The sequence below is a fragment of the Phycisphaerales bacterium genome (assembly GCA_020852515.1).
GTDB lineage: Bacteria > Planctomycetota > Phycisphaerae > Phycisphaerales > UBA5793 > UBA5793.
This window is the reverse complement of record JADZAS010000002.1, coordinates 115343-346028: the sequence shown is the minus strand read 5'-3', so window position 1 is coordinate 346028 and position 230686 is coordinate 115343. Positions and strand designations below refer to the sequence as shown.

The 230686-nt window shown below is 65.4% G+C and carries 196 protein-coding genes and 1 pseudogene (2 of these 197 cut by a window edge); 102 read left to right on the top strand and 95 right to left on the bottom strand.

The window, feature by feature from the left end; genetic code table 11:
* The 3 genes in view from IT430_01580 to IT430_01570 are tightly spaced (at most 29 nt apart) and all read left to right on the top strand, a layout consistent with a single transcriptional unit that may run on beyond the window.
* Nucleotides 1–734, top strand: the 3' portion of a protein-coding gene (locus tag IT430_01580; protein MCC6906608.1) for a hypothetical protein. The gene continues 322 nt to the left of window position 1, outside the view; 734 of the gene's 1056 nt are visible here — the last part of the coding sequence; the start codon falls outside the window, past its left edge; the stop codon is at nucleotides 732–734.
* Nucleotides 735–753: 19 nt separating this feature from the next.
* Complete coding sequence (locus IT430_01575; GenBank protein ID MCC6906607.1) at nucleotides 754–1848, top strand: DUF2961 domain-containing protein; 1095 nt, start codon at nucleotides 754–756, stop codon at nucleotides 1846–1848.
* 29 nt (nucleotides 1849–1877) lie between these two features.
* A complete protein-coding gene (locus IT430_01570) occupies nucleotides 1878–2885 on the top strand; it encodes a glycosyltransferase family 1 protein (GenBank protein MCC6906606.1) in 1008 nt (335 codons plus the stop codon).
* 20 nt (nucleotides 2886–2905) lie between these two features.
* Here the strand turns inward: IT430_01570 and IT430_01565 are convergent, their stop codons facing one another.
* Nucleotides 2906–4000: a hypothetical protein gene (locus IT430_01565; protein MCC6906605.1), complete on the bottom strand. Its 1095-nt coding sequence runs from the start codon at nucleotides 3998–4000 to the stop codon at nucleotides 2906–2908.
* Nucleotides 4001–4156: 156 nt separating this feature from the next.
* Nucleotides 4157–5659, bottom strand: coding sequence for a trigger factor (gene tig, locus IT430_01560; GenBank protein ID MCC6906604.1), 1503 nt, complete (start codon nucleotides 5657–5659; stop codon nucleotides 4157–4159).
* Between the two features lie 255 nt (nucleotides 5660–5914).
* On the opposite strand from tig, the gene IT430_01555 reads away from it, so the two are divergent.
* Nucleotides 5915–7375: a tyrosine phenol-lyase gene (locus IT430_01555; protein MCC6906603.1), complete on the top strand. Its 1461-nt coding sequence runs from the start codon at nucleotides 5915–5917 to the stop codon at nucleotides 7373–7375.
* Between the two features lie 17 nt (nucleotides 7376–7392).
* Here the strand turns inward: IT430_01555 and IT430_01550 are convergent, their stop codons facing one another.
* Entirely contained in the window at nucleotides 7393–8274 is an 882-nt protein-coding gene (locus IT430_01550) for a hypothetical protein (GenBank protein ID MCC6906602.1), read from the bottom strand.
* A gap of 128 nt (nucleotides 8275–8402) precedes the next feature.
* Here IT430_01550 and IT430_01545 point away from each other — a divergent pair, with 128 nt between their 5' ends.
* The 8 genes from IT430_01545 (at nucleotide 8403) to IT430_01510 (ending at nucleotide 17776) form a co-directional block, all read left to right on the top strand.
* Nucleotides 8403–10049 carry a glycine--tRNA ligase gene (locus tag IT430_01545; GenBank protein ID MCC6906601.1) on the top strand — a complete coding sequence of 549 codons (1647 nt, stop codon included), beginning with the start codon at nucleotides 8403–8405 and terminating at the stop codon, nucleotides 10047–10049.
* Nucleotides 10050–10101: 52 nt separating this feature from the next.
* Nucleotides 10102–11652: a lysine--tRNA ligase gene (gene lysS / locus IT430_01540; protein ID MCC6906600.1), complete on the top strand. Its 1551-nt coding sequence runs from the start codon at nucleotides 10102–10104 to the stop codon at nucleotides 11650–11652.
* Nucleotides 11652–12098 (top strand): hypothetical protein, encoded by a 447-nt coding sequence (locus tag IT430_01535; protein ID MCC6906599.1) that lies wholly within the window; start codon nucleotides 11652–11654, stop codon nucleotides 12096–12098. The genes lysS and IT430_01535 overlap by 1 nt, the downstream gene beginning before the upstream one ends.
* 15 nt (nucleotides 12099–12113) lie before the next feature.
* Nucleotides 12114–12341, top strand: a complete 228-nt coding sequence (locus IT430_01530; protein ID MCC6906598.1) for a hypothetical protein — start codon at nucleotides 12114–12116, stop codon at nucleotides 12339–12341.
* Nucleotides 12342–12562: 221 nt separating this feature from the next.
* Nucleotides 12563–12808, top strand: a complete 246-nt coding sequence (locus tag IT430_01525; GenBank protein ID MCC6906597.1) for a 30S ribosomal protein S18 — start codon at nucleotides 12563–12565, stop codon at nucleotides 12806–12808.
* A gap of 454 nt (nucleotides 12809–13262) precedes the next feature.
* On the top strand, nucleotides 13263–14594 hold the full coding sequence (locus tag IT430_01520; protein MCC6906596.1) for a hypothetical protein: 1332 nt from the start codon (nucleotides 13263–13265) through the stop codon (nucleotides 14592–14594).
* A gap of 53 nt (nucleotides 14595–14647) precedes the next feature.
* Entirely contained in the window at nucleotides 14648–16321 is a 1674-nt protein-coding gene (locus IT430_01515; GenBank protein MCC6906595.1) for a hypothetical protein, read from the top strand.
* 90 nt (nucleotides 16322–16411) lie between these two features.
* Nucleotides 16412–17776: an MFS transporter gene (locus tag IT430_01510; GenBank protein MCC6906594.1), complete on the top strand. Its 1365-nt coding sequence runs from the start codon at nucleotides 16412–16414 to the stop codon at nucleotides 17774–17776.
* 79 nt (nucleotides 17777–17855) lie between these two features.
* Here IT430_01510 and IT430_01505 read toward each other — a convergent pair whose 3' ends face one another.
* Both IT430_01505 and IT430_01500 read right to left on the bottom strand, forming a co-directional pair.
* Complete coding sequence (locus tag IT430_01505; protein ID MCC6906593.1) at nucleotides 17856–19238, bottom strand: ABC transporter permease; 1383 nt, start codon at nucleotides 19236–19238, stop codon at nucleotides 17856–17858.
* 66 nt (nucleotides 19239–19304) lie between these two features.
* The gene (locus IT430_01500; GenBank protein MCC6906592.1) at nucleotides 19305–20255 is read right to left on the bottom strand and encodes an ATP-binding cassette domain-containing protein; all 951 of its coding nucleotides are present in this window, start codon (nucleotides 20253–20255) and stop codon (nucleotides 19305–19307) included.
* A gap of 218 nt (nucleotides 20256–20473) precedes the next feature.
* Between IT430_01500 and IT430_01495 the strand changes: the two genes are divergently transcribed.
* On the top strand, nucleotides 20474–21745 hold the full coding sequence (locus IT430_01495) for a hypothetical protein (GenBank protein ID MCC6906591.1): 1272 nt from the start codon (nucleotides 20474–20476) through the stop codon (nucleotides 21743–21745).
* Nucleotides 21746–21761: 16 nt separating this feature from the next.
* On the opposite strand, the gene IT430_01490 is transcribed toward IT430_01495, so the two are convergent.
* Both IT430_01490 and IT430_01485 read right to left on the bottom strand, forming a co-directional pair.
* Entirely contained in the window at nucleotides 21762–23081 is a 1320-nt protein-coding gene (locus IT430_01490; protein MCC6906590.1) for a L,D-transpeptidase family protein, read from the bottom strand.
* A 108-nt stretch (nucleotides 23082–23189) separates the two neighbouring features.
* Nucleotides 23190–23825: a 5-formyltetrahydrofolate cyclo-ligase gene (locus tag IT430_01485; protein MCC6906589.1), complete on the bottom strand. Its 636-nt coding sequence runs from the start codon at nucleotides 23823–23825 to the stop codon at nucleotides 23190–23192.
* A 566-nt stretch (nucleotides 23826–24391) separates the two neighbouring features.
* On the opposite strand from IT430_01485, the gene IT430_01480 reads away from it, so the two are divergent.
* Entirely contained in the window at nucleotides 24392–26197 is a 1806-nt protein-coding gene (locus IT430_01480; protein MCC6906588.1) for a hypothetical protein, read from the top strand.
* A gap of 33 nt (nucleotides 26198–26230) precedes the next feature.
* Here the strand turns inward: IT430_01480 and IT430_01475 are convergent, their stop codons facing one another.
* Nucleotides 26231–27286, bottom strand: a complete 1056-nt coding sequence (locus tag IT430_01475) for a class I fructose-bisphosphate aldolase (GenBank protein ID MCC6906587.1) — start codon at nucleotides 27284–27286, stop codon at nucleotides 26231–26233.
* A 427-nt stretch (nucleotides 27287–27713) separates the two neighbouring features.
* On the opposite strand from IT430_01475, the gene IT430_01470 reads away from it, so the two are divergent.
* Entirely contained in the window at nucleotides 27714–29462 is a 1749-nt protein-coding gene (locus IT430_01470; protein MCC6906586.1) for an FG-GAP repeat protein, read from the top strand.
* Between the two features lie 5 nt (nucleotides 29463–29467).
* Here the strand turns inward: IT430_01470 and IT430_01465 are convergent, their stop codons facing one another.
* The gene (locus IT430_01465) at nucleotides 29468–30835 is read right to left on the bottom strand and encodes a hypothetical protein (GenBank protein ID MCC6906585.1); all 1368 of its coding nucleotides are present in this window, start codon (nucleotides 30833–30835) and stop codon (nucleotides 29468–29470) included.
* A 356-nt stretch (nucleotides 30836–31191) separates the two neighbouring features.
* Between IT430_01465 and IT430_01460 the strand changes: the two genes are divergently transcribed.
* Nucleotides 31192–33528: a sulfatase-like hydrolase/transferase gene (locus tag IT430_01460; GenBank protein ID MCC6906584.1), complete on the top strand. Its 2337-nt coding sequence runs from the start codon at nucleotides 31192–31194 to the stop codon at nucleotides 33526–33528.
* A 97-nt stretch (nucleotides 33529–33625) separates the two neighbouring features.
* Here the strand turns inward: IT430_01460 and IT430_01455 are convergent, their stop codons facing one another.
* The 4 genes from IT430_01455 to mutL all read right to left on the bottom strand — a co-directional run bounded on the left by IT430_01455 (nucleotide 33626) and on the right by mutL (nucleotide 37554).
* The gene (locus tag IT430_01455; protein MCC6906583.1) at nucleotides 33626–34186 is read right to left on the bottom strand and encodes a biopolymer transporter ExbD; all 561 of its coding nucleotides are present in this window, start codon (nucleotides 34184–34186) and stop codon (nucleotides 33626–33628) included.
* A complete protein-coding gene (locus IT430_01450) occupies nucleotides 34183–34626 on the bottom strand; it encodes a biopolymer transporter ExbD (protein MCC6906582.1) in 444 nt (147 codons plus the stop codon). Before IT430_01450 ends, IT430_01455 begins: the two co-directional genes overlap by 4 nt.
* A gap of 53 nt (nucleotides 34627–34679) precedes the next feature.
* Nucleotides 34680–35453 carry a MotA/TolQ/ExbB proton channel family protein gene (locus IT430_01445; GenBank protein ID MCC6906581.1) on the bottom strand — a complete coding sequence of 258 codons (774 nt, stop codon included), beginning with the start codon at nucleotides 35451–35453 and terminating at the stop codon, nucleotides 34680–34682.
* A 280-nt stretch (nucleotides 35454–35733) separates the two neighbouring features.
* Nucleotides 35734–37554, bottom strand: a complete 1821-nt coding sequence (gene mutL, locus IT430_01440) for a DNA mismatch repair endonuclease MutL (protein ID MCC6906580.1) — start codon at nucleotides 37552–37554, stop codon at nucleotides 35734–35736.
* An 85-nt stretch (nucleotides 37555–37639) separates the two neighbouring features.
* On the opposite strand from mutL, the gene galK reads away from it, so the two are divergent.
* Nucleotides 37640–38854 (top strand): galactokinase, encoded by a 1215-nt coding sequence (galK, locus tag IT430_01435; GenBank protein ID MCC6906579.1) that lies wholly within the window; start codon nucleotides 37640–37642, stop codon nucleotides 38852–38854.
* Here the strand turns inward: galK and IT430_01430 are convergent.
* Both IT430_01430 and IT430_01425 read right to left on the bottom strand, forming a co-directional pair.
* Entirely contained in the window at nucleotides 38851–40458 is a 1608-nt protein-coding gene (locus IT430_01430; GenBank protein ID MCC6906578.1) for a hypothetical protein, read from the bottom strand. The genes galK and IT430_01430 overlap by 4 nt on opposite strands.
* A 45-nt stretch (nucleotides 40459–40503) precedes the next feature.
* On the bottom strand, nucleotides 40504–41295 hold the full coding sequence (locus IT430_01425; GenBank protein MCC6906577.1) for a TIGR00730 family Rossman fold protein: 792 nt from the start codon (nucleotides 41293–41295) through the stop codon (nucleotides 40504–40506).
* 202 nt (nucleotides 41296–41497) lie between these two features.
* Here IT430_01425 and IT430_01420 point away from each other — a divergent pair, with 202 nt between their 5' ends.
* On the top strand, nucleotides 41498–42856 hold the full coding sequence (locus tag IT430_01420) for a bifunctional folylpolyglutamate synthase/dihydrofolate synthase (protein ID MCC6906576.1): 1359 nt from the start codon (nucleotides 41498–41500) through the stop codon (nucleotides 42854–42856).
* A 116-nt stretch (nucleotides 42857–42972) separates the two neighbouring features.
* The gene (locus IT430_01415; protein ID MCC6906575.1) at nucleotides 42973–45891 is read left to right on the top strand and encodes a leucine--tRNA ligase; all 2919 of its coding nucleotides are present in this window, start codon (nucleotides 42973–42975) and stop codon (nucleotides 45889–45891) included.
* Between the two features lie 6 nt (nucleotides 45892–45897).
* Here the strand turns inward: IT430_01415 and speB are convergent, their stop codons facing one another.
* Nucleotides 45898–46854: an agmatinase gene (speB, locus tag IT430_01410; protein ID MCC6906574.1), complete on the bottom strand. Its 957-nt coding sequence runs from the start codon at nucleotides 46852–46854 to the stop codon at nucleotides 45898–45900.
* A gap of 287 nt (nucleotides 46855–47141) precedes the next feature.
* Here speB and IT430_01405 point away from each other — a divergent pair, with 287 nt between their 5' ends.
* Entirely contained in the window at nucleotides 47142–48710 is a 1569-nt protein-coding gene (locus tag IT430_01405) for a phosphatase PAP2 family protein (GenBank protein MCC6906573.1), read from the top strand.
* A 77-nt stretch (nucleotides 48711–48787) separates the two neighbouring features.
* Here the strand turns inward: IT430_01405 and IT430_01400 are convergent, their stop codons facing one another.
* The 7 genes from IT430_01400 to IT430_01370 all read right to left on the bottom strand — a co-directional run bounded on the left by IT430_01400 (nucleotide 48788) and on the right by IT430_01370 (nucleotide 57142).
* Nucleotides 48788–50314, bottom strand: a complete 1527-nt coding sequence (locus IT430_01400; protein MCC6906572.1) for an aldehyde dehydrogenase family protein — start codon at nucleotides 50312–50314, stop codon at nucleotides 48788–48790.
* Between the two features lie 63 nt (nucleotides 50315–50377).
* Nucleotides 50378–51442: an arginine N-succinyltransferase gene (locus IT430_01395; protein ID MCC6906571.1), complete on the bottom strand. Its 1065-nt coding sequence runs from the start codon at nucleotides 51440–51442 to the stop codon at nucleotides 50378–50380.
* A 126-nt stretch (nucleotides 51443–51568) separates the two neighbouring features.
* Nucleotides 51569–53062, bottom strand: coding sequence for an aminotransferase class III-fold pyridoxal phosphate-dependent enzyme (locus IT430_01390; protein MCC6906570.1), 1494 nt, complete (start codon nucleotides 53060–53062; stop codon nucleotides 51569–51571).
* 148 nt (nucleotides 53063–53210) lie between these two features.
* Nucleotides 53211–54416 (bottom strand): M20/M25/M40 family metallo-hydrolase, encoded by a 1206-nt coding sequence (locus tag IT430_01385; GenBank protein ID MCC6906569.1) that lies wholly within the window; start codon nucleotides 54414–54416, stop codon nucleotides 53211–53213.
* A 43-nt stretch (nucleotides 54417–54459) separates the two neighbouring features.
* Complete coding sequence (locus IT430_01380) at nucleotides 54460–55371, bottom strand: diaminopimelate epimerase (GenBank protein ID MCC6906568.1); 912 nt, start codon at nucleotides 55369–55371, stop codon at nucleotides 54460–54462.
* A 48-nt stretch (nucleotides 55372–55419) separates the two neighbouring features.
* Nucleotides 55420–56298 carry a 4-hydroxy-tetrahydrodipicolinate synthase gene (locus tag IT430_01375; GenBank protein MCC6906567.1) on the bottom strand — a complete coding sequence of 293 codons (879 nt, stop codon included), beginning with the start codon at nucleotides 56296–56298 and terminating at the stop codon, nucleotides 55420–55422.
* 40 nt (nucleotides 56299–56338) lie between these two features.
* Complete coding sequence (locus IT430_01370; GenBank protein MCC6906566.1) at nucleotides 56339–57142, bottom strand: pyridoxine 5'-phosphate synthase; 804 nt, start codon at nucleotides 57140–57142, stop codon at nucleotides 56339–56341.
* A gap of 175 nt (nucleotides 57143–57317) precedes the next feature.
* Here IT430_01370 and phoU point away from each other — a divergent pair, with 175 nt between their 5' ends.
* Both phoU and IT430_01360 read left to right on the top strand, forming a co-directional pair.
* The gene (gene phoU, locus IT430_01365; protein ID MCC6906565.1) at nucleotides 57318–57995 is read left to right on the top strand and encodes a phosphate signaling complex protein PhoU; all 678 of its coding nucleotides are present in this window, start codon (nucleotides 57318–57320) and stop codon (nucleotides 57993–57995) included.
* A 112-nt stretch (nucleotides 57996–58107) separates the two neighbouring features.
* Nucleotides 58108–59535: a UDPGP type 1 family protein gene (locus IT430_01360; GenBank protein MCC6906564.1), complete on the top strand. Its 1428-nt coding sequence runs from the start codon at nucleotides 58108–58110 to the stop codon at nucleotides 59533–59535.
* A 21-nt stretch (nucleotides 59536–59556) separates the two neighbouring features.
* Here the strand turns inward: IT430_01360 and IT430_01355 are convergent, their stop codons facing one another.
* Both IT430_01355 and IT430_01350 read right to left on the bottom strand, forming a co-directional pair.
* Nucleotides 59557–61461: an ankyrin repeat domain-containing protein gene (locus IT430_01355; GenBank protein ID MCC6906563.1), complete on the bottom strand. Its 1905-nt coding sequence runs from the start codon at nucleotides 61459–61461 to the stop codon at nucleotides 59557–59559.
* A gap of 66 nt (nucleotides 61462–61527) precedes the next feature.
* Nucleotides 61528–62598, bottom strand: a complete 1071-nt coding sequence (locus IT430_01350; GenBank protein ID MCC6906562.1) for a hypothetical protein — start codon at nucleotides 62596–62598, stop codon at nucleotides 61528–61530.
* A gap of 165 nt (nucleotides 62599–62763) precedes the next feature.
* Between IT430_01350 and IT430_01345 the strand changes: the two genes are divergently transcribed.
* The 5 genes and pseudogenes from IT430_01345 to rnhA all read left to right on the top strand — a co-directional run bounded on the left by IT430_01345 (nucleotide 62764) and on the right by rnhA (nucleotide 68079).
* A complete protein-coding gene (locus tag IT430_01345) occupies nucleotides 62764–63450 on the top strand; it encodes a hypothetical protein (GenBank protein ID MCC6906561.1) in 687 nt (228 codons plus the stop codon).
* Nucleotides 63447–64847 carry a GGDEF domain-containing protein gene (locus tag IT430_01340; GenBank protein ID MCC6906560.1) on the top strand — a complete coding sequence of 467 codons (1401 nt, stop codon included), beginning with the start codon at nucleotides 63447–63449 and terminating at the stop codon, nucleotides 64845–64847. Before IT430_01345 ends, IT430_01340 begins: the two co-directional genes overlap by 4 nt.
* 655 nt (nucleotides 64848–65502) lie before the next feature.
* Entirely contained in the window at nucleotides 65503–66441 is a 939-nt protein-coding gene (locus IT430_01335) for a hypothetical protein (protein MCC6906559.1), read from the top strand.
* Nucleotides 66442–66648: 207 nt separating this feature from the next.
* Nucleotides 66649–66768, top strand: a pseudogene (locus tag IT430_01330) (prepilin-type N-terminal cleavage/methylation domain-containing protein).
* A gap of 843 nt (nucleotides 66769–67611) precedes the next feature.
* Nucleotides 67612–68079 (top strand): ribonuclease HI, encoded by a 468-nt coding sequence (gene rnhA / locus IT430_01325; protein ID MCC6906558.1) that lies wholly within the window; start codon nucleotides 67612–67614, stop codon nucleotides 68077–68079.
* 46 nt (nucleotides 68080–68125) lie between these two features.
* Here rnhA and IT430_01320 read toward each other — a convergent pair whose 3' ends face one another.
* From IT430_01320 to IT430_01290, 7 genes are all read right to left on the bottom strand, one after another.
* Nucleotides 68126–68599, bottom strand: coding sequence for a PH domain-containing protein (locus tag IT430_01320; GenBank protein ID MCC6906557.1), 474 nt, complete (start codon nucleotides 68597–68599; stop codon nucleotides 68126–68128).
* Nucleotides 68596–69540, bottom strand: coding sequence for an alpha/beta hydrolase (locus tag IT430_01315; protein MCC6906556.1), 945 nt, complete (start codon nucleotides 69538–69540; stop codon nucleotides 68596–68598). The genes IT430_01320 and IT430_01315 overlap by 4 nt, the downstream gene beginning before the upstream one ends.
* Nucleotides 69541–69789: 249 nt before the next feature.
* Complete coding sequence (locus IT430_01310) at nucleotides 69790–70530, bottom strand: hypothetical protein (GenBank protein MCC6906555.1); 741 nt, start codon at nucleotides 70528–70530, stop codon at nucleotides 69790–69792.
* The gene (locus IT430_01305) at nucleotides 70527–71153 is read right to left on the bottom strand and encodes a hypothetical protein (protein ID MCC6906554.1); all 627 of its coding nucleotides are present in this window, start codon (nucleotides 71151–71153) and stop codon (nucleotides 70527–70529) included. The genes IT430_01310 and IT430_01305 overlap by 4 nt, the downstream gene beginning before the upstream one ends.
* A 79-nt stretch (nucleotides 71154–71232) precedes the next feature.
* Nucleotides 71233–71913 (bottom strand): hypothetical protein, encoded by a 681-nt coding sequence (locus IT430_01300; GenBank protein MCC6906553.1) that lies wholly within the window; start codon nucleotides 71911–71913, stop codon nucleotides 71233–71235.
* Nucleotides 71910–73235: a beta-ketoacyl-[acyl-carrier-protein] synthase family protein gene (locus IT430_01295; GenBank protein MCC6906552.1), complete on the bottom strand. Its 1326-nt coding sequence runs from the start codon at nucleotides 73233–73235 to the stop codon at nucleotides 71910–71912. Before IT430_01295 ends, IT430_01300 begins: the two co-directional genes overlap by 4 nt.
* A gap of 9 nt (nucleotides 73236–73244) precedes the next feature.
* Nucleotides 73245–74573: a hypothetical protein gene (locus IT430_01290; GenBank protein MCC6906551.1), complete on the bottom strand. Its 1329-nt coding sequence runs from the start codon at nucleotides 74571–74573 to the stop codon at nucleotides 73245–73247.
* Between the two features lie 180 nt (nucleotides 74574–74753).
* Here IT430_01290 and IT430_01285 point away from each other — a divergent pair, with 180 nt between their 5' ends.
* From IT430_01285 to IT430_01275, 3 genes are all read left to right on the top strand, one after another.
* Nucleotides 74754–75446, top strand: coding sequence for an ankyrin repeat domain-containing protein (locus IT430_01285; protein ID MCC6906550.1), 693 nt, complete (start codon nucleotides 74754–74756; stop codon nucleotides 75444–75446).
* Between the two features lie 346 nt (nucleotides 75447–75792).
* Nucleotides 75793–76125, top strand: a complete 333-nt coding sequence (locus IT430_01280; protein ID MCC6906549.1) for a hypothetical protein — start codon at nucleotides 75793–75795, stop codon at nucleotides 76123–76125.
* Between the two features lie 79 nt (nucleotides 76126–76204).
* Nucleotides 76205–76492 carry a (2Fe-2S)-binding protein gene (locus IT430_01275; protein MCC6906548.1) on the top strand — a complete coding sequence of 96 codons (288 nt, stop codon included), beginning with the start codon at nucleotides 76205–76207 and terminating at the stop codon, nucleotides 76490–76492.
* Here IT430_01275 and IT430_01270 read toward each other — a convergent pair.
* The 3 genes from IT430_01270 to hslU all read right to left on the bottom strand — a co-directional run bounded on the left by IT430_01270 (nucleotide 76482) and on the right by hslU (nucleotide 78977).
* Nucleotides 76482–76865, bottom strand: a complete 384-nt coding sequence (locus IT430_01270) for a hypothetical protein (protein ID MCC6906547.1) — start codon at nucleotides 76863–76865, stop codon at nucleotides 76482–76484. The two genes, IT430_01275 and IT430_01270, sit on opposite strands and share 11 nt — an antisense overlap.
* 156 nt (nucleotides 76866–77021) lie before the next feature.
* Nucleotides 77022–77594 carry an ATP-dependent protease subunit HslV gene (gene hslV / locus IT430_01265; GenBank protein ID MCC6906546.1) on the bottom strand — a complete coding sequence of 191 codons (573 nt, stop codon included), beginning with the start codon at nucleotides 77592–77594 and terminating at the stop codon, nucleotides 77022–77024.
* Between the two features lie 12 nt (nucleotides 77595–77606).
* Nucleotides 77607–78977, bottom strand: a complete 1371-nt coding sequence (gene hslU / locus IT430_01260) for an ATP-dependent protease ATPase subunit HslU (protein ID MCC6906545.1) — start codon at nucleotides 78975–78977, stop codon at nucleotides 77607–77609.
* Nucleotides 78978–79045: 68 nt separating this feature from the next.
* On the opposite strand from hslU, the gene IT430_01255 reads away from it, so the two are divergent.
* Together IT430_01255 and IT430_01250 are read left to right on the top strand one after the other, a co-directional pair.
* Nucleotides 79046–79975, top strand: coding sequence for a hypothetical protein (locus tag IT430_01255; protein ID MCC6906544.1), 930 nt, complete (start codon nucleotides 79046–79048; stop codon nucleotides 79973–79975).
* Nucleotides 79976–80021: 46 nt separating this feature from the next.
* Nucleotides 80022–81053: a Gfo/Idh/MocA family oxidoreductase gene (locus IT430_01250; protein ID MCC6906543.1), complete on the top strand. Its 1032-nt coding sequence runs from the start codon at nucleotides 80022–80024 to the stop codon at nucleotides 81051–81053.
* Nucleotides 81054–81063: 10 nt separating this feature from the next.
* On the opposite strand, the gene IT430_01245 is transcribed toward IT430_01250, so the two are convergent.
* From IT430_01245 to IT430_01225, 5 genes are read right to left on the bottom strand one after another with little or no spacing between them, the layout of a single operon-like run.
* The gene (locus tag IT430_01245) at nucleotides 81064–82584 is read right to left on the bottom strand and encodes a M48 family metalloprotease (protein MCC6906542.1); all 1521 of its coding nucleotides are present in this window, start codon (nucleotides 82582–82584) and stop codon (nucleotides 81064–81066) included.
* 53 nt (nucleotides 82585–82637) lie between these two features.
* On the bottom strand, nucleotides 82638–83702 hold the full coding sequence (locus IT430_01240) for a phosphotransferase (protein MCC6906541.1): 1065 nt from the start codon (nucleotides 83700–83702) through the stop codon (nucleotides 82638–82640).
* A gap of 11 nt (nucleotides 83703–83713) precedes the next feature.
* A complete protein-coding gene (locus tag IT430_01235; GenBank protein MCC6906540.1) occupies nucleotides 83714–84592 on the bottom strand; it encodes a YicC family protein in 879 nt (292 codons plus the stop codon).
* Between the two features lie 31 nt (nucleotides 84593–84623).
* Entirely contained in the window at nucleotides 84624–85283 is a 660-nt protein-coding gene (gene secG / locus IT430_01230; protein ID MCC6906539.1) for a preprotein translocase subunit SecG, read from the bottom strand.
* Between the two features lie 58 nt (nucleotides 85284–85341).
* A complete protein-coding gene (locus IT430_01225) occupies nucleotides 85342–86292 on the bottom strand; it encodes a triose-phosphate isomerase (protein MCC6906538.1) in 951 nt (316 codons plus the stop codon).
* 64 nt (nucleotides 86293–86356) lie between these two features.
* Here IT430_01225 and IT430_01220 point away from each other — a divergent pair, with 64 nt between their 5' ends.
* The 5 genes from IT430_01220 to IT430_01200 all read left to right on the top strand — a co-directional run bounded on the left by IT430_01220 (nucleotide 86357) and on the right by IT430_01200 (nucleotide 90923).
* Nucleotides 86357–87142, top strand: coding sequence for a hypothetical protein (locus tag IT430_01220; protein MCC6906537.1), 786 nt, complete (start codon nucleotides 86357–86359; stop codon nucleotides 87140–87142).
* Nucleotides 87143–87262: 120 nt separating this feature from the next.
* The gene (locus IT430_01215; protein MCC6906536.1) at nucleotides 87263–88228 is read left to right on the top strand and encodes a PDZ domain-containing protein; all 966 of its coding nucleotides are present in this window, start codon (nucleotides 87263–87265) and stop codon (nucleotides 88226–88228) included.
* A gap of 102 nt (nucleotides 88229–88330) precedes the next feature.
* Nucleotides 88331–89611, top strand: a complete 1281-nt coding sequence (locus IT430_01210) for a DUF1015 family protein (protein MCC6906535.1) — start codon at nucleotides 88331–88333, stop codon at nucleotides 89609–89611.
* A gap of 3 nt (nucleotides 89612–89614) precedes the next feature.
* Nucleotides 89615–90076 (top strand): Dabb family protein, encoded by a 462-nt coding sequence (locus IT430_01205; GenBank protein ID MCC6906534.1) that lies wholly within the window; start codon nucleotides 89615–89617, stop codon nucleotides 90074–90076.
* A 70-nt stretch (nucleotides 90077–90146) separates the two neighbouring features.
* Complete coding sequence (locus IT430_01200) at nucleotides 90147–90923, top strand: hypothetical protein (GenBank protein MCC6906533.1); 777 nt, start codon at nucleotides 90147–90149, stop codon at nucleotides 90921–90923.
* 72 nt (nucleotides 90924–90995) lie between these two features.
* Here the strand turns inward: IT430_01200 and glpX are convergent, their stop codons facing one another.
* The 12 genes from glpX to IT430_01140 all read right to left on the bottom strand — a co-directional run bounded on the left by glpX (nucleotide 90996) and on the right by IT430_01140 (nucleotide 109644).
* Nucleotides 90996–92054 (bottom strand): class II fructose-bisphosphatase, encoded by a 1059-nt coding sequence (gene glpX / locus IT430_01195; protein MCC6906532.1) that lies wholly within the window; start codon nucleotides 92052–92054, stop codon nucleotides 90996–90998.
* A 96-nt stretch (nucleotides 92055–92150) separates the two neighbouring features.
* Complete coding sequence (locus IT430_01190) at nucleotides 92151–93035, bottom strand: formylglycine-generating enzyme family protein (protein MCC6906531.1); 885 nt, start codon at nucleotides 93033–93035, stop codon at nucleotides 92151–92153.
* Between the two features lie 16 nt (nucleotides 93036–93051).
* On the bottom strand, nucleotides 93052–94116 hold the full coding sequence (gene lgt, locus IT430_01185; GenBank protein MCC6906530.1) for a prolipoprotein diacylglyceryl transferase: 1065 nt from the start codon (nucleotides 94114–94116) through the stop codon (nucleotides 93052–93054).
* Nucleotides 94117–94163: 47 nt separating this feature from the next.
* Nucleotides 94164–98048: a preprotein translocase subunit SecA gene (secA, locus tag IT430_01180; protein ID MCC6906529.1), complete on the bottom strand. Its 3885-nt coding sequence runs from the start codon at nucleotides 98046–98048 to the stop codon at nucleotides 94164–94166.
* Between the two features lie 118 nt (nucleotides 98049–98166).
* A complete protein-coding gene (locus IT430_01175; GenBank protein ID MCC6906528.1) occupies nucleotides 98167–98544 on the bottom strand; it encodes a hypothetical protein in 378 nt (125 codons plus the stop codon).
* 85 nt (nucleotides 98545–98629) lie between these two features.
* Entirely contained in the window at nucleotides 98630–99796 is a 1167-nt protein-coding gene (gene preA, locus IT430_01170; GenBank protein MCC6906527.1) for an NAD-dependent dihydropyrimidine dehydrogenase subunit PreA, read from the bottom strand.
* 204 nt (nucleotides 99797–100000) lie between these two features.
* Nucleotides 100001–101935: a hypothetical protein gene (locus tag IT430_01165; protein ID MCC6906526.1), complete on the bottom strand. Its 1935-nt coding sequence runs from the start codon at nucleotides 101933–101935 to the stop codon at nucleotides 100001–100003.
* Entirely contained in the window at nucleotides 101932–103947 is a 2016-nt protein-coding gene (locus IT430_01160) for an ABC transporter permease (protein ID MCC6906525.1), read from the bottom strand. Before IT430_01160 ends, IT430_01165 begins: the two co-directional genes overlap by 4 nt.
* Before the next feature lie 4 nt (nucleotides 103948–103951).
* Nucleotides 103952–105193: an ABC transporter ATP-binding protein gene (locus IT430_01155; protein ID MCC6906524.1), complete on the bottom strand. Its 1242-nt coding sequence runs from the start codon at nucleotides 105191–105193 to the stop codon at nucleotides 103952–103954.
* 40 nt (nucleotides 105194–105233) lie between these two features.
* Entirely contained in the window at nucleotides 105234–106541 is a 1308-nt protein-coding gene (locus tag IT430_01150) for a hypothetical protein (protein ID MCC6906523.1), read from the bottom strand.
* 3 nt (nucleotides 106542–106544) lie between these two features.
* Complete coding sequence (locus IT430_01145; GenBank protein MCC6906522.1) at nucleotides 106545–107498, bottom strand: protease modulator HflC; 954 nt, start codon at nucleotides 107496–107498, stop codon at nucleotides 106545–106547.
* A gap of 43 nt (nucleotides 107499–107541) precedes the next feature.
* The gene (locus tag IT430_01140; GenBank protein MCC6906521.1) at nucleotides 107542–109644 is read right to left on the bottom strand and encodes a hypothetical protein; all 2103 of its coding nucleotides are present in this window, start codon (nucleotides 109642–109644) and stop codon (nucleotides 107542–107544) included.
* Nucleotides 109645–109965: 321 nt separating this feature from the next.
* Here IT430_01140 and IT430_01135 point away from each other — a divergent pair, with 321 nt between their 5' ends.
* The 3 genes from IT430_01135 (at nucleotide 109966) to IT430_01125 (ending at nucleotide 112232) form a co-directional block, all read left to right on the top strand.
* Entirely contained in the window at nucleotides 109966–111261 is a 1296-nt protein-coding gene (locus IT430_01135; protein MCC6906520.1) for an ABC transporter permease, read from the top strand.
* Nucleotides 111262–111403: 142 nt separating this feature from the next.
* Nucleotides 111404–111799 (top strand): hypothetical protein, encoded by a 396-nt coding sequence (locus tag IT430_01130; protein MCC6906519.1) that lies wholly within the window; start codon nucleotides 111404–111406, stop codon nucleotides 111797–111799.
* Between the two features lie 37 nt (nucleotides 111800–111836).
* Complete coding sequence (locus tag IT430_01125; GenBank protein MCC6906518.1) at nucleotides 111837–112232, top strand: hypothetical protein; 396 nt, start codon at nucleotides 111837–111839, stop codon at nucleotides 112230–112232.
* Nucleotides 112233–112247: 15 nt separating this feature from the next.
* Here IT430_01125 and IT430_01120 read toward each other — a convergent pair whose 3' ends face one another.
* Nucleotides 112248–112544 carry a hypothetical protein gene (locus tag IT430_01120; GenBank protein ID MCC6906517.1) on the bottom strand — a complete coding sequence of 99 codons (297 nt, stop codon included), beginning with the start codon at nucleotides 112542–112544 and terminating at the stop codon, nucleotides 112248–112250.
* 198 nt (nucleotides 112545–112742) lie between these two features.
* Here IT430_01120 and IT430_01115 point away from each other — a divergent pair, with 198 nt between their 5' ends.
* The 3 genes from IT430_01115 to IT430_01105 all read left to right on the top strand — a co-directional run bounded on the left by IT430_01115 (nucleotide 112743) and on the right by IT430_01105 (nucleotide 116564).
* Complete coding sequence (locus IT430_01115; protein MCC6906516.1) at nucleotides 112743–114836, top strand: cation-translocating P-type ATPase; 2094 nt, start codon at nucleotides 112743–112745, stop codon at nucleotides 114834–114836.
* Between the two features lie 137 nt (nucleotides 114837–114973).
* A complete protein-coding gene (locus tag IT430_01110; protein ID MCC6906515.1) occupies nucleotides 114974–116092 on the top strand; it encodes a hypothetical protein in 1119 nt (372 codons plus the stop codon).
* The gene (locus IT430_01105; GenBank protein MCC6906514.1) at nucleotides 116073–116564 is read left to right on the top strand and encodes a hypothetical protein; all 492 of its coding nucleotides are present in this window, start codon (nucleotides 116073–116075) and stop codon (nucleotides 116562–116564) included. Before IT430_01110 ends, IT430_01105 begins: the two co-directional genes overlap by 20 nt.
* A gap of 25 nt (nucleotides 116565–116589) precedes the next feature.
* Here the strand turns inward: IT430_01105 and IT430_01100 are convergent, their stop codons facing one another.
* The 3 genes from IT430_01100 to IT430_01090 all read right to left on the bottom strand — a co-directional run bounded on the left by IT430_01100 (nucleotide 116590) and on the right by IT430_01090 (nucleotide 118923).
* Nucleotides 116590–117285, bottom strand: coding sequence for a hypothetical protein (locus IT430_01100; protein MCC6906513.1), 696 nt, complete (start codon nucleotides 117283–117285; stop codon nucleotides 116590–116592).
* Between the two features lie 128 nt (nucleotides 117286–117413).
* Nucleotides 117414–118082, bottom strand: coding sequence for a hypothetical protein (locus IT430_01095; protein MCC6906512.1), 669 nt, complete (start codon nucleotides 118080–118082; stop codon nucleotides 117414–117416).
* Between the two features lie 187 nt (nucleotides 118083–118269).
* Nucleotides 118270–118923 (bottom strand): hypothetical protein, encoded by a 654-nt coding sequence (locus IT430_01090; GenBank protein MCC6906511.1) that lies wholly within the window; start codon nucleotides 118921–118923, stop codon nucleotides 118270–118272.
* 66 nt (nucleotides 118924–118989) lie between these two features.
* On the opposite strand from IT430_01090, the gene IT430_01085 reads away from it, so the two are divergent.
* Nucleotides 118990–119370, top strand: coding sequence for a hypothetical protein (locus IT430_01085; GenBank protein MCC6906510.1), 381 nt, complete (start codon nucleotides 118990–118992; stop codon nucleotides 119368–119370).
* Between the two features lie 86 nt (nucleotides 119371–119456).
* On the opposite strand, the gene pheS is transcribed toward IT430_01085, so the two are convergent.
* From pheS to IT430_01020, 13 genes are all read right to left on the bottom strand, one after another.
* Entirely contained in the window at nucleotides 119457–120455 is a 999-nt protein-coding gene (gene pheS / locus IT430_01080) for a phenylalanine--tRNA ligase subunit alpha (protein MCC6906509.1), read from the bottom strand.
* 107 nt (nucleotides 120456–120562) lie between these two features.
* On the bottom strand, nucleotides 120563–121105 hold the full coding sequence (gene rplQ / locus IT430_01075) for a 50S ribosomal protein L17 (GenBank protein ID MCC6906508.1): 543 nt from the start codon (nucleotides 121103–121105) through the stop codon (nucleotides 120563–120565).
* Between the two features lie 31 nt (nucleotides 121106–121136).
* A complete protein-coding gene (locus IT430_01070; GenBank protein ID MCC6906507.1) occupies nucleotides 121137–122159 on the bottom strand; it encodes a DNA-directed RNA polymerase subunit alpha in 1023 nt (340 codons plus the stop codon).
* A gap of 154 nt (nucleotides 122160–122313) precedes the next feature.
* Entirely contained in the window at nucleotides 122314–122691 is a 378-nt protein-coding gene (rpsK, locus tag IT430_01065) for a 30S ribosomal protein S11 (protein MCC6906506.1), read from the bottom strand.
* A gap of 116 nt (nucleotides 122692–122807) precedes the next feature.
* Entirely contained in the window at nucleotides 122808–123185 is a 378-nt protein-coding gene (gene rpsM / locus IT430_01060; protein ID MCC6906505.1) for a 30S ribosomal protein S13, read from the bottom strand.
* Between the two features lie 50 nt (nucleotides 123186–123235).
* Nucleotides 123236–123352, bottom strand: coding sequence for a 50S ribosomal protein L36 (gene rpmJ, locus IT430_01055; GenBank protein ID MCC6906504.1), 117 nt, complete (start codon nucleotides 123350–123352; stop codon nucleotides 123236–123238).
* Nucleotides 123353–123447: 95 nt separating this feature from the next.
* On the bottom strand, nucleotides 123448–123663 hold the full coding sequence (infA, locus tag IT430_01050) for a translation initiation factor IF-1 (GenBank protein MCC6906503.1): 216 nt from the start codon (nucleotides 123661–123663) through the stop codon (nucleotides 123448–123450).
* 125 nt (nucleotides 123664–123788) lie between these two features.
* On the bottom strand, nucleotides 123789–124580 hold the full coding sequence (gene map, locus IT430_01045) for a type I methionyl aminopeptidase (GenBank protein ID MCC6906502.1): 792 nt from the start codon (nucleotides 124578–124580) through the stop codon (nucleotides 123789–123791).
* Nucleotides 124581–124585: 5 nt separating this feature from the next.
* Nucleotides 124586–126073 (bottom strand): dihydropyrimidinase, encoded by a 1488-nt coding sequence (gene hydA, locus IT430_01040; GenBank protein ID MCC6906501.1) that lies wholly within the window; start codon nucleotides 126071–126073, stop codon nucleotides 124586–124588.
* A gap of 110 nt (nucleotides 126074–126183) precedes the next feature.
* Nucleotides 126184–126813 carry an SMC-Scp complex subunit ScpB gene (gene scpB / locus IT430_01035; protein ID MCC6906500.1) on the bottom strand — a complete coding sequence of 210 codons (630 nt, stop codon included), beginning with the start codon at nucleotides 126811–126813 and terminating at the stop codon, nucleotides 126184–126186.
* 116 nt (nucleotides 126814–126929) lie between these two features.
* On the bottom strand, nucleotides 126930–127634 hold the full coding sequence (locus IT430_01030; GenBank protein ID MCC6906499.1) for a hypothetical protein: 705 nt from the start codon (nucleotides 127632–127634) through the stop codon (nucleotides 126930–126932).
* A 98-nt stretch (nucleotides 127635–127732) separates the two neighbouring features.
* Nucleotides 127733–128968, bottom strand: a complete 1236-nt coding sequence (locus tag IT430_01025) for an HD domain-containing protein (GenBank protein MCC6906498.1) — start codon at nucleotides 128966–128968, stop codon at nucleotides 127733–127735.
* A gap of 133 nt (nucleotides 128969–129101) precedes the next feature.
* On the bottom strand, nucleotides 129102–130703 hold the full coding sequence (locus tag IT430_01020; protein ID MCC6906497.1) for a type I 3-dehydroquinate dehydratase: 1602 nt from the start codon (nucleotides 130701–130703) through the stop codon (nucleotides 129102–129104).
* A gap of 137 nt (nucleotides 130704–130840) precedes the next feature.
* On the opposite strand from IT430_01020, the gene IT430_01015 reads away from it, so the two are divergent.
* Nucleotides 130841–131395, top strand: coding sequence for a TlpA family protein disulfide reductase (locus IT430_01015; GenBank protein ID MCC6906496.1), 555 nt, complete (start codon nucleotides 130841–130843; stop codon nucleotides 131393–131395).
* A 5-nt stretch (nucleotides 131396–131400) separates the two neighbouring features.
* Here the strand turns inward: IT430_01015 and IT430_01010 are convergent, their stop codons facing one another.
* Nucleotides 131401–132093: a PIG-L family deacetylase gene (locus IT430_01010; GenBank protein MCC6906495.1), complete on the bottom strand. Its 693-nt coding sequence runs from the start codon at nucleotides 132091–132093 to the stop codon at nucleotides 131401–131403.
* Between the two features lie 55 nt (nucleotides 132094–132148).
* Nucleotides 132149–133969 carry an arginine--tRNA ligase gene (argS, locus tag IT430_01005; protein ID MCC6906494.1) on the bottom strand — a complete coding sequence of 607 codons (1821 nt, stop codon included), beginning with the start codon at nucleotides 133967–133969 and terminating at the stop codon, nucleotides 132149–132151.
* A 160-nt stretch (nucleotides 133970–134129) separates the two neighbouring features.
* On the opposite strand from argS, the gene IT430_01000 reads away from it, so the two are divergent.
* From IT430_01000 to IT430_00980, 5 genes are all read left to right on the top strand, one after another.
* On the top strand, nucleotides 134130–135536 hold the full coding sequence (locus IT430_01000) for an insulinase family protein (protein ID MCC6906493.1): 1407 nt from the start codon (nucleotides 134130–134132) through the stop codon (nucleotides 135534–135536).
* Between the two features lie 12 nt (nucleotides 135537–135548).
* Nucleotides 135549–136562, top strand: coding sequence for a N(4)-(beta-N-acetylglucosaminyl)-L-asparaginase (locus IT430_00995; protein MCC6906492.1), 1014 nt, complete (start codon nucleotides 135549–135551; stop codon nucleotides 136560–136562).
* A gap of 531 nt (nucleotides 136563–137093) precedes the next feature.
* The gene (locus tag IT430_00990; protein MCC6906491.1) at nucleotides 137094–138452 is read left to right on the top strand and encodes a hypothetical protein; all 1359 of its coding nucleotides are present in this window, start codon (nucleotides 137094–137096) and stop codon (nucleotides 138450–138452) included.
* A gap of 656 nt (nucleotides 138453–139108) precedes the next feature.
* Nucleotides 139109–141694 carry an ATP-dependent Clp protease ATP-binding subunit gene (locus IT430_00985; GenBank protein ID MCC6906490.1) on the top strand — a complete coding sequence of 862 codons (2586 nt, stop codon included), beginning with the start codon at nucleotides 139109–139111 and terminating at the stop codon, nucleotides 141692–141694.
* A 213-nt stretch (nucleotides 141695–141907) separates the two neighbouring features.
* On the top strand, nucleotides 141908–142174 hold the full coding sequence (locus IT430_00980) for a hypothetical protein (protein ID MCC6906489.1): 267 nt from the start codon (nucleotides 141908–141910) through the stop codon (nucleotides 142172–142174).
* 9 nt (nucleotides 142175–142183) lie between these two features.
* On the opposite strand, the gene IT430_00975 is transcribed toward IT430_00980, so the two are convergent.
* On the bottom strand, nucleotides 142184–143104 hold the full coding sequence (locus tag IT430_00975; protein MCC6906488.1) for a DUF481 domain-containing protein: 921 nt from the start codon (nucleotides 143102–143104) through the stop codon (nucleotides 142184–142186).
* Between the two features lie 183 nt (nucleotides 143105–143287).
* On the opposite strand from IT430_00975, the gene IT430_00970 reads away from it, so the two are divergent.
* The 5 genes from IT430_00970 to IT430_00950 all read left to right on the top strand — a co-directional run bounded on the left by IT430_00970 (nucleotide 143288) and on the right by IT430_00950 (nucleotide 146241).
* Nucleotides 143288–143605 (top strand): tetratricopeptide repeat protein, encoded by a 318-nt coding sequence (locus tag IT430_00970; protein ID MCC6906487.1) that lies wholly within the window; start codon nucleotides 143288–143290, stop codon nucleotides 143603–143605.
* A 14-nt stretch (nucleotides 143606–143619) separates the two neighbouring features.
* Nucleotides 143620–144282 (top strand): regulatory protein RecX, encoded by a 663-nt coding sequence (locus IT430_00965; GenBank protein ID MCC6906486.1) that lies wholly within the window; start codon nucleotides 143620–143622, stop codon nucleotides 144280–144282.
* A 79-nt stretch (nucleotides 144283–144361) separates the two neighbouring features.
* Entirely contained in the window at nucleotides 144362–144889 is a 528-nt protein-coding gene (locus tag IT430_00960) for a hypothetical protein (GenBank protein MCC6906485.1), read from the top strand.
* A gap of 62 nt (nucleotides 144890–144951) precedes the next feature.
* Nucleotides 144952–145266: a hypothetical protein gene (locus tag IT430_00955; GenBank protein MCC6906484.1), complete on the top strand. Its 315-nt coding sequence runs from the start codon at nucleotides 144952–144954 to the stop codon at nucleotides 145264–145266.
* Nucleotides 145267–145614: 348 nt separating this feature from the next.
* Nucleotides 145615–146241: a PEP-CTERM sorting domain-containing protein gene (locus IT430_00950; GenBank protein ID MCC6906483.1), complete on the top strand. Its 627-nt coding sequence runs from the start codon at nucleotides 145615–145617 to the stop codon at nucleotides 146239–146241.
* Between the two features lie 102 nt (nucleotides 146242–146343).
* Here IT430_00950 and IT430_00945 read toward each other — a convergent pair whose 3' ends face one another.
* Nucleotides 146344–147258: a tyrosine recombinase gene (locus IT430_00945; protein ID MCC6906482.1), complete on the bottom strand. Its 915-nt coding sequence runs from the start codon at nucleotides 147256–147258 to the stop codon at nucleotides 146344–146346.
* A gap of 198 nt (nucleotides 147259–147456) precedes the next feature.
* On the opposite strand from IT430_00945, the gene IT430_00940 reads away from it, so the two are divergent.
* The 6 genes from IT430_00940 to IT430_00915 all read left to right on the top strand — a co-directional run bounded on the left by IT430_00940 (nucleotide 147457) and on the right by IT430_00915 (nucleotide 154202).
* Complete coding sequence (locus IT430_00940) at nucleotides 147457–149334, top strand: flagellar basal body P-ring protein FlgI (GenBank protein ID MCC6906481.1); 1878 nt, start codon at nucleotides 147457–147459, stop codon at nucleotides 149332–149334.
* Nucleotides 149331–150449 carry a tRNA epoxyqueuosine(34) reductase QueG gene (queG, locus tag IT430_00935; GenBank protein ID MCC6906480.1) on the top strand — a complete coding sequence of 373 codons (1119 nt, stop codon included), beginning with the start codon at nucleotides 149331–149333 and terminating at the stop codon, nucleotides 150447–150449. Before IT430_00940 ends, queG begins: the two co-directional genes overlap by 4 nt.
* 130 nt (nucleotides 150450–150579) lie before the next feature.
* A complete protein-coding gene (locus IT430_00930) occupies nucleotides 150580–151023 on the top strand; it encodes a hypothetical protein (protein ID MCC6906479.1) in 444 nt (147 codons plus the stop codon).
* 123 nt (nucleotides 151024–151146) lie between these two features.
* The gene (thiD, locus tag IT430_00925; protein ID MCC6906478.1) at nucleotides 151147–151995 is read left to right on the top strand and encodes a bifunctional hydroxymethylpyrimidine kinase/phosphomethylpyrimidine kinase; all 849 of its coding nucleotides are present in this window, start codon (nucleotides 151147–151149) and stop codon (nucleotides 151993–151995) included.
* A complete protein-coding gene (locus IT430_00920) occupies nucleotides 151971–153044 on the top strand; it encodes an endonuclease/exonuclease/phosphatase family protein (protein MCC6906477.1) in 1074 nt (357 codons plus the stop codon). The genes thiD and IT430_00920 overlap by 25 nt, the downstream gene beginning before the upstream one ends.
* A gap of 12 nt (nucleotides 153045–153056) precedes the next feature.
* A complete protein-coding gene (locus IT430_00915) occupies nucleotides 153057–154202 on the top strand; it encodes a glycosyltransferase (protein MCC6906476.1) in 1146 nt (381 codons plus the stop codon).
* A gap of 9 nt (nucleotides 154203–154211) precedes the next feature.
* On the opposite strand, the gene IT430_00910 is transcribed toward IT430_00915, so the two are convergent.
* The 6 genes from IT430_00910 to IT430_00885 all read right to left on the bottom strand — a co-directional run bounded on the left by IT430_00910 (nucleotide 154212) and on the right by IT430_00885 (nucleotide 161457).
* Nucleotides 154212–155369 carry a glycosyltransferase family 4 protein gene (locus IT430_00910; GenBank protein MCC6906475.1) on the bottom strand — a complete coding sequence of 386 codons (1158 nt, stop codon included), beginning with the start codon at nucleotides 155367–155369 and terminating at the stop codon, nucleotides 154212–154214.
* Nucleotides 155366–156103: a class I SAM-dependent methyltransferase gene (locus tag IT430_00905; protein ID MCC6906474.1), complete on the bottom strand. Its 738-nt coding sequence runs from the start codon at nucleotides 156101–156103 to the stop codon at nucleotides 155366–155368. Before IT430_00905 ends, IT430_00910 begins: the two co-directional genes overlap by 4 nt.
* Before the next feature lie 135 nt (nucleotides 156104–156238).
* Nucleotides 156239–157588: a hypothetical protein gene (locus IT430_00900; GenBank protein ID MCC6906473.1), complete on the bottom strand. Its 1350-nt coding sequence runs from the start codon at nucleotides 157586–157588 to the stop codon at nucleotides 156239–156241.
* 186 nt (nucleotides 157589–157774) lie between these two features.
* Nucleotides 157775–159070, bottom strand: a complete 1296-nt coding sequence (locus tag IT430_00895) for a hypothetical protein (protein ID MCC6906472.1) — start codon at nucleotides 159068–159070, stop codon at nucleotides 157775–157777.
* A gap of 176 nt (nucleotides 159071–159246) precedes the next feature.
* Nucleotides 159247–160248 (bottom strand): hypothetical protein, encoded by a 1002-nt coding sequence (locus IT430_00890; protein ID MCC6906471.1) that lies wholly within the window; start codon nucleotides 160246–160248, stop codon nucleotides 159247–159249.
* 198 nt (nucleotides 160249–160446) lie between these two features.
* Complete coding sequence (locus IT430_00885; protein MCC6906470.1) at nucleotides 160447–161457, bottom strand: hypothetical protein; 1011 nt, start codon at nucleotides 161455–161457, stop codon at nucleotides 160447–160449.
* A 266-nt stretch (nucleotides 161458–161723) separates the two neighbouring features.
* Between IT430_00885 and IT430_00880 the strand changes: the two genes are divergently transcribed.
* Both IT430_00880 and IT430_00875 read left to right on the top strand, forming a co-directional pair.
* Nucleotides 161724–162617 (top strand): sulfotransferase, encoded by an 894-nt coding sequence (locus IT430_00880; protein ID MCC6906469.1) that lies wholly within the window; start codon nucleotides 161724–161726, stop codon nucleotides 162615–162617.
* A gap of 28 nt (nucleotides 162618–162645) precedes the next feature.
* Entirely contained in the window at nucleotides 162646–164406 is a 1761-nt protein-coding gene (locus IT430_00875; protein MCC6906468.1) for a hypothetical protein, read from the top strand.
* A gap of 57 nt (nucleotides 164407–164463) precedes the next feature.
* Here the strand turns inward: IT430_00875 and IT430_00870 are convergent, their stop codons facing one another.
* Entirely contained in the window at nucleotides 164464–165504 is a 1041-nt protein-coding gene (locus IT430_00870; protein ID MCC6906467.1) for a sulfotransferase, read from the bottom strand.
* A gap of 252 nt (nucleotides 165505–165756) precedes the next feature.
* On the opposite strand from IT430_00870, the gene rpmB reads away from it, so the two are divergent.
* From rpmB to IT430_00850, 4 genes are all read left to right on the top strand, one after another.
* Entirely contained in the window at nucleotides 165757–166032 is a 276-nt protein-coding gene (gene rpmB, locus IT430_00865) for a 50S ribosomal protein L28 (protein ID MCC6906466.1), read from the top strand.
* 480 nt (nucleotides 166033–166512) lie between these two features.
* Entirely contained in the window at nucleotides 166513–168426 is a 1914-nt protein-coding gene (gene dnaG / locus IT430_00860) for a DNA primase (protein ID MCC6906465.1), read from the top strand.
* A gap of 48 nt (nucleotides 168427–168474) precedes the next feature.
* A complete protein-coding gene (locus IT430_00855) occupies nucleotides 168475–170283 on the top strand; it encodes a sigma-70 family RNA polymerase sigma factor (GenBank protein ID MCC6906464.1) in 1809 nt (602 codons plus the stop codon).
* A gap of 115 nt (nucleotides 170284–170398) precedes the next feature.
* Complete coding sequence (locus tag IT430_00850) at nucleotides 170399–172297, top strand: metallophosphoesterase (protein ID MCC6906463.1); 1899 nt, start codon at nucleotides 170399–170401, stop codon at nucleotides 172295–172297.
* 23 nt (nucleotides 172298–172320) lie between these two features.
* Here the strand turns inward: IT430_00850 and IT430_00845 are convergent, their stop codons facing one another.
* The gene (locus IT430_00845) at nucleotides 172321–172803 is read right to left on the bottom strand and encodes a peptidylprolyl isomerase (GenBank protein MCC6906462.1); all 483 of its coding nucleotides are present in this window, start codon (nucleotides 172801–172803) and stop codon (nucleotides 172321–172323) included.
* 96 nt (nucleotides 172804–172899) lie between these two features.
* On the opposite strand from IT430_00845, the gene IT430_00840 reads away from it, so the two are divergent.
* Nucleotides 172900–173244 carry a hypothetical protein gene (locus tag IT430_00840; protein MCC6906461.1) on the top strand — a complete coding sequence of 115 codons (345 nt, stop codon included), beginning with the start codon at nucleotides 172900–172902 and terminating at the stop codon, nucleotides 173242–173244.
* 16 nt (nucleotides 173245–173260) lie between these two features.
* Here the strand turns inward: IT430_00840 and IT430_00835 are convergent, their stop codons facing one another.
* Nucleotides 173261–174601: an excinuclease ABC subunit UvrC gene (locus IT430_00835; GenBank protein MCC6906460.1), complete on the bottom strand. Its 1341-nt coding sequence runs from the start codon at nucleotides 174599–174601 to the stop codon at nucleotides 173261–173263.
* A 145-nt stretch (nucleotides 174602–174746) separates the two neighbouring features.
* On the opposite strand from IT430_00835, the gene guaB reads away from it, so the two are divergent.
* From guaB to IT430_00815, 4 genes are all read left to right on the top strand, one after another.
* Nucleotides 174747–176231: an IMP dehydrogenase gene (gene guaB, locus IT430_00830; protein ID MCC6906459.1), complete on the top strand. Its 1485-nt coding sequence runs from the start codon at nucleotides 174747–174749 to the stop codon at nucleotides 176229–176231.
* Nucleotides 176232–176287: 56 nt separating this feature from the next.
* On the top strand, nucleotides 176288–177214 hold the full coding sequence (locus IT430_00825; GenBank protein MCC6906458.1) for a sulfotransferase: 927 nt from the start codon (nucleotides 176288–176290) through the stop codon (nucleotides 177212–177214).
* A gap of 301 nt (nucleotides 177215–177515) precedes the next feature.
* Nucleotides 177516–179384, top strand: coding sequence for a TolC family protein (locus IT430_00820; protein ID MCC6906457.1), 1869 nt, complete (start codon nucleotides 177516–177518; stop codon nucleotides 179382–179384).
* Nucleotides 179385–179436: 52 nt separating this feature from the next.
* Nucleotides 179437–180951: an HlyD family efflux transporter periplasmic adaptor subunit gene (locus IT430_00815; protein ID MCC6906456.1), complete on the top strand. Its 1515-nt coding sequence runs from the start codon at nucleotides 179437–179439 to the stop codon at nucleotides 180949–180951.
* 118 nt (nucleotides 180952–181069) lie between these two features.
* On the opposite strand, the gene IT430_00810 is transcribed toward IT430_00815, so the two are convergent.
* Together IT430_00810 and IT430_00805 are read right to left on the bottom strand one after the other, a co-directional pair.
* On the bottom strand, nucleotides 181070–181732 hold the full coding sequence (locus IT430_00810) for a hypothetical protein (protein ID MCC6906455.1): 663 nt from the start codon (nucleotides 181730–181732) through the stop codon (nucleotides 181070–181072).
* Nucleotides 181733–182072: 340 nt separating this feature from the next.
* Nucleotides 182073–182783, bottom strand: coding sequence for a PEP-CTERM sorting domain-containing protein (locus IT430_00805; GenBank protein ID MCC6906454.1), 711 nt, complete (start codon nucleotides 182781–182783; stop codon nucleotides 182073–182075).
* A gap of 179 nt (nucleotides 182784–182962) precedes the next feature.
* Here IT430_00805 and IT430_00800 point away from each other — a divergent pair, with 179 nt between their 5' ends.
* From IT430_00800 to IT430_00780, 5 genes are all read left to right on the top strand, one after another.
* Entirely contained in the window at nucleotides 182963–183841 is an 879-nt protein-coding gene (locus IT430_00800) for a hypothetical protein (protein MCC6906453.1), read from the top strand.
* Nucleotides 183838–184368: a hypothetical protein gene (locus tag IT430_00795; protein ID MCC6906452.1), complete on the top strand. Its 531-nt coding sequence runs from the start codon at nucleotides 183838–183840 to the stop codon at nucleotides 184366–184368. The genes IT430_00800 and IT430_00795 overlap by 4 nt, the downstream gene beginning before the upstream one ends.
* Nucleotides 184369–184380: 12 nt before the next feature.
* On the top strand, nucleotides 184381–184884 hold the full coding sequence (locus IT430_00790; GenBank protein MCC6906451.1) for a hypothetical protein: 504 nt from the start codon (nucleotides 184381–184383) through the stop codon (nucleotides 184882–184884).
* A 120-nt stretch (nucleotides 184885–185004) separates the two neighbouring features.
* The gene (gene icd / locus IT430_00785; GenBank protein MCC6906450.1) at nucleotides 185005–186447 is read left to right on the top strand and encodes an NADP-dependent isocitrate dehydrogenase; all 1443 of its coding nucleotides are present in this window, start codon (nucleotides 185005–185007) and stop codon (nucleotides 186445–186447) included.
* 115 nt (nucleotides 186448–186562) lie between these two features.
* Complete coding sequence (locus IT430_00780; protein MCC6906449.1) at nucleotides 186563–187882, top strand: hypothetical protein; 1320 nt, start codon at nucleotides 186563–186565, stop codon at nucleotides 187880–187882.
* A 2-nt stretch (nucleotides 187883–187884) separates the two neighbouring features.
* On the opposite strand, the gene IT430_00775 is transcribed toward IT430_00780, so the two are convergent.
* Complete coding sequence (locus tag IT430_00775) at nucleotides 187885–188400, bottom strand: GNAT family N-acetyltransferase (protein ID MCC6906448.1); 516 nt, start codon at nucleotides 188398–188400, stop codon at nucleotides 187885–187887.
* A gap of 227 nt (nucleotides 188401–188627) precedes the next feature.
* On the opposite strand from IT430_00775, the gene IT430_00770 reads away from it, so the two are divergent.
* The 5 genes from IT430_00770 (at nucleotide 188628) to IT430_00750 (ending at nucleotide 192503) form a co-directional block, all read left to right on the top strand.
* Nucleotides 188628–189791, top strand: coding sequence for a hypothetical protein (locus tag IT430_00770; protein MCC6906447.1), 1164 nt, complete (start codon nucleotides 188628–188630; stop codon nucleotides 189789–189791).
* Nucleotides 189792–189938: 147 nt separating this feature from the next.
* Nucleotides 189939–190991 carry a hypothetical protein gene (locus tag IT430_00765; protein MCC6906446.1) on the top strand — a complete coding sequence of 351 codons (1053 nt, stop codon included), beginning with the start codon at nucleotides 189939–189941 and terminating at the stop codon, nucleotides 190989–190991.
* A 272-nt stretch (nucleotides 190992–191263) separates the two neighbouring features.
* Nucleotides 191264–191659, top strand: coding sequence for a DUF4190 domain-containing protein (locus tag IT430_00760; protein ID MCC6906445.1), 396 nt, complete (start codon nucleotides 191264–191266; stop codon nucleotides 191657–191659).
* 5 nt (nucleotides 191660–191664) lie between these two features.
* The gene (locus tag IT430_00755; protein ID MCC6906444.1) at nucleotides 191665–192045 is read left to right on the top strand and encodes a hypothetical protein; all 381 of its coding nucleotides are present in this window, start codon (nucleotides 191665–191667) and stop codon (nucleotides 192043–192045) included.
* A gap of 50 nt (nucleotides 192046–192095) precedes the next feature.
* Complete coding sequence (locus tag IT430_00750) at nucleotides 192096–192503, top strand: DUF4190 domain-containing protein (protein ID MCC6906443.1); 408 nt, start codon at nucleotides 192096–192098, stop codon at nucleotides 192501–192503.
* Between the two features lie 3 nt (nucleotides 192504–192506).
* On the opposite strand, the gene IT430_00745 is transcribed toward IT430_00750, so the two are convergent.
* A complete protein-coding gene (locus IT430_00745) occupies nucleotides 192507–193622 on the bottom strand; it encodes a glycosyltransferase family 4 protein (GenBank protein MCC6906442.1) in 1116 nt (371 codons plus the stop codon).
* A 77-nt stretch (nucleotides 193623–193699) separates the two neighbouring features.
* On the opposite strand from IT430_00745, the gene IT430_00740 reads away from it, so the two are divergent.
* The 3 genes from IT430_00740 to IT430_00730 are packed head-to-tail and all read left to right on the top strand — an operon-like array spanning nucleotide 193700 to nucleotide 199147.
* Nucleotides 193700–195418, top strand: coding sequence for a glycosyltransferase (locus tag IT430_00740; GenBank protein ID MCC6906441.1), 1719 nt, complete (start codon nucleotides 193700–193702; stop codon nucleotides 195416–195418).
* Complete coding sequence (asnB, locus tag IT430_00735) at nucleotides 195397–197280, top strand: asparagine synthase (glutamine-hydrolyzing) (GenBank protein MCC6906440.1); 1884 nt, start codon at nucleotides 195397–195399, stop codon at nucleotides 197278–197280. Before IT430_00740 ends, asnB begins: the two co-directional genes overlap by 22 nt.
* A gap of 4 nt (nucleotides 197281–197284) precedes the next feature.
* Nucleotides 197285–199147, top strand: coding sequence for a glycosyltransferase (locus IT430_00730; protein ID MCC6906439.1), 1863 nt, complete (start codon nucleotides 197285–197287; stop codon nucleotides 199145–199147).
* A gap of 5 nt (nucleotides 199148–199152) precedes the next feature.
* Here IT430_00730 and IT430_00725 read toward each other — a convergent pair whose 3' ends face one another.
* Complete coding sequence (locus tag IT430_00725; GenBank protein ID MCC6906438.1) at nucleotides 199153–199947, bottom strand: zinc-dependent peptidase; 795 nt, start codon at nucleotides 199945–199947, stop codon at nucleotides 199153–199155.
* 106 nt (nucleotides 199948–200053) lie between these two features.
* Here IT430_00725 and IT430_00720 point away from each other — a divergent pair, with 106 nt between their 5' ends.
* Nucleotides 200054–200623: an inorganic diphosphatase gene (locus IT430_00720; protein MCC6906437.1), complete on the top strand. Its 570-nt coding sequence runs from the start codon at nucleotides 200054–200056 to the stop codon at nucleotides 200621–200623.
* Between the two features lie 38 nt (nucleotides 200624–200661).
* Nucleotides 200662–202038 carry a hypothetical protein gene (locus tag IT430_00715; GenBank protein MCC6906436.1) on the top strand — a complete coding sequence of 459 codons (1377 nt, stop codon included), beginning with the start codon at nucleotides 200662–200664 and terminating at the stop codon, nucleotides 202036–202038.
* A gap of 30 nt (nucleotides 202039–202068) precedes the next feature.
* Here the strand turns inward: IT430_00715 and IT430_00710 are convergent, their stop codons facing one another.
* Together IT430_00710 and IT430_00705 are read right to left on the bottom strand one after the other, a co-directional pair.
* Nucleotides 202069–202701: a carboxymuconolactone decarboxylase family protein gene (locus IT430_00710; protein ID MCC6906435.1), complete on the bottom strand. Its 633-nt coding sequence runs from the start codon at nucleotides 202699–202701 to the stop codon at nucleotides 202069–202071.
* A gap of 59 nt (nucleotides 202702–202760) precedes the next feature.
* Nucleotides 202761–203144, bottom strand: a complete 384-nt coding sequence (locus IT430_00705; protein ID MCC6906434.1) for a YlbF family regulator — start codon at nucleotides 203142–203144, stop codon at nucleotides 202761–202763.
* A gap of 110 nt (nucleotides 203145–203254) precedes the next feature.
* Between IT430_00705 and IT430_00700 the strand changes: the two genes are divergently transcribed.
* Nucleotides 203255–205693, top strand: a complete 2439-nt coding sequence (locus tag IT430_00700; protein ID MCC6906433.1) for a VacB/RNase II family 3'-5' exoribonuclease — start codon at nucleotides 203255–203257, stop codon at nucleotides 205691–205693.
* Nucleotides 205694–205781: 88 nt separating this feature from the next.
* On the opposite strand, the gene IT430_00695 is transcribed toward IT430_00700, so the two are convergent.
* Nucleotides 205782–206576, bottom strand: a complete 795-nt coding sequence (locus IT430_00695; GenBank protein ID MCC6906432.1) for a hypothetical protein — start codon at nucleotides 206574–206576, stop codon at nucleotides 205782–205784.
* A 48-nt stretch (nucleotides 206577–206624) separates the two neighbouring features.
* Here IT430_00695 and dut point away from each other — a divergent pair, with 48 nt between their 5' ends.
* A complete protein-coding gene (dut, locus tag IT430_00690) occupies nucleotides 206625–207065 on the top strand; it encodes a dUTP diphosphatase (protein MCC6906431.1) in 441 nt (146 codons plus the stop codon).
* A gap of 33 nt (nucleotides 207066–207098) precedes the next feature.
* Here the strand turns inward: dut and IT430_00685 are convergent, their stop codons facing one another.
* Nucleotides 207099–207938, bottom strand: coding sequence for a DUF1559 domain-containing protein (locus IT430_00685; GenBank protein ID MCC6906430.1), 840 nt, complete (start codon nucleotides 207936–207938; stop codon nucleotides 207099–207101).
* A gap of 257 nt (nucleotides 207939–208195) precedes the next feature.
* On the opposite strand from IT430_00685, the gene IT430_00680 reads away from it, so the two are divergent.
* The 7 genes from IT430_00680 (at nucleotide 208196) to IT430_00650 (ending at nucleotide 215309) form a co-directional block, all read left to right on the top strand.
* The gene (locus tag IT430_00680; protein MCC6906429.1) at nucleotides 208196–210862 is read left to right on the top strand and encodes a DNA translocase FtsK 4TM domain-containing protein; all 2667 of its coding nucleotides are present in this window, start codon (nucleotides 208196–208198) and stop codon (nucleotides 210860–210862) included.
* Between the two features lie 68 nt (nucleotides 210863–210930).
* Nucleotides 210931–211920: a hypothetical protein gene (locus tag IT430_00675; GenBank protein ID MCC6906428.1), complete on the top strand. Its 990-nt coding sequence runs from the start codon at nucleotides 210931–210933 to the stop codon at nucleotides 211918–211920.
* Nucleotides 211921–211928: 8 nt separating this feature from the next.
* Nucleotides 211929–212381: a hypothetical protein gene (locus IT430_00670; GenBank protein ID MCC6906427.1), complete on the top strand. Its 453-nt coding sequence runs from the start codon at nucleotides 211929–211931 to the stop codon at nucleotides 212379–212381.
* Complete coding sequence (locus tag IT430_00665) at nucleotides 212378–213067, top strand: hypothetical protein (protein MCC6906426.1); 690 nt, start codon at nucleotides 212378–212380, stop codon at nucleotides 213065–213067. Before IT430_00670 ends, IT430_00665 begins: the two co-directional genes overlap by 4 nt.
* Nucleotides 213068–213112: 45 nt before the next feature.
* Nucleotides 213113–214333, top strand: a complete 1221-nt coding sequence (locus IT430_00660) for a hypothetical protein (protein ID MCC6906425.1) — start codon at nucleotides 213113–213115, stop codon at nucleotides 214331–214333.
* 2 nt (nucleotides 214334–214335) lie between these two features.
* Nucleotides 214336–214731 (top strand): acyl-CoA thioesterase, encoded by a 396-nt coding sequence (locus IT430_00655; protein ID MCC6906424.1) that lies wholly within the window; start codon nucleotides 214336–214338, stop codon nucleotides 214729–214731.
* 59 nt (nucleotides 214732–214790) lie between these two features.
* Nucleotides 214791–215309: a universal stress protein gene (locus IT430_00650; GenBank protein ID MCC6906423.1), complete on the top strand. Its 519-nt coding sequence runs from the start codon at nucleotides 214791–214793 to the stop codon at nucleotides 215307–215309.
* A 73-nt stretch (nucleotides 215310–215382) separates the two neighbouring features.
* Here the strand turns inward: IT430_00650 and IT430_00645 are convergent, their stop codons facing one another.
* The 3 genes from IT430_00645 to IT430_00635 all read right to left on the bottom strand — a co-directional run bounded on the left by IT430_00645 (nucleotide 215383) and on the right by IT430_00635 (nucleotide 220664).
* Nucleotides 215383–217782 (bottom strand): choice-of-anchor J domain-containing protein, encoded by a 2400-nt coding sequence (locus tag IT430_00645; protein ID MCC6906422.1) that lies wholly within the window; start codon nucleotides 217780–217782, stop codon nucleotides 215383–215385.
* A 245-nt stretch (nucleotides 217783–218027) separates the two neighbouring features.
* Nucleotides 218028–219587 (bottom strand): hypothetical protein, encoded by a 1560-nt coding sequence (locus IT430_00640; protein ID MCC6906421.1) that lies wholly within the window; start codon nucleotides 219585–219587, stop codon nucleotides 218028–218030.
* A gap of 192 nt (nucleotides 219588–219779) precedes the next feature.
* Nucleotides 219780–220664, bottom strand: a complete 885-nt coding sequence (locus IT430_00635) for a metallophosphoesterase (GenBank protein MCC6906420.1) — start codon at nucleotides 220662–220664, stop codon at nucleotides 219780–219782.
* A 59-nt stretch (nucleotides 220665–220723) separates the two neighbouring features.
* Between IT430_00635 and IT430_00630 the strand changes: the two genes are divergently transcribed.
* From IT430_00630 to purD, 5 genes are all read left to right on the top strand, one after another.
* On the top strand, nucleotides 220724–221167 hold the full coding sequence (locus IT430_00630; GenBank protein ID MCC6906419.1) for a biopolymer transporter ExbD: 444 nt from the start codon (nucleotides 220724–220726) through the stop codon (nucleotides 221165–221167).
* A 226-nt stretch (nucleotides 221168–221393) separates the two neighbouring features.
* The gene (locus tag IT430_00625) at nucleotides 221394–223928 is read left to right on the top strand and encodes an SBBP repeat-containing protein (GenBank protein MCC6906418.1); all 2535 of its coding nucleotides are present in this window, start codon (nucleotides 221394–221396) and stop codon (nucleotides 223926–223928) included.
* A gap of 306 nt (nucleotides 223929–224234) precedes the next feature.
* Nucleotides 224235–226478: an SBBP repeat-containing protein gene (locus IT430_00620; protein MCC6906417.1), complete on the top strand. Its 2244-nt coding sequence runs from the start codon at nucleotides 224235–224237 to the stop codon at nucleotides 226476–226478.
* Between the two features lie 60 nt (nucleotides 226479–226538).
* Complete coding sequence (bcp, locus tag IT430_00615) at nucleotides 226539–227060, top strand: thioredoxin-dependent thiol peroxidase (protein MCC6906416.1); 522 nt, start codon at nucleotides 226539–226541, stop codon at nucleotides 227058–227060.
* A 35-nt stretch (nucleotides 227061–227095) separates the two neighbouring features.
* On the top strand, nucleotides 227096–228436 hold the full coding sequence (gene purD, locus IT430_00610; protein ID MCC6906415.1) for a phosphoribosylamine--glycine ligase: 1341 nt from the start codon (nucleotides 227096–227098) through the stop codon (nucleotides 228434–228436).
* Between the two features lie 92 nt (nucleotides 228437–228528).
* On the opposite strand, the gene IT430_00605 is transcribed toward purD, so the two are convergent.
* Nucleotides 228529–228900, bottom strand: a complete 372-nt coding sequence (locus IT430_00605) for an RNA-binding protein (GenBank protein MCC6906414.1) — start codon at nucleotides 228898–228900, stop codon at nucleotides 228529–228531.
* A 160-nt stretch (nucleotides 228901–229060) separates the two neighbouring features.
* Between IT430_00605 and mnmG the strand changes: the two genes are divergently transcribed.
* Nucleotides 229061–230686, top strand: the 5' portion of a protein-coding gene (gene mnmG, locus IT430_00600) for a tRNA uridine-5-carboxymethylaminomethyl(34) synthesis enzyme MnmG (GenBank protein ID MCC6906413.1). Its footprint extends 264 nt past the window's final position; the window shows 1626 of its 1890 coding nt (coding positions 1–1626); it begins with the start codon at nucleotides 229061–229063; its stop codon lies off the right edge, out of view.

Here is a 230686-nt window from a genome sequence, read left to right as displayed (position 1 = left end):
TCGTGGCCGGGCGGCGCGGCATCTTCGGGCCCGATGTCGTCGAAGCCAACGTGCGTCCGCTGCAGATCCACTACCCGCGCACGAGCCTGGTCATCATCGAGAACACGCACAATCGCGGCGGCGGCGCCGTGTGGAAAGTCGAGCAGGTCAAGGCCGTGTGCGAGCGGGCCCATGAGATGGGGCTGCGCGTGCACATGGATGGCGCCCGCCTGCTCAATGCGTGCATCGCGGCGGGGGTCGATCCCACGGCGTACACGAAGTACGTCGATACGGTGTCGATGTGCTTTTCCAAGGGCCTGGGCGCTCCGGTCGGCTCGGTGCTCGCCGGCGACGAGGAGACCATCCAGACGGCGCATCACTTCCGCAAGATGCTCGGCGGCACGATGCGCCAGTCGGGCGTGATAGCCTCGGCGGCGATCTACGCGCTCGATCATCACGTCACGCGACTCGCCGACGATCACGCCAACGCCAAAGCGTTCGCGCAGCGCATTGCGCAGGTGCCGGGCATTACGCTCGACGTGAGCGAGGTTGAGACGAACATGGTGTTCTTCGACGTCGATCCGAAGTGGGGGCCGGCCAAGAAGTTCGTCCGCCGCCTTGAGAAGGAAGGCGTGCGCATGTTCGCCACAGGGCCGCAGCGCCTGCGGGCGGTGTTTCACCTGGAGGTCTCCGCGGAGCAGGCGAAGCGAGCCGCGGAGATCATCGCCGGCGCTTTGCAGCAAACGCCGGCCTGAGCAGGCGCAAGGAGCGATCGTGTCCGATCATTTCTCTTCGCTTGGTCTGGGCGGCATCGCCATGCTTCGCGATGCCGAGACGCGCTCCATCAGCGCCGAGAACCCTGATGGCGCGCGCGGCGGCGGCGCGAAGGCTTCGCCCGGTCCGGCCGATCCGATCTCGAGCGCCGCATCCGAACTGGGCAGGGGCTGGAAAGTCCGGCCGTGCATCCGCGTGAAATCCGGCGAAACCGTCGTGCTCGCGGACGTGACCGGTCCCGGCGTCGTTCAGCACATCTGGATGACCGTCCTGCACGAGCGCCTGCGCATGATCGCGCTGCGCATCTATTACGATGACCAGAAGACGCCGAGCATTGAGACGCCGCTTGGCGATTTCTTTGCCAACGGCATCGATGGCTGCGCTCTCGTCAGCTCGATCCCCGTCGCCGTCAATCCGCGCGGCGGGATGAACTCGTACTGGCCCATGCCCTTCGCAAAACGCATTCGCATCGAGCTCACCAACGACGGCCCGCAGGACCTCACCGAGTTCTTCTACCAGATCACCTACGCGCTTGCCGATGTGCCTCCGGACGCGGCATGCCTGCATGCGCAGTGGCGCCGCTCGATGACCACGCGTCAGCATCCGGAGCACACCATCCTCGACGGCGTGAAGGGGCGCGGGCACTACGTCGGCACGTATCTCGTCTGGAACCAGTTCTCGAACATGTGGTGGGGCGAGGGCGAACTCAAGTTCTACCTCGACGGCGACGTCGAGCACCCCACGATCTGCGGCACGGGCACCGAAGACTACTTCGGCGGGGCGTGGGGCTTTCGTGCCGCGGTCAACCCGGAGACGAGCGGCCCGGTGACCTATTCGACGCCGTATCTCGGCTATCCGCAGGCGCTCATCGGCGGCGAGCGCGTGCCGTGCCACGGCTTGTATCGCTGGCACATTCCTGACCCGATCTGCTTCCGCGAGAATCTGCGCGTGACGGTGCAGGCGCTGGGGTGGTATCCGACGCGCAAGTTCCAGCCGCTGACTGATGACATCGCCTCGGTGGCGTACTGGTACCAGACGCTGCCGGGGGTGCCCGGGCCGGGTTTGCCTTCGGTGAATGAGCGCCTGTCTCGCTGAACGTCTGGGCCGAACCGCCAACAATCGGCATGCGAATCGCACTTGTCACCGACGCCTGGCTGCCGCAGGTCAATGGCGTGGTGACCACGCTGGGCCACGTCGTGCGTCAACTTGAGGCGATGGGCGATGAGATCCTCGTCATCAACCCGCAACTCTTCCGCACGTATCCGCTGCCTCGCTATCCGGAGATTCGCCTCGCGTGGCTGCCGGGTCGCAAGATGCGACGGATGCTGCGCGAGTTCAATCCGCAAGCGATTCACATTGCCACCGAAGGGCCGCTTGGCATCGCTGCGCGGCTGCATTGCGGCCTGCGGAACATCCCGTTCAACACCTCGTATCACACTCAGTTTCCACAGTATCTCGAGAAATACGCCTGGATTCCTGCGAGCTGGACGTATCGCGTCATGCGCTGGTTTCACGGCCGGGCCAACGCCACGCTCGTGCCCACCGCCCATGTGAGAGAAGAACTCGAGGCGCGAGGCTTCGCCAATGTGCGCGTGTGGACGCGCGGCGTGGACGCTGATCTCTTCAAGCCCGGCGACAAGGACTTTCTGCCCGGCGATCGCCCGATCAGCCTCTACGTCGGCCGGGTCGCCACGGAGAAGAACATCGAAGCGTTTCTCGAAGCGGATGTGCCGGGCACAAAATACATCGTCGGCGATGGGCCGGCGCGGCCCGGGCTGCAACGGAAGTATCCCAACGCGCGCTTCGTCGGCGTCAAGAAGGGCGAAGAACTGGCGAAACACTACGCGGCAGCCGACGTCTTTGTCTTCCCCAGCCGCACCGACACATTTGGTGTGGTCATGCTCGAAGCCATGGCGTGCGGCGTGCCGGTCGCGGCGTATCCGGTGACGGGCCCGATCGACGTCGTAGCGCCGGGCGTTTCGGGCGTGCTCCATGATGATCTGGCCACGGCCATTCGAGGTGCGCTGAAGGTCGATCCCGCATCGTGTCTGAAGTACGCGCAGGGATTCTCGTGGAAGCGCTGCGCCGAGATGTTCCGCGAAGCGCTGAAGCCAGACAGGAGCCGCGAGTAACCCGGTGGGCCCACCAGAGTTTACTTCCCCAGTTTGATGGGCAGGTGTGTTGAGGTGAGTTCATCACCTTGGCCGCGCCACAGCACGAAATCGGAGTCGACAATCCATACGCCGCGGTCGGTGATGCCGGACCCAACGGAATCCTCGACACGTTGGCATTGTCCGGTTTCGACGCATCGAATGGTGGAGTCGGCGATGATCCAGGTCCGACCGCCATGCGATCTGGCATGGATCGGGAAGGTGTTTGCTTTGGTTTCCATCCATCGGCCCGCCATCCAAATTGCATGCGGATCTCTCCAAGTCGGCAGCTGTTTGTCTTCGATGAGCAGGTACAGAATGGGGCCCCGGTCGCCCGCACCGACAATCGTGAGACGCGCATTCTCGGTCGACCAAGGTGGTTGCTTCGAATCGCCACCGGAAGTGTGGTACCGTTCCCAGATGCCAGTGCCGGATCTATTGATCTCGTACACCACGGCCTGACCGTGGTGGACGGAGAAGGCGGTCTCGCCACAAACACAGACGATGTCATCAAGTCCGTCAGGCACGGTTCGATGGAGCGTGAAAAGCGACTGGCCACTCTCCGAAGACCTGCAACTGAGAATCCCCTCAGACTCATCTTCGAGGTTGTATGCGGTGGTTGTGATGAGTGTCCCGTCATCGTTTGTCGTGACTCCAGCGCGTCCGAGCATGTATCCATCATTAGACCAGATTCGTTTCGTGGTCCCGCCGCGGACGTCGCGTGCGTGGATATCCGAGCGATGGATCGTGATGATCTGTTCGGTTGCTTTGGAGTAGACAGGCATGATGAACTCGTCATCCTCGATCGGGAACGACCCCGACCAACCTCCGATGATCCAGACAATCGAGCGATCATCGGAAAGCCACTGTCCCAACTCGGTAATGGTCATGTCGTCGCGGCGGGGTCTGGGACGCGCGATGCCGACGAAGTCAGTTCCGGTGGCGCTCACCCACGTGACTTGCACATCCCCGAATCCGGCCACGATCGGAGCGTGCGATTGCAGCGGCTCCTCGTGTCTTATTGCACAGGAGGTGAGGAGGATCGCTGCAAGAGGAGCAGCGCTTCGTATCGAGAAGGAGTGAAATCGTTGGAGCATGATGTAGCCATGATACTCGGGAGGTGCATCGCGCACAGCCGCGGCGCTCGTAGTGGGTCGGCCATCGCTGTACGTGGCATGCTGGTTGCACTGCAGCCAATGAAAAACGCCATCGCACGCGATGGCGTTTCAATGTGTCGAGTAGGTGTCCGGCCGTCAATCGGTGTCTTTCTCCGCCTTCTTCTTCGGAGATGGTTTCTTCTTACCCGTCTCTTTTTTTGACGAACCGGACTTTTCGCCTTCCGCGGCCTTCTCGGCTTCGGCCCGGGCGGCTTCGCGCTCGGCTTCCATCTCCTTGTTCCACTCCTCCGCCGTGATGGCCGTCACATCGGCCATCTCGATCACGCGGTCCGCCGCCTTTTCGTGGCGCAGCTGGTTCACGAGCATGGGTCCGCGGCCCGAGCGGATGAGTTCCTGACGCAACTTCTCGGGCCGGGTGTTCTGCCGCATGGCGATCTGCGCGATCCGGCCGTTGATCTCGTCCTCGGTCACCTTGATGTCAAAGGCCTCGCAGAGTTGCTCCATGATGAACATGAGTTTGAGGTCTTTGGCCGCGCGCTCGGCGCCGGCTTCGCGGATCTCCGCCATGCGCTCTTCGACCAGATACGCCGGCATGCCCTGGTTGAGCATCCGCAGGCGGAACGACTCGATGGTCTGAGCCGTCTGGGCGGCGCTGGCGCGCTGGGGCAGGTCCATCTCGGTGTTTTCGAGCAGGTACTTGGCCACCTGTCGGCGGAGAATGTCCTGCTGCTCCCCGGCGATCTGCGCCTGCAGGGCCCGCTCGAGGCGCTCGCGCAGCTGGCCTTCGATCTCCAGGCCCGTCATGGCGAGCAACTGCTCCATCGTCGCGGGAATGAGCCGCCCGACGTTGGCGATGTTGAACTCGATGGTGATCGGCTTGCCGCGCACGGCTTCGAGTTCGTGGTTTTCCGGGCCGGTGGTTTCGACGCTGACGGTTTCGCCGGCGGTCTTCCCGCCCAGCAATTCGCGCAGGCCTTCGATCTGGATGCCGCCGATCGGGCCGCGATCCGGATCATCCGCCAGGGGCAGGCGGCTTACGGTCTCGGCGACCGTGCCCAGCGCGTTGCCTTCGCGGTCGTTGATCTTCGCGCTGCCGAAGAAGTAGTCGCCCGGCTCGGGCGTCCCTTCGACCGGAACCACCGTGCCGCGCCGCTCCTGCTGGACCTTGAGTTCCTTGTCAACCATCTCGCGCGTCACTTCGAGCGTCGGGCGGCGCAGGGGCACGCCGTCGTACTTGGGCAGTTCAAAGTCGGGAAGCACTTCGATCTCGAACGTGAACTTGAACGCCTTGCCGGGCTGCAGGTCGGGAATCTTCTCGTCGGTCTCGACGGGGTTGCCGATCACCTTGAACTTGTTGTCGCGGACGACTTTCTCAACGGCTTCGCGCATGAGGCGGTTGCGGGTCTCTTCGGCGACGCCTTTGGCGAAGCGGCGCTCGACGAGTTTGCGCGGCGCCTTGCCGGGCCGGAAACCCGGCAGCCGCACTTCAGAGGTCAGCGTCGTGAAGTTATCGCCCATGCGATCATCGATCACGGCGGATGAGATCTCGACGGTGATTTTCTTGCACGCCGCGCCAGCGTCGTTGATGTCAACGCGGTCGAGGGCGAGTTCTTCGGTGGTCTCGGTGGTGGTGGCCATGGTCAGCGGGGTTCCTGATTCGTCAGTGCGCCGGGGCGCAAGTACTGGTTGTGTGGGCGGGTCCGGTTAAGTCTGTGAGGGTAGCGCGCGGGGGCAAACGGGCCAAACGGCATGAGTCTGAGCCTGCCCGCGTGCCAGTACCGGAATTCACCCCGATTCGACCGCGATCGGCTCCATCCACGTTTATTCAGGATACGATTATCCTGATAGTAGTTCCGGCCGGGGCTGCCGGCCGATCCACAAGGAGCCATTCCGATGCCGCGTCGTCATTCCTGGGCCGAGCCGTACAAGATCAAGATGGTCGAACACCTCCGCATGACCACTCGCGCCGAGCGCGAGGCGGCCATCGCCGAGGCGGGCTTCAACACCTTCCTGCTGCGCAGCGACGACGTCTACATCGACCTGCTGACCGACTCGGGCACCTCGGCCATGAGCGATCGGCAGTGGGCCGGGCTGATGATGGGAGACGAGGCCTACGCGGGCAGCCGCAATTTCTATCACCTCGAGACCGCGGTGCGGCAGTTCTATGGCTACCGGCACGTCATCCCGACGCACCAGGGCCGCGGGGCCGAGCACATCCTCAGCGTCATGTGCATCAAGCCCGGCGACTTCGTGCCCGGCAACATGTACTTCACGACAACCAAAGCGCACCAGGAACTTGCCGGCGCCACGTTTGTCGATGTGATCGTCGATGCCGCCCATGATCCGCAGGACGAGTCACCGTTCAAGGGCAACGTCGACCTGGCGAAACTCGAAGCGCTCATCGCGCGCGTCGGCGCCGATCGCATTCCGTACCTGTGCATGCAGACGAACGTGAACATGGCCGGCGGGCAGCCGATCAGCCTCGCCAACATCAAGGCCACGAGTCAGCTCTGCCGCAGGCACGGCATCAGGATCATGATGGATGCGACCCGCGCCGTCGAGAACGCCTACTTCATCAGGGTGCGCGAGCCCGGTTACGAGAACCACAGCATCGCCCACATCCTGCTCGAGATGTGCTCCTACACCGACGGCTGCACGTGCTCGGCCAAGAAGGACAGCCTCGTCAACATCGGCGGCTGGCTCGCGGTCAATGATGACGATCTCGCCGAGCAGGCGCGCAACCTCGTCGTGCTCTTCGAGGGCCTGCACACCTACGGCGGCCTGGCCGGGCGCGACATGGAGGCCATGGCCATCGGCATTGAAGAGTCGGTCCAGTATGACCACATCCGCGCGCGCATCGGGCAGGTCGAGTATCTCGGACAGACGCTGCTGCGCTTCGGCGTACCCATCGTGCGGCCCATCGGCGGGCACGGCATCTTCATCGACGCCGCTCGATTTCTGCCGCATATCCCGCGAGAGCAGTTCCCCGCCCAGTCGCTGGCGGCCGCCCTCTACGTGCAGTCCGGCGTGCGCGCCATGGAGCGCGGAGCCGTCTCATCGGGCCGCCACCACGACACCGGCGAGAACATCTTCCCGAAACTCGAACTCGTCCGCCTCACCATCCCGCGCCGTGTCTACACCCAGGCGCACATGGATGTGACAGCCGAGGCAGTCGTCGACCTTTACGAAAACGCCCGCGACATCGTCGGCCTGCGATTCACCTTCGAGCCGAAGTACCTGCGCTTCTTCCAGGCGCGCTTCGAGCCGGTGGTGGGCGCCAAGGTGCTGCGCAGCGCGCCCGTGGAGCCGGGAGTGCAGGTGGACGCCATGGCCGCGCTGGGCGACGGAATCTGACGCGGCGTTTGAGTGGGCTACTGGATGGCCGCAGTGTTGCTCGTGGTGCAGCTCGTGAGATCGAGCAGTTGCAGATGCGCGCCGCACAGGCCCGGACCGATGTTGCTCGTGAGCATGCGCGAGCCGCCCTGGCCGGCGCTGCCGGTGAAGGCCACCTGCAATTGATCATTCGACAAGCCGAGCATCGTGCCCGGGCACGGCCGGTTGTTGGGAATGACGAACGAGCCGGTGCTGCGCGCAAAGAGCAGCGCGACCTGGCCGTTGGGCGTGGCGCCGCCCCACTCGACGATGATGCCGCCGCCCTGCGGACATTGGGCCGACACGGCCAGCACAATGCCGCCCTGCTCGCCCGCGACCACCTTTGCCATGAAGTCGATCGCCCGGCCGTTGGGGTCGGTGAGCTTGGTCCAGTTCGCGCCGTCGCCAAACCACGCGTGCGTCGGGCTCGAGCCGACGCTTGGCGGGCCGTAGTGGGGCAGACCGGCGGCGACGGGACGGGTGTCGGAGATGAGAATCGTCCAGGTGAACGTGTCAGGCACTTCGATGGACGGCACGTCAAAGCGGATGAGGTCGTTGCCGCCGGTGAGCGGCACATCGTTGCGCACCGCGCCCTCCCAGAGCATGGTGCCGGGCGCGCCGTTGACGCCGTCGTTGGCGTAGAGGCGCGGCTGAAGATCGGCCGTGCCGACCTGGCCCTGCATGGTGATGCCGATGTGCAGTTGCGTGACCAGGCGCTCCGAGCCGGCGGCCTGGATCTCGTCGCCGATCTGAAGTTGGGTGAATGACCGGGCGCCGGTCGGGCCGGAGGTGTTGTCGTAGATGACCTCGCCCGGCGCCGTCGAGGCGGTCAGGGCGAAGGCGGCCGAAAGGGCGACTCGAACGGCAAACGATGCTGGCATGGTGTTCTCCTCTCCTGAAGATGATGCAGCATACACGAAATCGGCCGCTGCGCCAAGGACGAATCCGAGAAAGAGCCGGCTTGGGCGGCCGCTTCGCGAATGTCGCCATCGCGTCCTACCCTTGCCCCATGAGCAACGAAAGCAGCGCATCCCCGCAATCGCCCGCCGCGACGCGCAGCATGGACGACATCGTCGCCCTGTGTCGCCGGCGCGGCTTCATCTGGCAATCCTCCGAGATCTACGGCGGCATCAACGGCTTCTGGGATTACGGCCCGCTGGGCGTCGAACTCAAGCGGAACCTGAAGGAGGCGTGGTGGCACGACATCGTCCGCTGCCCGGGCAAGGGGCCGGATGGCGAACTCATCGACATGGTCGGCGTCGACTGCACCATCATCATGAACCCGAAGGTGTGGGAGGCGAGTGGCCACGTCGGCAACTTCGCCGACCCAATGTCGACGTGCGCCAGGTGCGGTAATTCCGTGCGGGCAGACCATATCTGGGAGGTGCTCAGTACACAGTCCGCGTGGCTCGACTCACTGCTTCAGGAATTCGAGCACTTTTCTGGGCGAATCGATGCTGGGCACCTGCTGCGTTGGGCGAGGGGCAAGGGCAAGCACAAGGCACCGAACTTGGCGCTCGTTCGCAATCCTGAAGTGACGCTCACATGGCTCTCGGAGAGAATCAACGATCAATCGAACAATCCACCTGACATGAAGGAACTGGTGCAGTACATTGCCACAGAGCAGTTCGCCGCAACGGGCCTTCAGACTCCCTGTCCGCTGTGCGGCGGAGAAATGAGTGAGGCGCGGGCATTCAAGTTGATGTTCGAGAGTCACGCTGGCCTGTCTCAAACAGAAGATAACAAGGTATACCTTCGCCCCGAAACCGCACAGGGCATCTTCACCCAGTTCTGGAACGTGGTCGATACGTCGCGCGTGAAAGTGCCGTTCGGCATCGCACAGGTAGGAAAGGCCTTTCGCAATGAGGTGACTCCACGGCATTACACCTACCGCAGCCGCGAGTTCGAGCAGATGGAGATCGAGTTCTTCATCCGGCCCGATCAGGCAGCCGAGTGGTACGCGTACTGGCGTGATGCCCGCTATGAGTGGTGGAAGTCCATCGGCCTGGCCGGCGACAATCTGCAACTGCGCGAACACGAAAAAGAGGAACTTGCCCACTACGCCAAGGAAGGCGCCGGCGTGTGCGACATCGAATACCGCTTCCCCTTCACGGCGCCGGGCTTTGGCGAACTCGAGGGCGTCGCCCACCGCGCCGACTACGACCTCAGGGCCCACGCCAACGCGTGCGGCAAGGGCGACAAACTCCGCTACTTCGATCAGGAGCGCAACGAGCGTTACTTCCCGCACGTCATCGAGCCCTCGGCCGGGGCCGATCGCGGCACGCTCGCGCTGCTCTGCGAGGCGTACACGCCCGACAGCAATCGCCCCAGCGGCGTGTACATGAAGTTCCACCCGCGCCTCGCGCCGATCAAGGCGGCCATCTTCCCGCTGGTGAACAAGGACGGCATGCCCGAGATCGCCGAGAAGTTGTACATGCAGCTCCGGCAGAAGTGGAACGTGCAGATCGACGTCAAGCAGAACATCGGCAAGCGCTACGCCCGCATGGATGAGGCCGGCACGCCGTACTGCTTCACGATCGATTCCGACACGCTCAAGGACCAGACCGTCACCGTGCGCCATCGCGATACGCTCCAGCAGGAGCGCATCAGCCTCGACAAGGTGGCGGCGTTCCTCGCGGAGAAGATCGGCGGATAGCGTTGCTTGCAGCGAGTGGTTCGACTTCGATCATTTCCTACCATTGGCCCTCATGACCGACCAACCGCAACGCACGCCCACCGAAGAAACCGCCTACGCCGAGCAACTCATTGCCGACCGGCGGGCGAAGGTGAAGCGCCTGCGCGAAGAACTCGGCGTGAGCGGTTACGGTCGGCGCGTGGATGGATTGATCTCGCTTGCCGAGGCTCGCGCAAAGTATGTCGAAGGCGCCGAGGGCGATGCGCGGCCCGTCGTGCGCGTGGCCGGCCGGGTCATGCTCCACCGCGACGGCGGCAAGCTGCACTGGCTCAACATCCGCGACCTCACCGCCGACCTGCAGATCGCCGTCTCCAAGAAGGACGCCGACGAGCAGAGCTTCGCCGTCACGCAACTGACCGACCTGGGCGACATCATCGTCATCGAGGGGCCGGTGATGAAGACGCGCACCGGCGAGATCACCGTCTGGGCCCGCTCGGTCGAGATGGCGTGCAAGAGCATCGCGCTCCCGCCCGATAAGTTTCACGGCATCGAAGATCCGGAGATGCGCTACCGCCAGCGCTACGTCGATATGTACGTCCACCCCGAGGTGGCGCGGACGTTCGAAACGCGCTCCCGGCTGATGAAATCGATCCGCCGCTACATGGACAGCCGGGGATATCTCGAAGTGGAGACGCCCATGCTCCAGGCCCAGGCGGGCGGGGCGGCGGCGCGGCCGTTCATCACCCACCTCAACGCCATGGACATGGATGTGTACCTCCGCATCGCGCCTGAACTCTACCTCAAGCGCCTGCTCGTGGGCGGCATGCCGCGCGTCTACGAGATCAACCGCAACTTCCGCAACGAAGGCGTCGATCGCAGCCACAATCCCGAATTCACCATGATGGAGGTCTACGAGGCGTTCGGCGACTACGAGACGATGCGCGAACTGACCGAAGGCCTCATCCACGAACTCGCCGTCGAAGTCACCGGCGTCACCGACGGCCGGCCCGTGCTTGAGTTCGACGGCATGTCAATCGACTGCGCGCGGCCCTTCGACCGCGTGACGTATGGCGAGCTTTTCGAGCGAGGGCTGGGCGTGTCGATGTTCGACGAAGCGGCCGTGCGGGCCGAGGCGCGCAAGCGCGGCATCGAAGGCGCCGCCAGCCGTGATCACTGGCTGCTCGTGAGCGACCTCTTTGACCGCTTTGCCGAAGGCGGCATCGATCCGGCGCGGCCGACGTTCGTCGTCGATTTCCCCAGCGCCATTTCGCCGCTCACCCGGCCGCACGAAGATCGGCCTGAACTCGCGTATCGGTGGGAGCTGTTCATCGCCGGCATGGAGTTCGCCAATTCATACACTGAACTCAATGACCCGGACGTGCAGGAGCGCAAGTTCACCGAGCAACTCGCGGGGGCGAACACCGATGACGCCGTGTTCCGCACGCTCGATCACGACTTCCTCAACGCGCTGCGCGTGGGCATGCCCCCGGCCGGCGGGCTGGGCGTGGGCATTGATCGGCTCATGATGATCCTGACGGGCAATCGCTCCATCCGCGACGTAATTCCCTTCCCGTTCATGCGGCCGGAGGGCGGCGCGGCCGATGCGGGTGAAGGCGCATCGTGATGGGCATTCTCGCAGCGCGGCGCTGGAGGCGGCGGAGCACGAAGACGTACCTCGCGTCGATCGGCCGCACGGTCGATCGCGCCACGCTGCGGAAAATGACGCGCGCCGCCGACCGGCGCATTACCTGGTACGTGCGTCTCGGCATTGCTCTGCCGGGCCTGCTGCTGCTGTTTGCCTGGCTGTGGATGTTCCGCGGAGTGATGAACGCCGGTGGACCACTGTGGCGGATTCTGCTGCTCATGCTCGTGTTCATCGGCGTGCCTTCGTTTCTGGTGGTGTCGGCCATCCGCGTGGTGCAGGACCGCTTCCGCCGCCACGCCCTCTACGCGTCCCTGCGCGAAGATTTCCAGATCCCCGTGTGCACCCAGTGCGGTTACGACTTGCGCGGCAGCGGGGGCATGGACGCCAGCCGCTGCCCGGAGTGCGGCGCGCGATTTGGCGACTGACGCTAGAATCACTCGATGAACGAACCCGATCCGCATGCAACCAGATGCGATGCCGCGGCGTCGGCGGCAGCGTCCTGGCTCGCCGCAGAGGCGGCCGGCTTTGACATGAGCCTGATCGAAGACCGACTGCGCCTTACAGTCACTGAGCGTTTCGAGCGACACGAGCAGTCGCGGCAGGCGGTTCTCGCGCTGAGGCAGGCCGGAATCGAGTACTATGGGTTCGATCCTCGACATCCTGCGTGAACTGCAGGACCTTCAGGCGGCGATGGAGCAGGAAGCAATCCGAGATCGCGCGCAGCCGCCCGGCGGGCGGGGCGAATCCTGAACCCTTGCCGCCTCGCCTTGGCAGCCCTAAACTACCCGCTGTCGAAGTGTCGCTCCGGGCTCATCCCGGGGCTGCCCGGCGGATGCCTCGCGGCACGGGGTCGCGGCCGCCGGAACCCACGACACGAGAGGAATTGTTCATGGCTCGCAATTATGAGGCTCCCGTTCAGCCGCGCGGCGGCAAGATCGCCAAGAAATCCGCCAAGGGCAAGATGTACGTCGACTACAAGGATGTCGATGAACTCCGCCGCCTGCTCAGTCCCAACGGCAAGATGTACAGCCGCAAGCGCATCGGCGTCAACGCCCGCGAGCAGCGCATGATCGCCCAGGCGATCAAGCGGGCGAGGTATCTCGGGCTGCTGCCCTATACCGACGCGACGCTCTGAAGTCGATACTGAACTGTCCGATGAATCGCGGCCGGCGAAGCGAATGCCGGTCCGATATTTGATTTGACGTTGTTGCAGCCGAGTCTCCGTCTGAAGGCGGGGAGCGGGGGACCCAATGCCGTGGGTGGAACCACGGCCGGGGCGCAGGGATCGACTCGATCCCAGGCCACTTTCAAGGCCCAGCCCGTCAGCTAACCTCGCAGGCATGTGAAAGGGCACGACTCGAACCTTCGCGCAGCATTCGCTGCCCGCTGTTCCCGTTCGTGCAAATACCGATGGCCAGGCGCAGTTCCGCTGCGCTTTGTTCGCCATGCACTTCCGGGAGTCGGGCATGAAGCGCCGATGGTTGCCTGGTTGGTCGTCGCGGTTTTCTCTTCCACTACACTTCAAGCACGCGCCGGTCCGCGGCTGGCGGAGGCCGGCTCTGGCTGCCGCGCGCGTTGCGACCTGGGCGGTGCTGGCTCCGCCTCGCGCCGGGATGCGCGCCTGGTCGCGTCTGCGCCCGGTGCAGCAGCTCGTCGCCGGCTTTGCGCTCTACACCGCCGTTGGCACGATGCTGCTGTGCCTTCCTCTGGCGCAGAAGGGGTCGCACCACCTCATCGACCACCTCTTCAGCGCCGCCAGCGCCATTTCGACGACGGGTCTGACGACCATCAGCACTGCGGACAGTTATACGCTTCTGGGCCAGTTCGTGCTCGTGGCCATGTTTCAGATCGGCGGTGTGGGGTTCATGACGCTCTCGTCGATGGTGATTCTCGCGCGCGGCAAGCCGCTCTCGGGCTCGCGCGTCGATGTGCTTAAGGCGGGGTTCGCCGTGCCGCACTATTTTGTGATGCAGCACTTTCTGATCCACGTCGTCGTCTTCACCGCCATCATCGAAACCCTGGGCGCCGCGGCGCTCTATGCGCGCTTTGCGGCGCTCGGCGTCGAGCAGCCGCTCTGGCGCGCGGTGTTTCACTCCGTCTCCGCGTTCGCCACGGCTGGCTTCAGCCTGCAGAACGACAGTCTCGAGTCGTTCCGCTCCGACTGGATGCTCAATCTCATCATCGGCGTGCTGTCCTACCTTGGCGCGATCGGATTCATCGTCGCGCAGGACGTGTGGTACTCGATCAAACTCCGCGAACGCCTGCTCACGTTCACATCGAAGGTCATTCTCTCGCTGACGGCGGCGGTCTTCGTCGCAGGAACCCTCGTGCTCTACTTCGGCGAGCCGAGCGTCTCGGAGTTGCCGGCGCCCCAGCGCCTTCTCGCCAGCGCCTTCCAGGTCATGACGGCGTCGTCCACGGCGGGGTTCAACACCATTCCGATCGGCTCCATGTCCGCAGCCGGCCTCGTCGTGATCATGGTCGCCATGCTGATCGGCGCCTCGCCCAGCGGCACCGGCGGCGGCATCAAGACCACGACCGTATCGGCTATCTTCGGCAACCTCGCCAGCGTGTTGCGCGGCCGCGAGCGCGTCGTGTGGCTGGGGCACGAAATACCGCTGGCCCGCGTGTTCAGCGCCTTCGCCGCAGCGTCGCTCTACCTCATCGGCCTGTGCGTGGGAGTGCTGCTGCTGTGCTTCACCGAGACCAAGCCGTTTCTGCCGATCCTCTTCGAGGCGGCCAGCGCGATCGGCACCGTCGGCCTGTCCATGGGCATCACGCCGGAACTGACATTCGCGGGAAAGGTGATCGTCATCGTACTGATGTTCGCGGGCCGCTGCGGACCGCTGACCATCGGCCTGGCGCTGCTGCGCCCGCACGAAGGCGCCGGCGGCGCCCGCGCCGATGACCTGGCGGTGTAGTTGGCAGATCAGGAACCGTGCCGGACTGTGCGGACTCGCTGTACAATCCCGCAATGCCCGACATCGCGTACCAGACGCTCGGGGTGGTTCTCGCGCTGGTCGGCGCGGCGCTGGCCTGGCGGGCGCTCTTTCACGACCGCCCGCGCGGCCGGCGCAGGTGCCCAAAGTGCTGGTATGACCTTCGCGCGAGCGACTCGCTCACCTGTTCCGAATGCGGCTATACGGCCAGGAGAGAGCGGCAACTTTTCAAGACGCGGCGGCGGTGGCGCTGGGCGGTGGTCAGCGTTCTACTGATCCTCCTGGGCGCTTCGATGCCCGTTGTGATCAAAGGCAGGCGCGATGGATGGCCGACGGTGGTGCCGAACACGGCATTGATTATCATGGTCCCGTGGTTCGAAGATGGTTGGCCGATCAACGAGCTGACGGATCGGCACTTCGAGTCTCGGGATTCTGAAGGTGAACTGAAGGATTGGCTCTGGGCGTGGCAGTCGAACTTGCTCGATGCGCGCATTCATGCGGCGCTCACGGACTTCGGATCCCCACGAGAACTCGCAGTCGTCGATGAGGGGCTCCTCCTGCTCTATTGTCGCGACCGGCACACGGCGAAGAAACGACTGGCGATTGACCTGCTCGACCACCCCGATCCCGACGTGCGCTACCTGGCTCTCGAACTGTTCGATGAGCGGGAAACCAGGTCCGAAGTGCGCCGCGCAGCCAGCGACGAAGCCGCTCTGCTGAGGCGGTTGATTGAACTCACTTCAGACAGCGACCAATCTGTGGCAGGACTGGCGATCTTGGCATTGGATATGTTCCCGGATCATGCCGAGAAAATCGTTCCGGTGCTCAGGGCGATTCTACAACAGGATGATCAACCATTGGCTTGGGAGGCCTGCCTTGTGCTTGAGAAGTTTGGAAATGCGAACCGCATCGCGATTCCCGACCTTGTCGCACATCTGAAACCGGGAGACGGGCCCGCGTGGATCGCGCTCGACACTCTCGTCGAGATCGGTGATCTTCCGCAGGATGCAATGGACGCCATTGTGGAAGGTGCGGCCAACGGGCAGCTCGAGATTCGCGGAGATTGTCTCGCGGCACTCTTCGAACTGGAATATCCGCGGGAACAACTCTATCAGATCGCCGTGCAGCAGCTGACGGATCCGGAGGCCCACGTTCGCGGCTCGTCAATCGTCACGCTCTGTCGAATGGACGCATCATCTGCCGCACTGCTTGAGACGATTCTTGCATCAGTTGAAGATGTGGCCGTGGCCAGAGATGTGGCTGGCCAACTCGCACGATACGCCGCATGTGGCGACCTGGCGGTTGCAGTTCTTGTCGCGATCGCTCAGCGTCCCTCCAAAACCGAAGATGAGTGGAGCGCCGCGAGTGCAGCGGTCTGCTCCATGCAGGGATACTCGACACACGCCGCCATCCTCGTGCCCGTTCTCATCGAACTCTGGCGGCAGAACGTGGATGAGTCGTTTCGGCGCATGCAGGATCGCCAAGCCCTGACAATGCAGCGTCAGATCACCAAGGCCACCGCGCGAGAAGACTTCTCAAAATGCATCGCGCAAACGCTTGGATCATTCGGCTCGGCTGCAGTCGTCGCCGGTCCAATTCTCCGAGAGGATGCGAGGCGGCTCAAGACCACAAATCCCGGTACGTACGAGCGGAAGTTCATCGAGACGATCGAAAGTGCAATCCGACAAATCGAGCAGAATGATCGGTAATCGTCCGCCGTCGCCGCCGCGGTTTCCTTGCCGGGTTGCCTTGTGCACGTTCGCGCCTGAAGCGAGCGACCCCCATACCCTCACGCCGACATGGGTGGACGTGGCGATCATTCTCAGGCACACTCCTCGCGCTCCGGGCGCAAGGTCCGCAACGGTCGGAATCTGCTCGGCCAGGGGTTCTCATCGCTGCTGGTCACGCAGTCCCTCGGCGCCGCCAACGACAACATCCTCAAGCAGGTCCTCATCTTCATGGTCACCGAGGGTCTCTGGAAGGACCAGCTCGGCGCCGGCGGCCAGTCGATCATCGCCTGGTGCCTGACGCTGCCTTTCGTGCTCCTCTCGGGGTACGCCGGGCAACTCAACGACCGCATCAGCAAGCAGCGCGTAGCCGTGTGGATGAAGATCGCCGAGATCCCCATCGTGGCCATCGCCGGCATCGGCCTGTGGATGGGCGAACTCTACGTCACGCTCTTCGCGTTCATCGCGATGTCGATTCAGAGCACGCTTTTCAGCCCTGCCAAATACGGCATGATCCCCGAACTCGTGAGGTCCACCGAGCTCAGCCGCGCCAACGGCATGATCAACATGCTCACCAACATCGCGATCATTGTCGGCACGATGATCGCCGGGCCGGTCAGCGACCGTTTTTACCCCAAGCCGCTCGCAGACGGGACGCCGCCGGACGCCGTTCACTGGCTGCCGTTCGTCGTGATGGTGGCCTTCGCCGCGGCGGGCGTGGTCGCCGTGCTCTTCCTGCCCCGACTCAAATCGCAGAACGAGAAGCTGCGCTTCGATCTCAACCCGTTCAGGACGTACTGGGAGTCGATCCGCGAGATGGGCCGCGGGCCGATTCTGCTCGTGGCTATCTCGTGGTCCTACTTCTATCTCATCGGGATGATGGCGATCCTGCTCGTTCCCGAGTACAAGGGGCTGCTCGACGTCTCCTACACCGAAGCTTCATATCTGCTTGGTGTGCTCGCGGTGTCGATCGGCGTGGGCAGCGCACTGGCGGGTCTGCTCTCGGGCGATCACATTGAACCGCGCCTTGTGCCGGTGGGGGCGGCGGGCCTCACGCTGTTTCTGGTGCTGCTGGGCGTCGTGCCCCCGAACACGCGAAACGTGGCGTTCTTCCTTGGCGGGGCGGGAATCTCGGCCGGTCTCTATCTTGTGCCGCTGCAGGCGCTCCTGCAGCAGTTGTCGCCCGACGCCTCGCGCGGCCGCTACCTCGCCGCCGCAAACGCGATGTCATCCATCTTCATGAGCATCGGCGCGGGGATCGTGTGGCTGGCGCGGCGGCCGCTGGACATGGCGGCCAACCGCGCGTTTCTCATCTGCGCCGGCTTCAGCGCCGTCAGCGCGGTTGTGATGTACTGGCGGCTGCGGGTGATGACGCGCAGTTTCCACGCCGCCGGCGCCGAGACGGTGGTGGTGGAGGATGAGTCGCCCTCTGCCTGACCCTCGCGCGCCTGGCGCCGGGCAATCGAGAACCTGATGTAGCCGAGAGAGCGCCTTCATCGCTGTGCGCAGTCCGGCTTTACGCCATGCGCACCCAGCGCAGCAGCGTCATGAAGTTGGGCGCCTTGCCGTGCATGAGGATGCCGATGCGGAAGATCTTGGCCGTCATCCAGATGAACACGAAGACCGCGGCAAAGCCGATGATCATGGTCGCGACCGTCTGCCACACCGGTATCGGCTGATTCGTCCCGAGCCGGAGCGCCATGACGAACGGCGTCATCGGCGGGATGAAACTGGCGATCGTCGCGAAGGTGTCATTGGGCCCGCGCACGATGGGCATCCAGGCGAGCAGGGGCAGCATGACGATCATCATCACCGGTCCCATCAGTGCCTGCGCCTCGCGCATCTCGTTCACGGCGGATCCGATGGCCGCCATCATGCACGCGATGAAGAAGAACGCCATGATGAAGTACGGGAAGATCACCGCCACCGCGCTCCAGTCCACGAGATAGCCGTAGCCCGTGCGCTGCAGGCCGACGATTGCCATGCCCGCGTAAAGCAGCAGCATCGTGAGCGCCACGGCCCCCTGGCCGAGAATCTTGCCCGTCATCAGCTGCATCGGCGAGGTGCCGCTGAGCACGACCTCGATGATCTTGTTGGTCTTCTCCTCGACCGTCGATGTCAGCAGGTATTGCCCGCCGGTGAACGTGCTGATCCAAAGCAGCATCATGAATCCCATGGGCACGAAGATGTCGGCGATCTCGCTCGACTTCACGTTGCCCTCCGACTTGGCTTTCATCGTGGCGACGCGCGGCGGAATCAGATTCACCACTACGCTCTGCACGTCCATGCCCATCTGCGCAAAGCGCTCGTTGATGATGCTCTGGGCCAGGACCGACGAGAGCCGCTCGGAATTGTCCGAATGCATGCTGCTGGAAGTGAGCATCGAGACCGTATCTTGGGCCAGCGGATCCAAGGCGCGCTCATCGATGTGGATCCACGCGATGAGCTTCCCAGAGAGCACGTCCTGGCGCAACTGTTCTTCGTTCTCTTCCTCTGGACGCAGGTCGATGTACTGGAGGGCGGGGACGGGCTGCTTGAGAAACCGCTCGATCTGCCGCTTCGCCGCGGCCACGGCAACCGGGTTATTCTGGGCCCCCAGTTGCTCAAGAGCCTTTTGTGCCCGCTCGTCAAGGTTCTCGCCCGAAGCGAGTTGCACCTGCGCCTCAATCGTGTCAGGGTTGAGCGCGTGCTTGAAGGAGTCGGATACGACGCCCGTTCCATCCATGATCGCGACTGTGCCCGCGAGTTGAGGCGTTTCGGTGCGAACAAGAGCCGGAATCAGGATCGCCGCAGTCCAGATGATGATCGGGAAGACGATGGCGCCGAAGATGAACGCCTTGGTCATCACGGTGGATTTGTATTCGCGCTGGGCAACCAGCAGTGTCTTCTGTGCATTCATGTGGAAGGCCTTCCGGAACAGCGCGACGAGGGGGCGACCCGCCGTGCGCAGTGGTGCATCTGGAACTCAGTGGGCGTGCTCGACGATTTCGACCTCGCCGCTCTCGGAAATCCGCGCATCTTCCACCAGCCGCACGAACACATCTTCCAGCGTCGGCTTGCGGAGTTCGATCTTCTCGAGGTCGGCGAGGTTCATCATCTGCCGCATCGTCTCGATCGGATCGGTGTCTTCATCGAGGTAGACCTCCAGATCGCCCTTGCGCTCCTCGACCTTGCGCACGCCCGAGACGACGCGCGGATCAAAGCCGTTGTGCTCGCCTCGCGTGCGGAGCAGGATCGTGCGCGGATCGAAGCGCTGGCGGATGCCCTCCATCGTGTCGTCGAGCACCTTGCGACCGCGGTGGATCAGGAAGATGCGATTGCAGATCTGCTCGGCCTGGAAGAGCACGTGCGTCGAGAAGATGATCGTCCGGCCCTGATCGTTGAGGTCGTGAATGAGCCGCTGGAGCAGCATCGAGTTGACGGGATCGAGTCCCGAAAACGGCTCATCGAGAATGATGAGTTCGGGGTCGTGGATGAGCGCGGCGACGATCTGCACCTTCTGCTGCATGCCCTTGCTCAGTTCCTCGCACCTCTTCCTGATCACGTCCGGCAGGGCCACGCGCTCGAGCCACTCGGCGGCCCGCTTGCGCGCCTCAGCCTTGTCCACGCCCTTGAGACGCGCCATGTAGATGAGAAACTCGCCAACGCGCATCTTGCGGTAGATGCCGCGCTCTTCGGGCAGGTAGCCGATGCGGTCCTTGCTCTCGACGGCCGACTTCCTGCCCAGCACGGAAATCTCGCCCTTGTCGGGGAAATAGATCGACATGATCATGCGGATGGTGGTGGACTTTCCGGCGCCGTTGGGCCCGAGGAATCCGCACAGGCTTCCCGTGGGCACCACCAGGTCGAGGTCATCCACCGCGACCTTCTCGCCAAAGGTCTTGGTTACGCCGCGAATGTCAATGGCTGCATCCAATGGGATCGCTCCTTGCAGGACTCTCACACCCGCCGCGCGGGTCGCGCGGCGTGGGACTGATAGGGTATACCGGCGAACCGTTGCCTTGGCGTGTCCCATCCGGCAGTACCCGGGGACATTCTGGCCCCAGCGCAACGCGAGAGCAACATCTGCGAAATCGACCTGCCGGATGCTGTTCGAACGGCTCGTGCGGCCGGCCGCGCCGGTACACTTCAGGCATGGCTCAGAACGACTCGCTCTGGTTCTGGCTCAGTTGGATCGCGCTCGGCGCGACCGTTGCTGCTCTCGCGGCTTGCCTGTTTGGTGATGGTCTGTTGCGGCGGTTTGCGCGCAGCCGGCGATGCCCGAAATGCTGGTATGATCTCTCGCATTCACCGGGCTTGACGTGCAGCGAGTGCGGCTACACCGCCACGTGCGAGCGGCAACTGCACAAGTGGCGGAGGCGTTGGCGCGGCGTCGCCTTCCTCGCGCTCGCCTGGCTCGGCGTCTACCTCTGGAACTACGCCCGGGCGATCTACGAACACGGCTGGCTTGCGGGTGTGCCCACGCCGATTCTTGTTCACTTCACCCCGCCGCCTGAACAGGAATACACCAGGCTGGACCGGCCGGAAGGCTGGAGCATGGTGCCACACCCCGTGATCGGCGAAGTTGAGCGGCGCATTGCCTCGGGTGAGGCGTTCTCAAGAGGTGAGTGGCAGACGCTTCTGACCCGAGCCGAGCTCGTCTGGGCGCGCGATCGCTGGCCGGTCGATGTTCCGCTGGAGGTGGGCGTGCGACTGGTCGGGTGGTTTGGAGGTGCGGACTCTTTCGCGCCCTCGATCATCGATGAGGCTGGCAGTGTTGTGTCAAGCAACCTGGCCAGCACGATCTCGCAGACAGGCAGCGGGAGCATAGTTTCCTACGGAGAAGCCGGACTCGCACCTGTCCAAGGTGTGCACCCGGGTCGGTATCATTTGGAGTATGTGATGCAAGGGCCCGGTATGGCGAGCCGGGGCAACCGCATCCGTGTTTCAATACCGATGACTTTTGTGAGAACGGTAGAGGAGGCAATCACGCCCGTTTCCACACCCGAGATCGACTCGTTGGTCGCGGCGCACATGAAGCCGCAGATCTGTTGTCTGCAGGAAGACGACGATCGCCGGTCATGGCTGAATCTCGACCTCTCGTTCATCGACGATGAGCGCACGCGCGGGATGGCGATCGCCGTGGAGGTGGATGTGCTTCGCGATGGTGAAGTCATCGCGGAGAAACTCGCAGATGGTCACTCAGCCGCGTTTGCCTTTCGGCGTGAGGACGATCTGATCGTCCTCGGCTCCCTGGCGTACGACGACCTGAAGGCGGAGCCGGAACGGTACGCGCTGCGCATCCGCGGCAGCGCACAGCGGGCCCTGCGCATTGCCAGCGCTGATTCCTACTGGGCCGGCGAAGTGACGATCCCCTGCGACGAGATCTCCGTCGAGGAGCATTTCAGAGTGTGGTATCGCAACTGAGTCGACTCGAGCCGCGCTAATCGCGGATTACCACCGTGCTCTTCTCAGGTACGAGCATGCCGTAGAGCAGCTTGATGTCGTCGTCATAGAGGCGCACGCAGCCCATGCTCATCTGGCGGCCGATGGAGGTCGGATCGATGGTGCCGTGGATGCCGTAGCCGTCGAGCAGCTTCGTCTGCTCGTCGGTGCCTTCGAGGCCGATCCAGTAGTCGCCGATGGGATTCTTGGGGTCGTTGGCGGTGTAGTGCTCGCCCGTGCGCGGGTTGGTCCACGCGGGGTTCTCAAGTTTGCTGTTGGGCCGCACGCGGAACTGGCCCGTGGGAGTCGAGCCGAGTTCGCCCAGGCCGATGAAGAACGAGCGGACGTAAGTGCGCTGCGTCGAGCCGGCTTCGCCGAGGTACACGTCGAGTCGGTAGTCGCTCTTGTCGATTTCAACGTGGAACGGGCCGTGGATCACCTTGAGATTCTGGCCGAGTCGAATCTGGTCCGGATTGCTCATGCCGTTGATGTGCGCGAGGAATCGGTAGTCGATGGAGTGGTTGCGCGCGATGAACACGAGCCGGTCGCCGGACTTGATGACGTGCGTGCCTGCAAAAGGATCGCCTTTGGTCACCGTCTTGCCGAACACCATCAGGGCGTTGAGTTCAGCCAGGCGCGTGCGGATCTGCTCGGCGGCGATGCCGACGCGCGGGTGAGTGAGCGCTTCGTTGAGCGTGGCTCGGCCCTGCACGAGTTGGCCGGCGGTGATCTCGCGGTCGGCCCGCTCGAGCAGCGCGGCTACGGCGGCGTCGGTGTCGTTGGGTACGAAGGACGGGCTTGGCGCCGGCGTTTCCTTCGCTGGACTCGCCGCCGGACTTTCTTTCTGCGTCGAAACGACAGGTGAGTCTGCCTGGGCGTTGTTCTGTCGTGGTGCTTCACCCATCGTCAGCGGCGGCGCGCCGGCCTTTGCGGCCTCGCGCGCATCTTCCTCGGGCGACTCGACGGGCGCATCTCCAGGGTCGATGCCCTGAGGCAGCATGGGCTCGAGTTCGCGCTGCTCGTTGCGAATGCGGGGCTGCTGGCGCTCGGGTTGCGACTGGCTGGCAAGGTGTGTGTCTGGTTCGCCTGTGGCGGGCTTGCCGTCGTGACCGCCGCTGGCGAGTCCCGCCTCTTGAGTCTCAACGCCGCCGCCGCTTTCGGCGCCGGAGGATGAATTGGGCCAGAGCCACCACGCCGCGAGCAGCAGCACGAGGCCGCCGCCGCCGACGGCGATGAGGCGGTTTCGCCGCGCGCCGCCGCGCGCGTACATGTTGGATCGGGTCGTGCCGGGGCGTGCCATCTGGGAGGCGAGAACCATGGGAGGCTCCGTCTGTCTGGGGCGGGTCTGAAGTTGGATGGTACGTCGCCGCGGGCGTCGCACGGCCGCCGATTCAGCAGATCCGGTGCGGGAGGCGGCGAGCGCGGCTCAGGACCGATGTCCTCGGACCGCCGGGTCGACGGAGATCAGCCGCCGATCGGTCGCGACAAGGTCCATGACGATGTCGTGACCGGCGCGGGGAACGGCGTCGACGATCTGGCAGTCAAAGCACAGCCCTATACATCGGCCGATGAAGCCGCTCTGGCCCAGAAAGCGGTCGTAATACCCGCCCCCGCGGCCGAGCCGGTGGCCGTCTGTGTCAAACGCCACTCCCGGCACAATGACCAGGTCGATCATCTCGACGGGCATCGGGCAGCCGCGCTCCGGGCAGCGCAGGCCATAGCGGTCTTCCACCAGAGAACGATCGTCGAAACTGTTGACCGGAACCGGCCACATGCGGTGGTGGTCCCAGTCGATTTTGGGCAGGCAGACGGTGCGATTGTCCTGATAACACCGCAGGGCGATGTGCGAGACATCGACCTCCTGCGGCAGGGAGGCGTACATCATAATGGTGCGGGCGTGCTGAAACGCCTCGGAGGAGACGAGGTTCTCGCACGCCTGGATCGAAAGACTGTACAGGGCCGGCGGGTCGTAGGCGGCGAGCCGGGCCTTCATCTCGTTCCGCATCGCCTGCTTGGCCTGCAGAAGGCTGCGATCCTGACCGCCCATGCGCCTGGTCTCCATGTCCGCCATCAGGTCGGTAAACCGGCTCGGCTGATCCGACTCGGCGAGTAAAGCGCCGAGCCCACCCTCTGAAGATCGGGCGTTGGCCCGCCGGGTTGAATCATTTCGGGCAGGATTGTCGCGTTTCTGCACGAATTGATCTTTCGCACCTGGCGCCGGCGTGGTTGCGAAACTCGTCCATTTCGGCCGGATTTAACCGCGCTGTCAGGCAAATTCCCGAGCACCCACCGCCGCTTTGTCGCGTAGCCCGGTCACTTTGCGCCAATTTGCTGCCCGCCCGGCGCGTGCATCGCGAGGGTCAAAGTGAGCCACTCGGCACGGTGAGATAGCGCGGGCGAATGCCGCCTCGTCAATGGCAAGTCCATCGCTCGTTCGCGGTCAGGACAGTCGGGCCGCGAACGATGACTTTCTGGATCCGACCAGAGTCTCCACTGCCTCACCAGTTGACAAGGCGATCACCAAGCCGGCGGTCCCGGTCGGGAAAGAAGGCAACGCCGACCGCAGGTTTTCGACAGAGCGAAGCCATCGCTGCGTCCAGAGGTGCAACCCCACTCTCGGATGGAGCGATGATGATTCAGACTCACCTTCGCCGTTGCGGGCTGACGCGGGTCCTGATCCTGCTGCTGATCGGTCTGATGACAATTCACCCTTCAAGCGCCAGCGCCGCTGATCCGCCGGATGATCAGATCAAGGGACAGATTCTCGGCGCGTTGCTGTTCACCCGGGTGGATGTAAGTCTGCATGACCAGCCCTCGCACGAAGCGTTCATGATGCTCGGCGATGCGATCGGCTGGACGGTGGTTGACTACTGGTCGGATGAAGCCTTCGGCGAGCCGGACCGCCCGGACACGCGCATCACGCTCGAAGCGCGCGATGTGAGCGCCGCTCTGGCGCTGGAGATGATCGTCGCGCAGGCTGCGTTTGCCGATGCGCTCACATGGCAGATCGGTCCCGGAGTCATCGAAGTCGGCACCAAATCGCGGCTCTCGACGCGAGGCTCGCGCGAGCAGCGCCTCTACGACCTGAGCGATCTCCTGGCGAGCAAGCCGTACTTTCAAGCGCCCGATCCGGTAGGCGGTCGAAGGCCGTTGCCGAACACCGATGCGTTCAATACGCATTCACATCGGGCCGCTGCGTTGTATGACGGACACATGAAAGCGCAATACCGCGGGGGTGCGGGCGAGATCCGGCAGAGCCGCGGTGAGATCCAGCGCGCCTTGGTGCGCGGCTTTGTCGATCTCATCGAACCAGGCAACTGGGACTTCGGCGATCAACTCAGGAACGTTCTCCCGGCCGATCGACGCTATCGCATGCACACGGAGGCCGAGAACGAACACTGCATCGCGCAGATGCGCATGCTGAAAGATGGCATCCTGACTGTCGCGGCCCCCGACTTCATGCACCGCGCCATGGGCGGCTACCCCAGACCAATCGCGCCTGACCGCGGAACGATCGAAGCGTCGTGGTCGTCGTCGTCGCCGCCGGACGCCGACGGCGAAACCAACTTCATCCGCCTCATTCGCGTCGATACTGCTCCTGGCGCGGCGATGCGCTCCGGCGGACTGCCCGACCCGGTTCCCGTTCAGCAGATTGAACATGAAGACGATGCAGAACGAGGCATCCTGTTCAGCGGAATGAGCAGCATCGAAGAGGTTCGAACGCGGCTGGCGAAGGCGATCGAGTCGCGCATCGTGCCGGTGACGTTGAGCGCTGTGCCCGCCCGCGAGGCGTTTGCGCAACTGAGCCGCGATTCCGGCGTGCCGATCATCGCTCGCTTCACGGAGGACGGGGCGCCATGGGGAATGCCGGCCGATGCGCCGATCACCTTCAGCCACGATCGCATGAGCCTGCGCCTCGTGATCGAATCGCTCGTGAGCCAGTGCAGCCAGCAGGCGGGCTTCGACTGCACCTGGCAGATCCGGCCAGGGTTTGTCGAAGTTGGAACGAAGGAGAGCCTGTCAGTCGATGCGGCTCGCGACCTGCGCGTGTACAACATTCGCGATCTCATGTGGGACGCGCCGAATCTCGGCGGAGGAGGCGCTGAAGCGGTGGGGCGCACGCCGTCGGAGGCGCTCGGGCTCGACTTCGTCGAGACGGTGGTGGGGGCCGTCGAACCGGAGGCGTGGGACTGGGGGCAGGACCCTGACCAAGAGGAGAGCGCGTTCCTCGAGGGTTACAACAAGAACCTGCGGCCGGCGAATGCCGATCCCGCCCGGCCGGCGGTGACGAGCAACGTGCCCATTGGCGCCGGCAGGCAGTTCGTGGCCCACTACAAACCGGCGATCGTCCGCTACTGGGGGGACGTGGTCATCGTCGTGGCGCCCGACTACATCCACCGCCAGATCGGCGGCTACGGACAGCAGCCCAAGTGATCGCACAGCGCCGCTTGCCCGGGGCGCACGCGCCTACGCGATCGTCACGGCCTTGTCGAGATACACATCCTGGATTGCGTTGAGGAGTTTCACGCCTTCGCTCATGGGGCGCTGGAAGGCTTTGCGGCCTGAGATCAGGCCCATGCCGCCCGCGCGTTTGTTGATGACGGCGGTGCGCACGGCGTCGGCAAAATCGCTGCCGCCCTTGCTCTCGCCGCCGGAGTTGATCAGGCCCGAGCGCCCCATGAAGCAGTTGGCGACCTGGTAGCGGCAGAGTTCGATGGGATGATCGCCGGGCGTGAGTTCGTCGTAGACCTTCTTGTTGGTCTTGGCGAACTTGATGGCGTTGAAGATGCCGTTGTTCTCCGCCTGCTTCTGCTTGATGATGTCCGCCTGGATGGTTACGCCCAGGTGATTCGCCTGCCCGGTGCCGTCGGCCGAGACGTGGTAGTCCTTGCCATCGACCTTGAAGGCGCTGTTGCGCAGGTAGCACCACAGCACCGTAACCATGCCCAGCGCGTGCGCTTCCTCAAACCACTCGGTGACTTCCTGGATCTGGCGGTTCGATTCCTCCGAGCCGAAGTAGATCGTGGCGCCGACTGCGACCGCGCCCATCTCGTATGCCAGGCGCACCGATCCGAACGAGATCTGGTCGTAGGTGTTCGGGTACGACATCAACTGGTTGTGATTCAGTTTGACGAGGAAGGGGATCTTGTGCGCGTATTTGCGAGCCACCGATCCGAGCACGCCGAAGGTCGAAGCCACCGCGTTGCATCCGCCCTCGATGGCTAACCGGACAATGTTCTCCGGATCGAAGTAGATCGGGTTGGGGGCGAACGAAGCGCCGGCGGTGTGCTCGATGCCCTGATCGACCGGGAGGATGGAGACAAATCCGCTGCCGCCGAGCCGGCCGTGGTTGAGGATCGTCTGGTAGTTGCGCAGAACCGCGGGATTGCGATCCGAAGCCGCGAGCACGCGATCGACAAAGTCGGGCCCGGGCAGGTGCAGATGCTCGGCGCTGATGCCCTTGCAGCGATAGGAAAGCAGCGACTGGTCTTCGCCGGACAGGTGCTCTTTGACAGCGGACATGATGGTCTCCTTACGTTTCCGGCGCGTGCGGGCGAGAGCCCGGGAACCGACGGCGAGCATTGTACCGAGGATGCCCGCTGTCGCCAGCCCGAGGACGATGGGCCGGGCCTCAGACACCCGAGGTGACGGCGGCTGGAAAGTTGGCGGCTATGGCGGGGATTTGACGAGTTCAGAATGAGGTGTTTTCTCAGATGGCCGTTGCAAACTCAGGGAAAACGAGGTATTGTGTGGTCGCGTTCCGCACGCCCTCGACCTCCGCTGAGGCTCTGCCGGGGCTGGATCGAGGCGGGGAACGTCGGGCGGGACTATTCCGCCGAGTCCGTGGCTGGACTGAACCAACGAGGGGGTTCGAGCAATGGCTGCAAACCGATGGGTTTTAATGCGCCTGGCGGTCTTGGCTGCGGCACTGGGGTCATCCGCAGCGGCCATGCCTCCCGATCGGGGCGCGGAAAGCGCCGAGCGCACGTTCACCGGCGAGGGCGAGCTGACGTGGTTTGGGGCCCGGGCCCTGGCGATCGGTGATTGCGACGGCGACACCGTTGAGGATGTGCTGATCGCAGCGCGCTTCGACAGCACGGAGGGCCTCTATCACAACGGCCGCTGCACGGTGTACTCGGGCGCGACCAGCGAGCCGCTGCTGGTTTTCCATGGCGAAGGAAACGACGACGAGCTGGGTCACCGGCTCGATCGCATCGGCGATCTCGATGGCGATGGCCGAGCCGATGTCCTGCTTGGGGCCTACCAGCACGACAATAACACGGGGCGCTGCTATGCCTTCTCGGGTCGCACTGGCGAGGTGCTGCACGTCTGGACGGGCACGCAGGAGGACAGCTTCTTTGGATGGGATCTCAGCAACGCGGGAGATACCAACGGCGATGGCGTTAACGATGTGATCATCAGCAGCCAGACCTACGACGGCCCCGGCGTCGATTCCGGCGCAGCTTATCTTTACGACGGCCGCTCAGGAGCGCTGATCCACGAGTGGATCGGCGAAGCGGCTGGCGATCTTTTCGGCTTTCGCGCTTCGCCGGTGGGTGATGTGGACGGCGACGGTCGGCCGGACGTCGCCATTGGCGCGCCTGGCAACGCCGAAGGTGGTCCCGGCGCCGGCAAGGTCTATCTCTTCTCGGGACGGACGGGCGAACTCATTCGCTCCTACGTCGGTGAGAATGCGGGCGATGCGCTCGGCGAGCGCGTCGCGGGCGAATTCGACGTCGATGGGGATGGCCGCACAGACGTGCTTATTGGCTCTCTGCATTATTCTCCAGCGAAGCGGAACGCCGGTCGCGTCTACCTCTATTCGGGTCTGGATGGGTCGCTGATCCGCGCATTCGACGGCGAGCGGGCCGGCGACCAACTCGGCCACCGTGTCAAATTCCTCGAAGATATCAACGGCGATGACGTGCCTGAGATCGCCATGAGCGCGACCTACGCGGATGCCAACGGAATCGATTCGGGCAGCATTTTCATCTATTCAGGCGCATCGCGGGAACTTCTCTATCGATACGATGGCGACCTCGCCAATGACCGGCTCGGCCGAGTCGTGCACGGTGTGGGCGATCTCAACCGGGACGGATTCAACGATTTTGCCATCGGATCGCCGTTCGTGACGACCGAGGGTGGCTCAGAGATCGGACGCGCTTACGTTTTCTCTGGGCGCACCGGAAAGCTGCTGCTTCGCCTGACCGGTGAAGCCACGGGCGACCAGTTCGGGTATTCAATCAACAAGGCCGGGGACATGAACGGAGACGGCTTCGCCGACATCACGGTCGGCGCGGTCTACAACGATGCCGGTGGACCCGACGCCGGCCGCGCGTATGTCTTCTTCGGCAGCCCGGTCTATCTGACGCATACGAGCTTTGTCGCCGGCTCGGGCGCGGTGATTACCGCGACTGGCGCGGAAGCGGACGAATTCGTTCACTTGCTGATGAGTCTTCAGGGAGTGGGCGAAGGACCCCAAGTGTCCCAGTTGGGCGGGCTGCAACTCAGTCTCCTTCCGCCCGTGACCGAACAGGCGGCGCGATGGACCGACGCAGATGGCAACGCAGTTTTTGAACTGCAGGTACCGCCCGGAGCGGCAGGACGCACCCTTCACTTTCAGGCGGTCATTCGCCGCGGCTCTCGCGGCAGCGCATCGGTAATGTCAAACACCATCTCGCCGCTCGTTGAGCCGTAGGCGTCTCAGTCGAAGGTGTGCGCTACAACGTGACTGACCTGGCAGTGCGACGCACTGAGCGCCTGAAAGCGCACATTCAGGCCGCTGGCCTGCGATGGCACCATGATCCGAAACTCCGCGCTGCCCTGGGCGTCGGCGCGCATCATGCCGGCGATCTTCGGACTGCGGATCAGGATCGGCGCGCCGCCGCAGCCGCGATTGATGGGCCGCGCTCCTTCCGAATTTCCCCAGACGAGTACGATCGTGGCGCCCGGCTCGGCGCCGGTGGCCAGGATCATGTTCCATTGGCCCGCAATACCCGGCGAGGGCGCGTCGAGGGTGAAGTGATACGGCGTAAGCAGCACGCCGCGCCGGTTGCCGTCAGTGAGTTTGCCCACTGCGGCGATCTGGCCGCCGGAGTTGATGTCCCACGCCTGCGTCAGCTCGATCTCGGGATGCAGCGCATTGAGTTCGTTCAGATCGCTCGCGATGTACTGACCCTGGTCGAGGGTCCAGAGCAGGGCGTGCTCGTAGCCGGCCCGGCATTGGGAATCGATGTTGTACTCGCCGACAATCAGGCCGTCGTCATTGATCGCATGCGGAATCGTCCAGCATGGACTGGGCGCTGGCAGAGCGATGCGCTGCCCGTCGCGCCAGAGCACGGGCCCGACTCCCGAGAGATGACCGACGATCTCGCCCAGGCCATTGATTGAATAGGCGTCGCCGGACGCGTTGAGCGGCTCGCCCCCAAGGTCGATGCGCTGCGAGTTCTGCCACAGGACCGGCCGATAGGCGCCCAGTTCGTTGCGCCACGAACCGACGATCTGGTCCGCCGCGTTCACGTCGTTGGCGGCGCTGGAGATCCCGCCGATGTCGATGACATGCTCGTTGACCCACAGCGATGCATAGTCCGGGCCGAACGCCGCGCAGCGTCCGACGATGCGCGTCATCGGCCATGGCGTGTCCTCCACGGCCATGGCGATGCCGGCGATCGTGTCGGGCAGATTGGAAAGGACATGAATGCCCGAGCCGATTCGCCACGCCGTGGCCTGCTCGAGCGAGTTGGCGTCCGCGAGTGCGTACCCGACGATGATGCCGGTGGTCGGGCTGATGCCGTTGACGACAGCGCCATGGTGATTCGGCGGCGCCGGCACGGCGAAGATCTGGCCGTCCACCCAGGCCAGCGGAGTCGAAGCGCCGCTGAACGGTGTCGAGCGGCCGATGATCCGCGCCAATTCATCCAGGCCGCTGGCGCTGCTCGAGCGGTGGCCCTCGAACGTGGGCACGATCGTGGCTTCGTAGCCGATGACTTCGGGCGGCTGCGCCAAGGCGGGCGGCATGCACAGCGCCGGGAAAATCGAAACGCCGACGACCTTGAGCCAACGACGATTCATGGCGACCCCTCCCCGGCTCGCCGGCGGCAGGTTCTAGGCGCGCGGCGAGGCACTGCTCTTTATCAAGGGTATCGCGCCGCGGGGCGACTGTCGTGTCTGACGGGTGCTCGGCAGGAGTGCCGATTCAGGACTCGGACGGCCGATTACCCGGGCCGGGTAGCGGACCGCGACAAGCTTTGGGGGGAGAATTCTGGTTTTTGTACATTTTTCCCATCTTACCGCTTGCGTTTTATCGGAGCATTCGTTATCTTGAACTGGGCACAGCCTTCCCGGGGGGCGGCGTGACAGGTGAGTCGCGGTGGCTCACGATCAGGCCACGTCGTCATTTCGCCTCTGTTCTACGAAGGAGATTTGTGATGCTTCCCGCATTCGGACCGGTGCGGAGTTGTTGCTCGGCACTCGCCGTCGCGCTGTTCGCTTCGGCATCGCTGGCACAAAACCGCCCGAACATCATCTTCATTCTCACCGACGACCAGGGAGTGGACGCGGTCGAGGGACCCTATTGGCAGCCGCAGTCCAACATCGCCACGCCCACGCTGCGGCGCCTGGCCGAGCAGGGCGTTTCGTTCACGAACTGCCGCGTGAATCCGAACTGCTCGCCGACGCGGGCCGCGCTCTTGACCGGCCGCAGCGCGCTGGAGGCGGGCGTGCCGGGCGTGATCGGCCGCTGGGCCACGGGCGGCATGACGCCGCCGCCGCTGGTGAGCGATGCCGAACTCGACACCAACGAACTGCCCGAAGACGTCTACCTGCTCTCCATGCAGAACCAGGAGCGCACGATCGCCGAAGTGCTTCGTGACAGCGGCTACTACACCGTGCTCATCGACAAGTGGCACGTCGGCTACGACGCATCGCGCGGCGAACTGCCGACGCAGCAAGGCTTCGACGTTTTCTACGACTGGGCGGCCTTCCTCAACGAGGACAATCCCGATGCGGTCGGCGACGAACACGTCGTCCGCGCCCAGCAGTTCGCGGAGCAAGCGGTGCTCAACCGCGCGCCCCAGCACGAGGGCAAGCCCTACGCCCTGTTCTTCCACACCATCGTGCCGCACCGCCGCGACCCCGACAGCAGCGGCCGCGCCTGGTGGGCGGTGGATCCGAGTCTGACGCCGCTCACGGGTTCGCTTGGCAACACCAACTCGGCCCGATTCGCGCAGAACATCGAGGCGCTGGACACGGTGATCCGCCGCATGCTGCGCAATCTCGGCGTGATCCAGTCCAACGACTTCTACGACCCCGACAGCCACGCCGTCGTTTTCTTCCTTGGAGACAACGGCACCGACCCGCTCGTTTCATCAACCGGGCAGCGGTCGAAGAACTCGCTCTATGAGGGTGGAATTCGGGTGCCTTCGTTTGTGCTGGGCGAAAACGTGCCGCGCAACCTCAACACGCCCATCGCCGACGAGCGGCAGATCATTCACGTGGATTACTACGACACGATCTGCGACATCATCGGCGCGCCCGCCAACGTGCGAGACAACCCGAACGGCTCGTTCCCGCGACAGAGCATGAGCTTTGCTGATTCGATCGGCTGGGCCGCGCCCAACTCGCTGCCTCGCCGGCAGTACAGCCTGCTCAGCCTCGGCGACGCCATCTTCCAGAACGGCAACTACCAGCAGATCCAGCGCGTCGCCTTCGTGGGCGAGCAGTACAAGCTGATCTGCAACTCCGGCGGCGCTCAACTCGACGACATGACCGAAGACGAGTTCTACGACCTGCTGGCCGATCCCAGCGAGAACAACAACCTCGTCGCCACCGGCATGGATCAGCAGCAGGCCACCGCCTACTACGACATGCGCGACAAGGTCGCCGATTACTGGCCGTCGGCCATGTCCGTGGCGTTCGATCCCGGCACGCTGTCTCGCTACACCGTTGAGCACTTCGACTCGACGCGGCAGTACGTGCTGGTCGTCTACGTCGAGAACGGCGAACTGACCGGCGAACAGGAGTTCTACGACCTCGCCAGCGATCCGGACCGGCTCAACAACCTCGCCGGCCAGCAGATGAACAGCAGCCAGCAGAACGCGTACGACGCCCTGCAGAGCGAAGTGCTCGTGCTGCTGGATGACGGCGAGTTCTCGCCTGACGTGCGCGTCATTGACCTGCCGCTTTCGGCCACGCTGGTTCTGACGGGCGGCAATTCAATCGTCAACGGGCCGCTCACGCTGGGCCATATGGATGTGGGCGGCACCGCCAAGGAGTATCGCGCGTTCCTCAAGTTCAACGTTAACGGCGTGATGCCCGAAGGCTTCACGATCAATGACGTGACCGACGCGCAGCTCGTGGTCGCCTTCAAGGAAGACTCCCGGCCGAGCAGCGACCCGCTCTACGCCGTTGAAGACCAGGAGACGGGCCTGATCACCGTGCACCGGGTGAATGGCGCCTGGAATCGCAACCCGTGGTCGAACTGGTCATCATCGGTGCTCGGCTCGCTCGATCTGCCGCCGCACGTGATCTGGCAGGCTTCGCATCCGAAGATCCGCACCGTACCGCTGCCGCCGCAGGCGCCGGTGAGTTTCGGGCACAGCGAAGCGCTGCTCGACGTGGTGCGCGAGTGGTTCGACAATCCTCGGAGCAACAACGGCGTGGCGCTGGTGGTCGAACGGCTCAACAACCTGCCCGGCGATCAGCAGGTGAACTTCCTGCGCGCTGCGGGCATCCGCCTGACGCTCGATCGCCGGCCCGAGCCGTGATCGATCGCCTTCGCGGCTGAAGTAACACCCTCGGGGCGCGACCGGCTCAGGCCGGTTGCGCCCCTTTTTTACGTCGCTCCCGATGCGGCGGCGGATCTCATAAGCCCGGCTGAATGAGGCGGACGTTGGTGTACCCGGCGCGCAGGCAGGCGTTGAGCGCCTCAATGGCGTGCTCCCAGCGCGTGCCGGCCGTGGGCACGATGTGAATCGGATTGTCAGGCATGAACAGTCCGGTCAGGTTGCCCGGCCGCACCTGGTGATCGATGAGGCGGCGGTAGAGCGATTCGAAAGTCGGCGTTGCCTCAAGACCGGGCAGATCAATCCGAATGCTGCAATCGCTCGCGCCGGGGCCGATCGTGGCGATGCGAACGCTCAGCGGCCGGTCGGGCAGTTCGAACGGATCATCGAAGCCGGCCTGCCGGCTCTGCGGCACGTCGATGAGAAACACCTCTTCGCCGAGCGTGAAATTGGCAGTGAGCAGGAAATACATGAACAGCAGGAAGACGACGTCGATCATCGAGACGAGATTCAGCCGCAGGTCCGACTCGACGCGGTGGCGCCGCGAGAGCGGCCGGTGATAGCCGCCCAGCGCCTCAGACGCGCTTGCCAAAGCGCCCGTCTCGACCGATGCCGGACCAGTGCTGGCGGGACTGCTCACGGCTGCGACTCCTTCGAACCGGCGCCGTCGAGCGTGGCCGCCACCACGAGGTCCACGCGGCTGGCGCCGCTGGCCGAGGCGAGGCGCAGTATCGGGTAGACCTCGCCGTAGGCGGCCTGGCGGTCGGCCCGGATGTCCACCTTCAGATTCGGGTCCGCGGCCACTGCGGCGAGAAGTTCATCGCGCAGCGCTCGGCGGCCGGCGCTGTCGGCAGCCAGTGTGCGAAAGCCCAGCCTCATCGATGCCACGCGCGAACGCTCCGACGCGTGGGGAATCAGATTGATCACCATCCGGTGCTCTTCGGCCGGCGCGGCTGCGACCGATTCGTGCGGCTCGGGCAGATCGATCTCCTCGGCCACTTCCACGTTGCTGATCTGCGACGTCAGAATGAAAAACACGATCAACAGAAACGTCATGTCGATCATGGGCGTGAGGTTCATGCGAACCTTGGCGGCACCGGGTTGGATGGCGCGGGCGCGTGGCATTTTCGATCTCAGGCGCCTGGATTCGCCGAGCCGCCGGGCGTGCTCGGCCGGTTCAGTCGCGTCGGCGCCGCGGGAGACGCGGCAGGCGGCGCCGCCTGGCTCGGGCGGAACCGGTTCACCAGGTCCTGAGCCTCCAGCATGGCTTCGCTCGTGAGCGCATCGACATTGTTGCGGATCAGCGCGTAAACGGCGACGGATGGAATGGCGATGATCAACCCCCAGAAGGTCGTCACCAGCGCGGTGCCGATGCCCGCCGCGAGTTCGACGGGGCTTGGCCTCCCGCCTGCGGCGACGATGCTCTGAAAGGCGAGAATCATGCCGTACACCGTGCCGAAGAGGCCGATCATCGGGGCGACGTTGCCGATCACGTTGAGAATCTCAATCTGGCGCAGGCGTCGGGTGGTGTGCTCGTCGGCGGCCTGCTCGAGCGCGCGGATCATCGCGCCAAAGCCGTGCGATGATTCCTGCAGCGAGGCGCCCAGCACCTTGCCGAAGTAACTCACATCGGCCGAGAGCAGTCCGAGCAATTCGCGGTACTGCTGCGTCTGGATGAGTTGGCGTGAGCGCTGAGCGAGTCCGTCGGGCAGGATGTGGACGCGGCGGTTGATGACCCACATGTAGCCCATGAGACCGACGCTGAAGACCGACAGCGCCAGCAGAAACCAGATGATGGCCGTGCCGAAGATCGAGCCGCGCGACAGGAAGAACGCTGCGGCGAACGAGGTCTCCGTCGGCTGGGCGGCCGACTGGCCCTGGGCCAGCGCGGCAGTCGCACTAAGCAACAGGGAAATCGCCGCAGGAACGCACAGAAGGCGCCAATGGAGAGTTGGGGTGCCGTGGTCCGGAGGGAGGCTCTGCGACCGGAGGGCCACGCCGTCGCGAGGACGATCAGGCAAACTGATTCGATTGCTGCTCGCGCGTCCGCGTGGCCTGCGCTCCCAAAGCGTCACTTGACCACGGCACCCGATACATCGTTCCAGCAATTGTCTCATGGAGTCTCCTGGGTGCTCGGGTTCTTTCGCTCCCCGGCGCAAAGCCTTCGGGTCGCGGTTGAGCCGTGAGTCATCGTCGTCCGAACTGCCTTTCCAGGTCGCGCAGCGTCATGCGGATGGTCGTCGGCCGTCCGTGCGGGCAACTGCCGCCGCGCTCGATGGCTTCGCGGCGTCTGAGCAGTTCGAGCAGTTCGGCTTCGCTGAGCCGGTCGCCGGCTTTCACGGCGGCCTTGCAACTCATCATGTCGAGCACCTCGTGCAGAGCCGCTTCATCCTCGGGCGAGAAGCCGTCTTCAGCCGCGCGGTCGAACAGTTCCGTCAGAAACACGACGGGATCGACGCGCCGCTCAAACAGAAAACTCGGAAAAGCGTGCACCGCGATCGAGCGCGGCCCGATCGGCTCGGCCTGCACGCCGATCTTCTCCAGCAGCCCCGCCAGGGTGTCGAGCAGGTCCATCTGCTCGGCGCGGACCTCGACCACCGCCGGCATGAGCAGGCGCTGCGACTCAAGGCTCCCCACGAGCACGCGGGATTTGAGTTCCTCGAACATGACGCGCTCGTGCAGCGCGTGCTGGTCGATGATGCTCAGCCCTTCGGCGTCTTCGACGACGATGTAACTCGAATGCACCTGCAGGATGCGCACGGCGGTGTGCGACGCCGAGCCGTTGGACGCCGGCGCTCCGGCGAAGATGTCCGGCTCATCGACGCCGTCTTCCTTGAGGGCCTCGCGGATCTCCTGGTAGGCGACGCCGCGCTGCACCGGGTCGAGTTGCTTGAAATGTTCGACGAAGGCGCGCGCGGCGCTGGGTTGCGTCGAGACGATCGGCGCTTCGCTGCCCGGCCAGGTGAACGACGGGCGCGCGGGCGCGACGCTCGCATCCGGCGTGAGGTCTGCCAGCAGCAGCCGCTGCCGCACCGCCGTGAGCACCAGACCGTGGATCGACTGGGTCTCGCGGAAGCGGACCTCGGCCTTTGTCGGATGCACGTTGACATCGACCAGCGCCGGATCCATCTCGATGTAGAGCACCGCCAGGGGCAGGCGCGTCGGATCGAGCAGGCCGCGGTAGCCCTCCTTGAGCGCGTGCGCGATCGTCTTGTCACGCACGAAGCGTCCATTAATGAAGAAGTGCTGAAAGCGCGCGCTGCTCCGCGCGACCGAAGGCGTGCCGACAAAGCCCCAGACCGTGATCGGCCGCTCGACGGCTGCGCTGTCGAGGCTCACTTCGAGCAGTTCGTTTTCAAGTTCCCGGCCGAGCACTTCGATGATGCGCTGGCGCGGCGACTGCTGGGGCGGGAGGTCGAGCACGGTGCGGCCGTCGTGCACGAGCACGAAACCCAGGGCGGGGTGGCTCATGGCCAGGCGACCGACGAGATCGGAGATGTGGCCGAACTCGGTCTGCACCGTACGCAGAAACTTGCGACGCGCCGGCGTGTTGAAGAAGAGATTGCGAACAACGATGGTCGTGCCTGGCGGGCAGCCGCAGGGAGCAGGGGGGGCGAGAGAAGCGCCTTCGCCATCGAGCCGGGCGCCGCTGGGCTGGCCCGCAGCGCGGCTGATGATGGAAAACCGGCTCACCGAAGTGATGGCGGCGAGTGCCTCGCCGCGAAAGCCCATGGTCGCGATGGCGTGCAGGTCTTCGGCGCGCGTGAGTTTACTTGTCGCGTGGGGCGCCACGGCCAGGGGAAGTTGGGACGCGTGGATCCCGTAGCCGTCATCGACGATCTCGATTCGCTCGATGCCGCCCTGCTCGAGTTCGATGCGGATGCGGTGCGCGCCGGCGTCGATGGAGTTCTCGACGAGTTCCTTGACCACGGACGCGGGGCGCTCGACGACCTCTCCGGCCGCGATCTGGTTCACCAGCAGTGGATCAAGTGAGCGAATCTCGGGCATCCGGCGGCATTGTATCGAAGTGGCCCGAGCGGGTCGCGAGCGGTCGGCGGTTGACTCGGCTCGGATCGCGTGCTGGAGTTGCCCGATGTCTCTGACCGCTTCGCCGAAACTCGAATCCGTGGCCGACCAGGCCGGCCGCGCGTTCATTTCGCGCTTCGGCCGCTCGCCGCGCTGGGTGGTCGCGGCGCCAGGGCGGCTCAATCTCATCGGCGAGCACACCGACTACAACGGCGGCCACGTGCTGCCCATGGCGATCGAGCGCTGGTGCACCATCGCCGCAGACTCTTCGGATGCCGGTCGCTCCACCATCTTCAGCCTGGCGCAGGATGAGGCGCTGCACCTGGACTTCACCCGGCCGATCGAACCGGCCGGTGGCGGCTGGTCGAACTATGTGCGCGGCACCGCGCGGCAGTTCCAGGATCTCGGCGTCGCGCTGCCCAACATCGCTGCGATCATTGCCAGCACCGTGCCCGTCGGCTCCGGGCTCAGCAGCAGCGCGGCGTTGTGCGTGTCGCTGGCGACGCTGCTTGAGCAGGTGAGCGGCCAGAACCTGGAGCCGCGCGACAAGGCGCTGCTGTGCCAGCGGGTCGAGCATGAGTTTGCAGGCGTGCCATGCGGCATCATGGATCAGAGCGCCTCGATCATGGCCCGCGCCGATCACGCCCTGCACCTGGACTGCCGCAGCGGCGCCATCGAGCATGTGCCTATGCCGCCGCGCGATCGAGCCGTCATGCTCGTCATCGACACGGGCGTGCATCATGACCTGGCGACGAACGAGTACGGCCAGCGCCGGCGGCAGTGCGAGCAGGCCGTGACCGCCATCGCCCGGCTCACCGGGCGGCCGATCAACTCGCTCCGCGATGTCGATGCGCCCATGCTCGCATCGTGCGCGGCGCGCCTCGATCCGCTGATTCGCCGGCGAGCGCAGCACGTGATTACAGAGAACGAGCGCGTGCTCAAGGCCGTGGCCGCGCTGCGGGCCGGGCAACTGGACGCGTTCGGCGAACTCATGTTCGAATCGCACGATTCATTGCGAGATGAGTACGAAGTGTCTTGCGCCGAACTCGACTGCGTCGTGGCGGCCGCCCGCCAACTCGGCGCAGCCGGCGGCGTCATGGGCGCGCGAATGACGGGCGGCGGATTCGGCGGCTGCGCCATCGTGCTGTGCGCTCCTCAAAGCGCGGAACAGGTCGCCCGATCCATCGGCGATTCGTTCAACGCCCGGTTTGCGCGCCTTCCGGCCATCTTCGCCACGGCTGCGGCCGACGGCGCCGCGGCCGTGCACCTGCGCGGCAACTAGCGCGATGGATCGCCCGCGTCGCCGCTCGCCGCCACGCTCGACGCATCGAAGAGCAGCACGACCTTGTGGTCGAGGTTGTCGTCGTAGCCCCACAGCGCCAGCGTTCGACCATCGCCGAGCACCTGCACGCCGCGCGTGCGCGGCGGCGCTCCAGCCAGGCCAGCGAGCACGCGGTTGCTCTCCGGGTCGATGATCCACACCGTCGTCGCGCTGTCGAGCATGGTGACGATCAGCCGCGGCGCATGCCCCGGCCAGGCAGTGAGCAGGGCGGCTGAAGCTGGCAGCGCGATGCGCCGCTCGATACGCTCGGTCTGCAGGTTCCACGCTTCAAGGCTGTCCATGTTGCTCGCCCAAATGCGATTGCCAAATCCGTTGCGCGCCAGCCGCGGCCCGAGCACGTACGCGGCGGTGTCGAAGTGGCGCATGCGCACGGGCTGGCCGCCGGCGATGTACCACTCGGAGAGCGTCGTCTGCCCCGTCGCCGGCAGATCGCCGGCGAGAATGAAGCGATCAAAGTCGCCGGAATGCACCGCGCGCAGCGATGCGAGTCTCTGGTCCGCGAAGTCCTCCAGTTGCCAGATCATCTCGCCGGAGAGGGCGTCGATGAGCATGCCGGCACACGGCGAGGTGGATTGATCGCCGCCGCCAAGCGCCCGGGCCAGCACGAGAAGCCTGGCGCCGTCGCGGTCGGCCAGAACCTCGATCACGCTGAGCAGGCGGTGGCGAGCGAGCAGGCGCGGCAGGTCGATGTTCGCTTCGATGCGCCAGTCCGGCGCGCGGCGCGTCTCGATCCGTCCCCCCCGCCAGACCGTGAGTCGGTCGCCATCGTCAGACAGGAACAGCGCGTTGATGTGATCAGCTTCCGGATGTTGCCCCGTGGCGATGGTGTGAGCCGAGCCGCTCGCGAGGTCGATCTCGACGAGGCGCGAGAGCACCCGGCTGTGCTGGATGAGCCAGGGGTATTTCGAATTCGCTTCGGCGACCTCATCCATCCGCCTCGACCACCATGCGGGCCAGTGCTGCGGCCAGATGAGGCGGGGCACGCGCCGGAAAGCGAGCGCGTACCCGAAGATCACCGCCAGCAGCAAGAGAGCCGTCACCATGGCGCGCGGCCAGCGGCGGCGGCCGCGCATTCGGCCGCGGCCGCTCACATCCGAGCCGCACTCCGGGCACACGAACCCTGCGAGGTTGGTCAGTTCATAGTTGCACCGGCGGCAGTACGCGCTGCCGGGCGACTGCGGCCGCCGCCAGATCCTTCGCAGCAGCACGAGCAGCACGACGGCCAGCACAGCCGCAACCACTTCGATCCAGACCGCCGCCGCCACCGAGAAGAGATTGATCGCCACATACTCCGTCGCCGCGTACGCCACATGGCGCTGGCCATCGACGATGACCTGGTCTGGGAATTCATTCGCAGGCAGCGCGCACGTGGTCGTCGGTTCGATGACCTGCTCAGGCGCAGCGCTCGAGAGGTCGATCGTGTGGGGGGGATCGTCCTGACGCCCGGTCGCCGCATGCAGGTTGCTCGCCGCGAAGCAGCCGAGGAGCAGACCCATTGAAAGCGCGCGGGAGAACGTGCGGCGGCTGCGGGGCGTTGATCGCATCTTCGTGCTCATATGGCGCCGAGCGGTCCCGGTTTCAGGCGAGGCTCAGTCGGCGGGCGGCTTCTTGCCGTTGCGCCTCGGCCGCCGATTGTGGTGCTTGTCCACGCCCACACGCGTGCCTTCGGCGGACTTTTCGCCCGCCGAGCCGGGGAACTGGGGCAGCCCCGCCGAGGTGACCGCTTCGCCGGCGATGTGCGCCTGGACGATCTCGACGGCTTCCTCGGCCGTGTCGGTCACCTTGAACAGATCGATGTCTTCCGGGCTGATGGTCTGGAACTTCTCGCCCAGTGTGTTGCGCATCCACTCGACGAGATCGCTCCAGAATTCGCGGCCCACGCAGACGATCGGAAACGGCTCGATCTTGAACGTCTGAATGAGCGTGAGGGCCTCGAAGAATTCGTCGAACGTGCCGTAGCCGCCCGGAAAGATGATGAAGCCCTTGGCGTACTTGACGAACATGACCTTGCGGCAGAAGAAGTAGTTGAACGTGAGTTCGTGCGTCTGGTAGCGGTTCGGGTCCTGCTCCATGGGCAGGGTGATGTTGAGCCCGACGCTGATGCCGCCGGCGTCGCAGGCGCCCTTGTTGGCGGCTTCCATGATGCCCGGCCCGCCGCCGGTGATGACCGCCGTGCCGGCTTGGGCCAGGAGTCGCCCACACTTTTCCGCTTCCTGGTACCACGGGTCGCTCGGCGGGGTCCGGGCCGAGCCGAAGATCGACACAGCCGGGCCGATGCTGGCCAGGGTCTCGAAGCCCTCGACGAATTCCCCGACGATGCGCAGCACGCGCCACGCCTCGTAGCCGAAACTGCTGTGGTGCCTGATCTCTTCAACGGTCATGGAGTGGGCGGCCTTTCAAATTCGGGCGGCAGAAAACGGCGGTCTCGATCGTACGCGGTCGGACGATGCCGGGTCGGCGCGTCGGCCGCGACACGGGCTTTTCACTGACCGCCATGTCTCTTGACCGTTCCGCTGCCGTCAGTACCATGCCCGTGTGGTCACCGGGGAAGAGCCGAGTCCGCGAAGACTTCAGGAACCGCACGTGCACGGGCCAACTCTCGAAACATATTCCGGCGCGATGCGCTGGCTTTTTGACCATGTCGATCTGGAACGCACCCACCGCATCGCCAAGCCGGACGAGGCGTTTCGCCTCGACCGCACGCGAGCGATTCTCAAACAGCTCGGCGACCCGCAGGATCACCTGCGCACCGTGCACATCGCCGGCACCAAGGGCAAGGGCTCGACGGTGGCCATGCTCGCCGCGGCCCTTGGAGGCTGCGGCTGGACGGTCGGCCAGTACACCTCGCCTCACCTCATCGACGTGCGCGAACGGATTCGCGTGGACCGGCGCGACATCTCCGAGAGCCAGTTGCGCCAGGCGCTGGCAGAGGTGGCCCGGGCGGCCGAGGCGGCCAACGTCGAGCAGCTTCACTTCTTCGAGATTCTCACCGCAGCCGGGCTCTACCACTTCGCCCAGCAGGCGGTCGATCTGGCGATCATGGAAGTCGGCCTCGGCGGACGGCTGGACGCGACCAACGTCATTACACCCGAGGTCTGCGCCGTCACGCAGATCAGTTACGACCACACCGAGATCCTCGGCGACACGCTCGATCTGATCGCGCGCGAGAAGGCCGGCATTTTCAAGGCCGGAGTGCCGGCGGTCAGTACGCCTCAGGATCCCGAAGCCGAGGCCGCCCTGCGCGAAGTGGCGGGGAGCGTTGGCGCGCCGATTCGATTTCTTGAGAAGGACATCGAGTTTACCAGCCGCTTTGAGACCGCCGCGAAAGCCGGGCCGGGATGCCGCATCTGCCTCGAAACGCCGCGCACCGTCTTCGACCACGTTCCCGTGCCGCTCAAAGGAGAGCACCAGGCGCTGAACTGCGGCCTGGCGCTGGCGGTGATCGACTGCCTGCGCGAGCGCGGCGACGCCCTGGCCGAGGAAGCGATCGTGGAGGGACTGGCGCACACCACGCTCGCCGGCCGTTTTGAGCAGGTCTGCAACCATCCGCGCATCATCATCGACGGGGCGCACAACCCGCTGTCGATCGCCGCCCTGTTGCGCACCCTTCCGGCCCACGTTCGCTACGACTCGCTCGTCGTGGTCTTCGGCTGCGGGCGCGACAAGGACGCGGACAGCATGCTCAAGGCCGTCGCGATGGGCGCCGACAAGATCATCTTCACGCGGACCCGGCTCAATCCGAAGGCACGCGATCCGGAATTCCTGGCCCAGCGATTCGCCGAACTCTCGGGCAAGATGTCGCAGACGGCCGCATCGCTTTCCGAGGCGCTCGACCTGGCCAAGCGGGCGGTGAATCGCGAAGATCTCATCTGCATCACCGGCTCGTTCTACCTCGCCGGCGAGGCGCGCAAGATGTTCGTTTCGCCTCCGGACGGCGCGTGAGGGACGGGATTTGGCGGCTCGGCGCATCCTGTCGGACTACCCTTGCCGTTGTGTTTTTGGAACGGCAATGACCGGCCCGGGCCAATGGCGGCCAACGGGCCGGGAGACCCGCCTCGATGACCACCGACACTCCATCTCGAGCCGCCGGCGAATCAACCGGCCATCGCTACGACGCCGCCGCCGCCGGCGCCATCGAAACCAAGTGGCAGCAGCGCTGGGAGCAGCGGCGGTCGTTCGTCACGCCCAATCCCGGCGAGGCCGGGTTTGAGAAGTTCGCCGGCAGGCCCAAGCAGTACATTCTCGATATGTTTCCCTATCCCAGCGGCGTCGGGCTGCACGTGGGTCACCCGCTGGGCTACATCGCCACCGACATCTACGCCCGCTTCCTGCGCGCCAAGGGCCACCACGTCCTGCACGCCATGGGCTACGACGCCTTCGGCCTGCCCGCCGAGCAGTTCGCCGTCGAGCATGGCGTGCATCCGCGCCTCACGACCGAGCGCAACATCGCGACGATGCGCGCGCAGCTCAAGCGCCTCGGCCTGGCTCATGATCCCATGCGTTCCGTCTCCACGACCGATGTGTCGTTTTACCGCTGGACCCAGTGGATTTTTCTGCAGATCTACAACTCGTGGTACGACGCGGAGGCGACCAATCCGGCCGGAACCCGCGGCCGCGCGCGGCCGATTGATGAACTCATCGCCGAGTTCGAATCCGGCCGGCGCGCCGTTCCAGTGGGCGAGGGCGGCTCGTGGCAGACGCTGAGCGAAAGCGCCCGGCGGAGCATTATCGACGCACACCGCCTGGCCTATCTCGCCCAAGTGCCCGTGAACTGGTGCCCGGCGCTGGGCACGGTGCTCGCCAACGAAGAGGTGACGGCCGACGGTCGAAGCGAGCGCGGCAACCACCCGGTCTACAAGCGGCCGATGAAGCAGTGGATGATGCGCATCACCGCCTACGCCGAGCGCCTCCTCGAAGACCTCGAGCCGCTCGCCTGGCCCGAATCGACGAAGCTGATGCAGCGCAACTGGATCGGCCGCAGCGAAGGCGCGTTTATTGACTTTGACGCATCAAGGCATCAAGGCATCGAGGCATCGAGCAGCGGCGCTGCGCACACGATCCGCGTCTTCAGCACGCGGCCGGACACGCTTTTCGGCGCGACCTACATGGTGCTGGCGCCGGAGCATCCGCTGGTCGATGCGTTGACGGCGGATGCGTGGCCGGCGGAGACGCGCGAGGCGTGGAAAGGCGCGCCGCCCGCGGCTGCGCCGCGCGACGCCGTCAACGCGTATCGCCGGTTTGCCCAGAGCAAGTCGGAGTTGCAGCGCCAGGCGGAGGCGAAGGAGAAGACCGGCGTCTTCATCGGCTCGCATGCCATCAATCCCGCCACAGGCAAGCCGATTCCCATCTTCATCGCCGACTACGTGCTCATGGGCTACGGCACCGGCGCCATTATGGCCGTGCCGGCGCAGGATGAACGCGACTGGGAATTTGCCAAGGCATTCGATCTGCCCATCGTCCGCACCGTGCGCCCGCCCGAGGGATTCGGCGACGACGCATTCACGGGCGACGGCCCGGCGATGAACAGCGCCTTTCTCGACGGTCTGCACGTTGGCGAAGCGAAGCAGAAGATGATCGCGTGGCTCGAAGAGAGCGGCCATGGCGAGGGCACGACGAATTACAAGCTCCGCGACTGGCTCTTCTCGCGTCAGCGCTACTGGGGCGAGCCGTTCCCGATCGTCTACGACCGCGATGGTCAACCCATCGCGCTGCCCGAGAGTGCTCTGCCCGTCGAACTGCCGCCGCTGGATGACTTCACCCCGGCCGCGAGCGATGATCCCAACGCCCCGCCGCAGCCGCCGCTGGGCCGCGCCGGGACATGGATCGACGTCGAGATTGATGGCAAGCAGTACCGGCGCGAACTCAACACCATGCCGCAGTGGGCCGGGTCGTGCTGGTATTACCTGCGTTACCTCGATCCGAATGACGATCGGCACTTCGTTGATCCGGACATCGAGCGCTACTGGATGCTCAGCCCGCGCGGCGGCGGGGTGTGCGGCGCGACGCACTTCAATCCCGCGATTCATCACATCGGCGGCGTCGATCTCTACGTGGGCGGCGTCGAGCACGCCGTGCTCCACCTGCTCTACGCGCGGTTCTGGCACAAGGTGCTTTTCGATCTCGGCCATGTGAGCACGCCCGAGCCCTTCGGCCGCCTGTTCAATCAGGGTTACATTCAGGCGTACGCCTACACCGACGAGCGCGGCGTCTACGTGCCGGCCGAAACGGTGGAAGAGCGCGATGGGAAGTACTTCTACAACGGCAAGGAAGTGAATCGCTCGTACGGCAAGATGGGAAAGAGCCTCAAGAACGCGCTCACGCCCGATGACATCTTCGCCGAGTATGGCTGCGACACGCTGCGGCTCTACGAGATGTACATGGGCCCGCTCGAACAGAGCAAGCCGTGGAACACGCGCGACATCATCGGCTCGCACCGCTTCCTGCAGCGCGTGTGGCGGAACTTTATCGACGCCGATTCGGGCGCACTCAAGGTGACCGAAGCGCCGCCGGTCGACGACATCCGCCGCGCACTGCACAAGACCATCGCCAAGGTGGATGAAGACATGCGCCACCTGCGGTTCAACACCGCCATCGCCGCGCTCATTGAGTTTAACAACGCGCTCGTGCCGCTGGACGTACTGCCGCGCGAAGTCGCCGAGGCGCTGATCAAGATGCTCGCGCCATTCGTGCCGCACCTCGCATCGGAGCTGTGGGAGCGGATGGGCCGCGAGAGCGATGTGATGTACGAGCCGTTCCCTGTCGCTGACGCGAAGTGGATGGTCGACGAGGAAATCGAGATCCCCGTGCAGATCATGGGCAAACTGCGTGCGACGGTTCTGGTGCCGACGGGTGCGGATGAGGCGGCCGCCAGGGCCGCGGCGCTGGCCAACGAGCGCATCGCGGAACTGCTGGCGGGCAAGACGATCCGCAAGGTCATCTACGTGCCTGATCGCCTGCTCAATTTCGTTGCGAACTGAATCCGCTTACGCCGCGATGCACAGGATCTCGAAGATGACATGCGCTGCGAGCAGTGCGGTGATGCCGGCCGGGTCCATCGCCGGCAGCACTTCGACCACATCGGCGCCGACGAGATTTACGCCGCGGCAGGCGCGAAGCAGATCGAGCGCTTCGGCCGAGGTGAACCCGCCGATTGAAGGCGTCCCGGTGCCCGGCGCATAGGCGGGATCGACCGAGTCGATGTCAAAGGTGAGATACGCCGGCTCGCCGCTCTTGCGCAGCCGGTCCAGGAAGGCGTCGATGCGCTCGGCGCCGTTGCGGTGCTTCCAATCGGCGTACGTAACGAGTTCGATGCCCTGGGCGCGGCCATAGTCGAGATCGGTTGCGGTATTGAGCGGTCCCTTGATGCCCACCGAAAGCATGCGCTTCGGGTCGATGAGATTCTCTTCGATGGCTCGGATGAACGGCGACGCGTGCGTGTACTTTTCGCCCCACGCGACATCGACGGTGTCGAGGTGGGAGTCGAAATGCAACAGCGCCAGCGGACGCCCGCCGCCGTGACGCTGCTGCGTGGCGCGCAGATTGGCCAAAGCGATCGAATGGTCACCGCCTACGGCCAGCAGCTTCGTCCCACCGTCACCCAGTGCGAGGGCGAAGTCGCACGCGGCCTGTTGGGTCTCGCGCGTCGAATACGGCCGCACCGGTGCGTCACCGGCATCACACACGCTGAGCCGGTCGGCGAGATTCAGATCGTGCTCGAGGTGATACGGCTTGATGTAGGCGGACTGTTCGCGGATGGCCCGCGGACCGAAGCGGGCCCCGGGCCGGTAGGTCACGCCGCCGTCGAACGGAATGCCGTACAGCGCCCAGTCAGGCGGTGATTCGAGCGTGTCGATCTGGGGAAAGCGGCAAAAAGTGGAGATACCCGCGAAACGGGGAAATTGGCGGGCATTGGGCAGGCGGGTTTTGGGCGGTTCGGCCATGGGGATAGGCTAGCGTCTCGGAAGGCGGCAAGTAAGCAGTTTGCTGGAACAGCAGGTCCTGGATGTGCGAAATATCGGGGTGCGTTTCCTGAATTGGATTTTTCAGAGGACTTTTTCATCCTGTTCATAGCTTTCGGCTTGACTTCCATGGAGTTTGGCGCATCCTTTAGCGTCAGATTGCGGAATTGAAGTGATGCTGCAGGGCATCGCCCAGGAATATCAGCCGCAGCGATGCTTCTCGCGATCGCCGGCCCAGAGTCGTAGTCATCGAGACGGGGAGACAGAAAATGAAGAAGCTGTTGTTTTGTGTTGCTGCTGCCGTGGGCGCCGCCGCCCCTTGCTTCGCCGGAACGGACATGGTTATCCGGTGGAATCGCGTGGCGATCGACACCATTCGTGAAACGCGCGCCAACCCGCCGATGGCGACTCGCTCGCTGGCGATGATGCATGTCGCGATCTACGACGCCGTGAACGCGATCGACGGAGCGCACGAGCCGTTCGTCGTTGTTTCGCAGCCGGGGTACAACACCTCGCGCGAGGCGGCTGCTGCGACGGCGGCGTATAACGTGCTCGTCAGTCTCTATCCGGATCAGATCGAGTTCTTCGACTTCCATCTCTATGAGTCGCTTAAGACCGTTCCCGACAGCCCGGCGAAGACCGATGGCATCGCGCTGGGTGAGTACGTCGCGCAGCAGATTATCGACCTGCGCGCCAACGACGGCTGGGATCGGTATGTCGAATACACGCCCGGCACGCTGCCCGGTCAGTGGCGGCCGACGCCGCCGAACTACGCGCCGGCTCTGCTGCCCCAGTGGCCGCTGGTCACGCCGTGGGTCATGACCAGTGGCTCGCAATTCCGGGCGCCGGCTCCGCCCGCGCTCGACAGCGTTCAATACGGCACCGACGTGAACGAGGTCAAGGACCTTGGTCGTGTAGACAGCCAGAGCCGCACGGCCGATCAGTCCGAGATCGCGCTGTTCTGGTCCGACAACCCCGGCACCTGCACGCCGCCGGGCCACTGGAACGTGATTGCGGAGAATTGCTCTGAATCGCTCGGCTACGGCCTGGGTAAGAACGCGCTGTTGTTCGCGAAGTTGAACGTCGCGCTGGCTGATGCGGCGATTCTCTGCTGGGACAACAAGTACAACTACAGCCTGTGGCGGCCCTACCACGCGATCACTCTCGCTGATCAGGACGGCAATCCACTGACCGAGCCCGATCCCACGTGGTCGAGTTTCGTTGTGACTCCGCCGTTCCCTGAGTACACCTCCGGCCACAGCACCTTCAGCGCCGCAGCAGCTCAGATCCTCGCCAACGAGTTCGGAACAGATCACCTCGCCTTCGTCGATGTGTCCGACACGCTGCCCGGCGTTCCCCGGTACTACAGCTCGTTCTCCGAGGCCGCGGTTGAGGCCGGCCGCAGCCGCATCTATGGCGGCATTCACTACGAGTTTTCGAATCAACTGGGCCAGCAGAACGGCCGCGACCTCGCGGACTACGTCCAGGACAACTTCTTCCAGCCCGTGACGAGCAATGGGCCGATCCTCTGCCTGCCGACCTACTACCGGACTGAGTACATCAACGTGTTCGAGGCGTTCAACTTCACGCCCGGATCGCTCGTGAAGTTCGTCTGGAGCCCCGATGTTGGCGAACGTCGGCTTCCCGGCTGCCCCGGCGTGTACATCGAACTCTCCCGTCCGAAGCACTTCGGGCGCCGGATGGCCGATGCGAATGGTTACGCGGTCTGCGAACGTCGCGTGCCGCTGGGCTTCCGAGGCACGACCCGCTTCGGGCAGGCGTACCAGAAGGCAACCTGCACGACCTCCACGGTCGCCGAAGGCTACTTCCCGCGCTAAGGCTCGTGCATCCTGTACCTGTGCCACAGACCCCGGCGAATTCGCCGGGGTCTTCTCATTTGCGCGGCCGGCGATCATTATCGCAGCCAGTCGTCGTCAAAGGCCATGCCCGCCGGAACCGCCGCGTCGCCGGAGGTCTCGACCATCGCCGCGACCGGATAGGCGCAGTAGTCCACGCTGAACGCACCGGCCGGTCGGTGGTTCCCGCTGTGCCCGAGCCCGCCGAACGCGAGCTTGCTCGAGGCGCCCGCTGTGCCGGTGTTCCAGTTGATGCATCCGGCTCGCACCTGCCAGAAAAAGCGCTCCGCCGCCTCGGCGTCGCGCGTGAAGACCGCAGCCGCCAGGCCGTATTGCGTTGCGTTGGCCTGGGCGATGGCGTCATCCAGATCGCGGCAGGTGCTCAGCTGAACCATCGGCCCGAAGACTTCGCAATCGTGCTCGGCGTCGCCGGGTCTGTAATGGGAACCATCCACTTCAACAACGCCGGGTGAGATGAAGTGCCCGATGTCCCGAGCTTTCCTCGCCTCAAGGAGTATCTTGCCGCGGCGACTCGCCAGGCGGCTTTGGAAGTCGATCACCGCCTCAACGGTCGCTTCATTGATCACCGGTCCCATGAACGGTCCCGGCTCGCTGCGACCGGGTCCGATCGTCAGGCTCCGCGCCGCCTCGACAAACGCCCTCTTGAATCGATCCACGATCTTCTCGTGCACGATCACCCGCCGCGTGCAGGTGCAGCGCTGGCCGGTGGTCGCGAACCCGGCCCGAACGCACTCAATGACCGCCTGGCGGAGATCAGCGTCATCCATGACGACGGCCGGGTTGTTGCCGCCCATCTCCAGCGCGATGATGCGTCCGGGCCTGTCGAGGTTGGCTTCGAGAATGCGCCGGCCGACGCCCCACGAGCCGGTGAAGAGAATGCCGTCGATTCCCTCATGCCTGACCAGCGTCGAAGCCACATCCGCTGCGCCCTGCACGAGGTTGAAGACGCCCTGAGGCAGGCCGACCTCGTGCCAGACCTCCGCGATCACCTGTCCGACCGCCGGGGTCTTGTCGCTGGGTTTGAAGACGATCGAGTTGCCGGCGGCCAGTGCGGGAATGAAGTGGCCGTTGGGCAGGTGGGCGGGAAAGTTGAACGGCCCGATGACGGCCATCACGCCGTGCGGCTTGAAGCGGTTGATGCCGCGCCGCGTCGCGCTGACGGGCACTTCGAAATCGGTGATGCGGCCGAGCGCGCCCGTCGGATCGAGCGTGATGTCCACCTTGCCGATCAGCGCGTTGGCTTCAAACGTGGACTCGGCCATCGTCTTGCCGCTCTCATCGCAGATCAGTCCTGCGATGCGATCGAGGTGCGCCTTGACGACCTGCTGGTAGCGGCGGAGATACTCGTGCCGCCGCGCGATGGGCAGTTGCGCCCATCCCGGCGCCGCCCGCCGCGCTGCCGCGATGGCCTCTTCGACATGCGCGATGTTCGACGCGGCCTGCCAGATGATCTCATCAGGCGCTGCAGGGTTCGTAGAGGTAATTCCATCGCCCGCGCCCAGTTCGATCCACCGGCCGTCGATGTAATCCGCCGGGGCCCGTTCGAGCAGTGAAGAGTGAACCATGAACGATCGTATGACCGCAAGCGCGGCAGGGAGCGCTGCCTCGAGCGCGGCGACGGGGATGCCTCAGGCTCGCCTGCGTTGCCTGCCGCCCTTGCGTTCGCCTTTGCTCAGCAGCGTGAATCCCACGCGATCGCCTTCGCTGGCGTGGATCGCCTTCATCTCATCCCGAGGAATGCGCACGCACTTGCCGTCGCTGCTGAGCATCGCCCCCGTTGCGACGGCGCGGAAGCCGTCCTCGCCGTCGAAGCTCACCAGCGCTTCGCCCTTGGCCTGGGCCTTGGTGCACGCTTTGCCGAGTTTCAGGCGCTTCGTGTCGCGCACGACGGATACATCCGCGGTCTTCGCGTGCAGGTGCGGCCCGCCGTCGAACGGGTCGATGTGGTCTTCGTACTTGAAGCCCATGCGCTCGAGCATCGCCTTGGCCGGCTCGGTGTCCTTGCCGACTTTGCCGATGAGCATGCGCGCCTCGGGCGGCAGGATCGTGACGTAGATTTCCTCGTGCGGCATGAGTTTCAGAATGAAGCCCTTGGAGCGCGTCGAAAGCCGGTCCGCCTCGGTGTAGGTGAGGTTGATAAACCGCCGCCCGAGATGCTCCCAGAACGCGTTGGTGCCTTCAGGCGTGAGGCGGGCCATCATTTCGGCAAGCAGCTCATCGCGGAACCGCTCGGGATGGAGTCCCATGTAGTGGAAGCGGATGAGCGAAAGCGTCTTGCCGAGCTTGGCCGGGTGCCCGCGATAACTCGGCGCGAGGATGAGCCCGCCGACTTCCGTAGGGCCATCTGTGACGGAGCCCAGCTGCAGCGTCGTGTGCGTCATGCCCTGCTGCAGGTCGTCGGCGTACATCGTGCGGCTGCGGACCTGGAAGTAGGTGTTGGGCGCTTCCGGCGTGCCGATCTGCGGAATGATCTGCGACGTGCCCAGCAGATTGCCGGTCGTGTCATCCTCGATCGCGAACATGTAGATGGCGCGCGTCAGGTCTGTGATCGAGCCTTCGAAACTGAGTTGCGAGCGGCGAATCTTGTCGGCGATGATCTCGGGGTCGGCCGGGAGATTGATGAAGTGAACCATCCGCGCCAGCTTGAGCAGGATGGAGGCATCATCGGGCCGGGCTTGACGGATGACGTACATGGCGGGGAGGTCCGGCGGCTTTCTGACCAGCCGCGAAAGGGCTCAGGAGTCATAAGAGCAAGTGAGGGAATTCGTCTTATCTATCGGCGAAATCGCGGTGCGAACGATCATCCCGGCCGCTTCGGCTCAATTCTGCGCCTTTGGCGCCTCTTTGCGGCTGATCTCTTCGAAGGTGCGCGCCAGCGCCCGCTCCACGACCTCGAACGCGGCGTCCCACTGCTGAAGTTTCATCACGCCCAGCGGGGGCAGAAAGCGGATGTGATACGGCCCGTGGCCGCAGTAGAACGACAGCACACCCTCGTCATAGAGGTTGTACATGAACTTGTTCACGGGTTCCTTGCGGCCGCCGAACGGCGTGAACCGCATCATGCCGCCCAGTCCCCCCGCCACTTTCACGTGCTTCATCGCTGCGCCGTCGGGACTGAGAACGGGCCCGAACCACTCCGGATGGCGCGAGGCGATGCCTTCAATGCCTGCGACGAAACGCTGGTGGTGCTGCGCAATCGACCCGTTCGGGCCGTAGTAGTCTCCGCCGCGCAGCGTGTCGAGGATGTACATGCCTGCCTGGAGCGCGACGGTGGAGCCGAGAAACGTGCCGCTGAGCAGGCCCGGCTTGGGGTTGTAGTCTTTGGAGTAGAGACACGCGCAGATCTGGCTCAGTTTGCCGATCGTGCACACATCCACGTACTCGCCGAGCTTGAGCAGGTCGAAGGCGAACATTTCGCCCGTGCGGCCGAAGGTCTGCACTTCATCCACCCACACCGCGATGCCGGCTTTCCTGCACCGCTCCATCAGCGCCGCGAAGAACTCGCGCGGCGCCGGGTTGAAGCCGCCCTCGCCCTGGACGAGTTCGAAGATCATGCACGCGTGCTGTCCGGGGTAGCGTTCGATGAGCCGGTCGAGCCGCGCGAGCGCATCTCGCGTGGAAGCTTCTCCTCGCTCGGCGTCGTAAAAGGGCAGGTAGTCGACCAGCGTCGAGAGAGGAATGCCCACGCGATTGCCGGCGTTATCGCCGATCTGGCTCATGGTCACGCTGCGGCCCATGAAGCAGTTCTCGAAAGCGATGACGCGGCTGGCCGGCGCGTGCTTCTGATAGCAGATCTTCAGTGCCGACTCGTTGGCCATGCAGCCCGAGTTGGTCAGGAACACGTGCGCCAACCGACTGCACTTGGACGCTTCTTCGACGAGCAGATTCGAGAACTGCGTCGAGTCCTCGTTCATCTGCAGGTTGCCCTGCACGATGAGATCGCTCATCGCGGCACGCATGGCGATGCGCGTCACCTCCGGATCGCTGTGGCCGAAGAACATCGGCCCGATGCCGCAGATGAGATCCATCTTCACCGAGCCGTCGGCGAGTTCGACAAAGGGCCCGTTGCCCAGCCCCGAGCCGTGGTAATCGAAGAAGAGCTTGCTCTTGCCGCGCACCTCGCTGGCCTGCGCCAGCAGATCGCGGTATCGAGCCGCAAGTTCGTCGTTCAGCGGCGGGCGCACGGCGGTGATGCCGGACTGCACCTTTCGCATTTCGTCGATCGCGCGATCAATCGCCTCTTCGACAATCGGGCTGGAGTTGAGTTTCGAGGCTTTGGTGGCGGGAGCGGCGGTAGTGGTGCTGGCGTTCATGTGAGGACTGTATCCGGGTCAGGCGGTGGGGCGGAGAGAACAGCGGATGCGGCAGACACCTGAATAATCGGCATTTTCAGCCCGCCGATTGCCATCTCTCCCCGAGCAATCGCGCCCTGCGGCCGCTGAGGTCGCCGGCGCCGCGGTTTCAACTGCCCGAAAGTTCCAGCATGAGCACGGCCAGCAACTGGCTCCGCTCCACCAGGCTCGCCACCTCAATCCACTCATCAGTCGTATGCAGGCCGCCGCCGCGCACGCCAAGGGTGTCGATCGTCGGCAGTCCTGCGTGCTGGAGGATGTTGCCATCGCACACGCCGCCCGTTTTCGTGAAGGGAAGCGCCTGGCCCAGCGACCGCGCGACAGCGGCAGCTCGATCCGCGAGTTGCTGCGTGGCGGGTACGAGCGGCTTGGCGGGGCGGTTCCAGCGGTGGTGCACCACGACGCGCGGCAGCACATCCGCCGGCGTAGCCAGCGAAAGCAGCTTTGATTCAAGTTCAGTCGCAGCGCGCTCGTCGGCGAAGCGCACGTTGCCCCAGCACGCGGCGAAGTCGGCGACGGCGTTGGTCACGCTGCCGCCCTGCAACGGTCCGACGTTGATGATCACGCCCTCGGCGGGCCGCGGCCAGGAACCGATCTCGGCGATGATCTCGCCCAGTCGAGTCACCGCCGAAATGCCTGAGGCAAAATCACGCCCCACATGCGCAGAACGCCCGTGCACTTCAATCTTGAACTGACCGCTGCCCATGCGTTCGATGGCCAGCGCCCCGCCCGGCAGCGCGGGCTCGAGCGCCAGACCAAAGTCATGCCGCTTCGCTTCGGCTTCGAGCGCCGGATCGGAATGGAACGACCCCGTCTCTTCATCGCTGTTGAGCAGAAACGTCCAGTTGATCTTCGCGCCGCACCGGTGCAGAGCTTCGATTGCGTGCAGCGCGACGAGAATGCCGCCCTTCATATCCGCCGCGCCCGGCCCGACCGCGGTCCGGCCGTCGGGCGAGAGCGTCAGAGTGCGAAAGGCGCCGGCCGGATCGTGCACGGTGTCGATGTGCCCGGCCAGCAGCAGGCGCGGCAGCGCATCGCTCACATGATGCCGGGCGACGACTGTCACGGGCGGGTGGGTTGTTTGCGGTCGCGGCACGACATCGATCCATGCCGGTCGCGCGGCGCCGGGGATGCGGTCGATCGAGTGAGTGAGCGCGGCGAGCCGCGCCGTGAGCGCATCCCGGTACTGGTTCAATCCGGGTTCATGTCCTTTTCCCGTCGGAATCGCCACGTGCGCGGCGAGTTCATTCAGCATCGCCTCGCCGTGGCTGGCGAGTTCATTATGCACACGTTGCTGCAAGTCGGTCAGCGACATAAGCACCCGGCAAAAGTCACAAAGCCATCAACTCACCGCTTGATCACTCTTCCCACGTTCCATTGAACACTTCCTCGGCCGGCCCGGTCTTGTAGACGCGATGATCGCCGGTGCGCCACTCCATGCGCAGATCGCCTCCGGGCAGGTGCATGAGAATGCTGCGTTCGGTGCGGCTGCGCAGCACGCAGGCCACGCACACCGCCGCGGCTCCGGTGCCGCACGCCATGGTGATTCCGCTGCCGCGTTCCCAGGTTCGCATGCGCACCTCGGTCCGCGAAATGCACTGCACGAAGTGCACGTTGACGCGATCTGGAAACGCCGGGTGATTCTCCACCAGCGGCCCGATCGCCTCCAGGTTGATGGCGTTGACATCCGGGTGGAAGAACACGGCGTGCGGGTTGCCCATGCTCACGAACGTGCCCTCGAGCGTCTTGGGCGGGTCGGTCGCGCGACGCCCTTGCGACTTGATGCTCAGCCGGTGCACGCCGCCGGCGTCACCGACTTCCTCGAGCTCTTCCGCGTTGACGGGGATGCGCGGCAGATCGAGGATCGGTTCGCCCATGTCCACCGTGGCGCTGAAGACTCGGCCGTTGTCCATCGTGTAGTCGATCGACTTCACGCCCGATTTGGTCTCAACCAGCAGCGGCCGCGCGTTGACGGAGACCAGCGCATGTTCGACGGCGAACTTGGCGACACAGCGGATGCCGTTGCCGCACATGGCGCCTTCTGAGCCGTCGGCGTTGAACATGATCATCCGCACGGCATCGGTGAGGCCGCTCTCGCTCGTCGGCCGGGCGATGACGATGAGCCCGTCAGAGCCGATGCCTTTGTGCCGGTCGCTGATGCGCCGGGCCAGCTCGGGCAGATCGGTCCGTTCGGCGATTGCGGGTTCGCTGACGGCATCCAGGTAGACGTAGTCGTTTCCGATGCCGTGCATTTTCGTGAACTTGAGCACGATTAGATCATCCCTCCGTGGCAGCGAGGTGCGCTTTCAGGATACGGATCAGAGCATCTTCAGGCGCGTGAGCAGAGCGCGGATCGCAGCGGCCGTCTGCTCGGTCCCCTCTGTCATCGGCAAACGCAGCGTGCCGCTGTCGCGCCCGAGCAAACGCATGGCCGTCTTGATCGGAATCGGGTTCGTTTCGAGCGAGAGAAGACTGCGGCAGACGTCAAAGAGCTCGAAGTGGATGTCGCGGGCCTGGCTCCACTGCCCGCCGTTGCACGCATCGCACAGGTCCTGAACGCGCCGGGGCAGGATGTTGGACACCACGCTCACCACGCCGGTGGCGCCGATGCTGCAGAAGGGCAGCGTCATCGAATCATCGCCCGAGAGAATCGTGATGTCGCACATCGCCGCGATCGAACTGGCCGAATCCATCGAGCCCGTCGCCTCTTTCACGGCGGCGATGTTCGGGTGCTCACACAGCCGGGCGATGGTCTCGGGCTGCAGGGCCACACCGGTGCGGCCAGGGATGTTGTAGAGCACGACGGGCAAATCGGTGGATTCGGCCACGGCCAGGAAGTGCCGGCGCATGCCTTCCTGCGTCGGCTTGGTGTAGTAGGGATTCACGCTCAGACCGGCGTCGGCGCCCAGCGCCGCGGCCCGCTTCTGCAGGTCCACCGCGTGGTGCGTGTTGTTGGATCCCGTGCCGGCGATCACCGTCAGTCCGAGGGGGCGGGCGATCTCCACCGTCGCGGCGACCACCTTCTCCCACTCGGCCTCACTGAGCGTGGGCGACTCGCCCGTCGTGCCGCAGGGAACGACGCCCGACACGCCGCCTTTCGCCTGGAACTCGACCTGCCGGCGCAGCGCGGCAAGATCAACCTGGCCGTCGCCGCCAAACGGAGTCACGATCGCGGTGTAACAACCGGCAAAGTTCATAGCGCTGCTCCGGCGATTCTGAAGTGCCTTGCAATCTGATTCATCTCTTGGTGTTTCCTTTGTGCCCTTCGTGGCCTGGTGGTGAGTGTTGCGGGTCGATACCTCGAGCGGCTTCGACGATCAGCCGCTTCATTTCCCGCACGGCTTCGCGCATGCCGTCGAAGATCGCCCGGCTCACGATGCTGTGTCCGATGTGCAGTTCGCACACGCCCGGCAGGGCGGCGATCGGCCCGACGTTGCGGTAGTTCAGGCCATGCCCGGCGTTGAACTGCATGCCGGCGCTCTGAATGAGTCGGCCCGCTTCCGCCACGCGCTCCAGTTCCCGAGCCACTTCCGGCAGGGTGACGTCGTGCAGGCGGTTGAATGCGATGGCGTAGGGCCCGGTGTGGACCTCGCACACTTCGAAACCACACTCGCGCGCGGCGTCGATCTGGCTGGCCTGGGCGTCGATGAAGGCGCTGGCGCGAATGCCATGCGATGCAAATTTCGCAACCACTTCGCGCATCCGGCTTTTTTGTCCCGCGACATCGAGGCCGCCCTCGGTCGTCACTTCATCACGACGCTCGGGTACGAGCATGGCCATCGCCGGCTTGATCGCACACGCAAAATCGACAATGGGTTCCACGGCGGCGAGTTCGAAGTTCAGCGGACCCTGCACGACCTCTTTGAGCCGCTCGATGTCGCGGTCCTGCATGTGCCGGCGGTCTTCGCGGAGGTGAAAGGTGATGCCATCGGCCCCGCCCAGCAGCGCCTGCACCGCGGCCCAGACGGGGTCGGGTTCGACGCCGCGCCTCGCCTGACGCACCGTGGCCACGTGATCGATATTGACGCCCAGTTCAACCATGCCGCCATACGGTATTCGGCTGCCGGTGCGGACACCAGCGCGCACCGCTTCAGAGGGCGCGGATTCATTCTTCCGGTGCGCCGGAAGTGCCTATCGTGAAGGGTGAGATGCCGCGGACGCGCGGCAGCGGGGGATCAGCGACCGGGGCGCACGCTCCGCGGGGGGTGACCGGGCCATGTCAGACGCATTCCGCCAGCGACTCGACCGACTCCACCACGACATCGTCCAGCAGGGCCAGCGCGTCGAAGCAATGGTCGAGCGGGCCTTCGAGTCCGTCTTCGACGCCGACCGCGCCAAGGCCGAGCAGGTCATCAAGGACGACGACCTCATTGACCGCGTGGACATCGAAATCGAAAAGGCGGCCGTCGAGCTGCTGGCGCTGGGAGACAGTAACGCGACGCAGTTGCGCATGGTGCTCACGATCGTGAAGGTGAACAACGAACTGGAGCGCATCGCCGACCTCGGCGCCGGCGTGGCGGAACTGGTCGTGCTGGTCTCCCGGTGCAAGGAAGCGTTTCCGCCGACACTGCGGGTGACGGTCAACAGCGTGATCGGCATGATCCGCGACGCGAACATGTCGATGCGCGATCTCGATTCGAGCCGGGCCCGCCAGGTGCTCGCCAGCGACGATCTGGTCGAGAAGTTCAGCCGCACCCTCCTGCGCGAGGTGCAGGAAGAACTCTCCCGGGGCGCCTGCACCGTCGACTTCGCCTCCGCTTTCTGGACCATCGGCAACGCCATCGAGCGCATGGCCGACCACACGACCAACATCGCCGAGCAGGTCATCTACGTCGAGTCCGGCCAGATCGTCCGGCACCTCAGCGCCGGCTGGTCCGAGCCGATGCCGGCCTGAACCGAATGCATCTCAGACTGCGCGAGTCGATTCCCGGTAGCCGCGCCGCCGTGCCGCGCATTCAATGCAGTCGCACGGTGACCTCAGAGCGGATGGACGAGAGATGAAGGACATGGACGCATTGCGGGCGCAACTCGAGGAAGTGGGGCAGGAACACCTTCTGCGCTTCTGGAACGAGCTGGACCATCGCCGGCAGGCTCAACTTGCTGCGCAGATCGAAGCGCTCGAGTTCGATCGCCTGCGCGAGTGGGTCGAGCAGTACGTGCTGCGCAAGCCGGAGTTTGAACTGCCCGAGCGGATCGAGCCGCCCGTCTGGTATCCGCGCGATGCCGGCAACCCGAGGCGGCCGTACGACGCGGCCAGTTTCCGCACCGTCGGCGAGGACCTCGTCCGCCAGGGCAAGGTCGCCGCGTTCTGCGTCGCCGGCGGTCAGGGCACGCGGCTGGGCTGGGACGGGCCCAAAGGCACCTATCCCGCCACGCCCATCACGCGCAAGCCGCTCTTTCAGCTGTTCGCCGAGCAGTTGCTCGCGGCGGGGAGGCGGTGGGGAAGGGCCATTCCGCTGTACGTCATGACGAGCCCGCTCAACCACGAGCCGACGGTCGAGTTCTTTGCGCAGCGCGACTATTTCGGCCTGGGGCGCGAAGACATCATGTTCTTCCAGCAGGGCGTCATGCCGAGTTTCGATCGCGACAGCGGCCGCATCCTGCTGGCGGCAAAGGATGAACTGGCCGTAAACCCCGACGGGCACGGCGGCTCGCTCCGCGCGCTCTATCGCAGCGGCGCCATCGATGACATGCTCAAGCGAGGCGTCGAGCACATCAGTTACATCCAGGTGGACAACCCGCACGTGCGCGTCATCGATCCGCTCTTCATCGGCCTGCACGCCGCCGCGGAAGATTCATCCGGCGAGATGAGCAGCAAGATGCTTCCCAAGACCGGGCCCTTTGAGAAGCTTGGCAACTTCTGCCGCGTGAATGGCCGCACCACGATCATCGAGTATTCCGACCTGCCCGATGAACTCGCCGAGCAGCGCGATGAGCGCGGCGAGCTGCGCTTCGGCGCCGGCTCGCTGGCCATTCACTGCATCGGCGTCGAGTTCGTCAGGCGGCTCAATACCGATCCCGCTGGATTCGCACTGCCCTTCCACCGCGCCGACAAGAAGATCCCGCACGTCGATCTCGACACCGGCCAACTCGTCGAGCCGGCCGAGCCCAACGGCGTGAAACTCGAAACCTTTGTCTTCGATGCGCTTCCGCTGTGCGAAGCGTCGATCATCCTCGAGACCGACCGCGTCGAAGAGTTCGCGCCGATCAAGAATCTCAGCGGCGTCGATTCGGCCGAGTCGAGCCGGGCGCTGCAGATCGAGCGGGCCGCGCGCTGGCTTGAGGCGGCGGGCGTCAAGGCGCCGCGCAACGACAAGGGCGCATGCACAGCCGTGATCGAAATCAGCCCGCTCACCGCGCTCGAAGCGGCGGATCTTCAGAACGTGAAGGACCTGCCGGCGACGATCGCGCCGGGCGCCGAGGTGCTGCTGTAACGGCTGCTGTCGTGCTTGCCGCTACTTTCGCGGAGCATCCGCCATCGCTTCTTCGAGCATGCGAATGATTTCCAGCCGGGGGTCGTACGGATAGGCTGTCTCCCGGCGTTTGACGTAGCCAAGAGCGTTCATGCCGGCGTTATCCTGTGCCTTCGGATCGGCGCCCGCTGCCAGCAGCCGACGCACGGCTTCCGTGATGCCGTTGCCGGCGCTGGACATGAGTGCCGTGCTGCCGTCGTCGGCGGTGGCGTTGACATCCACGCCCAGACTCAGCGCGAGGTCGGCCATCTCGGGCGTGCTCGCCCAGACGCCCCAGAAGAGAATCGTCTCGCCGCGGCTGTTTCGCGCAGTGGGGTCGAGTCCTTGCGCGAGCATGTAGCGAGCCATCTCCACGTTGCCGGTAGTGAACGCCATGTGGAGGATGTCGCCGTAGGGCGACTGCGTAATCGGCACGCCCAGTTCGGCTAGGTACTGCACGAGTTCAAGATCGCCCGCGGCTGCGGCCGCCGAGGTGAATTCGGCTGCGATCGTGGCGATGTCGCATCCGCGATCGGCGAGTTCGCGGAGTTCCGCGAGTCGGCGGTACTTGATCATCCAGAGGACGATCAATCGCACATCTTTCTCATCTTCAAGCAGTTCGGGCGCGCGGTCGAGCAGGATGCGGAGCAAGTCGAGATCGCCCGGCGGGCGCGCGCCGGTCCAGTACAGCAGCGAGACGCCGCCGACTTTGCGGTGCACATCGGCGCCGGCGTCGAGCAGGGCGATGGCCGCCTGCCGGCGCGGCGCGCCCTGCATAATCGCGCACGCCAGCGGGGAGAGGTCATCGCCGCTGATCGCCTCCAGGTCCGCCCCGGCCGCGAGCAGCAGTTGGATCGAATCCACATCGCCTCGCCACGCCGCCCAGTGCAGCGCCGTCTGCCGCTTCGAGTCGACCGCTTGCACGTCGGCGCCGGCGTCGATGAGGCGCTGGATCACATCGGACCGGCCCCGCCGCGCCGCCCACATGAGCGGCGTGAGATCGGTGTAGTCCCACGGCCCGTCGTGGCACGGCGCGTTCACATCCGCCCCGGCCGCAAGCAGATCCGTCACCGCCTCGACATCGCCATCGCGCGCTGCCGCGTGAAGCAGGTCAAGGCGCGGCCGGCCGGCGGATTTCCACACCGCGAGCAGCACCATCGCGCTCAGGGCCAGCGCCGCACCAGAGAGCGGCAGCAGCGCGAAGCGCTTCGAGGCGAGCGAGGGCCGCTCGCCGCGCGCAAAGCCGCACTCGGAGCAGAGCGGCTGGTTTGTTTCGCGCAGGTCGTAGCCGCACGACACGCACCGGCCGCAGCGGGTGCGATGCCGATGACGCATCGCTCGAAACGCGACGGCCAGCGCCGTGAGCAGCGCCAGCCCGCCCGTCCACGCCAGCACCGTGGCCGCGAAGGCGCGCGGCTCGATCGTGCACGGCAGGGCGCGATGCAGTTCGAAATGCCCCTGCATTCCGCCGACGCGAGACATCGAATCGGGCATGGGTTCGATGGGAACGCCGCCGCGCAACTCGTGGTCACCATCGAACACCACCGGCCCCCGGCCGATCGTGCGAAACGACACACACGGCCAGGGCCAGCCGCGCACTTCTTCGTTGACCGAAGTCACGCCTTCGTCGCCGCGCACGGCTCGCTCGATCCACGGCTGCGCGTCGATCATACGATCGAAGCGGGGGTCATCAAAGACGTGGGCGGATCGCAGCACCGTCGCCACGCCTCGATACTCGTTGACCGACCAGCCGTTCCAGTTCCCGAACGGCTGCTGGTAGATCGCCGGCTGCAGCGCCGGCAGCGCTGCGACGAGCCAGGCGCCCAGCACGGTCAGGGCAGCGCCCAGCGCCAGGTGCGCCAGGATGATTGCGAGCCAGATTGAGCAGCGGCTTCGCCGGAGAGTCATGAGGTCACCACCTCGGGCATGATACTCACCGGCGAAGCCGCGATAGCGCTGCGCGCGGCCGGGGCGTCAGTTGATCTGCACGACGTTGGTCGTGCCGCAGGTCGCTCCGTCGATCGCCTGGAGGTACTTGCCGCAGGCGGCCGTGCCGACGCTTCCCGTCAGCGTCAGCCGGCCGTTGGCGTCGGCGCGGCGGATGGCCACGACGCGCGGCGCCTGCGGGCCGATTCCCAGCATCGTTCCCTCGCAGGGCCCGCCGGGCAGTGTGTAGGACCCGGTCTGGAAGCCGATCAGGATCGCGATGATGCCGTTGGGCGTGGCGCCAACCACTTCGAGCGATTGCGAGCCGGGGCACTCACCTCCGATGCGCAGGCGCAGCGCGCTGCTCGGCTGGCCTTCGATGCGCCGCGCCGGCGTGCCGCGGCCGCGGAAGTTGTGCTCGATCCACACCGTCGAGTTCCACAGGCCGTAGTACCCGTTGCCGTGGGCCAGCCAGCCGTCGCGCACGTGTGCGTGATTGCCCTCGGGCGGATTGAGATCGAGCACGGAGAGCGACCAGAACCAGCCGCCGTCGGTCTCGTCGAGCGGCTGCACGTCCATCCACCAGTCCCCGGCGTCGAGCACGATGTTGGCGCCGCTCAAGTCCAGCGTGTAGCGATAGGTCTCGAAATTGGCGAACTGCCCCTTGTACTCGCGGGTGAACTGCGTCACCGTCGCTTCGGCGTACAGCGCCTCGGCCGGCTTGAGGCCATCGCTCTCGTAGAACTGAATCCAGAATCCCTCATCGGGCCCATCGCTGGCGAAGTACGACTGGCAATCAACGATGACGGTGTTGATCTGGTGCGCCACGTCAAGGTGGAAGTCATCGGCCAACTGGCTGTCCACTGTGCCCAGAGACGGGAACGCCTCCGCGCCGCCGATCGCGTTGCCGATCCCGGCGTTGGCGGCCTGCTCGTCGGTGATCCAGAGCGTGTCGTAGAGCACTTCACCCTGTGGATTGGCTTGCCCCGGCGCGGCGACGGGAGCGAGCCGGCTGGTTGAGGCGTCGAATACCACTCCCGCCGGGTTCTGGGCAGAGAGTGCGGCGGTCAGGCAAAGCGGTGCTGCGGCGCCGAACAGGGCGGTCCAAAAACGGCTCATCGGGTCTCTCCTCCTGACGGGTCAGACTACGCGGGCCGCCACGCTGCGGCTCGACACCGGGCAGTATGACGGAAAGCCGTGCGGATGTCAAGCCTGTTCGACCGTGTTCGAGGTTGCTCACCGCTTTCGAGGCATGGCTGTGCCCGGTGGTGGTAGAATCATGGCATGGCGTCCAGCCGCAGGAGTTCTGAGACGGACCACGCGAGCCGCAGCGCGGCCGGGGCCGCGGCGCGCGCGGTGCGTTGCGTCCTGCTGGCCCAGCACGGTCGCCCGCCAGAGTCGCTTCTGGACTCCTTTCATGCCCGCGGCGTCGAAGTGAGCATCGAAGCCGAGCCGGTGCTGGCTTTGGCGGCGCTGGGGGCGGCGATCGTGGAGCACCGTCAGCAGGCGGCGCGGCAGAGCACTTTCCACGCGACGGGCCAGTCGAGCGCCCTGCACCCGACGCTCATTCTCGTCGTCGTCGAGCCGCCCCGGTGGGATGACTTTGACGACCTGGCCGCGTGCGTCGAGCGCACCATGCCGCAGGTCACCGTCGCGGTGTACAGCACGCAGTCCGGCGCTGGCCTGGAGGTGCTGCGGCGCGGTCAAACGGCGGAGCGTTCTGCGGCAGCGCCCGCCCGGGAAACAGAGTCGAACGGCCGCGCGCGAGGCGCCCGCCCGCCGCTTCGTCTGGCCGATGCGCCCGCTCCGCTCGTGCCGCGTGCTGAGCGAGCCGCTGGTTCGCCTTTCGATGAAGAAGATGCGCTCGATTCGCAGCCGGAGCACGAAGCGCTGATCACACAGGCTGAACTGGCCATGCTGCTCGGCGATGACCCCGGACCGGAGCCGGCGCGCGGGGAGCACAGGTCGTGAGCGAATCCCAACTCACCAACGGCGCAGCAGGATCGCGCGCAGAGGCTGACCGGCGCCGGCGAGCGCCGCGCGGCCGCATCATCGTGCTCGGCGATGAGCAGCTGGTTGAATCGGTCGCGCGTTCGACGCAGCGGCCCACGACGCTCGCGCACCACATGTACGACGTCATTGGCGAACTGGTGCAGACAGGCGTACTTGATGCGCCCGACGCCATCGTGGCCTCCATTGAGACCCTGGGCGCTCGCGCGGAACCGTTCGTGCAGGCCGTGCGCCGCATCGATCCCAACGTGGAACTGGTGGGCGTGGTGAGCAACGGCGCTGCGGGCCTGGAATCGACGATCGGTTTTGATGCGCTGCTTCGATCGCCGCTTGAACCTGAGGCGCTCGAGCGCGCCATTGCCGGGCAGGCGATTACGGCGGCGCGTCCGGATGGTGGCGTTGACGCGAAGGACCGCCAGAGAGCCGCGGCGTCCAATTCAGTTGCGTGCGCTTCGACTGCCCCCGCCGGGCCGCTCGGAGATGTGGACCTCGTGGCGGCGCTGCTGCGCCAGCCCGAACAAGTGCGAGCGATGGCGCTGCGACTCGTGGAGCAGGAAACGGGCTGGAGTGGGCTGCGCATCGACGCCGCCGCATCGCACACGGCGGCGTGTGCTGAGATCTGCACTGCAGCCGAAGGCGACCGCCAGGTGTCGTATGGATGGCTCGTGGCCGCGGCGGAGACGGCTTCTGCAGCGCCCACTGCCGAGGGCCTCAGGCCCTGGGCCGACTGGCTCGGTCACTGGCTGCACCTCGAGCGCTCCATGCGCGACCTGCGCGAAAAGGCGTACACCGACCAGTTGACCGGCGCCTACAACCGCCGCTTCTTCGAGCAGTACATGGACAAGGCCCTGGACGACGCACGGGCCCAGCGCCAGTGCGTGAGCCTGCTGCTTTTTGACATCGACGACTTCAAGCATTACAACGATGCCTACGGCCATGCGGCCGGCGATGAGATTCTCGTCGAAACCGTGAAACTCCTTCGCAGCGTGATCCGGCCCAACGACCGCGTCTGCCGCATCGGCGGCGATGAGTTCGTCGTCATCTTTCACGATCCGCAGGGCCAGCGCGAGCGCGGGTCGAGTCATCCTGATGACATTCAGACGATCGCCCGCCGCTTCCAGCAGCAGATCTGCCAGCACCGCTTCCCCAAACTCTCCGCCGAGGCGCGCGGCACGCTGACGATCTCGGGCGGCCTGGCCACGTTTCCGTGGGACGGCGGCGAGGTGGCCTCGCTGCTCGAACAAGCCGACCGCAACGCCCTCGCCTCCAAGCGCAGCGGCAAGAACGCCATCACGTTCGGGCCGGGGGTGACGGATATTGGCCCCGCAGGCGTCCCATCAGAATCTCCAGCGAACTGAGCATCAGGGAGCCCCAATTCTCAAGCGGCGCATCGCTGCGAACGACTTCGAAGCCGCGCAGCGTCGCAACTTAGGGCAATCGCGGCATCGATCTGCGCCGCATCAACAGGACCGACCGGTTGACCGGGCAGAATCGACCGAATTGTGACACTGATGTGACAGTCCACTGCACCCCGTTGGTATGAATTGGAAGATGCAGATTCTCGGCCGATTCCGGCTTGCCTGGCGCATCGGACTCGCCTCGATGCTGGTACTTTGCTCGGTGCGCTGGGTCTTTGGGCAAGTGGATGCTCTACGAGACCCAGACTCGTACTGGATTCTGCGCTCGGAGAACACACGACTGCCCACCGGCGAGGTGCTCTTCACGCCTGGCGAACCGCACCAGTTGATCGGTTCAGTCGATGGCGCTGCTATCAATGTCTGGGCCGCCATTACCACGTTCTGGCCGGAAGCGGTCGGTGTCCTGCTTTTCGTGCCCGGGCCCGCTTTGTACTTCATCTACGTCAGGCGAAAGCGTCGAAATCGCACGAAGCAGTACTGCCGTCGATGTCGCTATGAGATGCCCGATCCACCCGCTCCGATTCCGGCAACGTGCAGCGAGTGCGGCGCTGATCTGACGCAGGCGCGGGCGCTCTGCTGCGGCGAGCGAATGTGGGTGGCGGCGATGTTTCCTGCGGCCGGACTCGTGTTGGCCGCCGTGCTCTATGGCGCGCTGCTGCGTCACCAGTCCCGCGTCGTGCCATTCAACGACGCTTTCGATTGGCCGTCATTGGAGTTGTATCGCTATGCGTTGCGCAAGCAGTGGAACGGCAGATACCTCTGCACCGGCTCGTATCCGTTCGTGCGTGAGGTCGATCTCTGCACCGGCAACATCACTCGTCTTTACGGACCGTTCGCGTACCGGGTCGCTCTTGTTGAGCTGGATGCGCAGGCCGGCAGACTCGACATCTACGAATCGGTGTCGCGAATGTCGCGCACGCTTCGGCTGCATGAATCGATCCCACTCCGGGCGCAGCCGGTCAGCACTCCACCACAGCACGCGCCGATCGATGCCGGCCAGCCTTCGACTTCCGCTGCCGAGGCTCGCGACCGCGTCTTTCGAGCGCTTGAAGTGCGCGGCGTCGCGCTGCAACACGGTCGTGACAGCATCACTGCTGCGATCGTCACAGCCGATGGGACGCGAGTCTATTACGGCACGGAGGAGAGCGAGATGGTCCTCACGCTTGAGTTGGAAGACGGGTCTTCGCGGCCGGAGGAGATTGAAGGGTCCTCAATGGGCGCTTGTCGAGTACTGGTGATGAGCCCAGACGAACGGCTCCTCCTGGCGATGTGCCCGGGCCGGCCGCAAGTGGCGCTTCCCTTCTTCTGGAACGGAACATGGAATGCCCCGGGCTCGGTGCTCGTCATCGACACTCAATCAGCCAACGTTGTTTTGGCCGAGCCGTTCCCGACGGCCAGTGTCGAGACGTCTCCAAGCCCTTCACCCGATGGTGCGTATCTGGTGTTCCCAATGCTCGGCGCCACCGGCTACTGCGTGCTCGATCTCAACACGATCGCCCAGCACGCCGGGTCCAGCTGGAGTTTGGGCGAATGAGCAGGGTGTGGGGCCGATTGGCGCCAGCAGCTGCCTCCTCCGCCTAAATAACAGCAATCAAAGAACTTGTAGACGTACAGGCAGTTCGCCCGGCCGGCCCGGCGGTGGCTTCGATCAGGGCCATTTCCCCGATTGATATTGAGACTCAGTCTCAATACATTTGTGCGTCATTGATCCGTCGATCTGAACCCTCCAAAGGAGCCGCTCATGTCGCACTCGCCGACGCCCCGCCGGATGGCCGCATTCACCCTCGTCGAGTTGCTCGTGGTCATCTCGATCATCGCGCTGCTCATCGGCCTGCTGCTACCAGCGCTGGGTGTGGCGCGGGATGCGGGCCGGGCTGCAGTCAATCTCTCCAATGTGCGATCGCTGGGTCAGGGGCTGCATCACTATCTCAACGAGTGGGAGGCGCTTGTGCCCGTCCGCCTGCCTCCCGGCGAGCGTCATCGCAAGACCGAGCGCCTCGAGGCGCGCTGGCAGTGGTTCATCGGCGACTACGTCGGCTATCCGTTCAAGCCGACCAGCGATGCCGAGCGCGACATCATCACCAGCGGCGCGGCGCTGCCGCGCGTGGACAACGCGGTCTTCCTCGATCCCAGCCACACGCTTGCGGATCTTGGCGGCAGCAGCGGCAGCGTGGACGCGATGCGCAACGGATCCTACGGCTACAACTACCAGTACCTCGGCAACAGCCGTGTGGACAATCCCAACCCGGTGTACGACAACTTCCCCGTTCGCCTCTCGCGCATCAAGACGTGGGATCGCACGATCTGCATCGCCAACAGCCTGGGCAACCAGAGCATTTTTGCCGACAGCGGCACGCGCGGCGAACACGCCTACACCCTCGATCCGCCGCGCCTCGACACGCGGCACAACAACGCGCAGCGCTTCGCCCAGAGCAGCGGCATGTCGCCCGCTGAAGCGAGACACCAGCGCAAGGCAGGCGTCGCCTTTCTCGACGGACACGCAGCGAACATGAGCCTGGCCGAACTCGGCTACGTGGTCATCGACGAGCAGCGCAACCAGGTCGAACACAATCGCGGTGACAACTCGCTGTGGAACGGCCTCGGGACCGATCCGGAGCCGAGCCGATGAAGACGCGTGCGGGCATGGGGCGCGGTGTTTCGGTTGGTCTCATCCTCGCGATGAGGCGCTCCTACACTCCGCCTCATGCCTGATCCTGCATCGATCGAACTTCCCCGCGTCGAACTCTTCACCGACGGCGCCTGCAGCGGCAATCCCGGGCCCGGGGGCTGGGCGTACATCCTCCGCCATCCCGCCAGCGGGACCGAGCGCGAAGCCAGCGGCGGCGAAAAGGCCACGACCAACAACCGCATGGAACTCATTGCCGCGATCGAGGGCCTGCGCGCGATCAAGAAGCCCAGCGTCGTCGATCTCTACTCCGACAGCCAGTACGTCATCAACGGGCTCAAGGAGTGGGTCGCCGGCTGGAAGCGCCAGGGCTGGACGCGCGGCAGGAAGCGCGAGCCTGTGCAGAACGTGGACCTCTGGAAGACGCTCGACGACCTGCGCAACGCCCACACCGTGCGCCTGCACTGGGTGCGCGGCCACAGTGAACATCCCGAGAACGAACGCTGCGACCAGCTCGCCGTCGCCGCGATCGAGCAGTTCAGGTAGCGGTGGCCCCAACGGCGCCGCGCTGGCCTCACCGCGCGGGCCGTGCTCAGTTTGCGGCTTGGGTGCCTTCTTGCGGCAATGATGCATTCCACACCTCGTCGCGGACGCGAGCGCGGACGAGTTCAAGAATGGTCTTTTTCCGACCTCCGAAGGGCGCTCGCGACTCGCGGCTTCCGCTGAGCAGTGAGCGTTTCGCGCTGGACGCCAGCAGCAGGTTGTAGCGCGTGACTTCCATGCGCCGCACGTGGCGCCACTCGATCCGCCGCGTGCTGAAGGGAAACCTGGCCGTCAGACCCTGCTCGTCGATGGTGAACGCGCTGGGCAGGAAGAAGCGGTTGAGTGAAATGAAGAGCACGGCGATGCTCACGACCGCCCATATCGCGCTGTCGAACGCCAGCCCCAGCGCCGCTGCGAATGCGATGATGACGATGCCGGCGATGACGGCGGCGCCCGGCCGGCGCGCTGCGGGATGGTCGCGCCAGGTCAGCAGCACGAGTGGGCTCGCGTCGCCTGGCGTCATGGAAGGCTCTTGGCCGTGCCGTTGAGCACCTCGTCAAAAAACGCCACGCCCTCTTCGAGCGTGCGGATCAGTTCCGGTCCGAGCCAGCCATGCGCCTTGCCGATGAGCAGTTCGACGCGGCCGGTGACGCCGGCCTTCGAGAGGGCGTCGGCCATGCTCGTCGCCTGTGTCCACGGCACGAGGTTGTCTTTCGTTCCCTGAAAGAGCATCATGGGCGCATCGCCACGGTTCACGTGCGCGATGGGCGAGGCAAGCTGATACGCGCCCGGTTTGTCTTCGATTGAGCCACCGATGAAGTCGCTCACGAGGCGCACGCTCTCCGCGGGGTATTCGGCGAGCAGATCCGTCGGTCCGAAGAACGCGACGACGGCCTGGACTTTGCTCGACTGCCCGGCCCAGCCGCCGTCGCCCTCCATGCCCGCGTCCGCGTCGAGGGTGCCGAGCATCATGGCCAGATGAGCGCCGGCTGAGAAGCCGATGGCGCCGATGCGCTCCGCGTCGATGCCGTATTGCTCGGCATGGGCCCGCAGAAAGCGAACAGCACACTTGGCGTCTTCAACCTGTGCCGGGAAAGTGAACTGAGGGCAGAAGCGATAACTGATCGTGGCGGCGACGTAACCCCTCGCCGCCAATTCGCGCGCCAACTCGTCGTGCATGGCACGGTTGCCAGCGCGCCACGCCCCGCCGTGGATGATCACGACGCACGGATGGATCACCTCCGGCGAGTCGGGAGGCTGGGCGAGGTTGAGTTGGAGTTCCACATCGCCGGCCCGGCCGTAGACAACGTCGGACGTCCAGAGCGTATTGGTCGGATCGGGCCGAGCCGGGGCGCTGAGAGCGGGGGGTCCACTCTGAAATCCCGCGGCGACGCCGGTCGGTGAAGCGGCAGCGAGGGTCGACGCGGCGAATACGAGTGCGGCGGTCGTGGCGGCAAAGGGCATGCGGGTTCCTCCGTTGGTGGCTCCTGCCCAGGCTGGTGCAGATGATACGGATCCTGCGCGCCGACGGACAGAAGTTCTCGGAACCGCGTGGCTCGCCGATACGTATTTATCGGTGGCTTTCGACACACGCAGCGCCGGCCGCGACGGCCTCGGCGAGTGGAAGCCGCATCAACTCCGCTTTCTCTCCTTCCGACTTCGATCGTGTTGTTTCAATGCGGTCGATGTCGTTTTTTTGGGCGGCGCTTCGGCTCACGTGCTGCGCTTGCGCCGCGGGCCTTTATGACCCGCCTTGCCCCGACGCGGGGTGGCGCGCGGGGCGGGTGCAGCTCGCACGGGCCGGGCGGCCTCCTGCGCAGCCCGCGCGGCGTGGTGCGCCACCTCAGCCAGTTTCTGATGCAGCAACTCGCTCTCGGGCAGCGTCATCACCTTCTCGACGAGATCCTCCACCTGCCGGTGCACAGCTCTGCCGGGATCGAACGTCTCAAGCGCCGATTCGGTCAGTGCATCCAGCGCCTGCAGGCACCAGCGGGGGGTGAACGTCTTGACGGGCTTCATCTTGGCGCGAATCGTCGTCGGGCCGACCACCGCCACGGGCAGCAGGCCCAGTTGCGTTTTCGGCTCACAGGCCAGTGCGATGACCGGCACGCCGTGTTCAAGCGCGGCCTCGTTGATTCTTCGGGCATCGGCCGCCACGCAGGGCGCGCATATGACGTAGCAACCCGCCTCCAGCGGCTTCTCACCCGTCGGCGGATCCTTCTCAAAGACGAAGAGGCGATCGGCGTCGATGGCCATAAGCCGGCGCTGCCGTCGCGCTTCCTGCAGCGGCATGGCGATGCGCGCCACCTGTTCCCACTGCTGGCGGGCAAAAGCCGACTGGAGCGCCTCGGCGGCGATTCGTTCGCACTGAAAGTAGTCGCCCGACGCGAGGGCCGCCGACGCCTGCTCCATCATCGCGTCCGCTCCCCGCGCCTGCCTCGTCCCCGGGCTCATGCTCGATCTCCCGCGTCCTGCATCGCCTCCACCCGTTGCGACAGGACCTGCACCAGCGTCTGCCAGTGATCGACGACGGGCCCCATCTCGTAGCCGATCGTGTCGGAGACGCGCGACCAGTCTTCTCCGGCGAGGGCATCGCGGATGTCGGTGAGCCGGTCGGCCAACGAAGTCAGCGCCGCGTCCACCTCGGTGGCCTGCGTGCGCAGCTTCTCGATGTCGAGCCGGATGAGCGTGCACCCGTAATCGACGCCCTGGCGCACGCTGTTCCACAGGGCCAGCGCATCTTTGAGTTCGCCCAGGGCCTCAGCCATCTGGCTTGCCTGGAACTTCTCCGCGATCGACTGATGCGCCCCGCGCAACTGGTTGAGGGCGTCGGCGACGCACTCGAGCGTGTCGGCGACGAGATTGAGCGCCGTGGTGCTCGTGCAGCGAAGCACCTCGCCTGACGGGTTGTCCGACTGGACGGCCTGCAGGTCCGGCGCGCTCAGCCGGCGATCATCAAGAAAAACGTCGGTGATGATCCGCTCCTGCGCTTCGCATGCGATTCGCACCGCGGCGAGGGCCTCGGCCGCCCCGCCGGCGATGGCTGGAAGTTCGTGATCGTCGAGGATGATTCGCATGGGGACATCATCGGCACCTCGGCGGGGCTTCGCAAGTGGCAACGTCCGTAAATCAGGCGATTGTCACACCGCCAGGGGATTAATGCTCGGGCATCGTCTCCAGCGTCATCGCGATCCTGCCGTCAGCAACCCGCAGTTCGCGAATGCGCACCCGCCGGCCATCGCTCAATCCGGCGACGGGATCGACGGCCTGGCCGTTCAGCGCCGCCTCGAGTTCCGGCAGCGAGCGGGTCACCGTCGAGAGTGACCCTGCAGCGAGCGCCAGCGGCACCGGAAGCCGGCCGGCGACGAGGCGCAGGTCGTTCAGGGCGAGAAGGCCATCTTCGCCGAGCACGGGGCGGCACTCGATGCTGTAAACCTGCCCGGCATTCCCCGAGCCGTACCGCCCTCCGAGGCGAACAAGATTGTCTTCGATGCTGACGTTGACCTCGCTGACCTGGTGAGCCCAGGACAAATTGCGGTTAGCCGCCCAAAGCGGAAGGCGCGTCGCGAACCACGCATTGATCCAGTCAGCATCCAGTTCCATGGTCCAGGTGCGCGACTCGACCGGCCGGACCTTGTGGAACGCCGTGACCACCTGGTTCTCGAGGTATTCGCCGCGGCTGATATTTTCGGTCAGTTGCGGCTGGGAGGGATTCCACCAAGCGGGCCTGGCACTCAGCAGCCGCCAGACGATGAAAACCACCGCCAGTACCAGCACGGCTGCGGCGCCAAGAGACCAGAACACGGCCCGGCGAGCGACAGAGCGGGGCTGGCTCATGCGCCTTGGAACCGCTTGACCACGAGCGTGTCGTTCTGCCCGCCGAAGCCAAAACTGTTGGACAGCGCCACGTCTACCTGCGCCTGGCGCGACCGGTTGGGCACGTAATCGAGATCGCACGCGGGGTCGGGCGTCTGCAGGTTCATGGTGGGAGGGAGCCAGCCGGTGCGAATGGCCTGCACGCAGGTGATGAGTTCCACGGCTCCAGCCGCCGCGATGAGGTGGCCCATCATCGACTTGATGGAACTGACCGGGATCTGCGGCGCCAGTTCGCCGAACACGCCCTTGACGGCGAGCGACTCGATGGAGTCGTTCTCCTGGGTGCCGGTGCCGTGTGCAGAGATGTAGTGAATGGGCGGCCGGCCGTCCGGCAGGCGCTCGTGTGGGTCGATGCCGGCGTCAACGAGCGCCTCGCGCATGGCCGCCTGTGCGCCGAGTCCTTCGGGCTGGATATCGGTGATGCGAAAGGCGTCCGCCGACGAGCCGAAGCCGATGAGTTCCGCCAGAACGTTGGCGCCGCGGTTGAGGGCGTGCTCGAGGGTCTCGATGATGATGACTCCCGAGCCTTCGCCCATGACAAATCCATCGCGCGTGAGATCAAAGGGTCGCGAGGCCGTCTGGGGCGAGTCGCGTCGGGTGCTCAGCGCGGTGAGTCGGTTGAAGCCGGTGACGCCCAGTGGATGGAGCATGGTGTGCGTGCCACCGGCAACCATCACATCCGCGTCGCCGCGCCGGATGATTTCCATGCCTTCGCCCACCGCCTGGGTCGAGGCCGCGCACGCGGTGAGGCAGTTGTACGCCGGGCCGCGCACGCCGAGTTCCTGCGAGACGTGCAGCAGGGGGAAGTTCGCCTCCTGCTCGACCTCTTCATGCATCACGATGTGCTCTCTGGCCGCCGCGATCCATGCCGCAGGATCGACTTCGGCGCCGCCGCCGGCCCTCCAGCCGGCCAGATTCGAGGCCACCGACTTTTCAAAGGCGGGCGGCCCTTCGCCGGCCCCGAAGTAGATGCCGACGCGCTTGCGATTCAGAGCGCTGTAGCGGTCCAGCCCCGACTCGCGCCACGCCTGCACCGCCGCACCCAGAGCATACTGCGAGTTCAGCCGCGCGTGCTTGTGCAACTCCGGATCGCGCAGGTAGGCGCGGTAGTCGAAGTCGCGCACTTGCGCTGCAAAGTTCGTAGGGTAGGTTGCGGCGTCGAAACGGGTGATGCGGTCCACGCCTGACTCGCCTCTGATCAGCCGTGACCACACCTCGCCGATGGAGTGCCCAAGCGGCGTGACCCAGCCCATACCCGTGATGACGACTCGTGTCTTAGCCATGGCGTTCACTTACCGCTTGTGCCGCTTGAGGACCACGGCCGTGTTCTGCCCGCCAAAACCGCTGCCGCACACGAGCACATGCTCGAGGCGCGCATCGCGCTGCCTGGTCGGCCCGGCGTCGAGCCCGTCCATCACCTCATGCGGCGCGATCCGCGCCGGCAGGGTCTGGTTGCTCACGCACAGCGCGCCCACTGCTACGTCCAGAGCCGAGGTCGCCGCGGCGCACAGGCCGATGTTGGGCTTCGTGGTGACCAGAGGGATCTTCGGGAGATTGAGGCCGAACACCGTGCGCAGCGCCGCCGCCTCGGCCGCGTCGTAGTCGCCCTGGCCGCAGCCAAGGGGCACAATCGCGTCGATGGCATCTGCCTTCACGCGCGCATCGCCCAGCGACTGTTCAATCGCGATCGCCAGCCCGTCGCCGCTTGCGTCAGGCTTGGGCGGGCACTGGCTCATATCCGCCGACTGCGTGGCGCCGAAGCCGACGATCTCGGCGTAGACGCGCGCGCCACGGCGCTGAGCTGTTTCGATCGACTCGACCATCAGGATGGCAGCGCCTTCGCCAGGGAGCGAGCCGATGGCGTCCTTGCCGAAGGGGCGCACGACGCCGGTCGGATCCATATTCGGCGTGGTGTCGGCGATCATGCTGGTGTAGTGCTGCCTGAGCAGGCCGAGCATGTTGATCTTGCTCTCCGCTCCGCCCGAGAAGCACACATCCGCGTCGCCGCGCTCGATGACGCGACGCGACTCGCCGATGCTCAGCGCCCCCGACGCCTCGCCGCAGGTGATGGTGTTGCTGGGCCCGCGACAGTCGTGGATGATCGTCACGTGGCACGCCAGCATGTTCGGCAGGTACTTGAGCAGCCAGAGGGGAGTGAGTTCGTTCATCCCGGCGCTGCCCCAGCGCTTCATGTCAAAGGCGCCGCTCTCGTCGCAGCCCCTGGCAAACGCCGTGGTCAGTTCATTGATCTCCGCCACGATCAGACCCGAGCCGATCTGGCATCCCACGCGGCTGGGGGCAAAGGTCGGCTCGCCGCCGTCGGTGATGCCCTTGGTGATCATCTTCGCGTCGGCGATCGCCTTGGCCGCCCCAATCACCGCCAGTTCGACATCCCGGCACATGACCTTGATGGCCTTGCGGTAGTTCTTGGGTACGAAGTCTCGGACCGTCACGGCCGCATCCACCTCGGCCGCGAAGTTCACCGGAAACGCCGTGGCGTCGAACTGCCGAATCGGCCCGATCGCCGACCGACCGGCCAGCAACCCCTCCCAGAGCGCCTCGCCGCCGATTCCAAGGCCCGTAACGACCCCAAGACCCGTGATTCCAACCGCACGCGACATGAGCCAAGGATAGCGCGGTTCGTCGTGATTGGGACTCCGTCAGGAGCGATCGCGATCGGCGGGAAGACAGGCCTGTACAATGACTGGCCAGCGTCCAAACGCGGCGCTCCGCCATTCGCGCCGGAGTCCGTCGAGGCGAAGGTGAAGGGGAAGGGGCGCACGCCGAGTGCGGAGATGAGAATGAACGCGGATCGCGAACCTGCCGCCGATGATCTCCTTCCCGAGCGACATCCGTTGATTGATGCTGCCATGTTCTTCGATGCAAATGCGGTTGATGCCTTGCTCGCCGCCGGCGCGGATCCACACGTTACCGACGAGCGTGGCGTTACAGCCCTGCATGCCGCGGCCTGGATGGGCGATGGTAACGGCGATGAAGAGTGCGAACTAACGCGACGGATCATCGAGTCGCTTCTGCGAGCCGGAGCTGATCCGAACGCTCGTCAAGCGCACGGGTACACGCCGCTGCACTACGCGGTAGAAGGCGATGCGCCCAACGTAACTGCCGTCCATGCCTTGCTCAGATCGGGCGCAAATCCAAATGCGCAGGATGCGGACGGCTCGACTCCGTTGCACGGCGCGGTTGAACAGGCGGCCCGCGCGTGTGTCGATGCGCTGCTCGCCGCAGGCGCGGATTGGTCGATCTGCAACTCCGACGGCGAGTCACCCGCTGATCTGGCGCGGGTTTCCGTGACAACGTGGGAAGAAACTGTGAGACGGGGTCCGATGGACCTTAGTGACTACGGCATTTCGACCGTAGACAACCCTCTGCTGAGCGACGAAGCCATCCGGGGCGCTTTCGCACGATGCCTCGACGATGCGCGAGCGATCCTCGAACGCGCCGCAAGCGACTCGGAACTCGGAAGACGACCCTAGCGACAAGAGATTGAAACTATCATGCTCGGCTGCCGCCGCCGGAGCCGCAGTCGAACACGACGCGTACCGCATGCAAGCCATCGGCGAAGATCGGTCCGTACAATGACCATCCGGAGTCAAGGCGCGGTGGAGGTCGTGACGAAGCAAAGGGGAAGCAGCGGTGTTCTGGCGTAGGCGTCGCACACTCTATCTTGTCAAGGCCGACGACGAGTTGGTGTCCGGGTGCCACTGCAGAATTGCTCCCATTGCCTTCCCCGCACAGGCGGACTGCCCGTGGTGCGGCTGTGGGTGGCTATTCACGTGCCTGCGTTGCGGCCGCGCGTTTACATTTGCTCGGGCAGTCCTGATGAAGGAGTCGCTTGAAGAACTCGCCGCTCGCGAGGTGCCTCGAACCCGAAAGGTCCTCTCAATGCAAGGTGAGCTTCGTGAAGAGGCCGTCATTCCGACGGTTCAAGACTGGATCGCGGCGATGCAGCCGCTGATTGGAAACATCGAGTTGGGTAAGAGGTATGTCTATTTCGATGGGCATGCAATTCCCGTCGATGCAGGTGGGATTCGAGTGAACGGCATTCACAGGTCACATGATCTGGACTACATTCCGCAGATGCGGGCGTTGGCAGATCCGTCTGCGGAGGCGCTGCTGCACGACATCGACTACTGGACCGAGCAGGACGACTGAGTTACTTGGCCGAGTGAGTGAGCACTCTGGCGCACCGCACACCGCCGTTGTCCCGCGCGTCATCCCTCTACCATCTCCCATGAACCCCGATGAAGAAGTCTGTCTCTGCTACCACGTCACCCAGCGCAAGATCGTTGCGTATCTCAAGCGCGAAAACCCGCCCGTGGCATCGCTCATTAGCGAGTGCCTCGGCGCCGGCACCGGCTGCGGCTGGTGCATTCCCTATCTCAAGCGTCTCTATGCGATGCACGAAGCCGGCCTCGAGCCCGACCTGCTCATCTCACCCGAGCAGTACGCGAAGCAGCGGCTTGATTACCACGCGACTGGGCAGCGGCCGATTGGTGATGAAGACCCTGTCACGGACTGAGCCACGGCTCCACCTTCCAGAACCACAGCACGCGGCTGACCGAGCCCATCTTCTGCGCGCTGACGCCGTCGAGCAGCACGATGAATGCGATCCACATCGCGACCATGAGCCATCTTCGCCAGCCGGTGCAGCGCCACAGCACGAGTGAGAGCACGGGGCCCAGCGCAATGAGCGCGAGGAACGCCATGGCCAGACCTGGCCGGCGGTTCATCCACATCGCCTCGAGCAGCCCGCCTCGCAGCGGCGCTCCACCCGGATCGGCTGCGAAGATCGCCAGGCAGATCGCCTGCAGCCCGAACAGCATGGCGAGCATCATTGAACCGAGGCGCTGCCGGGCAGCGCGCGCAGCGTGTTTGCGACGTCGTGCACTCATGAACATGACTCAGAAACCATCGGCACGATTCGCCGGCGTCCGGCTGCGAGATCCTGCGCAGACCGGCAACGCGTTCGGCGCACCCCGATCAACGAAACCCTGATGATGGATCGGTCCGTTGCTTCATCGCAACACACCGATAATCCATCGCTTCGTTCACAACGTAAGCACGGTAACATTGGTGTTTGTATACACGCAAATCTCACCCGCGATCTTGAGGCTCTCCTCCGCCACGGCCTTGGCGGGCATCGAGGTGTGCGTGAGCAGGGCTCGGGCCGCGGCCTGCGCATAGGAGCCGCCGCTACCGATGGCGATGATGCCGTCGGAAGGTTCGATCACATCACCCTGGCCGGAGATCATCAGGGATTGCTTCGCGTCGGCGACGGCGAGCAGGCTCTCGAGCCGGCGCATGACACGGTCGGTGCGCCACTGCTTGGCGAGTTCGATCGCGGCCTTCATGAGGTTCTGCGGCGAGGCCTTCAGGTGGGCCTCAAATCGATCGAGCAGCGCAAACGCATCCGCCGCCGAGCCGGCGAAGCCGACGAGCACGCCGCGACTGCCGGCGCCGAGGCCGTCGAGCTTGCGAACTTTGACTGCGTTGGCCTTGGCGACCGTCTGGCCGAGCGTGACCTGACCGTCGCCGGCGATGGCGACCTGTTCATCGCGGCGCACGCACACGATGGTGGTGGCATGAAACAGGCCGCGCTGGACTTCGACGTTGCCGTGCATGGTGGTTCCTCGTCAGAGCACGAAGCGGCTCAGGTCCTCATCGGCCACGATCGACTCGAGTTGCTCGCGCACCATGGCGGCGGAAATGCGGATCTGCGTCTCGCCTCGTGCCGGCATGTCGGGCGCGTCGAAACTGATGTTCTCGAACAGGCGCTCGACGATGGTCATCAGCCGCCGGGCCCCGATGTTCTCCATCGTGGAGTTGGCGCGGGCGGCGATGTCGGCCATCGTGTCGATGGCGTCGTCATCGATCTCGATGGTCAGCCCCTCGGTCTCGAGCAGCGCCTTCTGCTGCTTGAGCAGCGAGTGGTCCGGCTCGCGCAGGATGCGCACGAAGTCATCGCGCGTCAGGCCGGCCAGTTCGACGCGGATCGGAAACCGCCCCTGCAACTCGGGCATGAGATCGCTCACCGTCGCCGAGTGAAACGCGCCGGCGGCGATGAAGAGGATGTGGTCCGTCTGCACCATGCCGTGCCGCGTGGCGACGCTCGAACCCTCCACGATCGGCAGCAGGTCGCGCTGCACGCCCTGGCGCGAGACGTCGGCGCTGCCGGTCGTGCCCTTGGAGCCGGCGGCGATCTTGTCGATCTCGTCGAGAAAGATGATGCCCGACTGCTCGGTGCGCGCGATCGCTTCGCTGATCATCAGGTCGCGGTCGATGAGTTTGTCCGTTTCCTCTTCGAGCAGAATGCGCCGCGCTTCGGTGACGCTCACCTTGCGCATCTTGTGCCGGGCAGGCATGAGCTGCTCGAGCATGCTCGACACGCCGGGATCGAGTTGATCCGGCCCCATGCCGCCGATGAGCGGCACCGACGCCGACTCGCGCACAGAGAGTTCGATCTCGCGATCGTCAAAGACTCCCTGGCGCAGACGCTCGAGCATGCGGTCGCGCGTGGTGCGGCTGGTTTCCTCGCCGCCCAGTTCGGATTCTTCAGCGCGGATGTATCCGCCCGCCGAGGGCTCGCGCCCGAGCAGGATCGACACGAGCCGCTGCTCGACCGCCTCCTGCGCCTTGACTTTGACTATCTCCGCCTGCTCGTTGCGCACCATTTTGATCGCCAGGTCGAGCAGGTCGCGGATCATCGAATCGACATCCCGGCCGTGGTAGCCGACTTCGGTGAACTTCGTCGCCTCGATTTTTATGAATGGCGCGTCGACGAGCCGGGCCAGTCGCCGGGCGATTTCCGTCTTGCCCACGCCGGTGGGGCCGACCATGATGATGTTGCGCGGCGAGACTTCGCGGGCAAGATCGCCCTGCAGCCGTTGCCGCCGCCAGCGGTTGCGCACCGCAATGGCCACGGCCCGCTTGGCATCCCTCTGGCCGATGATGTACTTGTCGAGTTCCGCGACGATCTGTCGCGGCGTGAGTTCACGTGGCGTCATGGAAATGGATCGTAGGCGCCAGGCGGCGGCGCTCCGGATGAGTCTGATTGCCGCTACGATTGCCGGCCATGGCTCAGAGCAGTGTGGACCATTTCTACCGCTCGCGAGGGCAGATCGGCGCCGATCTCATCGACGACGATCGCCGGTGCATCCAGTGCGGCTACGCGCTGCGCGGCATGCGCTTCGGCGGCGCGTGTCCCGAGTGCGGCCGGCGCATTCTCCGAGCACGCGGCGACGGGCTCAACGAAGCTCCGCCCGACGTGCTCAGGTCCCTGCGGCTGGCGCTGACGCTGGGTCTGCTCGCCTGGGCCGCCGGCATGGCGGTGTGGATGTGGTGCTACTACGGCCTGCTCATGAAGCAGGGGCTGATCCTGGCCGGCTGCCTGCTCGTGACGGCTGCGGCGGCGGTGGTGCTGCTCACGGGCGCCTGGAACCGCATCCAGGAGCCGCCGCTGCAGATGCACCGATCGCTCACGGCGATGCTGCGCCTGGTCATGGCGCTCTCGGCCTTCGGGCTCATTCTGGTTGCGCTCGTGCTCAATCCGTGGAAGCCGAGCAACTCGCCGGCGCTGATCCTGCCGGTCGTCTCGATCACCGCGTTTGCATGGGTCGGCATGCAGGCGCTGTCGTGCCTGCTGCTGGCGCGTCTCGCCGATGAGGGCGCGGAAAGCCGGCTCGCCGACCGGTTTCGCAACCTCTCGTGGGCGCTGGGGCTGTGCATCGCGTTCATCAGCCCATACGTCGCGATTCTCCAGACGATTCAGTGTCGCGCCGGCGCCGTGCCGCTGTGCTGCATGGGAGGCTACATCATCATCATCATCGGCTTCGCGTTTGCGCAGGTGTACTACGCGGTCTCGATGCTGCGGCTGCTGAGCCTCGTGCGCTGGGCAATCAGGTATCGCCACCGCTTTGAAGGAAAGACGGCCGAGATGATCGAGCGCATCGAGGCCGCCCGCCAGGCTGGCGGCCGGGAGAGCACCGCGCTCGTGCGCGAGTAGTTCGGGCAGGAATGAGAGAGCAGCCGCGTTGAACCAGGAGCAGGGCATGCCAGCAGATCAGAAAGCGCCACTGCGCGTCGGGGTCGTCGGAGTCGGCCGCATGGGCCGGCACCACGCCCGCATCTACAGCCAGATGCCCGAGGTGCGCCTCGTCGGCGTGGTCGATGCGGACGCGAACCGGTGCACCGCCATCGCCAGTGAGTATGGCGCGGCGGCGTTTGGTGACACGGGCGAACTCATCGCCGCCGGGGTCGATGCCGTAACCGTCGCCGTACCGACGCAGTATCATCTTCGCGTCGCCGAGCCGCTGCTCCGCGCCGGCGTGGCGTGCCTGATTGAAAAGCCGCTGGCGCCGGATGTCGATCAAGCCAGGCGACTGGCGGATCTGGCCGACGCGACCGGCACGATCCTGCAGGTCGGGCACATCGAGCGTTACAACCCCGCCGTTCGCGCTCTGGCCAGTCAGGACAATCTCGTGCCGCGATTCATCGAAGTGCACCGCGTAAGCCCGATGACCTTTCGCAGCGTGGACGTCGGAGTGGTGCTCGACATCATGATTCATGACTTGGACGTGCTGCTCATGCTCACCGGCTGCGAGCCGCATCGCGTGCAGGCCAGCGCCGTGGCCGTGCTGGGCGCGGCCGAGGACGTGTGCAACGCGCGGCTTGAGTTCCCCATCGGCTGCGTGGCCAACGTCACGGCGAGCCGGCTGGCGCTCAAGACCGAGCGCAAGATCCGCATCGTCGCCGACGACGCCTACGTGAGCATCGACTTTGCGCGCAAGAACGGGCTGATGATCCGGCACACAGCCAACGCCGAGCAGTTGGCGCGGGTGCGGGCCCAGCTCGCCGCCGGCCGCGATCTCTCCGATCTCGATTACACCGACCTCGTCAACATCGAGCCGCTCGAAGTGGATGATGCCGATCAGTTGCAGATGCAGCTGCGCGACTTCACGGCCGTCGTGCGCCAGGGTGGCCGGCCGCGAGTCGATGTGCACGCCGGCTTCGCCGCGGTGCGCACGGCCGAGCGCATCGTCGCCGCCGCCCGCGAGTTTGCAGCAAGCATTCCGCGGCCGTGACGTGAACTTGTCACCCAAACCCGTCCAGCCACCAGGTCACGGCGAATGAGATGAGCAGCAGCAGTGCAGCGGTGAGTTGGATCCACCGCATATGCCGGTCGATTGGTAAGGCGTCGCAGCGCTTGCCGATGAGCGAGCGGAGGTAGTCGCGCCTCCACTGGATCGAGCCGTGGCGCCAGCTGCGGCGCTGCAGCGGGATGTGATTAAGTTCAGCCACGATGAGCAGCGCTTCGCTCATCGCGCCGGCCGCCTCGGCAGTGATCGGCGCTTCGCCGCCGCCGGATCGCGTCAGGCCGCTGAGATGCTGCACCGCGAAGGCGTCGGCCTGGCGCTCGAAGCGCCGGCTCGTCCAGCCGAACGCGCCCAGCGCCATGACAATCGTCGCAACCAGTCCCAGCGGCTCAAGCCACTGCGCCGGTCGGCGGCCGCCCAACACGCGGACAACGGTGAGCGATTCGCCCCGGGGCAGATCAGAAGCGGGCTGCAGCGCCGGCTGCGCGGCGACCGGCTCGGGCGGCGCATCGAGCCACGGCTCGATGCCGCGCATGGCCAGCGTGGTGAGCAGCGCCGTCGTCGTCAGAATGGCGATGAGGCAGATCGCCAGCCAGGGAAGATGGTGCCGCCGCGCATGGCCGACTTCATGCGCCATCACCGCTTCGACCTGTCTCGTGGTCATGGTGTCGAGCAGCGCATCGGTCAGCAGGATGTAGCGCAGGCGGCCAAGGATGCCCATCACCGCGCCGTTGATCATCCCGCCGTGCGTGTTCCACACGAGCAGGCCGCGCACACCGACGCCGTGCGCGGCGCACAGATGCTCAAGCCGGCTGCGGAGATCGCCGGGCGCAAGCGGCGTGGTGTCCCAGATGCGCGTCATCAACGTCGGCGCGAAGAGGAAGATGGCGCCGGTGCCCACCGCGATGAGCCCGCCGGGCATCCAGGAAGGCTGCTGTCCCTGCATGCGAAAGTAGAACTCGACCGCTTCAGCCCAGCCCATGATGAGCATCGCCGGCAGCAACACCAGCCCGAAGTGCAGCCGCGCCTGGGACAGCACATATTGCCCGCGCGTCCAGATGGGGTAGATCGGTCGGCCGGTATCGAGGCAGCGGATGAGCGCCGCCTCGCGCAGGCGGCGGTTGATCGGGTAATAACTCCACCACGCGCCCAGGATGGCCAGCACCGGCGGGAGCACGGCCAGCGCTTCGTCGAGCGCGATCCAGTCGCCGATGATTCCTCGACTGGCGCCGACCACGTCGAGCACGATGACGTTGAATGCGTGCGCTGCGGCGGCCAACCACGTGCACGCCGCCAGCAACCGATCCGCCAGCAGCACGGCTCGCCATGAGCCGCGCCGCTCCATCGCGCGTCGGCAGAGGCGAAAGGCAATCCAGGCGGCGCCGACAATCGCCGCCGGGCCCGCCAGGCTCCACAGCACGCGCTGCTGGTCAGTGAGCTCGGGCTTCCAGGGCGACCACCCGGCGGCATCCTGCGACAGATACACCAGCGCGACGATCAGGAGCGTGATGACCTGCACGTGACACGAACCTCCGGTGAATCATTGACGCGCCAGCGCCATCTGCGCTGCGGCTAATCCTGATTCATCCGCGCCAGCAGTTCCTCGGCCGCGGTCGTCAGCCACCGCACCTTGCGGTCCACGATCTGAAGGAATTCGAGCCCGCCCCAGCGGCCGAAGCGGCCCGTCTGGGCGATGACCGGAAACGCTTCGGCGATGAGCGCCTCGGACATGAGCGAACACAGCGCCTGCATTTCAGCAACGCTCAGCATGAACGCAGGCTCGAACGAGTCGTAGCCGCTCAGAAACGAGATGAGGATCGATTCGTTCAGGCCGTCCGGATGGCTGAACGGGTCGTCGGAGGTGATCTTCATCGAAAACTGCAGCGCGCCGTTGGCGACGTCGGCGATGCGCGGCTCGAGGCGCACCGTGTCGAAATCGAATACTCCCGCGACGTTGCCATCCTCGGCAAAGAGCAGATTGCCCGGATGCCAGTCGCCGTGCACGACGAACCTGGGCCACTGCGCAAAGCCCATCACGTCGGTCTTGCGGACGAGTTGCTCGTACGTCGCCAGCAGCGTCTTGACGATCTCGCCGGCCGCCTTTCGCGACGCCTCGTCGTTGGTGACGATTCGGATCGCACGCGGGATGTGCTCGGCAATGGTCGCGATGTCCGCGCGACGGTGGAATGACTTGGAGGACATGAGCGCCGGCACATCCATACCCGTCAGAGCCGAGTGGAACCACGCCAGAGTCCGGCCGGCCTCGCGGGCTTGCTCGGCGCCTCGATCGAACGAACTGCCCCGGATGAGCCGCGTCAGTTCGTAGATCCGCTCATTGCCCTGGTAGAGTGAACGGTTGCCTTCGCGCGTGCCGATGATGGCGGCAACGGGAAAGCCTGCTTCTTCGAGGCGCAGTTGAACTTCATGGGCGAACGCGACCTGTTCGACCGTGGCGAGTTGCTCGGAGCGCTCCTTGAGCACGAAGTCGCCGCGCTTGGCGCGGATGACCCACTTGCGCGATCGGCGCGAGCCGACGATCGCTTCCACAATCGTCTGGATCGGACCGACGTCGTACTGGCTGCACGCGATGGCGAGCGCAGCGTCATTGCGGACGTCCTGGTTAGTGCCTTCTGCCATGTTGCCTCGACCTACTCTACGTTCTGTACCTGCTCCTTGATGCGATCGATCGCTCCTTTTACCTCCACGATATCGCGGCTGATCTGCGAATCGTTGGACTTACTGGCGATCGTGTTCGCTTCGCGGAGCAGTTCCTGTGCAAGGAAATCGAGCGTGCGGCCGATGGGCTCGCAGTCTTTCGAGTCAATGAGGTCGCGAAACTGGCTCAGGTGCGCGTTGAGCCGGGTAATCTCTTCGGCGATGTCGCTGCGTTCGGCGTAGATCGCCACTTCTCGCACGAGATCGGTCTCGTTCACGTGCACCGACGCGTCCTTGAGCATCGATTCGATCCGCTGCCGCAGGCGCTGGTGGTATTCCTCGACCACCAGGGGCGTGCGGCGGGCAATGCCCTCGAGACGCTCCACGATGGCGCCGTGGTGCCGGTGGAGGTCCTGATGAAGCATGGCGCCTTCGCGGTCGCGCATTTCGATGAGTCGGTCGCACGCCCGCTCGATCAGGTCGTGGATGATCGGCCGGGCGGTGTCGACGCGCGATTCGAAATCGTCGGGCGGCTGGAGCACTCCGGGCAACTGGATGAGCGCCGCCACGTCGATGGGCACGGGATGGCCGACTTCGTGAGGCAGTCGGCCGAGGTATTCGATGTAGGACTGCAGCGCTTCGGTATTGATTCGGTAGGCGGCGCGGGCGGTCGGGTCCGAAATCCGCACTTTCAGCGTGATCGACCCGCGCACGAGCCGGCGGCGCAGCCGGCTATCGATCTCCGCCTCCATCCCCTCGAGTTCTTCCGGCAGTCGAATGGCCGCCTTGTAGAACTTGTTGTTGATCGAGCGCAATTCGACGGCGTAGTGGACGGACTGCACTTCCGTTGCCGCTTCGCCGAAACCGGTCATCGATCGGATCACGTGGCGGAAACCCCCCGACTCAGTTGCCGTCATCCTCGGCCGGTTGGCCGGCGGGATTGCCGCCGGGCTCGGCTCCAGTGGGTGGTGCTTCTTCGCTGGTTCCGTCTTCACCTTCCGCAGGCTGCGCCTCCGCCGCCGGGAGGGTGATGTTGATCGCCTCCGTAGCCGTCGATGGACCTTCGGTGTTGCGAGCCGAGACGCGGTAGAAGTAGGTCGATTCCGGCTCGAGGTTCTGGTCGGTGAACGTGATCGCTTCCGCATCCACATTGCCGATTTCGGTCCAGCCGGTCAGACCGTCCTCCGACCGCTCGATGAAGAACCCGGTCTCGTTCTTGGAGTTGTCCTTCCAGGTGAGGCGAGCCTCGGTCGGCGAGATGATGGTGACGGCCAGATTGCTCGGCGGGTCGGGCGGGGCCGGAGTGGACGCGCCAAACTGAGCCTGGTTCAGCCAGACCATGCCCATGGAGGTCAGAAGGAAGAGCACAAACATCGCGACGGTCGCGAACGTGAGCATGTCGCCAGTCTTGGCGCCGAAGGCCGACTGGCTACTGGCGCCGCCCACGCCACCAAACGCCCCCGCGAGCCCGCCGCCCTGCGGCCGCTGGACGAGAATGACCAGAATCAGCGCCACGGCGACGATGATGAACAGCAGTGACAGAATAACGGAAAGCACAGCCATGATCGAAAACCACCTCTGGTAGAGACACGCCGGCGGAAAACCGGCCGCCTGACCGTCCTCAGGCCCGAACGGCAGCCTGAACAATAGCGCTGAAATCCCCCGCGTTGAGCGAGGCGCCACCGATTAATCCGCCATCGACATCCGGCATTTTCATCAGCCCGGCCGCATTCCCCGGCTTCATCGACCCGCCGTACTGGATCCGCATCGCCGCAGCGGTGCTCGGATCGAAGATCTCTCCCAACGTCGCGCGAACGGCCGCGTGCGCCGTCTGGGCGTCGTCGGGCGTGGCGGTCAGGCCCGTCCCGATCGCCCAGACCGGCTCGTAGGCGATCACGATGCGCCCCGATTGCGAGGCTGAGACGCCGTCCAGGCCGGCAGTGAGTTGTCGGGCGTTGATCTCATCTGTCTCGCCCGCTTCGCGCTGCTGGCGGGTCTCACCTATGCAGAGAATGACGCTGAGCCCGGCCGCCAGAGCCGCCCTGGTCTTGCGGTTGACGAGTGCATCATCTTCGCCGATGACGTGCCGCCGCTCGCTGTGGCCGGTGAGCACCCAACGGCAGCCGCAGTCGCGCAGCATCGCGGCGCTGACCTCCCCGGTAAACGCGCCGTCGGTTTCCCAGCAGACGTCCTGGGCGCCAAGCACGACCGCGGAACCGTTGATCGCTCGGCCGACTTCGAGCAGGTAGGGGAAAGGCGGGAAGATGACGACTTCGACCCCCGCATCGGCCTGATGAGCCGACGCCACGGCCGAGGCGAGCGACGCCGCCGAGCCGCGGTTGGTGTTCATCTTCCAGTTCCCGCCAACGATCGGCTTGCGCGGCACGATGACCTCCTCGGCGGCGAGCGTGTTGCAATCGCCCGCCGCCTTCTGTGCGAAGGGGATAAGAACGGCGATCTTAGCCCGACCTGGCCGAAGCCGCAGCCGGTCGGGGAGGTCTGAATCGAGCAAATCTCCGCAATCCGCCGCCCGGGGCTTAACCGCGCCAGACTCAAGGCCGATTTCCCACATCGATGCGCCACCGGATCGGCTGGTCCGGCTGGTTCTCGGACCCCGATGCGCCGGAGCGCCGTGCGTGCTTGACCCGCTTCTATCTGCCGCTGCCGCCACCGAGGAAAGCCTCGATCTCGATGACGCTCTCATCACCGCGCCGGCGCAATCCCGCCGGCTCGCGGGCGCGGGTGGGGCATTGGGCAGCTGCGTCGGCTTGGTGGCGGTGGTGCTGGCGGTGGGGACGGCCGGCTCGGTCTCGGGTCCGCGCGCGGGCCTTGCAGGCGAATTGGATGCCCAGCCCACGGTCGAGTCGCCTGAGATGAAGACCGAATCCGCCGCGAGTGTGCAGCCGGCTCCTTCGGCCGACCAACTTGCGCTCACGCGAGAACTCGAGCGGGCGGTGCTCGAGACCCAGGCAGAGGTGCAGGCCGCCGAGGCGCGTCTGGCCTTGCTCCGGGTGGAGGCGCGGACGCGGGCCCTGCGCCGGGCTGAGAGCGCCCTTCAACAGGCAGATCACCTCGAAACAGACGGCAGCCCGTTCGAGGGGCTGAATGCCCGGAGCCTCGCTGTTCGCACCAAGGAGCGCGCCCGTGAACGGCTTCATGCCGATCTGGCGCCTCTTGGCGCCTTGCAGCAGCAGGCGGAAGCGGACTTGGACCGGCTGCGCCTGGCCCTTGAGACGGCCCAGGATCGCCTGAAATCCGCCAAAACCGGCGATATCGACCTGCCCTCGCGCCTCGGCGGGACATCGCGACCGTCGCCGCAGTCCGCGTCGGGTTCGCTCGCCGGGGTGACGCTGGAAGATCTGCAGGCGCTCATCAGGCGGCATCGAGCCAGCCTGCTCGCCTCGCCCTCTTCCTCTCGCTGAGGCAGCCTGACCCCCCCCCATGTCCGGCCATCAGGCTTTCCCTTGCCCCCGCCGGGCCGTCGGTTCGTAGAATAGAGCCTGACGTCGCGGTCCTGAAGAGTGCGGCGGGAGGGAGCGTCGGTGGCAAAGTTACGCCACATGTTTATTGCGGCGACACTGCTCGGCGCGTCGAGCGCGCTGGCTTGTGCGCTGCCCGGCGCCGCGCGAGCCGACGATCGGGCCCGCGCCGCCGATGTGCTGGCTTCGCTCGAAGCCTACGCGCGCGAACTGGACGACCCCGATCTCAGCACCCGTCAGGCTGCGACCGATCGCCTTGTCGGCGATCCGACTATCGAGACGGATGTCATCATCGAATTCGTGAAGTCGCGTTGGGGATCCTTGCCACCCGAGGCCGTCGAACGTTTTCTCATGGCGTCGCGGCAACGCTACATTGACAATCCCGGCGCGATCGGCATTCAGTTTGGCGAGTCGGACATAGCCGTGATACAGACCGTGATCGACGGCACGCCTGCGGCGCGCGTCCTTCAGCCCGGCGATCAGTTTCTTGCGCTCAACGGACAGTTGCTGCCGGAACGGCGGGCGCAGCAGCAGCCCGAACTGCTCAAGCGGATGGCCGGGTGCCGGGCCGGCGACGTCGTCAAGGCGCGCATCCGCCGCGGCATGCGCGAACTGGACGTCGAGTTCGCGCTGGCCGATCCGCGCGGCCTGCCCCGTTTCGAGGACTTCATCGCGCAGATGCAGCGCGAAATGGCCCAGAAGTGGGATGAAATTCGCGAGAAGGAGCTCCCGCCCGACGCACGACTGCTCATCGACATGAACATCCTGCCGGCCGGGCAAGCCTCGGCTGCGCCCGTCTCGCTGAGCGGCGGCGTGGATGACGCCCAGTTGATCGAGGCATTCAACCGCCGGCGCGTGGAAGTCTCGCGCGACATTGCCCGAGTGATGGAAAGCAGTTCAGACGCCGACTCACCCGAGCGCCGGCGCGAACTGGAATCCCAGTACCTGCCGCTGATCGACGAATTCGCCCGGCTCAACGCGCGGCTGCGGCTGCTGGAGGCCTCGGCTTCCGGCCGGCGCCGGCGCTGAGCGAGCGCGGCGTCCACTTGTTCACTCCTGACGCGATTCCTAGTCTGTAGCAATCGTTCAGGGGACGCCATGCCCGGCATCGCGCCGATACAGCAGGCTTTGATGTACGCTCGAAGCCCGGCGGGTGGGTGCGCCGACCTCTCCAGCCGGCTGGCGCCGCCCTACGACGTCGTTACCTCGGCGCTCCGCACTCAACTGCTCAAGGCTGATGCGCTCAACAGTTGCGCCATCGATCTGCCGCAGTTGCCGATCGATCGAGTCGGCCCGCGCGAGGGCTATGCGCGCGCCCGCTCACTGTTGGAGTCGTGGCTGGGCCGGGGAGCCTTGGCGCCGTGCGACCGCCCGGTCTATGGCCTGCTGCGCCAGACGTTCCGCGATCGCGGTTCGATCGCGCGGCGGCACGCGATCTTCGCCGACGTGCCTCTGGTCCCGCTGGGACGGTCCGCCGGGCTCTACGCCCACGAGGAGACCGATTCGGGGCCGCGCGGCGACCGGCTGGCGCTGCTGCAGGCGCTGCGGGTACAGACGTCGCCGATTTTTGGCATCTACAGCGACGACGAGGGCGCTGTCGAAGAGCAGATCCGGCATCGCCTCATCCGCGATGAGCCTCGCGCCGTGGGCGTTTCGCCCGACGGTACGCTGTCTGAGCTGTGGCTTGTCGAGCGCGAGGCTGAGGTGAACCGCCTTACCGCCGCGTTCGGCTCGCGCGATGTCATCATCGCCGACGGGCACCACCGCTACGCCTCGCAGGTCGCCTACCTCGAGTCGCTCGGTGGGGCAGCGCCGCGGGCCGCGCGCGCCTGCATGATGGCGCTGGTCGCGCATCAGGATGCAGGCATGGCGATCCGACCGCTGCACCACGTGTACGGCGGCATGGAGAATTTCAGCCTCGAGAAGCTGCTGAAAGAGCTCGGCGATCTGTTCCGCATTGAAGAGACGGCCGGGACGGAAGCCGATCTGGAGTGCCATGTGTTCCGGGCCTGGTTTGAGCGCTCCATTCCCATGGGACTGGTCGATTTCGAATCCGGCCGGTGCTTTGTCATCAGCACCCGCGAGGTCGATCCGCTCGCTCAAAATGCGCCCGAGGCCCCCGAAGCATGGCGGCGGGCGGCGCCGGTGGTCTGCCGCCGCCTCGTCGTCGATCGTGTGTTGCGCGATTGGTGCAATGCTGGGCGCGATCCGCTTCAGCGCGCGGTGGCTGAGATTCCCGAAATGCGCCGGGCGGATGGACGACTCGATCGGCCGCAGGTCGGCATCGTCATGCTGCCGCTGCGTCTCGAAGATGTGCTCGCCATTGCCGCCGGCGGATTCCTGCTGCCGGCGGATTCGACTTTCTTCTGGCCCAAGATGCCGACCGGCCTGCTGTTCAAGTCACTGGAGTAAATGATGGACCGACCTCGTTGCGTTTCGCCGTTGCTCGGACTCTCCCTGAGTCCTTTCGTTCTGCCGGCCGTTGTGGCGATCTTCCTCGTGCTCGCGGGCGGCTGCCGCTCGATCTGCTGCCCCTCCGAAGCGCAGCTGAGCCCGAATCCGCCCCGCCCGGCCCGCATCAACCATCTCGCGTTCTTTAAACTGAAGAATGCCGAGGAGGCGCTGGAACTGATTGCTGATTGCGATGAGCAACTCGCCGTGATTCCAGGCGTGGTGTCGTACTACTGCGGCACGCACCTGGACGTCGGCCGCTCCAACGTGGATGGCGACTACGACGTGGGCTTCTACGTCGGCTTCGAGGACGAGGAGGCCTACCGCACCTACGTCAATCACCCGAGCCACGTGGCGCTGGTCGAGAAATGGAAGCCGCGCTGGGAGTGGATTCGGGTCCACGACGTGCTGGATGAGTCTCCCTGACCTCCGTATGGTCGCACGGGGAATCCCAATAAGACCGTAAGCGCCCTGAGCTTTCAGAAGGAAGAAGAGCATGAGTCAGTTCGATGCCGGCGGAATGGACCCCTATCGAGACCACGGTGGCGAGCCGCCGCGCACCAGTCTGCTGGCGGTCTCGGGCTTTGTCTGCAGCGTGATCATCTGCTGCCCGCTCACTTCGCTGCTCGGGCTGCTGATGGGCGTCGGCGGGCTGCTGTCGGTCTCGTCTTCGAACGGCCGGCGCAAGGGCACCGGCCTGGCGGCGGCGGCGATCATCATCTCGATCTTGTCGCTGGCCGGCCAGGCGCTGCTCATGCAGTGGGTGCGGCCGTACGCGCAGGAGTACTGGAAGATGTTCACGCTCGTCGCGCAGGGGCCCAAGGAGTTCATCAGCGACGTGCAGATTGGCGATTTCGCCTCGGCGCGGACGCACCTGTATGCACCCGTCGAGACCCAGGTGAGTGATGCGCAGCTTCAGGCCTTCGCCGATGAAGTCACCGCGCGCTACGGCAGCGTCCAGCAGGGGATCCAATCCTCCTCGACCAACCAGCCGATCGGCGGCTCGGGCGTCGGCGAACAGTCGATGGATGTGAGAAGCCAACTCGTCTTCAGCAAGAAGACGTTGGATACGACGATGACGATCAAATTGCTCGTCGGCCCGAACGGTCGGCTCGAACAGGTGGGCATCGCGCGCATCGTCCTGCACGATCCGGATCTCGGAGACCTCATCTTCGACGAAAACGCGGCCGAAGCGCCGGTGAGTGGCGCCGAACCGGCCCCGCCCGGCGAGGATGAGGAGCCGGCGCCGCCGGGGGGTGAAGGCGGCGGTTGACGCCGGCGCCGGACTTCAATCACGCTGTGCCATGGCCACGCGTCGCCGCCCGCTGCAGGCAGGCATAGCGCGTCAGAGGCGCATTTCTTCGCCGGTGGACGCGAGGCGAATCGTCTTGCTGTCGATGTTGTGGAACGCTTCGATGCGCCGCACGGTCCGGAAGCGCGAGCGCATAAGCACCGACTCGGTGATGCAGTGCTGCTGGTCGTAGCGGATGCCGCGCAGCATCGGCGAGTCGCTGATCCCGGTGGCGACGAAGATGATGTGGTCGCCCTTGGCCATTTCGTTGACGGTCCAGATCTTGGAGAAGTCCGCCTCGGTGCACCCGTGCTCCTTGACGAGCGCCTGGCGTTCGGCATCGTCGCGCGGCCACATGCGCGAGAGGTGCTCGCCACCGAGGCACTTGATCGCGGCGGAGGCGATCACCGCCTCGGGACTTCCACCGATGCCGATATAGAGGTCCACCCCGGAGTTGGGCAGGCTGGGCGCGATGGCCGCGGCCACGTCGCCGTCGGAGATGAGCCGGATGCCGCAGCCTGCTTTGCGGATGGCATCGATCATGTGCTGGTGCCGCGGCCGGTCGAGCAACACCGCCACGAGATCGCGCACGCGCTTCTTCAACTTGAAGGCGATGATGTCAAGGTTCTCATCGATCGGCGCATCCATGCGGATCTTGCCCGGACCTTCGGCAACCTTCGGGCCGAATGCAATCTTCTCCATGTAGTAGGAGGGGATGACCGGAAACAGTGCCGACGGGTCATCGTGCGGATCTTCGCAGGCTGCTACGGCGAGTACGGAAACGGCGCCCGGCAGTCCCTTGGCCGTCAGCGTGGTGCCGTCGATCGGATCAACCGCGACGGCAAGGGGGATGCTGCCCTCCACCCACGTGCCGAGTTTTTCGTCGGTGAAGATTCCCGGCGCATCATCCTTGCGGCCCTCGCCGATGCGCACGAGCGCTTTGCAGTGGATGAGCTGGAACATGCCGCGCATCGCGTCGGAGGCGGCGCCGTCGGCGATGTTCTTGTCGCCCTTGCCGAACCACTTCCACGCTGCCATCGCGGCATTCTCGGTGGCGCGTACAAGGTCGAGATCGATCTGGCGCTCTGGATCGGGGACTGCTTTCTTGGGCATCTCTCTTCTCTCGTGAAAGACCGGCGACTGAATGAAATCGCACCAGCAGGTCAGAATACGCGCATGGCACAGACGCGGCGAGCCGTCGCGCGATGATCAGGGAATATCCCGGGCGCAGCGAAAGCCGGTGTGGCACATGCCGGTCTCGGGCGTCGAGTCCGAGCGGCCCGAGACGCGATAGCCGTGGCACACCACCGGGTCGCAGAGGAACGACCCGCCGCGCGTGGCCTTCTTGCTGTTCTTGCCGGGCGTGAAGGGCTGATCGCGATTCGCATAGGGCCGGAACCAGTCCGCCGTCCACTCCCACACGTTGCCGCCCATGTCCGTCAGGCCCAGTGGGGAGGCGCCATATGCGCCGACGGGCGACGTCGCCATGTAGCCGTCTGCGGCTGTGTTGAGATCTGGAAAAGAGCCCTGCCACGCGTTGGCCATGTACTTGCCATCCACGACCAGTTCATCGCCCCAGGGGTACTGCGGCCCGCCGTTGCGCGCGTTGCGGGCCGCGTGCTCCCACTCGACTTCGGTCGGCAGCCGCTTGCCGGCCCAGTTGCAGTACGCCATCGCATCGTTCCACGACACCTGTGTGACCGGGTGGTCATCCGCGGCGGCCGACTTGTCGGGGCCGAAGGGATGCCGCCAGTTCGCACCTTTCTTGAGGCTCCACTCGCCAGTGTCGAAGTCGAACACAGCCGAATCGCCGAACTCTTCCGCCTGCGTGCGGTAACCGGTGGCCTGGACGAACTCGCGGAACTGGGCGACGGTGACCGGATGAATGTCCAGAAAGAACGGCTGGACGTCAGCGGTGAACACCGGCTGCTCCTGCGGCAGGCCATCACTCGAGCCGATCTTCGTCTTCCCGCCCGGGATGTACACCATGCCCGGCGGCGGCGCGGGCGGCGCGGATGCAGGAGACGCCGTGCGGCGGCACGCGCTCGTGGTGCACGCAACCAGAACGCAGCAGAGAATCGACGCGACGCGCATGTGCGATTCTATCGGTTCATGCTGCAGCGTGCGGCGAATCCGCCGGGCGGTCCGGCGGCAGGGGGCGGCGAAGCACCCAGACCAGCGCGCCAACGCCAACAACCACCATCGCCACGCTCAGCCACTGGCCCCGGCTCAGGCCGAGGATGCGTTCGATACCTTCGTCGGGCAGGCGCCAGATTTCGGTGATGATGCGCAGGATGCCGTAGGTGATCAGAAACCAGCAGCCGACCACGCCGTAGCGCCTGGGCCGGATGACAAAGAAGATGAAACCAAGCACCGCGCCCAGGATGATGCCCTCTGCGAACGCCTGGTAGAGTTGCGAAGGGTGGCGGGCGATGAGCATCGGCTCGACAGTCGAGATGACCTGCTGGTTGCCGGCGCGAACGGCGGTGAGCAGATCGTGCTGATACTGCTGAAACTGCACGAGCGCGGCAGGAACGCGCTCCTCCACGGAGCGCAGGAACTCCTGCCATCGCAGCGGGGGGATGTTGAAGTAGTCGGCGAGCCCCGGCGCGGCGCGGAATTCGGCAGCGCCCCACTCCTCGACGATCTCGTGAGGGAATTTCACCGCGAGCGGAAACGACGGATCGCAGGGCTCGCCGCGCAACTCGCCGTTGATGAAATTGGCCAGGCGTCCGAAGAAGAGACCCAGCGGCACGAGCAGCGCGCTGACATCGAGCAGCCCGAGCGGATTGATGCGATTTCGGCGCGCGAAGATGGCCATGGCGATGATCACGCCGAGCATGCCGCCGTGGCTCGCCATGCCGCCGCGATTGATGGCCAGCACTTCCCACCACGGCGCCGACGAGGTGAAGGTCCACAGCGCCGCCGGGTGATAGAAGAGCACCCAGCCGAGCCGGCCGCCGAGGAGCACGCCGGCCACGGCGTACATGACGTAGTCGCCGACCTGCTCGGGCGTGAGCACGATTCGCCCCCGCCTGGCCAGGCGCGTGGCCAGGAGATAGAGGCAAACGAAGCCGGCCGCATAGGCGATGCCGTACCACCGGATGCCGAAGTCGCCGGAGATGCGCCAGGCGAACGGGTCGAGGCGGTGGAGATACGCGGCCAGTTCGAGCATGGAGAGCAGCCTTTGCGCCTCGAAGCATCAGCACAGACGGCGGAACATCACCTCCGGGCCGGCGCCGGGCCGCGCCCGGGCGCCACCTGCGGCATGAGTTTGCCCTTGAGGATCACATCGGCAATCTTCTCGCGCACGCCCTGCGTCATCTGGTCGTACAGCCGGCGACCTTCGCGCCGGTACTCGACGCGAGGATCCTGCTGGGCGAAACTGCGGAAGCCGATCGACGTGCGCAACTGGTCCATCGAGTAGAGGTGGTCCTTCCACGACGTGTCGAGCACCTGCAGCAGCACGTACGACTCGAATTGCATCAGTTCGCTGCGGCTGAAGTTCTCGAACTTGGCTTCGATCATGGCGCGGCGATCTTCGCCCGTCAGGCCGCGCTCGTTATCCCTGAGCGCCATCCGGTAGCGCTCCTTGAGGTGCTTGTCGAGCGATTCGTCGTCGGGGCAATCGCGCAGCGCCGTCTCGATCGCCTGCTGTCTGCCGGAAGCCATCCATCGCTCGTTGGCTTCGAGGATCTCCTTGTGGTACTCGCGCGGCGTCATCGTCAGCAATCGCTTGTCGTCGAGATCGATGCCGAAGCGGAAGCTGGCGTACGCGGCAAGATTCGCCAGTGCTGCGCGCGGGTCCTGGGCCATGATCGCCATGGTCATGTCCACGGCGTAATCCACGGGATAGCGGAGTTCGCGCTGGGTGTAGGATTCTTCGACCTTGTGGAACACGAGGCTGCTGGCCGCGGCGATGCTCAGGTCCGCGAGTTCTTCGGCCTTGAGTTCGATGCCGAAGCGGTTGTTGGCCCAGTCGGCGAGCATCTTCTGCGCGTAGTTCGGCTCGAGATACCGCTCGATCTCGGAGTAATCGACGGCTTCGATCTGGCGGCGCGCGGCGTCGCAGAGGCGGTCGGCGATCTCGCGCTGCGGCATGTCGCGCGCCTCGTCGGCGCCCAGTTCGACGCCGTAGCGGCTCTTGGCCCAGTTCACCAGTCCTTTGAGATCCCAATCCTCGGGATCGCCTTCGTCGTTCTTGAATTCCCCGATGCTCACGCCGATGAGGTTGCGCGACTCCTCGAACGCCGCCCGCTGAATGCGGTTGAGCATGTCCTCGCGGTCGAGATTGATCAGGCGATCCGGCGGCATGGAGACGTCCAGCGTGTTCTGCGCCCACTCGCCGACGCATGTCGGCACGTACTCGGGCGAGAGGAAACGATCGCACGCGTCGTCGATCGCCTCGCCGAGGTATTCGAGCACCAGGGCGCGGAGTTGCCGGCCTTCGAGGACGCGCTGGCGGCGCGAGTAGAAGTCGTGCCGCTGATGGTCCATGACTTCGTCGTACTCGAGAATGTTCTTGCGGACCTCGAAGTTGCGCTCTTCGACCTTGCGCTGGGCGCGTTCGACGGCCTTGGTGAGCATTGGAGCCTCGATGGCGTCGCCCTCTTTCATGCCCAGGCGCGACAGCACGCGCTGCGTCGTGTCGCCGGCGAACATCTTCATGAGGTCGTCCTCGAGGCTGATGAAGAAGCGGCTCGAGCCGTTGTCGCCCTGGCGGCCCGAGCGGCCGCGCAGCTGGTTGTCGATGCGGCGTGACTCGTGGCGCTCGGTGCCGATGACGTGCAGCCCGCCCAGGGCCTCGGTGGTGTCCCACACCGCGAGGTGATGGAGCAGGAAGTTGCCGTTCTCGTCGAGAGCCGCGCGCAGTTCATCATCCGTCATCTTGCCGATGCGCTTCTCGTCGTAGAGCGTGTGCTCGACGGCCCAATGCACCAGCAGCCGGTGCGTGATCTCGGCGTCGCTGAGCGCTTCGACCTCGTTTTTCTTGAGGCCCAGCGTGCGCTCGGCCAGGAAGCGGTGAATGCGGGTGATGATCTCCTCGTCGCTCATGGAGGCTTCGACCTGGCGCGGGCAGATCTGCCGGCGCTTCCAGTGGTCGAGCAGCGCCTGGCGATCGATCTTCTGCAGTTTGATGTCCGTGCCGCGGCCGGCCATGTTCGTGGCGATCATGACGGCGCCCAGCGCGCCGGCGTTCTCGATCATGTGGGCTTCGCGCTCGTGCTGCTTGGCGTTGAGCACTTCGTGCTGGATGTTGTACTTCTTACTCAGGCGCTGGCTGAGCATCTCGCTCTTTTCCACGCTCGTCGTGCCGACCAGCACGGGCCGGCCCAGGTCGTGAAACGTCTTGATCTCCTCGACGATCGCACCCCACTTGTCCTTGCCGCTGAGGTAGATCCGGTCGTTGTAGTCCCGGCGGACCACCGGCACGTTCGTGGGAATGACGACCACATCCATGTTGTAGATGTCGTGGAATTCCTGCGCCTCGGTGTCGGCCGTGCCCGTCATGCCCGCCAGGCGCTCGTACAACTTGAAGAAGTTCTGGATGGTGATCGTCGCCATCGTCTGCGTTTCGGGCTTGATCTCGACGCGCTCCTTGGCCTCGATCGCCTGGTGCAGGCCGTCGGACCACTGCCGCCCGACCATGAGACGGCCGGTGAACTGATCCACGATGACCACCGCGCCGTCCTTGACAACGTAGTCCTTGTCGCGCTCGTAGACTGCCCGGGCGCGCAGCGCCTGCTCGAGCAGGTGGGGCATGTCGATGTTGTCGCCGACGTAGAACGAGCCGATGTCGGCCACACGCTGGGCTTCGGTGACGCCTTCGTGTTCGAGGTGGACGCTCTTCTTGTCCATCTCGACCTCGTAGTACTTGCGGTTCACATCGCGCAGTTGCTCAAGGCGGGGCAGTTCCTTCTTGAGCTGTTCGATCTCGGCCCTCATCGCCGGGACGTTGGCCTTTTCGCGCGTGTTGCGGATGTCGCCCTCGAGGCCCTTGATGCGGTTGCGGCACTCCTCGACTTTCCGGTCCGCGTCCTGCCAGGGCTTCTGCTTCTCGACAAGGTGCGCGGCGAGTTTGTCGGCCAGGTGGTAGCGCGGCGAGTCCTCGTGCGCCTGGCCGGAGATGATCAGCGGCGTGCGGGCTTCGTCGATGAGCGTCGAGTCCACTTCGTCCACGATGGCGAAGACGCGCTGCCGCTGCACCTGGTCCTCAAGGCGGATCTTCATGTTGTCGCGCAGGTAGTCGAAGCCGAATTCGCTCGTCGTGCCGTACACCACGTCGCACTGGTACGCGATCTTCTTGAACTGCTCGGGCAACTCGTGGTGCGGCGCGATGTAGCCGACGGTGAGGCCGAGGTGGTAGAAGAACGGGAACGTCCAGTAGCGGTCGCGGCGAACGAGATAGGTATTGACGGTGACGACATGGATCTGCCGACGCGCGATCGCGTGCACGTAGCACGCCAGCGGCGCGACGATGGTCTTGCCTTCGCCCGTCTTCATTTCAGCGATGTTGCCGAAGTAAACGTCCCGCGCGCGGGCGGCGGAGCGGATGCGGTCGTAGCGATGCTCGGCCAGCACCATCCCGCCAACCAGCTGCACATCAAACGGCCGGGCCCGGAACGGCGGCTTGCTCTGTGGATACGCTTCGCGCACCGCCGCGTAGATCTCGTTGGGAATCGGCAGCACCTTCCACGCCGGCACCGGCTCCACGTTGCCGATGAGTTCGCCCGTCGGCGGCAACTCGCCCTTCTCCACCATCGTCGCCTTCACGTCTGCGTACAACTTGCGGGCCCGCTCGTTGAGCACGGAGGGATCAAAGTTCAGGTTGGGATCGAAAATGTTGCGGATGCCCACGGCCCGATCCATCACCTCGCGGGCGACGGCGAAGGCCTCCACGAGCATGTTCTGCTCGCTCTCGCCGCCGGCGAAGCGGTCGCGGAACGCCGCGGTCTTCTCGCGCAACTGCGCATCGGTGAGTTGGGCGACTTCCGATTCGAACGCGTTGATTTCCTCAACGCGATGGAGGTAACGGCGAACGAACCGCTCGTTGCGAGTGCCGAAGAGCTTGGCCATCATGGGGCCCAATACGGGAACGCCTGGCATGTTTAAATCCTTGACTGGCTGCAGAGAGTGATGAATCGACCGGAGCGCACGGTTCGCGGCGACGCCGGCGCCCAGCGGCTGCGCGCAAAAGGCGCAGCGCCATGCCGGCAACGCGTCATCACGCCAGCGGGGGAGGCAGCGCGAGGTGGGTCACAAGCACTCGCCGCTCGGGCGGCCAGCAGCAACTCTCAGGCACGGCGGCGAGCGTCGCCGTGACCCGGCCCGATTGAACCACGTGCAGCGGCGCGAGCGCGACTGTCAGTTCCGCGCGGGCGCCCAGCAGGTGCCGCGCCGCCTGCGCGAGGCAGTCGGTCAGCGACCTTCCGCCCGTCGAACCAGGTTCGTCACCGTCGATCGGCCGGATGATCCAGCCGCGCGATCGCTCGATGACCGCTCCGTCCGGCAGGCTTGAGGCCGCCGCCAGGATCGCCACCAGCGCGGCGAGCGTCGCCAGCGAGGTGGGCAGAGGTCGGGTTGAGCGGTCGAGTCGGGACATTGGTGCTGGGAAGTAGTATCGGCCTGGCGCGGCCGGCCGGCAAGTGGGATTGTAGGTTGGTCCGCCGCGCTCGCTTTCCCAACCGTTATTGGGAGGGGCCGCGGGTCAGTGCCGGGTCGGGCTCCTGCGACGAGAGAGCCCGGGACTGCTCCACGAGGCGGTCCGCCTGCCAGCGGTCGTCGCGACCCCCGGTCTCGGCCGGCTGCCCCTCGCCCCCCCGGGCCGCGCGGGCCGCCGCCTGGCGCGAGACGAGATCGGCGTGGGTGGTAAAGTAGGGCAGGCTCCGGCCGCGGAACTCATCCACGGTCTCAAATCCATGCTGGTCCATGAAGGCCCGCAGGTCGTCGAGCATCGGCCGGATCATGCGATAGCCGAACTTCATCACGCCCGTGCACACCTGCACCGTCCCGGCGCCGAGGAGGATGAACTGCACCGCGTCATCGCCGCTCTCGACGCCGCCCGCGGCGCTGACCGTCGCCGCGGGGAAATCAGCGGCGACCAGCCGGGCGGTCTCCATCACCATGCGCAGCGCAATGGGCCGGATGGCCTTGGACGAGTACCCGCCGGCCTCCGAATATCCCTCCACGGTGGGGAGGGGACGAAGCGTCTCCAGGTCGACGCCCATGACGCAAAGGATGGTGTTGATGGCGGTGATGCCGTCGCATCCTGCCTCCAGAGCCGCGCGGGCCGGCTCGACGATGCTCGTGATGTTGGGCGTCATCTTGGCCCAGATGGGCTTGCGCGTGGCGCTGCGGGCCCACTGGCACACCTCCCGCACAATCTCCGGGTCCTGGCCCATCGCCTGGCCCATGTGCCGCTCGGGCAGGCCGTGTGGGCACGAGAGGTTGAGTTCAAAGCCATCCACACCCATCTCGTCGCAGCGCTGGATAATCTCGACCCAGCGGTCGCGCGCGCACTCTTCCATCACCGAAGCGATGAGCGGGCGCTGCGGATAAAGATCCTTGATGCGCCTGAACTCGTCGAGCCAGGTTTCGAAGGGCCGGTCGCTGATGAGTTCGATATTCTCCCAGCCCATGATCTCATCGGAATCCGCAGCGCGCAGGTGCGCGTAGCGCGGGCTGACGTTGATGATCGACTCGGCGTCGAGGCAGACGGTTTTGCACACCACGCCGCCCCAGCCTTCGTCGTAGGCGCGGCCGATGACGTTGGCGTTCGTCCCCGGCGGGCCAGAGGCGATCACAAAAGGGTTCGGGAACCGCATGCCATTGATACAGACGCTCAGATCGGGCATGAGCCGCGCTTTCGCTGATGTGCTGGTATTTCCACCGCCCAATGATAGAGCCGCGCGCGCCACGGGGTGCTGTGATCAAGCGAGGCTCTGCGAGCGCAGGCCACGCAACGGTGCAGGAACACCCCGCCCGCTGTGACACGCGTTCCGCGAGACGGCGTGGCCCGCCGGTCGCAGAGCCTCACTCTGGACCACGGCACCGAGAGATTACTTGCGCTCGATGGGAAGCGTCGGACCCTGGGGCTGGCTCTGGGCTTCCTGCTGCTTCTGAAGGCGGTAGGCTTCGAGCCCCTCGGGCGGCGGGAAGGCCTGGTCGAGCGTCATCCGGTCGGTCAGGCCGCTTCGCTGGAAGTTGTCCTGCAGGGCGGTGAGGATGTTGTCGTAGACCCTGAGTTTGAGGCTGTTGTCTGCCCGCTCCCAGACGGCCATGCGCTCACCCATGGTTGAGATGCCGTCAGTCATGACCATCTGGAACGCCTGCAGCAGCATGTCATCCCATTCAAATGTGAGGCGGCCCTCGCCGGGCGTGAGGATGGTCTCGCGATTGCCGACGTCCTTGTAGAAGTTGTCATAGATGGCGCGGGCCATGCGGACGTTGCGATTGAACGTCTGCTGGTCGCCCCGGCCCAGGCCGAAGCGGAACGCCGCAGCGAGCAGGGCGATGCAGTCGTTGCGGGCGACGCTGATCGACGACCAGCGGTCGGCCGTTTCGTTCATGATGAACGATTCCAGCGGCGCCTCGAACCGGTCCGGATGCTCGGGCTGGAAGAACTTCTCATCGTTGCGCAGGCGCGCGTAGATCTCCTGGGCCCGCTCGTGGTCGCCGAACATGTACGCTTCGCGCACGCTGTCGATGAGGAAGTTGCGATAGCCGTCGATGAATGTCGCCGGCGTGCCGATGCCCCACTCGTCGATGAGGCGCTGGTTCATGAGCACGTAGGTGTGCTCGTAGAAAGGCACGAATCGCAGGTCGGGGCCGTGCGAGATCTCTTTTGAGACGAAGTCATAGAAGATGCGCCCGTCGCGCTTGAGCGCCTGCTCGGAGTGAAAGAGGATGCGGTCGGTGTTGACGCGGTCGAACTTGTTCTGCTCGCGGCGCGTCAGGCCGCGCTCGACGCCGACGGCGGCCCAGTAGAGCGAATGGGCCGAGGGCGAGCGCCAGTCGAGCGGGCCGAACTCCTCCATGAACTGCAGCATGTAGGCCGGGTCCATGTTGTAGACGTCTTTGAGGATGCGCTTGCGGGTGTAGGCGATGACCAGCGGCCAGGCGTCTTTGTACGCTTCGTTCGTCAGCGCCGGCTGCAGTTGCCGCACCGCCAGGCCCTGGGGCGAAAGCCGGCTGGCGTCGGTCACCTGCGCGAACTGCTCGGCCATGCCCGAAGCCTTGGCGACGGGGCTGGAAACCAGCGCCCGCGTGGACTCGATGGTGCGAAGGAGACGCTCGTCGAGTTCGAAGCCCGCCGCGTAGAGGTCTTCGAGCAGCGCCGCTGCGGCCGGCTGCATCTCGACGACGCGGTCCCAGCGCTCGGGGGCGTCGGCGATGGTCTTGATGGCCTCCTTGCGGCCCTCGAACGAATAAGGCGGTTCGCTGAGCAGGCCCTGCCACTCATCGGCGAGCTGCTGTTTGTAGTACTTGTTGGCGTCGTCGGTGTTGCCGGCGATCTTGTGGAGGAAGAACCACGCCAGTTCGCGATAGAGCATCATCTCGCTGGGGTTGTAGCGGATGCCGTAGTTGCGCAGCAACTGAATGCCATCGCGCACCCACTGCCAGCGCTCCTGCGGCGTGTGCGTGGCCACCGAGATGTTGTAGGCCATGTTCCACGCCTGGAACTGCCACACCGAGGCGTAGCGCGGCTGGAGTTGGGTGATCCACCGGCTGAGCTGGTAGGCCTCGAAGAACTTGCCGTCTTCCTTGAGTTTGTCGGCACGGATCCAGAGGTAGTTGGCGATGATGCCGCGCACCACTCCGATGCTCTGCGCCACGACCACCGGCGCCGGCGCGCCGGCCGCTGCTTCGTCGGTGTACTTCAACTGCGCATCAGACGCCGAGGCGTTGATGGCCGGCATGAGCCAGCCCGCGCCCAGCAGCGAGGCGAGCATGACCACGCCGGCGATGATCTGAATCCAGCGGTCGCGTCTCATGCGTGCCCCGAGTAGATGGCCAGTTGCCGAGCCCGGAAGATCACCCATCCCACGAAGGCGGTGAGGCCGGTCCACAGCACGGTGATCCAGACAAAGGTCTGCGACACCACCGTCCACGAGACATGGCGGCCCTCGATAAGGTTCTGCGTCGGCCGGACGCTGCCGTATTGCCGCAGCAGCCACTGCATCGCCGAGGCGATCTGCCAGATGACCGTGTTGAAGTAGTACCGCTCTTTGGTTACGGGATCGACCTTGTCAAAGTTCTCCAGCGACGCGGCCAGGAACGGCGCCGACTCGGCGCCAAAGAAGATCGTAAACGCCAGCAGGCACGCGACCGGGAAACTCGCAAACGTGGCTGCCGCAATTCCGAGCATGGCGAGGAAGCCGAGTTTGAGCCAGATGATGAGCATGGCGCGGAAGTAGTTCGCCTCGAACGTGTCCACTTTGTACATGATCTCGAGGCCGTCCCACGGGATGGTGATCGTCTCGCCGTACACCTGCCCCGTGTTCATGTTGCCGTTGGCGATGCGCACGCTGAGCGTGTGATCGTCACTTACGAATCCTGCGGGGATCATCACGTTCTGCGTCTGCACGAGCACCGCTTCCTGCGGCATGATGACGTTGCCTTCCAGCCAGATCGTGATCGGCACCGAGACATCGGGCATGTCCTGGCCGGAGTTCAGCTTGTAGCGAAGCGTCAGCGCGTTCTCCGGGTAGTACTCGATGCGCACCGTCTGACCCTCGCGCAGCGGATTCGGAAACGTCTGCTGCGAATCGGGAGGGATGAAGCGAATGAGCGTCGCGTCTTCCGCGAAGCCGAGCTGAAACTGGCCCGGCTGGGACGGCGTCTGGGGAACGTAAAAGGTCTCGCCGTCTTCGCTCCTGACCATCAAGTCAAACGGCGACTGGATGCGCGAGGGCACCACGATCGGCTCGCCGTCGAAGTGAACGGTGGTCTTGAAGCTCCGAGAAATCGGCGTGACGTTTTCGAAGAGGTACTCGCGGTATTCGCCGGGCGGAATCGAGAGCATCTGCGACTGGAGTTCGCTGAGCATCTCATTGGCGAGATTGGCGATGGCGGTGGGATTGTCCTTGAGTTCGGGATCCTCATCCGCCCGCTGGGCCGCTCGCGCCTTGGCTTCTTCGCGAAAATCCGGCACGGTCGGTCGCACGCCGATGCGCGAGGTGAGCACCTGCTCGGTGACGGCCATCTCGTCGAAGCTGTCCATGGCCGGCTGCGTGCGCAGGTACTGGGTGAACCAGAAGATGGCGCCTCCGGTCATGAGCAGCAGCAGGCCGTTGAGCACCGCGACGCCGATCCACTTGCCGATGAGGTATTTGAAGCGGCTCAGCGGCTTGCTGACGATCTGAAAGATCTGCTTGTCGCGCTGCTCGAATGCGACGGTCGCGGTGGAGAGGAAGACGGTCATGACCGCCAGCAGCGCGTAACTCACACCCGTGCCGTAACTGAGAAACGTCTGCACGCGGTACTGCAGGCGCTCGTGCGTGTCGAGCTGGGTGGCGAGGAAGGGAATGTAGATGATGAGCAGGACGATGAAGACCAGCGCGAGTTTCATGCGCACGGCTTCATCGAGCACAAGCCGCGCGACCGCCAGCGGGCCGATCGGGGCCGCGAGCATGAGCCGGGCAACCTGGAGCAGCAGCACGAAGAGAATGCTCAGCGAGCCGATGCCCAGCGCAATCTGGGCCCAGAGTTCCATGCCGAGCATTCGAAAGACGAACCAGAACGGCAGGGCGACGACGCCGATGGCCGCAGCCGAAAGCGTGCGGCCCAGCCAGATGACACCGACCACCGCCAGCGCGCCGATGACGGCGCTGCTCACCAAGTTGCTCGAAAGCGTCTCGGGCATCCAGGCGAGATCGGTGCGCGCGGCCAAGATGGCGATAATCGTTACCGCCACCAGGCCAAGCGCGGTCGCGACAATTTTGAACCGCAGGCTCTGCTGGAGCAGATTCAGGCGAGTAAGCAACTCGAAGAGACGGTCGATCATGCGATCACCTCTCCTCGCGGCTCTCGCCGGGCGATTCCTGCGAGCCGCCCATCAGCGAATCAAGGACGGAGCGATCAACGTCTTCCGCAGGGGCTTCCCGCTTGGGAGCCGGCGCTTTGCTCCGGTCGCCCTGCCGCGCGGCCGGGGCCTGGCCGCCGTCCACGAGCGAGTCGAGGACCGACTGATTCGGCTCGCCCGCCTGGCGCGGTTGATCGGCCGCGGGGCGCTCGGCCCGAGACGCGGCGGGAACCTCGGGCTCTTTCATCAGATCGGCGATGACCTTGTCGCCGCTCCGCTCGGCGTCCGGCTCGACGCCCCGCAGGAACGCCGCCGTCGGCCCGCCGCGCCCGGCGCCGGAGGTCTTCACGCGTTCGGCCTGGGCCTTCTCGACGATGGACATGAACAGCGACTCGAGGCTCTGTCGAGCCGGCGCCACGCGGATGATCCGCCGGCCTTCCTTCTGCTCGATGAACTCGGCAATCTCGTCGGCCTGCGTTTGCGAGAGCGCTTCGGTTTCGATGATCGTGCGATCGTCGGCGGTGAGCAACTCGTCGCGCGTGCCTTCGGCTCGCTTCTTGCCGCCATAGAGAATCGTCATCGAGTCGCACACATCTTCGACCTCGGAGAGCAGGTGCGAACTGAGAAGGATCGTCTTGCCGCGCTTGCCAAGATCGATGATGAGGTCCTTGACCTGCCGAATGCCCAGCGGGTCCAGGCCCGAGGTGGGTTCGTCGAGGATGAGAAACTCGGGGTCGTTGATGAGCGCCTGCGCGATGCCCACGCGGCGCTGCATGCCCTTGGAAAACTGGCCGACGGGGCGATGGGCCACGGCGTCGAGCCCGACCATCTCAAGCAGTTCATCGATGCGCCGGCGCCGGATGGCGCGTGGGTAGCCGAACAACTTGGCGTAGAAGTCCAGCGTCTCGCGCGAGTTCAGGAACTGATAGAGGTACGACTCTTCCGGCAGGTAGCCGATGCGCTTCTTGGCGGCGATGTCCGAAGGCTGCTTGCCCAGCACCGAAAGCCGGCCCGAGGTTTTGTGCAGCAGGCCGAGGATCATCTTGATCGTCGTGCTCTTGCCCGAGCCGTTGGGCCCGATGAGCCCGAAAATCTGCCCCGGCTCGATGCGCAGATCGAGATTGTCCACGGCCCGGACCTGCGCGCGGAGCCAGAAGTCGGAGAAAACTTTGGTCAGGCCCTGCGCGAGGACGACCGGAGTTCGAGATGTGGAATCGACAGGTCTCATCTGCACTGCGCTCTCGCCGCGGACTGGCGCGGGATGGGAATCAGGGACGCGACTGGCCGGGCTTCAAGTACTCCTGGCTCTTGATGCGCCGGGCCCGCTCGGGATCGGGGTTGGTTTCAATGTCGATCAGCGTCGTGCCGGGCGCGATGCTGAACCATTCGAGGTCCTTGGTCGAAATGTTGATCATCATCTCCGACCAGAGCAGCGCCGTCGCCAGGTCGGGATTTTCTTCATAGCGGTCGATCCAGGCGTTGAAGCGGGCGAGATCGCTGCGGAACGCCGACACGAGTTCGCCGCGATCGCTCCGGGCGGTGCCGATGATCGTTGCCACCTTGCCGCCGACGGCGTCGCTCATCAGCAGGTCGTCGATCTCCTGCAGTTTCGCTTCGGCTGCCGATCGTTTGTCGGCGTCAATCTTTGCCTGTGCGAGCAACTGGTCATACTCGCTGATGAGCGCGCTGAGCCGCTGGTGGGCCGGCCCGGCCATGGCGTTGAGAATCTCGCTGGCCCTGCGCTCCGCCTCGACCTTGCCCTGCGCGGCTTCGACGTGCGCCTGGTTAACGCGCTCGTAACTGGCCTGCGCGGGCACCGGCGGGTAGGCGTCGTAGGTGGCCGTCGAGATTTCGATGCCGCACTGAATGCGATCGAGAAACTCCTGCGCGTACGCCTTCACCTTTCCGCTGAGCCGGTCGCGCGACTGGATGATCTCGTCGAGCGTGGTCTCAGCAGCGCCGAGCACGACCGCTCGCTCGACGGCGCTGCGAACCAGAGGATCGTTCATCGACAGCGGAACCGTCTCCTGGTTCTGGCGGGCGTCAACGATGCGATACTGCACGTTCCACTTCGTGTGTGCGAGGTTGTGGTCGGCGGTGATGACCGAGCCGTCCTTGCCGGGCACGAGGGTGAACTTTTCCGTTTCGGTCAGGCTCGTGAAGGGCTTGGCCTTCTGCAGTTCGCTCAACTGCGGCCAGAAGGCGTCATCGACTTCGACCGACTGCTGCGAACTGGGCACGAGGATGAAATCGCCGATCGGATAGGGCCAGACGAAATAGCCGCCCGCTTCGAGCGGCGTCGCGTCCTGCAGCCGGCCGAAGAGCAGCCGCAGGCCGCGCGACTGCTCGGGCACCTGGCGCAGGCCTGAGAAGAAGTACATCGCCACGAGGACGACCATGACCACCTGCAGCGCAATAAAGGAGATGCGCAGCGCGCTGGCAAGCGAACGGTTGGCGGGATCGAACTCGTCATCGGCGGTCGTCGTCGGCGCGAACGGGCGCCCGGCCTCGGCCGGCCGGCGGATCGGCCCCGGATCGCCGCCCGGCGGAATCGGGTTGTGCTGATCTTCAGCCATGGATCAGTTGCCGCCTTCCGCGCTCTGTGGAGCCGCGATCTTCACGGGGATTCCGTCGGGTCCCACGAGCATGTCAAAGGGCCATTGCGTCGTGGACAGGATCACCTTGGTGTCCTTGCTGATGATGGCTTCGAGCGCCTGGAGTTTTTGCAGTAGAATCGCAAAGCGTTCGTTGCGCGCCAATTGGGCGGCGAGCGCGGCTGCTTCGTGATCGCCTTCGGCGCGAATGGCGTTGGCCCGGACGCGCGCGAACGATTCAATCGTCCGCGCATCGCTTTCAGCCCTGGACGTGATGCGCTCCGCTTCGGCCTGGCCAGAAGAAGAGGTGTCGGCTGCGATCGTTTCGCGCGTCTTCTTCATCCGCTCGAAAACCGCTTTGCTCGTGTTCTCAGGCAGAATGAAGCGGCTGATGCCCACGGCCACCGGCTTGATGCCGTACGCCGACTCCACGCCCGCCGCCTGGTCTGAAGGGTTCTCGAGCAGTTCCCTGATGCGGCTTTCGATCGCAGCCAGGTTGCTCTGGCCCGCTTCGCTCTCGCCGGTTTCGGTTGTGAGAAGGTCATGGAAGTCGTATTCGGCGAACAGGCCGAGGGCGGAGCGGAGGCGCTCGTTGAGGCGCTTGTCCGCGCTCGCCTCGGAAGTGATGACCTGGAAGAAGGTCCGCGGATCCTCAATCTTCCACGCGAGAAACACCTGTGCGATGACGAGCTGGCTGTCCTTGGTCATCACGTTCTCGAGCCGCGTCTCGAGCACGCGCACGCGCGAGTCATAGTGCTTGACGGACTGGATGGGATACGGCCACTTGAAGTGCAGGCCAGGCTCCTCGACCACGCGGCCGATCTTGCGAAAGGTCGTTACGATCGCCGTCTGGTTGAAGCGCACCTGAAACGTGCAGGTGAACAGCAGCAGGGTGATGGCGACGATGGCCGCGATGACATACAGGGCGATTCGGTTCATTGATCGGTTGCCTCCGTCGGCAGGGGCATGGCTGGGGCTGGTGTCATTCGTTTCGCAACCTCTCGGCCGCATCCGCGGAAGCGCCGATGTCCGTGAGGTTGATCATGGTCGGATCCTGCTTGAGATCGATGGTGATGCGCGACATCACCCCGTCGGGGATGATGACCAGCTGCCGACCCTCGAGAGCGCGGCGCAGGGTGTTGAGATACTCGCGCACGGAATACAGCTCCGGCGCCTGCTCATAGGGCATCAGGCGGCTCTTGTGCCGGATGGCCGTGGCCAGTTTGTCGTTCTGCGTGGTCCAGCGGTCGGCCTTCGCTTCGAGAATCTCCCTCGCCGCCGAACCGCCCGCCTGCAGGAGCACCTGCTCGACCACCAGCGACTGCTCGGCGTAGCCCTCGTCGCTCAGGCCGAAGCTCCGGAGTTTTTCGATTTCGCGCGCGATGGTCTGTGCCTGTTCGACCGAGCCGGCGGCCCGGGCGAGCCTCTCGGTGGCGACGCGGAGCGCATCCTGGATCGTCGATTCGCGCGTCTCGCGCGCTTCGAGCACCTGTTCAAAGCTCGCCGCGACGTCCTTGGGCGGGTGGATGCCCGCGACGCCGACGAACACGACCTGGATGCCCGAGTTCCAGCGGTCGAGTTCCGTCTGGATGCGCCCGCGAAGGTCGTCGGAGAGCGCGGCCCGCCTGGGCCCGAGCACCTGCTCGATTGACATGCCCGCCAGCCGGCGGTTCACCACGCGCGTGGCGATCTGGCGGATCAGCGCTTCGCGCTGGCTGTCGTCGCCGCCGACGAAGTTGATGTAGTTGAGCAGTTCCGAGGTTCCGTCGGCGTCCCGGCCGTCCTTGATGCGGAACTGCACGGGCACCTCGGCGTTGACGACGGCGATGCTCCGCGCCAGATTGCCGGAGCCTGAGTTCTCCGTCTCCTGCTCCGCACCTATCCGTCCCGGGCCGACGATGATCAGTTCTTCCTGGCCCAGCGTGTGCGCGTTGTCCCAGAGGATCGGCGCCTTGTCGTCTACTTTCGCGTGCCCGTCTTCACTCGCCGTGCCCACGAGCACCTGGTGGATCTGCGATACCGGGTAGCGCTCGAGCCGTTCCCACGGCCACTTGACGACCGCGCCGGATTCGAACACGTGGCCATCGCGGCGCAGATCGCCGAAGGACGTCACGATCGCCTGCTCGCCGGGCTGCACGATCGCCACGCACCGCAGCAGGGCAATGAGCAGCACCACAAAACCCAGCAGCGGCAGAATCTGCCGGCTGAGCAACTGGTAAAACCACGTCGAAGTGACGGAGAAGCCGAACTGGTAATTGATCGCGTCGTTGATCGACTTGACGACCGATTCCGGAGCGGCGAGCAACCCGAGGACGCGTGAATCGAACGCCGGCTGCGGGTACTCGCCGGGCTTGCGCGGCGTGTAGAGGTTGAGAACGAACGCGATGATCACCTCGAGGCCGAGGACGATCATGTAGATCGGGAAGACGAACGCCAGTGCGGCCAGGATGTCCTGATTGCCGTTGAGCCGGAAGCCGTAGCCCACCGCCAGTGCAGCGTTGAGCAGGGCGGCGCCGATCGTCGCCGTCGCTCCAGCGCGCAGAAGCCGCCACGCCGGCTGGCGGCTCATTCCACCGAGGAACCATGAGACGACGAAGCAGACCAGCGCTATGGCCGCCGTGATTCCCACGCCATAACCCGCTGAGCCGGGCTCCGCCACCACCGGGCCCTGGTCTCCCCGCGAGGAGACCACGCCGCGCTGCCACCAGCCGATGGCGATCAGCAGCGCGGCGATGAAGAGGCTGGAGGCCGGCACCAGGTAGCGGTGCATCCACTTCAGGCGGCTGGCGTGCTGGGGAACTTCGTTCTCGTCAAAGTCGAAGATGCTGCCGGTGGCTTCGGCGCGGGTGCGCAGTTGTTCGTGTTCGAGCGACTCGAGCCGCTCGAGCCGATGCTGGTGGAACAGTAGGATCAGGACGACCCAAACCGGAATGCCGCACAGCATCGAATAGGCGGCAATGCGCGTGGCGTCGTCCTTGAGGACGTAGCCGAGCAAGAAGACAACCGCGGTGAGCACGAGATGGAAAATAGAGGCGAAGATGGCCGCCACCGCGGCCCGCCGGTATGTCTCGTGATTGATTCGCATAGTGTGGCGCTGCCCTCGAACCCGCACGAACGTGTCGGGGAGAGTCCCCGTCGAAAGAGCGAACGATACCCGAAGCCTGCAATTCAAGCAACCGCCGGCACATGCCGGTGGCAGATGATGGTCTCGCCCCAGGCCGCGACGATGGTGTGGCCTCGTCGCGGCATCCGCCTCAAAGACTCGGCTACGGGCCCGATTTGAGTCCGGTTCGAAGAGAGTTCGAGGTTTTTTCGCACTCCGGCAAACCCGCCTACGATAGCCGGCGTACCAAGTCTTCCCCGGCTGCTCCCGCGCCAGGTCCGTCACCGCCTCGCGGATGGATACATGTTCCAACAGTTCTTCGCTATCGTCCGCAACACGTTTCTAGAGAGCATTCGCCAGCCGATCTACCTTGTGATGCTGGGGATCGGGCTCATTGCGCTCCTTATAACGCCGGGCCTGAGCACCTTCACGCTCTCGGACGACAACCTGTTCATGGTCGACATGGGCCTGGCGACGATTTTTTTGTGCGGGCTCATCATCGCCGCCTTCGTGGCCACGAGCGTGGTCACGCGCGAAATCGAGAACAAGACGGTGCTGGCGCTGGTCTCCAAGCCCGTGGGCCGGCCGGTTTTCGTGCTCGGCAAGTACGTCGGCGTCGCGTCGGCCATCCTCGTCGCCGCCATCATCATGTCCTGCACGTTCCTGCTCATCAAGCGCTACGGCGTGATGCAGACCGCCCGCGACACGGCCGACATGCCCGTGATCGTCTTCGGCCTCATCGCGCTTTTCGGGTCGCTGCTTATCGGTATCTGGTGCAACTTCTTCTATGGCTGGGTGTTCACGAGCACCACCGTCGGGGCCATGCTGCCGCTCTCGATTCTCGCCTGGATCGGCGTTCTCATGTTCGACAAGGAATGGAAGTTCCAGATGTTCGAACCCATGGAAACGCCGTTCGGCACGATGAGGATGATCTCTGCCAGTTTCGATCCGCAGATCATCCTGGCCCTGGCCGGCGTGTTCCTGGCGCTGCTCGTCATTGCGTCCGTGGCGCTGGCCGCCTCGACGCGCCTCGGGCAGGTCATGACCGTGGTCGTCTGCCTCGTCGTCTTCATGGCCGGGCTGCTCACCGACACGCTCTTTGGCCGGCGGGCGTTCGAGTCCAAGTCGCGCGGCCGCATCCTCGCCATCAACGTCATCGACGATCACAACGACAACTTCAGCGACGACGGCGACACGTATCACATCACCGTCGATCGCGGCATCGACATCACCGACAACGAAGCCGTCTACCTCTCATCGGACAACCTCGGCTTCGGCCTGCTCGGCCCTGGCCAGGCCGTGCTCAAAAACGCGTCGTACAACACGGCTGATCTCGTGAAGCGCGGCGACGACCCGATGGAGCGGCCGCCGCGCGTCGATGATTATCTCATCGACGGCCCGCAGCGGGTGCACTCGCTGTGGCGCATCGCCTGGTCGGTTCCGCCGAATCTGCAGGCGATGTCGTTCGGCGATGCGCTCAACCAGGGGCACTTCATCCCGCCGACGCACCTGGGCCTGGTGGGCCTCTACAGCCTGCTCTACATCTCGGGCATGCTCTCGCTGGCCGTCATCCTCTTCCAGACCCGCGAAGTGGGTTGAGGTCGAGCAAAGTGAGGGAAATCACCTCGAAAGCGGCGTTTGTGACGCCCGTTCGAGCGTCGTTCCGGTACGATCCGTGAGACGACGCGAGCTGTCACTTACTCCGAATCATCGTTGCGCGTTGCGAGGCGAGGAGTCGAGTATGAACGCATCACGTGGATTCGTATCGTGCATCGCAGCGGCTGGAGCCATTGCGGCATGCTCCCTCCCGGCCAGCGCTGGCGATTTAAACCTTGAAGTTGCGGGTCAGGGCCCTGGCGAACTCACCCTGCGTTGGAGCGGCGCTGAACCGAACCGCCAGATGGCGATTCTCTATGGCGAAGATCTCGGTCTGTCGCGCAGCATCCGCGTCTGCGAGGGAACATGGATCGGCATGAGCGGCGTGCGTCTGGTGCGCGTCGTTTCGACCCGGTCCGCGGGCTCCGGGTCCGTCACGGGTAGCGCTTCGCCTGATGCATGCGGCGGCTACCTTCAGCTCATGGTGCTCAACAACACCTACGTGTGCCAGACCAGCAACGTCGTGCAGATTTCGAACTGATCGGACGGAACGAACTCTTCGACGAAAGGAGTGGAGCATGCAGCCGTCTCGAGTCGTACTCGCGTGCGTTGTCGCAGCTTTCTCCGTTTTCGTCCCGGCAACTGTTTCCAGCGCCGCCGACCTGACACTCGAGGTTACAGGTCAATGCCCCGGTGCGATCACGGTGCGCTGGAACGGCGCTGAGCCGAATCGGCCCCTGGCAATCATTTATGGCCAGCGCCAAGGCGCCACCATCATCCCGAGCGGCCCGTGCGGAGGAACGCAATTGGGAATCGCCGGCGGCGTTCGCCTCATTACGGTGATCGGAACTCGCTCCAACGGACAGGGGAGCGTGAGCGGACAGGCGAGCGAAGTTGACTGCGGCGGCTACCTGCAGCTGCTCGTCAAGAGTTCGCCGTGTGTGCCGAGCAACGTCGTGCAGATTCCGGAGTGACCCGCCACCCGCCGGTTAATCGTCCGCCGAGATAACATTCGGCCCCTTGCCGGCCTTCTTCTCATAGAAGCCGCCGCCGGCCCGTTCGTACTTGGTGAAGCCGAGGCGATCGAGGTTTTCGTTGCTGATCCGTTTGGCCTCGGCCTTGTCGGTATGCTTGAGGGGGATGTTGGCGGCTTGGATGACCCGCCGCACCGGCCGGCCCGTCTCAGGGTGCCTCTTCAGCGGCTGATCGCTCATCTTCTGGAAGACCTCGAAGACTTCGCCTTCGCTGCCGTCTTCGTTGATGACTTGGTAGACGTACGTGGGCATGACCGATGGTATGCGACCGCCCCGGACTCATCGGCCAGCCGGCAGCGCCGTCAAGGCTGCGCTGGAATTGCCCGATCCCGTCGAACCTGGCGCGGGCCGAACTCGTATCGCGATAGATCGCCCCCGGACTCGCTGTGCCGCCGGGCCTACGGTTCCCGCCTCGACTCCGGGCCGCTGCCCATTTTGGAGAAGTCTGCGATGTCTCAAGCCGGTTCCCCGTCCGCCGCCCAGCCCCACGATCACAGCCACGACCACAGTGGGCACGATCACAGCCACGGCCACGGCCCCGGCCACAAGCACCAGCACATCCACGACGCCAGTTGCTGCGAAATGCACAGCACGAACTCCTCGGAGGGTTCGATCGTCTTCGCGCTCGTCGGCGGGGCGATGGTGCTCACCACGGTGATCGCGGGCCTCTTCGGCCTCGATGAAGAGATCCGCGTCATTCCCGCCGCGATCGGGGCGGTGCTGCTGTGGATTCCGCTGCTCATGGCGGCGGGGCGGGAGATCAAGAGGGGACGGCCGAGCAGTTCGGTGCTCGTCGCCCTGGCCATCGGCGCCGCCCTGGCCACGGGCAAGTACGCCGTCGCCGGCGGCCTGGCGTTCATCCTGTTTCTCATGGATGCGGTGCTTCGCCGCACCGCGTGGGGCGCCCACCGCGCCATTGAGCAACTCGTCGGCCTGACGCCCGACACCGCGCGCGTCGTCATCGACGACGTCGAGCGCGAAATCGATCTCGACAAACTTGAAGTCGGCACGATCATCCGCGTCCGCGCCGGCGAGAACTTCCCGGCCGACGGCCGCGTGGCCACAGGCCGCACGACGATCAACCAGGCCAGCCTGACGGGCGAATCCGCTCCCGTCGAAGTCGAGAGCGGCTCGATGGTCTACGCCGGTACGACGAACCTCACCGGCGTGATCGACGTGGAGGTCACCCGCGTCGGCCAGGACACGACCATCGGCAAAGTCGTCAATCTCATCAACGAAGCCGAGCAATCCAAGACGCCGCGCCAGCAGATCATCGAACTCGTCGCCAGCCACTACGTCTGGATCGTGCTGTTCGTCGCGCTGGCCGTGTTCATTCTCTCGAACACACCCGGGGACGTGACCGGCTCGCAGACCGCGATCGAAAAGGCCATCTCGGTGCTGGTGGTGACGTGCCCGGGCGCGCTGCTGCTGGCTTCGCCCACGGCGATGGTGGCCGCGTTCGCCGCCGCCGCGCGCCTGGGAATCATGATCAAGAGCACGACCGTGTTCGACACGGCCGCAGGCATCGACACCGTGGTGCTCGACAAGACCGGCACGATCACGACCGGCCACTTTGCGGTCAGCCGCCTCGCGCCGTCCGAAGGCGTGGATGGTGCTGATCTGCTCACTGCCGCTGCGACGGCCGAGCAGCATTCGAATCACCCGCTGGCCGCGGCCATTCTCGAAACCGCCCGCGCCGCGCGCATCACCCCGCCGCGCGAGGGTCAGGCGGAAGAGGTGCACGGCCTGGGCGTGAAAGTCACGCAGGGCAGCGAGACGCTCTACGTCGGCCGCGCCAAGTGGCTTCAGCGCATCGACGCATCCGTTGGCGAACAGATCGCCGCCGTCGAAGGCCGCATCGAAGGCATGACCGGCGTGCACGTGATGCGCAACGGCAAGTACCTCGGCGCCGTGGGCCTCGAAGACAAAGTCCGCCAGCAGGCGCCCGGCGCCGTCGCCCGCCTGCGCGAGCTGGGCGTGCGCCTCGTGTGCATGTTCACCGGCGACCGCCTGCCGGTGGCCAAGCGCGTGGGGCAGGTCGTCGGCATCGACCACATCGAAGCTGAGTGTCACCCGGAAGAGAAACACGCGCGCATTGTCGAACTGACTCGCAGCGGCCGTCGCGTCATGATGGTCGGCGATGGCATCAACGACGGGCCCTCGCTGGCCGCGGCGGACGTCGGCGTGGCCATGGGCCTGGGCGGCACGGACATCGCCGCCAACTCCGCCGGCATCGCGCTCATGAACGACGATCTCGACCGCCTGCCGTTCCTGCTCGAACTGGCTCGCAAGACGCGCATGGTCATCACGCAGAACATCATCGCGTCGATCGTCATCGCCATCATCGGCATCACTCTGGCCGCCAGCGGACAACTCGGCGGAAGCATGATCTTCTGGGCCGCCGTCTACCACTCCTTCGGCGATGTGTTTGTAATTGCCAACTCCTTCCGCCTCGTTCGCTACGGCGAAGAGCACGACCGACACGAACCCATTGCCGCCTCGACCGGTTTTGGGCATTACACCGTTCAGCCCGCCGGGGCATGATCGTCCGAAACCGATCGGGCTGACCGGCATTCGACTCTCGCGCCCGCGCTTGCGGGCGCTTTTTATTGCGCCATCCGGTTTGCGTGGGGCGGCCAGGCTATTAATGCACGGTCCCTCGTTCTACCTTGCAGGGCTGCATGGCTGGCCAGGCGCCGAACATCTCGCCCTACGACCCGCAGGCCGAGCCGCGCTGCATCGACTGCTTCTATCCACTCGGCGGTCTGGACAGTCACAAGTGCCCTGAGTGCGGCAGGCCGTTTGATTTTCGCGATCCAACCTCGTTCACGCTCAAGCCGCCATTCATGTTCTGGACCTTCTGGCTGCCCGGGCTGCTGCTGGCGCTCGGTGGCGGCTTCGGAGTCGGGGCGCTGTTGATCATCTACGGCAACTGGGGCGCGGCGCTCTGGTTCGCCCTGCCCTTCGCGTGCGGCGTGATCCTCGGCTATCGCGTCATGCTCCGCTGGTACATGCTCGTGCTCTTTGGCGTCATCCTGCTCATCTCCTGGGTGATCGGCCTGATGACCTTCGGCATGGCGGGCGCGTACTGCGGCGTGGTGCTGGCCGTCATCGTCGCCGTCCCGATCAGCGCCGGCATCGTCTCGGGCCTGTTCCTGCGCCTTCGTCTCAAGGCCAGTCAATTCAGCCAGCGCGCGCACCTGCCCGTGTGGATCGCGCTCGCGTTCCCGCTGGCGTACGGCGCCTTTGAAGGCCGGCCGCAGCCGACGACCGGGATGGAGACCATCGCGACGGAGGGCGTCATCGCCTACCCCGCTCAGTTGTGCTGGGACTCGCTTATGTTCTACGAGGATGTGCAGCACAAGGCCCCGTGGCTCATCCGCACCGGCCTGGCCACGCCCGTTTCGACCAGCGGCGCCATCACCGGCGTCGGCGATCAGCGCACCTGCAACTACACCTACGGCCGGCTGGTCAAACAGGTGACGCTCTACGACGCGCCGAATCGGCTCGACTTCGACGTGGTCGAACAGTTCCGCGTGTACGAGCATGATGCCGAATTACTCTCCGGCTCGTTCCAGTTCATCGCCCTCGATGAAGACACGACCAAGGTCATTCTGACGACGACGTATCGCCCCCGGCTCGGGCCGCGCTTCGCGTGGCGGCCGTTCGAGCGCTACGCGGTGCACGGCCTGCACGAGCACGTGATCGAAGGCATCCGCCTCGAAGCCCAGCGCCGGTCGAACGAGAACAAGGACCGCATCGGCAGCAGAGGAGACGACGGTGCGCATCACGGTGGATGAGCGCTGGCGCGTCTGCGCCCGCATGCGCGTTGAATGTGATGTGCCGCTCGAGACGGCCCAGCGGCTGTTGAACGATTTTCGCGCATTTCTGATCGCCGACCCCCTGCATCAGCGGATCACCTTCGACAACGGCGAACCGGATGATCCCGGCGAGATCCGCGGCGAAGCGATCACCATCCGCCACGCACTGCTGGGTGTACACATCGACCGGGCCGGGCGCATCCTGCGCTGGAGGCCGGGCTTCGAACTGGCCGTGAGCGATCTGTCGCAGCGCGGCCGCAGCGTCGGTTTTCCGCACATGTGCCGCTACGTGCTCAGCGAGCGCCGGCCGCGGGGCCACAGCCTGCTCTACGAGGTGCGCGGCGTGTGGACGGCGCGCTGGGTGCCGCGCTGGGTCGTCCGGCTGTGGCTGGGCTGGGTCATGCAGGCCACGCGCGGCCGCCTGCTGGCGCACCTGGCGAAGCACGCCTGACTTTGCCTCTCGGCGACGCCCTACGTCACGCCGAGGGCGGAGCCGCCTCCGCCGGCGTCCACGGGTCAACCACAAGCCGATCGCCGCACTCGGGGCAACGCGGCGAGTCGATGAGGCGGATGTCGTAGTTGCAATTGGGGCAGACGCTTGCGGCCAGTCTCGCGGCCCGTTTGCGGCGCGGATCGAAAAGATTCATCAGCGCGAACACGAGCCAGCACGCGGACCAGACGAATGCGAGCAGCACCTGCCAGAATGCGACATTGAGCGCAGCGCCGATCCAAATGAAGCGGCGCTCGTGCTGCTCGAACTGAAACTGCAGTTCTCCGGCCGCCAGCGCCGCCACACCCAGCGGTTCGCCGAATTCATAGTCGCGCAGCGCTTTCGGCGCGGTGCGGGCGAGTCGGACAGCATCTTCGGTTGACATCTGTTCGCCGTTGTCCAAGAAGAGCATGACGTTCGGTTGCGAGCCTCGGAAAATCGCGAACGGGCCGAAAACGCCGCGAGTCGTCGCGCGCCGGCCCCAGATGAAATCGCCGATGCCATCACCGGGCAGCTTCGTCTTCCCGCGTGCCGGGGGATCGACGAGGGCATAACCGTCTGCGGTCGCGATCACCTTTGCCGAGCGGAAGTAGCCGTGCGTGGCGCGCCCAGAGCTCGCGGCGGCAAGCAAGACGATCAGCACACCCGCGGACGCCGGCAGGGCGAGCGATGCCCACGTCATCGCCGTGCCGACATGCACATGCGGAAACCATCGGCAGCGCCCCTGCCACTCAGGCGGCGGCGGCCGGTCATGAATGCGAATCACTCTAACGGGTTCACTGGACAACGCGAGGCTCCGGTCCGGGCCGCTCACGCGCGCCCCGGTTCGACGGTCAGGACGTCGCCGCACTCGGGGCAGCGGCCCGATGTGGTCATTCGCAGATCATATTTGCATCCGGGGCAGACGCCCGCCACAAGCCGCAGCGCCCGTTTGCGCCGCGGGTCGCAGAGTCGATGCAGCGCAGAGACAAACCATGCGATGCAGGAACAGACCAGCAGGAAGTAGGCCCAGAAGGCAATGTTGGAGACGATCCCGCCCCAAACAACGGACCAGGGGCCCGGCTGGAAGCGAAACGAAACGAATCCATCGCCGTCAGGAGAGATCTCATCAATCGTCGGGGAGACCAGGCGCGGGAAAAGCTCGCGCGCGCTATTGAACAGCGATTGATACTGTTCACGAGTCGGCGCGTGGCCGGGGTCTATTCGCAGATGAGCCGTCGGTGTCGGTCGCTGCACCACGGTGAAGACACCGAAGTAGGAGTGTTCTTCCCTCCAGTAGATAACGTGGCCATCGCCGACGATTTGGCCGACGCTCGCTTCGGGTCGATCCGCATCTTCGATGCAGCGGTAGCCATCGGAAGTGTCCAGAATCGTGAATTGATCACTGCCAAACCGCCGACTTCCGCCGAGAGCATTCGGGAAGCTGAGCAGCAGAGCTCCGAGCATCACAGAGAGAACCCCGGACGCCATCAATGCCACGTTCGGCTCCGTGCCCAGCCATCCTCTTGACTTGGCCAGCCAGTTCGCCGCCCGGTGGTAGCAATCGTGTCGCGATGCTTTCGGCTCTCTGCACATGCCTGGCCCGTCAGCGACGTCCTCTCCGTGCTGTTCGCAGTCGGCGCGGGTCAGGTTGCAATATCTCGGGAACCCAGCGCCGCAGTTGCGGCTACGCCCGCGCTGGATTATCGTTCCGGCTCGCGACTTCCGTCGCGGGCGCAGCCTCTACGGTGCGCGACCCCAGCCCCAGCCGCGAATCGGCCGGGAAGATGCGGACCTCGCCGCACTCTGGGCAGCGGATGACGGTGCGCGGCAGGCCGTCGAAGCAGTAGCCACATGCGAGACAATGGTCGGTGACGATGGATGAGTCGTCGCTGCTGCGACCCGACGGGCGAAGCAGATACTTGCGCAGCGCCTGCTCGGCGAAGCCTCTCACGAAGAGTGTGAGCAGGATGATCGCTGTCAGGTCGAGCACCATGGCTCGGACTTCGATGAACACCGCCACGCAGACGAGCGCGAGCGCCACGACAAAGCCGTACGCAAATCGCAGCAGCGCCGAGCCCGCTTCCTGCTTGCGGATGATCCTGGCGTGCGACAGCGGCAGTGCCGCGAGAAGCACCGGCGTGATGGCGGCCAGGCTCGCCCGAGTCAGCACGAACGCGCCGAGCGCATAGACGACCAGACCTGCGCCCAGCGCCAGGCCGTACACCAGCAGCACCGGCCACGGGTCCAGGTCTCGATGAAATCGCTGCTCGGCATCGATGCGCGCCTGCGAGCGCTGGTCAGGCGAGAGATCGGCGAGGGGATTGGGAACTTTGGGCACAGCAAAGGCCTCATGGCGGTCCGGACGAAACGCGAAACAACAGTCGCACGATTCTACTGTTCATGCATGCAGAGCCGCATCATTGTCGCGTATGTGGTTGCCGGGCTGGTCGTGGTGGCTGCGGCGGTACTGTCTCTTCGAGAGTGCGCGAACGTTGTAGCCGCCCTCGGACCCGAGCAAATTCCCACTGCGGCGGAGTTCGAGCAACTCAAGGCCGAGGGCGATGAGATCATCTTACAGATCGAGGAATACAAGCAGGCGCACGGGCAATACCCGGACTCGCTTGCGGCCGCAGCCATCGTGCCACCGCCGGCAGACTACGGCGGATGGCAGTACGTCCGTACAGAGCAGGGTGGCTTCCAACTCAGCATCGGTCAGTACACCGTGCGATCGCCGTTCACACTATTCAAACGCGCCGGCGACGAGGAATGGCGTGTGGATGGCTAGAGCCCACCTAAGCAGGGCGGGATCGCTAACTTGAGAAGCCTGCCGAATTGCCGGGCCTGCGCCGAGCCTTGTCCCGACCTACGCGCTCACACGCTCGTCAAAAAGCGCAGGTCGTTCTCGAACAGCCAGCGGATGTCGGGGATGCCGTACTTGCGCATGGCGATGCGTTCGATGCCCAGACCGAAGGCGAAGCCGGACCACTCCTCCGGGTCGTAGCCCACCGCCTTGAATACGTTCGGATCGACCATGCCGCAGCCGCCCAGTTCGACCCAGCGCCACTGGCCGCGCACGTTCATCTTGATGTGCATCTCGGCGCTGGGCTCGGTGAACGGAAAAAACGACGGCACGAGTTTCACTTCCGCCTCGGCGCCGAAATACGCGTGCGCGAACTGCAGCAGCGTCGTCTTCAGATCGACCATCGACACCTGGCGATCGACGTACAGCCCTTCGATCTGGTGGAACATGAACGAGTGCGTCGCATCCACTTCGTCAGGGCGGTAGACGCGCCCGCACGAGACGATGCGCAGCGGCGGTGTGGTGCTTTCCATCGCGCGGATCTGCACCGTGCTCGTCTGCGTGCGCAGCAGGTGCTTGCCGTCGATGTAGAAATTCTCGAGCGGGTCGCGGGCCGGGTGGTCAGGAGGAATGTTGAGCGCGACGAAGTTGTGGTACTCGTCTTCAACCTCGGGGCCGGAGGCCACGGTGAAGCCCATGCGCGCGAAAACCTCGATGAGTTCGTCGATGGTGCGCGTGATGACGTGCGTACGGCCGATGGTGACATCCAGCCCCGGCTCGGTGACGTCGAGCATCGGCCCCGCCGCCTGCGGCCTGGCGGCGCCCACCGACGATTTGCGCTGGTCGAACGCCCCTTCGAGCGCGACCTTCACTTCGTTCATGCGCTTGCCGACCGCGGGGCGGTCGGCGGGCGAGACGTCTTTCATCGAGCCGAGCAGGCCCTTGAGGCGACCCTTGGGGCCGATCCACGCGAGGCGCCACTGCTCGAGCGCCGCCGGGTCGGCCGCCTCGCCCAGCGCGGCCAGCGCCTGGCTTTCAATCGTGTTGAGTTCGTCGAGCACGGCGGTCATGAGACGAGTATAAGCAAGCGGGCGGCGTCACGAAGACGCCGCCCGGCACTGGTTCGAATGACTCGTTCACCGGCGACGCCACCGTCTCCGGTAAGCGATCGGCCCGGTCAACCTGCTGCGGCAGCCGGCTCCGCTGGCGCCTTGCCCTGCACCTTGGCGGCAAAGTCGCGGCGGCGCTGCTTGGCGACGCGGCGCGGCGATCGGCGGCCGCCGATTTCCGGGCCTTGCTCGTCGCCGACCATCTGCAGCACGACGAGTTGCGATCCGTCGCCGATGCGGTTCTTGGCGAGTTTGACGATGCGGGTGTACCCGCCGTCGCGATCGGCAAAGCGAGGCCCGACGTTCTCGAAGATGTGGCGGACCAGCTTGGGGCCCTTGCTCACTTCGCCGTAGCGGTCGCGCTCGATCTTGCTCTCGTCGTCGCACATGATGCGATCGCGCAGGAGCTGAATCGTGCGCCGCCGGGCGTGCAGGTCGCCGCGCTTGGCCAGCGTGATGATCTTCTCGACGAAGGGCTGGACGGCCTTGGCCTTGGGCAGTGTCGTGGTGATCTGCCCGTGCTCGAAGAAGCCGGCCGCCAGGTTGCGGAACATCGCGCGGCGATGCTCCGTGTCCATCGAGAACTTTCGTCCGTACATCCGGTGACGCATGACCGGTCACTCCTTTGGCTGCAACGCGCGCTCAGCGCACGCTCATCGTTTCAAGGTCAAATCCCTCGGGCAGTTCGGACCCGAGCGTCAGTTCCATCTCTTCCAGTTTCTTCTTCACTTCGCGCAGCGACGTCTTGCCGAACGAGCGGACCTTGAGCAGGTCGCTCTCGCTCTTGCTGATCAGTTCCGCGACGGTGCGGATGCGGGCCGCCTCGAGGCAGTTGCTGGCGCGAACCGAGAGGTCCAGTTCGTTGATCGGCATGCGCAGCTTGCGCAGCAGTTTTTCCTCCACCCCCGCCGCAGCCGAAGCCTCGGGCGACACGCGGGTGGCGCCGATCTCGGTATACTGCACGAACGGGTTGAGGTGCTTGCGCAGGATCTTGGCCGCCTCGACCAGCGCCGTCTCGGGCGCGACCGTGCCGTTGGTCCAGACTTCGATGACGAGCTTGTCGTAGTTCGTCTTCTGACCCACGCGCGTGTCTTCCACCTTGTAGCGCACGCGGCGCACGGGCGAGTAGATCGCGTCCAGCGGAATGACGCCGATCTCCTGCTCTTCCATCGCCTCGTACTGCTCGGCCGCCGGCACGTAGCCGCGACCCTTGGAGACGACGAAGTGCATCTCGAAATCGACTTCTTCGGTAAGCGTGGCGATGACGAGGTTCTTGTTGTGAATGGTGATCGCCGCGTCGGCCTCGATAAGGTCGGCGGTCACTTCGCCCGGGCCGGTCGCGGCCAGGCTCATGGTCTTGGGTTCGTCCCCTTCGAGTTCGACGACGAGATTCTTGACGTTCAGGACGATGTCGGTGACGTCTTCGAGGACGCCCTTGAGGGTCGAGAACTCGTGCTCGGCGCCGATGATTTTCACGCTGCTGACCGCCGCGCCCTCAATGCTCGAGAGCAGGATGCGGCGCAGACTGTTGCCCACGGTGGTGCCGAACCCGCGCTCGAACGGCTCGACGGTGAACCGGCCGAAGGTGGGCGTGTTCATCGCCGGGTCCTGGACGACACGGCCGGGCAGTTCAAGCCCTCTCCAGCGTACGCGTCTGGTGCTCATGGTCTTCGTTCCTTGGGCAGATCCCTTGGGGGAAACCGCCGGCTGATCGGAGACATTCGCCTCTGCCCGAAGCGAAGCCCCTGCTGAATCCGGCGGAGCAGACAATCAAAGGCGAAGGCCCGTCGAGGCGGTCAGGCCGCGGCGAGCAAGTGATTCAAACGCGGCGCTTCTTGGGAGGACGGCAGCCGTTGTGCGGCACCGGTGTGTGGTCCTCGATCGCCGTGACTTTCAGTCCCGAGTGCGACAGGGCGGTGACGGCCGACTCGCGTCCGCCGCCCGGTCCCTTGACGCGGATTTCGATCTCCTTCATGCCGACCTTGCGGGCCTTCGACGCCGCCGACTCCGCCGCGCGGGTGGCGGCAAACGGCGTGCTCTTGCGAGCGCCCTTGAAGCCGACCGTGCCGGCCGAGTCCCAGGCAATGGTCTCGCCGTTGACGTCGGTGATGGTGACCTGTGTGTTGTTGAACGTCGCGCGGATGTGTGCGATGCCCCGAATGACGTTCTTGCGGACCTTGGCGGTCTTCTTGGCCATGAAGTAACCCTTTCAGTTCCTGGCGTTGCCTTCTCCGAACAGTGCGGCAGGCAACTGGCTGATTCGCCCCGGCCCGGCCACGGGCGCGGAGCGCGATATGTACTGTCACAAGGCGATCAGGCCTTGACGCTCTTCTTTCCGGCCACGGTCTTCTTGCGGCCCTTGCGCGTGCGGGCGTTGGTGCGCGTGCGCTGGCCGCGAACGGGCAGGCCGCGCCGGTGGCGCTCGCCGCGATAGCAGCGGATGTCGCGCAGTCGCTGGATGTTCTGCGAGACCTGGCGCCGCAGCGTACCTTCGACGAGGTAACTCGAGTCGATGATGCTGTTGATGCGGCTGGCCTCTTCGCCCGACAGGTCGCGGGCCCGCTTGGTCGGGTCGATCGCGGCTTCGGCGAGAATGTCGTCGGCGAACTTCGGGCCGATGCCGTAGATGTACCGAAGCGCGTAGCGGATCGGCTTGTTGTCGGGAATATCAACACCAGCGATACGTGGCATGTCCTGTACCTCACCAGACCCCGTTCACGCACGGGGTCGAACTGACTCACTCAACCCTGGCGCTGCTTCATCCGCGGGTTCTTCTTGTTAATGACGTAGAGCTTGCCGCGGCGGCGGACGATCTGGCAGTCCAGCGTGCGGCGCTTGACGCTCGATTTCACTTTCATGACACAATCCCTTCAGCCGGCCCCGGGCCGGTCGTTTCGCGAACTCAATAATAGCCGTTATCCCGCACAGGCCAAGCGGCGTCAAGAGGGCCCGATCAGTACCGGTAGGTGATCCGGCCACGGGTCAGGTCGTAAGGGCTGAGTTCGACCGACACCTGGTCGCCGGGGAGGATGCGAATAAAGAACTTGCGCATCTTCCCGGAGACGTAGGCGAGGATCTCGTGGCCGTTCTCGAGCCGCACCTTGAACATGGCGTTGGGCATCGCGTCGACCACTTCAGCCTGCAGAACTATCTTGTCATCTTTGGCCATACGGACTCCGCGGCAAGGTCCACGGGCCAACCTTGCCAATCCTCGAAAACTGAACGCGATTGTAGGTCGCGCCGGATCGCCCGGACCAGCAGGGCAAATTACCTGCCTTGCGGCTGCGCCGCGCGTCAGGGCAGGGTGAGGATGTCGGCGCCCTGCTCAGTCACGGCGATGGTGTGCTCCTGATGGGCGGCCAGCCGTCGGTCGCGCGTCACCACCGTCCAGCCGTCGCGCAGCGTCAGCGTCTGGCCCTTGCCCAGCGTGAGCATGGGCTCAATGGCGATGACCAGGCCGGGTTGGAGCAGAAAGTCTTCGGCGCTGCCGGATTTCACCCGGTAGTTGGGCACCTTGGGCGACTCGTGCATGGATCGGCCGATGCCGTGCCCCACGTACTCGCGGATGATGCCCATCCGCTCGCGCTCCGCCAGGTCCTCCAGCAGACTGCCGATGGCGCTCCAGCGCATGCCGGGGCGGATGGCGTCGATGGCCTGTGTCAGCGCCCGCTTGGTCACCTCCACAAGGCGGCGCGCCTGCGAGGAGGCGTTTCCCACGGCGATCGATCGGGCGCTGTCGGCGCACCAGCCATTGAGCCGCACGCCGCAGTCGATCGAAACGAGATCGCCGTCGCGAACGATGCGGTCGCCGGGGATGCCGTGCACGATCTCCTCGTTGATCGAGATGCACGTGTGCCGCGGGTAGCCGCTGCGAGGCTGGTAGTCGGGGTAGCCGAAGAACAGGCCGGTGGCGCCCAGCGAGGAAAAAGTGCTCAGCGCGATGTCGTCGAGTTGGCGCGTGGTCACGCCGGGCTGGCACGCTTTCTCGCACGCGTCGAGCGTGGCGGCGACGACGCGGCCGGCGGCGCGAATCTGCTCGATCTCGGCGGCGCTCTTGAGGGTGATGGAGTCGCGGTTCTGTTTCATGACGTTCAGGCGGGTGCGAGCGATCCGGGTCCATGGCGCTCGATGAACTGCCCCTGGCCGCGCCGGCCGACGTACTTGTAACCGTCGACGATCACCTGGCCGCGCAGCAGCGTGGTTCGGGCAAAGCCGCCGAGTTTCATGCCCTGGTAGGGCGACCAGTCGCAGCGGCTGTGCATCTCCTTCCAGTCCACTTCCTTCGTCCAGCTCGGATCGATGATGACGATGTCCGCGTCAAAGCCCGGCGCGATGTGGCCCTTGCGGTCGCCCATTCCCATGATCCGCGCCGGGTTGGTGCAGCACAACTCAACGAGCCGGTTCATCGAGATCCGCCCCGGCCTGACGCCCAGCGTGTACACGAGCGGCGCCATCGTCTCGAGCCCGGGCAGGCCCATGGGGATCTTCGTCCAGTCGCCGTAACCTTCTCGCCTTGCCCCCGGTCCGTCCGCTTCGCCGGACTTGCCGCGCCGGCTCGGCTCCGATTCCACCCACCACATGGCCTTCTGCTCGCGCGTGAAACTGCACGTGTCGGTCGAGACGACACACACCTCCTCGCCGCCGCGCTCCAGCGCCTGCCAGAGGCGGTCGATGTCGCTTTGCTTTTTCACCTGCGGGCAGCAGGCAAACAGGTGGCCGTCTTCGGCGTCGAACACCCGGTCGTCGAGCGTGAGGTACTGCGTGCAGGTTTCGGCCCAGACGTTGACGCCGCGCTGCCGAGCCTGGCGAACGAGATCGGCGCCCTGGGCCGTGGACATGTGGACGATGTAGAGTGTTCCGCCCGTGGCGCTCGCCCAGTGAATGGCCCGCTCGATGGCCTCGGCTTCAACGAAGTTCGGCCGCGTCATCGGGTGCAGCCGCGCGCCGTACTTGCGCATCTGCGCCGGTGTGTGATGCCGCTCGATGAGCAGGTCGAGCACGCGGCTGGACTCGGCGTGCACCAGCAGCATTCCGCCGTGCTCGCGCACCTGCTCGAGGGTGGCGAACATCATCGCATCATCGCTGTTCCACCCTTCCGACTCATAGATCATGAACTCCTTAAAGGTCGGCAGGCCCATGTCGATCATCGCCGGGACTTCGGCGATGTGGCGGCGATCCGTCAGGGCCATGTGCCAGGTGTAATCGACGCCGGAGAGGCCCTCCGACTTGGCCCACCAGGCGTCGTGCGCTTCGCGCAGAGACTGGCCGGAGCCGGGAATGGCAAAATCGATCAGCGTGGTCACTCCGCCGCACGCCGCGGCGCGGCTGCCGGACTCGAAATCATCGCACGACACCGTGCCGCAGAACGGCAGCGCCAGGTGCACGTGCACGTCGATGCAGCCGGGTATGACCTCCATGCCCGCGGCTTCAATCACGCGTACGCCGGCATCGACGGGCAGTGCGGCGCCGACGGCCTCGATCCGGCCGTCGGCAATGGCGACATCACCTCGAAACGAATGGGTGGCGGTGTGAATCGTGCCGCCGCGGATCACTGTTCTGGCGGACTTGCTTCGTGGCATCGGACGAGGCGGGCCTCCTCACAGGTCGGTCGTGGACCGAAGTGTAGGGGCTCTGCATCACCTTAAGAATGTGCGCCCAACGTGTGCCGTCCGCGCCGGCTCACTCGCGCTCAGGGCTGGCGCAGTTCGCGGCTGTTGGGCAGGTCCTTGAGCGACGCCAGGCCGAACGCCTCAAGAAACTCGCGTCCGGTGCCGTAGAGCATCGGGCGGCCGAGTTCCTCCGCCCGGCCGACGATCTTGACCAGGCGCCGCTCGAGCAGACCCCGAAGAATGTCGCCGCAAGCAACGCCGCGGATCGCCTCGATGTCTGAGCGCGTGATCGGCTGCCGGTAGGCCACGATCGCGAGCGTCTCAAGGCCCGCCTGGCTCAGCCGACCGGCGTCGCGGGCCTTGAGCGAAGCCGAGACCAGCGAGCCGAACTCCGGCCGCGTCATCATGCGCAGGCCGCCCGCCACGCGCTCGATCCGGAACGATCGACCGGTCCGGTCGTAAACCTCATTGAGATGCCCGACAGCTTCTTCGATGGCCGCTTCATCAACGCCGCGACCGTCGGCGGCCGCCAGAGTCTCGCCGATCCGGCGCAGCGAGAGCGGCCGCTCGGAGGTGAGCAGGATCGCCTCGATCCGGGCTGCCAGCGTTTCATCCACGGCCGGGGCCTCCGGCAGTTCGGCCAGCAATTCGTCGTCCGCCAGGACCACCTCGTCGGGGGTGACTTCCTGGGGTCCGGTCAACGTGGGCATTCGCAGTTTCCCTCATCTGCAACCCGGGCGGCTGCTCGATCGCTTCATCGGCAGTGCGGAATCGGTTTGTGCACAATCCGCCCGTGGGCGGGATGCGGCGAATCGTCGGCCACGATTCAGTCGTGCACCATCAGCGCATCGTAGTCGCCCTGCGATGGATCGCGGCGGAAGAGGTCATCTTCCGAATTGGGCTTGTTGGGCGAGTTGCGCGCGATGTGCGTCGACCCGTCGCCCAGGAGTACGTGCCACCAGTCGCCGTTGATCGAGTGGTACTCGGGCACCACGCGGTCGTCGTACCAGCGGTCAGACAGAAGGACGAACTGCGAGCCCGCCGAATCGTTCCAGTGGCGGTAGCGCAGCCAGTTGTCGGCGTCGTAGTCTTCGAGCGCGTAGCTCGTGTTGTTCTTGCCGAACGAGTTGGGTGAGCCGATCTGGATCGTGTCGATTTCCATTTCGTTGGGGCTGACAAGTTGCTGCGGAACCAGCGAGCCGTACTCGATCAGTTCGGCGAAGACCTGGTGCGTCGTATCCGAACTCATCGAGCCGCCGCTCGTGCGCGTCGAGGGGTAGTTGCCGTGATGCTCGGAAGCAAAGGCGAAGAAGCCGACGTAGACGTTGTGCAGATCGATCTGCTGGATCTGGCGCTCAAGGCGGTCCTTGGCGCCTTCGGTGCCGCCCGGGCTGCCCGGCCCGGATGAACCGCTGGTGCCCGTGATGGCGGTGCCCACGATCGCAATGAGCGCGACCATGACACCGAGCACGATAAGAAGTTCGATGAGAGAGGCACCGCGACGCTGCAGCGATCGATTAGAGTTAGGCATACAGGAGTGTAACCGGCTCGCTCGCCGCGCCAAGCCCAATCCGGGGGAATACCCGGGGCCGAAATCGGCCGGCTGCTCAATCCGGCACCGGCGGAAGGTCAGGCGGCGTCCAGCGCCTGCACGTTCAGCCCTTGGCCGCCGCGGGGGATGATGTCCTCGGCGAGGCTGAACTGGCTGTCGCTGACATCGACGCCGCCCGAGTGCGTGATGCTCACCTCCGGCGTCGCGGCGAGGTCAACGAGTCGATGCGGTGGCATTTCGCCTCGGCACAGCGGCTCCAGATCGTCGATCACGGCGACCTTTGGCCGGCACGGATCGGCCGGCCGCCACGCGAGCACGAATGCCTCCTCCCCGGTCGACAGCGTCACCCGCCGGCCCGGCGAGTACGCGGGGACAATCTCCAGCAGCGTCCGCAGAACGACCGGGTCGAAGCGGCGGCGCATCCTCCCGCTGGTGAGTTGCGCCAGCACCGCCACATTGGGTCGAGGCCGCGAGGAGTAGAACGTGCGCAGTTCATCGAACTGGTCGGCGACGGTGACGATGCGGGCAAAGACGTGAATCGAGTCGCCGCGCAGGCCGGATTTCCCCTGACCGTCCCAGTTGGGCTTCTGGGGGAACCCGGTGCCGTCGAAGTACTGGTGATGGTGGAGCACGGCCGCCGCGGCGGTGGGATCGACTTTGCCTGTGAGGATTTCATAGCCGAACTGCACGTGCTTCTGCCACGCCGGATCGAGCTCGTCGTGGTGTTCCTCCCAGCGCACGAGCACGGACTCGCTCAGTTGCGAGAGGCCGACGTCGTGGAGCATCGCCGCCAGACCGAGCGTGACGAGGTTGGTCGCATGCTTGGCGTTGAGCCTCTTGCGCTGGCGCATGAGGTAGCCCTGCAGTTTCATGCCAATCAGCGTCGAGAGATAAGCGACATTGGCCGCATGGCTGAGCATGCGGTACTCGACCGGGTCGTCGTCTTCCATGAACTGGGCTGCGGCGGGTTCGGCCACCAGCGTCTCGGTCAGCGCCGCCAGCGTTTCGGCAAAATCGTCCCACATCTGTCGCTTGCCGCGCGGGTCGTAGATGTCGCCCAGAGCCTGCGTCACGACGCCCAGCAGGCGCCGCCGACCCAGTTCGATGCTGCTGCTGAGGAGTTGATCGATCGACTCGAATCCGGGAGCGACGACCCACACGGCCTTCTGATTCAGGTCGCGCAGGCGGCGGATCATCTTCTCATCGACTCGAAAGCCCGCCTTGAGCAGGATCGAATCCGGACGCTGCGGATGCAGTATCGGCATTCCGATCGTCATGCCCGGCTTGGTCTGCGTCAGGTCGATGTGCAGCATGATCATCGCCGCGGCGCGGGGCCGCCGGCCTCTGTGATGGTCCGTCTCGACTCTGATCGGCGAGATCGGGTCCGTGTTTTCCAGATGGCCCGTTAATCCCGGCCGAATTGCTCGATAACCGCTGCGGACGCGCCTACTCGAACCCCGCCCGGAACGTCTTTAGATCAAGATCGCTGCCCGTCCACGCGCGAAACTGGTGATAAGCCTGGCGCTGCAGCAGATCGAGGCCGCCCAGCGTCCGCCCGCCGCGCGAGGAGACGTGCTCGATCAGCGGCGTGCGCTGCGGGGCGTAGACGGTTTCAACAACGAGCGGGCCGTGGTCGAGCCAGGTCGCGCCGGCGTCGACCGGCAGGGGCAGACCCTGTGGATCGGGACCGCCGGTCATGCCCACCGGCGTGGCGTTGATGATCACGTCGCAACAGGTGCCGCACAACTTCTCGATTCGCGCCGCCACGACCTTTCCAAACGCGCCCGGGCCCGATGGCGCGCGACTTGTGAACTCGTCCGCCAGCCGCCGCGCCTTGTCGAATTCGCGATGATGGATGACCACCGTCGCGCCGCGCCCGGCCAGGCCCGCCACGGCGGCCCGCGCCATCCCGCCCGCGCCGATGACCGCGATCCGCCGATCCCTCAGATCGTCTTCGCCGATCTCCATCGCGGCCGTGACCGACTCGACGATGCCGCTGACGTCGGTGTTGCGCGCTTCGAGCGAACCGTCTTCTCCGACGATGAGCGTGTTCGCGGCGCCGGCGTACCGCGCATCACTATCGATCTTGCCGCCGCGCTGCCGCACGTATTCGAGCAGATGCGTCTTGTGCGGTATCGTGACGCTCGCGCCGCGAAATGTGAGAGTCGGCTCCTCGATGAGCGCTTCGAGCGTCGTGCGGAACGCCAGTTCATCGGGTGCGACGGGAAGCGGCAGGTAGACGCCGTCAAAGCCGGTGCGCTCGAACGCCGCGTTGTGAATGGCCGGGCTGCGCGAGTGCTCGACAGGCCAGCCGATGACGCCGTAGACCTTCGTCGCCGGGCCGATGGCGCGAAAGCGGTAGGTCTCGATGAGATCGCACACCGTCGGCTGACCCGGCGCCGTCGCCGACGAATCGCGCAGGCAGGCAAAGGTGAGCAAGGCGCCGAACTTCGGCGCCAGCACGCGGCTCATGAGTCCGAGAGACCCCATGCACAGCGCGATCGTCGGCTTGTGCCGCGCTCGCAGGATCTCGAACGCTTCCAGATTGTCGCGCAGGGAACGCGCCATCCACGCGATCTTGATCACGCCGCACGCCGGCTCCGCCGCCATGCGCGCCAGCCGCCGCATGAGATCGGCGGGCCGACCATTGAAGTCGTGATGTGAAAGGACCAGCGTCGAATCCAGCTCGCGCAACTGTTCAGGATGCTGGATCGCCAGCTTGACCTTCTGCCGCAGATTGGCGGACTTTTCGAAACTCGACAGTTCAATGTCGATGAAGCGCGGCCGCGCGTGCAGGCCGATGTGCTCGAGCAGGCTGATGCGCTGCTGTTCGTCCCCGTCGTACTCGCCTCCCTCATCGCGGCTGCGGCAGGTCACGATGCAAGGCAGGGGCGACTCGCGAACGAGGCCATCGATCAGCCCCACATCGTCGGCGACCACATCCACCCGCCACTCAATGAGATCGGCGCCCGCCTCGCGCGCATCGATTCCCTCCTGGGCGGCGCTGAGCGCGTCTTCGACGAAGATGGGAACACAGATAAAGGTCACGAGACTCCGCCGGAGTAGTATCGGACGTGAATCAGCCGCCGCGTTCGTTCCGAGCAAGACGTTTAAATGACGGACGAACCCGGCGGCTGCGGCTGCCGTAACGCTGAGCAGCCGTCCTCTTCAAGGGAGATCCTATCGTGCCCGCCGCCAAGACCATTCTGACCATTGCCGCTGTTCCCGCCGCGATCGCGGCCTACATCGCCATCGCCGGCACGACCGGCTTCTGCCCCACCTGCACGGGCATCATGGACGGCGTCCTCGGCCGCGACTCCAGCGCCGGTGGAGCGGAGACTATCAACGGGCTTGAGGCGACTACGCTGTCCGGCGAGACCGTTGAACTCGCATCCTTCATCGGCAAACCCGTCATCCTCGACTTCTGGGCCACCTGGTGCGGGCCCTGCCGCACGCAGCGCGGCATCCTCGCCGGGATGGAGTCCGAGTTGAGCGGGAACGTGCACGTCGTGGCGCTCTCGGTCGATCAGGGCGGTCCATCTGTGGTGCAAAAGCACGTCGAGACCACCGGCCACGGCGCCGAGAACGAACTCATGGCGAGCAGCAGCCTCGCACAGACATTCGGTGTGTCATCGATTCCGACTCTGGTGTTCGTCGACGCCACCGGCGCGGTCCGCAAGATCGCCGTCGGCGTTCAGAGCGCTGAAGCCCTCCGCCGGGAGATCGCGGCGCTCCAGTAGCCGCGCTACATGACGAGCCCGTCGAGCGACGCCAGACCGATCGGCTCCTGCGTAAAGAACGGCTCGGCCGCATCAACTCCCAGACGCGATCCGAAATAGGTCGCCATCGCGCGGATGCCCTGCAGCACCTTGCGGTTCTTCTCGGACATCACGAACTGCGTGTGATACGCCTCGATTGATTTGAACTTGCGATCTTCGTAGCCGCTGATGTCAACGAGAAACGTCGGGTTGTGCACCTTGCGCAGGTGCATCGCGTAGTAGAAGAACAGCCACTTGGGACTGATCGGCTCGCCCGTTTGCCCCCATGGTTCATCGACTTTCACCAGGCGCGCGGCGAAGCGGGCCCCGATTACCGCCTGCGTCACGGCGAGATGATCCGGGTGCGCATCCTCGAAGTACGGCGCGAAGATGAGCTGCGCCTGGTGCTCTCGAATGACTGAGGCGATCGCGTGACGCAGCTCGAGCGTGTTCTCCACGTACCGGTTCGGGAAATCGAGCAGCTTCCGCCGCACGCCGAGGATCTCCGCGGCCGCGGCGGATTCCCGCGCCCGGATCTCGACCGAGCCGTGCGGCGTCGGCTCGCCGTTGGTCACGTCCAGCAGCAGCACCTCGTGTCCCTGATCGACGAGCCGGGCGATCGTTCCGCCCATGCCGATCTCCTGGTCATCCGGATGCGGGCCGACAACGAGAATCTTCATCGAAGTGTTCCTAACGCGAAGCCCGCTCGCAGCGATCTCCGCAGTGATACGTCCTCTACATGCGCTCGAGCGTGCGAATGCCCAGCAATCCCAGTCCGTCGGCGAGGATTGACTCCGTCAGCCGCGCCAGGCGGATGCGTGCATCGCGCAGTTCCTTCGTCTCAGCCTTGAGCACGGGGCACTGGGTGTAGAAGACAGAGAACGCGCCCGCCAGATCATAGAGATACTGGCACAGTCGATGCGGCTCGAGCGTCTGCGCCACGCTCGCCAGCGTGCCCGGATAGCGCAGCAGCGCCAGCGCCAGGGCCTTCTCTTCCGCGGCCGCGATGAGAAACGCCGCGTCGCCGCGCACGTCGTCGGGCGCCTTGCGTCCGATGGAGCGGATCCGCACGTACTGGTTCTGCAAGTACGCGCCGGTGTTGCCTTCGAAGGCGAGCATCCGGTCCCATGCGAAAACGTAGTCCTTCTGCAACTGGGTCGAGAGGTCCGCGTACTTCACCGAGCCGATGCCCACCGCCCGCGCGACCTGGTGCTGCTCGTCGGGCGGCAGGTCAGGGTTCTTCTCGCGCACGATGGCCCCGGCCCGCTGGATCGCTTCGAGCAGAAGGTCCTTGAGCTTGATGTTGTCGCCGCTTCGGGTCTTGAGCGGCTTGCCGTCTTCGCCGCACACGGCGCCGAAGGGCACGTGACGCAGCTCAGCGCGCGAGCCGTCGGGCAACTGATCCCAGCCGATCAGCCGCACCGCTTCGAACACCTTGCGGAAATGATCGCGCTGCCGGGCATCCACGACGTAGATCACGCGCTGCGCGCCGAGTTCCTGCACGCGGTAGCGGATCGCGGCCAGATCGGTCGTCGCGTAGAGAAATCCACCGTCGGATTTGCGAATCAGCAGGGGGGTGTCGTCGCCTTCGATCTCGACCACGATCGCGCCCTGCGACTCCTTGGCGATCCCGCTCGAGATGAACGCATCGACGACCGGGCCGAGCCGCTCTCGATAGAACGACTCACCGCGGTTGTGTTCCTCGGTCACGGTCAGATCAAGCAGGTCGTAGATCTCGTAACACGCGGCAAGCGTGATGGCGGTGATCTTCTCCCACGCGGCGACGATCTCGCCTTCGCCGCGCTGCAGGCGCACCAGCGTGCTCTTGGCTTCATCGAGGCGCTGCTCGGCGCCGGCAACCTGTGCTTCCCACTCTGCGATGCGGTGCGCTCCCGCGTTAATGCGCCGCGCCGTCTCGAGCGCCTGCCGATCCGCCCTGCACTCCAGGTTGGCGTCGCGATAGGCCGCTTCGAGCGCATCGAGATCAAGCGAATCGAGATCGACGTGCCGCCGCCGCAGCGACGCGATCACCATCGCGATCTGCAAGCCCCAGTCACCGAGGTGGTTCTGAGGGATCACCTGATTGCCGACGCGCGAGAGCACGCGACACAGACTGTCGCCGATGATCGAAGAGCGGAGGTGCCCGACGTGCATCTGCTTGGCGATGTTCACGCCGACGAGATCCACCACGACGCGCGGCGCATCCGCGGGTGTCTTCGCTGCCGCGACAGCCGCCAGCTCGGCTTCGAGTTGCGTGAGCAGGCGAGGCAGCGCATCAGCTCGCAGCCGCAGGTTGACAAATCCGGGCCCGGCGATTTCCGGCTTCTCGCACAGGTCCTCCAGGCGTGCCTGCTCGAGAATCGCCCCCGCCACCTCGCGCGGCGGCCGGCCTACGCGCTTGGCCAGACCCATCGCCACGTTGGACTGGAAGTCACCGAACTGCGGGTTCTGCGCCGTCCGGACCAGGGGATCGGAGTCGGCGAATTCATCGCCGAACGCGGCGACGATGGCGTCCACGAAGCGTCGGCCGAGCAGTTCAATGGGATCGATTTCCATGCGGCCGCAGTGTAGTCGCCGCCCGCCAGCGTTGCCAAACGCTCAATTGCGCTGGGGAAACGTAATCTCGCCAGAGCAGCGGCTTTATCGCATCCGGTCAGGCAGCGCCGTATCCTTTCCTCCGCACCGATTTCGGCGCCACGACCGGAGGCCCCTTTTCATGCACGATCGAATCCAGACTCTCGCCGCAGCGATGTTGCTGCTGTCGCTCCTCGCCTGCGGCTCGGGCCAGGCGCTGGCCCGCCAGGATGAAGCGCCCCCGACGGACGAGGAGACTCCCGTCGAGTCCGCCGAGCAGACTGAAACACCGCCGGCGCCGCAGATCGTCAGCGAGCGGACGCTGCCCAACGGCGTGCGCGTGCTCTCGCAGCCGATCGCCGGCGTGGAATCAGCCGCCATCGTCGTCGTCTTCGAATCCGGCTCATCCAACGATCCGACCGATGCGCCCGGACTCTCGCGCCTCTTCGACCGGCTGCTGATGACCTGCGCCTCGCAGGATGCTCCGCCGCGCAGCGTGAAGCAACTCAATGAGTTGTACCCCGCCGGCTGGAACATTCGCTCCTACGACGCCATGAGCGTCTACGGCGTGGTCGCGCCTTCGGAAGCCGCGGCCCAGGAGATCGAGGCCATCGCCCGCCGCGTGCGCACGCTCAACGTCACCGCCGAAGACATCTCGCGCGAAACGGGCTCGATCGAAGCGGAGATGAAAGCGCTCTTCGACGATCAGCCGCTCGTCAAACCGATGTCCTGGCTTGTCGCCAAGTCGTTCCGCCACGACACCGATGCGCCGCGCGGCATCGACCCGATTCGCCTCGCCCGCCTGCAGCCCGATCGAGTCCTGCGCGAGTGGCAGCAGCGGATCACCGGCGGCAACGTGACGGTGGTGCTCGCCGGCGACGTGAGCCGCATCGGCCTCAACGCCGCGACCGACAAGGCATTCGGCTCGCTGCCCAGCGGGGCCCGGCCGGACTTCCCCGTCACCGTGCGTCCCGTCGGGGCCGTGGCGCGGGATGTGCTCGATTCGAGCGGCCTGCCCGGCAACCGGCCGCACGGCGTGGCCGCGTTCTTCGCGCCCGCGATCACCAGCCCTGATCATCCCGCCTTCCTCACCGTCAGCCGCGCACTCATGCGCGACGCCGCGACTCTTCAGGGTTCGCAGAGCCGCATCGAGTTCCAGTATGACATGCTGCTCGACCCGCGCGCCGCCTACATCACGCCGCACGCCTGGCGCTACCCCAAGGGGCCGGCGCAGGCTCTGGGCTACTGGGACGCCAAGATCAAGAACCGCCGCAACACCCACGCCGATGCGCTCCGCACGCTGGGCGCGCTCGATTGGCAGCTCGGCGCGCCGCTGCGCGGCGGCGTGGTCGATGAACTCGCCCACCAGCCCGGCCTGCTGTACACCATCGCCTACGCCACCGGCTTTCGCGCCATGTACGGCGACAGCGCGTTCTGGGATGGTTACCGCACGAAACTCCAGCGCATGGATCCGAAGGACCTCACCGCCGCTCGCGACAAATACTTTGCCGACGGCAACCGCGCTCTGTTCATCCTCAACGGCGAGTAGCGGGGGCGCTGCGTGGCGGCTCAGCCGATCATCCTCTCCACCTGGTCTTTCGGCCGCCGCGCCAACGCCGTCGGCTGGGAGGTGCTCAGCGCGGGCGGCTCGGCGCTCGACGCCGTCGAGCGCGCCTGCATCGCCATCGATGCCGACCCCGGTGTCGATTCCGTCGGCCTCGGCGGACTGCCCGATGCCTCCGGCCGCGTGAGCCTCGATGGCTGCATCATGCTCTCGCCGCGCCGCTGCGCCGGCGTCTGCTTCGTGCGCGAGCACAACTACCCGGTTTCGATCGCGCGGCGGGTGATGGAGCGCACGCACCACCTGCTGCTCGCCGGTTCCGGAGCCGACGAATTCGCTCGCCGAGAAGGCTTCGAGCGCTCCGATCTGCTCACCGATGAAGCGCGACAGGTGTGGGAGAAGTGGAAGGCTGATCCGGCCCAGCTCACCGGCGAGCGCTACCGCGGCTGGCTGCCACCGCGCAACGTCGAAGAGCGGCGCGGCGTCGAAGGCGACGCCGCCGGCGATGACAAACAGCGGATTGCCGCCGACGAATCCCTGCCGCACAATCGGCGGCACGACACCGTCGGCGTGCTGGCCATCGACGCGGCCGGCGTGCTAGCCGGCGCGTGCTCGACGAGCGGCATGGCGTTCAAAGTCCCCGGCCGCGTGGGCGATTCGCCGATCATCGGCCACGGACTCTACGTCGATCCCCGCGTCGGCGCAGCCGTGGCCACCGGGACGGGCGAACTGCTCATGCGCACCTGCGGCACGTTCCTGGCCGTCGAACTCATGCGATCCGGCTGCTCCCCGGCCCAGGCGGCGAGTCAGGTGATCGAGCGCATCATCGACTCGTGCGACATCGTCGCCGATCACCAGGTGGGTCTGATTGCATTGACCCCGCAGGGGCAATGGGCGTCCGCCGCGCTGCGGCCAGGCTTCCGCGTGGCGGTGCGATCGAGCGATCGCGATGACCTCGAGCCCGCCGGCCACGTGCTGCTCAATGGCGGCGCCACCACCGGCTCGCTGCTGTAGTCTGCTCGCAACGCCGCGCCGCGCGATCTCTTGATGGATCGCCGGGGCGCCGCACCGCAGTCCGCTTTGGATGCGGTGTGCGAGCGGGCAGGCGAGATCGTCCTCAAACCATGCGTGACCTCCCGACTTCGAGGCCGAAGGCCTCATCGCGAGTAGACGCGGGTCCAGGGAGCGCAAGCGAGCGCGGCCCCCGGACTGCCGGGCGCAGACGCGTTGCACCCCGAAGGGGTGCTCGTATCGTGCGGCACGCTTCACGCGGGTCGCGCGCTTCACGCCACGAGAACTCCTTCGGAGTTCAGGAACATTCGCTTCGCCTTCCGGGGGTGGCGCTCGAAGACTCGCTCCACCGCCCGGCTACTGACGATCACGCCTTCGGCGTAAAAGCCATCCGAACGGGCAGGCGAGATTGAGCACCGGGCGCGCGCCGGCCAAGCGCGTGCAAAAACGGGGTCCGATTCCGCCTGTAAACCGACTCAACGCCTCGATTCTGATGTAGACTTGTCGTGAACGCATCGCAAGGGGAGGCGGGGCATGCCGGTCCGAAACTCGATTCGACGGCTGATCGTGTGCGGGTCTTTCGCCGCGGTTGCCGGTGTCGCAGCCGCGCAACCTTCGGGTGTGATCGGCTACGACGTGATCGAGATCCGACCGCTGGAAGGACACAGTAGTACGTCTGCCGAAGCGATGGACGATTTCGGCCGGTTCCTGATTCTCTCGAACACTACGCCTGGTACCTACTTCGTCTGGATCAACGGCGACACATTGGTCGTGCCTCCGGTTCCTGGTTTCGATCGCTTTGGGTGCGCCGATATCGGCGCGGGCGGCGTGGTTGTGGGCTACGCGATCCCGAGTCAAGGATTGGCCTGGCGCGCTGTTGCATGGACTGTGTCCCAGGGAATCCACCTGCTACCGCCGATTCCCGGAACGGACTCGAGTGAGGCTCATGCCGTTGACGATCGCCCTTGGCCACATTGCCGCTCTACGGGTATCAGCGGTGCCGTCGTCACATACAGCACCGTCTGGCAGGGCGAACAGCCGATTCGGGTAGGCGCTGAGAGAAGCTGGGCGGACGCTATCAACAACCTCGGACACGTTGTCGGCACAGAGCGAAACCAACTCGGCGTTACGCGCCCCACTCTCTGGCGCGACGGTCAGTCCATCGATGTGGGCGGCGAACCGTTCGACCAGGGAGGCAGCGCGACGGCCGTCAATGACTGGACGGAAGTCGTGGGTTCAATCCAGTTGTTCGGAGCCTTCCACTGGTCCAACGGAGTGCGAAGATCGCTACCTCGCATCGGCACATGTGGCGCATCGCCATGGGCAATCAACAATCTCGGCGTGGTCGCCGGCGAGTCCAACCCGGATCCGCGCTGCATCAACGGCCAGCAGCATGCGGTCATTTGGGAGCGGGTCAATTCCGAGTTCACGGTGCATGACCTGAACGACTGGATTCCTCGATACTCTGACCTCCGACTGGTCAGTGCCAAGGACATCAACGACGCGGGCCAGATGGCCGTCGTCGGCGAATACGACGACGGGCGGCAGCGGGCGCTGCTGGTGACGCCGTATCGGTTTGAACTCTCGAACCCCGTGCCGGGCCGCGCCGGCAGGAAAAACACCGTGACCATCACGGGCCTTCAACCCGATCAGCGGGTTGTTCTCGTCTGGGGCACGCAGGAAGGCGCACAAAAGATTCGGCCGACCTGCCCCGGCGGGACACTGCTCATCCGCGACCCGCATGCACTGCCGATGGTCCGCGCCGATGAAAATGGCGTCGCGACGTTCACGACGTTCATCCCGCCCTACGCCCGCGGCCGCACCATCCGCATGCAGGCCATCGCACCCTTCGAGTGCGAAATCAGCCACACCGTGACGTGGACGTTCGAATGATTCGTGGCGAGCGCGGGTGTGACGGCGAGCGAAATGTCTTGCGTCGAGGCCAAAGGCCTCATCGCGCCTAGACGGGGGTCCAGGGAGCGCATGCGAGCGCGACCCCCGGTTGTGTCGCCGGCAATAGATCGCACCCTGAAGGGGTGCTCGTATCGTGCGGCCGCGCATCGCGTCCGTTGCGCGCCGCACCCCACGAGAACTCCTTCGGAGTTCAGAGGAATACGCATCGCCTTCCGAGGGTGGCGCTCGAAGACTCGCTTCACCGCCCGGCTACTGACGATCACGCCGTCGGCGTGCAAGCCATCTTGCATGACGAGCGATCCCAAACCCCCGGCACACATCGCCCGGAGCGGCGAGGAGGGGCACCCGCTCGCGCGCCGGTTTCGCCGGCTGGCAATTCCGAACCGCCGCATCCGGTGTGGGCCCCGTCTCCGATCCTTCCGATTTCCACCCGCCACCCGGCCCCGCGTCGATCCCGCCGCCCCAAAAACCGATAAATACACGGGGTCGCGCTCCTGATTGGCGGTTGGTGGGGGTTTGGCTGCCCGCAAACCGGCCTCATGGCCCCTAGGATTGCGCGGAGCCGATAAGTTAGAACCGTTCCAAGGAATGGGACGTATGAAGGCCAGGTGCATCCGCACCAGTGAGGAGAAACCATGTTCGAACGCTTCACCGACCGTGCCCGCAAGGTGATGGCTCTGGCCAACCAGGAGGCGCAGCGGTTCAACCACGAGTACATCGGCACCGAGCACATCCTCCTCGGCCTCGTCAAGGAGGGGTCCGGCGTCGGCGCCAACGTCCTCAAGAACCTCGGTGTTGACCTCCGCAAGGTCCGCCTCGAGGTCGAGAAACTCGTCAAGTCCGGTCCCGACATCGTGACCATGGGCAAGCTGCCCCAGACGCCGCGCGCCAAGAAGGTCATCGAGTTCGCGATCGAAGAAGCCCGTAATCTGAACCACAACTACGTCGGCACCGAGCACCTCCTGCTCGGCCTGCTGCGCGAGCATGACGGCGTCGCCGCCCAGGTCCTCATGAACCTCGGCCTCAAGCTCGAAGAAGTCCGCGAAGAGGTGCTCAACCTCCTCGGTGCCGGCGTCGAGCCCCAGGAGCAGGAAGGCGCCGAGCCCAGCGCCGGTGGCGCCCCGGCCCCTTCCAAGGGCAAGAGCAAGACACCCGCGCTTGATTCCTTCGGCCGCGACCTGACCGAATTGGCTCGCGAAGGCGCGCTGGACCCGGTCATCGGCCGCCTCAACGAGATCGAGCGGCTCATCCAGGTGCTCTGCCGCCGCACCAAGAACAACCCCGTGCTGCTGGGCGAAGCGGGCGTGGGCAAGACGGCCATTGTCGAAGGCCTCGCGCAGCGCATCATCAGCAAGGACATCCCTGATCTGCTCTTTGATCGCCGCCTGGTCGTGCTCGACCTGGCGCTGATGGTCGCCGGCACGAAGTACCGCGGCCAGTTTGAGGAGCGCATCAAGGCGGTGATGAACGAAGTCCGCCGCGCGGGCAACGTCATCCTCTTCATCGACGAACTGCACACGCTGGTGGGCGCCGGTGGCGCGGAAGGCGCCATCGATGCGTCCAACGTGCTCAAGCCCGCGCTGAGCCGCGGCGAGATCCAGTGCATCGGCGCCACGACCTTTGACGAGTACCGCAAGTACATCGAAAAGGACAACGCGCTGGCACGGCGATTCCAGTCCATCACCGTCGAGCCGCCCGGCAAGGAGCAGACGGTCGAAATCCTCAAGGGACTGCGCGAGAAGTACGAATCGCACCACCGCGTGCGCATCACCGACGAGGCCCTTGAACAGGCCGTCGAGTTGTCGGACCGCTACATCACCGGCCGCGTCCAGCCTGACAAGTCGATCGACGTGATCGACGAAGCGGGCGCCCGCGTTCGCCTCCAGAGCATGACCAAGCCGCCGAACCTCGCCGAGATCGAGGAGAAGATCGAGCGTCTGAGCGTGCAGAAGGACGAAGCGGTCAAGGAAGCCGACTACGAGCGCGCCGCCAAGCTGCGCGATGAGGCTGAAAAGCTCCGCCGCGAGAAGGAAGACATTCAGAAGCAGTGGCGCGAGAAGCAGAGCGAAACGCTCGGCACCGTCGATGAGGAAATCATCGCCGAGGTCGTCAGCAAGATGACCGGCGTGCCGCTTACCCGCCTCGAAGCCGAGGAAGCCCAGCGCCTGCTCAAACTCGAAGACGAGCTGCACCGCAAGGTGGTCAGCCAGCACGACGCGATCGCGTCGATCGCCAAGGCGATCCGCCGGGCCCGCGCGGGACTCAAGGATCCCAAGCGGCCGATGGGTTCGTTCATCTTCGTCGGCCCCTCGGGCGTCGGCAAGACGCTGCTCTCCAAGGCCCTGGCCGAGTTCATGTTCGGCGACGAGGAAGCCCTTGTCATGCTCGACATGAGCGAATACATGGAGAAGCACAACGTCAGCCGTCTCATCGGCGCGCCTCCGGGATACGTCGGCTACGAAGAGGGCGGCCAGCTCACCGAGCGCGTCCGTCGTCGGCCGTATTCGGTCATCCTCCTCGACGAAATCGAGAAGGCGCACCCGGACGTGTACAACATGCTGCTGCAGATCATGGAAGAAGGCCGCCTGACCGACTCGTTCGGCCGCAACGTGGACTTCAAGAACACCATCCTCATCATGACCAGCAACATCGGCGCGGACCTCATCAAGGGCGGGGCCCAGTTCGGCTTCGGCAAGAAGACCGAGGTGCAGGACTACGACAAGATGAAGTCCACGCTGCTCAAGGAGATCGAGCGCTACTTCCGGCCCGAGTTCATCAACCGCCTCGATGAAGTCATCGTCTTCCACCCGCTGACGCGCGAGGATCTCGTGCAGATCGTGGACTACGAGACCAAGAAGGTGCGCGACCGCCTCGAGGGCCACGGTCTGGTGCTCGAGATCGAACAGAGCGCCAAGGACTTCCTCATCGAGAAGGGTTACAACCCCGACTTCGGCGCCCGCCCGCTCCGCCGCGCAATTGGAACGTACATCGAGGATGCTCTGAGCGAGTCGATCCTGCGTGGCGAGTTCGAAGGCAAGAACATGCTTCGCGTGCTGCACGCCGACGAGGCCGAGCACCTCACCTTCACGGCTGAGTACCGGCCCGAACTCGACCAGAGCAAGCAGAAAGCTGCCAAGAAGGGCAAGGACGGCGGCAAAGAGCCCGTCGGCTCCGGGTCAGGCAGCGGCGGCGAAAGCAGCAACGGCGAATCAACGGGCTGAACGATTTCATCCCGCGGCCCAGCGCCGCACCATCCCAAAAGGTTTCCCTCACCCCCAACCGCCGGCCCCGCGCCGGCGGTTGGTGCGTTTCAGAACGACCGGCAATCGGAATGTCGGTGCTTAGCCTTCCGCAGGGAGCGCGACTATTGATCAGGCAGTCTGGATTGTCCATCCACGCCCTGTGTTGTCAGGCGTGGATCTCAGGAGGTTGCCATGGGCTGGGGAAGAACACTGCTGCTGGGCGACATCGGAAACCGCCTCGACATCGCAGACACCGAGCGCGACGTCGAGAGGCTCAAGTCCGCGCTGCGGAGCAAGCAAGGCGTCGATCATTCACAGAACATCGAGATTGCAGAACTCAGGCAGGAGAACGAACAGCTCAAACTCTACGTCAGCTCGCTGATCCGACTGCTGGTGTCCAGAGGCGTTGTGACCGCGGAGGAAGTCAGCACGTTCGTCAACCTCATCGACGTGGATTGAATCCGCCGCTCAGAACTCCACCACGAACAGGCCGAAGAACTCGAGCAGGTCTTCGCGGTCTGAGTCCTGGTACTCCTCGAACTCCTGGCGCACGCCGAACTTCAGGCTGGCCGGGCTGCCGACGGAGAGTTTGGTCTCGATGGCGGCGCTGAGGACAGCGCGGTAGTCGCCGAACTCGCTCAGGTCGGGGTAATACTCGGCGCCCGCGACGATGCTCGTAATCTCGCTGAAGTGGTGGGTGAGATCGAGTTTGAGGATGCCTTCGGGCGTGATCTCGCCGTCGTTGGGCCCGCCATTCTCGAGCGAGCCGCCGAGGCCGACGCGGCCGACAAGTTCGGTCTTGTCATCCTTGACGAAGGTGTACCCAAGGCCGCCGCCCGCCGAGTAGCGCTGGTCATAGGCGGCGAACTCATCGTACTCCAGACGGCCCTGAACGAACGCAAGCCACGGCGACTCGGGAAAATACCAGTCGTGAATGCCGCCCGCGTCGAATTTGTTCTGCGTGCGATCTCCGCGCGATGTGGCGGTGCGGTAGTTGGTATCAAACGCCAGGCGCGTCTCCTCGGTGCGGCGCTCGGTGGCGAAGGTGAGGCGCGCATCGAGCTTTTCCGTGCGACCCTCGCTGCCGTTGAAGCCTGCCTCGAAGCGCGACTTCCAGGGATTCGGTGCGGGTGTCTGCTCTTGGATCGTCGTGGTCGGCTCGGCAGGCGCGCCGGGCGCTGCAGCTTCCGCCTGGCCTTCGGCCTGGGCCTGCTGGGGCGTGGGCGCGGCCGGCTCCTCGCCCTCGAGCGTGATCGACTCGATCTTGGTCCGTTCAATCACCATCCGGCCGAGTACGGCATGCTCGAAGATGATGTTCTCTTCCGTCTGTTCGACGATCGTGCCGTGGATGACATCCCCGCCGATCAGCGCGATGCGATCATCGGCCATGACTGCTGAACACGCGACAATCGCCGCGGCACTCGCAAGTCGCCCGGCGATACGGTGAAGAGACGGAAACGCAGGCATCTTTGCTCCCCTTGCTCATCCCAATCCCAACCGGCGCAGCGCCTTCGGGCGCCGCCGGCGCGTGCCACCTCGCGGTGGGGCGGTAGCGTAGGATTCGATGCATCCATGGCCAGCGACCGCCTCGAAAAACTTCGCCGCCTGCTCGAACTCGAGCCTGACGATGCGTTCTGCCTCTACGCCCTGGCTCAAGAGCACGCCAAGGCGGCCGATCACGAGCAGGCGATCGCCTGTTTCGATCGCGTCATCGTGGTCGAACCCGCGCACGGTTACGCCTACTACCACAAGGCTCGATCGCTCGAAGCCATGGGCCGGACTGACGATGCCCGCGCGACGCTGCGCAGCGGCCTGCGCGCCGTGTCACCCGCTGCCGACGCCAAGGCGCACCGCGAACTCCAGGAGTATCTGCAATCGCTGGGCGGGTAAGAGAGCCGGAGCGATTGGAGGATTGGGCGCCGTTCATCGGCGATTCCATTACCTCGCTTACGCCCACGGGCCGCGACCCGCAGTGGATAGCCGTGCGCGCCGGCCGCCGACGGCTGACCACGTTGCGCGCCCGCGATGTGGCGGACCTGCAACTTCACGTCGGCGAGACGCTCTCTCAGACTCGACTCGCTGAGATCTTCCATCGCGCCCGATTCGCCGCCGGGCTCGACCGCGCGCTCAAGCACCTCAAGCGCCGCGCTCGCAGCGAAGCGGAGATGCGAGCGCACCTGGGCGAACGAGGACTCGCCGGCGAACACGTCGAAGCGATCCTCAATCGATTGCGCGAGCTGGGCCTGATTGATGATCGCGCCTTTGCGCGCGAGGCGATCGAGCAGACGCACCGCCGCGGACCGGCAGGCGAACGGCTCATGCGCCACGTGCTCGATCGCCACGGCGTGGAGCCCGAGACAGCGCGCCAAGCGATCGAAGAGGCCGGCCGCGAAGCTCCGAGCCCGGTCGAGCAGGCCCGGTTGCTGGTGCAGGCGAGGCTGCCGTCGATGCGCGACCTGCCGAGTCACAAGCAGGCGGTGCGGCTGCTCGGTCTGCTGGCGCGGCGCGGGTTCGATGACGAGGTTGCGCAGGGGGTCGTGCGCGAGTTTATTGAGCTGCCCGATTGACAACCTCCCCGGCGTGGCGCATGCTGTCTGCAGGGCCGCAGCGCCATACACTCCACTTTGGACTGGAGGCCGTTTGAACATGAAGATGCGCATCATCTGGCTGACATTCTGGGTCACCATGTCGATGTGGTTCGGGCAGGGATGCGGGTCGATGAACGTCGACAACCAGCCGCGCCAGGCCACGCCGCTGCCGGCTCTTGAATCCGACACGCCTCCGGCCACATTCACCGGCGAGCCGTCCGTGTCCGGCATCGACCGGAGCGACTGGCCGGCCACGGAAGTCCGCCTCTCGCGCGATGACGTCGAGACGCGGCCGACCTACGTCCGATCATTCACCATCGGCGACCGTTACCGCGTGCGCGAGTCAGGCGATTATCCGACCACGGAAACGGCGATGAATCTGGCTGATCATCCGCGCACGCTGGGCGCTGAGTACCTGGAGATCGTGACCGATCCGATCGTGCAGCTGGGCAACCTCGTCATGGCGCCCTTCAGAGTGGCGTTTATCCAGCGGCCGCGCGAGATCGTTCACGGTCCAAAGGACGCCTATGAACTGCAACCGGCGACCGATCCGATCGACATCAGTCCGGTTGCACCGCAGCCATGAGCCAGGGCTCCGAAGCTGAAACAGGCCTCCCGGCCGGCTATCGGCTCCGGGAGGAATGGGAAGTGACGCCCCGGCGACTCGCCGCCGAGATGGCCGGCGATCGCAGGCCGCTGCTGATCGACTGCCGCACGCCCGAGGAGCACGCCGTGGCCCGAATCGAGGGCGCCGTGCTCATTCCGATGGGGGAGCTTGCCGGCCGGCTTGAGGAGCTGGAGGTGCATCGCGAGTCGCGGATCGTCGTCCACTGCCATCGGGGGCAGCGGTCATTGCGAGTCGCGTCCTTTTTGCGCGGGCAGGGTTTCTCGGATGTGTGGTCGCTGGCGGGCGGGGTTGATGCGTGGTCAACCGGCGTGGATCCAAGCGTGGCGCGGTACTAGTTATAGGACCTAGCAGACGAGGGACGCGTACCGCCGCAGAAAACCGGTTGTTGCAGGACAATTTTGCAAAATGGTACAGGAATTTGCACTTCGAACTGGACATCTGGGCAAAAACCGAGTAATCTGATAGACTGGTAGAGTCATGTTGAGGAGAGGAGAACGAACTCCATCAGCATGCGTCGCGTGTCTGGGCGAAGAGCCTCCAGTCCACCGTTGGTGGTGAAAGGCCGTCTTGCCAGGCGACTGGTGCGGAATCGGCTCGACAGCCGGTCCCGAGCGCGCGATAGTGTTTATCGTTCAAAGTCCAGCCTACGGTCCGGGCTCAAACAGTACAGGAGAGTGTGAGAAATGAACCAGATCAAGACCCTTTTGTGTGGCGCCGCGTTGACCGCCGTCGTTGCGACTCCCGCCCTTGCCGACTTCCCGATTCGGGACGCCGGCGTGCTGCAGGTCGGAGTGGCGCTTCAGGACGCCGGCTTCTTCGAGAACAACGGCAATGTCCTCTTCGGCCTTCGCTTCACGCTCGACCGCAACGTGACGCAGGGCAGCGGCTACGGCCTGATCCTCGATAGCTTCGGCTCGTTCGACCTCGGGTCGGACACCGAACTTGCCCTCTACACGGGCGACGGGCTGCAGATCCTCGCCATCAACGACGACTACGATCAGGGCGACATCTACGACGCCTACATCGCTGCCGGCGACGCACCCCAGCCGAACGATCCGTTCAACGGCACGACGCGGCAGGGCAACATCACCAACGAGATCAACCTGCTCGCTGGTGAGTACCTCGTCGTCATCGGCCCCTACAACACCACCTGGGACAGCTTCGACGCCCAGGATACCGAAGTGAACAACTTCCAGGGCAGCGGCGAGTGGCTCTGCTCCGTCCTGCTCTACGAAATCCCGGCGCCCGGCAGCCTCGCCCTGCTCGGCCTCGGCTCGCTCGCGATCGGTGGCCGTCGCCGCCGCGCCTGAGCCTCACCGCCTCTGACGATTTCGGACCGAAATCCCCAGCACCTCGCGCTTGTCGCGAGGTGCTGTCTTTTTCGCCCGCCGTCGCGCCGCCTTCGATCGCTGCTACGAGCGCGGATGGAACTTCGCGTGCACTTCGCGCAGGCGGCTGGCGTCCACGTGCGTGTAGGTTTGCGTGGTCTTGATGTCCGCGTGCCCGAGCAGTTCCTGCACGACGCGCAGATTCGCTCCGCCCGAGACGAGGTGCGTCGCGAAACTGTGCCGCAGCATGTGCGGGTGCACGTTACGAAGGCCGGCGGCCAGAGCCTGGCGGCGGACGATCTGCCAAATGGCGATGCGCTCGAGTGGCCGGCCCGAGCGCGAGAGCAGAAGTCGTTCATCGTCGCGGCCCATCGCCTTTTCGGCAAGCACCGGGCGCAGCGCGTTGACATAGTCCGCGATCGCTGCAAGCGCGGGCTTGCCCAGTGGAACGAGGCGCTGCCGGTTGCCCTTCCCGATCACATCCACCACGCCCAGCACTGCATGCACATCGCGCACGCGCACCCCCACGACCTCGCTGGCGCGCAGGCCGGCGGCGTACAGGAGTTCAAGCAGCGCGCGATCGCGAACCCACAGCGGGCCCTGCGATTCGTTCGGGGCCGCGAGGAGCTTCTTCATCTGTATCGGCGACAGGCAACCGGGCAGCCGCTGCCAGCGTGTCGGCGTTTCAAGCAGGTCGGCCGGGTTGCGCTCAAGGCGTGCGTTGGCGTGCAGGAACCGGAAGAACATGCGAATCGTGGCCAGGTGGCGGCAGATGCTCGAAGTCGAAAGCCCCCGATCGGTCTTGAGCGTGCGCACGTGGGCGGCCAGATCCTCGGGCTGCACGCTCACCGGGCCCGGGCGCTGCATGGCGATCAGGTTCTCTTCAAGGTCACGCAGATCGGCTGAGTAGGCGCTGAGCGTATTGGCCGCCAACCCACATTCCACGCGAATGAAGGTCAGGAAGTCGCGGATTGAGCCGGTCCAGGAACTATCGTGCATCTCGCGCTCTCGCAGGAGCGTATCGAACTGCCGGCGGCCGCGGCTGCAAAACCACGCGCAGCGGTACGGTTGCCTTTGCCCGGCTGTGGTCGCCCCGCGAAAACGGCCATACGCTTGACGCTGGGTTTAAGCGGGTGCGGCCGGGGGGCGGCGGCCCGCCAACCGGTTGCTCCGACTTGCCTTGTGCGAGGAAGATCCATGGCTCATCAGTGCTCTCTCACCGGCTTTCTGTCGCTCGCGCTTGGCATGGCTGCGGCGGTACTCGTCACGCCCGCCTGTTCCGACGACAAGCCGCCGCCGAAGCTCACCACCCCGGAACTGACACCCAATCCGCTGCCTCGCTACCTGCGCGGCACGGTCCTCTACGAGGCCGAGTTGCGCGGCTACGGCCGTTCGCTCGTGCAGGGCTACGGCGTCGTCGTCGGTCTCGACGGCACCGGCTCGGCGGACACCCCGCTGCCTATTCGGGCGTACCTCGAACGCGAGGGCGCCAAACTGCTGCCCGATCCGCGGATCGAGACCGAGCGGCGCATCACCATGACCAAACTGCTTCAGGACAAGAACACGGCGGCAGTGCTCGTGCAGGCGGTGATCCCCGCCGGAGCGGTCAAGGGCACGCGCTTTGACGTCATGGTCTCGGTGGCGCCGGGTTCGAGCACCACCAGCCTCGAGGGCGGTCGCCTCTGGACCACCAATCTGAGCAGCGGATTCACCGGCGCGGTGCAGGGCGTCAAGCCGGTTGCGCAGGCGCACGGCGATCTGTTCATCAATCCCTTTGCCCCGGACGACCGCAACTCGCTCGCCGGCGGTGTCGACTGGGGTCTGCCGGATCCTTCCGCGCCGGAGGGCCAGTCCAGCAGCGCAGGCGTGGTCGTCGATCGGCGCGTGGCGCGCATCCTCAACGGCGGCGTATTGACCGACGACATGCCACTTATCCTCCAGCTGCGCACGCCGAACTTCGGGAGGGCCCGCGCGATTATCGACGCGATCAACTCGCGCTTCCCGCAGGAGCCTTCGCAGACGCGGCCCACGGCCGACCCCGTGGCCGGCCACTCCGACGAGCAGATTCTCATTACCGTTCCTCCCAGCCGGCATGCCGACTCCGAGGTCTTCGTGGAGACGATGCTGCACACTCAGATCTTCCAGGGCGGCATCGAATCGCGTGCCAACTTCCTCGCCCAGTGGATCACGGAGAATCCGATAGACGCTGTTCCCGTGACCTGGTGCTGGGTGGCGCTGGGCGAACTGGCGATTAACGGCTTTTCACACCTCTACACCTACCCGGACGTGATTCCCCGCCTGGCGGCGCTCAACGCCGGCGCCCGGCTGGGCGATCCGCGCGTCGTGCCGCACCTCGTCGAAGTCGCCGTGGACCCCGACAACGCGCTTCGCGTGGATGCGATCAACCTGCTGGGCGACATGCCTGCTTCGCCGCGCATCAGCCTGGCGCTGCGCGAATTGCTCAACGACGAGTCGTTTGACGTGCGCGTGGCGACGTTCGACGCCCTGCTCAAGCAGCGCGACCCGTTGGTGAAGCGCATGACGCTCGATCCGCAGCAGGAGTTCGAGGTCTACGCGGTGCCCTCCGAAAAGCGCATGGTCTACGCCACGCTGCAGGACAAGCCGCAGCTGGTCGTGTTCGGCTCGGACAACGGCTTTGCGGACGAAGTGCTCGTGCAGGCGCTCTCGGACCGGCTGCAGATCGTGCGTTACGGCAGCGATGAGCCGCTGCGCGTGCGCTACCGCAGCAAGGGCGCTCTGGAGGCGGTGGAATACGAACCGCCATCGGATCTGATCGGCTTCATCACGTTCCTGGGCGCCCGGCCGTCGCAATACAGCCTTGACCCATCGCTGGGGCTGACTTACGGCGAAACCGTGCGCGTACTGTACGAATCGGAAGTGCAGCGCGGCCTGAACGTGCGCTTCGTGCCGGAGCGCAACACGCTCATGCAGGCGGTGATCGACAGCATCCGAAACGCCGCGCCGGACGAGCGGCCGGAGACGACGCGGGATCCATCGCTCCTCGATGCGGACCCCGATGCGCCGCCGGCTGAATCCACGATTCACGAGCGGTGAGCGGCGTGATGGAGGATCACGCCGCCGGAGTGGCTGCAAGGCGGGTGCTCGATCGGTGCGCGGAACTCGGCTTTGCGCTCAGCGGCGTGGCCCCCGCCGAGACCATCGAGCACCACCGCGAATTGATCGCCTGGCTCGAAGCCGGCCGGCACGGGCAGATGGAGTACCTCGAAGCGCATCTGGCCCAGCGCATCGATCCGCGCAAGAAACTGGTCGGCGCGCAGTCGGTTATCTGCGTGGCCGATCGCTACGCGGCGTCAGAATCCGAGATGCAGCCGCCCTGCGGGCGAACCGGCCGCATCGCGCGCTATGCGCGCGGTGACGACTACCACCGCGTGATGAAGCGACGGCTGCACGAGCTGTGCGATGCACTCGCGGCCGAATTCAACGAACACCAGTTCGTCGCCTGCGTTGACACGGCTCCGGTGCTCGAGCGCGAGCACGCGCGGCGTGCGGGGCTGGGCTACGTCGGCAAGAACACCATGCTCATCGAGCCGGGCGTGGGCAGTTACCTGCTGCTGGGCGAGGTCATCACCACCCTGCCGCTCGAAACGAATGCACAGCGGTATGACGACCATTGCGGCTCGTGCACGCGCTGTCTCGACGCCTGCCCGACAGGCGCGCTGACGCCGTGGTCGCTTGACGCCACGGCCTGCATCAGTTACCACACGATCGAGTTGCGCGGCCTGATTGACGAGCAGTGGCATGAAGGGATCGGCGACTGGATCTTCGGCTGTGACGTGTGCCAGGAAGTCTGCCCCCACAACGGGGACACGCCGCGCACGCAGGCGGCGCCGGTTCACGAGGCCTATCGCCCCAGGCGCAACGGCTTCGACCTGCTCGAGATTCTCAACTGGTCGCCGCACGATCGCCTTGCCGCCTTCACTCGCTCGGCCATGAAACGGGCGAAGTTGTGGATGATGAAGCGCAATGCCCTCATCGCCGCGGGCAACCACCTCGCGCGGCAGCGCGATCCCGATCTGCTCAATAGAATCGCTCAACTGGCCGCCGACGCGGCTGAGCACGAAGTCGTTCGCGAAACGGCGCGGCAGGTGCTCCAAAGGCTGAACTCATCACCCCGGGAGGAACAACACAATGCGCCACGTTCTGGTTGAATGCGTCCTGCTTGCGGTCGCAGCCGCGTCTCTGGTCGGATGCGAAACAACAACCGTACGCGGGGAGAGGGCTGACGCTGAGGCTGCCGCGAATCACGGCGTCCAGTCGGCGAGCCTGGGGGCACATGACATGGCGCTGGCGGACGGGCAGGTCTATCTCGGCGGCCAGCCGTCGCGCGCCGATCTGGCCGCCGCGGCGCACTATCCGGGCCTCGAGTCCGTGCTCGACCTGCGCCGCGAGGGAGAGAACCGCGGCTTTGACGAGGCGGCCGAGCTCAACCGCTTCGGCATCGAGTATGAAAACGTTCCGGTGGGCGGGCCGGAGGAACTCACTGACGAGGCGCTCGACGAATCCCTGCGCATCATCCGGACCAGCGAAAAGCCGCTGCTGGTGCACTGCGCCTCGGGGAACCGCGTCGGTGCGGTGTGGATGGCCTGGCGCATGCTCGAGGACGGCTACACCGCCGAGCGGGCCGAGGCGGAGGCACGCCTGGCGGGGCTGCGCAATGATGAGTTCATCCCCGTCGTGCTCGACTACGTCCAGCGCCGCCGGGACGCACTGGACCGCCGATGAACGCAGCCGCGGCGGCTTTGCGGACTTTGCCGTGCTTTTCAACGATGCGGCTCGCGCCTATCTTGCCGACTCATTGCGCTGCACAGCCGGGCAGCGGGCGACTCAACAAGGAGACCACAGGCAGTGGCCGAAGAACGCACAACCCCGGGAATGAAAGCGGCGCTGTCCATCGCCGGAAGTGACAGCAGCGGCGGCGCCGGCCTGCAGGCGCACCTCAAGACCTGGGCCGCGATGAACGTCTTCGGCTGCTCGGTGGTCACCGCCATCACCGCTCAGAACACGCGCGGCGTGCAGCGCGTCGAACACGTCGCCGCTGATCTCGTCGAAGATCAGATCGAGTCCGTCGTTGGCGACATCGACTGTCAGTCCACCGTCACGGGCATGATCGGCACCGTCGCGATCGCCGACGCCGTCGCCAAGGCGATCAAGCGGCATCAGCTGCAGCCGCTCGTGGCCGATCCGGTCATGGTCAGCAAGTCGGGCGCGAAACTGGTTGACGACGCCGTGGCCCGGTCCGTGGCGGAGAAGATCTTCCGATTCGCCGCAATCGTCACTCCCAACCGCGTCGAGGCGGCGCGGCTGCTGGGCGGGCAGAACTGCAACACGATCGCCGAAGGCATGGCGGCCGCGAAACAGATCGCCAAAAAATTCGGCTGCCACGCCGTGGTCGTGACCGGATTCGAGCGGCCCGGCCCCACGCCTGACAGCCCGCCGGAAATGGTCGATGCATTCTGGACCGGTGAAGAGACGGTCGAACTGGTGGCCGAAAAGCGGCAGGGCGGCAACACGCACGGCGCCGGCTGCACCTTCGCCGGGGCCATCGCCGGCGGCCTCACCCTCGGCAAGCCGCTCAACGACGCCGTCGAGCAGGCTCGGAATATCGTCAGCGAAGCGATTCGCCAGAACATCAACATTGGCCAGGGCAATGGGCCGGTCAATCATCTGGCGTGGCTGACCGTGAAGAAAAAGTAGACCGCGGCGCGGCTCCGCGACGCTCGGCCCGAAGCCGCGTGTGCAGCGCGCTGTGGTGGCTGTGGCTCACCGTGCTGGCGCTGGCGGCGCTGAGCCGGTTCTTTGCCGCGCTTGCCTGGCCGATCGATCTGCTGGCCAACGTGAGTTACTTCGCATTCATCCCCGCTCTGATCACGGCTCTGGCGGCGGCGGTCAGGCGGCGCTGGCTGGCGGCTGCGGCGGCGGTCATGCTCGCGCTCATTGCCGCGTGGCCCGTGCGCTGGATGCTGATCAATCCGAACGCGGCCGCGGCGCCCGGCAGTGGGGCAGACGGCCACGTGGTTCGCGTGCTCGAAGCGAATGTGCACGGCAGCCATGCGGCGCTCGACGGGCTCATCACCCTCATCGAGCAGGTCCAGCCCGACGTCGTCGTCGCCATCGAAGTGCAGCCGGGCCTCGAAGCCTACCTGGCTGACAACGAAGCCGTCAAAGCCATTCTCCCGTTCGCGATCGGGCCTGAGCGCGGCATGTTGTGGCGCGACATGATGCTCAGCCGCCATCCGATGCACCGCCTGCACTTCGACGGCGACGATCAGCGCTACCAGCACCTCTTCGCCTACCGCCGTTCGTGCTTCATCGAAGACCCGCAGGGGCGCTATCTCCTGACGGCGATGCACCCGCCCAGCCCGCGCGAAGCGGCGTCGTGGATGCGCGGCAACGAGTGGACCTCGTTGCTGGCCGAAGTCTGCCAAGAGCACATACTGCCCACCGGCGTGCCCGTGGTCATCGGCGGCGATTACAACACGACGCCAGGTGGTTACCGCCATCGCATCATGCTCAGCCGCAGCGGGCTCGTTCCCTCCGACAGGCTCGGTGGAATCGAAGGCACGTGGCCCAGCGACTGGCCCGGGCCGGCGCGGCTGACGCTCGATCGCGTGTGGGTGTCGCCTGGTGTGCGGCTTCTTTCGCGCGAAGTGCTCGATGACATCGGCTCAGACCATCGGCCGATCCTGGTCACGCTTTCGCTGCCCACGCCGCCGGTCCGCAATGAGGTTGAGAATGGTCGATAGAACGAGATCGTCATGAAGATTCTGCACGTCTGCACTTCGATCGACCCGCGAACCGGCGGCCCGGCCAATGTGCTGGCCCGGCTGGCGCGCGTGCAGGCGGAGAAGTGCGGCCATGAGGTGCACATCATCACCGCCGACGACCCGGCGCGCGTGCGAGATGTGTCGGCCGGCCTCGGCGGCGCTCGGCTCGCAGCGGGGGGCCCGGCGCGCGGCCCGCTCGCCAAGGGGCCGCGCACGGCCGCGCTTCTCGACGAGCGCCTCGCCGCCGGGGTCGATCTCGTGCACATCCACGGGCTCTGGCAGCACGCCCCGCACGCCGCGGCGGCCAAGGCGCGCAAGGCCGGCGTGCCCTACATCTTCCGGCCCTGCGGCATGCTTGATCCGTGGTCGCTCAATCAGGGGCGAATCAAAAAAAGACTATTCCTGACGCTCGTCGCGCGCCGGCATCTGAACCATGCCGCGGCGCTGCACTTCACCACGGAAACCGAGCGCCGCCTCGTCGCGCCACTCGGCCTCGCCCCGGCTGCGCATGTCATTCCCAACGGACTCGACTGGACGGAGTTCGAGACGCTGCCGCCGCGCGGCGCGTTTCGCGCAGCGCACGGCATCGGCGATCGGCCGCTGGTCATGTTCCTCAGCCGCGTGCATCACAAGAAGGGCCTCGATCTGTTGCTGCCGGCCTTTGCGCTGCTCGCGAATCGCCAGGCGATGCTCGCGATCATCGGGCCAGGCGAGCCGGAGTACGTCGAGCAATTGCAGGCTCAGGCGCGGCAACTGGGTATGGCCGATCGCGTACTCTTCCCGGGAATGATCGGCGGGCGCGCCCGGCTCGAGGCGCTGCACGATGCGGACCTCTTCTGCCTGCCCAGTTATCAGGAGAACTTCGGCGTGTCGGTCATCGAAGCGCTGGGCGTCGGCACGCCGGTGCTCATCTCAGATCAGGTCAACATCCACGACGAGGTGGCCGCGGCGGGGGTGGGGGAAGTTGTGCCCTGTCGCGTCGAGCCGCTTGCCGCGAGGCTCGAAGCCATGTTCGCCGACCGAAGCGCTCTGGCGGAGATGGGCGCGCGGGCCCGGCCGTGGGTGGAGCGCACGTTCCGCTGGGATGTGATCGCGGGGAAGATTGACGCGATGTACGCCGAGGTGGTGCGCGCGTAGCGGATCGTCTCAATGCCGGATGATGCGCCCGTAGAGGGCCTCGAGCTCACTCACGTAGTTGGACCAGTTCCACTGCTGAGCAAAACGTTCGGCGGCGGCCTTACCCATCGCCGCCAGCCGCTCGGGGTGGGAGAGCAGACGCTCGATCGCCCGGGTCAGCGCCTCGGCGTCGCCGGCGGGCGCCGTCTCGCCGGTGATGCCGCTCTCGATGAGTTCGGGGTTCGACTGCACGTCCGATGCGACGACCGCCACGCCTGACGCCAGACTCTCTGCGATGGCAAACTGCGGCTCGACCGACAACTTGCGAAACGGCAGCACCACCAGCAGCGACTCACTCATGAGTCGGGCCAGGCTCATGCCCGGCTCGTAGGGGAAGCGGTGGATGTGCACGTTGGGATGTCGGCGAGGCAGCTCGTCAATACCCGGCACTTCGTTCCACGCCGGGCGAATCGCCATCGTGAACGTGAACTGAGGGAACCTGGGCGCCAGCGCGTCGAATGCAGCCAGGCTGAGATCGCCCCCGTTCATCTCGTTGGCGTCGCGCCAGAAGAGTACGCGGTTGCGAGGTGCGGCCGCACTGAAGCCCTCTTCGGTCCGCAGGTCGCGAATGACGCCGTGGCGAATCTGCGTGACCGCCAGCCCGAGGCTTTCGTACCGCCGGGCCACGTACGCGGTGGCGGAGCAAACGGCGCCAAGTCGGCGCAGGAGCCAGCGTCCGGCCCGGCCGCCGCTCCTGCTGACTTCGCCGTTGAGCACCGTGGCGACGACGGGCGTGCGCATCGCCGAGGCCGCGAGCGCGCCGCCGAGTTGGGCCGTGCGCATGAAGCCGAAGAGGTGCAGCACGTCGAGCCGCTGCCGGCGCACGATGCGCCGGATCTGCGCCACCTGTCGCAGCAGCGCGCCCGGCCGCACGCCGTCGGTGGATCGGGCGCCGCGCATCTTCTCCGGCCGCACGCGCGCATCGGTCACAAAGTGCGTGTGCAGGTCCCGCGGCATCATCGCGGGAAACGTGTGCTGGGGCCCGAACTCATTCGTGATCAGGTGTACTTCGTGGCCGGCCTGGTGCAGGAGGCGGGCCGAATGCGCCGGCACCTGGATGTGACCCGAGACGTTGTGCTCGTGGCCGATCTCGCTGGCCAGCATGGAGGCGTAGATGCCGATTCTCATTCGCCGGCCCGGCGGAACAGGACATAGCACCGGCTGCACAGGCGCGGCATGAGCCGCGACAGCAGGCGATCGCAAGCGGCCACGGCCGGCGCCAGCCAACCGGGCACGGCGTTATACGCCTGCATGCTCAGGAAAAATGCGCCGCGGCTGTAGATGTACTCGCCTCCGCTCGCTCGGCCGCGCTCGATCACTTCTTCAGGCGCCAACCGCGTCGTCGATCGCTTGTTGTCTCCCCAGCGCGGCCGGCGGCCGTTAACAAACTCGGCCAGCACGTAACCCCCCGGCCGGGTCACGCGAAGCATCTCTGACACGACGTCGAGCGCGTAAGCCGGCGACTCGGTCTGATTGAGCAAACGGATGGCGTAGACAAAGTCGTAGGAGCGGTCCGGCCGGCCGGTTCGGGCGGCCTCGCCGACGACCATTTCAAACTCTCCCCCTCGCCCGGCGATCTTCTCGTTGAGCTTCTCGAGCATGTGGGGCGACGCATCCAGCCCGCCGACGTTGTAGCCGGCGCTTCTGGCTTCCAGAAGAAGGCGTCCTGTCCCGCAGCCGACTTCGAGAATCCGCGCCCCGCGGTCCACATGCCCGAGCGCTTCGAGCAGGATGTCGCGCTCGAGTGCGTGGATGCGCCGCCCGGCCGGGCTGGTGAATCGTTTGTCGTCGTACGCGGCCGCCTGGGCCTCAGAGTAAGCCGTTTCACGAGCCGGGGCGTTTGGCGCGGTGGTGGGAGGCATGTCGATTCAATTCCTCTGCTTCCGGGGCGTTGCCCGGCTCAGGTATCGGCTTGAGCCGGACCCACAGTGTAGGGACACGCTCCAAGGGCCACCGGCAGCAAGATGCTGCTGCTGACCTCTGACGGTCTGCCCGGCTCACCCGTAGCCGCCAGGCGCCAGCCCGGCGGCCGGATCCAGATCGACCGAGTCGCCCCGGGCGCTTGGCGCTGGCTCGTACTCCTGCTCCGCAGCCAGCGCTCGCAGCAGCGCCACGCCCAGCGAACTGTACAGCACGAGGAACACCAGCGTCACGCTCACCCGGGCCATGATGTAGCCCTCGAACAGAGCCCCGAGGAAAAACATCGGGTAATACGCGCAGACGAGATCGGCCAGCGGCGCGTGCTCGCCCAGCCAGGACCGGGCGCGGAGCAGGCGAAAGGCCTGCGCGGCGGAGACGATCATCAGCCCGATGAGCACGATGACCATCCCGAAGCCGTATGCCGCCCACGCGAGCAGGTAACTGTTCTCGCTGGCGTCCTGCGACTTGGTCGCGTGCACGCCCGCGCCGATGATCGGATTCGCCATCCCCTCCTTGAGCAGCGTAAGCCAGACGCTGGCGCGCGTGTTCTCAACGGAGGTGAGTCGGGAAGACGCTGATCCGATGTCCAGGCCTGGCACGAACTCGATCGCCGCAAACGCGACCGCCGCCGCGATGGGCAGCAGGAGAATGGCCTGCCCGATGCGACGCCAGAGGAGGAGAGTGCTGCCTGTCAGCACCATGAGCAGGCCGGTGCGCGAGCCGGTCCACATCAGCAGTACGCCGTCGATCCCCAGCAGGGCGATCCAGAAGCCCAGATACCGCCGCTGCGGGTCGTTCATGGCCAGCCAGAGCAGCAGCACGCACATGATGCTCAGGTACACGGCGCAGTGCTGCGGATTGCCCGTGAGGCCGACAAACCGTGAGGAATTGCTCACGGTAAGCACTGAGGGATTGACGACCAGTTGCACGAACACGCCGAGGATCCAGATGACGTTGGCCACCGTCAGCGCGCGGAAGAGTTTGTGCCAGTCGGTCCACTCGCCGGCGAACGACGTGCCGAAGTAGCCCAGGGGCATGAGGGTCGCGACCGCAAAGCCCAGCGTCGCCACGCCGTCTTTCGGGTCGCCGTGCACGAGCCGCAGCAGCCCGGCGAGTCCGGCGATAACCAGCAGCACGACGGTCGGCGCCGCGAGGCGCTGAAGCGCGCGATGCGCAAAGAGCCCGATGACCACGATGAACAGCAGTGCACCGCCCGAGAGAAACAGGTGCGATCGGTACAATTGGATCGGCGTCCAGAACGTCACCACGAGCCGGCCCAGCCAGTTCACCTGGATGCCCAGTGCGGCGGCGAGCACCATCCCCGCCACGATCCACACGCCGCGCACCGGCCGGCCGGTCGCGGCCAGGGCAATGATGAGTCCGATCGTGCCTCCGACGATCACGCCCAGCAGCAGTGGAACGGACAATTGCGGCATATCGACACTTTCGAGCGAACGGGTGCGGCGGCTCGACCGCGGGGCTGCAGCGCGGCGCTGCGACTCCCTCAGTTTTCGTCACAATCGTATGGGCATCTCAGAAAGAAGTATGCCCCTTCGACGGCGCGAAGGGGCATGGGATTGACTGAATTCTGCGGCTGCGGCGGGAAACCGGCTTCAGTTGCCGCCGTTGCCTCCCGAGCCGCCTTCTCCGCCTTCGCCCTCGCGGCGGACGGTGCGCTCGACCTGCCTGGCTGCGGTGATGAGCCGCTGGCGCACCTGCTCGCTGCGGTCCTCGGTCCGACGGGCGATGATGCGTGCCGCTTCATTCCGCAGTTCGGGCAGATTGGCCTGCTGCTCCGGCGACAGTTCGGCCTTTGCGCGATCGATGATGCGGGCCGGGCCGGAGTGAATGATGAAGCGGTAGGCTCGCGATTCGCGCCGATTGTTGTTGCTCGTGCCGGCGAACGACCCCATTTCCAGCTCTTCGAGCACGCCGGCGAGCGTAGTGTTGATTGCGTCGATGTACTCCGACTCGGTGCGCCGCTTGGGATCGGAGTTCTTGACGCTCTGCCACAGCACCACGCCATCCGCGCCGCCGTCGCGCGCTGCGGTCAGGAAGTTGCGCACCTGAGGCGCCGTGGCCCAGCTGCCTTCGTACTCCGAAAGGCCCCAGTACACCGTGCGGATGCTCACGTACGGATACACGGGCGGCCGCCGACCGGTGCGGCTCTCGACGTCGCGGCTCAGACGCACGGCTTCCTGCGCCTTGTCGCGCATCAGCGTCTCGATCCGCTCGTGCTCGGGGTCCAACTCAAAGTATCCGGTGTAGGAGTACGGGCAGATGACATCCACGCGATCCCACAGCCAGGTCGAGCGATCGTTGAGCGCCCGGGTTTCTTCGGTGGCCGGTGCGTTCCGGTCGGCTGCCACGAGGCTGTAATAGCCCCACTTGGCGTTGGGCCGCATCTGCTTCGCGAGATCGAGCGACTCGAGGAAGAACCGCCGCACCGCGGGCTGATACGCCGCATCCGCCACGGCAAGGGCTTGCTCGCGAGAGAGCGAAGGCTGCTGGCGCAGCACGGCCTCGATGCGCGGCTCGCGAATGGCGGAGTAGTTCTTGTTGTACAGCGAGAGCGGATACCCCTCGTAGTCGAGAATCGCCAGTCCGTCGAAATCCGGCGGGAGGTAGCGGTCGATCCCGGTCCGCAGGGCGGCGAGATGGGCCTCCATGTCCACGTACTCCGGACCTTGCTCCGACAGGCAGCCGGCGTTGTGCTCGTAGAGAATCCGGGTGTTGGCGTCGAGGCCGAGATCAGCGCCCGTGAAGGTGCCGCTCCAGTCGCCGGTCGTCTGCAGGTAGAGATGAAAGTCCGAGTTGCCGCTCCATCCGAGCGCGTGGGGCGAGACAGGAACGGCCAGGAGAGCCGCAACAAGGCCTGGAACGCACTTTGAAAAGCCGCCGGTACGCATTGAAATCCTCCTCCCACAGCGGGCGCTCGGATATCGACGCCCCTGCGATTGATTCTCGCATAGAGCATCCGATACTGGGCTCAGATTTCAACCAATGTCGCGCAGTTTCCCCCACTTCGCCATCGCTACGGGTGGCACAGGCGGCGCCTTCGCCACAGACGGCATGAGTGGCAGACTCAGTCCAGCGCCCACCGGCCGAGGCGAAGCGTCTTGACGGCGTCGAGCACAACCGAGTCGAGGTATTCGATCAGTTCCGGTTCCGGTCGGCGGTACTTATCGTCCCCCACAGACTGCCAGAGGACGAAGCCGTCGCTGCCGCCAACCCACGCGCCGAGAATGTGATTGTGCATCTGCTCAGGCGTGAGCCAGTCGCCCTCGTGACCGGAGATGCCCCAGTAGACGATCCGAGGATTCAGGTACGTGAGCACCAGCGGCCGCTTACCGGTCCGGTCCCTGACCAGTTCGGCGATGCGCACGGCTTCGCGCGTCTTATCGATCACGAGGGCTTCAATCGTCTCGTGGCGCGGATCCGATTCGTCAACCCCTGTATACCCGTAGGGGCACAGTACATCCACCTCGTCCCAGAGCCAGAGCGACTGGTCATTCACCCAGCGCCGGGTCGCGTTCTGCGGCGACCAGCGGTCTGCGTAGATGTTGCTGTAGTAGCCCCAGGAGGCCTCGGGACGCATGGCGCGGGCAATCCCGAGCGAGCGGAGGTAGAACTCCTGAACGTAGGGCAGGTAGATTTCCGCCGCGAGATCCTCGGCCTGCTTGTAGGTGAGTTCCGGGTGGAGTTGGAGTTGCGCCTGGATGCGGATCTCGCGGAACTCTTCGTAGTTCTTGTTGTAGAGCGACAGCGGCCAGGATTCGAAGTCCAGAATGGCAATGCCCGTGAACCCCTCGGGAATCTTGCGTTCAATGGCGCTGGTCAGCGCATCGATATGGCACTCCATGTCCACGTACTCCGGCCCCAGTTCGTTGATGCAACTGGCTTCGTAGTCGTAAAGCACAACCGTGTTGTCGTGGAAGCCGATTCCCTCGGGCTGGTAGTTGCCGCTCCAATCGCCGGTCGCCTGCAGAACCATCTCATAGTTCTGGCGCCTGACTTCGCTCTGCCCGAAAGCGGGCTGATAAACCATGCCTGCAACGACGCCGGTCGCGCAAAGCGCGAATCTCACACCAATCTGCACGGGCCCCCCCCTCGTTTGCCTTCGTAAAAAGGAGTCGGTCTCACTCAACTCTTCCGCTGCCTCAATTGCAGCGGTGACTGTACTCGATTTGCGGCCCCATCGCAACGGTTTTTCAGGACGTTGGCGCAATTTATGCGCTAAACTGTCCGCCTTTTCATGGCTTGCGACAATTAAGCCAGATCAACTTCAAAGAAGTTGCCGGAAGCCGATCTCGACCACGGCCTGTTTCACCCGCGTCTCGAGAATCTGGATGTACTCGGACTCGGTGTAGCGGCCTGGTTCGTCTCCGACGGCCTGCCACAGGATGAAACCGTCGGCGCCGCCGGCCCAGGCTGCCTCGAAGATACGGTCGATCTGCGGCTGAGCGAGCCAGAGGCCCTCGTAGGTGGAAAGGCCCCACCGCACCACGCGCGGATTCACGTAGGTGAAGACATATGGCCGGTAGCCCGTTCGCTGCTTGACGCCATTGGCCAGCCGCACGGCCTCCGCAGACTTGTCGGCAATCAGTGACTCGACCGTGATGTGTCCGGAATCCACCTGGTAGAGCCCGACGTAGCCGTAGGGGCAGATCGCATCGACCTTGTCCCAGAGCCAGTTCGACTGGTTGTTCACCCAGCGCCGGTAGCCGTTGGCCGGCTCCCAACGATCGGCGTTGACGAGGCTGTAGAAGCCCCACGTCGCCTCCGGGCGCATGGCCTTGGCTGTTTCATACGACCGCAGGAAGAAGTCCTGGACGTAGGGGAGGTACTCCACCGCGGCCTGCCGCTCGGCCTGCTCGTAGGTCCAGCCGGGGTGCAAGTCCAGTTGGCGCTGGATCCGCGGGTCACGGATGTGCGGCCAGTTCACGTTGTAGAGCGAAAGGGGCCACGCCTCGTAGTCCATGACGACCAGACCGTGGTAGCCGGTGGGCACGTGTTCCCGGATCGCCGAGCGCAGTTTCCGCAGGTGCGCCTCCATGTCCATGAACTCGGGACCTTGAAGGTTGACCTCGCCTGCAAAATGCTGGTAGAGAATAATCGTGCGGTCAGTGAACCCGATGGAATCGCCCGTGTAGTTGCCGCTCCATTCACCGCTGGTTTGAAGAATGAGTTTGAAGTCCTTCTTGTTGACGCGATTCTGTCCCAGTGCCTGCTGCGAGGAGGCGACGCCTAGAGCGATCACCACCACTGCGCAAGCGCAGTGAATTGCTTTCATCATCGGAAAGGTTCCCTCGATGGTGGTTCTGGTGAGTAGCCGTTACCTGGTGCACCCTCGACCAGTGGCTACGTCTAGCATACCACCATGCCAAAGTCTGTCTAGCGTGATCACCCTAGGCGACGCGGCATTAAGATTCGCACATGCGTTATTGACGCGTCAGGCGTGAAGTTTTTTTCATTAGGCGAGATTAATTCTGCAACTTTTTCGGCGACGCGCGCATGAGCGCGTCCTACACCGCGCCGCGAGCGCGCAGGAGACGAAGAAACGTGGCTGAACTTAAGCCTCCGATCATTCTCATCGGCAACGTGCGATCCGGCACGTCGATGACGGCTTTTTGCTTTGACCAGTTCAAGGACATCGTCATCTGGCGCGAGCCGCGCACCGTTTGGACGATGGGCAACGCCGAAATGGGGCATGACCGCTTCACCGAAGCGCAGGCTACTCCGGCCGTGGTGGAGCGCATCCGCGATGCGTTTCTCAAGTATCAGGAAGAGAACGACGGCCGGCGCGTAATGGAGAAGACGCCGAGCAATTGCCTGCGCGTGCCGTTCGTCCAGCGCGTGTTTCCTGAAGCAAAGTTCATTCATCTTGTTCGCGACGGGCGCGACAACGTCAGTTCATGCCTCCAGCGATGGTCCATGCCCATTAATCAGAACCGGCTCAAGCGGAGATTAAAGGAAACGCCGGTGTGGGAGTGGCCCGCCTATCTGCCTCGCTTCCTGCACGATCGGTTGATCGGGCCGCTGCGCGGCACGCGGCGCGTGAAGAGCTGGGGCGTGGTCTACCCCGGGATGTATGAGGACCTCAAGGCTCGCGAGCTCGTGGAGGTCATCGCCATTCAGTGGGTCCGGTGCATCGAAACTGCGCAGCAGGACTTGGCCAACGTGGACCGGACCCGCTGGATCGAGTGCCGCTATGAGGATTTCGTTGCCGACCCGCAGCGGCAGTTTAGCCGGTTCTGCGCGCACGTCGGCCTCGCGCCGACCGATCAGGTGCGGGAGTACCTGGCCACGACGATCAGGCAAGACGCCGTGCAGGCCTGGAGGCAGCGGCTCACGCCTGAGCAGTTGGCCCTTATCACGCCGATACTTGAACCGACGATGACGCGTCTGGGTTATCGTCTCGACGAATCGGCCGCCGGAAGCGGCGAGGTCGCCTGAACCGAGTGAGCAGAGGATCGTGGCCGTCATGTCCCAAGCGGATCAGACGATCGCCCAAGCACCGCCTCCCCCGCCCCCTCACCCGCGCTCGCGCAGCGCCGGGGGCGGTACGTCGCGGCAACTGATCAAGAACAGCCTGTCCTCCTACGCGCGCCTGCTGGGCACGTTCACGGTCGGGCTGATCGTCACCCGGTATCTCATCCAGGCGAACCACCTCGGCGCCGCCGGCTTCGGCCTGTTCGTGCTGCTCATGTCGAGTGTGGGGATCATCAACATCCTGCAGTCCACGGTGCGCGCCGCGCTGGTGCGCGAATTGAGCAGTGCATTCCACGGCGGCGAGGCGCAGGAGATCCGCTCGGCCTTCACCGCCGCGTTCGCCAGTTGCGTGATTCTCGGCATCGCCCTGGGTGGTCTGATGGTGGTGTGCACGCCGCTGGCGCTGTGGGTGTTTCAGTTCGGCCCCGCGTTCGCCAGCCAGATGTGGTGGTCGTGGGTGACGCTCAGCGCCTACACCGCCTGGGTGGTGATGACCTCGCCGTTCATCACGCTGCTCGACGCCACGCACCGCATTCCGCAGCGTAACCTCGAAGCGCTGATGGAGCGATTCGCCTCGCTGGTGGCCGCCGGGTTTGTCTTCTCGCAGCAGTGGGGGCGCGACTATCCGCTCATCTCCTACGTCGCGGCGAACTGCGGGTTCACGGCGCTCGTGCGGCTTGGCTTTGGCGCCTGGGCGTACGTGACCGCGCCGCAGGTCAATGTCGAGCTGAAGACCCTGCGCTTTGATCGCGTTCGGGATATCTTCTTTCTCGGCGCCCACGTGGGCAAGGGCGAGATCGCCACGAACCTCTACGACCGCACGAATCAGTTGCTCATCAACATTTTCCTTGGGGCCACGCTCAACGGGCTCTTCGGCGTGGTGGTGCTGCTGGTCGGCTACACGAAGCAGATCGCCATGGGCATCTCGTTCGGCATCGAGCCGATGGCCGCGAAGTTTTCGCACAGCGGGCAGGGCGCCAGGGAGCTTGTGGGCAGCCTCGTGCTGGCGATCGCGCGGGTGCAGTCGGGCGTGATCTTCCCCATCATCGCCGTGCTCTTCATGATGGGCCAGATCCTGGTGAACATCTGGCTGGGTGACCGGTTCTCGATCCAGCGCTTCGCCGCCAATCGCGACATCGCGCAGATGCTGATGATCCTGCTCGTGGGCAGTCCATTTTTTGTCATCATGCAGGGACCGCTGCGGATCATGCTCGGCGCCGGTGACGTGAAGGCCTACGCGAACCGGCTGCTGCAGGCGGGGATTCTGCAGGCGTGCGTTGCCGCGCTCATCCTGTGGTTCGTTCCCGACATCGTTCATCACTACTACTGGAAAAAGGAGTTGGCCGCGGCGCTCCAGCCGTGGGGCGCGATGATGGGCCCGGCTCCGCTCGTCGCCTCAGCGCACGCGAAACTCCTGGCCGAGAACGCAGCGATGTACGCCGTCGCCGCCAGCATGAGCCTCATCTACCTGCTCGTATACGGCCTGTACGTGCCGGTGCTGGCCTGCAGGCTCTACAACCTGAGGCTGCGCGACATGTACATCGGCGCCCTGATGCCCGGCGCGCTCATCGGGGCGGTGATCGGCGTACTTCTGGCGGCCTGGCGCTGGTGGATCGAGAACTGGAACATCTGGCTCGTGCTGCTCGGGCTCGCACTGGCGGCCGTGATCGCCCTGCCGCTCTTCTGGCTGTTCGTGCTGACCGCCACCGAGCGCAAGCGTCTGGTGCAGATCATGCGGCGGCGCCGTGCATGAGTTCTGCGGCGGAATTGCGGTCGGTCGTAAACCGTTCGAGTGATCGATCCGTCAGGATCAGCCGTGATTTCGGCCGATGCGCGGGCGCACCCAGTTGAGGAGGTACTTGAGCGTCGAGTCGCGTCGCGTCGAAGCGACGTAGCGATAGGAGCGCCACGCCCAGGGCACGAGCGTCACCAGCGACCACAGCACTCCAAGCGGCGCAAAGGGCGTGCGCTGCCGCTCGTATCCAAGGGTGCGAATCCACTTGCGCGCGATGAGGTTCATCCAGAACAGGTCAACGGCCGACAACTCCGGCCGGGCCCCGCCGGGAAACGACGTGTTGTCCGTCGGGACCAGTCGCTCGATCGGCTCGATGGGCAGGCCGAAAAACTCCTGCAGGCACTGGATAGCCCCCGACTCCGGAGCCGTGAGCTCCTCGAAGGAGATGAGCAGCGTCTGACGCGGATAAACATCGCGAGCCTTGAGTGCCGCGCGCGCGTACCCCCGCCAGACCATCGCGCAGCCAAACGGGTGGTAGACCTCCTGGAAGGCCTGCCGCACCTCGGCGGGCTTGCGATCTCCCTGATGCTTGTAGGACAGCATGAAGTCGTACGGATTGCGCACGAGCACGAGCATGCGCAGATCCGGGGCTTGCGCGATGATGCGGTCGATCCAGAGGACGCTGTGCGGAGTCTTCTCGACGAAGGTCGCCTTGCCTTCGCGACGCGCGATCTCGCGGCCGTAGGTCGCGAAGACCTCGTACGGGGTCGGGCGCGGCGGCAACTGCCGGGCGACCGCCTCGATGATCTCGCCGCCATGCTGAGAGGTCACCTTCTTGAGGTGACCCGGTCCGTCGCCGACGAAGTGCTTGAAGCCGTTTCGCAGCGACTCGAGGACCATGGCGGTCTCTTCCCGGCTGTAGCGGCCGTCGGATTTGGGCGGCAGGTAGCGGCGTCCCCAGAACAGCGACTCGCCAAACACCGCGGCCTGCGAGTGCTCGTTGAGGCACTTGCCCGTCCATGTCGTTCCGCCGCGCGACATGCCGGCAATGACAAGCAGCGGACCGTGCCGTGTGTCCGCGGCCTGAGGCGGAGATTCCGGGGTTGTCTCGGCCATTGGGTGCAAGCCTGCCACGGTGCCTACCACTGGAGAGCGGGAGCATTATAGATTGCCCGCAGGCGGTGATGATCGGCGAGCCTGCCCATGCTCCTGCACCAGGCGACCTCGCTGAGGGTTCGTTCGCACCCCCGGGACCAGACCGGTTTGACACTTTGACCGTCCGGCGCGTCGGCTCTATGATTGCAGTCTCGAAAGCCAAGGCCAATACAGGGCGCGGCCACCGCCGCGCCACCGGACAGGAGTGCTCTCATGCCCCGCGTTTGCGATATCACTGGAGTCGGAACCACCCGCGGCAACCGGGTCCGTTACCGCGGTAAGGCCAAGTACCTCGGCGGGATCGGCAAGAAGGTCACCTCCATCTCTCGCCGCACGTTCAAGCCCAATCTCCAGGATGTCACCTCCCTGGTCGACGGCGTGCCGACCAAGCTGCGCGTCAGCGCCCGGGCGATCAAGTCCGGCCTCGTCGTCAAAGCCCCCAAGCGCAAGCACACCTACACCGCGCAGCAGAAGAAGAAGCAAGGTTGAGCCGCGGCGGCAGCAATCGCTCACACGCGCCCTGACCGGCTGGTCGGGGCGTATGCGTTTTTGGGCCGGGGGGAGTCGTGAAGCCACCCGATCCGGCCAACGCCGGCGAAGCGCGGGAGTCGTGGCAAAATGGGCGATCTTCGACGAATCTTCCGGTTGTCGCGACAAATCACTCGTTTTGGTTGACCCGATCGCGGTTTGGTGTAGATTTCACTTGCTGAATCGTGATGGTGGACCGTTTTCGGGTCCGGACCTGAGGAAGTGGTTATCGGCAGTCACATCTGACACGCGCGAACGCAGAAATGCGCGCCGCCTCAAAGCGATGCGCAGCGGTTGCGAGCGTCTCGTGCCACGCTAGCTCTGCCGAATGCGCCTTCGGGCGAAGTGCGAGCGCACCTTTTCCGGTCCCGAGCGGACAACAGATTCGTGCCGGATCGATCATCGGTTCCATGAAGAGGGGCGCCCGGCGGCTGGAAGAGTGTGACGCAAACCTATCGCAACAACGATGTGCAGAACGTGCTCGACGCCACGGACCTCGTCCGGCTCATCGGCGAGCACGTCACGCTCAAGCCCTCCGGCCGTGAGTACAAGGGCCTGTGCCCCTTCCACGATGATTCGAACCCCTCGATGTTCGTCGTGCCTCACAAGGGCATCTTCCACTGCTTCGCGTGCGGCACGGGCGGCGACGCCCTGCGCTTCGTACAACTCCATCAGCATGTCGAGTTCGGCGAGGCGCTGCGCTACCTCGCAGACCGCGCCGGCATCGAACTCAAGCCGCGCCGAGCGGCCGCCGCCGGCGAAAACGCCGGCGCCGACGATGCAGCCGAGGGGTTCTCGACCACGCAGATCGTCGAAGCCCATCGCCAGGCGCTGTCCTTCTACCGAACCCTGCTGCGCCACGAGCGCCACGGGTCGGTGGCGCGCGCGCTCTTCGCCCAGCGCGGCATCAGCGATGCGATGATCGATCGATTTGAACTCGGCACCGCGCCAACGGATCCGGAGGTGCGCGACGGCCTGGCCCGCACCCTGTTCGCCAAGGATGTTCATCCCGCCGTCTTCGAAGCCATCGGGCTGCTGCTCAGCAGGCGCGACGGCGGAGGATTCATCGATCGCTTCCGCAATCGGCTCATCTTCCCCATCCACGATGAGCACGGCCGGCCCATCGCGTTTGGCGCGCGCAAGATCGATCCCGAAGATCAGCCCAAGTACCTCAACAGCCCCGAGCATCCGCGCTTCAAGAAGTCGCGCACGCTCTATGCACTCCACCTGGCCAGGCCCGCGATCCAGAAGAGCAGGACCGCCGTCATCGTCGAGGGCTACACCGACGTCATCGCCTGCCATCAGAACGGCGTGGAGAACGTCGTCGCCACACTCGGCACGGCGCTCACCGACGACCACGCCCGCGTGCTCTCGCGCCTGTGCGAGCGCGTGGTGCTCGTGTTCGACGGCGACGTGGCGGGACAGAAGGCGGCCGACCGCGCGGTCGAGGTCTTCTTCGAGTCGCCCATTGACGTGCGCATCGCGGTATTGCCCGGCGGCGTCGATCCGGCTGAACTCTTCGGGCAGGCGGAGGGCACCCAGACGTGGCATCGCGTCATCGGTGAAGCAGTCGATGCGCTCGAGTTCCTCTTCGCCTCGCTGCGCAGCCAACTGGCCGGCGGAGATGCCGGACTTTCGGGCCGGCAGAGACTCATCGAGTCGTTCCTGGAGCGCCTTGGATCGCTCGGATTCCACCGCATGACGCCGCTGCGCCGCGATCTGATGCTCGCGCGGCTCAGCGAGATCGTGCAGTTGCCCGCCGAAACACTGCTGCGCTCTATTCCCCGGCCGAGGCCGAAGGTGGAGACGCGCGAGCCGGCCCAGAGTGAGGCTGGCGCATCGCTTCCAGCCGTGGAGCCGCGGCGGATCGAGGCGGAGATGCGAATCATCGCCTGCCTGCTGCACGCCCCGTCGCTGATGGGCGGCATGAAAGGCTCGGATGAGGCGCTCAGCGCCGAAATGTTCGCCTGGCCGCCGGCTCGCAGCCTGCTCGTCGCAATGAGGGCCCTGGAGGCAGACGGCGGGCGGCGCGGCTCGGCGGTTCCGGCCGGGCTGGATGCCGCGCTGGCCAACGAGGCGACGTCGTGGATGATGCGCCTGCAGCGTGAGGTCGGCGAGGGGCCGCAGGCCATCGCCGAGCACTTCACCGAATACGTTCGCGCTCTGCAGCGTCTGCGGCAGGTTGATGCATATCACGCGCAGGCGGCGCCTCTGGGCGCGCCGAGCGCCGATCTGGATCACGTGGAGTCGCGGCTCAAGCAGTTGCGAGCCTTAGGCGGGCATGGCGTCCGCGTGGCGCGTCGCTCGAGTCTGCCGTCGGAAAGCGCCGAGCGAGCCGGCGTCGCGGGGGGTTGAAGCGTCGGGGGGACAGGTCGGAAGGAGAGAGTGGCCGTGGTTGACCGAATGCATCCTGCCGTGACCAAACTGATCGACGCCGGCCGCCGGCGCGGTTGGGTCAGTTTCGAGGAGATCAACGACGAACTTCCCGACGAATTCGTCGATCAGGACCGCGTGGCCGAGTTGCTCGGCCATTTCGACCGCCTGTCGATCGAACTGATCGACGAGCCCGAGGCGCGCGCGCGCGGCGGCCGACGGCCGGCGCGTCAGGCTCCTGACTTGTCGCCCGTGAAGCCGTCGAACGGCGCCGCGCATGCCGCGTCGCCGTCGAAGTCCGCCGCCGCCGGGCACGCGGCGCGCCGCGACCGGCCGCGCGCCGACGAGTGGCCGCTGCTCAACGCCAATGGCGAGCCGAGCTGCCACGACCTCGAAGCGAGTGAATTCGACGACCCGGCCGAACTGGCGGCGCTGGCCGCCAATCTGGTGGGCGACAGCCGCTCGATCGACGATCCGGTGCGGATGTACTTTTCGCAGATGGGCTCGATCGAACTGCTCACGCGCGAGCAGGAAGTGCGCCTGGCCAAGAAGATCGAGACGACGCGCATGATCTTCCGCCGCCGCGTACTCGAGTGCGATTACGCCGCGACCCAGTCGGCGGAACTGCTCGAGCGCGTGCATCGCGGCGAGTTGCCGGTCGATCGAACGTTGCGGATTTCCTCGGTCGAGGAACACCAGAAAGAGAACCTCTGCCGCTGCATCCCGGGAAACCTGGCGACGATCCGCAAACTCATGGAGTTGAACGCCGCCGACTTCGAGGCGCTGCGGGACGGCAAGTTCACCCGGACCCAGGAGCGGGCCGTGCGCGACGCGATGCGTCTGCGGCGGCGGCGGATTGCGACGCTGCTCGAAGAGTGCCAGCTGCGCACCAGCCGCATCCAGCCGATGCTCAAAAAGATGCGGAGCATCTGCACGAAGATGCAGGAACTCCAGTCGGAAATTCTCCGCATCGAAAAGTTCCCCGACCGCTATCAGCCGGAAGACGCTCTGGTCATCCGCGATGAACTTGAAGGCCTGTGCGAACTCGTGCAGGAAGAGCCCGACGAACTGGCCGCCCGGCTGCGCCAGATTGACCGCGTCGCGTTCGAGTACGAACAGGCCAAGCGCGACCTCTCGTGCGCGAACCTGCGCCTGGTGATCTCGATCGCCAAGCGGTATCGCAACCGCGGCCTGCCGTTCCTCGATCTCATCCAGGAAGGCAACACGGGGCTGATGCGCGCCGTGGACAAGTACGAATACAAGCGAGGCTACAAGTTCTCGACGTATGCCACGTGGTGGATCCGCCAGGCCATCACGCGGTCGATCTCGGAAAACGCGCGAACGGTGCGCGTGCCGCTGCACATGCTCGAACTCGTGGCGAAGATGCGGTCGGCCGCCCGCGACATGGTTCAGGCCGACGGCCGCGAGCCCACCGTGGAAGAACTCGCCGAGCGCACCGGGATGTCGCCCGCGGACGTGCGCAAGGTGATTCGCGTCGGTCGTTCGCCCGTCAGCCTCGATCGGCCCGTGGGAGAGAACGAGTCGGCCAGCGTCGGCGAATTCATCATCGACGAGAGGACACCCAGCCCGGTTGAGGCGGCTGCGCACGACGCACTGCGAGCCCGCATCGAAAACGTGCTCAAGACGCTCACCTACCGCGAGCGCGAGATCATCAAACTTCGCTTCGGCATCGGGGACGGGTACACCTACACGCTCGAAGAGGTCGGCCGCATCTTCAAGGTCACGCGCGAGCGCGTGCGGCAGGTCGAAGCCCGCGCCATCCGCAAGCTGCAGCACCCGGTGCGCAGCCGCAAGTTCGTCAGTTTCCTGGAAACCTGATCGCTCAGCCGTCCGTTCGAACTCGCTGACGGAATACTGACGCGTCTCTCATTCGCACCTGCGGATGAGAGACGCTACCGTTTGGCGAGTGGGACTGGTCGAAGCGGAGCCATGCATGCGACAGCGACTTGCCGCGATTCTCGTTTTCGTTGGGCTGGCTGCGCCTGCGGCATCGGCGCAGGTGCGAATCGAGCCGGGCACCGACGGCCGCGCCCTGCCGGCCGCCGCCGAGCCCGTCATTCACACGCTGGCCATCCTGCCCGATCGCACCGCGGGTCGCGACTGGGGCATGCCGTATCTCGCGCGAGCGGTGGCGGATCTGAATCGCATTCAGCCGCAGGCGGTGTTCACGATCGGCGACATGGTGCAGGGCTACACCCGCTCGATGGCCCGCTACGACGGCGAGGTCGATGCCTATTTCGCGCTCATCGATCAACTCCGCGCGCCGTGCTATCCGATCGCCGGCAATCACGACGTGATTTCCGGCTTCCGCTCGCCCGACGATCGCCAGTTCGAAGAGCGCTACAAGCAGCGCTTCGGCCCGCTCTATTTCGCCGCGTACCTCGACTTTGCCAGCGTCATCGCGCTCTACAGCGATGAGCAGTTGCAGTCGGCGCCGCGCCTGAGCGATGGGCAGATCGAGTGGGCGACGGCGCAGATCCGCGCGGCCGCCGAGCGAGCCAAGCCTCTCATCGTCCTCATGCACAAGCCGCTGTGGCGCTACCGCGACGCCCAGTGGGAACGGATCCACCAGGCGCTGGCCGAGGTGAGGCGAGGCGGCGCGCCGGTGCTCGTCGTCGCCGGCCACTTCCACAGCCTGCAGCGCGATGCCGATCGCGACGGCGTGCAGTACCAGATCGTCGGCACCTGCGGCGGAATGATCGACCAGGGCCCGCTCGCCGGCCAGATGCAGCACCTCGCGCTGCTGCGCATCACCGAGGGCGGCGAGATGAATCTCTTCTTCCAGGGCGTCGGCGCCACCCTGCCCGATGACTTTCTTCTCGCCGAAGATCAGACGCGGGCGTTTCGCCTCAAGGGCGATCGCACGGTCGAGTGCATCACCGTGCTCGATCAGCCACTGCGCGGCCCGGTGAGCGGCGAGGTGCGGTTCCGTTTCACCAACCCGGTTGACGTGCCGATCCGAATCACCGGCGGTCTGCTCGACGCGATGCCCGAGCCGCGGATCATCGGCGACTGGACGCTGGTGGACCGCACGCCTGGCGACATTCTCAACCCATACGTGAGCGACGTCGCCACGCCGTTTCGCCAGGTGGGGGAGATGGAGCCGGTGACGATCGAGCCGGGGAAGTCGGCGGAGGTCGAACTCGAAGTGCGTTGCGAAGCGCAGCCTCGCATGATCATGCCGCCCGAGTTCCGCTTTACTGCGACGTTTGAAGATTCTCAAGGCCGAACTGTCCCGGTCGAGTTGCGCAGCCGCGCGCCGCTGAAGATGCGCTACGTCTTAGGCCCGTACGGCGCCGTGGACATGATGGCCTGCGCGTGGAACTATGATGTCTACGACCTGCCCGAGCCGAATCCGGAGATCGGGCTTTCCGTGCACGAGGGGAATCTGAACATCGCCATCGCAGCGCGCGATGGCGTGCCCTGCTGGCTGGCGGAGCCGGACCCCACGGTCCGCGTGACCAACCCGCCATCGGATGCAGTGCTCGTGCGCATCGGCGCGGGTGAATCGCAGCGGCTGTATCTGATCGAGCCAATGACCAGCGATGCGCAAAAGCCCGCGTGGCGCGCGACGGCGCATCCCGTGCCCGGCGAAGACCGTGAATTCACCTACACGCTTGAGCCCGAGCCGCGCATCATGTGGGAGACGATTCAAACGGAAAGCGGCTACGGCGTGGTCATTCAGGCGCCGCTCGAACTGGTCGGCGAGCCGGGGCAGGAAGTGCCCTTCAACATCGAGATCGCCGACAACGACGAGACGTATCACACGCAATGGCGGCGCTGGGCCGAGCCGCGCGCCGGCAGCACGATCATTCTGCCGAGCCGGTTCTGACGCGGATGCAGCGAGCTGCTCGATTACCGGCTGATCACTTTGGCGGAATTGATCTTCGGCGCGTTGCCCGAGCGGCCTTCCTCCTGGCCGGCCGAGCGCGTCGCGGCGATCTGATCGACCACCTCGATGCCGTCGATCACGGCCCCGAAGGCGGTGTACTGCCGGTCGAGATGCCTGCAGTGCTCGCGGCCGAGGCAGATAAAGAATTGGCTGCCCGCCGAGTCCGGGTCGCTGCTCCGCGCCATCGAGAGCACGCCCTTTTCGTGCTTGCGGTCGTTGAACTCGGCCTTGACGGTCCAGCCCGGACCGCCGGTGCCGTCGCCGCGCGGGCAGCCGCCCTGGATGACGAACTGCGGAATGATGCGATGGAACGTCAGCCCGTCGTAGAAGCCCTGCTCGACGAGTTTCAGGAAGTTCGCGGCGTGGTTGGGCGCGACGTCATTCCAGAGTTCGACGGTGATCGTGCCGAATTCGGTGTCCAGTTCGACCTGCGGGTATTCAGGCATGGAATCGTCCCCTTGAAGTCTGTGCATCTCCCGCCGAGGCGGGGCGGTGAAGGTGAGCGTAGGCACGCGAACGGAGAATCGCGCCAACAATGCCTCGTGCTGGGCTTTGTCGTTCTGACGCTGTTTGCTTACGCCGCGGCCGTCGGCCTGGTCCTGCTGATCAACGAGCGATTGCTCGGGATGAGCGGCTTTACCGACTGGCCCATCGCGTGGTTTCTCTGGTGCGTCGCCTGCTGGCCGGGCGTGGCCGCGGGCGTCATTGCCCGCTGGAGCGGGGCTGCGTCGCAGCGAACGCTGATCGCCGTGCACGCCGGCAACGCCGTGCTCATCTTCGTGCTGATGGAGTTGTCGTACCTGCTCGCCAGCGACACGCCCTTCTACATCGCCATGATGTGCGAAATCGTGCTCGTGTATGTCGCCATCTCGCAGGCAAAGAAGTGAGCGGCGCGCGGCTGAACTACTTCTCGCCGAGCGTCTTCTTGCGCCGCAGCACGTGGTGGTAGTGCTGCGCGAACCGGTGCGCCTCGTCGCGGATCGCCTGGCACAGGCGCAGGCCAAGGTTGTCGCGGCCGAGCCTGATCGGCTCGCTCTGGCGCTGGATGTAGATCAACTCTTCCTTCTTGGCCAGCGAGATGACCATCGGCGGCTTGACGTCCAGCGTCTCGAATGCTTCGAGCGCCGCGTGTAACTGGCCGAGGCCGCCGTCGATGAGAATGACGTCGGGGTACAGTTCATGCCCCTGGCCGGCTTCGCGATAGCGGCGTGAAACGACTTCGCGGATGGCCATGTAGTCGTCGTTGTCCACGCTACGGATCTTGTAGCGGCGGTACTCGTCCTTGAACGGCCGCCCATCCACGAAGCAAACTTTCGAGCCGACCGTCTCGCCTCCCTGCAGGTGTGCGATGTCGATGCCTTCGACGCAGCGGATGTCCTGTTCGAGTTTGAGCGTGCGCTTGAGGCTGCGGAGGCTGCGCTTGGGGTCGATGCCGACCATGAGTTCGGCTTCGGGCTGCCATCCGTCGGTGATGCGGCCGCGATCATCGAGCTTCTCGATCGCTCGAACCTGATCGCGCAGAATGGCCGCGCGCTCGAACTCCAGATTGGCGCTGGCCTGCTCCATCTCGTCGCGCAGTTCGCGAAGCATCGCCGAGCGCTTCGATTCGAGAAAGCGCATGAAGCGGCGGATGTCTTCGCGGTATGTTTCCTTGTCGATCTTGTTGGCGCACGGCGCCGTGCACTGGCCGATCGTGTAGAGCAGGCAGGGGCGGAACGTGCTGTTCTTCGGATCATCGGCGAGAATGTCGAGACTGCACGTGCGGTACTTGAACACGCCCTGGAGCATCTTGACCGCGTCCTGCAGCGCGTAGCCGGTCGTGAACGGCCCGTAGAACTTGGCGCCCTTGAGTTTCGGATCCGACGGGTTGCGCGTGATGAATACGCCGGGGAAGTCATCGCGCACGGTGACGGCAAGGTACGGAAAGGTCTTGTCATCGGTCAGAAATGCGTTGAAGCGCGGGTGCAGATCCTTGATGAGCCGGTTCTCGGCGAGCAGCGCTTCCCACTCCGTTTCGCAGTCGATGGTGTCGAAGTCGTGCACGACGTCGAGCATCGGCTGCTTGCGCGGGCCAAGGTCTGTCGAGGGAATGAAGTAGGAGCTGACGCGATCGCACAGCCGGCTCGCCTTGCCGACGTACAGAACCCGGCCCTTGTCGTCTTTCATGAGGTAGACGCCGGGCGCGGCCGGCAGGCCACGGGCCTTGCGCAGCAGATCGGGAATGCGGGATTCGGGCGGGGGCATCGTCAAATGAATGGTACGCGAATCCGGGCGGGTTCTGTTCGATGCGTGCCGTCGCTGACGTTGAAATGGCAGCGTTTTGCCCGATTCGCTCCGGCGGGGTCGCGGCGCGCGATTGACTCGCATTCCGCTCCGGCGTATTTTGAGCATGGAACAGAAGATCATCAGCGACGGCATCACCTTCGACGACGTCCTGCTCATTCCCCGCCGTTCCGATGTCCTGCCCTCGGGCGTGGACACCTCCACCCGGCTCACCCGCAACATCCGAATCAACATTCCGCTCGTCAGCGCGCCCATGGACACGGTGACGGAGTCGTCTCTGGCGATCGCCCTCGCCCAGGAAGGCGGCATCGGCATCATCCACAAGAACCTGAGCATCGAAGACCAGGCGCGCGAGGTCGTGCAGGTCAAGCGATCGGAAAACGGCGTCATCACCGACCCGGTCACGCTCAGCCCGGATCAGCCTGTCTCCGTCGCCCTTGATCTGATGGAGAAGTTCCACGTGTCGGGCTTCCCGGTGACCGTGAACGGCGCGGGGCATGGCAAGGTCGTGGGCATCCTCACCCGGCGTGACATCAAGTTCCTCGAATCGCGAGACCAGCGCGTGCGCGAGGTCATGACCAGCGACCATCTGGTCACCGGGCCGAGCAACACGACGCTCGAACTGGCCAAGGACATCCTGAGCCGAGGCAAGGTCGAGAAGCTGCTCCTCGTCGATGACTCCGGTTGCCTGACGGGCATGATCACGATGCGCGACATCGACAATCTCGAGCAGCACCCGCTGGCCTGCCGCGACGATCGGGGCCGGCTGCGCGTCGGCGCCGCCGTGGGCGTGCACCAGTACGACCGGGTCGAAGCGCTCGTGGGGGCCGAGGTCGATGTGATCATCGTCGATACGGCGCACGGCCACAGCGAAAACGTGCTGAGCACGGTGCGCTCCATTCGCGAGCGGTTCGACATCGAGATCATCGCCGGCAACATCGCCACAGCCGAGGCGGCGCGCGACCTCATCGAAGCCGGCGTGGATGCGGTGAAGGTCGGCATCGGCCCGGGTTCGATCTGCACGACGCGCGTCGTCACCGGCGTGGGCGTGCCGCAGATCAGCGCCATCTTCAACGCCTGCAGCGCCGCCGACAGCGAGGGCATTCCCGTCATCTCCGATGGCGGCGTGCGCTCATCGGGCGACATCGCCAAGGCGATCGCGGCGGGGGCGTCGAGCGTGATGATGGGCTCGCTCTTTGGCGGGCTCGAAGAGTCGCCCGGCGAAATCGTCATCCGCCGCGGCCGGCGCTACAAGTCCTACCGGGGCATGGGATCGGCCGGGGCCATGGCCAAGGGCTCGGCCGACCGCTACGGCCAGAAGAGCGACACGCCCAGCAGCAAGTTCGTCCCCGAAGGCGTCGAGGGCCTGGTGCCCTTCCGCGGCAAACTCGCCGACTTCGCCTACCAGATGGTCGGCGGCGTCCGCGCCGCGATGGGCTACTGCGGCTGCCAGACGATCGAAGACCTCCGCACGCAGGCCCGTTTCACCAAGGTGAGCAGCGCCAGCCTCGTCGAATCGCATCCGCACGACATCACCATTACGCGTGAAGCGCCGAACTACACCGTGGACACCTACATGATGGACGGCTGAGTTGCCGCTCCAGCGCCGGCGGCTCTTTGGCCGAAGGAACGCACAGGAGCACGCACATGGCCGACCTCAACGACATGCTCGCCGCCTGGCGGCAGCGCACCGCACGCGTCGATCAACTCGACAAACTCTTCATCATCGGTTGCGGCAAGTCGGGCACGACCTGGCTGCGCCACATGCTCAACGGGCATCCGCAGATCGTGGTGCAGGGCGAGGGCTCGTTTGCCTGGCGCCTGCTGCCGCACTTCTTCCAGGCCATCGATGCGTTCAACGCCCACCAGCAGCAGGGCCAGCCGCCGGTCACGCACTTTGACCCCGGCGATCGCGCCGTCATGGCCCGACTGCTCATCGACACGCAGTTTGCCCGCTATCTCGAACACGCGCGGCAGGAGGGGCGGGACCTGTCGGCCCTGCGCTACGTCGGCGACAAGACGCCGCAGCACACCATCGCCATCGGGCCGTTGAGTGCGCTGTATCCGAACTGCCGGTTCGTGCACATCATGCGCGATCCGCGCGATGTCGCCGTGAGCGGCTGGTTCCATGACGGCAAAGACTCCGGCCGCACGTTTGAGCAGTTCATCCGGCACTACATGAACGAAGTCTGGCCGCTGCAGGTCGGCTCGGCGCGGCGCGATGGCCCGCCGCTGGGGGCCGGGCGCTACTTCGAACTGCGCTACCGCGACCTGCTGGGCGATGAAGAACTCTGGCTGCGCCGAATCCTCGATTTTCTCGAAGTCGATGCGACGGGCGACATCATCTCGCGCTGCCGCGAGGCGGGTTCGTTCAAGCGGCTCTCTGGCGGGCGCGAGCGCGGCCAGGAGGATGCGAGCAACTTCTATCGCAAGGGCGTGGCGGGCGACTGGCGCAATCACCTGCCGCTCGAACTGGCGCAGGAGTGCTGCGACCGCATCGCCGACCTTATGCGCAGCGCCGGCTACGACCCGGATTGCAGCGAAGCGCTGGCCGGGGCGGGACAGCGGACTTGAGGCGCCTTGGGGGCTGCACCTGAGATCATCCGCGTCGGCGCTCGCCTGAGGGCGGCGTCAGGCGAATCCGCAACGCGGCGCCTGCCGGCGTGTACACTACGCTGCGATGGCTGAGAACCCACATGAAGGCTGCAGGGGCGCCGTGGTCGAAGCGACGCTTTGGGAGCGCCGGCCACGCGGGCGCGCCGCCGGTTCACGAATCACGATGCTCATCGCGCGCGCTATCGCGTGGCCTTCCGGGCGCAAAGCCTTCCTCCAGACCACGGCACCCTGGATTCACACACGGTTCGCAGCCCGACCCATGATCGCCGTGATGGCGCCGGCGGCGATTCTCGCGCCGGCGCTGCTTCTGGCGCCGCTGCTCACGGGTTGCAGCCCGGGCTTGGCGGGGATCGATCGGCAGGCGTCGAAGATCATTTCCGCGCGAACCGAGGCGCTGGGCGGCAACGCGGTGGTGCCCACCTACGAGCACCTCGACCCGGTCCGGGCCGAGGCGGATCAGATTCGCCACACCGAGCAGAACACCGAGTCGTTTCCGGAGACGCGCAATCCGGCTGCGTCGGAACTGACCATCGAGCGGGCCGACCCCCGCCGCACCGTGCAGGCTCTGCTTGATCGCTACAAGGACCCTGATCCCGCGATGCAGCGCTTCACGCTCGAGCAGACGCTCAAGTACGCCGTGGAGAACGCGCGCGAATACAAGACCGCCAAGGAAGAACTGCTGCTGGCGGCGCTGCGGCTGCTCACGCAGCGGCACCTGTTCGGGCCGCGGTTCTTTGATGAGGTGACGGCGTCGTTCGACGGCGATCCGGAGGATGGCGATTACGAAATCGCCGCGCGTCTCGTCAACGAGTTCCGCGTGACGCAGCGGCTGCAGTCCGGCGGCGAACTGTCGGCCCGGGCGCTGGTCAACGCCACCGAGCAGCTGCGCCGCCGCGTCGGCGATCCTGAGAGCGAGTCCCAGTCGGCCAGCATCATCCTCTCGGCGAACATCCCGCTGCTGCGCGGCGCCGGCGATGTGGCGCAGGAGTCGCTCATCAGCGCTGAGCGGCAGATGGTCTACTCCACGCGCACTTTCGAGCGCTTCCGCCAGCAGTTCCTCTTCAACATCGCCACCGACTACTTCGACCTGCTCCGCGCCCAGGCGCAGATCGAGAACGCCCGGCGCGTCCTCGCCAGCCGCCAGGCCCTGTACAGAGAGACCGAAGCGCTCTACCAGCGCGGCCGGCGAGCCCAGTTCGAATTGAGCGAGACGCAGGCGCGCGTGCTGTCGAGCGAAAACAGCCTCGCCGACCAGCGCGACCGCTACATCGTGCAACTCGAGCGGTTTCGCATCCGCCTCGGCCTGCCGCCGGACAATCCATACCTGATCGACACCATGTCGTCGTTCGACCTGCCGGTGCCCGAACTGGACGTCGTCGAAAGCGTCCGTCGCGGCCTGCTCTACCGCCTCGATCTCCAGACGACGCGGGACCAGCTCGACGACTCTCGGCGCGGCGTGGCCAACGCGCGCAACGACCTGCTGCCGGATCTCGATCTGAGTGCGTCGATGACCATTCCCACCGATCCTTCGCTTACGCGCGCCGGCCTCCAACTCGATGACGATGAGATCGGCTACTCCGCCTCGATCACCTTCGGCCTGCCCATCGACCGCGAGATCGAGCGCATCGGTCTGCGCCAGGCGACGATCGACCTCGAGCGGGCCCGCCGGGACGTGCGCGAGACGGAGGACAATATCGAGTTGAGCATCCGCTCAGCGATGCGCGACATCCAACTCGCCCTGTTCAGTCTGCAGATTCAGAACGAGAGCATCCGGATCATCCGCCGGCGCATCGAGGGCCTCGAACTCCGCCGGGCGGATGTCACGGCGCGCACGCGCATCGACGCGCAGGATGAACTCTCGGCGGCTCTGGACGCCCGTGATGCGGCGATCCGCAACCTGCGCGTGGCGATCATGCGTTACCTGCTGGAAACGGGGCAGTTCCGCGTGGACGCCGACGGCCAGTTCATCGCGCCGCCGGGCATGGAGCAGCTGACACCAGAGGAAGCCGAGGAGCTGTACCAGATGGGTACCTCCGGCGAGGCGGTCTTCGGGGGGCTGCAGGCGCCGGAAGGCGAGCAGCCGGGAGATGAACCCGAAACAGCCCCTCTGGACCCTGGCCAGCCTTGATTTCACTCCAACAATCGCAATCCGAGCAGCGTTTCATCGGTAAGATTGACTGATGACCAGAACTGCACCTGATATCCACCGAAAACCGCCCGCCCGGCACGCCCTGCTGCTCAAGGTCCTGCTCGTGCTCGGGGTGATCGGCGGCCTCGGCGGCACCGCCATCGTCTATTCCCTGAACCGGGGAGCCCCCGGCGACGACGTGGCGGTCGATGACCGCTATCGCGTCGCCGAGATGAGTTTCGAGATGACGATCCCCGCGACCGGGGAACTCGAGGCCCTCAATTCGGTTGAGATCCGCAACCTCGTCGAGGGCCGTACCGTCATCAAGTGGATCATCGACGAAGGCAAGCGCGTGGCCAAGGGCGATCTGCTCGTGGAACTCACCAGCGACGAGATCGTCAACCGCATCGAAGAGGAGACCCTGCGCGTCGAGTCGGCCAAGAGCGAATTGGTCTCGGCGCAGGAGTCCGTCGCGCTTCAGGAGAGCCAGAACCGCTCCACGGAGAGCAAGTCCCGCCTGGCCGTGGAACTGGCCCAACTCGAACTTGATCGCTGGCAGCAGGGTGAGGTCGCCACCCGCCGCAAGGATATCGAAGTGCGCCTGCAGCTGGCCATCCGCAACGCCGACCAGCGCAAGAAGGACTTCGAGAACTCGGAGATGCTCTTTCGCGAAGGCTTCATCAGCGAGAGCGAGTACGTCACCGACCAGAACCGGCTCGACGAGGCCAAGGCCGAACTCGAAAAGGCCCAGCTCGCCAAGCAGATCTACGAGGAGTACGAGTACCCGAAGGACTACAAGGTCAAGAAGAGCGACCTCGACGAAGCGATGGCGGAACTCGATCGCGTCGTCTCCGCCAATTCACGCACGCTTGAGCAGAAGAAGGCCGACCTGATCAACAAGGAGCGGCAACTGACGATCCGCGAATCGCGCCTGGCCAAACTCCAGGAGCAGCTGGCCGCCTGCTCGATGACCGCGCCCGGCGACGGGCTGGTGGTCTACGGCTCGAGCGTGGGGCGCAACCCGTGGCGGCGTGATGAGCCGCTCCAGATCGGCCAGGAGGTCTACAACAACCAGCTGCTCATCATCCTGCCCGACACGAACCAGCTCGTCGCATCGGTGCGCGTGCACGAAACGCAGTCCAACCGCGTGCAGGTGGGGATGCCGGCGACGGTGCGAATCGACGCCAATTCCAAGCTGCTGCTCGCCGCGAAGGTGCGCAACGTCGGCGTCATGGCCGAGCAGGCGGGCTTTGGCAGCCAGGTCCGCGAGTACACGATCCGCCTGCTCATCGAGGGCGAGAATCAATGGGACCTCAAGCCGTCGATGCGCTGCAAGGCGGAGATTCTGCTGGGCCGGGTTGAGAACGTCCTCGCCGTGCCGATTCAGGCGGTCTACATCGAGCGCGGCAAGGCATATGCGTGGGTGCCGGCTGGATCGTCCAGGTGGAAGAAGCAGCCAGTCACAACCGGCCGCAACAGCGAAACGATGATCGAGATCAAGTCCGGCCTTGAACCCGGCGCGATCGTGCTGCTGCGACCGCCCACGCCCGGCGAGATCGAAGGCTGACGCCATCCGCGCCGCCCCGGCGCGTTCGACTGCATGTCCATCATAGAAAAAGAACTACGCAGCACCTGAGTGAGAGAAGTGCTGCGTAGCGATTGGTGGGCGATGCGATGGGCAGGCGTCAGGCGTTCTGGCGCCGACGACGGCCTCCCGCAAGGGCAAACGAGCCCATAGCCAGCAGCGCCATGCTGCCGGGCGTGGGGATGACCCCGATGCTGGCGATGCGGAAGTCGGTCGCCAGTACCGGTTCGAGGAAGACGGCGACGCCCTGGATCGAGGACATATCCAACTGACCGATCCCGGCAAAGTCTTCAAACGCGAAGTGCAGGATCTGCGGCCCGGGATGATCCATCGAGAGCGACAGGCTCGCGAGGCTGTTGCCGTCCGAGATGGAAACGGTCACCGGCATGGCCTGGTTGTTGGCGTAGTCGAACAGGTCGAACGCCACTGCGATTTCGCTCATGTTGCTGAAGTCGGCGTTCAGGCCGGCTCCATCCCCGTCATAGAGCAGGTTCCAGTCGCCCTCGGCGCCCGAAGACGACGAGTAGTCCATGACCATGCCGAAGTTCGGCACGATCGCCGCTGTGATGTAGTCCAGACCGTGCTGCGCGAGGAACGTCGCACGAATCGTGGAATGCCTCGATCCTCCGAGGACGTTGTTCAACCCGGTCTCGTGGATCTCCACCGTCGAAATTTCATCGACCGTGACCGGCCACGGAGTGGGGTCGTCCACATCGGAAAAGTCGTCGATGAGGAATTGCGCTGAAGCAGTGCTGGCGAACATGGCGCCCAGCGCTGAAACTGCAACAGCTCGTTGTAGTATGTTCACGTTGCTTCTCTCCCTTCTTCTTGAAATGTTCTCTCTCTCCCGCCACGCATAGACATTCTGAACGTGGATCGTTGGATTATGCGTCCCCGGCAACGAGTCAAACTGAGTATTTACCTAATCGTGCGGTCAATTTCATGGCTGCCTCCTCTTTCCGATTTGCTGCCAGTTTGAGAAAGCGGACGCCGGCCCAAGGGAGGCTCAGGCAAATGCTCAGGGCGGAGACAAAAAAACACCCGCGCCGCACCCCGGCGAGGGTGCGGCGCGAGATAGCGCGCGGCTGATCGAATGCGAAGCGTCAGTTCCGGCGAGTGCGGCTGCACCGCCGACCGCCGATCGCCGCAGCGCCGAAGCCCAGCAGGGCCAGGCTCGCCGGCGCCGGCACGCCGTAGATCTGCGTCAACCGGAAGTCGACGGCCACACCCGGGTCGAGAAAGACGCTGATGCTCTGCAGATGGGTGAGATCAAGCAGGCCGATGCCGGAGAAGTCCGACATGGCAAACACGAGCGTCTGCGGCCCCGGGCTGTCGAGCGACCTTGTGAGCAGCGCCGATTCGTTGCCGTCAAAGAGTGTCACCGAAACCGGCAGCGGCTGCCCGTTGGCAAAGTCGAAGCGGCCGAACTCGATCATGACGTCGGTGATGGCAGAGAAGTCTGCGTTCAGTCCGGCGCCGTCCTGGTCGTAGAGCAGATTCCAGTCGCCGCGCGCGCCAGCGGTCGAAGAGTAGTCGAGGATCATGCCGAAGTTCGGCACGATCGCGGCCTGAACAAAGTCGAGACCGAGAGTGTCGAGGAACGTGGCGCGGACGGTCGAATGCCGCGAGCCGCCGATGACGTTGGTCAGGCCGAGCTCGTGGATGTCGATCGAGTCGATCGTGGTGATGACGACGGGCCAGGGCGTCGGGTCATCCACTGAAGAAAAGTCGTCGATGAGGGTGTCCGCACAGGCGGCGGACGTCATGCCGCCCGCGATGGCGAAGATCGCGAGGCTGGCGCGCAATTGTTTCATGATTCTCTCTCCAATCTGCGACTGCGTCGCACGTGAGTATCCGGTACCTGCGGACCGGTTCCAACACTTGATTGTGCGCTTATGGGACAGGCTGTCAACGCGAAAGGCCGCGGAAGTGCTCGGATGAGGGTCATTTCCCTCATCTGATCTGGTTGACTGCTTTGGATATCCTGTAGACGGTGAACGTCTTAGCCGATCCTCCCGCCCCGACGTGCATCGTCTGCGGCTACGACCTGCGGGCCCAGCCGCCGCAGGGCAAGTGCCCCGAGTGCGGCACCGACGTCGAGCGCTCGCTGCATGGGTTCTGGCTGCGCTATTCGGATCAGCGTTGGGTTTCGTCGATGGCGCGCGGCGCCGGGTGGACATCGACTGGCTTGACGATTCTGCTTGCGGCCATCGCCGTGGAAGTACTGGTCTTCGCCGGCACGATGGTGATGAACGTCCGCGGTCAGTCGGCAACGCCGGCCGTCGTTTCCAATTGGCTGGTGGTCTTGGGCCTGCTGTTTATCGCCAGTGTGGTTGCAATCGTCGTTTCCGGAGCCGTGTTCGCGGTCGGGCTGTGGTGGTTGACCGAGCCCGAGCCGCGCGCCAGGAGCACCAAGCCGGTGCGCCCGATAGCGCTGCGCTCGCTGACGGTTGCGTTGGTGCCCGCGACGCTTTTTGTTCTTGCCAACGCGACGCGGTTCGGCAACCTGACGATGGGAGTGCCGGCGTGGGTGACGCTGCCGGTGCAGGCGGCCATGCCCACCATCATCGGGCTTCAGGCATGGCTGCTCCTTGCACACCTGCGAGCGCTCGAGCAGCGCTGCATTGGCTTCGATGAAGATCGCGACAGGCTGCTTCGAAAGTACCGACGAAACGTACTCGGCGTGACGATTTCGATGCTGGTGTTCAGTGTGCTGGGTTCGATGATGCTCGGGCGGCTCGTCGGCATCGGCCTGGTCATCATCATCATCGCCTGGATCGCGGCCGCGAGCCAGATCACTGAGACGCACAAGCGGATACGGTTCGAGTTGGCAGTTTCGCCCGGAACTGAACACGGGGGCCAGCCGCCGTGAGCTGGTGGTGGTGGCTTGGGATTGTGGTCGGTGGGCTGCTGGCCCTGCTCTTTGCCGCCGGAGCGATCGTTGCTCTGGCCATTTCGGCTCTCGCGCTCGTGAGCCTGCCGATGAGCATCTGGCAGCGATGGCGCGATGAACGCCGCCGCATCACCTGGCATGCGCCGGGGTTGGGAGATCTCAGCTCTCTCGATGGCAAAGCGTGGACCGCAGAGATTGGGGAACTCACGCTGATTGTTGACACGCACGGCGGGCCGCCATCGCCTTCGCAACTGCAGGCCTGCCGGCTGCTCTGTGCAGACCTGCAGCGCATCCGCAGTCTCGCTTTCGATTATCTCAAGGCTGACGGAACACTCGACTCCTGCCTCGGTCCCGGCGTGCAAGAACTTGACGTGACGCTTGCTTCGCTTCAACTCAAAGAGCACGGCCGCTTCACCGCAACACTTGAACACTCCAGCGACGTGTACACCGGCTACATCGTCGATTTCGTCGATGGCGCGGTGGTCGATTCCATGGTGATACACTGACGGTCGGCGATCATGCCCAGTCGTCCGCCCATCCCGCGCTGCATCGATTGCGACTACCGCCTTGAGGGACTGGTCGAGAATCGCTGTCCGGAGTGCGGCCGGACCTTCGACCCGACGGATGCAGCCACCTTCACGGTGGAGCGCCGGCCGTCGCGCGGCTGGCTCATCGCGACGGGCTTTGTCTGGTGCTATCCGCTGCTCTGGAATCTGCTGTGCCTGTTCACCTGGTTCGTCGCCTGGATGCACCTGGGACACGCGCCGCAGGCCTGGATCGACGATCCGAATTCGATCTCGTCTCTCGTCGATGTGCTGGTCTTTATCTCGGTGCTGGCGATCGGATTCGTGCCCGTGGCGCTGATGTGCGCCATCGCGGCCAACCTGTGGCTCGGACGCGCTCTGCGCCTGTCTGTGGGGCGGCAGATCCTGCTGCACATCGCTTTCGTCGCCTTCTGGTTGACCCAACTGGCGGTCATTCGCATCGACCCGCTGGGCGTCGGGACGTGGCTGATGGACTGACGCCGGCTCGGCGCATTTTCAGGAAAAGTTCCCGTCTCGGCTCGCCGGTCGCCGGCCCATATACTGCCCGGCACCGGAGTGCGTTGGATCGAGATTCACCAGCCGAATGCGGAGAAAACCATGCCGTCTGCCATCACCATGACCCCCAAGGGTCTCAACGTCCCCGACCAGCCCATCCTGCCCTTCATCGAAGGCGACGGCACCGGGCCGGATATCTGGCGCGCCAGCGTCCGCGTCTTTGATGCCGCGGTGCAGAAGGCCTACGGCGGCAAGCGGAAAATCCAGTGGCAGGAAGTCCTCGCCGGCGAGAAGGCGTTCAACAAGACCGGCAACTGGCTGCCCGACGAGACGCTCGCCGCGTTCAAGCAGTACCTCGTGGGCATCAAAGGCCCGCTCACGACGCCCGTCGGCGGCGGCATCCGCTCGCTCAACGTGGCGCTGCGGCAGATGCTCGATCTTTACGTCTGTCTGCGGCCGGTGCGGTGGTTCACGGGTGTGCCTTCGCCGGTGAAGAAGCCGCAGGACGTGGACATGGTGATCTTCCGCGAGAACACCGAAGACATCTACGCCGGCATCGAGTACGCGGGCGGCACGGCCGAGTGCCAGAAGATTCTCAACTTCATGGCCGAGCACTTCCCCAAGGAGTTCAACAAGATCCGCTTCGGCAGCCAGGAGAAAGCCGACGCATGGCAGAAGGTGCTCGAAGGCATCGGGGCTCCTCATCGCGACGTCAAGGTCGAAGTCGGCATCGGCTTCAAGCCCGTGTCCTACCTCGGCACCGAGCGCCTCGTGCACAGCGCCATCGGCTACGCGCTCAAGAACAAGCGCAAGAGCGTCACGCTGGTGCACAAGGGCAACATCATGAAGTTCACTGAAGGGGCGTTCCGCGAGTGGGGCTACAAAGTGGCCACCACGTTCTATCGCGGCCAGACAGTGACCGAGCGCGAAACCTGGATCCTCGACAACAAGGAGAGCGATCCGAATCTTTCCAACGAAGCCAACGCGAAGATGATCGAGCCCGGCTACGAGATGATGACGCCCGATCAGCAGCGCAAAGTGGTCGGCGAAGTCGAGACGGCTCTCAAACTCTGGCCCACGCACGGCGACGGCAAGTGGAAGAACATGCTGCTCATCAAGGACACCATCGCCGACATCACCCTTCAGCAGGTGCTCACGCGCGCCAAAGAGTTCGATGTCCTTGCCACGATGAACCTCAACGGCGATTACATCAGCGACGCGCTAGCGGCCCAGGTCGGCGGCATCGGCATCGCGCCCGGCGCGAACATCAACTACATCACCGGCCACGCGATCTTCGAAGCGACGCACGGGACGGCGCCCAAGTACGCCAACAAGGACCAGGTCAATCCCGGCTCGGTGATCCTCTCAGGCGAGATGATGCTGCGCTACCTGGGCTGGACCGAGGCGGCCGATCTCATCATCAAGGGCATCGACGGCGCCATCAGCGCCAAGACGGTCACCTACGACTTCCACCGCATGATGGAGGGCGCGACCAAGCTCAAGTGCAGCGAATTCGGCGACGCGATCATCAAGCACATGGGCTGATTCGGAGTGCGGCAGATAATTGAGATGAATGCCGGGAGGTCGTTTCTGCGACGGACTGGGCTCTTGCAAGCATCACCGTAAGCCATCAGGCTCCATTGTCATTGGGAGACAGTCCATGCGCCGGCGCCAACTCGCGTGCTTCATCGGCATCGTTGCACAGCTGCTTGCGATTTCCGCCGTCCAGGCGCAGTCGTCTGAAGCACCCTGGCCGTTCATCTCGATGAACCAGACGTTGCGGGAGGCCAAACCCCAGGCACCGTTGATCGCGCTGCTTGACCTGCGCCAAGGCGAGCAGCGGGCGATTGATGAAGGCAAGTGGGCGTCGTTGCTCTTTGATCTCGAAGCGACGGCGGCGACCCTTGCGGGCGATTATACGAAGGCGCTGGAAGCGGAAGCACGTTTCTACGAGCACCAACCACCGCACACCGGCGGAGAAGTGGACCTGAGCGCCTACCACGCGGTACCGGCCATCAGCACCGTGCTCGAGATGAGCAGGCAACGCCGTGTCGTGATGCTCAATGAAGAGCATCGCGTCTCGCTTCAACGGGCCTTCCTCGCCGAGACGATCGAGGACTTCCACCGCCTCGGGTTTACCCACCTCGCGATGGAGACCCTGACAAGCAAGGATCCGGCGATCATCAAAGCCCAAGGGTGCGCGCTTACCAGCACGGGGTTTTACACCAAGGACCCCGTGCTGGCCGAAGCCGTTCGACGGGCACTGGCGGCTGGAATGGAGGTTGTCAGCTACGAGCCTGACTCCGCGACGATAGGACCTGAGCCCGGAGATCGAGATCGCCGTTCGGGAGAGAGTCTGGCCAAGTTGCTGCATGACGATCCCGAAGCGAGAGTTCTCGTCTATGCGGGTCGGTACCACATCGCAGAGACTGGTGACGCGCAGTGGAAGCCGATGGCCGCCATCCTCCGCGAGCGGACCGGGATTGATCCGCTCACGGTCGACCTGAGCCTCATGCGCGAGTGCCAGCGCCGCGCCGATGAACACTCGGCGTATCGCGCGGCCGAACGTCTGCAGTTGCTCGGAAATGAGCCAGTTGTCCTGGCGAACGGTGAAGGCGAGTTCTACACGAGTATGCCCGGTCAGATTGATGTGCAGGTCTTCTTCCCCCGCACATCTTTTATCCATGGCCGCCCCGACTGGCTTGATCTCGGCGGCCGGCGCGCGGTCGTCGATCTGGAGCCGCTTGCACCCGAGTCGAGTGAGCCGCTCTTTGTCCGCGCCGACCGCGTGGGAGCGCCTCCCGATGCCGTTGCAGCCGACCAGGCCATTCTCTGGCCCGATGATCCGACGCCAGCGTTGTTGCTCGCGCCGGGGGAGTATTCCATCCGGTTCTTCACGCGGAATGGTCCGATCGGCTCCGAAGTACGCCAGGTGGTTGCGGCGCCGGGCCCCGAGAAGGCGGAATCGCCGGCAAGATGAGTTCAATGTGCGTTATTGGGGTTGTCTCGAAAGCAGCGGCCGCCGGCAGACCGACACAACGACACGATCTCGATCTGCTCGGTGCCGACGATCTGACGAGCGCCCTGAATGAACCCGAACCGGGAGTAAAGCGCCAGGGCTGCCGTATTGCGCAGCGCGGTCGAGACCGTGAGGTCGTGCGCTGGATAAGTGTCGATGAGCGCCTGCAGGAGGCGGCGACCCACTCCACGCCGCAGATGCGTCGGCATCACCACGAGCGAGCCGATATGTAGCGTGTCGCGCGGCGCGACTGACTCGCGCTCGACGCCGATGACCCCGATGATCGTGCCGTCGATGAACGCGGCGAGGAACTGCTCTGGCGATGTCCGGATAGATTCTGCGGTGCGCTCGAGCGGCTCGAATCGTCTCACTCCGATCCGCCTCGCCTCGAGCGCGTATGCCGCCATCCACACCGCGTGGATGGATCGGGCAATGTCGGGTGACCGGTGATCGATGGTCTCAATGGTCAGACCAGCCATGATCGCTCTCCACTCAATCGTCCTCGCGGGCAACGTGCCTCGAAAGGCCGCGGAAATGCTAGCGATGGTGGGCCTCCCGTTGCCGCTCGCGGTCGCCGAAGGTGCAGCGTCGCTCACTGTCCGCCACCGAACCAATGATGCGTTCAGGTTCTCGATGCCCAGCGCGCGATCTTGGACATAGATGACCGCGACGAAATCGTGTCGCGGTGCGCCGCAATAATCAGCACATGCCAGATCCGGCTCTCCAAGCAGACGTGGTCGTGGTCCGCTGCTATTCGCGCTCCGGGCGCTGGGGGCTCGTCGCGGCCGCGGGCCTGATGACGCTCGTCACGGCTTTGCTCGTGCCCGGCTTCTGGTCAATGGGCCCGACGACGTTGTCGGTTGTCTTCTCGCTGATTCTGCTGAGCCTGACTGTGCTGGCGATGACCATTGCCGCAGCGAGCCTGCTGAACACGATCCGCATTCGCGTGGTGGCTGGTGATGTAGTGATCGAATCGGGTCCGGTGCCGTGGAATGCGTCGCGCGTCATTGCTGCGGCGAGCATCGAGCAGTTGTACGTGCAGCAGGCGCCGCTGGGCAAGCCCTTCTGGCTGAGTCTCGGCGGGCCGTACGACGTCAAGGCGAGACTGAGCGACGGGCGATGGATCACGCTGGTGTCCGGCTGCTGGACGGCCGAGGACGCACAGCGCGTCGAGCGCCTGGTCGAACGGATCCTCGATCGGCGCGACGAGTACGGGCAGATCGACGACGATGAGCGCTCGGAGGTTTTCGCCGACTGGCAGAAATCGCTCGGCCCGCGGCCGTCGTGGCTGAAGGTGCATGAGCAGGAGGCGCTGGTGAATATCTGTTATCGCGACACCACGGCGCGACTCGTGCTGCATGCATCGGCAGGCGCTGCCCTGGCGGCTGCCGGCATCTGGGCGCTGTCGCATTGGTCATTGAGCGGCTTCGATGCGGCGCTGTGCGTGATCGTCGCGACCGTCGGCGTCGTCGGCGTGATCGTGACGCTCGCTCGGCGATCGACCATCATCGTGAATGCAACACACATCGCCCGCGCCGCCACCTGGCCGCTGTCGAAGTTGCACCAGGTCGCCATCGAGCGCAGGCTGGTCCATTCTCTGGATTGCCGCAGCAGGACAGTGACCAAGCGTCTCTGGAAACGGCATGGGTCGTGGGATCGGCGTTACAACTCGATCCGCTATCGGCGGTACTGGGTCGTGGCGTACAGCGCCGAACTGGGCCACTTTCGAATCACCGATGACCTGAAGACTCGGCGCGAGGCGCTGCATCTGATGAACGAAATCGGCCAGGCGCTGCGAGTCGTCGCCGCGACCACGCCGTGGTTGGAAGGTGAGGACGGTGATACCCGAGACTGTGGTGGGGGGCGATAGAACCGTCCTATCCTCCAAGGGTGGCGTGAATGGTGCCGCAATAGGGCCCCCCTCCGTACGTTGATCTGCCGGACGCATTGTGACTTGTGAACTCAGCACAGCGCAGAGTGAGCGCTGCAGTTCGGCCTCAAACCTGTGGAGATCATCATGAAACTCAATTCCAGACGCAACATGTTCGCGGCGATCTTTGGCTCGGTGGTGCTGAGCCTGCCCGTGGCCGCGTCGGCGCAGCAGCCCACCGACCTGCCGCCGCCGACCGATCAGCCGGCGCAGCCCGAGGCGCGGCCGCAGCGGCAGATGCGCCGGCAGCGCTTGCTGCAGCGCGACCAGCAGGCGCCGCCTCCAGGCGCGCCAGGTCAGGGTGAAATGCAAGGCGAGCCCGCCTTTCCCGAGGAGATGCCGCCGCCGCCCTCGTCGATGGATCAGCCGCAGTTCGGTGCGCCGCCGATGCAGCGCGGAAGGGGACAGCGCTTCGACGCCGCAGGCCCGCGCGGCCAAGGCCGCGCTCTGGCGCCGGGCGGCCGGCCGCGCGGACCCGAGGCGCGGCAGTTGCGGCGTCAGATGCGTCATGAGCGAATTCAGCAGCGGCGCCTGCGCCGGCTGAATGAGCGCGGCATGGCGATGCAGGGTCAGCAGGGCTGGGGGCCGCCGCAAGGCCCGCCGCCGCGTCCGATGGGTCACCAGCGCTTTGACGGACAGGGATTCGGTCGCGGCCCCGGCGCCGGGCCGGGTATGCCGGGACGCCCGATGGGCCAGTGGGACCCGCGCGGCCCGATGCCGCCGGGAACGGCCGGCCCGCAGGGAGGCATGCGCCAAGGCTTCGGTCCGCCCCCCGGCGGGCCGCATGGCATGATGCGGCCCGGCCCGATGCAGCCGAGAATGCACGGCGGCGGTCCTCCCGACAAGAAGCCCGGCGATGGTCAGCCGTTCATGGGCGGCGGCGGACCCGGGCAAAAGCCCGGCCCGGTGCAGCCGAACATGCGAGATGGCGGCGGCCCTCCGAGCAAGAAGCCCGGCGGCGGCGGACCTCCCGGAGGCAAGCCCCGAGCGATGCAGTCGCCGACGGGTGGCGGCGGCGGGTCCAGTGAGAAACCCCAGTCTTCGCCGGGACACATGCAACCGCTCATGGGTGGCGGTGGCGGGCCAGGCGAGAAGCCCCAGTCCCCTCCGGCGGGTCCGACGGATCCCATCGACTGGTAAGCGACACGATCGCCCGCAACAACCCCGATCACAGGCGAAGCGCTCCTCACCTTCCGGAGCGCTTCGTTCGTTTCTCGCCGCGCCGCCGGTCGCGGGCGATCGCCGGTTCTGGTAGAGGTCTGTTGATCAAACCAGTCATTCCCGCGCGGGCGGAATCCACGATGCACCACTCGCAATCCAACCCGGAGTGCATCCGCTTGCACGTTCGTGGATGCCTGCCTGCGCAGGCATGACGGTGCTGGCGCATCTTTGGGCAACAGACTTGGTACACTATGAGCGTGGTCGAACCGCCGCCGATCATTCAGCCTTCCGGCTACGCCTGCATCGAATGCGGCTATGACCTGTCCGGCACCGCCATCGGCGGCCAGTGCCCGGAGTGTGGCCGGGCGATTGTGGACTCGCTGCGAGCGCGCCAGAGCGAGATGCCTGCCTCGTCGATGCCCGTCACTTCGCTGATTCTGGGCATCCTCGGCGTCGTCGCGTGTTCCTTGTGCGCCCCGGCTGCGTGGTACCTGGGCGCAAAAGCGCGTCGCGACATTCGCGAGGGCGCTGTCAGCGCAGCCGGCCAGGGGATGGCCACAGCCGGTTGGATTCTCGGGATGATCGGCACAGCGCTGATAGGTGTTTCGCTCCTGTTCTTAGTGATCAGCATGAGCCAACCGTTTTGACGGGCATGGCGACAGACCGCGCCAATGCGACATTCGTCTGCAAGCGCTGTCAAGGCGCACTGGTCGGTGTCGCCGTCGGAGGCGTCTGTCCGGCGTGCAAGACTTCTGTGGTCGAATCACTGCGATCGGAGGAGGCGGGTTGCAAGCGCTCCGTCGCCGCGACGAACAGCCTGATTCTCGCCTTAGTCGGTGCGTTCATTCCGCTCTGCGGAATCATGGCGTGGCGCCTTGCGGTCAAGGCTCGACATGAAATGCGCGCGGGCGGTTATGATAACGCCAGCCGCGTCAGCGCGGCGCTTGGCCTTGTGTTTGGTGTGATTCAGACAGTGCTCCTGCTCGGTTGGGCGGCAATCATGGTCGTCGGGCTGATCCAAAACATCTGGTAGCCGCGGGGCAACGAGAGGCGGCCGGGTTCTGGTCCCGGTACACTATCGACGTGGTCGAACCGCCGCCGATCATCCAGCCTTCCGGCTACGCCTGCATCGAGTGCGGCTATGACCTGTCCGGCACCGCCATCGGCGGCCAGTGCCCGGAGTGTGGCCGGGCGACCGTGGACTCGCTGCGCGGGCTGCCGGTTGCCACGCCGAACTCTTCGCTGCCCGTGACGGCCCTGGTGCTCGGAATCGTGAGCATCGTCTCCTTGTTTGTGTGCATGCCGCTGGTCATCTGCGGGCCGTTCGCTCTGGCCCTGGGCTGGAAGGCGCTGCGCGACATCCGCTCCGGAGCCATCGTCGGTTCCGCAGGCATGGCGATGGCGGGAATCGTGATGGGAACGCTCGGTTCCGTGCTGGTGGTGTTCTTCGTCGCGATCATCTTCGCTGCATTTGCAAGCACCGCGTTCTGATCGTCACCCGGCGGCGACGGTTTCATAGAGTCGCGCGTAAGTCTCTCCAAGAACATCCACCGACGCAACCGCGCGAACGTGCTCTCGCGCTGCGTCAGCCATCGTCGCGCGCCTGGCGCGATTGCTCCACAGGCCGAGCCAGGCGCGGGCGATCTCATCGGGCTGGCCAGGCGGCACCAGCGCCATCATGGAATCATCGAACCAGTCGATGACGCCGGGGATTCGCGTGGCGATGCACGGCGCACCGGCCGCGGCCGCCTCGAGCAGCGCGTTGGGGCACCCTTCGCGCTCCGACGGGAAGAGAAACAGGTCCGACGAGTGCAGCAGGCAAGCCCCATCGCCGACGGGACCATGAAACACCGCGCTTGAGCCGGCGGCTTCGAGAGCGGCGCGCATCGATCCGTCGCCGACGATGTGCAATTCAGCCTCGCCATGCGCCGCCCGCACGATCTCCAGCGCGGCAAGCAGGTCGCCGATGCGCTTGCGCTCTTCGAGCCGACCGATGTAGATCGCGCGGACCGCAGCCGGCCGAATCGCCGCAGGCGCCTCGGGCACGCGCACGGCATTGGGCAGCCGCATGATGCGCTGCGGCTCGATGCCGACTGACCGCAGTTCATCCTCGATCGCGGCGCTGAGTGCGATGAACATCTCAGCGGCGCGGATGATCGACCAGGCCGACTTCATCATCCTCTGTTGGCGACGCAGTCGCCACGGCTCAAACGCGCGGCGGGCTGCAACTTCCGGCGGATTCGCCTGTGGGTCGGCAAAGTGCAGCGCATCGCCCTGCGTGGCGACCTTCACCAGCGCGGCGATCCCGCGAGACCGGGCCCGCTCCACCACGGCCGCCGAGAACGGATCGATCGCGTGCACGTGAAGGAGGCGCACGCCGCTGAGGGCTCGGTCGATCGCCCGCAGCGACGCCCGGCCGAGACGCCACGGCACGGCGCGCAGCGCAGCATCTCCGGTGCGGCCCTTGAGTTGCAGCGCGTGATCGGAATGGGTGATGATTGAGACGCCAGCCCCGGCTCGCGCCTGATGCGTGGCCAGCAGCAGCGCCTGGCGCTCGTAGCCGCCGATCCGGGTGGCCATCGGAACAACGTGGGCGACCTGAATCGGCATCGGCGGGATTCTACAATGGGGTGGTCCCCAGACGACCTCCCGCCTCGACCGACGTGCAGCACCATGCCGAGGTCCCCGTGACGCGAATCGAACCCAGGATAGATGGCGGCCTCGTCGCAACCACGCTCCGCCACACCGGCGACACGCTCCACTGGCTCGGCAGGCGCTTTGGCGGCAGCGGCCGCGGGCACGTCACCCGCCGCGTGCTGGAAATCTGGCGCCAGGGCGGGCGATCGCGCCTGCGCGACCATTTTCTCGCCGAGCAGGCGGCGGCCAGGCGCGACACGCGCTACCAGCGGTGGATGGCCGAGATGGAGCCCGGCCTGCTGGCGACAGTGCGGCTCGATGACGAGCTGATCCGTCGCGGACCGTCTTTCACGATCATCGTTCCCGTGTACAACACCGATCCCGCGATGCTGCGCGCCTGCGTCGAATCGGTCCTCGGCCAGACGTATCCGAAGTGGTCGCTCGTGCTCGTCGATGATGCATCCGAGCGCGCTGCGACGATCGAGACGCTGCGCGAACTGGGCGAGCGCGATGATCGCGTGGCGCTGATCCGCCGGGCGCAGCAGGGGGGCATATCCCAGGCGACCAACTCCGGACTGGACGCGGCGACCGGGGAGTTCATCGCCCTGCTCGATCATGATGACACACTCAGCGTGCACGCCCTCGCGGCGATCGCGGCGCGGCTTGCCGCCCAGCCCGCAGTGGACGTTCTCTACAGCGATGAAGACAAGATCGACGAGCGCGGCAGGCGGCACACGCCGGTGTTCAAGCCGGCGCTGAGTCCGCATTACCTCTTTACGAGCAACTACTGCTGCCACCTGCTGGTGGTCCGTGCCGATCTCATGCGCCAAATCGGCGGTCTGCGCGCTGAATTCAACGGCGCGCAGGATTACGACCTCGTTTTGCGCTGCCTCGAACGCGATGCGATGTTCGCACACGTGCCGCTGGTGCTCTATCACTGGCGCACGCACCGTGATTCGACTTCGGGCGCGGGAAGCGCCAAGCCATATGCGGCCGAAGCGGGGCGGCGCGCCCTGGCCGCGTTCATGGAGCGAAGCGGTGTTGCTGCGAGAGTCGAGCACAGCCCCTTTCTGCTCTCGTACCGCGCGCGGCCGGGCGTCAGCGTAGATGATCAGGTGCAGGTCGTGCGCACCCGATCCGACGGCGGCGTAGTCGAGCACGATTGGAGCGATCCGCAGTCGAGCCGTGGCTTGCGCTGGGTTCTGTTCCTCTCTGAAGACATTGGCGGCATCAGCGCCGGGCAGGTGCGCGCGCTGGTCGAGGCCGCGAAACTGCCCCGCGCTGGAGCCGTGGGCGGCGTCGTGCTCACGCGGGATGATCGCATCGACGACGCCGGGTGGCTCGTTGACGATTGCGGGCGCGCCAGAGCTCGCTATCGAGGCGTTCGCGCGGCCGATCCCGGCGCCGGCTGGGCGCTGCGGCTGCCGCGCAACGTCTCGTTCGTCGGCCCGCAGTGCCTGCTGGTGGAGCGATCGCAGGTGCAGCGCATCCTCGGTGCGCCCGACTCGCCTCAACCATGGTTCATCAACCTCGCGCTGGCCATGCGGCGGCAGGGGCGGCTGGCGCAGATCGTCGGCGAGGTGCAGGTGCGCCGCGCCCGGCCGGGGATGAGCGGCGTCGCGCCGCAGTGCGGGCTCGAGTTCGACGGCTTGTTCAGCGATCACCTGCAGTACGTCGAGCCGCGGTATGCACCGCTGGAATCACATGGCACTGAATCTGCAGCGCCGAGCGTTGAAGGGGAGGGCCGATGTGCGGCATCGTCGGCCTGATTGATCACGGCCACCAGTTTGACGATCGCGCTCTGGGCGCGCTGGTCGTGCGCATGCGCGATCGTCTGACCCATCGCGGGCCGGATGATGCCGGGTTGTTGCTCGAGCCGCGGCTGCGCCTCGCGCTGGGTCATCGCCGGCTGAGCATCGTCGATCTCACCGACGCGGGCGCCCAGCCGATGACCAGCGCCTGCGGGCGCTACACCATCGTGTACAACGGCGAAATCTACAACACCGATGAACTCCGGGCCGGCCTGCCGCACGTCCGCTGGCGCGGCCACAGCGACACCGAAGCGCTCCTTGAACACCTGGCCCGCCGCGGCCCCGAGGGTGTCGCCGACCTCAACGGCATGTTCGCCTTCGCCTTGCTCGATCGCCAGCGCGATGAACTCATCCTCGCGCGCGATCGCTTCGGCCAGAAGCCGCTGTACTACACCTGCGGCGACCACTGGTTTGCCTGCGCATCAGAACTCTCGGCGCTGCGAGCGATTCCCTGGTTTGACGCCTCGATCGATTCCGCGGCGCTGGCCACGTACCTGCTGCTCCAGTACGTGCACCAGCCGATGTCAATCCACCCCGGCACGCTGAAACTCCCGCCCGGCTGCTGGATGCGTGTGCAACTCGGATTGCAACCCCGCGCCGGCCAGCCGCAGCGCTACTTCGACTGGTCACCCGACGACGGCGCCGAGCGGCTCGACGGCGTGCGCGATGTGGCCAGTCTGCTCGATGAACTCGATGCGCTGCTCACCCGTGCCGTGCGCCGCCGGCTGGTGAGCGATGTGCCCCTGGGCGTGCTGCTCAGCGGAGGCGTGGATTCGGCCCTGATCGCCTCGGCCATGCGCCGCTGCATCGATGGACCGGTGCGATCGTTCAGCATCGGCTTCGACGAAAGCGCCGAGAGCGAGCATGAAGAAGCGCGCCACGCCGCCGCGCAGCTCGGCACGATCCACACCGACGACGTGCTCAAACCCGATGTGCTCGATCTGCTGCCGACCGTGGTCGAACGCCTCGACGAGCCGCTGGGCGACAGCAGTTGCCTGCCGACCTGGCTTCTGGCGCGCCTGGCCAGGCGCGATGTCAAGGTCGTGCTCAGCGGCGACGGCGGCGATGAACTCTTCGGCGGCTACCAGCGCTACGCCGAGACGTTGCGCGAGCAGGCCAATCTCGCTCATCGCCTTCGCTACGTCGCCAGCCGCCGACAGCGGTGGAACCCGGCGGATGCCTACTGCTCGCCGCGCTTCTGGATGTTCATGCCCGAGCAGATCGGCGCGTGGATGGGCGTGATGCCGCTCACGGCACTCGACGTCGCCAACGCGATGCGCGAAGACATGTCAGGCGCCGCGCCGCTCGTCCATCGCATGCGGCGTCTGGATGTGCACACCTATCTGCCCGGCGCGGTGCTCGCCAAAGTGGATCGCATGACCATGGCGCACGGGCTCGAAGCGCGCAGCCCGTTTCTCGATCCGGACGTCGCAGCCTTCGCCGCCCGCCTGCCCTCGCGCCTGGCCGGCACGGCCCAGCGGCTCAAGCCAATGCTGCGCGACCTGCTGGCGCGGCGGCTGCCCGCCGAGTGGGCGCAGCGGCCCAAGAAAGGATTCGGCCTGCCCTCCGCCTCGTGGAGTCGGTCGAGCATGATCGATCTTTGCGACGAATTGCTGCTCGCCGGCGATGGGCGCTGTCGCGGTCTGCTCGACTGCAAAGCGCTGTCCGGGTGGGTCAATGCGCAGCGCCGCCCCGAGTCCTTCAGCGTCTACCAGGTCTGGACCATGCTCGTGCTCGAACTGTGGCTCCGTCGGCTCGACGATCAGCCGGCGCCGCCGAGCGTGCAGACTGTTACCCTCGCCCAGCCGGTGAGCCGCTGAAGCCATGGCGACGGCGGCACGACTGCTCGCGCATGTCCTCTCCGGCGACCGCCGCACGCCTGCGGCGCTGGAGCGCACCTCGCTCATCCTCGTCGCGCAGGGCCGGCTCGACCAGACCGAACTGCGGCTGCTCTTCCCGCGGTTGCAGCGATGCGTGATCATCCAGGACGACGCCACGGCAGAACTGCTCCCCGAAGTTGCCGGCGCCTCAACGCCGCAACTCCAGCACGTCCGCTGGAACCCGCGGTTGCCCGGCGGATTCGATCGCGACGCCGCGGGTCTGTTGAGAAGCGCCGGCTCGACCGCCGTGTTTCTCAAGCCGCATGGCGAAGCGAGCGGCCGCATGCTGCGCGACCTGCGCCGCGCGGGTGTGCGCTGGGCCATCTTCGACGAGCACGGCCGCTGGCTGCGCGTGTCGATTGCGCAGGCGCTGATCGGCAAAGTCCGCCTCAACGGCGCCATGCCGGGCGCTGACGGCCGGCCGGGCCTGCAACGCCTCGCTTGGACGATTGACCGCTCGGTGCTGCGCGTCGTGCGAGCCGTGGCGATGCACGGGGCGGTCAGCGAGCGAGCGCAGGCCGAGCGTGATGCGGTCCGGCAGTTCGCCGCAGTGTGGCGCCGCTCGCAGCGGCCGGCCGCTGCGGCGCCGAGCGGCAAGCAGGTGCGGCGGATCATGCACTTTGTCAGCAGCCTCGACTCGGGCGGGGCCGAGCGCCAGGTCGTCAGTCTCGCCATCGCGCAGCGGCACGCCGGTCTCGACGCAACCGTGCGAACGCAGACGCCGCTGTCCGGCCAGCACGCGCACTACGCGCCGCTGCTGGCCGAGGCGGGCGTCGAAGCGCGCCAGGCCGGCGCGATGGACATTGCGGCTGTTGACGCGCTGACTGAGTACCTCCGCGCCGACGAGCGGCTGCGGAAACTCATCCGCGCCACGCCGACCTGCATTCGCGACGGAGTGCTCGACGTGCTCGCCGAACTGCTCGCGCACCCGCCCGACGTGCTGCACTGCTGGCTGGATGAGCCCAACGTGCTGGGAGGCATCGCGGGGTTGATCGCCGGTGTGCCGCGCATCATTCTCTCCACGCGCAACGTCAACCCGGCTCACTTTCCCCACCTCCACAAGCCGTGGATGCAGCCGTGCTATCTCCTGCTCGCGGGTGAGTCGCGCATCACGCTGGTCGGCAATTCGAAAGCGGGAATCGAAGACTACGCGCGGTGGATCGGCATCGAGCCGCACCGGTTCGTGCTTCTGCGCAACGCCGTCCCGCCCGAGGCATTCGACGCGCCGGCGGCCGATGATGTCATCGCCGCTCGCGAGCGACTCGGCGTCGCGCCCCATCAGCCGCTCGTGGTCGCCGTGATGCGCCTATCGCAGGAGAAGCGGCCGGATGTGTTCGTCGAAGTCATCCGCCGGCTGCGACTCGTGCACGCCGACTGCACGGCGGCGCTCGTCGGCGTCGGCCCGCTCGCCGCCTCAATTCAGCGTCGAATCGAGTCGCTGCACCTGGAGAGCGCTGTTCATCTGCTGGGTCAGCGGCGCGATGTGCGCACGCTGCTTGCTGCCGCGGATGTCGTGCTGCTGACTTCTGATCATGAAGGCACGCCCAACTGCCTGCTCGAAGCGCTTGCCCTGGCCAAGGGCGTCGTCGCCACCGACGCAGGCGGCACGGCGGAAATCATCGAGCATGAGCGGACGGGGCTGCTGGCCGATCGCGGCGACGTCGGCGCACTCTCCGCCGCCGTCAGTCGTCTGCTCAACGCGCCGGAGTTGCGCGATCAGTTGGGCCGGGCCGGGCGCGAAGTGATCCGCGAAAGATTCAGCCTGCCGGCGATCCTCGAGCGCACGCTCGCCACTTACATCCGCTGACGCGATCAGGAGCGCCAGGAGATCGGATCCTGCCGGTAGAAGCGCGACCACTGGTCGTACAGATCGGTGTCGTACCGGCGCAGATCAGCCGGCCGCTCAAAGAACGTCTCGGTGACGACCGCGAAGAACTCGGCTTCATTCGTCGCGCCGTAAGGGTCGATCGGCCCGGCGCGGCCACGATGGACCTCGCCGACGAACCGGTCGAACGCGCGGCCGAAGACCTCCGCCCACTGCCGGGCGGCGTCGTTGGGCGCGGTGCGCGGATCGGCCTCCGACAGGCCGTATTGCTCGTCGATCTGATGCGCGAACTCGTGCAGCACGACGTTGTGCCCGTCGCGAGCGTTCTCCGCGCCGCTGAGCACATCAGCCCACGACAGCACGAGCGAGCCCTGGTCCCATGACTCGCCCAGTCGCGGCTGATGATCCTCCGCGACCGTGCCGTCGTCAAGGTGCTCCAGGGTGGGCGCGACGTATTCGGTCGGATACACCAGCACCGAACGCAGCAGCGGGAAGTACTCATCTTCGCGGTGGAGCAGCAGCACGCAGGCTTCCGCGGCGATGGTCACGCGGATTTCGTCGGTGATCGCCAGTCCGCCGCAGCCCTCGAAATTCTTCTCGGCGAGGAAGACCTGAATGTGGCCGAGCAGTTCGGCCCGGTCCGCCGGGCCCAGGCGCCGCCACGACCCGCTGCGCCGCTCCAGGATGCCGCGCCATGGCGGCGGGAACGGCCGGGCGCGCAATTTGCGGCGGCGCCGGCGGCGAAAACCCGTGATCCAATGAATGAGTCGCCCGATCGGCACGGCAGATTCTAAGGTGGAAACCTGCGTCCGGTTCGCCAGGTGCACTGCCTGTCTGCCGGCTCATATCATCTGCTCTTCCCGAACGAACCTTGGATCGAGGTCCGCCATGTCGCCGCAGCACGCGTCGATCAACCCGTTCATGCTCGTGCCGCCCGGCCCCGACGTGCCGAACACCGTCAACGTCATCGTCGAAATCCCGAAGGGCCGGCGGAGCAAGTTTGAACTCGACAAGACCACCGGTCTTCTCAAACTCGACCGCTACCTTTATTCCTCCGCGCACTATCCCGGCGACTACGGCTTCATTCCGCAGACGCTGGCCGAAGACCACGACCCGCTTGACATTCTCGTCATGGTCAACGAGCCGACGTTTTCGGGCTGCCTCATCGAGGCCCGGCCGCTGGGGCTGTTTCGCATGACCGATCGTGGCGACAACGACTTCAAGGTGCTCGCGGTCCCCGCGACCGATCCGACGTTCGCCGAATTCCGCGATCTGTGGCGCGTGCCCTCGCACTTCCTGCGCGAGGTAGAGCACTTCTTCGCCACCTACAAGCAACTGGAAGACTCCGGCGACGTGAAGACGCTCGGCTGGCACGACGCCGCCGCGGCCCACGCGGAGATTGAAGAATCCATACGGCGCTACAAGGATTTGCCCTCGCCCGTCGCGGCGGGATCGTAAAAGCCCGCAGGAACAACCAGCAGCGAGCAATCAGCACCATGGCAGAAGCGCAGTTCCATTGGCAGCCTCAACCCGAAGCGCAGGCACTCGTGCGCGAAGTCGTCGATCACCTCCTCTCCCACTGCCCGCGGGCTGCTGAATTGGCCCGGCGCATGCGCCAGGAAACCGCGACGCGCTTTATCGACTGGATCGATTCGATCGAGGTGCCCGCGAGCGATGACTGGGAGTACCGGCTTGGCAAAGTGGGCTTCGCCTGCCGCGAACTCGTGGGTTCGACGCGCGTGCTTACTCATGAAGGCGGCGTGTTTCCGACGTTCGCCGTGTCTGACACTACAGTCCACCGCGTGTTCATCAAGGTCGAGTCGGTGGCCGACTTCATGGCCGCGTGGATGATCAGCAACGACCACGTCATCGAAGGCGAGCCGTTTGCGGCGGTGCGCCGCGCGCCGGTCTTCCACGGCGACGGGGCCGACCTCTGGGCGATCGAGCGGCACGGCTCGCGCAGCATCGTCGTGCCCCCGCCGCAGCCCCAGCGCAGCCTGCAGATGGTCCGGCACTACGAGTCGCTCCGCCGGCGCGAGCGCGAGTGGCCGAATGACGACCAGGGTTTCGCGCGCGTCCGCCTGCTCGTCGATGCGGCGATTGCCGATCTTGGCGCCGACATGGCCTGTGACATCTTCTTCGCCGCAGAACGAGAATACTGGGCTCGCCGCAATCGCGCCGCGCGGATCCAAAAGGGAAGGCAGGATGCCCTGGGCCTGGGCTGGGCAAACCACGATCATCACACGTTCCGCTCGTCCCGCCAGCACTTTCGCAAACTCGTCGCGCTCTTCGAGCGGCTGGGCATGAAGCCCCGCGAGCGCTTCTACGCTGGCGCCGAAGCCGGGTGGGGAGCGCAGGTGCTTGAGCAGCCCGCGTGCGGCATCGTCGTCTTCGCCGACGTCGATCTCTCGCCCGAAGAGGTCGCCGGCGACTTCGCGCACGAACCGCTGCCCGAGCGCCACGAACTCGGAACCGTCGGCCTCTGGTGCGGCCTGCACGGCGAGTCGATCCTGCAGGCCGGCATGCACCACCTCGAATGCCAGTTCGATCACGAGGCGCTGTGCGACCAGTTGCAGGCGGCGGGGGTGAACACCATGTCGCCCTTTACCGATCTGCCCTACCTGCGCCAGGCCTTCTCAGAGGGCGAGCGGTGGAAAGTTTCCGACGCGCGCATCAACCGCCTGCTCCAGGCAGGCCAGATCACGCCGACGCAGGCGAACCAGTTCCGCATGACCGGCGCGATCGGATCCCACCTCGAGAACCTCGAGCGCAACGACGGCTACAAGGGCTTCAACCAGCAGGGCGTGTCGGACATCATCGCGCGCACCGATCCGCGGCGAGAAGCGCCCCAGGCCGAACTGCTCGGGGCGTAGCGCGCACGGCGCGGCGGTGGCGGCAGCCGCTCAGATCGGCGGCGCCGGGTCGAACATCGTGTCGATCTCCGTGTGATTCACATCGTTAAAGTAGTTCGTGAAGAGGTTCACGGCGACGGCGGCGATGGCCTCGACCACGGCTGCATCGTCAAAGCCCGCCTGGCGGAAGGAGTTCAGGTCCGCATCGCTCACCGAGCCTCGCTTCTCCAGGAGCGCGTTGGTAAAGCGCAGCAGGGCCTGGTGGCGCGGGACGGCGGCGCGGCCTTTGCGCGCATCAACCGCGGCGGCTGCGTCGATGCCCACCTTGGCCGCGAGTTTGGTGTGCGCCGCGAGGCAATAGGCGCAGCCCGTGCCCTGGGCGCAGGTCAGCGCGATCAGTTCATGCTCGGCGGGCGTCAGGCTGCCGGCCCGCACGCCGCTGGAGAACTTCAGGAAGGCCTCGAGCACGCCGGGGTTGTTGGCGATGCCCCGGTAGATGTTGAGCTTCTTGTTGGACAGTGGTCCCTCGAAGAGTTCGCGGGCCTTGCCGGATGCGGTGGCGGGGTCGATCACTTTAAGGCGCGGCATGAGATCCTCCAGTTCCCGATCGATGCGGGTCAGAAGCGGACGATTCGACCAGCGCCGCAGCGCGGCGCCAAGCCGCGCGGTCGCAGCGCCCGTCATGCCAGATGTTTCGGGAGAACGGCCAGAGCCGCCAACGGGGAAATGAACCCGTTCGCTCGTCAGCCCGCGGCCGGCGTCTCGCCCACCTCGCCGGCCGGCGTCTCGCCCACCTCGCCGGCCGACGCCATCGCCTCATCGACTTTGCGCATGAGATCGACGTAATCCATCTGCGCCATCTGCATTTCGCGCAACTGCGGGTGCATGGCCACGCGACTCTGCAGGTCAGCCAACTTGTGCTTGTCCTGCACTTCAATGGGTTGGCCGGCTTGCTCCTTTTCGGAGATCGCATCCATGTGCCGGGAGTAGTCCGCCAGCAGCCGCTGCGCGTCGGTATCTTTGCGAACCGCCTTGAGCAGTTCGCGATACCGGGCGACGGCGGGGTGCTCGGCGAGCAGTCGGCCGAGCCGGGTGGCGGCCTCGATGATCTGCGGGGTGTCAGCCATAGGAGTGATGATAGGTTGGGCGGCAGCGCCAGCCGGCCCGGCAATCGTCGCCTCCGTGTCCTTACGCGGGTTTGCTATCATCTGCTTTCTCCCTCCGTGGATGGATGGCAATGCCCCTTCGCTTCAAGAGTCGCGTCCTCGCTCACCTGCGGGATCACCGCTACGAGCCGGTCGGCTTTGATCTGCTCGCCGAGCAGGTCGGCGTCGAGCAGGCGGATCTGCCCGAGTTTGAACAGGCGCTGGATGAACTGATGGCGGCGGGGCAGATCACTTCGGCCCCCGCCGGCGAGTTCATGCTGCCGCCCATCGGCCGCGAACTCATCGGCAAGATCCGCGTCAACCCCAAGGGCTTCGGCTTCATCATCCCCGATGCGCCCAATCGCGAGGGCGATCTCTTCGTGCCCCCGGGCGCCACCGGCACGGCGGTGAGCGGCGATCGCGTCCGCGCGCGAGTCGTGCGGAGCCGGGGCCGCGGCGGCGCGCCCCCCGGCGCATCGCCGTACACCGGCGAAGTCGTCGAGATCCTCCAGCGCGCCAAGTCGTCCTACGTGGGCACGCTGCGCCGATTCCAGCAGCACTGGCTGGTCGAGCCCGACGACCGCCAACTGCACGACATGGTCCGCGTGCGCGATGTCGGCGCCAAGAACGCCCGCGAAGGCGACAAGGTGGTCGTCGAGATGATCCGCTATCCCAACGCCGGCGAGTGGGGCGAAGGGGTGATCATCAAGCGCCTCGGCGAAGCGGGCCTGCCCGACGTCGAGACGCAGGCGGTCATCCACACCTACAGCCTGCCGGGTGCGTTCCCGGAAGCGGCGCTCGACCAGGCCGCGGAGATGGCTCGCGAGTTTGCCGACACCGAGCAGTTCATCGAGGGCCGCGAGGACCTGCGCGAGCAGTTCATCATCACCATCGACCCGCCCGATGCGCGCGATTTTGACGATGCGATTTCGATTCAGCGCCTCGACGACGGCGGGTGGGAGCTGGGCGTGCACATCGCCGACGCTTCGACATTTGTCACGCTCGACTCGCCGCTCGATCTCGAAGCGCGGCAGCGGGCCAACAGCGTCTACCTGCCGCGCCACGTGATCCCGATGCTGCCCGAAGTGCTCAGCAACGGCGTGTGTTCGCTGCAGGAAGGCGTCGATCGGCTCACCAAGTCCGTCTTCATCCGCTACGACGGCAAGGGGCAGGTGCGCGACGAGCGCTACTGCAAGTCCGTGATTCGCTCGAGCAAGCGGCTGACCTATCTCGAGGCCGAGCATCTCATCCTCGGCAACGCCCAGGAAGCGCGCAAGCACTCGATGAGCGAGACGGACTATCCCGAGGCGCTGCTGCCGACGCTCAAACTCATGGATGAATTGGCCAAGGTGCTTCGCCGCCGCCGGACGAGAGACGGCATGATCGTTCTCACCCTGCCCGAGGTCGAACTCATCTTCGACGACCAGGGGCACGTCATCGGAGCCGAGCCGGAAGATGACGCGTCAACGCACGGCCTGATCGAAATGTTCATGGTCGAGGCGAACGAAGCGCTCGCGCGGCTCTTCGACCGGCTGAACGTGCCGATCCTCCGGCGCACGCACCCGGATCCATCCACGTTTGATCTCGGTGAATTGCGGCAGTACTTTCGGGTGGCGGGGCTGAACCTGCCCAAGAGCCCGACGCGATTCGAACTGCAGCACGTGCTCGAAGCCACGCGCGGCACGCCGCGCCAGCAGGCCGTGCACCTGGCGATCCTCAAGAGTCTGACCAAGGCGGAGTATTCGCCGGCGATGATCGGCCACTTCGCACTGGCCAGCGCGCACTACGCCCACTTCACCAGCCCGATCCGCCGGTATCCCGACCTCGTGCTTCATCGCCAACTCGCGGCGTATCTCGAGCAGACGCGCAACGGGAGCGAGCGGCCGCGCGGCAAGGGATATCGCCGCATCGGCAACACCCTGCGCAAGGACAAGCGTTGCCCCGACGAGGCAAGGCTCATCGAGATAGGCACGCGCTGCAACGAGGCCGAACGCAACGCCGAGATGGCCGAGCGCAGCCTGCGCAACTTCCTCGTGCTCCAGTTCATCGCCGAGCGCCACCAGGGCGACGTGATGGACGGTGTGGTGGTGGGCGTGTCCGAGTCGGCGGTCTTCGTACAACTCGACCAGTGCCTCGTCGAAGGTTTTGTGAACATCCGCGACCCCGAGGCTTTCGAGACGACCAATTCGGGCGGCAAGCGCAGCCGCGGCGACCGGCAGGGCCGCTGGCGCATCAACCAGCAGACCGGCGCGCTCACGAGTGAGAGCGGCGCGACGATCCAGATCGGCGACCGGCTGCAGGTGCGCATCATGCTCGTCGATCCGCCCGCCCGGCGGATGGACCTGCGCATCGTCGCCAAGGCCGCAGCGCCTGCGAAGAGTCGTGAGTCCAACAGGAACCAGAAAGGGCAGCAGGACACAAAGAAGCCACGAAGGGAAAACGGAAAGGCGAAACCTCCCGGAAGAAGCAAGCCCGCGCCGAAAAAGCCGATCCAGAAGAAGAAGGGCAAGCGAACAAAAAAGCGCCGCTGATCAGAACTGGAGCTCATTCACTGTCTTGACTTCGTGCCCGCTTCGTGCCTTCGTGGTTGACGCAGCGCCATCGATTCGGCAACCCGCCTCAACACCGCCCGAGAAACTCGCGGCGCACATCCGCCAGAGCCTTGAAACTCGCCCGCCAACTCTGCACGGCGGTGTGGTCGATCTCGGCGGAGATGACCATCGGCCCATCGCCCGCCTGTGCCATCACTTCACCCTTGGGGTCGATGATGCGCGAGCCGCCGGCGTAGGGAAGATACGGGTCCTTGCCGCAGCGGTTCAGCCCGACGACATACGCCTGGTTTTCGATGGCGCGGGCGCTGAGCAGCGTGAGCCAGTGGTGCTGGCGCGGCGAGGGCCAGGAAGCGCCGATGGTGAACATCTCGGCTGCTCGCTCGATTGCCGCGAGGCGCCAGATTTCCGGAAAGCGCAGGTCGTAGCAGATCAGCGGGCAAACCTTGATGCCGTGCCAGTCGAAGGTGACGATCTCGCCGCCGCCGCGAAACTCCTCAGGCTCGCGCCCGCCGCTGAACGGGAAGATTTTGGAGTAGCGGCAGACGAGTTCGCCATCGGGATTGAAGACCACGGCGTCGTTGGTCGCCTTGCCGCGAGGGTCCGGCCGCTGCACCGATGCGCCCTGCACGAACGCGCCCCACTTTTTCGCGGCGGCGGCGCACCACTTCTCGCTCGCTCCGCCGGTCACCTGCTCGGCCGTCACCTTCGTGTTCAGGCTGAAGCCGACGTCAAACATCTCGGGCAGCACAATGAGCGACCCGCGCGGCACAGCGGCCTGCTCGATCATCCGCTCGACGATCGCGTGGTTGGCGGCCTTGTCTTCCCAGACGATGTCGAACTGAACGGCAAATACCTGCGGCATGCACAACGATATCAGCCCTGCACCGGCGCGACCGGATACGATGCAGCCATGACTGTCGAACTGCGCCTCGAACGCATCAACGCCGATGTCCCTCTGCCGCGATACCAGACCGAGCACGCCGCGGGCCTCGATCTGCACGCTGCGCTTGATTCGCCGCTTGTGCTTGAGCCGGGCGACATCAGGCTCATTCCCTGCGGTTTCCGGATGGCGGTGCCAGTCGGCTACGAGGCGCAGGTGCGGCCGCGCTCGGGCCTGGCGAGCAAGCACGGCATCTCGATGCCCAATGCACCGGGCACGATCGACGCCGACTATCGAGGCGAGGTCTGCGTGCCGCTGATCAACCTCGGCCGCGAGCCGTTCACCATCGAGCCGCACATGCGCATCGCGCAGATGGTCATCGCGCCAGTTGCGCACGCGCGCGTGGTCGAAGTGCAGGCGCTCGACGAAACGCGGCGCGGCCAAGGCGGATTCGGCTCAACGGGGCGGTGACGGAATCGCAGACGCCAGCGAGCCGGAACTTCTTCAGTTGTCGTTGTCCTTCTGCTGCTCGGGGAAGAGCAGGTAGCGCATCGGGTTGAACGGGTCGCCGTCGTAGTCGATGACGCCGGCGTGGCCATCGAGGAAGGACATCGAGTAGGCGCTGCTCGTGCCGTGGTGCGTCGTGCTGGGCTGCTTGCGGAACACGGCGTGGAAATTGCCCGGCTCATCGACGTAGGACACGAACTGCGAAGCAATCTGCAGCCGGACTCTGCTGAAGGCGCGCACGCCGTCGGGCCAGGTCATCGAATCCGCCACGTCGTTGTAGAAGAACGCGTGGAAGGGATACCACGTGCCGTTGAAGGCATAGGACGTGCCGACGAGGTGATAGGCGCTGGTTCCAGAAGTCGGTTCGGGCTCGAGGTAGGCTTGCGTGTAGTTGTAGCCGAGATCATCCGGACACTGGAAGATCGGGAAGTTGAATCGGGCGGGGTCGAGGAATTCCTGGCGCGCGATGCCTGCGTCGCCTCGCGGCCGGTCGGGGTGCACGTAGCGGTTGAGCGGCCGCTCATAGGGGTAGTAGAGGTGGCTCCAGGCGCTCTCGCTGCGTGTGGTGTAGCGGCCGCCGTGGCTGTAGTTGTCGAGCAGCGCGTGGCCGCGCGGCACGAGGATGGGCATGACGTCGTCGTGCTCGTCGAGATACATGGCCGTAGCGGTCATGATCTGGCCGAGGTTGCTCAGGCAGCCCGCCTGCCGCGCCGCCGAGCGGGCCCGGGAGAGCGCCGGCAGCAGTAGCGCAATGAGCAGGGCGATGATGGAAATGACGACGAGCAGTTCGATGAGTGTGAAGGCCAGGGCACCGCTGGCGCGTTGATTGACTGACAAGGCGGACTTGTGGAGCCGAAATCGCATGTGAGAAAAACCGCGCACGGCAGTGGGATGTTCCACCAATCAGAGCAGGTTGGACCGTGGCCGCGCGTGCGCCCCGAACAGCAGACGAACAGTGGACGGCTTTCTTCACGCTGGCTGGGGCGGCCGTTCGATATCATTGGGCGGACCAGTGCGCGCCGGCCCGGAGGGGGCAAGCCGTGGGGTCTGACGATCGGCCGCCGCGCCGCGGCCATGAGGGTGCGATCCGACGCATGGCACGAGCAAACAAGAAATCGAGTGACGCGAAGAAGTCCTCCAGCCCGGGGCCGACTGCCATGTCGCACGTCTGGCGCGGCATCGGCTGGATGGCGCTGGCGGCTCTCGTCGCTTTCGTCGGCGCCTCGCTGGTGAGTTTCGACGCCGCCGACTGGCCGAGCCACGCTGTCTCGGTTCACAACGATCCGCCCGCGAACTGGTGCGGTCAGATCGGCGCGTTCGTCGCCTACTGGTCCTATCAAGTGCTCGGACACGGCCTGTGGGCTGGTCTGGCGCTGCTGCTGGCGTACCTTGGCCTGACGGCGTGGGGCACGCGCGTCGGCCACCCGGCCGTGCGCCTCCTGGGCGTTGCGATGGTCGTGCTCGCCGTGTCGGGATTGCAGGCGCTGTGGTTCCGCACAACGGGGCCGTTCCCGGAAGGGGCCGGCGGGCTGCTGGCGATTCGCGGCGTCGATTTTCTCGTGCCGCGGTTCAACGGGCCGGGTACGGCGATCATCCTGATTCTGCTGCTGCTCGTGGGTTCGATCATCGCCGCCGAGCGCCTCGTGCTCGCCCTGCCGGTGCTCGCGCTGCGCGGCGCCGGTTTGATGAAGAAGGTGCCAGTCGGCAGGGCCGTCGGCGCCGCGACGACGCTGGCCGCATCGACCGCCGCCGCCCTGACATCGCGCTCGCAGGCTGAAGTCGAGCAGGAAGAGCCGGAAGCCGAGGTACCGGCGCCGGTCGGCCGACGCGGCAAGGCGCCGGTGCCGCCATCAATCAGCCCCGACGCCGGCGGCTTTGCCGGCACCGAGTCGTTTGCCATGGAGGAGGCCAGTCGCAACGCTGACGCGGCCGCCGAAGCCGCCACGACCGTGCGCTCGACCGAAATCAACATGGAGGCTCTGCGCGAGAAGATCCGCAAGCTTCCCGTCAACATCTCGTCGCGCCCCAAGGCCAAGGGCAGCGAGAAGGCCGACCTGCCTCGCAGCGATGACTACAGCGGCTACCAGTTCCCCTCGCTCGATCTGCTCATCGAACCCGAAGAAACCTTTACCGAGAAGATGGAGCAGTTTGTTCGCGAGCAGGCGGAAGTGCTCGAGCATACGTTGCAGGTCTACGGCATCGAGGGTGAAGTCGTGGGCATCGACTCCGGCCCGGTCATCACGCTCTACGAAGTGCAGCTCACGCCGGGCACGAAGGTGTCGTCGATCAATTCGATCGCGTCGGATATCGCGCGCTCGCTGCGGGCCCAGAACATCCGCATCGTCGCCAATATGGCCGGCAAATCGACGATCGGAATCGAGGTACCGAATCTGAACAAGGAAAAGGTGCGCATCAAAGAGCTGATGACGGCCACGTCGGATGCAGCGAAGATGCGCCTGCCGATGTTCCTGGGCAAGGACGCCTCGGGCACGCCGCTGATCGCCGATCTCTCGGCCATGCCGCACATGCTCGTGGCCGGCACGACGGGCTCGGGCAAGAGCGTGTGCATCAACACGATCATCATGTCGTTTCTGTACACGAGGCGGCCGGATGAACTCAAGCTGATTCTCGTCGATCCGAAGATGGTCGAGATGAACCAGTTCAAGGAGATCCCGCACCTCATGTGCCCGGTGGTGACCGAGATGGGCAAGGCGGCGGCGATCCTCGAATGGGCCGTGACGAAGATGGAAGAGCGCTACGAACTGCTCTCCGAAGTCGGCGTGCGCGACATCGCCAACTACAACACGCTCAGCTGGGAAGAAATCGAAGAGCGCCTCGGGCCGATGACGGAGCAGGAAGCGGCGACGATCCCGAAGAAAATCCCGTACATCGTCTTCGTTATCGATGAACTGGCCGATCTCATCATGACGCACAAGGAGGTCGAGACGCTCATCGTGCGCATCGCGCAGAAGGCGCGCGCCGTGGGCATTCACCTGATCCTCGCCACCCAGCGCCCGCAGGCGAACGTCGTGACGGGCCTGATCAAGAGCAACATGCCCTGTCGCGTGTCGTTCAAGGTGGCCTCGGGAATGGACAGCCGCATCGTGCTCGATCAGAAGGGAGCCGAACTGCTGCTGGGCCAGGGCGACATGATGTTCCTCGGCCCGCGCACGAGCGAGATCACCCGCGCACAGGGCACGCTGGTGGATGATCTGGAAATCCGCAAGGTGACGCGGTTTCTCAAGGAAGTGGCGGCGCCGAGTTTCGAGCGGCAACTCATGGTCCTCCGCTCGCCCAGCGCCGAGGGCGAAGCCGACGCGGGCCTCACTGCGGCCGAGCGCGATCCGCTCTTCATCAAGGCGGTGGAGATCATCGTCGAATCCGGCCGCGGGTCGGTCTCGCTGCTTCAGCGCCGCCTGGCCATCGGCTACACCCGCGCCAGCAGGCTCATCGACCAGATGGGCCTGGCCGGGATCATCGGCGAGCACAAGGGCTCGGTGGCGCGCGAGGTGATCGTCTCGCCCGAGGAGTGGGAGCAGATGCGCCGCATGATGGAGGAAGGCGAGGCTGACGGCACGCTGTTCTCGGGTGATGAACAGGACGGTGACGAGGGCGGCGAGGTGGATGACGCCGAAGCGGTCGATGAATACGAAGATGAGGACGAGGAAGGCGGCGAGGACGAAGAGGATTTCGAATACGAAGACGATGAGCCCGATGAGATCGAGCAGGCGCCGTTCGACGGCACCCGCCGCGCCGTCTAGCCGCGCCGTCCAGCCGCAACGACGAGCCGTGAAACGAAGGCTCTGCGCAGGAGAGCGCTTCGAGAATCATGCCGGCCGCCCTGACACACCGCTTTACGTTTATGCTCGACGGGATGGGCGATCCGATCATCGCCCGCGACCTGACGCGCGCGCTTCATGAAGCGCTGGGCGTCGTCGCGCGCGCCGATCCCGCGGGCATGTGGCTCGAGATCGAGAGCGAGCAGCCCGTTGATGAAGCGCTCAGTGATCGCGTGGCCGACGTGGCGCGCCGCATGGGCTTTGAGCCGCGCGACCGTACGAGCAGTTCGTTCGTGCCGAGCGTGACGGCCGGGCAACTGCGCCAGCGCCTCGCCTACGAGTGGACGAGCCGTTGGGCTACGGGAGTGGTATTCCTGCTGCCGGCGCTGGCGCTGCACTATCTCACGCCGGTGCTGGCCCAGGGCGGCCGGCTCATTCCCGGCATGATCGAGGCGACGCTGGTCATCTGGTCGCTCGTTGCGGCGTGTTGGCCGATCATCTGGCAGGGGCTGCTGGCGCTCTTTGCGCGGCGGATGACGCCGGATCTGTTCACGCTCGCGGGCCTTGCTGTGTCGCTGCTTTACGGGCTGGTGATGGTGGCTCTGGCGCGCGAGAACACGTTGCACATCACCTCTTACTTCATCATCGCCGCGACGCTTCAGCGGCTGATCATCTGGCGCCGGGCGGAGCGGCTGCAGGGGCAGTCGCATCTCCTGCCGCCGGCTCGCTGGCTGCTGGGCGCGATGCTGATTGCCGGCCTGTCGCTGGCGTGCTTTGACTTCGCCGGCGGAATGGCGACGTTGCTGGCTATGCCGGCGATGATCGGCCTGCTCTCATGCAACCGGCTCGTGCATCCCTTCGGCGCGCTGATGCCCGCGGCATTGATGTGCGCTTTTCTGGCCCTGGCGCCGGCGGTGCTTCCCGCGGCGCAACTCGCCGGGCGAATCGAGGCCGCATTCGCATTCAACGTATTGCTCACGCTCGCCTATGGCTCGGCGCTCGGCGGCCGCCCGGCCGGCGCTGAATCCAAACCGCTATGATCGGGCGGATGGATGAATCGCAATCGTCAACGCCCTCGCAACCCGTTGAGGCGCCGATCTCGGCCGCACATGCGCGGCAGCGCGCCTCGGCCGTGATGGTCGCCATCGGCCTGGCTCAACTGCTGCCGCTGGGGCTGACCGTGCTGCCCATGGAAATGACGGCCGCGTGGAGCGACCGAAGCGCCTGGCTCGTCGCCGTCGCCATCGGCGGCGCGGTTTATGTTCTCACGGCCGTGCCCGTGCGCCTGAATGTGCGGGCGATGGCGTGGTTGGCGCTGGCGGCGGCTGTGGCGCAGGCGCTGGTCTTCATCCTGCTGGCGCTGCTGGCGATCATCGCCGCCATCAGCGCCGGCAGCCCGATGTCGATGACCATGGGCGTGCTGCTCTTTGGCACCATGGCTTCGATGCACCTGTTCATCGCGCGCTGGCTCTGGCCCGCCCTGCAAGGCGAGACGAGATGAGCGGCGGCGACACCGCACAGCCCGATGTCGAGGATGATCGCCCCACCGATCCCACGGCATCGCAGCGCACGTTCGCGCGCGGCGTCGGGTTTGTCATGCAGGGTGTAGGCGCGACGCTGCTGGGGCTCTCCACCTGCGCGTGCTGCGGCATCGCGTTCTGGGAAGGCAATCTTCTTCACAGCGGCGCCCTCGACACGAGCCAGGCGGCGGGGGGAAACAAGCCCGCCGTGCTCCTGCTGCTCACCAACGTCCTCGGCTCGCTGGCGCTGGTGGCGTTCGGGCTCGGTCAGCAGTCGGATCGCGGCCGCGCGCCGGCCATCGGCGCTGCAGCGACGTCGGCGATCATGGCCGTGCTCTACGGTCTGGTGGTCTACCTGGGCGCCGGCGCGTCGAGCGGCAGTCAGTGGCCGGTCGTGGCGGCGGCCGTTCTGGCGCTGGTCATGCTGCTGTGCACCGCGCTGACGTGGATGGCCGCCGGCCAGGTGCTCGCCCATCCGCCCCTGAGCGCCGCGGCGCCGACCGTGCCTTCCGATGCGTTTCCCGATCCGCTCGCCGTGAAGCGGGAACGGTACGATTCTCCGGCGGAAGCGGACATCGCCCGCCGTCGCGAGCGTCTGGAAGAAGAGATGCGGCGCCTGGACGAACTGCAGCGCCAGGTGCGCCGGCAGAATCGGCCCGAATCCTGACGCGTGCGCCTGCCGATGGCCGGTATCATCCACAAGGAGACGCACATGAATCGACTTCGCCTGCTCATGGTTGCTGCCCTTGCCGCGACCTTGCTGTGCACGGCCGGATTCCGCTCGTCTGCGCACGAATCTGGCATCGAGCGCCGCAATGGAATCGACGAAGCGCACTACAAAATCGCCCGCCAACTCATCGAGCGCTCGATTGCCTACTTGCGCACGCAGCAGGATGAGGCCACCGGCGGCTGGGCCCTGCCCGAGGAGGGCAAGCCGCACCTGCCGGGCATCAGCGCGCTGGTGCTCACCGGCATGCTCATGGAGCCGGACATCGACGAGAGCGATCCGGGCGTCAGGCGCGGCCTCGATTACATCCTGTCCTTCAGGCAGGAAGACGGCGGGATCTATGACCGCATACTCAGCAACTACAACACTTCACTGGCGCTGAGCGCGCTGGCCCAGGTCGGCCGGCCCGACGCGGCGGCTGCGATCAAGCCGGCGCAGGACTTCGTCCGCTCCATCCAGTGCGACGGCCAGACCGGGCCGGATGGCAACGCGATCGATCCGTCTCATCCGTACTACGGCGGCGCGGGCTACACCACCGACAGCCGGCCGGATAATTCGAACCTCGCCACCATGCTCCAGGGCCTGCATGACAGCGGCCTCGATTGCAACGACCCGGCCTTCCAGCGCGCCGTGGTCTTCCTCCAGCGCACGCAGATGTCCGATGAACTCAACGACATGCCATACGCCGACGGCTCGACGCAGGGCGGCTTCATCTATTCAACCAGCCCGAACAATCAATCCGTCGGCGCCGGTGAGTCGAAGGCCGGGATGATCGAAGAGACGATGGACGATGGCACGCAGGTGTCGCGGCTGCGCTGCTATGGCTCGATGACGTATTCGGGTTTCAAGAGTTACCTCTACGCCAACCTGGACCACGATGATCCGCGCGTGGTCACCGCGTTCGAATGGCTCAAGCAGCACTACACGCTGGATGAGAACCCCGGCATGGGGATGCAGGGATACTACTACTACCTGGTCACGATGAGCCGCTCACTCGACGCCTGGGGCAGCACGACCATCACGCCGCTCAAGCCGGACGGCACGCCGGGCGAACCGCGCGACTGGGCCAACGATCTGATCGACAAACTCGCCTCCCTCCAGCGGCCCGACGGCAGCTTCGTCAATGAGGCCGAGCGCTGGATGGAGGGTGATCCCGTTCTCGCCACCTCTTACGCCCTGCTCGCCCTGCGGCACGCGATCGACTGAATATGCGCACACACGAGATCACGATCCGCGTTCGCTACTGCGAGTGCGATCCGATGAACGTGGCCCACCATTCGGCGTACGCCGTGTGGTTCGAGATGGGCCGCACGGAGCTGCTCCGCGCTGACGGCGTCTCGTATGCAAGTCTCGAGCAGGAGGGTGTCAGCCTCGCGGTGGTGGAACTGAACGTGAAATACCGCAAGCCGGCTCTCTACGACGATCTGCTCCGCCTCGAGACGACGCTCACCGAAGCGAGTCATGTCAAAATCAAGCACGAATACACGCTTTGGCGCGATCACGAGCGGCTGGCGGTTGCGGCGACGACGCTGGCGTGTCTGGATCGAAGCGGCCGGGCGGTCGCGCTGCCGCCCATTCTGCGGGCACATGCAGATCGTTCGTAGCCACCTCTGGCCGCTCGCGCACAGCGCGCAGAGAATTGACATCCCGTCAGGAGCATCGCATGGCCGACTCTGCTTCACTTCGCATTCTCGTTGGAGTTGACGATTCGGATTCGGCCCGCGCGGCCATGGCGCACGTGGCTGCGGTGTTTCCGGGCGCGAATAAGCCGCAACTGACATTGCTGCACGTGCTCGTGCAGGCGATTCCGCCGAGCATCGAGTTTGTGGATCCCTCGATGATCTGGGACGGCGCTGGCCTTCCGCCGGCTCTGGCCACCGAAACCGCCGAGCAGATCGCCTCGCAGAAAGAGGCGGCGCGCCAGCGCGTGCAGCGACTCTTCGACGAAATCGTGCCGGGCAACTGGCCGGCTGACCGGCTTGAGGTGCTTGTCGTTGAAGGCGGCTTCACGCGCGCCGCGATCGCCGAGATCATCACCTACCAGGCCAAACAGAGCAGCGCCGACGTCGTCGTCGTCGGCCGCACCAGGCACGGCGCCCTGCACGAAGCGCTGATCAAGTCAACCGGAGAGCGGTTGGTCCACGCGTGCAAGGCCACGGCGGTGTGGGTCGTCAGCGTCTGATGCGCCCTGCCTGCCAAAAGCAAATCGGCCCGGAGCGCGATGCCCCGGGCCGAAAGACGTGAATGGCCTTGGTTCAGTTGATCGTCGTCTCAACGACGTTGCTCGTATTCTCGAATTGCGCCGCCTGGAACCAGACCGTCCGGCCCGACGAATTGCCCGGGATCGGCAGGTTCCAAGTGACCTCGCCGTTGCCATCCGCGCGCTTGGCGCTGCCCGCCTGCACCGGGTTGCGCAGGCCCAGCGTCACGTTGAGTTGCGCCACATAGGTGCTCCCCAGGCCGCGGAGGCTGTAGGCGAGATACGTCATCTCGTTCGGGTTCGCGCCCGTCACGTCAAAACTGCCGCTCTGCCCGGCCACGAGCGGGCCGACGGCCAGCTGCATGCCTTCGTCGCAGCCGATGCGGGCCACGACCACGGCGTCGAGGCCTGCTTCGACGACCGAGTCGTTGGGGTTGTCAACGGCGATGAAGCGCAGTTTCATCGTCGCGGTCGGGGCGACGAACTCACTCACGCGGAACTCGTGCACCTGCCACGCGGCGGCCTGATTGCCGACCTGATCGACGATGGTCCAGTTCGTTCCGTTGTCGTTGGAGATCTCGACGGTGAATTGATCGCCTACGCCGTTGACGCTGCGGAACCACCGGGCGTAGGAGACGCTGGCGTCACCGCTGCTCAGGTCGAAGGTGGGTGAAGTGAGCGTCGTCGGCCCGCCGTCCACGTCGGAGTTGCCGCTGCGGTTGGCGGTGAGGTAGCACTGTCCGGAGTGGTCGTAGTCGGTGGCCGGGTCTTCGCGCTGGCCGCCGCCGGCCGGGACGCCGCGCTCCCAGGCGCCATCGGTGAGGCTCTGATTCACGACCGTCCAGCCCTGGTTGGTCTCGAAGTCGTCGGCGAAGAAGATGTCAACGAACGCCGCTTCCGCCTCATAGAACTCGACGGGCGCATCGGCGGGTGAGTAGTGGGCGTAGCCATCGACCGAGGCGGCTTCGAAGTAGAACTGCACGACCTCGCCGCAATCGGCCGCCGGCAGCGTTGCTTCGAACAGTTCGCCGCCGAGCGGGCTCAGCGCGGACTCGGTGTACGGCCCGCTCGCGCCGACGCGCGACCAGAGTTTGCCCGAGCCGGTCTGGTACTGTCCGCCGTTGGCGCCGCTGATCTGGACCTGCATGGAAACCGCAGTGTTCGGATCGACGAAGGCGGGCACTCCGTTGGGGAACGAGAAGCGCAGCCGCGTCGTGAGGAACTTGGCCAGTTCCATGCAGCCGGCGAAGCACTCTTCCGCGGCCGGCACGATCTGTTCCGGCGGGAGAATGAAGCCGAACTGCCCGGTGTCGCGCAGTTCGTAACCCAGCGCCCAGGCGCCGCCTTCGACGTAGCACCAGTCCTGCGTGATACCTGATGCCGGGTAGATCGTGGTATAGGTGGGCCCGTGCGTGTAATTTGTCCCGTAGGGGCTCTCCATCGCCGCTTCCATGTCAGCGCCAATCTCTTGAAAGGTGGCATGGTCCGGCGGGAGATTGATCGTGTAGCCGTAGGGCTGGAGGATGAGCTGGCCGTAGCTGTGAATGTCCATCCACCCGCTGAAGTTCGGCAGGCCCAGCAGGAAATCGCGCATGACCTGCGACTCGGGTTCGGAGAACGGCGCTGTGCCGCGATAGGTTTCGCTGCCGGTGTTGTTGCTCGAACCCTCGCCGCCCCAGCCGGTGGCCCAGTTGCGGTTCAGATCGACGCCGAAGGTGCCGTTGCCGTTGTTGCGCCGGTTCTTGCGCCACATGCGGTCGGTCTGCGTGTACGCAAAGCCATCGACGTTCTGCACGGGGATGACGTAGAAGTTGATCCGGTCCACGAGGCTGGTCAGCTCGGGATCGCTGCCGTAGGAGGTGAGCAGCGTCTCGGCCAGAAACGGCATGGCCATGGTGGTGATCCACTCGCGCGCGTGGATGCCGCCTGCATAGACGACGTCCGGCTTGCCGGCCGGCCCGCCGGCGCCCACAATGCGGATGCCGCGGATGGGCCGGCCTTCAAGCGAGTTGCCCACCACAATCGTCTGCGCCAGCGCCGGATAAGTGTCCGCCAGCAACTGCATGTGGGCTTCGATCTCGGCCAGCGGGTGGTACGCGCCGTACCAGCCGTCCGCGCCGTTGCCATTGCTTTCGGCGTCGATGAGCACCTGCACATCCTCGATCATGACTTCGTACTCGACGCCCGACGCATCCAGCGCCGCCATCACGTCGGGCGGAATGCGGTAGTCCACTTTGCCGAGGCCGCTGCCGTGCGTCCAGCAGTCGGGGCTCAGGGCTTCCATGGTGAGCAGGTCACGCGAACTGCGAATGGTGGCGCGCACGACCTTATGGCCGTCATAGCGGACCACGCCCGGCACCGCCTGATCGACCTGCGCCTGGGCGCTGGTTGTGGCGAGGCCGCCCGCGACGAGCGAGCCGGCCAGAGCGATGGTGGTGATAGATCGATAGTACATTTCTACTCCTCCCGAGGAATGACAAGCCCACGAGCCGCCGCGGGTGGAGCCAGGCTCCAGCTCTGCGCGGTCCGCCATTGCAGTGCTCAGCGAGCACCCGCCCATTCTACAACCGCCTCCCCGCCGGGAATCATCCCATAATCGGGAACGCGGCCCCGATCTGCAGGGCGCCGTGCAGACCCAAAGCACACGGCCCGGAACAGATCCGGGCCGTGCGGAGGTCGCCTGATATCGAAGTCGAAGGTTCAGTTAACAGTCTTCTCGACGACGTTGGTCGTCCGGCCCACCTGCGCCCCCTGGAACCAGACCTGCCTTCCGGACGTGCCTTGGGGAATCGGCAGGGACCACGAAACTCGCCCGCTGCCGTCGGTCAGGCGGCCGGGGCCCGCTTGAACGGGGCTGCGCAGATCGAGGGTGACGTTGAGCGGCGCCACGTAGGTGCTTCCGAGTCCCTGGATGCTGTAGGCGAGATACGTCATGGTGTTGGGCGTGCCGCCGGAGATGTCGAATTGCCCATTCTGCCCGGCGGTGAGGGTACCCACGTTCAATTGCATCGTGAGGAATCGTGCCAGCACCATCGCGCCTTCGAAGCACTCCTGCGAAGATGGGATGATCTGGCTGGCGGGCAGCAGGAATCCATACTGGCCGGTGTCGCGCAATTCGAAGCTCAATCCCCAGGCGCCCGCTTCAGCGTAAGCCCAGTCGAGCGTGACGCCAGACGCCGGGTAGATGGTCGTATACGTCGGGCCGTGCGTCCAACTCTTTCCGTAGAGCGACTCCATCACCGTTTCCATGTTGGCGCCGATCGTCTGGAACGTGTTGTGATCGGGCGGCAACTGGGACGTGTAGCCGTAGGGCTGCAGGATGAGCTGCCCGTACGAGTGGATGTCGATGAAGCCCTGGAAGTTGGGCAGCGCGAGCTGATAGTCGCGCACGACCTGCGACTCGGGTTCAGAGAACGGAGCTGTGCCGCGGTAGGTTTCGCTGCCCGTGCGGCCGCTCGAACCTTCGCCGCCCCAGCCGACGCTGTAGTTACGGTTGAGATCGACGCCGAACTCGCCGCCGCCATTGTTGCGCCGATTCTTGCGCCACATGCGGTCGTTGGTCCAGGTGTACGAGTAGCCGTCCACGTTCATCACGGGGATGATGTGAAAGTTCACTTTGTCCACCAGGGCCGTGAGGTCCGGATCCGAGCCGTAGCCGGCCAGCAGCGTGTCCATGATGTAGGCGCACGCCATGGTCGTGATCCACTCTCGGGCGTGAATGGCGCCGTGGTAAAGCACGTCCGGGTTGCCGGCGCCGCCGTTGGGATTGTGGATGCGGATGCCGCGGATCGGCCGGCCTTCGAGCGAGTTGCCGACGACGAACGTCTCGGCGACGTCCGGGTGCGCGTCGGCGAGCGACTGCATGAAGGCTTCGATCTCCGCGAGGTTGTGATAGTCGTCAAACCAGCCGTCGCCGTGGCCGCCCTGGCGCTCGGCGTCGATGAGCGCCTGAACGTCTTCGATCATGACGTCATAGGGCACTCCCGACGCGTCCAGTCCGGCGAGCGATTCGGGCGGGATGCGGTAATCGACCGGGCCAACGCCGCTGCCGTGCGTCCAGCAGTCGGGACTGAGCGTCTCCATGATGCGCAGGTCGCGCAGGTTGCGGATGTTTGCCCGAACGACCTTGTGCCCGTCGTAGCGCACGGGCGCCGCGGCGACGACATCATTCTGCGCCAGAGCCGAGGCGATCGGCAGGGCGCCCGTCGGCGCCAGGGCAGCCAGAGCCAACGCGAAAACGCAAGTACCTCGATGCAACATGGCAAACCTCCTCGATCAAGTCGTCCTGGATTGCGGCACCGCTGCATCGCTCAGGCGCGATCGGCGGCGCCAGCCGTGGCCCCCAACACACAAAGCCCGTCCCTTTCGCACGAAAAAGACGGCTGATCATCAGAACCACCTCGGGGTCCGATTTCATCCCGAAATCGCCCAAGCGGCCACAATCCCGGATCTTCACAGAGGCGGGGGCTCCAGGGAAGCCAGCGGCAGGACCGCCCAGACCCACTCATCCGGCTGCGGGTCGGCCGCGAGGTCGATGACCAGCACCGCCGCCCGTTCGTGGTCGCTGTTGAGAATGATGCCGCGATGGTCGAGCGGCTGCGATCCGCTTTCGGCGTGCTCGTGGCCGATGCAGAAGGCGCTCACGCCGAGAAGCTCGGCGAGTCGGTCCAAGAGCTCTGAACTGTGCCGGCGACCCCACACCAGGAGGTATGCCGAACCTGTTCGCGGCTCGAAGTCGGCGGCTTCGAGTTCCCGATCGAGCACGCCGGGATCAAACGTCTTCATGACGTGCTCGGCCGGCAGGCTGTGCGAGCAGAGGATGCCCGAGTCGGTCCGCAGCGCCAGCGGCCAGGCACGCAGAAAGCCGTTGATGGCGTCAATGACAGCGGCCGCGTCATCGCCGAAGGTGAACTCGATCGCATCGTTGAAGAGGATGACCGAGTCGCCCGCACCTTTGCTCACGCCGCGGCCGGTCATTTGCGACATCTCGTGGTTGGCCAGCAAGGGGTGCACCTGCAGCGGATAGCGCACGACGAGTTCGGCCGCGCGAAGAAGCATGCGATGGCTGAAGTCCATGCCGTTGATGAGGTTCTCGCCGTGGATCAGTTCGTGCAGCGTGACGTGATGGTCGATCGACGCATCGAGCCGCGCCAGCGCAAGAATGCTCTCGAGGTGGTAGGGGTTGTCATGCAGATCGCCGGTGGCGACGAGCCTGCCTCGGCGGGGCAGATGGACGGTCGAGCCGCGCCGCAAGGGCGATTCGCGAAGCGTTCGGGCGGCCTGCCCGAGCAATTGGATCACCGCCGCGGCGTTGGTGAAATCCGTCTGAAACTGCATGGCCAACCATAGCCCATTCCCTGACCGGCCCCCGGCGCCGGCTCCTACAATGCCTCTCCATGGCCGTGCGCATCGCCCGCGACACCTCGCTCGAGCCTCGCCTCGAAATCATGCCGTTGCTGGACGTGATCTTCCTGTTGCTGGCTTTTTTCATCTACGCGATGGTGCTGCTGATCCGCGCCGAGGTGTTGCCGGTGCAGCTTCCTGAATTGAGCCAGGGACGACCTGCAAGCAACGTGGATGCGATCTCCATTACGCTCGACGCCGATGGCTCACTTTTTGTCGATGCCCGGCCGACCGATCTTGACGCCGTCATCGGCGTGCTGCAGGAGGCGCTTGCGGCCAAGCCCGACGCCCGCGTCTACCTCGCGGCTGACATGCAAGGCCGCGCCGACCGCCTGCCGGTGTTCATCGAACTGGTCAACCGCCTGCGCGGCTCGGGTGTCCACGAGTTCTTCATCGTGGGCAAGCCGGTGGACGCACTCTCCAGCCCACCCCGCTGAGATCCCGCGGCTTACTTCGGCCCTGCGGCGTCTTCATTCCGATGTCGGCGCACCAGCCAGAGGCCTTCGCCTCCGGCCGCAGCAAGAAAATCGTCGTTTTTCATCTCTCCGGCCAGGTTTTGTTTGCACCTGCGGGCCGGGATAGAGGATAATTTGCTCCACTCTCGACGCCGGCACTGCCACATCACCCTTGCCGCCGGCGTATTCGAGCAGGAGGAGGTCCGTGATGCGTCGTTTCACCACGTCGTCGGCGATGGGTGTGGTGCTCTTGTGCTGCGCCCTCTTCGTGCCGCTCGCCACCGCCGGCCCAGTTGAGAGCGATCCCGCCGCAACCGAGATGCTCAACCTCGGCCTGCGCGGCGTCTACTTCGTCCCCAACCAGGGTCAGTGGTCCGATGCAGATGTCTACTACGGCCTGCGCTCGCGCGGCCTTGACGTCGCCTTCCGCGAGTCGATGCTGACGATGCACATGACGCGGGAGACGGCGGAACCGAGCCCCGACCGTGAGGGAGTGGTGTTGGACGCGCGACGCGAGACGCCGCTTGCTGACACGCGCGGCTCGTCAGGCGAATCCGCTGACCTCGAACACCTCACCCTCACCGTCGCCTTCCCGGGCAGCAACGCCGTGCTGCCCATCGGCGCTCAGCCGCAAACGGCGAAGTTCAACTACTTCGTCGGCGGCGAGGGGCGCGAGACGGCGAGCAATGTGCCTTCATTCGGCGCGGTGATCTACGAAGACTTGTACGACGGCATCGACCTGCTCGTGTGCGGCAACGACGACGGCGTGCTCAAGTACGAGTTCCACGTCGCGCCCGGCGCGGACTACGCGCAGATCCGCATCGCCTACGACGGCATTGAGTCGCTGTGCATCGATGACGCCGGCAATCTTCAAATCAACACATCGTTCGGCACGCTCGCCGACGGTGCGCCGGTGGTGTGGCAGGAGGATTCAACGAGCCGCGCCCATGCCTCAATGAACCGCGCCCGTGAGGAAGCGGTATTCGCCGTCGAGCGCGATGCGCCGCTCGCTCACACGCGCGGCTCGTCTGACCAAACCATCCCCGCCCGCTTTGAACTCTGCGGTGCTCACACCTACCGCATCGCCCTCGATGGCCCCGTCGATCCGACTCGCGAACTCATCATCGATCCGGATGTGGAGTGGATGTACTACCTCGGTGGAAGCGGTGACGACTTTGGCACTGGCGTGGCGATCGATGCTTCGGGCGATGTCCTCATTTCGGGGGCGACTACTTCGACCGACTTCTCAGGGCGTAACAACTCCAATCATGGAGGCGGAGGATTCGGCGACGCCTTCCTCGCGAGGCTCAGCCCGGCCGGCGCACTGCGGTGGATGACCTACCTCGGAGGCAGCGACGAAGATCTGGCCTTTGACGTTGCCGTTGACGGCGCAGGCAATCTTCTCGTGGCCGGGGCAACCGCCTCGTCTAACTTTGAGGGTCGCAACAACGCGTACCACGGAGGCGGTCCCGGCGGACTGGAGGGCGACGGGTTTGTCCTAAAAGTGAGCGCCACCGGCTTGCTCCAGTGGATGACTTACTTCGGGGGCACGCAAGGCGACATGGGTCAGAGCATTGCTGTCGACGGCGCTGGCCATGCGTTCGTAACTGGCGAAACGAACTCCACCGATGTTGAAGGGCGCAATAACGCGAATCACGGCGAAAGCGAAGAAGCGCTGGTCGTCAGAGTGGGCGATTCAGGAGCACTTGTCTGGGCCACCTACCTCGGCGGGGACATGAAGGAATACGGCGCCGGGATTGCCGTAGACACCGCCGGCAACGCCTTCGTCAGCGGAGCAACTGATTCGACCAACTTCGAGGGTCGAAACAACTCCACGAATGGTCCGCAAGACGCCTTTGCGGCAAAGGTGAGTTCCTCGGGTATCGTACAGTGGATGACCTACATCGGCGGAACTGGCATCGACTACAGCCAGGGCATCGCTATCGACAGGGCCGGCAACGTGCTTGTCGTCGGGTCAACCAGCTCGACCGACTTTGCAAGGCGAACCAATGAGAGCCATGGATGGCTGGACTGTTTTGTCGCGAGCGTGAATCCCGCGGGCTCCGTCGCGTGGGCCACATTCCTCGGAGGTGCTCGCGACGATGAGGGGCTAGGCATCGCCGTCGACGCCACGGGGGATTGTCTCGTAACCGGACTAACCGACTCGACCGACTTTGAGGGTCGACGCAACTGGAATCACGGCGGGAACGATGCGTTCGTCGGGAAGATGAGTCCATCGGGCTCGTTGCAGTCGATGTCCTATCTCGGCGGAATCGCTGAAGATATTGGTTTCGGTGTCGCAGCAGCCGAAGGGAACAGGGCATATATCTCCGGGTACTCCGCTTCGCCCGACTTCGAGGGTCGCGGCAACGCACACCACGGCGGCATTGACGCCTTCGCCGTCAAACTCCGCCTCGCCGATGGCCCGCAACTGGTAGTCAACGCGACCTGCCCATCCGGCGGCCCCATCCAGGTCTCCTGGTCCGGCGCGACGCGCGGCGGCACGATCGTCCTGCTCTACGCCCGCAACACCGGCTCATTCCGCATCCCCAGCGGCAACCCCTGCGCCGGAACTCAAACGGGCCTGGGCAGCAACCAGATCCAGATCGCCTATCAAGGCAGCGCCGGCCCCAGCGGCTCGCGCACCGTCAACTCAACCACCGGCCCCGGCGCCTGCGGCGGCTACCTCCAACTCCTCGACGTGCCGACCTGCAGCACGAGCAACGTGGCGCTGGTGGAATAACTCTCGCCTCCGCCACAACGCGGAGAAGAGGCAGTTCGGCATCGAGCCGAGTGAAGGAAAGAACAGATGGCAGTCAGACTATCGTGGGCGTGTGTTTCAACGCTGTCGATCATGTGTGCGACTCCTTTGGCGGCGTCGGCCCTTGCTGGCCCGGAAGGCTCCGACCCCGCCGCCACTGAAATGCTCAAACTCGGCCTGCGCGGCGTCTACTTCGTGCCCAACCAGGGACAGTGGTCCGATCGCGACGTCCACTACGGCCTGCGCTCGCGCGGCCTTGACGTCGCCTTCCGCGAGTCGGCGCTGACGATGCACATGACGCGCGAATCGAACGAATCAAACGAAACGACCAAAGCGAGCCCGAAGCGTGAGCGAGGAGGTGTTGGAGGCGCTTCGCACGAAGCATTCCTCGCTGACGCTTCGGGCTCGCTGCGGGAATCCGCCGACTTCAACCACCTCACACTCACCATCACCTTCCCCGGCAGCAACGACGTGCTGCCCGAAGGCAGCAACCCGCAAACGGCGAAGTTCAACTACTTCGTCGGCGGCGAGGGGCGAAGCACGGCCAGCGATGTGCCCTCCTTTGGCGAAGTCGTCTACGCGAATCTCTACGACGGCATTGATCTGCACGTGATGGGCAATGACGACGGCGTGCTCAAGTACGAGTTCCACGTCGCGCCCGGCGCCGAATACGCGCAGATCCGCATCGCCTACGACGGCGTTGATTCCCTGTGCATCGACGAGGCCGGCAATCTCCAGATCAACACCTCATTCGGCACGCTCGCCGACGGCGCACCGGTGGTGTGGCAGGCGAGCGGCACACGTCGTACTGACATTTCCGCGCGGTTCGAACTCTGTGATGACCATACTTACCGCATCGCGCTCGATTGTCCGGTCGATGCCGTCCGGGAACTCGTCATTGATCCTGATGTGCAGTGGGCTCTGTATCTCGGTGGAAGCGACGTTGATGATGGGCCCGGCGTTGCTATCGACCGTGGCGGGAACATACTGGTAAGTGGTGCTACGCTGTCTGTCGACTTTGAAGGACGAAACAACTCCCACCATGGCGGTCCGTTCGGACCGTACGACGCGTTTGTGGCAAAAGTAAACTCAACGGGAACGCTTGAATGGATGACATATCTCGGTGGCAGCATGAGTGATGCCTCCTTCGGGGTGGCGCTGGACAGTGCTGGCAATGCGTACGTCGCAGGCGGCACAGAGTCAGTTGATTTCGCTGGGCGAACCAACGAGTTTCATGGAGGAGATCCTTTCGGCGGTGATGCATTCATCGCTAAGGTCGCCTCATCGGGAGATCTGGATTGGATGACCTATCTCGGCAGTACTGGGCACGACCTAGGTTTTGGCATCGCCGTAGATGCAACAGGTAACTCGGTGGTATCGGGTGAAGCCGGCGCGAACGATTTTGAACATCGGAACAATGAACATCACGGAGGAGTTGCGGATTCCTTCGCCGCGAGCGTGCGTAGTGACGGCGTAGTGCAGTGGATGACCTATCTTGGCGGTAGCGGCGGCGAGCTGGGATTTGGGGTATCCATCGACGGTTTGGGGCATGCGATCATTACGGGCATCACGGTGTCCCTCGATTTTGAGGGGCGAATCAACGCACATCATGGTCCATGGTACTACGATGCGTACGTCGCAAAACTAACCACATCGGGTGCACTGCAGTGGATGACATACGTTGGAGGTACGGCCGATGACCTCGCCTATGCGATCGACACAGACGATGCTGGGAATGCGTTCTTGACAGGAACCACGTATTCGGCTGATTTTGAGGGTCGAAACAACTCGCTTCGCGGGATCCAATACAACGCGTTTCTGGTCAAGGTAACTCCGACGGGGCTGGTTCAGTGGATGACGTATTTGGGAGGCTCCAACGGTGAGGATGGCCGAGCCGTCACTGTTGACGAGGATGGAAACGCATACGTAACCGGCCAGACCTACTCGGAAGATTTTGAAGGCAGAGTTAACGAGCCCCACATCGGACCAGATGCGTTTCTGGCCCAAGTTCCAACTTCGGGGGCGATCGCGTGGATGAGGTACGTTGGAGGCAACAACATCGATTCCGGCTTGGGAATCGCGGTTGATAATGCTGGAACTGTAGTGATATCTGGCCAGACAGCCTCAACGGACTTTGAACACCGCGTCAACAACCATCACGGAGGACGCGATCCGAACGATGCGTTTCTGGTAAAGATCCGCGTCTCCTCCGGGCTGCAACTCTCGGTCGCCGCCACCTGCCCATCCGGCGGCCCCATCCAGGTCTCATGGTCCGGCGCGACGGGCGGCGGGACGATCGTCCTGCTCTACGCCATCAACACCGGCTCATTCCGCATCCCCAGCGGCAACCCCTGCGCCGGAACTCAAACGGGCCTGGGCAGCAACCAGATCCAGATCGCGTATCAAGGCAGCGCCGGGCAGAGCGGCTCGCGCACCGTCAACTCAACCACCGGCCCCGGCCCCTGCGGCGGCTATCTCCAGCTTCTCGATATCGCAACCTGTGGCACGAGCAACGTCGTGAGAATCGAGTGAATCTCCCATCTGTCTTGGGAGGGCGATGCTCCAATCATATTTCAGGAGGAGCATCGACCCATGAGTGGATCATTGGTTGAACCCGGTCAGCGCGCGCCTGCGTTCCAGTTGCCTGACCAGAATGGCGAGAACCACCGGCTCTCCGGGTACCGGGGCCAGTGCGTCGTGCTCTACTTCTATCCGGAGGACGACACCGAGGGCTGCACGATCGAGGCCAAGGAGTTTCGAGATGCGGCGGGAGAATTCCAAAAGGCTGGCGCTGTCGTGCTCGGAATCTCGCCCGACAACAGCGAATCGCATTGTCGTTTCGCCGACAAGTACGACCTGAACTTCACACTGCTCGCCGACGTGCCGGGCAAAGATGGCGTGCCGAAAGTCTGCGACAAGTACGGCGTGTGGGCCCTCAAGCAGATGTTCGGCCGCACCTACATGGGAATCGTTCGCACAACGTACGTGATCGGCCCGACGGGGAAAGTCGAACACCGCTTTGATCGGGTGCGCACCAACGGGCACGCCGCACAGGTGTTGGCCGCATTGCGCGGCGAATCGGCGCCAAAGTCGGCCCCGCGCGCCAAACCCTGAGTTGCCCGGCCCGATTGCCGCGGTACACTCGCGCGATGAGTCAGTCTGCCACGCCACGTCGCGGCCGCAAGGGTCCGCCTATTCCAGACAAGATCAACGTGCTGCTCGTAGGCGGCGGCGGGCGCGAGCATGCGCTGGCTTGGCGCATCGCCCAGTCGCCTCATCTGGCCAGCCTTTACGTGACGCACCACGAGAACCCGGGCCTTGCGGCGCTCGCCCAGCCCTGCACGGCTCCGACCGAAGCGCGCGAGCATTGGCGGCTGGTCAAGTGGTGCAACCAGAACAAGATCGATCTCGTCGTCATCGGGCCGGAAGGGCCCCTGGCCGAGGGGCTCGCCGACGCGCTGGCCACCGAGAGCCGGCTCGTGTTCGGCGTAAGCAAGTCCGCGGCCCAGATCGAATCGAACAAGGCGTGGGCCAAGCAGCTCATGCGGTCCTCCTCCGTGCCCACCGGCGAGGCCCGCATCTTTTCCAACTACGAACAGGCCGTGCAGTACGTGCAAAGCCGCGAGGAGATGCCCGTCATCAAGGCCTCAGGCCTGGCCGCGGGCAAGGGCGTGATCCTGCCCGACACGCTCGACGAGGCGATCGAAGCGCTGGCGCAGATCATGAAGCAGCGCGTGTTCGGGAGCGCCGGCGAAACCGTGGTGATCGAGGAACGCCTCAGCGGGCCGGAAGTGTCGATCTTCGCGCTCGTCGACGGCCGCAACATCTACGTCCTCGAGCCGTGCCAGGATCACAAGCGCCTCCTCGAAGGCGACGCCGGTCCGAACACCGGCGGCATGGGGGCCTACAGCCCCGTCTCCTGGCTCGACAATCACATGCTTGGTCGCATCGAAAACGAGATCCTCGTCCCCACCGTCGATGCGCTCGTGCGCGAGGAGATCGAGTATCGCGGCGTGCTCTACGCGGGGCTCATGCTGACGGCCGCGGGGCCCAAGGTCATTGAGTTCAACTGCCGCTTTGGCGACCCCGAATGCCAGGTGCTCATGTCGCGCCTGCAGTCCGACGTGCTCGCAGCGCTCTGGGCGACGGCGGCGGGCCGGCTGGATGAAGTCGAACTCGCATGGGACGATCGCGCCAGTTGCATCGTCGTCATGGCGGCGCCGGGCTATCCGGGCCCGTACAAAAGGGGCCTGCCCATCAGCGGCCTTGACGAGGCCTCTCGGATTGAAGACGTGCAGATCTTCCACGCCGGCACGAAAAAAGCCGACGGCGAGGTCGTGACGACCGGCGGGCGCGTGCTCGGCGTGACCGCCCTGGCGCCGACGCTGAGCGAAGCGCGCGAACGCGCGCTGCAGGCGTGCGATCTCATTTCGTTCGAGGGCGCGCAGCTGCGGCGGGACATCGGCGCCGCCAGCGGCGCGCTCCGCTAGCCGCAGCACTCGAAAACGTCCGCAGGCCCGACGGTTGCGCCGGGCCTGCTGACGTCCTCACTCGAATTGAGCCCGCACATCGGGCTCTCGCCTCAATAGCGGCCACCACCACCACCGCCGCGCCGCATGCCGCCGCCCATGGGCCGCTCGGCTCGCGGCCGGGCTACGTTGACCGTGAGCGTTCGACCCTCGATTTCCTTGCCGTTGAGTTCGCTGATGGCTTTCTGCGCCTCGTCGTCGTTAGGCATCTCGACAAACCCGAAGCCGCGCGAGCGGCCGGTCTGCCGATCCATGACGACATTGGCGCGATCCACCTGCCCGAACTCCGCGAAGAGTTGTTCGAGGTCGGCGTCCGAAGTCTGAAACGAGATGTTGCCTACGTAGATGTTCGTCACGATACTTGATTCCTGCCCGAGAACTGTTCGACTTAAAACCTCAGCGGATACTCGGGCATAACCATGCATCGGCTTTGCCGCAACGCGACGGAGACAACCTCCCTTGCGTTCGGGCGGGGATAGTTTACCATAAGCCGGTGGGAATTTTTGAGAAATTGGCGCGAATCGGGCCACAGAATGTGGATAACTCGCTTTGAGCGGGGCTGACGTGCCGGACGGGGCAGTTCCATTGGTCGATCCACGTTTCGACATCATCGTCATCGGCGGCGGACACGCAGGGGCTGAGGCGGCATGGGCCGCGGCGGGTCTGGGCGCGGATGTCGCGCTGGTGACAATGGACCCAAGTCGCGTGGGGGCCATGAGTTGCAATCCGGCGATCGGCGGGCTCGCCAAGGGACAGATCGTCCGCGAGATCGATGCGCTCGGCGGACTCATGGGCCGGGCCATTGACGCCACCGGCATCCAGTTTCGCACTCTCAACACCTCCAAGGGCGCCGCCGTCCAGGCGCCTCGCGCCCAGGCGGACAAGTACGCCTACGCCGCCGAGGTGCAGCGGCTGCTCGCCTCACGCGGCATCGCCGTGATCGCGGGCACCGTCGATGAACTCCTTATCGAGCGCGGCTGCTGCTGTGGGGCGGTTGTCAACGGAGCGCGGCTCGCGGCCGGCGCCGTCGTGCTCACCACCGGCACGTTCATGCGCAGCCTCATGCACACCGGCGAGCAGAAGGCCGAAGGCGGCCGCGTCGGCGAAGGCTCGGCCGTGGGAATCAGCTTCGCGCTGCGCCAACTGGGCTTCGAACTCGGCCGGCTCAAGACCGGCACGCCGCCTCGCCTCGCCGCCGAGTCGATCGACTTCACCGGCCTGGAGCCGCAACCGGGCGACGAGCAGATCCGCCCCTTCAGCGAGATGACGCCTCACTCCATGCCCGGCGAGAGGTTTCCTGTTCTGCGGCAGGTCTGCTGCCATACCACGAGCACCAACGCCGCGATCCACGATCTCATCCGCGCCAACATCCACCGCGCGCCGATGTACAGCGGTCAGATCGAAGCCGAATGCGGCCCGCGCTACTGCCCGAGCATCGAGGACAAGGTCGTGCGCTTTGCCGACCGCGCCTCGCACCACGTCTTCCTCGAGCCCGAGTCGCTCAACACCAACGAGATCTACTGCAACGGCATTTCGACCTCGCTGCCGCGCGACGTGCAGGACGCCATCGTTCCGCTCATGCCCGGTTGCGAGCGAGCGACGATTCTCAAGTACGGCTATGCGGTCGAATACGACATGGTCTGGCCGCACCAGATCGACGCCACCTGCATGACCAAGCGCATCGAGGGCCTGTTTCTGGCGGGCCAGATCAACGGCACGAGCGGCTACGAAGAGGCGGCGGGGCAGGGCGTGGTCGCGGGCCTCAACGCCGTGCGCTACGCGCGGCGGCAGGAGCCGATCCGCTTTGGGCGCGACCGCTCGTACATCGGCGTGATGATGGATGACCTGGTCACCAAGACGCCGCGCGAGCCGTATCGCATGTTCACGAGCCGGGCGGAGTTCAGACTGATTCTGCGCGGCGACACCGCGCCCGACCGCCTCACGCCCATGGCGCGGGAGTGGGGGCTCATCTGCGAGCGCCGCTGGGAACTGCATCAGAGTCGGGCGGCGCAACTCGGGCGCATCGGCGCGCTCATGCACGAAGTCCGCGTGGATGGCCGGAGCCTGCACCAGCACCTCCGAAGTCGCTCGTTGGCCGAGGAGTCGGTGGCGGACCATCTGCCGCGCGATCTTGAGCGTCGGCTGATCGACGTCGTGATCAGCGACATTCAGTACGAGGGTTACGTGGAGAAGCAGCACGCCGAAATCAGA

Coding starts and splice junctions, on each gene's coding strand:
- IT430_01570 (MCC6906606.1), top strand. CDS start 1,878: ATGCGAATCGCACTTGTCACCGACGCCTGGCTGCCGCAGGTCAATGGC.
- IT430_01565 (MCC6906605.1), bottom strand. CDS start 4,000: ATGCTCCAACGATTTCACTCCTTCTCGATACGAAGCGCTGCTCCTCTT.
- tig (MCC6906604.1), bottom strand. CDS start 5,659: ATGGCCACCACCACCGAGACCACCGAAGAACTCGCCCTCGACCGCGTT.
- IT430_01555 (MCC6906603.1), top strand. CDS start 5,915: ATGCCGCGTCGTCATTCCTGGGCCGAGCCGTACAAGATCAAGATGGTC.
- IT430_01550 (MCC6906602.1), bottom strand. CDS start 8,274: ATGCCAGCATCGTTTGCCGTTCGAGTCGCCCTTTCGGCCGCCTTCGCC.
- IT430_01545 (MCC6906601.1), top strand. CDS start 8,403: ATGAGCAACGAAAGCAGCGCATCCCCGCAATCGCCCGCCGCGACGCGC.
- lysS (MCC6906600.1), top strand. CDS start 10,102: ATGACCGACCAACCGCAACGCACGCCCACCGAAGAAACCGCCTACGCC.
- IT430_01535 (MCC6906599.1), top strand. CDS start 11,652: ATGGGCATTCTCGCAGCGCGGCGCTGGAGGCGGCGGAGCACGAAGACG.
- IT430_01530 (MCC6906598.1), top strand. CDS start 12,114: ATGAACGAACCCGATCCGCATGCAACCAGATGCGATGCCGCGGCGTCG.
- IT430_01525 (MCC6906597.1), top strand. CDS start 12,563: ATGGCTCGCAATTATGAGGCTCCCGTTCAGCCGCGCGGCGGCAAGATC.
- IT430_01515 (MCC6906595.1), top strand. CDS start 14,648: ATGCCCGACATCGCGTACCAGACGCTCGGGGTGGTTCTCGCGCTGGTC.
- IT430_01510 (MCC6906594.1), top strand. CDS start 16,412: ATGGGTGGACGTGGCGATCATTCTCAGGCACACTCCTCGCGCTCCGGG.
- IT430_01505 (MCC6906593.1), bottom strand. CDS start 19,238: ATGAATGCACAGAAGACACTGCTGGTTGCCCAGCGCGAATACAAATCC.
- IT430_01495 (MCC6906591.1), top strand. CDS start 20,474: ATGGCTCAGAACGACTCGCTCTGGTTCTGGCTCAGTTGGATCGCGCTC.
- IT430_01490 (MCC6906590.1), bottom strand. CDS start 23,081: ATGGTTCTCGCCTCCCAGATGGCACGCCCCGGCACGACCCGATCCAAC.
- IT430_01485 (MCC6906589.1), bottom strand. CDS start 23,825: ATGGAGACCAGGCGCATGGGCGGTCAGGATCGCAGCCTTCTGCAGGCC.
- IT430_01480 (MCC6906588.1), top strand. CDS start 24,392: ATGATGATTCAGACTCACCTTCGCCGTTGCGGGCTGACGCGGGTCCTG.
- IT430_01475 (MCC6906587.1), bottom strand. CDS start 27,286: ATGTCCGCTGTCAAAGAGCACCTGTCCGGCGAAGACCAGTCGCTGCTT.
- IT430_01470 (MCC6906586.1), top strand. CDS start 27,714: ATGCCTCCCGATCGGGGCGCGGAAAGCGCCGAGCGCACGTTCACCGGC.
- IT430_01465 (MCC6906585.1), bottom strand. CDS start 30,835: ATGAATCGTCGTTGGCTCAAGGTCGTCGGCGTTTCGATTTTCCCGGCG.
- IT430_01460 (MCC6906584.1), top strand. CDS start 31,192: ATGCTTCCCGCATTCGGACCGGTGCGGAGTTGTTGCTCGGCACTCGCC.
- IT430_01450 (MCC6906582.1), bottom strand. CDS start 34,626: ATGAACCTCACGCCCATGATCGACATGACGTTTCTGTTGATCGTGTTT.
- mutL (MCC6906580.1), bottom strand. CDS start 37,554: ATGCCCGAGATTCGCTCACTTGATCCACTGCTGGTGAACCAGATCGCG.
- galK (MCC6906579.1), top strand. CDS start 37,640: ATGTCTCTGACCGCTTCGCCGAAACTCGAATCCGTGGCCGACCAGGCC.
- IT430_01430 (MCC6906578.1), bottom strand. CDS start 40,458: ATGCGATCAACGCCCCGCAGCCGCCGCACGTTCTCCCGCGCGCTTTCA.
- IT430_01425 (MCC6906577.1), bottom strand. CDS start 41,295: ATGACCGTTGAAGAGATCAGGCACCACAGCAGTTTCGGCTACGAGGCG.
- IT430_01415 (MCC6906575.1), top strand. CDS start 42,973: ATGACCACCGACACTCCATCTCGAGCCGCCGGCGAATCAACCGGCCAT.
- speB (MCC6906574.1), bottom strand. CDS start 46,854: ATGGCCGAACCGCCCAAAACCCGCCTGCCCAATGCCCGCCAATTTCCC.
- IT430_01405 (MCC6906573.1), top strand. CDS start 47,142: ATGAAGAAGCTGTTGTTTTGTGTTGCTGCTGCCGTGGGCGCCGCCGCC.
- IT430_01400 (MCC6906572.1), bottom strand. CDS start 50,314: ATGGTTCACTCTTCACTGCTCGAACGGGCCCCGGCGGATTACATCGAC.
- IT430_01395 (MCC6906571.1), bottom strand. CDS start 51,442: ATGTACGTCATCCGTCAAGCCCGGCCCGATGATGCCTCCATCCTGCTC.
- IT430_01390 (MCC6906570.1), bottom strand. CDS start 53,062: ATGAACGCCAGCACCACTACCGCCGCTCCCGCCACCAAAGCCTCGAAA.
- IT430_01385 (MCC6906569.1), bottom strand. CDS start 54,416: ATGTCGCTGACCGACTTGCAGCAACGTGTGCATAATGAACTCGCCAGC.
- IT430_01375 (MCC6906567.1), bottom strand. CDS start 56,298: ATGAACTTTGCCGGTTGTTACACCGCGATCGTGACTCCGTTTGGCGGC.
- IT430_01370 (MCC6906566.1), bottom strand. CDS start 57,142: ATGGTTGAACTGGGCGTCAATATCGATCACGTGGCCACGGTGCGTCAG.
- phoU (MCC6906565.1), top strand. CDS start 57,318: ATGTCAGACGCATTCCGCCAGCGACTCGACCGACTCCACCACGACATC.
- IT430_01360 (MCC6906564.1), top strand. CDS start 58,108: ATGGACGCATTGCGGGCGCAACTCGAGGAAGTGGGGCAGGAACACCTT.
- IT430_01355 (MCC6906563.1), bottom strand. CDS start 61,461: ATGACTCTCCGGCGAAGCCGCTGCTCAATCTGGCTCGCAATCATCCTG.
- IT430_01350 (MCC6906562.1), bottom strand. CDS start 62,598: ATGAGCCGTTTTTGGACCGCCCTGTTCGGCGCCGCAGCACCGCTTTGC.
- IT430_01345 (MCC6906561.1), top strand. CDS start 62,764: ATGGCGTCCAGCCGCAGGAGTTCTGAGACGGACCACGCGAGCCGCAGC.
- rnhA (MCC6906558.1), top strand. CDS start 67,612: ATGCCTGATCCTGCATCGATCGAACTTCCCCGCGTCGAACTCTTCACC.
- IT430_01320 (MCC6906557.1), bottom strand. CDS start 68,599: ATGACGCCAGGCGACGCGAGCCCACTCGTGCTGCTGACCTGGCGCGAC.
- IT430_01315 (MCC6906556.1), bottom strand. CDS start 69,540: ATGCCCTTTGCCGCCACGACCGCCGCACTCGTATTCGCCGCGTCGACC.
- IT430_01310 (MCC6906555.1), bottom strand. CDS start 70,530: ATGAGCCCGGGGACGAGGCAGGCGCGGGGAGCGGACGCGATGATGGAG.
- IT430_01305 (MCC6906554.1), bottom strand. CDS start 71,153: ATGCGAATCATCCTCGACGATCACGAACTTCCAGCCATCGCCGGCGGG.
- IT430_01300 (MCC6906553.1), bottom strand. CDS start 71,913: ATGAGCCAGCCCCGCTCTGTCGCTCGCCGGGCCGTGTTCTGGTCTCTT.
- IT430_01295 (MCC6906552.1), bottom strand. CDS start 73,235: ATGGCTAAGACACGAGTCGTCATCACGGGTATGGGCTGGGTCACGCCG.
- IT430_01290 (MCC6906551.1), bottom strand. CDS start 74,573: ATGTCGCGTGCGGTTGGAATCACGGGTCTTGGGGTCGTTACGGGCCTT.
- IT430_01285 (MCC6906550.1), top strand. CDS start 74,754: ATGAACGCGGATCGCGAACCTGCCGCCGATGATCTCCTTCCCGAGCGA.
- IT430_01280 (MCC6906549.1), top strand. CDS start 75,793: ATGAAGGAGTCGCTTGAAGAACTCGCCGCTCGCGAGGTGCCTCGAACC.
- IT430_01275 (MCC6906548.1), top strand. CDS start 76,205: ATGAACCCCGATGAAGAAGTCTGTCTCTGCTACCACGTCACCCAGCGC.
- IT430_01270 (MCC6906547.1), bottom strand. CDS start 76,865: ATGAGTGCACGACGTCGCAAACACGCTGCGCGCGCTGCCCGGCAGCGC.
- hslV (MCC6906546.1), bottom strand. CDS start 77,594: ATGCACGGCAACGTCGAAGTCCAGCGCGGCCTGTTTCATGCCACCACC.
- hslU (MCC6906545.1), bottom strand. CDS start 78,977: ATGACGCCACGTGAACTCACGCCGCGACAGATCGTCGCGGAACTCGAC.
- IT430_01255 (MCC6906544.1), top strand. CDS start 79,046: ATGGCTCAGAGCAGTGTGGACCATTTCTACCGCTCGCGAGGGCAGATC.
- IT430_01250 (MCC6906543.1), top strand. CDS start 80,022: ATGCCAGCAGATCAGAAAGCGCCACTGCGCGTCGGGGTCGTCGGAGTC.
- IT430_01240 (MCC6906541.1), bottom strand. CDS start 83,702: ATGGCAGAAGGCACTAACCAGGACGTCCGCAATGACGCTGCGCTCGCC.
- IT430_01235 (MCC6906540.1), bottom strand. CDS start 84,592: ATGACCGGTTTCGGCGAAGCGGCAACGGAAGTGCAGTCCGTCCACTAC.
- secG (MCC6906539.1), bottom strand. CDS start 85,283: ATGGCTGTGCTTTCCGTTATTCTGTCACTGCTGTTCATCATCGTCGCC.
- IT430_01225 (MCC6906538.1), bottom strand. CDS start 86,292: ATGTGGGAAATCGGCCTTGAGTCTGGCGCGGTTAAGCCCCGGGCGGCG.
- IT430_01210 (MCC6906535.1), top strand. CDS start 88,331: ATGTACGCTCGAAGCCCGGCGGGTGGGTGCGCCGACCTCTCCAGCCGG.
- IT430_01205 (MCC6906534.1), top strand. CDS start 89,615: ATGGACCGACCTCGTTGCGTTTCGCCGTTGCTCGGACTCTCCCTGAGT.
- IT430_01200 (MCC6906533.1), top strand. CDS start 90,147: ATGAGTCAGTTCGATGCCGGCGGAATGGACCCCTATCGAGACCACGGT.
- glpX (MCC6906532.1), bottom strand. CDS start 92,054: ATGCCCAAGAAAGCAGTCCCCGATCCAGAGCGCCAGATCGATCTCGAC.
- IT430_01190 (MCC6906531.1), bottom strand. CDS start 93,035: ATGCGCGTCGCGTCGATTCTCTGCTGCGTTCTGGTTGCGTGCACCACG.
- lgt (MCC6906530.1), bottom strand. CDS start 94,116: ATGCTCGAACTGGCCGCGTATCTCCACCGCCTCGACCCGTTCGCCTGG.
- secA (MCC6906529.1), bottom strand. CDS start 98,048: ATGCCAGGCGTTCCCGTATTGGGCCCCATGATGGCCAAGCTCTTCGGC.
- IT430_01175 (MCC6906528.1), bottom strand. CDS start 98,544: ATGTCCCGACTCGACCGCTCAACCCGACCTCTGCCCACCTCGCTGGCG.
- preA (MCC6906527.1), bottom strand. CDS start 99,796: ATGCCCGATCTGAGCGTCTGTATCAATGGCATGCGGTTCCCGAACCCT.
- IT430_01165 (MCC6906526.1), bottom strand. CDS start 101,935: ATGAGACGCGACCGCTGGATTCAGATCATCGCCGGCGTGGTCATGCTC.
- IT430_01160 (MCC6906525.1), bottom strand. CDS start 103,947: ATGATCGACCGTCTCTTCGAGTTGCTTACTCGCCTGAATCTGCTCCAG.
- IT430_01155 (MCC6906524.1), bottom strand. CDS start 105,193: ATGAGACCTGTCGATTCCACATCTCGAACTCCGGTCGTCCTCGCGCAG.
- IT430_01150 (MCC6906523.1), bottom strand. CDS start 106,541: ATGGCTGAAGATCAGCACAACCCGATTCCGCCGGGCGGCGATCCGGGG.
- IT430_01145 (MCC6906522.1), bottom strand. CDS start 107,498: ATGAACCGAATCGCCCTGTATGTCATCGCGGCCATCGTCGCCATCACC.
- IT430_01140 (MCC6906521.1), bottom strand. CDS start 109,644: ATGCGAATCAATCACGAGACATACCGGCGGGCCGCGGTGGCGGCCATC.
- IT430_01135 (MCC6906520.1), top strand. CDS start 109,966: ATGTTCCAACAGTTCTTCGCTATCGTCCGCAACACGTTTCTAGAGAGC.
- IT430_01130 (MCC6906519.1), top strand. CDS start 111,404: ATGAACGCATCACGTGGATTCGTATCGTGCATCGCAGCGGCTGGAGCC.
- IT430_01125 (MCC6906518.1), top strand. CDS start 111,837: ATGCAGCCGTCTCGAGTCGTACTCGCGTGCGTTGTCGCAGCTTTCTCC.
- IT430_01120 (MCC6906517.1), bottom strand. CDS start 112,544: ATGCCCACGTACGTCTACCAAGTCATCAACGAAGACGGCAGCGAAGGC.
- IT430_01115 (MCC6906516.1), top strand. CDS start 112,743: ATGTCTCAAGCCGGTTCCCCGTCCGCCGCCCAGCCCCACGATCACAGC.
- IT430_01110 (MCC6906515.1), top strand. CDS start 114,974: ATGGCTGGCCAGGCGCCGAACATCTCGCCCTACGACCCGCAGGCCGAG.
- IT430_01100 (MCC6906513.1), bottom strand. CDS start 117,285: ATGACGTGGGCATCGCTCGCCCTGCCGGCGTCCGCGGGTGTGCTGATC.
- IT430_01085 (MCC6906510.1), top strand. CDS start 118,990: ATGCAGAGCCGCATCATTGTCGCGTATGTGGTTGCCGGGCTGGTCGTG.
- pheS (MCC6906509.1), bottom strand. CDS start 120,455: ATGACCGCCGTGCTCGACGAACTCAACACGATTGAAAGCCAGGCGCTG.
- rplQ (MCC6906508.1), bottom strand. CDS start 121,105: ATGCGTCACCGGATGTACGGACGAAAGTTCTCGATGGACACGGAGCAT.
- IT430_01070 (MCC6906507.1), bottom strand. CDS start 122,159: ATGAGCACCAGACGCGTACGCTGGAGAGGGCTTGAACTGCCCGGCCGT.
- rpsK (MCC6906506.1), bottom strand. CDS start 122,691: ATGGCCAAGAAGACCGCCAAGGTCCGCAAGAACGTCATTCGGGGCATC.
- rpsM (MCC6906505.1), bottom strand. CDS start 123,185: ATGCCACGTATCGCTGGTGTTGATATTCCCGACAACAAGCCGATCCGC.
- rpmJ (MCC6906504.1), bottom strand. CDS start 123,352: ATGAAAGTGAAATCGAGCGTCAAGCGCCGCACGCTGGACTGCCAGATC.
- infA (MCC6906503.1), bottom strand. CDS start 123,663: ATGGCCAAAGATGACAAGATAGTTCTGCAGGCTGAAGTGGTCGACGCG.
- map (MCC6906502.1), bottom strand. CDS start 124,580: ATGAAACAGAACCGCGACTCCATCACCCTCAAGAGCGCCGCCGAGATC.
- hydA (MCC6906501.1), bottom strand. CDS start 126,073: ATGCCACGAAGCAAGTCCGCCAGAACAGTGATCCGCGGCGGCACGATT.
- scpB (MCC6906500.1), bottom strand. CDS start 126,813: ATGCCCACGTTGACCGGACCCCAGGAAGTCACCCCCGACGAGGTGGTC.
- IT430_01030 (MCC6906499.1), bottom strand. CDS start 127,634: ATGCCTAACTCTAATCGATCGCTGCAGCGTCGCGGTGCCTCTCTCATC.
- IT430_01025 (MCC6906498.1), bottom strand. CDS start 128,968: ATGCTGCACATCGACCTGACGCAGACCAAGCCGGGCATGACGATCGGA.
- IT430_01010 (MCC6906495.1), bottom strand. CDS start 132,093: ATGAAGATTCTCGTTGTCGGCCCGCATCCGGATGACCAGGAGATCGGC.
- argS (MCC6906494.1), bottom strand. CDS start 133,969: ATGGAAATCGATCCCATTGAACTGCTCGGCCGACGCTTCGTGGACGCC.
- IT430_01000 (MCC6906493.1), top strand. CDS start 134,130: ATGCACGATCGAATCCAGACTCTCGCCGCAGCGATGTTGCTGCTGTCG.
- IT430_00990 (MCC6906491.1), top strand. CDS start 137,094: ATGCCGGTCCGAAACTCGATTCGACGGCTGATCGTGTGCGGGTCTTTC.
- IT430_00985 (MCC6906490.1), top strand. CDS start 139,109: ATGTTCGAACGCTTCACCGACCGTGCCCGCAAGGTGATGGCTCTGGCC.
- IT430_00980 (MCC6906489.1), top strand. CDS start 141,908: ATGGGCTGGGGAAGAACACTGCTGCTGGGCGACATCGGAAACCGCCTC.
- IT430_00975 (MCC6906488.1), bottom strand. CDS start 143,104: ATGGCCGATGATCGCATCGCGCTGATCGGCGGGGATGTCATCCACGGC.
- IT430_00970 (MCC6906487.1), top strand. CDS start 143,288: ATGGCCAGCGACCGCCTCGAAAAACTTCGCCGCCTGCTCGAACTCGAG.
- IT430_00960 (MCC6906485.1), top strand. CDS start 144,362: ATGAAGATGCGCATCATCTGGCTGACATTCTGGGTCACCATGTCGATG.
- IT430_00950 (MCC6906483.1), top strand. CDS start 145,615: ATGAACCAGATCAAGACCCTTTTGTGTGGCGCCGCGTTGACCGCCGTC.
- IT430_00945 (MCC6906482.1), bottom strand. CDS start 147,258: ATGCACGATAGTTCCTGGACCGGCTCAATCCGCGACTTCCTGACCTTC.
- IT430_00940 (MCC6906481.1), top strand. CDS start 147,457: ATGGCTCATCAGTGCTCTCTCACCGGCTTTCTGTCGCTCGCGCTTGGC.
- IT430_00930 (MCC6906479.1), top strand. CDS start 150,580: ATGGCGCTGGCGGACGGGCAGGTCTATCTCGGCGGCCAGCCGTCGCGC.
- IT430_00915 (MCC6906476.1), top strand. CDS start 153,057: ATGAAGATTCTGCACGTCTGCACTTCGATCGACCCGCGAACCGGCGGC.
- IT430_00910 (MCC6906475.1), bottom strand. CDS start 155,369: ATGAGAATCGGCATCTACGCCTCCATGCTGGCCAGCGAGATCGGCCAC.
- IT430_00905 (MCC6906474.1), bottom strand. CDS start 156,103: ATGCCTCCCACCACCGCGCCAAACGCCCCGGCTCGTGAAACGGCTTAC.
- IT430_00895 (MCC6906472.1), bottom strand. CDS start 159,070: ATGCGTACCGGCGGCTTTTCAAAGTGCGTTCCAGGCCTTGTTGCGGCT.
- IT430_00885 (MCC6906470.1), bottom strand. CDS start 161,457: ATGATGAAAGCAATTCACTGCGCTTGCGCAGTGGTGGTGATCGCTCTA.
- IT430_00875 (MCC6906468.1), top strand. CDS start 162,646: ATGTCCCAAGCGGATCAGACGATCGCCCAAGCACCGCCTCCCCCGCCC.
- IT430_00870 (MCC6906467.1), bottom strand. CDS start 165,504: ATGGCCGAGACAACCCCGGAATCTCCGCCTCAGGCCGCGGACACACGG.
- rpmB (MCC6906466.1), top strand. CDS start 165,757: ATGCCCCGCGTTTGCGATATCACTGGAGTCGGAACCACCCGCGGCAAC.
- IT430_00855 (MCC6906464.1), top strand. CDS start 168,475: ATGCATCCTGCCGTGACCAAACTGATCGACGCCGGCCGCCGGCGCGGT.
- IT430_00850 (MCC6906463.1), top strand. CDS start 170,399: ATGCGACAGCGACTTGCCGCGATTCTCGTTTTCGTTGGGCTGGCTGCG.
- IT430_00845 (MCC6906462.1), bottom strand. CDS start 172,803: ATGCCTGAATACCCGCAGGTCGAACTGGACACCGAATTCGGCACGATC.
- IT430_00835 (MCC6906460.1), bottom strand. CDS start 174,601: ATGCCCCCGCCCGAATCCCGCATTCCCGATCTGCTGCGCAAGGCCCGT.
- guaB (MCC6906459.1), top strand. CDS start 174,747: ATGGAACAGAAGATCATCAGCGACGGCATCACCTTCGACGACGTCCTG.
- IT430_00825 (MCC6906458.1), top strand. CDS start 176,288: ATGGCCGACCTCAACGACATGCTCGCCGCCTGGCGGCAGCGCACCGCA.
- IT430_00820 (MCC6906457.1), top strand. CDS start 177,516: ATGATCGCCGTGATGGCGCCGGCGGCGATTCTCGCGCCGGCGCTGCTT.
- IT430_00815 (MCC6906456.1), top strand. CDS start 179,437: ATGACCAGAACTGCACCTGATATCCACCGAAAACCGCCCGCCCGGCAC.
- IT430_00810 (MCC6906455.1), bottom strand. CDS start 181,732: ATGTTCGCCAGCACTGCTTCAGCGCAATTCCTCATCGACGACTTTTCC.
- IT430_00805 (MCC6906454.1), bottom strand. CDS start 182,783: ATGAAACAATTGCGCGCCAGCCTCGCGATCTTCGCCATCGCGGGCGGC.
- IT430_00790 (MCC6906451.1), top strand. CDS start 184,381: ATGCCCAGTCGTCCGCCCATCCCGCGCTGCATCGATTGCGACTACCGC.
- icd (MCC6906450.1), top strand. CDS start 185,005: ATGCCGTCTGCCATCACCATGACCCCCAAGGGTCTCAACGTCCCCGAC.
- IT430_00780 (MCC6906449.1), top strand. CDS start 186,563: ATGCGCCGGCGCCAACTCGCGTGCTTCATCGGCATCGTTGCACAGCTG.
- IT430_00775 (MCC6906448.1), bottom strand. CDS start 188,400: ATGGCTGGTCTGACCATTGAGACCATCGATCACCGGTCACCCGACATT.
- IT430_00770 (MCC6906447.1), top strand. CDS start 188,628: ATGCCAGATCCGGCTCTCCAAGCAGACGTGGTCGTGGTCCGCTGCTAT.
- IT430_00765 (MCC6906446.1), top strand. CDS start 189,939: ATGAAACTCAATTCCAGACGCAACATGTTCGCGGCGATCTTTGGCTCG.
- IT430_00760 (MCC6906445.1), top strand. CDS start 191,264: ATGAGCGTGGTCGAACCGCCGCCGATCATTCAGCCTTCCGGCTACGCC.
- IT430_00755 (MCC6906444.1), top strand. CDS start 191,665: ATGGCGACAGACCGCGCCAATGCGACATTCGTCTGCAAGCGCTGTCAA.
- IT430_00745 (MCC6906442.1), bottom strand. CDS start 193,622: ATGCCGATTCAGGTCGCCCACGTTGTTCCGATGGCCACCCGGATCGGC.
- asnB (MCC6906440.1), top strand. CDS start 195,397: ATGTGCGGCATCGTCGGCCTGATTGATCACGGCCACCAGTTTGACGAT.
- IT430_00730 (MCC6906439.1), top strand. CDS start 197,285: ATGGCGACGGCGGCACGACTGCTCGCGCATGTCCTCTCCGGCGACCGC.
- IT430_00720 (MCC6906437.1), top strand. CDS start 200,054: ATGTCGCCGCAGCACGCGTCGATCAACCCGTTCATGCTCGTGCCGCCC.
- IT430_00715 (MCC6906436.1), top strand. CDS start 200,662: ATGGCAGAAGCGCAGTTCCATTGGCAGCCTCAACCCGAAGCGCAGGCA.
- IT430_00710 (MCC6906435.1), bottom strand. CDS start 202,701: ATGACGGGCGCTGCGACCGCGCGGCTTGGCGCCGCGCTGCGGCGCTGG.
- IT430_00705 (MCC6906434.1), bottom strand. CDS start 203,144: ATGGCTGACACCCCGCAGATCATCGAGGCCGCCACCCGGCTCGGCCGA.
- IT430_00700 (MCC6906433.1), top strand. CDS start 203,255: ATGCCCCTTCGCTTCAAGAGTCGCGTCCTCGCTCACCTGCGGGATCAC.
- IT430_00695 (MCC6906432.1), bottom strand. CDS start 206,576: ATGCCGCAGGTATTTGCCGTTCAGTTCGACATCGTCTGGGAAGACAAG.
- dut (MCC6906431.1), top strand. CDS start 206,625: ATGACTGTCGAACTGCGCCTCGAACGCATCAACGCCGATGTCCCTCTG.
- IT430_00680 (MCC6906429.1), top strand. CDS start 208,196: ATGGCACGAGCAAACAAGAAATCGAGTGACGCGAAGAAGTCCTCCAGC.
- IT430_00675 (MCC6906428.1), top strand. CDS start 210,931: ATGCCGGCCGCCCTGACACACCGCTTTACGTTTATGCTCGACGGGATG.
- IT430_00670 (MCC6906427.1), top strand. CDS start 211,929: ATGGATGAATCGCAATCGTCAACGCCCTCGCAACCCGTTGAGGCGCCG.
- IT430_00665 (MCC6906426.1), top strand. CDS start 212,378: ATGAGCGGCGGCGACACCGCACAGCCCGATGTCGAGGATGATCGCCCC.
- IT430_00660 (MCC6906425.1), top strand. CDS start 213,113: ATGAATCGACTTCGCCTGCTCATGGTTGCTGCCCTTGCCGCGACCTTG.
- IT430_00655 (MCC6906424.1), top strand. CDS start 214,336: ATGCGCACACACGAGATCACGATCCGCGTTCGCTACTGCGAGTGCGAT.
- IT430_00650 (MCC6906423.1), top strand. CDS start 214,791: ATGGCCGACTCTGCTTCACTTCGCATTCTCGTTGGAGTTGACGATTCG.
- IT430_00645 (MCC6906422.1), bottom strand. CDS start 217,782: ATGTACTATCGATCTATCACCACCATCGCTCTGGCCGGCTCGCTCGTC.
- IT430_00640 (MCC6906421.1), bottom strand. CDS start 219,587: ATGTTGCATCGAGGTACTTGCGTTTTCGCGTTGGCTCTGGCTGCCCTG.
- IT430_00635 (MCC6906420.1), bottom strand. CDS start 220,664: ATGCAGTTTCAGACGGATTTCACCAACGCCGCGGCGGTGATCCAATTG.
- IT430_00630 (MCC6906419.1), top strand. CDS start 220,724: ATGGCCGTGCGCATCGCCCGCGACACCTCGCTCGAGCCTCGCCTCGAA.
- IT430_00625 (MCC6906418.1), top strand. CDS start 221,394: ATGCGTCGTTTCACCACGTCGTCGGCGATGGGTGTGGTGCTCTTGTGC.
- IT430_00620 (MCC6906417.1), top strand. CDS start 224,235: ATGCACATGACGCGCGAATCGAACGAATCAAACGAAACGACCAAAGCG.
- bcp (MCC6906416.1), top strand. CDS start 226,539: ATGAGTGGATCATTGGTTGAACCCGGTCAGCGCGCGCCTGCGTTCCAG.
- purD (MCC6906415.1), top strand. CDS start 227,096: ATGAGTCAGTCTGCCACGCCACGTCGCGGCCGCAAGGGTCCGCCTATT.
- IT430_00605 (MCC6906414.1), bottom strand. CDS start 228,900: ATGCATGGTTATGCCCGAGTATCCGCTGAGGTTTTAAGTCGAACAGTT.